This is a genomic window from Pseudomonas antarctica (genome assembly GCF_900624995.1).
GTDB lineage: Bacteria > Pseudomonadota > Gammaproteobacteria > Pseudomonadales > Pseudomonadaceae > Aquipseudomonas > Aquipseudomonas antarctica.
On record NZ_UYXQ01000001.1, the window covers coordinates 1 to 228,413 of the forward strand.

At 60.3% G+C, this 228,413-nt stretch carries 205 protein-coding genes, 1 other RNA gene and 10 pseudogenes (1 of these 216 running past the window's edge); 100 read left to right on the forward strand and 116 right to left on the reverse strand.

Features of this window, described 5'->3' with window-relative positions:
• The 6 genes and pseudogenes from E0F99_RS00005 to E0F99_RS00030 form a co-directional block, all read right to left on the reverse strand.
• Positions 1–292 (reverse strand): annotated as a pseudogene (locus E0F99_RS00005) (putrescine ABC transporter permease PotH); the annotation flags it as partial.
• On the reverse strand, positions 289–1,431 hold the full coding sequence (locus E0F99_RS00010; RefSeq protein WP_083356227.1) for an ABC transporter ATP-binding protein: 1,143 nt from the start codon (positions 1,429–1,431) through the stop codon (positions 289–291). The pseudogene E0F99_RS00005 and the gene E0F99_RS00010, both read right to left, overlap by 4 nt.
• A 72-nt stretch (positions 1,432–1,503) precedes the next feature.
• The gene (locus tag E0F99_RS00015; protein WP_083356226.1) at positions 1,504–2,598 is read right to left on the reverse strand and encodes a polyamine ABC transporter substrate-binding protein; all 1,095 of its coding nucleotides are present in this window, start codon (positions 2,596–2,598) and stop codon (positions 1,504–1,506) included.
• Positions 2,599–2,746: 148 nt separating this feature from the next.
• Entirely contained in the window at positions 2,747–3,841 is a 1,095-nt protein-coding gene (locus E0F99_RS00020; RefSeq protein WP_083360345.1) for a polyamine ABC transporter substrate-binding protein, read from the reverse strand.
• Between the two features lie 208 nt (positions 3,842–4,049).
• Positions 4,050–5,414: an aspartate aminotransferase family protein gene (locus E0F99_RS00025; protein WP_083356225.1), complete on the reverse strand. Its 1,365-nt coding sequence runs from the start codon at positions 5,412–5,414 to the stop codon at positions 4,050–4,052.
• 109 nt (positions 5,415–5,523) lie between these two features.
• Complete coding sequence (locus E0F99_RS00030; RefSeq protein ID WP_083356224.1) at positions 5,524–6,882, reverse strand: glutamine synthetase family protein; 1,359 nt, start codon at positions 6,880–6,882, stop codon at positions 5,524–5,526.
• Between the two features lie 608 nt (positions 6,883–7,490).
• On the opposite strand from E0F99_RS00030, the gene E0F99_RS00040 reads away from it, so the two are divergent.
• Both E0F99_RS00040 and E0F99_RS00045 read left to right on the forward strand, forming a co-directional pair.
• Positions 7,491–8,867 carry a glutamine synthetase family protein gene (locus tag E0F99_RS00040; RefSeq protein ID WP_003213894.1) on the forward strand — a complete coding sequence of 459 codons (1,377 nt, stop codon included), beginning with the start codon at positions 7,491–7,493 and terminating at the stop codon, positions 8,865–8,867.
• 222 nt (positions 8,868–9,089) lie between these two features.
• Positions 9,090–9,731 (forward strand): TetR/AcrR family transcriptional regulator, encoded by a 642-nt coding sequence (locus tag E0F99_RS00045; RefSeq protein ID WP_083356223.1) that lies wholly within the window; start codon positions 9,090–9,092, stop codon positions 9,729–9,731.
• Between the two features lie 117 nt (positions 9,732–9,848).
• Here E0F99_RS00045 and E0F99_RS00050 read toward each other — a convergent pair whose 3' ends face one another.
• The 8 genes from E0F99_RS00050 to E0F99_RS00085 all read right to left on the reverse strand — a co-directional run bounded on the left by E0F99_RS00050 (position 9,849) and on the right by E0F99_RS00085 (position 17,085).
• On the reverse strand, positions 9,849–10,064 hold the full coding sequence (locus E0F99_RS00050) for a TOBE domain-containing protein (RefSeq protein ID WP_003213899.1): 216 nt from the start codon (positions 10,062–10,064) through the stop codon (positions 9,849–9,851).
• Between the two features lie 28 nt (positions 10,065–10,092).
• Positions 10,093–10,899 (reverse strand): aliphatic sulfonates ABC transporter ATP-binding protein, encoded by an 807-nt coding sequence (gene ssuB / locus E0F99_RS00055; protein WP_083356222.1) that lies wholly within the window; start codon positions 10,897–10,899, stop codon positions 10,093–10,095.
• Positions 10,896–11,684 carry an aliphatic sulfonate ABC transporter permease SsuC gene (gene ssuC / locus E0F99_RS00060; protein ID WP_083356221.1) on the reverse strand — a complete coding sequence of 263 codons (789 nt, stop codon included), beginning with the start codon at positions 11,682–11,684 and terminating at the stop codon, positions 10,896–10,898. Before ssuC ends, ssuB begins: the two co-directional genes overlap by 4 nt.
• A gap of 9 nt (positions 11,685–11,693) precedes the next feature.
• The gene (ssuD, locus tag E0F99_RS00065; protein WP_083356220.1) at positions 11,694–12,842 is read right to left on the reverse strand and encodes an FMNH2-dependent alkanesulfonate monooxygenase; all 1,149 of its coding nucleotides are present in this window, start codon (positions 12,840–12,842) and stop codon (positions 11,694–11,696) included.
• Between the two features lie 25 nt (positions 12,843–12,867).
• Positions 12,868–13,836, reverse strand: a complete 969-nt coding sequence (locus E0F99_RS00070) for a sulfonate ABC transporter substrate-binding protein (protein ID WP_083356219.1) — start codon at positions 13,834–13,836, stop codon at positions 12,868–12,870.
• Positions 13,837–13,929: 93 nt separating this feature from the next.
• Entirely contained in the window at positions 13,930–14,523 is a 594-nt protein-coding gene (gene ssuE / locus E0F99_RS00075) for an NADPH-dependent FMN reductase (protein WP_083356218.1), read from the reverse strand.
• Positions 14,524–14,839: 316 nt separating this feature from the next.
• Positions 14,840–15,478, reverse strand: coding sequence for a peroxiredoxin (locus E0F99_RS00080; protein WP_083356217.1), 639 nt, complete (start codon positions 15,476–15,478; stop codon positions 14,840–14,842).
• Positions 15,479–15,759: 281 nt separating this feature from the next.
• Positions 15,760–17,085 carry an OprD family outer membrane porin gene (locus E0F99_RS00085; RefSeq protein WP_083356216.1) on the reverse strand — a complete coding sequence of 442 codons (1,326 nt, stop codon included), beginning with the start codon at positions 17,083–17,085 and terminating at the stop codon, positions 15,760–15,762.
• Positions 17,086–17,455: 370 nt separating this feature from the next.
• Here E0F99_RS00085 and tauA point away from each other — a divergent pair.
• Positions 17,456–18,442, forward strand: a pseudogene (tauA, locus tag E0F99_RS00090) (taurine ABC transporter substrate-binding protein).
• A 66-nt stretch (positions 18,443–18,508) separates the two neighbouring features.
• Here the strand turns inward: tauA and argA are convergent.
• Both argA and argE read right to left on the reverse strand, forming a co-directional pair.
• Positions 18,509–19,807 (reverse strand): amino-acid N-acetyltransferase, encoded by a 1,299-nt coding sequence (gene argA, locus E0F99_RS00095; RefSeq protein WP_083356215.1) that lies wholly within the window; start codon positions 19,805–19,807, stop codon positions 18,509–18,511.
• Between the two features lie 133 nt (positions 19,808–19,940).
• Positions 19,941–21,089 carry an acetylornithine deacetylase gene (gene argE / locus E0F99_RS00100; RefSeq protein WP_083356214.1) on the reverse strand — a complete coding sequence of 383 codons (1,149 nt, stop codon included), beginning with the start codon at positions 21,087–21,089 and terminating at the stop codon, positions 19,941–19,943.
• Between the two features lie 158 nt (positions 21,090–21,247).
• On the opposite strand from argE, the gene E0F99_RS00105 reads away from it, so the two are divergent.
• Positions 21,248–22,615, forward strand: a complete 1,368-nt coding sequence (locus tag E0F99_RS00105) for a CYTH domain-containing protein (protein WP_083356213.1) — start codon at positions 21,248–21,250, stop codon at positions 22,613–22,615.
• A gap of 72 nt (positions 22,616–22,687) precedes the next feature.
• Here the strand turns inward: E0F99_RS00105 and E0F99_RS00110 are convergent.
• Positions 22,688–23,151, reverse strand: a pseudogene (locus E0F99_RS00110) (Lrp/AsnC family transcriptional regulator).
• A 127-nt stretch (positions 23,152–23,278) separates the two neighbouring features.
• Here E0F99_RS00110 and E0F99_RS00115 point away from each other — a divergent pair.
• The 7 genes from E0F99_RS00115 (at position 23,279) to E0F99_RS00145 (ending at position 29,364) form a co-directional block, all read left to right on the forward strand.
• A complete protein-coding gene (locus E0F99_RS00115) occupies positions 23,279–23,617 on the forward strand; it encodes a hypothetical protein (RefSeq protein WP_083356212.1) in 339 nt (112 codons plus the stop codon).
• A gap of 82 nt (positions 23,618–23,699) precedes the next feature.
• Positions 23,700–25,391, forward strand: a complete 1,692-nt coding sequence (locus tag E0F99_RS00120) for a GspE/PulE family protein (RefSeq protein WP_083356211.1) — start codon at positions 23,700–23,702, stop codon at positions 25,389–25,391.
• Between the two features lie 77 nt (positions 25,392–25,468).
• Complete coding sequence (locus E0F99_RS00125) at positions 25,469–26,389, forward strand: SPFH domain-containing protein (protein ID WP_083356210.1); 921 nt, start codon at positions 25,469–25,471, stop codon at positions 26,387–26,389.
• A gap of 10 nt (positions 26,390–26,399) precedes the next feature.
• Positions 26,400–26,846: an NfeD family protein gene (locus E0F99_RS00130; protein ID WP_083356209.1), complete on the forward strand. Its 447-nt coding sequence runs from the start codon at positions 26,400–26,402 to the stop codon at positions 26,844–26,846.
• A gap of 68 nt (positions 26,847–26,914) precedes the next feature.
• Positions 26,915–27,229, forward strand: coding sequence for a DUF2388 domain-containing protein (locus tag E0F99_RS00135; RefSeq protein ID WP_043046966.1), 315 nt, complete (start codon positions 26,915–26,917; stop codon positions 27,227–27,229).
• 168 nt (positions 27,230–27,397) lie between these two features.
• Complete coding sequence (locus E0F99_RS00140; protein ID WP_083356208.1) at positions 27,398–28,063, forward strand: outer membrane protein; 666 nt, start codon at positions 27,398–27,400, stop codon at positions 28,061–28,063.
• A 158-nt stretch (positions 28,064–28,221) separates the two neighbouring features.
• Positions 28,222–29,364, forward strand: coding sequence for a DegT/DnrJ/EryC1/StrS family aminotransferase (locus E0F99_RS00145; RefSeq protein WP_083356207.1), 1,143 nt, complete (start codon positions 28,222–28,224; stop codon positions 29,362–29,364).
• A gap of 122 nt (positions 29,365–29,486) precedes the next feature.
• Here E0F99_RS00145 and gcvH read toward each other — a convergent pair whose 3' ends face one another.
• The 9 genes from gcvH to E0F99_RS00190 form a co-directional block, all read right to left on the reverse strand.
• Positions 29,487–29,870, reverse strand: coding sequence for a glycine cleavage system protein GcvH (gcvH, locus tag E0F99_RS00150; RefSeq protein ID WP_083356206.1), 384 nt, complete (start codon positions 29,868–29,870; stop codon positions 29,487–29,489).
• Between the two features lie 52 nt (positions 29,871–29,922).
• On the reverse strand, positions 29,923–31,005 hold the full coding sequence (gene gcvT, locus E0F99_RS00155) for a glycine cleavage system aminomethyltransferase GcvT (RefSeq protein ID WP_083356205.1): 1,083 nt from the start codon (positions 31,003–31,005) through the stop codon (positions 29,923–29,925).
• A gap of 155 nt (positions 31,006–31,160) precedes the next feature.
• Positions 31,161–32,777, reverse strand: coding sequence for an ABC transporter permease (locus tag E0F99_RS00160; RefSeq protein WP_083356204.1), 1,617 nt, complete (start codon positions 32,775–32,777; stop codon positions 31,161–31,163).
• 160 nt (positions 32,778–32,937) lie between these two features.
• Positions 32,938–33,942 carry an extracellular solute-binding protein gene (locus E0F99_RS00165; protein WP_083356203.1) on the reverse strand — a complete coding sequence of 335 codons (1,005 nt, stop codon included), beginning with the start codon at positions 33,940–33,942 and terminating at the stop codon, positions 32,938–32,940.
• A 95-nt stretch (positions 33,943–34,037) separates the two neighbouring features.
• Positions 34,038–35,255, reverse strand: a complete 1,218-nt coding sequence (locus E0F99_RS00170; RefSeq protein ID WP_173667137.1) for a 2-octaprenyl-3-methyl-6-methoxy-1,4-benzoquinol hydroxylase — start codon at positions 35,253–35,255, stop codon at positions 34,038–34,040.
• A gap of 9 nt (positions 35,256–35,264) precedes the next feature.
• Complete coding sequence (locus tag E0F99_RS00175; RefSeq protein ID WP_083356201.1) at positions 35,265–35,750, reverse strand: DUF4442 domain-containing protein; 486 nt, start codon at positions 35,748–35,750, stop codon at positions 35,265–35,267.
• Positions 35,743–36,930: a 2-octaprenyl-6-methoxyphenyl hydroxylase gene (gene ubiH / locus E0F99_RS00180; protein ID WP_083356200.1), complete on the reverse strand. Its 1,188-nt coding sequence runs from the start codon at positions 36,928–36,930 to the stop codon at positions 35,743–35,745. Before ubiH ends, E0F99_RS00175 begins: the two co-directional genes overlap by 8 nt.
• Positions 36,927–38,249, reverse strand: coding sequence for a Xaa-Pro aminopeptidase (gene pepP, locus E0F99_RS00185; protein ID WP_083356199.1), 1,323 nt, complete (start codon positions 38,247–38,249; stop codon positions 36,927–36,929). Before pepP ends, ubiH begins: the two co-directional genes overlap by 4 nt.
• A gap of 20 nt (positions 38,250–38,269) precedes the next feature.
• Positions 38,270–38,827, reverse strand: a complete 558-nt coding sequence (locus E0F99_RS00190; RefSeq protein ID WP_083356198.1) for a YecA/YgfB family protein — start codon at positions 38,825–38,827, stop codon at positions 38,270–38,272.
• Between the two features lie 138 nt (positions 38,828–38,965).
• Between E0F99_RS00190 and E0F99_RS00195 the strand changes: the two genes are divergently transcribed.
• From E0F99_RS00195 to E0F99_RS00210, 4 genes are all read left to right on the forward strand, one after another.
• Complete coding sequence (locus E0F99_RS00195) at positions 38,966–39,175, forward strand: TIGR02449 family protein (RefSeq protein WP_003177365.1); 210 nt, start codon at positions 38,966–38,968, stop codon at positions 39,173–39,175.
• Complete coding sequence (locus tag E0F99_RS00200) at positions 39,172–39,489, forward strand: cell division protein ZapA (protein WP_003213956.1); 318 nt, start codon at positions 39,172–39,174, stop codon at positions 39,487–39,489. The genes E0F99_RS00195 and E0F99_RS00200 overlap by 4 nt, the downstream gene beginning before the upstream one ends.
• A 30-nt stretch (positions 39,490–39,519) precedes the next feature.
• A non-coding RNA gene (ssrS, locus tag E0F99_RS00205) (6S RNA) lies at positions 39,520–39,698 on the forward strand.
• Between the two features lie 58 nt (positions 39,699–39,756).
• On the forward strand, positions 39,757–40,386 hold the full coding sequence (locus E0F99_RS00210; protein ID WP_083356197.1) for a 5-formyltetrahydrofolate cyclo-ligase: 630 nt from the start codon (positions 39,757–39,759) through the stop codon (positions 40,384–40,386).
• A gap of 7 nt (positions 40,387–40,393) precedes the next feature.
• Here the strand turns inward: E0F99_RS00210 and E0F99_RS29940 are convergent, their stop codons facing one another.
• The gene (locus E0F99_RS29940; protein ID WP_165447596.1) at positions 40,394–40,543 is read right to left on the reverse strand and encodes a hypothetical protein; all 150 of its coding nucleotides are present in this window, start codon (positions 40,541–40,543) and stop codon (positions 40,394–40,396) included.
• Positions 40,544–40,737: 194 nt separating this feature from the next.
• Between E0F99_RS29940 and E0F99_RS00215 the strand changes: the two genes are divergently transcribed.
• The 4 genes from E0F99_RS00215 to E0F99_RS00230 all read left to right on the forward strand — a co-directional run bounded on the left by E0F99_RS00215 (position 40,738) and on the right by E0F99_RS00230 (position 46,054).
• Positions 40,738–41,187 carry an EVE domain-containing protein gene (locus tag E0F99_RS00215; protein ID WP_083356196.1) on the forward strand — a complete coding sequence of 150 codons (450 nt, stop codon included), beginning with the start codon at positions 40,738–40,740 and terminating at the stop codon, positions 41,185–41,187.
• Between the two features lie 69 nt (positions 41,188–41,256).
• Positions 41,257–42,222, forward strand: a complete 966-nt coding sequence (locus tag E0F99_RS00220; RefSeq protein ID WP_083360344.1) for an HlyD family secretion protein — start codon at positions 41,257–41,259, stop codon at positions 42,220–42,222.
• Positions 42,219–44,936: a ribosome-associated ATPase/putative transporter RbbA gene (gene rbbA / locus E0F99_RS00225; protein ID WP_083356195.1), complete on the forward strand. Its 2,718-nt coding sequence runs from the start codon at positions 42,219–42,221 to the stop codon at positions 44,934–44,936. Before E0F99_RS00220 ends, rbbA begins: the two co-directional genes overlap by 4 nt.
• Positions 44,936–46,054: an ABC transporter permease gene (locus E0F99_RS00230; protein ID WP_083356194.1), complete on the forward strand. Its 1,119-nt coding sequence runs from the start codon at positions 44,936–44,938 to the stop codon at positions 46,052–46,054. Before rbbA ends, E0F99_RS00230 begins: the two co-directional genes overlap by 1 nt.
• A gap of 49 nt (positions 46,055–46,103) precedes the next feature.
• Here the strand turns inward: E0F99_RS00230 and E0F99_RS00235 are convergent, their stop codons facing one another.
• Positions 46,104–46,511 carry a flagellar basal body-associated protein FliL gene (locus E0F99_RS00235; protein WP_078739688.1) on the reverse strand — a complete coding sequence of 136 codons (408 nt, stop codon included), beginning with the start codon at positions 46,509–46,511 and terminating at the stop codon, positions 46,104–46,106.
• A gap of 150 nt (positions 46,512–46,661) precedes the next feature.
• Here E0F99_RS00235 and E0F99_RS00240 point away from each other — a divergent pair, with 150 nt between their 5' ends.
• Both E0F99_RS00240 and glpT read left to right on the forward strand, forming a co-directional pair.
• A complete protein-coding gene (locus E0F99_RS00240; protein WP_083356193.1) occupies positions 46,662–47,639 on the forward strand; it encodes an NADPH:quinone oxidoreductase family protein in 978 nt (325 codons plus the stop codon).
• 231 nt (positions 47,640–47,870) lie between these two features.
• Positions 47,871–49,208 carry a glycerol-3-phosphate transporter gene (glpT, locus tag E0F99_RS00245; protein WP_083356192.1) on the forward strand — a complete coding sequence of 446 codons (1,338 nt, stop codon included), beginning with the start codon at positions 47,871–47,873 and terminating at the stop codon, positions 49,206–49,208.
• Here the strand turns inward: glpT and E0F99_RS00250 are convergent.
• Both E0F99_RS00250 and E0F99_RS00255 read right to left on the reverse strand, forming a co-directional pair.
• Positions 49,205–49,858 carry a gamma-glutamylcyclotransferase gene (locus E0F99_RS00250; protein WP_083356191.1) on the reverse strand — a complete coding sequence of 218 codons (654 nt, stop codon included), beginning with the start codon at positions 49,856–49,858 and terminating at the stop codon, positions 49,205–49,207. The two genes, glpT and E0F99_RS00250, sit on opposite strands and share 4 nt — an antisense overlap.
• 27 nt (positions 49,859–49,885) lie before the next feature.
• Positions 49,886–50,092: pseudogene (locus E0F99_RS00255) on the reverse strand (hypothetical protein); the annotation flags it as partial.
• 334 nt (positions 50,093–50,426) lie between these two features.
• Between E0F99_RS00255 and E0F99_RS00260 the strand changes: the two are divergent.
• Positions 50,427–50,903 carry a sn-glycerol-3-phosphate transporter gene (locus E0F99_RS00260; RefSeq protein ID WP_083356190.1) on the forward strand — a complete coding sequence of 159 codons (477 nt, stop codon included), beginning with the start codon at positions 50,427–50,429 and terminating at the stop codon, positions 50,901–50,903.
• Positions 50,904–50,947: 44 nt separating this feature from the next.
• On the opposite strand, the gene E0F99_RS00265 is transcribed toward E0F99_RS00260, so the two are convergent.
• The 6 genes from E0F99_RS00265 to E0F99_RS00290 form a co-directional block, all read right to left on the reverse strand.
• Entirely contained in the window at positions 50,948–51,916 is a 969-nt protein-coding gene (locus E0F99_RS00265) for a CDP-6-deoxy-delta-3,4-glucoseen reductase (protein WP_083356189.1), read from the reverse strand.
• Positions 51,916–53,382: a 4-hydroxy-3-polyprenylbenzoate decarboxylase gene (ubiD, locus tag E0F99_RS00270; protein WP_056860766.1), complete on the reverse strand. Its 1,467-nt coding sequence runs from the start codon at positions 53,380–53,382 to the stop codon at positions 51,916–51,918. The genes E0F99_RS00265 and ubiD overlap by 1 nt, the downstream gene beginning before the upstream one ends.
• Before the next feature lie 59 nt (positions 53,383–53,441).
• The gene (locus E0F99_RS00275) at positions 53,442–55,445 is read right to left on the reverse strand and encodes an acyltransferase family protein (protein ID WP_083356188.1); all 2,004 of its coding nucleotides are present in this window, start codon (positions 55,443–55,445) and stop codon (positions 53,442–53,444) included.
• Between the two features lie 137 nt (positions 55,446–55,582).
• A complete protein-coding gene (gene rho, locus E0F99_RS00280; RefSeq protein ID WP_083356187.1) occupies positions 55,583–56,842 on the reverse strand; it encodes a transcription termination factor Rho in 1,260 nt (419 codons plus the stop codon).
• Between the two features lie 236 nt (positions 56,843–57,078).
• Positions 57,079–57,408: a thioredoxin TrxA gene (gene trxA, locus E0F99_RS00285; protein WP_015886460.1), complete on the reverse strand. Its 330-nt coding sequence runs from the start codon at positions 57,406–57,408 to the stop codon at positions 57,079–57,081.
• A 121-nt stretch (positions 57,409–57,529) separates the two neighbouring features.
• Positions 57,530–58,225: a FadR/GntR family transcriptional regulator gene (locus E0F99_RS00290; protein ID WP_083356186.1), complete on the reverse strand. Its 696-nt coding sequence runs from the start codon at positions 58,223–58,225 to the stop codon at positions 57,530–57,532.
• A 255-nt stretch (positions 58,226–58,480) separates the two neighbouring features.
• Between E0F99_RS00290 and E0F99_RS00295 the strand changes: the two genes are divergently transcribed.
• Genes E0F99_RS00295 through E0F99_RS00310 form a run of 4 tightly spaced genes read left to right on the forward strand, consistent with a single transcriptional unit; the run spans position 58,481 to position 61,323 of the window.
• Positions 58,481–59,266, forward strand: coding sequence for a transporter substrate-binding domain-containing protein (locus tag E0F99_RS00295; RefSeq protein WP_083356185.1), 786 nt, complete (start codon positions 58,481–58,483; stop codon positions 59,264–59,266).
• Positions 59,267–59,283: 17 nt separating this feature from the next.
• Complete coding sequence (locus tag E0F99_RS00300) at positions 59,284–59,952, forward strand: amino acid ABC transporter permease (protein ID WP_083356184.1); 669 nt, start codon at positions 59,284–59,286, stop codon at positions 59,950–59,952.
• Positions 59,949–60,599, forward strand: coding sequence for an amino acid ABC transporter permease (locus tag E0F99_RS00305; protein WP_083356183.1), 651 nt, complete (start codon positions 59,949–59,951; stop codon positions 60,597–60,599). Before E0F99_RS00300 ends, E0F99_RS00305 begins: the two co-directional genes overlap by 4 nt.
• Positions 60,586–61,323, forward strand: coding sequence for an amino acid ABC transporter ATP-binding protein (locus tag E0F99_RS00310; RefSeq protein WP_083356182.1), 738 nt, complete (start codon positions 60,586–60,588; stop codon positions 61,321–61,323). The genes E0F99_RS00305 and E0F99_RS00310 overlap by 14 nt, the downstream gene beginning before the upstream one ends.
• Here E0F99_RS00310 and E0F99_RS00315 read toward each other — a convergent pair.
• The 4 genes from E0F99_RS00315 to E0F99_RS00330 form a co-directional block, all read right to left on the reverse strand.
• Positions 61,295–61,846 carry a DUF1120 domain-containing protein gene (locus tag E0F99_RS00315; protein ID WP_083356181.1) on the reverse strand — a complete coding sequence of 184 codons (552 nt, stop codon included), beginning with the start codon at positions 61,844–61,846 and terminating at the stop codon, positions 61,295–61,297. The two genes, E0F99_RS00310 and E0F99_RS00315, sit on opposite strands and share 29 nt — an antisense overlap.
• Positions 61,836–64,313: a fimbria/pilus outer membrane usher protein gene (locus E0F99_RS00320; RefSeq protein ID WP_130908675.1), complete on the reverse strand. Its 2,478-nt coding sequence runs from the start codon at positions 64,311–64,313 to the stop codon at positions 61,836–61,838. The genes E0F99_RS00315 and E0F99_RS00320 overlap by 11 nt, the downstream gene beginning before the upstream one ends.
• A 31-nt stretch (positions 64,314–64,344) precedes the next feature.
• On the reverse strand, positions 64,345–65,043 hold the full coding sequence (locus E0F99_RS00325; RefSeq protein WP_083356179.1) for a fimbria/pilus chaperone family protein: 699 nt from the start codon (positions 65,041–65,043) through the stop codon (positions 64,345–64,347).
• A 122-nt stretch (positions 65,044–65,165) separates the two neighbouring features.
• The gene (locus E0F99_RS00330) at positions 65,166–65,813 is read right to left on the reverse strand and encodes a DUF1120 domain-containing protein (RefSeq protein ID WP_083356178.1); all 648 of its coding nucleotides are present in this window, start codon (positions 65,811–65,813) and stop codon (positions 65,166–65,168) included.
• A gap of 484 nt (positions 65,814–66,297) precedes the next feature.
• On the opposite strand from E0F99_RS00330, the gene ppx reads away from it, so the two are divergent.
• Positions 66,298–67,800, forward strand: coding sequence for an exopolyphosphatase (gene ppx, locus E0F99_RS00335; protein ID WP_083356177.1), 1,503 nt, complete (start codon positions 66,298–66,300; stop codon positions 67,798–67,800).
• A 128-nt stretch (positions 67,801–67,928) separates the two neighbouring features.
• Here the strand turns inward: ppx and ppk1 are convergent, their stop codons facing one another.
• Both ppk1 and hemB read right to left on the reverse strand, forming a co-directional pair.
• Positions 67,929–70,151, reverse strand: a complete 2,223-nt coding sequence (gene ppk1 / locus E0F99_RS00340) for a polyphosphate kinase 1 (protein WP_083356176.1) — start codon at positions 70,149–70,151, stop codon at positions 67,929–67,931.
• An 18-nt stretch (positions 70,152–70,169) separates the two neighbouring features.
• Complete coding sequence (gene hemB, locus E0F99_RS00345; RefSeq protein ID WP_083356175.1) at positions 70,170–71,183, reverse strand: porphobilinogen synthase; 1,014 nt, start codon at positions 71,181–71,183, stop codon at positions 70,170–70,172.
• 208 nt (positions 71,184–71,391) lie between these two features.
• On the opposite strand from hemB, the gene E0F99_RS00350 reads away from it, so the two are divergent.
• Positions 71,392–72,027 (forward strand): DedA family protein, encoded by a 636-nt coding sequence (locus tag E0F99_RS00350; RefSeq protein WP_083360343.1) that lies wholly within the window; start codon positions 71,392–71,394, stop codon positions 72,025–72,027.
• Here the strand turns inward: E0F99_RS00350 and E0F99_RS00355 are convergent.
• A complete protein-coding gene (locus E0F99_RS00355) occupies positions 72,008–73,243 on the reverse strand; it encodes a sterol desaturase family protein (RefSeq protein ID WP_083356174.1) in 1,236 nt (411 codons plus the stop codon). The genes E0F99_RS00350 and E0F99_RS00355 overlap by 20 nt on opposite strands.
• Before the next feature lie 116 nt (positions 73,244–73,359).
• Here E0F99_RS00355 and elbB point away from each other — a divergent pair, with 116 nt between their 5' ends.
• Entirely contained in the window at positions 73,360–74,025 is a 666-nt protein-coding gene (gene elbB, locus E0F99_RS00360; RefSeq protein WP_083356173.1) for an isoprenoid biosynthesis glyoxalase ElbB, read from the forward strand.
• Positions 74,026–74,130: 105 nt separating this feature from the next.
• Here elbB and E0F99_RS00365 read toward each other — a convergent pair whose 3' ends face one another.
• Together E0F99_RS00365 and E0F99_RS00370 are read right to left on the reverse strand one after the other, a co-directional pair.
• A complete protein-coding gene (locus E0F99_RS00365) occupies positions 74,131–74,586 on the reverse strand; it encodes a YaiI/YqxD family protein (RefSeq protein ID WP_083356172.1) in 456 nt (151 codons plus the stop codon).
• Positions 74,587–74,588: 2 nt separating this feature from the next.
• Complete coding sequence (locus E0F99_RS00370; RefSeq protein ID WP_083356171.1) at positions 74,589–76,484, reverse strand: FTR1 family protein; 1,896 nt, start codon at positions 76,482–76,484, stop codon at positions 74,589–74,591.
• Between the two features lie 256 nt (positions 76,485–76,740).
• Here E0F99_RS00370 and E0F99_RS00375 point away from each other — a divergent pair, with 256 nt between their 5' ends.
• The 4 genes from E0F99_RS00375 to E0F99_RS00390 are packed head-to-tail and all read left to right on the forward strand — an operon-like array spanning position 76,741 to position 79,884.
• Positions 76,741–78,135: a COG3014 family protein gene (locus E0F99_RS00375; protein WP_083356170.1), complete on the forward strand. Its 1,395-nt coding sequence runs from the start codon at positions 76,741–76,743 to the stop codon at positions 78,133–78,135.
• 10 nt (positions 78,136–78,145) lie between these two features.
• Entirely contained in the window at positions 78,146–78,517 is a 372-nt protein-coding gene (locus E0F99_RS00380) for a YcfL family putative periplasmic lipoprotein (RefSeq protein ID WP_083356169.1), read from the forward strand.
• A 35-nt stretch (positions 78,518–78,552) separates the two neighbouring features.
• A complete protein-coding gene (gene lpoB / locus E0F99_RS00385) occupies positions 78,553–79,140 on the forward strand; it encodes a penicillin-binding protein activator LpoB (protein ID WP_083356168.1) in 588 nt (195 codons plus the stop codon).
• A 3-nt stretch (positions 79,141–79,143) separates the two neighbouring features.
• Positions 79,144–79,884, forward strand: a complete 741-nt coding sequence (locus E0F99_RS00390; protein ID WP_083356167.1) for a penicillin-binding protein activator LpoB — start codon at positions 79,144–79,146, stop codon at positions 79,882–79,884.
• A 137-nt stretch (positions 79,885–80,021) separates the two neighbouring features.
• Here the strand turns inward: E0F99_RS00390 and E0F99_RS00395 are convergent, their stop codons facing one another.
• The 3 genes from E0F99_RS00395 to E0F99_RS00405 form a co-directional block, all read right to left on the reverse strand.
• Positions 80,022–80,654, reverse strand: coding sequence for a LysE family transporter (locus E0F99_RS00395; protein WP_083356166.1), 633 nt, complete (start codon positions 80,652–80,654; stop codon positions 80,022–80,024).
• An 89-nt stretch (positions 80,655–80,743) separates the two neighbouring features.
• Positions 80,744–81,316, reverse strand: a complete 573-nt coding sequence (locus E0F99_RS00400; protein WP_083356165.1) for a mechanosensitive ion channel family protein — start codon at positions 81,314–81,316, stop codon at positions 80,744–80,746.
• Positions 81,316–83,226 carry an ATP-binding cassette domain-containing protein gene (locus E0F99_RS00405; protein WP_083356164.1) on the reverse strand — a complete coding sequence of 637 codons (1,911 nt, stop codon included), beginning with the start codon at positions 83,224–83,226 and terminating at the stop codon, positions 81,316–81,318. Before E0F99_RS00405 ends, E0F99_RS00400 begins: the two co-directional genes overlap by 1 nt.
• A gap of 50 nt (positions 83,227–83,276) precedes the next feature.
• Between E0F99_RS00405 and E0F99_RS00410 the strand changes: the two genes are divergently transcribed.
• Positions 83,277–83,741, forward strand: a complete 465-nt coding sequence (locus tag E0F99_RS00410; protein ID WP_083356163.1) for a TIGR02444 family protein — start codon at positions 83,277–83,279, stop codon at positions 83,739–83,741.
• On the opposite strand, the gene E0F99_RS00415 is transcribed toward E0F99_RS00410, so the two are convergent.
• A complete protein-coding gene (locus tag E0F99_RS00415) occupies positions 83,738–84,922 on the reverse strand; it encodes an AlgP family protein (RefSeq protein ID WP_083356162.1) in 1,185 nt (394 codons plus the stop codon). The genes E0F99_RS00410 and E0F99_RS00415 overlap by 4 nt on opposite strands.
• 192 nt (positions 84,923–85,114) lie before the next feature.
• Here E0F99_RS00415 and E0F99_RS00420 point away from each other — a divergent pair, with 192 nt between their 5' ends.
• Positions 85,115–85,792, forward strand: a complete 678-nt coding sequence (locus tag E0F99_RS00420; RefSeq protein WP_083356161.1) for an FKBP-type peptidyl-prolyl cis-trans isomerase — start codon at positions 85,115–85,117, stop codon at positions 85,790–85,792.
• Positions 85,793–85,846: 54 nt separating this feature from the next.
• Here the strand turns inward: E0F99_RS00420 and rsd are convergent, their stop codons facing one another.
• The 8 genes and pseudogenes from rsd to E0F99_RS30990 all read right to left on the reverse strand — a co-directional run.
• Complete coding sequence (gene rsd, locus E0F99_RS00425; protein ID WP_083356160.1) at positions 85,847–86,305, reverse strand: sigma D regulator; 459 nt, start codon at positions 86,303–86,305, stop codon at positions 85,847–85,849.
• A gap of 211 nt (positions 86,306–86,516) precedes the next feature.
• Entirely contained in the window at positions 86,517–87,041 is a 525-nt protein-coding gene (locus E0F99_RS00430) for a disulfide bond formation protein B (RefSeq protein ID WP_083356159.1), read from the reverse strand.
• Positions 87,042–87,277: 236 nt separating this feature from the next.
• Positions 87,278–88,519, reverse strand: coding sequence for a heme biosynthesis protein HemY (locus E0F99_RS00435; RefSeq protein ID WP_083356158.1), 1,242 nt, complete (start codon positions 88,517–88,519; stop codon positions 87,278–87,280).
• Positions 88,520–88,524: 5 nt separating this feature from the next.
• Positions 88,525–89,640, reverse strand: coding sequence for a uroporphyrinogen-III C-methyltransferase (locus E0F99_RS30345; protein WP_083356157.1), 1,116 nt, complete (start codon positions 89,638–89,640; stop codon positions 88,525–88,527).
• Between the two features lie 39 nt (positions 89,641–89,679).
• On the reverse strand, positions 89,680–90,429 hold the full coding sequence (locus E0F99_RS30350; RefSeq protein ID WP_083356156.1) for a uroporphyrinogen-III synthase: 750 nt from the start codon (positions 90,427–90,429) through the stop codon (positions 89,680–89,682).
• Positions 90,426–91,367, reverse strand: coding sequence for a hydroxymethylbilane synthase (gene hemC / locus E0F99_RS00445; RefSeq protein ID WP_083356155.1), 942 nt, complete (start codon positions 91,365–91,367; stop codon positions 90,426–90,428). Before hemC ends, E0F99_RS30350 begins: the two co-directional genes overlap by 4 nt.
• 138 nt (positions 91,368–91,505) lie before the next feature.
• Positions 91,506–92,252, reverse strand: coding sequence for a LytR/AlgR family response regulator transcription factor (locus E0F99_RS00450; protein ID WP_083356154.1), 747 nt, complete (start codon positions 92,250–92,252; stop codon positions 91,506–91,508).
• Positions 92,249–92,365: pseudogene (locus E0F99_RS30990) on the reverse strand (sensor histidine kinase); the annotation flags it as partial. The gene E0F99_RS00450 and the pseudogene E0F99_RS30990, both read right to left, overlap by 4 nt.
• Positions 92,366–92,753: 388 nt before the next feature.
• Between E0F99_RS30990 and argH the strand changes: the two are divergent.
• Complete coding sequence (argH, locus tag E0F99_RS00455; RefSeq protein ID WP_130908676.1) at positions 92,754–94,148, forward strand: argininosuccinate lyase; 1,395 nt, start codon at positions 92,754–92,756, stop codon at positions 94,146–94,148.
• A 137-nt stretch (positions 94,149–94,285) separates the two neighbouring features.
• Here the strand turns inward: argH and E0F99_RS00465 are convergent, their stop codons facing one another.
• Positions 94,286–94,945 (reverse strand): glutathione S-transferase family protein, encoded by a 660-nt coding sequence (locus E0F99_RS00465; RefSeq protein WP_083356152.1) that lies wholly within the window; start codon positions 94,943–94,945, stop codon positions 94,286–94,288.
• A 126-nt stretch (positions 94,946–95,071) separates the two neighbouring features.
• Here E0F99_RS00465 and E0F99_RS00470 point away from each other — a divergent pair, with 126 nt between their 5' ends.
• The 3 genes from E0F99_RS00470 (at position 95,072) to E0F99_RS00480 (ending at position 98,768) form a co-directional block, all read left to right on the forward strand.
• Complete coding sequence (locus E0F99_RS00470; protein ID WP_083356151.1) at positions 95,072–95,356, forward strand: hypothetical protein; 285 nt, start codon at positions 95,072–95,074, stop codon at positions 95,354–95,356.
• Positions 95,357–95,507: 151 nt separating this feature from the next.
• Complete coding sequence (locus tag E0F99_RS00475; protein ID WP_083356150.1) at positions 95,508–95,762, forward strand: TIGR02647 family protein; 255 nt, start codon at positions 95,508–95,510, stop codon at positions 95,760–95,762.
• Positions 95,763–95,930: 168 nt separating this feature from the next.
• The gene (locus E0F99_RS00480) at positions 95,931–98,768 is read left to right on the forward strand and encodes a class I adenylate cyclase (protein ID WP_083356149.1); all 2,838 of its coding nucleotides are present in this window, start codon (positions 95,931–95,933) and stop codon (positions 98,766–98,768) included.
• Between the two features lie 11 nt (positions 98,769–98,779).
• Here E0F99_RS00480 and rnk read toward each other — a convergent pair whose 3' ends face one another.
• The 3 genes from rnk to cyaY form a co-directional block, all read right to left on the reverse strand.
• Positions 98,780–99,190, reverse strand: coding sequence for a nucleoside diphosphate kinase regulator (rnk, locus tag E0F99_RS00485; RefSeq protein ID WP_083356148.1), 411 nt, complete (start codon positions 99,188–99,190; stop codon positions 98,780–98,782).
• A 131-nt stretch (positions 99,191–99,321) separates the two neighbouring features.
• Positions 99,322–99,540 (reverse strand): DUF1289 domain-containing protein, encoded by a 219-nt coding sequence (locus E0F99_RS00490; protein WP_083360342.1) that lies wholly within the window; start codon positions 99,538–99,540, stop codon positions 99,322–99,324.
• 2 nt (positions 99,541–99,542) lie between these two features.
• Positions 99,543–99,875, reverse strand: coding sequence for an iron donor protein CyaY (gene cyaY / locus E0F99_RS00495; RefSeq protein WP_083356147.1), 333 nt, complete (start codon positions 99,873–99,875; stop codon positions 99,543–99,545).
• Positions 99,876–100,113: 238 nt separating this feature from the next.
• Between cyaY and lptM the strand changes: the two genes are divergently transcribed.
• Genes lptM through E0F99_RS00525 form a run of 6 tightly spaced genes read left to right on the forward strand, consistent with a single transcriptional unit; the run spans position 100,114 to position 104,696 of the window.
• A complete protein-coding gene (gene lptM, locus E0F99_RS00500) occupies positions 100,114–100,281 on the forward strand; it encodes an LPS translocon maturation chaperone LptM (protein ID WP_017845169.1) in 168 nt (55 codons plus the stop codon).
• 9 nt (positions 100,282–100,290) lie between these two features.
• Positions 100,291–101,538, forward strand: a complete 1,248-nt coding sequence (gene lysA / locus E0F99_RS00505; protein ID WP_083356146.1) for a diaminopimelate decarboxylase — start codon at positions 100,291–100,293, stop codon at positions 101,536–101,538.
• A gap of 3 nt (positions 101,539–101,541) precedes the next feature.
• A complete protein-coding gene (gene dapF / locus E0F99_RS00510; protein ID WP_083356145.1) occupies positions 101,542–102,372 on the forward strand; it encodes a diaminopimelate epimerase in 831 nt (276 codons plus the stop codon).
• 13 nt (positions 102,373–102,385) lie between these two features.
• On the forward strand, positions 102,386–103,102 hold the full coding sequence (locus E0F99_RS00515; protein ID WP_083356144.1) for a DUF484 family protein: 717 nt from the start codon (positions 102,386–102,388) through the stop codon (positions 103,100–103,102).
• A 2-nt stretch (positions 103,103–103,104) separates the two neighbouring features.
• Positions 103,105–104,004 carry a tyrosine recombinase XerC gene (gene xerC, locus E0F99_RS00520; RefSeq protein WP_083356143.1) on the forward strand — a complete coding sequence of 300 codons (900 nt, stop codon included), beginning with the start codon at positions 103,105–103,107 and terminating at the stop codon, positions 104,002–104,004.
• Entirely contained in the window at positions 104,001–104,696 is a 696-nt protein-coding gene (locus E0F99_RS00525; protein WP_083356142.1) for an HAD family hydrolase, read from the forward strand. Before xerC ends, E0F99_RS00525 begins: the two co-directional genes overlap by 4 nt.
• Positions 104,697–104,841: 145 nt before the next feature.
• On the opposite strand, the gene sutA is transcribed toward E0F99_RS00525, so the two are convergent.
• The 4 genes from sutA to glnK all read right to left on the reverse strand — a co-directional run bounded on the left by sutA (position 104,842) and on the right by glnK (position 107,626).
• Positions 104,842–105,174 carry a transcriptional regulator SutA gene (gene sutA, locus E0F99_RS00530; RefSeq protein WP_083356141.1) on the reverse strand — a complete coding sequence of 111 codons (333 nt, stop codon included), beginning with the start codon at positions 105,172–105,174 and terminating at the stop codon, positions 104,842–104,844.
• A gap of 101 nt (positions 105,175–105,275) precedes the next feature.
• Positions 105,276–105,701, reverse strand: a complete 426-nt coding sequence (locus E0F99_RS00535; protein WP_083356140.1) for a secondary thiamine-phosphate synthase enzyme YjbQ — start codon at positions 105,699–105,701, stop codon at positions 105,276–105,278.
• 210 nt (positions 105,702–105,911) lie between these two features.
• Positions 105,912–107,252, reverse strand: coding sequence for an ammonium transporter (locus E0F99_RS00540; protein ID WP_130908677.1), 1,341 nt, complete (start codon positions 107,250–107,252; stop codon positions 105,912–105,914).
• Positions 107,253–107,287: 35 nt separating this feature from the next.
• A complete protein-coding gene (glnK, locus tag E0F99_RS00545) occupies positions 107,288–107,626 on the reverse strand; it encodes a P-II family nitrogen regulator (protein ID WP_002555808.1) in 339 nt (112 codons plus the stop codon).
• Positions 107,627–108,048: 422 nt separating this feature from the next.
• On the opposite strand from glnK, the gene E0F99_RS00550 reads away from it, so the two are divergent.
• Both E0F99_RS00550 and E0F99_RS00555 read left to right on the forward strand, forming a co-directional pair.
• Positions 108,049–108,309, forward strand: a complete 261-nt coding sequence (locus E0F99_RS00550) for an accessory factor UbiK family protein (protein ID WP_053258636.1) — start codon at positions 108,049–108,051, stop codon at positions 108,307–108,309.
• A 163-nt stretch (positions 108,310–108,472) separates the two neighbouring features.
• A complete protein-coding gene (locus E0F99_RS00555) occupies positions 108,473–109,969 on the forward strand; it encodes a YifB family Mg chelatase-like AAA ATPase (protein WP_083356138.1) in 1,497 nt (498 codons plus the stop codon).
• A 101-nt stretch (positions 109,970–110,070) separates the two neighbouring features.
• Here E0F99_RS00555 and E0F99_RS00560 read toward each other — a convergent pair whose 3' ends face one another.
• Entirely contained in the window at positions 110,071–110,649 is a 579-nt protein-coding gene (locus E0F99_RS00560) for a TetR/AcrR family transcriptional regulator (protein ID WP_083360341.1), read from the reverse strand.
• Positions 110,650–110,762: 113 nt separating this feature from the next.
• Between E0F99_RS00560 and E0F99_RS00565 the strand changes: the two genes are divergently transcribed.
• A complete protein-coding gene (locus E0F99_RS00565) occupies positions 110,763–111,677 on the forward strand; it encodes an ABC transporter six-transmembrane domain-containing protein (protein ID WP_083356137.1) in 915 nt (304 codons plus the stop codon).
• Between the two features lie 78 nt (positions 111,678–111,755).
• Here the strand turns inward: E0F99_RS00565 and E0F99_RS00570 are convergent, their stop codons facing one another.
• Positions 111,756–113,003, reverse strand: a complete 1,248-nt coding sequence (locus E0F99_RS00570) for a benzoate/H(+) symporter BenE family transporter (protein ID WP_083356136.1) — start codon at positions 113,001–113,003, stop codon at positions 111,756–111,758.
• Positions 113,004–113,145: 142 nt separating this feature from the next.
• On the opposite strand from E0F99_RS00570, the gene pdxR reads away from it, so the two are divergent.
• Positions 113,146–114,645, forward strand: coding sequence for a MocR-like pyridoxine biosynthesis transcription factor PdxR (gene pdxR, locus E0F99_RS00575; protein WP_083356135.1), 1,500 nt, complete (start codon positions 113,146–113,148; stop codon positions 114,643–114,645).
• Between the two features lie 48 nt (positions 114,646–114,693).
• Here the strand turns inward: pdxR and E0F99_RS00580 are convergent, their stop codons facing one another.
• Positions 114,694–116,670, reverse strand: a complete 1,977-nt coding sequence (locus tag E0F99_RS00580; protein ID WP_083356134.1) for a methyl-accepting chemotaxis protein — start codon at positions 116,668–116,670, stop codon at positions 114,694–114,696.
• Positions 116,671–116,845: 175 nt separating this feature from the next.
• On the reverse strand, positions 116,846–117,766 hold the full coding sequence (locus E0F99_RS00585) for a LysR substrate-binding domain-containing protein (RefSeq protein WP_083356133.1): 921 nt from the start codon (positions 117,764–117,766) through the stop codon (positions 116,846–116,848).
• Between the two features lie 137 nt (positions 117,767–117,903).
• Between E0F99_RS00585 and E0F99_RS00590 the strand changes: the two genes are divergently transcribed.
• Positions 117,904–119,307, forward strand: a complete 1,404-nt coding sequence (locus tag E0F99_RS00590) for a NorM family multidrug efflux MATE transporter (protein WP_083356132.1) — start codon at positions 117,904–117,906, stop codon at positions 119,305–119,307.
• Positions 119,308–119,436: 129 nt separating this feature from the next.
• Here the strand turns inward: E0F99_RS00590 and E0F99_RS00595 are convergent, their stop codons facing one another.
• Complete coding sequence (locus tag E0F99_RS00595) at positions 119,437–121,101, reverse strand: putative bifunctional diguanylate cyclase/phosphodiesterase (RefSeq protein ID WP_130908678.1); 1,665 nt, start codon at positions 121,099–121,101, stop codon at positions 119,437–119,439.
• 256 nt (positions 121,102–121,357) lie between these two features.
• Between E0F99_RS00595 and rep the strand changes: the two genes are divergently transcribed.
• Both rep and E0F99_RS00605 read left to right on the forward strand, forming a co-directional pair.
• Positions 121,358–123,367 (forward strand): DNA helicase Rep, encoded by a 2,010-nt coding sequence (rep, locus tag E0F99_RS00600; RefSeq protein WP_017737724.1) that lies wholly within the window; start codon positions 121,358–121,360, stop codon positions 123,365–123,367.
• Between the two features lie 58 nt (positions 123,368–123,425).
• Positions 123,426–123,998, forward strand: coding sequence for a xanthine phosphoribosyltransferase (locus E0F99_RS00605; protein WP_053258645.1), 573 nt, complete (start codon positions 123,426–123,428; stop codon positions 123,996–123,998).
• Positions 123,999–124,085: 87 nt separating this feature from the next.
• On the opposite strand, the gene E0F99_RS00610 is transcribed toward E0F99_RS00605, so the two are convergent.
• The 6 genes from E0F99_RS00610 to dadA form a co-directional block, all read right to left on the reverse strand.
• A complete protein-coding gene (locus tag E0F99_RS00610; protein ID WP_083356130.1) occupies positions 124,086–126,008 on the reverse strand; it encodes an acetyl-CoA hydrolase/transferase C-terminal domain-containing protein in 1,923 nt (640 codons plus the stop codon).
• A 136-nt stretch (positions 126,009–126,144) separates the two neighbouring features.
• Complete coding sequence (locus E0F99_RS00615; RefSeq protein ID WP_165447597.1) at positions 126,145–126,597, reverse strand: c-type cytochrome; 453 nt, start codon at positions 126,595–126,597, stop codon at positions 126,145–126,147.
• Between the two features lie 181 nt (positions 126,598–126,778).
• Positions 126,779–127,327, reverse strand: a complete 549-nt coding sequence (locus E0F99_RS00620) for a cupin domain-containing protein (RefSeq protein ID WP_017135864.1) — start codon at positions 127,325–127,327, stop codon at positions 126,779–126,781.
• Positions 127,328–127,443: 116 nt separating this feature from the next.
• Positions 127,444–128,517 (reverse strand): alanine racemase, encoded by a 1,074-nt coding sequence (gene alr, locus E0F99_RS00625; protein WP_083356129.1) that lies wholly within the window; start codon positions 128,515–128,517, stop codon positions 127,444–127,446.
• A 78-nt stretch (positions 128,518–128,595) separates the two neighbouring features.
• Positions 128,596–128,949 (reverse strand): RidA family protein, encoded by a 354-nt coding sequence (locus E0F99_RS00630; protein WP_083356128.1) that lies wholly within the window; start codon positions 128,947–128,949, stop codon positions 128,596–128,598.
• The gene (dadA, locus tag E0F99_RS00635; protein ID WP_083356127.1) at positions 128,921–130,222 is read right to left on the reverse strand and encodes a D-amino acid dehydrogenase; all 1,302 of its coding nucleotides are present in this window, start codon (positions 130,220–130,222) and stop codon (positions 128,921–128,923) included. The genes E0F99_RS00630 and dadA overlap by 29 nt, the downstream gene beginning before the upstream one ends.
• 156 nt (positions 130,223–130,378) lie before the next feature.
• Here dadA and E0F99_RS00640 point away from each other — a divergent pair, with 156 nt between their 5' ends.
• Positions 130,379–130,867 (forward strand): Lrp/AsnC ligand binding domain-containing protein, encoded by a 489-nt coding sequence (locus E0F99_RS00640; RefSeq protein WP_003176896.1) that lies wholly within the window; start codon positions 130,379–130,381, stop codon positions 130,865–130,867.
• 60 nt (positions 130,868–130,927) lie between these two features.
• On the opposite strand, the gene E0F99_RS00645 is transcribed toward E0F99_RS00640, so the two are convergent.
• Complete coding sequence (locus E0F99_RS00645; RefSeq protein WP_003176897.1) at positions 130,928–131,281, reverse strand: YkgJ family cysteine cluster protein; 354 nt, start codon at positions 131,279–131,281, stop codon at positions 130,928–130,930.
• 115 nt (positions 131,282–131,396) lie between these two features.
• Between E0F99_RS00645 and E0F99_RS00650 the strand changes: the two genes are divergently transcribed.
• Complete coding sequence (locus tag E0F99_RS00650; protein ID WP_083356126.1) at positions 131,397–132,689, forward strand: NAD(P)/FAD-dependent oxidoreductase; 1,293 nt, start codon at positions 131,397–131,399, stop codon at positions 132,687–132,689.
• Here the strand turns inward: E0F99_RS00650 and E0F99_RS00655 are convergent, their stop codons facing one another.
• Positions 132,690–132,914, reverse strand: coding sequence for a DUF1127 domain-containing protein (locus E0F99_RS00655; RefSeq protein WP_083356125.1), 225 nt, complete (start codon positions 132,912–132,914; stop codon positions 132,690–132,692).
• 166 nt (positions 132,915–133,080) lie between these two features.
• On the opposite strand from E0F99_RS00655, the gene E0F99_RS00660 reads away from it, so the two are divergent.
• Both E0F99_RS00660 and E0F99_RS00665 read left to right on the forward strand, forming a co-directional pair.
• A complete protein-coding gene (locus tag E0F99_RS00660; RefSeq protein WP_083356124.1) occupies positions 133,081–134,505 on the forward strand; it encodes an aminotransferase-like domain-containing protein in 1,425 nt (474 codons plus the stop codon).
• Between the two features lie 62 nt (positions 134,506–134,567).
• A pseudogene (locus tag E0F99_RS00665) lies at positions 134,568–136,125 on the forward strand (phospholipase D family protein).
• A 122-nt stretch (positions 136,126–136,247) separates the two neighbouring features.
• On the opposite strand, the gene E0F99_RS00670 reads toward E0F99_RS00665, so the two are convergent.
• Together E0F99_RS00670 and E0F99_RS00675 are read right to left on the reverse strand one after the other, a co-directional pair.
• Complete coding sequence (locus tag E0F99_RS00670; protein WP_083356123.1) at positions 136,248–137,390, reverse strand: MFS transporter; 1,143 nt, start codon at positions 137,388–137,390, stop codon at positions 136,248–136,250.
• A gap of 146 nt (positions 137,391–137,536) precedes the next feature.
• The gene (locus E0F99_RS00675; RefSeq protein WP_083356122.1) at positions 137,537–139,030 is read right to left on the reverse strand and encodes an aldehyde dehydrogenase; all 1,494 of its coding nucleotides are present in this window, start codon (positions 139,028–139,030) and stop codon (positions 137,537–137,539) included.
• A 230-nt stretch (positions 139,031–139,260) separates the two neighbouring features.
• Here E0F99_RS00675 and E0F99_RS00680 point away from each other — a divergent pair, with 230 nt between their 5' ends.
• Complete coding sequence (locus tag E0F99_RS00680; protein ID WP_083356121.1) at positions 139,261–139,623, forward strand: cupin domain-containing protein; 363 nt, start codon at positions 139,261–139,263, stop codon at positions 139,621–139,623.
• A gap of 71 nt (positions 139,624–139,694) precedes the next feature.
• Here the strand turns inward: E0F99_RS00680 and rpmG are convergent, their stop codons facing one another.
• Together rpmG and rpmB are read right to left on the reverse strand one after the other, a co-directional pair.
• Entirely contained in the window at positions 139,695–139,850 is a 156-nt protein-coding gene (rpmG, locus tag E0F99_RS00685) for a 50S ribosomal protein L33 (RefSeq protein WP_003176906.1), read from the reverse strand.
• Between the two features lie 11 nt (positions 139,851–139,861).
• On the reverse strand, positions 139,862–140,095 hold the full coding sequence (rpmB, locus tag E0F99_RS00690; protein ID WP_003176907.1) for a 50S ribosomal protein L28: 234 nt from the start codon (positions 140,093–140,095) through the stop codon (positions 139,862–139,864).
• A 458-nt stretch (positions 140,096–140,553) separates the two neighbouring features.
• On the opposite strand from rpmB, the pseudogene E0F99_RS00695 reads away from it, so the two are divergent.
• Positions 140,554–142,146, forward strand: a pseudogene (locus E0F99_RS00695) (ABC transporter substrate-binding protein).
• 27 nt (positions 142,147–142,173) lie between these two features.
• On the opposite strand, the gene radC reads toward E0F99_RS00695, so the two are convergent.
• Positions 142,174–142,848: a RadC family protein gene (gene radC, locus E0F99_RS00700; RefSeq protein ID WP_083356120.1), complete on the reverse strand. Its 675-nt coding sequence runs from the start codon at positions 142,846–142,848 to the stop codon at positions 142,174–142,176.
• 143 nt (positions 142,849–142,991) lie between these two features.
• On the opposite strand from radC, the gene coaBC reads away from it, so the two are divergent.
• The 4 genes and pseudogenes from coaBC (at position 142,992) to argB (ending at position 147,248) form a co-directional block, all read left to right on the forward strand.
• The gene (gene coaBC / locus E0F99_RS00705) at positions 142,992–144,200 is read left to right on the forward strand and encodes a bifunctional phosphopantothenoylcysteine decarboxylase/phosphopantothenate--cysteine ligase CoaBC (RefSeq protein WP_083356119.1); all 1,209 of its coding nucleotides are present in this window, start codon (positions 142,992–142,994) and stop codon (positions 144,198–144,200) included.
• Positions 144,201–144,205: 5 nt separating this feature from the next.
• Positions 144,206–144,661 carry a dUTP diphosphatase gene (gene dut, locus E0F99_RS00710; RefSeq protein ID WP_083356118.1) on the forward strand — a complete coding sequence of 152 codons (456 nt, stop codon included), beginning with the start codon at positions 144,206–144,208 and terminating at the stop codon, positions 144,659–144,661.
• 258 nt (positions 144,662–144,919) lie between these two features.
• Positions 144,920–146,323, forward strand: a pseudogene (locus E0F99_RS00720) (phosphomannomutase/phosphoglucomutase); the annotation flags it as partial.
• Between the two features lie 19 nt (positions 146,324–146,342).
• Complete coding sequence (gene argB, locus E0F99_RS00725; RefSeq protein ID WP_083356115.1) at positions 146,343–147,248, forward strand: acetylglutamate kinase; 906 nt, start codon at positions 146,343–146,345, stop codon at positions 147,246–147,248.
• Positions 147,249–147,329: 81 nt separating this feature from the next.
• On the opposite strand, the gene pyrE is transcribed toward argB, so the two are convergent.
• Positions 147,330–147,974 (reverse strand): orotate phosphoribosyltransferase, encoded by a 645-nt coding sequence (gene pyrE / locus E0F99_RS00730; RefSeq protein ID WP_130908679.1) that lies wholly within the window; start codon positions 147,972–147,974, stop codon positions 147,330–147,332.
• An 82-nt stretch (positions 147,975–148,056) separates the two neighbouring features.
• On the opposite strand from pyrE, the gene E0F99_RS00735 reads away from it, so the two are divergent.
• Entirely contained in the window at positions 148,057–148,836 is a 780-nt protein-coding gene (locus tag E0F99_RS00735; protein WP_003195493.1) for an exodeoxyribonuclease III, read from the forward strand.
• Between the two features lie 58 nt (positions 148,837–148,894).
• On the opposite strand, the gene E0F99_RS00740 is transcribed toward E0F99_RS00735, so the two are convergent.
• Both E0F99_RS00740 and rph read right to left on the reverse strand, forming a co-directional pair.
• Positions 148,895–149,263 carry a DUF4870 domain-containing protein gene (locus E0F99_RS00740; protein ID WP_083356113.1) on the reverse strand — a complete coding sequence of 123 codons (369 nt, stop codon included), beginning with the start codon at positions 149,261–149,263 and terminating at the stop codon, positions 148,895–148,897.
• Positions 149,264–149,285: 22 nt separating this feature from the next.
• On the reverse strand, positions 149,286–150,008 hold the full coding sequence (gene rph / locus E0F99_RS00745) for a ribonuclease PH (RefSeq protein WP_010207511.1): 723 nt from the start codon (positions 150,006–150,008) through the stop codon (positions 149,286–149,288).
• A 217-nt stretch (positions 150,009–150,225) separates the two neighbouring features.
• Here rph and E0F99_RS00750 point away from each other — a divergent pair, with 217 nt between their 5' ends.
• The 6 genes from E0F99_RS00750 (at position 150,226) to E0F99_RS00775 (ending at position 155,536) form a co-directional block, all read left to right on the forward strand.
• Complete coding sequence (locus tag E0F99_RS00750) at positions 150,226–151,089, forward strand: YicC/YloC family endoribonuclease (RefSeq protein ID WP_083356112.1); 864 nt, start codon at positions 150,226–150,228, stop codon at positions 151,087–151,089.
• Between the two features lie 10 nt (positions 151,090–151,099).
• A complete protein-coding gene (gene gmk, locus E0F99_RS00755) occupies positions 151,100–151,720 on the forward strand; it encodes a guanylate kinase (RefSeq protein WP_010168203.1) in 621 nt (206 codons plus the stop codon).
• A 167-nt stretch (positions 151,721–151,887) separates the two neighbouring features.
• Positions 151,888–152,151: a DNA-directed RNA polymerase subunit omega gene (gene rpoZ / locus E0F99_RS00760; RefSeq protein ID WP_003176920.1), complete on the forward strand. Its 264-nt coding sequence runs from the start codon at positions 151,888–151,890 to the stop codon at positions 152,149–152,151.
• 60 nt (positions 152,152–152,211) lie between these two features.
• Positions 152,212–154,317, forward strand: a complete 2,106-nt coding sequence (spoT, locus tag E0F99_RS00765) for a bifunctional GTP diphosphokinase/guanosine-3',5'-bis pyrophosphate 3'-pyrophosphohydrolase (RefSeq protein ID WP_083356111.1) — start codon at positions 152,212–152,214, stop codon at positions 154,315–154,317.
• Positions 154,318–154,355: 38 nt separating this feature from the next.
• Positions 154,356–154,736 (forward strand): RidA family protein, encoded by a 381-nt coding sequence (locus tag E0F99_RS00770; protein WP_003176922.1) that lies wholly within the window; start codon positions 154,356–154,358, stop codon positions 154,734–154,736.
• A 56-nt stretch (positions 154,737–154,792) separates the two neighbouring features.
• The gene (locus E0F99_RS00775) at positions 154,793–155,536 is read left to right on the forward strand and encodes a hypothetical protein (protein WP_083356110.1); all 744 of its coding nucleotides are present in this window, start codon (positions 154,793–154,795) and stop codon (positions 155,534–155,536) included.
• Positions 155,537–155,658: 122 nt separating this feature from the next.
• Here the strand turns inward: E0F99_RS00775 and E0F99_RS00780 are convergent, their stop codons facing one another.
• Positions 155,659–156,510 (reverse strand): SDR family oxidoreductase, encoded by an 852-nt coding sequence (locus E0F99_RS00780; protein WP_083356109.1) that lies wholly within the window; start codon positions 156,508–156,510, stop codon positions 155,659–155,661.
• Positions 156,511–156,699: 189 nt separating this feature from the next.
• Between E0F99_RS00780 and exbB the strand changes: the two genes are divergently transcribed.
• The 6 genes from exbB to E0F99_RS00810 all read left to right on the forward strand — a co-directional run bounded on the left by exbB (position 156,700) and on the right by E0F99_RS00810 (position 163,516).
• Positions 156,700–157,716, forward strand: coding sequence for a tonB-system energizer ExbB (gene exbB, locus E0F99_RS00785; protein ID WP_083356108.1), 1,017 nt, complete (start codon positions 156,700–156,702; stop codon positions 157,714–157,716).
• 6 nt (positions 157,717–157,722) lie between these two features.
• Positions 157,723–158,148: a TonB system transport protein ExbD gene (gene exbD, locus E0F99_RS00790; protein WP_083356107.1), complete on the forward strand. Its 426-nt coding sequence runs from the start codon at positions 157,723–157,725 to the stop codon at positions 158,146–158,148.
• A complete protein-coding gene (locus tag E0F99_RS00795) occupies positions 158,145–158,894 on the forward strand; it encodes an energy transducer TonB family protein (RefSeq protein WP_083356106.1) in 750 nt (249 codons plus the stop codon). The genes exbD and E0F99_RS00795 overlap by 4 nt, the downstream gene beginning before the upstream one ends.
• A gap of 139 nt (positions 158,895–159,033) precedes the next feature.
• On the forward strand, positions 159,034–159,954 hold the full coding sequence (locus E0F99_RS00800; protein WP_130908680.1) for a hydrogen peroxide-inducible genes activator: 921 nt from the start codon (positions 159,034–159,036) through the stop codon (positions 159,952–159,954).
• An 8-nt stretch (positions 159,955–159,962) separates the two neighbouring features.
• Positions 159,963–162,038 (forward strand): ATP-dependent DNA helicase RecG, encoded by a 2,076-nt coding sequence (gene recG / locus E0F99_RS00805; protein ID WP_083356105.1) that lies wholly within the window; start codon positions 159,963–159,965, stop codon positions 162,036–162,038.
• Positions 162,039–162,115: 77 nt separating this feature from the next.
• Entirely contained in the window at positions 162,116–163,516 is a 1,401-nt protein-coding gene (locus tag E0F99_RS00810; RefSeq protein WP_083356104.1) for an aminoacyl-tRNA deacylase and HDOD domain-containing protein, read from the forward strand.
• A 49-nt stretch (positions 163,517–163,565) separates the two neighbouring features.
• Here the strand turns inward: E0F99_RS00810 and E0F99_RS00815 are convergent, their stop codons facing one another.
• The 13 genes and pseudogenes from E0F99_RS00815 to tagH all read right to left on the reverse strand — a co-directional run bounded on the left by E0F99_RS00815 (position 163,566) and on the right by tagH (position 181,084).
• Positions 163,566–163,946 (reverse strand): helicase, encoded by a 381-nt coding sequence (locus tag E0F99_RS00815; protein WP_083356103.1) that lies wholly within the window; start codon positions 163,944–163,946, stop codon positions 163,566–163,568.
• A 124-nt stretch (positions 163,947–164,070) separates the two neighbouring features.
• Positions 164,071–164,994 (reverse strand): type VI secretion system-associated lipoprotein TagQ, encoded by a 924-nt coding sequence (tagQ, locus tag E0F99_RS00820; RefSeq protein ID WP_083356102.1) that lies wholly within the window; start codon positions 164,992–164,994, stop codon positions 164,071–164,073.
• Positions 164,995–165,078: 84 nt separating this feature from the next.
• Positions 165,079–166,791 (reverse strand): formylglycine-generating enzyme family protein, encoded by a 1,713-nt coding sequence (locus E0F99_RS00825; RefSeq protein WP_083356101.1) that lies wholly within the window; start codon positions 166,789–166,791, stop codon positions 165,079–165,081.
• Positions 166,784–167,968: an ABC transporter permease family protein gene (locus E0F99_RS00830; RefSeq protein WP_083356100.1), complete on the reverse strand. Its 1,185-nt coding sequence runs from the start codon at positions 167,966–167,968 to the stop codon at positions 166,784–166,786. The genes E0F99_RS00825 and E0F99_RS00830 overlap by 8 nt, the downstream gene beginning before the upstream one ends.
• Entirely contained in the window at positions 167,968–168,672 is a 705-nt protein-coding gene (locus E0F99_RS00835) for an ABC transporter ATP-binding protein (protein ID WP_083356099.1), read from the reverse strand. The genes E0F99_RS00830 and E0F99_RS00835 overlap by 1 nt, the downstream gene beginning before the upstream one ends.
• A pseudogene (locus E0F99_RS00840) lies at positions 168,672–171,659 on the reverse strand (serine/threonine-protein kinase). Before E0F99_RS00840 ends, E0F99_RS00835 begins: the two are co-directional and overlap by 1 nt.
• On the reverse strand, positions 171,656–172,375 hold the full coding sequence (locus E0F99_RS00845) for a PP2C family protein-serine/threonine phosphatase (RefSeq protein ID WP_083356098.1): 720 nt from the start codon (positions 172,373–172,375) through the stop codon (positions 171,656–171,658). The pseudogene E0F99_RS00840 and the gene E0F99_RS00845 overlap by 4 nt, the downstream one beginning before the upstream one ends.
• The gene (tagF, locus tag E0F99_RS00850) at positions 172,376–173,029 is read right to left on the reverse strand and encodes a type VI secretion system-associated protein TagF (RefSeq protein ID WP_083356097.1); all 654 of its coding nucleotides are present in this window, start codon (positions 173,027–173,029) and stop codon (positions 172,376–172,378) included.
• On the reverse strand, positions 173,026–176,526 hold the full coding sequence (tssM, locus tag E0F99_RS00855; RefSeq protein WP_083356096.1) for a type VI secretion system membrane subunit TssM: 3,501 nt from the start codon (positions 176,524–176,526) through the stop codon (positions 173,026–173,028). Before tssM ends, tagF begins: the two co-directional genes overlap by 4 nt.
• Positions 176,523–177,812, reverse strand: a complete 1,290-nt coding sequence (locus E0F99_RS00860) for a DotU family type VI secretion system protein (RefSeq protein WP_083356095.1) — start codon at positions 177,810–177,812, stop codon at positions 176,523–176,525. Before E0F99_RS00860 ends, tssM begins: the two co-directional genes overlap by 4 nt.
• Before the next feature lie 6 nt (positions 177,813–177,818).
• Positions 177,819–179,117: a type VI secretion system baseplate subunit TssK gene (tssK, locus tag E0F99_RS00865; protein ID WP_232000120.1), complete on the reverse strand. Its 1,299-nt coding sequence runs from the start codon at positions 179,115–179,117 to the stop codon at positions 177,819–177,821.
• Between the two features lie 54 nt (positions 179,118–179,171).
• Positions 179,172–179,681 carry a type VI secretion system lipoprotein TssJ gene (gene tssJ / locus E0F99_RS00870; protein WP_083356094.1) on the reverse strand — a complete coding sequence of 170 codons (510 nt, stop codon included), beginning with the start codon at positions 179,679–179,681 and terminating at the stop codon, positions 179,172–179,174.
• Positions 179,682–179,737: 56 nt separating this feature from the next.
• Positions 179,738–181,084, reverse strand: coding sequence for a type VI secretion system-associated FHA domain protein TagH (gene tagH, locus E0F99_RS00875; RefSeq protein WP_083356093.1), 1,347 nt, complete (start codon positions 181,082–181,084; stop codon positions 179,738–179,740).
• A gap of 403 nt (positions 181,085–181,487) precedes the next feature.
• Here tagH and tssA point away from each other — a divergent pair, with 403 nt between their 5' ends.
• The 15 genes and pseudogenes from tssA (at position 181,488) to E0F99_RS00950 (ending at position 201,350) form a co-directional block, all read left to right on the forward strand.
• Positions 181,488–182,507, forward strand: a complete 1,020-nt coding sequence (gene tssA / locus E0F99_RS00880) for a type VI secretion system protein TssA (protein WP_083356092.1) — start codon at positions 181,488–181,490, stop codon at positions 182,505–182,507.
• Between the two features lie 54 nt (positions 182,508–182,561).
• Positions 182,562–183,068, forward strand: coding sequence for a type VI secretion system contractile sheath small subunit (gene tssB / locus E0F99_RS00885; RefSeq protein ID WP_017135823.1), 507 nt, complete (start codon positions 182,562–182,564; stop codon positions 183,066–183,068).
• Positions 183,069–183,070: 2 nt separating this feature from the next.
• Positions 183,071–184,567 (forward strand): type VI secretion system contractile sheath large subunit, encoded by a 1,497-nt coding sequence (tssC, locus tag E0F99_RS00890; RefSeq protein WP_083356091.1) that lies wholly within the window; start codon positions 183,071–183,073, stop codon positions 184,565–184,567.
• 151 nt (positions 184,568–184,718) lie between these two features.
• Positions 184,719–185,207, forward strand: coding sequence for an Hcp family type VI secretion system effector (locus E0F99_RS00895; protein ID WP_130908681.1), 489 nt, complete (start codon positions 184,719–184,721; stop codon positions 185,205–185,207).
• A 93-nt stretch (positions 185,208–185,300) separates the two neighbouring features.
• A complete protein-coding gene (gene tssE / locus E0F99_RS00900) occupies positions 185,301–185,816 on the forward strand; it encodes a type VI secretion system baseplate subunit TssE (protein ID WP_083360339.1) in 516 nt (171 codons plus the stop codon).
• On the forward strand, positions 185,813–187,672 hold the full coding sequence (gene tssF / locus E0F99_RS00905) for a type VI secretion system baseplate subunit TssF (protein WP_083356090.1): 1,860 nt from the start codon (positions 185,813–185,815) through the stop codon (positions 187,670–187,672). Before tssE ends, tssF begins: the two co-directional genes overlap by 4 nt.
• Positions 187,636–188,679: a type VI secretion system baseplate subunit TssG gene (gene tssG, locus E0F99_RS00910; protein WP_083356089.1), complete on the forward strand. Its 1,044-nt coding sequence runs from the start codon at positions 187,636–187,638 to the stop codon at positions 188,677–188,679. The genes tssF and tssG overlap by 37 nt, the downstream gene beginning before the upstream one ends.
• On the forward strand, positions 188,672–191,335 hold the full coding sequence (gene tssH, locus E0F99_RS00915) for a type VI secretion system ATPase TssH (RefSeq protein ID WP_083356088.1): 2,664 nt from the start codon (positions 188,672–188,674) through the stop codon (positions 191,333–191,335). Before tssG ends, tssH begins: the two co-directional genes overlap by 8 nt.
• A 95-nt stretch (positions 191,336–191,430) precedes the next feature.
• Positions 191,431–193,371: a type VI secretion system Vgr family protein gene (locus E0F99_RS00920; RefSeq protein ID WP_083356087.1), complete on the forward strand. Its 1,941-nt coding sequence runs from the start codon at positions 191,431–191,433 to the stop codon at positions 193,369–193,371.
• Between the two features lie 15 nt (positions 193,372–193,386).
• Positions 193,387–193,821: a DcrB-related protein gene (locus E0F99_RS00925; RefSeq protein WP_083356086.1), complete on the forward strand. Its 435-nt coding sequence runs from the start codon at positions 193,387–193,389 to the stop codon at positions 193,819–193,821.
• 12 nt (positions 193,822–193,833) lie between these two features.
• Positions 193,834–198,234, forward strand: a complete 4,401-nt coding sequence (locus E0F99_RS00930; protein WP_232000119.1) for an RHS repeat-associated core domain-containing protein — start codon at positions 193,834–193,836, stop codon at positions 198,232–198,234.
• Positions 198,235–198,247: 13 nt separating this feature from the next.
• Positions 198,248–198,910, forward strand: a complete 663-nt coding sequence (locus E0F99_RS00935) for a hypothetical protein (RefSeq protein ID WP_083356085.1) — start codon at positions 198,248–198,250, stop codon at positions 198,908–198,910.
• Positions 198,911–198,933: 23 nt separating this feature from the next.
• A pseudogene (locus E0F99_RS00940) lies at positions 198,934–200,118 on the forward strand (RHS repeat-associated core domain-containing protein); the annotation flags it as partial.
• Positions 200,119–200,127: 9 nt separating this feature from the next.
• Positions 200,128–200,751, forward strand: coding sequence for a hypothetical protein (locus E0F99_RS00945; protein ID WP_083356083.1), 624 nt, complete (start codon positions 200,128–200,130; stop codon positions 200,749–200,751).
• A gap of 29 nt (positions 200,752–200,780) precedes the next feature.
• Positions 200,781–201,350 (forward strand): hypothetical protein, encoded by a 570-nt coding sequence (locus E0F99_RS00950; protein ID WP_083356082.1) that lies wholly within the window; start codon positions 200,781–200,783, stop codon positions 201,348–201,350.
• Between the two features lie 107 nt (positions 201,351–201,457).
• On the opposite strand, the gene E0F99_RS00955 is transcribed toward E0F99_RS00950, so the two are convergent.
• The 3 genes from E0F99_RS00955 to E0F99_RS00965 form a co-directional block, all read right to left on the reverse strand.
• On the reverse strand, positions 201,458–201,733 hold the full coding sequence (locus tag E0F99_RS00955; RefSeq protein ID WP_003213368.1) for an HU family DNA-binding protein: 276 nt from the start codon (positions 201,731–201,733) through the stop codon (positions 201,458–201,460).
• 191 nt (positions 201,734–201,924) lie between these two features.
• The gene (locus tag E0F99_RS00960) at positions 201,925–203,073 is read right to left on the reverse strand and encodes an NAD(P)/FAD-dependent oxidoreductase (protein WP_083356081.1); all 1,149 of its coding nucleotides are present in this window, start codon (positions 203,071–203,073) and stop codon (positions 201,925–201,927) included.
• A 36-nt stretch (positions 203,074–203,109) separates the two neighbouring features.
• On the reverse strand, positions 203,110–203,277 hold the full coding sequence (locus E0F99_RS00965) for a rubredoxin (protein WP_003213373.1): 168 nt from the start codon (positions 203,275–203,277) through the stop codon (positions 203,110–203,112).
• 194 nt (positions 203,278–203,471) lie between these two features.
• Between E0F99_RS00965 and E0F99_RS00970 the strand changes: the two genes are divergently transcribed.
• A complete protein-coding gene (locus E0F99_RS00970) occupies positions 203,472–204,035 on the forward strand; it encodes a chorismate--pyruvate lyase family protein (RefSeq protein WP_083356080.1) in 564 nt (187 codons plus the stop codon).
• The gene (gene ubiA / locus E0F99_RS00975) at positions 204,035–204,925 is read left to right on the forward strand and encodes a 4-hydroxybenzoate octaprenyltransferase (protein ID WP_083356079.1); all 891 of its coding nucleotides are present in this window, start codon (positions 204,035–204,037) and stop codon (positions 204,923–204,925) included. The genes E0F99_RS00970 and ubiA overlap by 1 nt, the downstream gene beginning before the upstream one ends.
• A gap of 119 nt (positions 204,926–205,044) precedes the next feature.
• On the opposite strand, the gene E0F99_RS00985 is transcribed toward ubiA, so the two are convergent.
• Positions 205,045–205,425: a COG4315 family predicted lipoprotein gene (locus E0F99_RS00985; RefSeq protein WP_083356078.1), complete on the reverse strand. Its 381-nt coding sequence runs from the start codon at positions 205,423–205,425 to the stop codon at positions 205,045–205,047.
• A gap of 154 nt (positions 205,426–205,579) precedes the next feature.
• Here E0F99_RS00985 and phoB point away from each other — a divergent pair, with 154 nt between their 5' ends.
• The 3 genes from phoB to E0F99_RS01000 all read left to right on the forward strand — a co-directional run bounded on the left by phoB (position 205,580) and on the right by E0F99_RS01000 (position 209,246).
• Positions 205,580–206,269: a phosphate regulon transcriptional regulator PhoB gene (phoB, locus tag E0F99_RS00990; RefSeq protein ID WP_003176964.1), complete on the forward strand. Its 690-nt coding sequence runs from the start codon at positions 205,580–205,582 to the stop codon at positions 206,267–206,269.
• Between the two features lie 81 nt (positions 206,270–206,350).
• Positions 206,351–207,637 carry a phosphate regulon sensor histidine kinase PhoR gene (gene phoR, locus E0F99_RS00995; RefSeq protein WP_232000151.1) on the forward strand — a complete coding sequence of 429 codons (1,287 nt, stop codon included), beginning with the start codon at positions 206,351–206,353 and terminating at the stop codon, positions 207,635–207,637.
• A 268-nt stretch (positions 207,638–207,905) separates the two neighbouring features.
• Positions 207,906–209,246, forward strand: a complete 1,341-nt coding sequence (locus E0F99_RS01000) for a hemolysin family protein (RefSeq protein ID WP_083356076.1) — start codon at positions 207,906–207,908, stop codon at positions 209,244–209,246.
• A gap of 87 nt (positions 209,247–209,333) precedes the next feature.
• On the opposite strand, the gene E0F99_RS01005 is transcribed toward E0F99_RS01000, so the two are convergent.
• The 7 genes from E0F99_RS01005 to E0F99_RS01035 all read right to left on the reverse strand — a co-directional run bounded on the left by E0F99_RS01005 (position 209,334) and on the right by E0F99_RS01035 (position 219,026).
• Positions 209,334–210,254: a response regulator gene (locus tag E0F99_RS01005; protein ID WP_083356075.1), complete on the reverse strand. Its 921-nt coding sequence runs from the start codon at positions 210,252–210,254 to the stop codon at positions 209,334–209,336.
• 168 nt (positions 210,255–210,422) lie between these two features.
• The gene (gene phoU, locus E0F99_RS01010) at positions 210,423–211,184 is read right to left on the reverse strand and encodes a phosphate signaling complex protein PhoU (protein WP_083356074.1); all 762 of its coding nucleotides are present in this window, start codon (positions 211,182–211,184) and stop codon (positions 210,423–210,425) included.
• Positions 211,185–211,255: 71 nt separating this feature from the next.
• Positions 211,256–212,089, reverse strand: coding sequence for a phosphate ABC transporter ATP-binding protein PstB (pstB, locus tag E0F99_RS01015; protein ID WP_056860879.1), 834 nt, complete (start codon positions 212,087–212,089; stop codon positions 211,256–211,258).
• Positions 212,090–212,295: 206 nt separating this feature from the next.
• Positions 212,296–213,966: a phosphate ABC transporter permease PstA gene (gene pstA / locus E0F99_RS01020; protein WP_083356073.1), complete on the reverse strand. Its 1,671-nt coding sequence runs from the start codon at positions 213,964–213,966 to the stop codon at positions 212,296–212,298.
• A gap of 15 nt (positions 213,967–213,981) precedes the next feature.
• Entirely contained in the window at positions 213,982–216,267 is a 2,286-nt protein-coding gene (locus E0F99_RS01025) for an ABC transporter permease subunit (protein ID WP_083356072.1), read from the reverse strand.
• 232 nt (positions 216,268–216,499) lie between these two features.
• Entirely contained in the window at positions 216,500–217,486 is a 987-nt protein-coding gene (locus E0F99_RS01030) for a phosphate ABC transporter substrate-binding protein PstS (protein WP_083356071.1), read from the reverse strand.
• 250 nt (positions 217,487–217,736) lie between these two features.
• A complete protein-coding gene (locus tag E0F99_RS01035; protein WP_083356070.1) occupies positions 217,737–219,026 on the reverse strand; it encodes an MFS transporter in 1,290 nt (429 codons plus the stop codon).
• A gap of 457 nt (positions 219,027–219,483) precedes the next feature.
• Between E0F99_RS01035 and E0F99_RS01040 the strand changes: the two genes are divergently transcribed.
• Positions 219,484–219,888, forward strand: a complete 405-nt coding sequence (locus tag E0F99_RS01040) for an acyl-CoA thioesterase (protein WP_010566936.1) — start codon at positions 219,484–219,486, stop codon at positions 219,886–219,888.
• Positions 219,889–219,946: 58 nt separating this feature from the next.
• The gene (locus E0F99_RS01045; RefSeq protein WP_083356069.1) at positions 219,947–220,846 is read left to right on the forward strand and encodes a D-hexose-6-phosphate mutarotase; all 900 of its coding nucleotides are present in this window, start codon (positions 219,947–219,949) and stop codon (positions 220,844–220,846) included.
• Between the two features lie 120 nt (positions 220,847–220,966).
• Here E0F99_RS01045 and E0F99_RS01050 read toward each other — a convergent pair whose 3' ends face one another.
• From E0F99_RS01050 to E0F99_RS01070, 5 genes are all read right to left on the reverse strand, one after another.
• Positions 220,967–221,503, reverse strand: a complete 537-nt coding sequence (locus tag E0F99_RS01050) for a DUF3299 domain-containing protein (RefSeq protein WP_083356068.1) — start codon at positions 221,501–221,503, stop codon at positions 220,967–220,969.
• A 77-nt stretch (positions 221,504–221,580) separates the two neighbouring features.
• Positions 221,581–221,826 (reverse strand): GlsB/YeaQ/YmgE family stress response membrane protein, encoded by a 246-nt coding sequence (locus tag E0F99_RS01055; protein WP_010168336.1) that lies wholly within the window; start codon positions 221,824–221,826, stop codon positions 221,581–221,583.
• Between the two features lie 106 nt (positions 221,827–221,932).
• Positions 221,933–223,018 (reverse strand): 5-(carboxyamino)imidazole ribonucleotide synthase, encoded by a 1,086-nt coding sequence (locus tag E0F99_RS01060; RefSeq protein ID WP_083356067.1) that lies wholly within the window; start codon positions 223,016–223,018, stop codon positions 221,933–221,935.
• Positions 223,019–223,030: 12 nt separating this feature from the next.
• Positions 223,031–223,522 carry a 5-(carboxyamino)imidazole ribonucleotide mutase gene (gene purE / locus E0F99_RS01065; RefSeq protein ID WP_003195648.1) on the reverse strand — a complete coding sequence of 164 codons (492 nt, stop codon included), beginning with the start codon at positions 223,520–223,522 and terminating at the stop codon, positions 223,031–223,033.
• 332 nt (positions 223,523–223,854) lie between these two features.
• Positions 223,855–224,763 carry a LysR substrate-binding domain-containing protein gene (locus E0F99_RS01070; RefSeq protein ID WP_083356066.1) on the reverse strand — a complete coding sequence of 303 codons (909 nt, stop codon included), beginning with the start codon at positions 224,761–224,763 and terminating at the stop codon, positions 223,855–223,857.
• Between the two features lie 182 nt (positions 224,764–224,945).
• Here E0F99_RS01070 and aspA point away from each other — a divergent pair, with 182 nt between their 5' ends.
• From aspA to E0F99_RS01085, 3 genes are all read left to right on the forward strand, one after another.
• Positions 224,946–226,370, forward strand: coding sequence for an aspartate ammonia-lyase (gene aspA, locus E0F99_RS01075; protein ID WP_083356065.1), 1,425 nt, complete (start codon positions 224,946–224,948; stop codon positions 226,368–226,370).
• A gap of 391 nt (positions 226,371–226,761) precedes the next feature.
• A complete protein-coding gene (locus E0F99_RS01080; RefSeq protein ID WP_083356064.1) occupies positions 226,762–228,213 on the forward strand; it encodes an alanine/glycine:cation symporter family protein in 1,452 nt (483 codons plus the stop codon).
• Positions 228,214–228,290: 77 nt separating this feature from the next.
• Positions 228,291–228,413 carry the start of an asparaginase gene (locus E0F99_RS01085; protein ID WP_083356063.1) on the forward strand. Its footprint extends 855 nt past the window's final position, so 123 of the gene's 978 nt are visible here — the first part of the coding sequence; the start codon lies at positions 228,291–228,293; its stop codon lies beyond the right edge, outside the window.

Consider the following 228,413-nt stretch of genomic DNA (forward strand, 5'->3'; position numbering starts at 1 on the left):
TGAAAAACGCCATCTTCAGCGAGCCCAGGTACGCGGCGATATACAGCTCATCGCCCGCCAGCAAACTGTAGTTCGCCAGGTTCAGCACCAGTTGCAGCTTCTGCTCAACGTAGGTGTAGATCTCGGTGTACGGCGGTATCGCCACATCGGCTTCGGCAAAGCTGATTTTCAATACGATGAAAAACGGCAGTGCGAAAAACAGGAACAGCCACAGGAAAGGAATCCCAATGACCACCTGCTTGCCACTGGGGATTATGCGATCCAAGCGCCGCTTGAACTTCTTCATATTCATGAGCGAAGTACCACGCCGCTGTCGTCTTCCCACCACACGTACACCTGATCACCCCAGGTTGGGCGCTGGCCACGGCGTTCGGCGTTGGCGACAAAGGACTGCACCAGCTTGCCGCTCGGCAATTCCACGTAGAACACCGAGTGGCCGCCCAGGTAGGCGATGTCATGCACCTTGCCGCTGGACCAGTTGTGTTCGCAGGTCGGCATTTCAGTGGTGACCAGCAGCTTTTCCGGGCGGATGGCGTAAGTCACCGACTTGTCTTCCACCGAGGTAGCGATGCCGTAGCCCACGTAGATGTCGCGGTCCAGGTCCGTGCACTTGAGCACCGCGTGGCCTTCGGCGTCGTCCACCACTTGGGTGTCGAAGATGTTCACGTTGCCGATGAACTCACACACCAGGCGGCTGGTAGGCGTTTCGTAGATGTCGATCGGGCTGCCGATCTGGGCGATCCAGCCCAGGTGCATGATCGCGATGCGCTCGGCCATGGTCATGGCCTCTTCCTGGTCGTGAGTCACCATCACGCAGGTCACGCCCACGCGCTCGATGATTTCTACCAGTTCCAGCTGCATCTGCGAACGCAATTTTTTGTCGAGCGCACCCATTGGCTCATCGAGCAACAGCAGTTTCGGACGCTTGGCCAGGGAGCGCGCCAAGGCCACACGCTGACGCTGGCCACCGGACAGTTGGTGCGGCTTGCGCTTGGCGTACTGGCTCATCTGCACCAGCTTGAGCATCTCGGCCACGCGGGCGTCGACCTCAGCCTTGGGGATCTTGTCCTGCTGCAGGCCGAACGCAATATTCTGCGCCACGGTCATGTGCGGGAACAAGGCGTAGGACTGGAACATCATGTTGATCGGCCGCTCGTAGGGCGGCATGTCGGTGATGTCCACACCGTCGAGGTAAATGCGGCCTTCCGTTGGGCGCTCGAAGCCTGCGAGCATGCGCAGCAAGGTGGATTTGCCCGAACCCGAACCGCCGAGCAAGGCGAAGATCTCGCCTTTCTTGATTTCCAGGGACACATCGTCCACAGCAATCGTCTCGTCGAATTTTTTCGTGACCCGGTCGATTTTGACCAACACCTTTTTCGGTGTCTGGTCGCCCTCGAGGGCTTTCTTATAGGCGCCGGAGGCAACTGCCATTTACGAAACTCCCAACAAAATTTGAGGTTCGCCCAATACGGGCGACACCTTGGATAGTTTGAGCTTTAAGCCTTACTTGCCCGTCTTGACCTTGGTCCAGCTACGGGTCATTAAACGCTGCACGTTCGGGGGTAACTCGAAGTTGACAAACGTCCGGTCGAGAACCGCCTGCGGTGGGTAAACCGCTGCGTCGGTGCGTATCGATTGCTCCATCAGTTTGTCCGCCCCTGGGTTAGGGTTGGCGTAACCGACGTAATCACTGACCTGAGCGATCACCTCAGGTTGCAGTAAATAGTTGATGTAGGCGTGAGCCTCTTTAACGTTGGTTGCGTCCGCCGGGATCGCCAGCACGTCAAACCACAAATTGCCGCCTTCTTTCGGAATCGTGTAGGCGATCTTCACACCCTTGCCTGCCTCGGCCGCACGGGCCTTGGCCTGGAATACATCACCGGAGAAGCCGGCCGCCACGCAGATGTTGCCGTTGGCCAGGTCCGAGATGTACTTGGACGAGTGGAAGTAAGTCACGTAAGGACGCACTTTCAGCAGTTTCTCTTCGGCCTTTTTGTAGTCAGCCGGGTTTGTGCTGTTGGGGTTCAGGCCCATGTAGTTGAGCACCGCCGGCAGCATTTCATCCGCCGAGTCCATGAACGAGACGCCACAAGTCGCCAGCTTCTTCATGTTCTGCGGCTCGAACAGCACGGCCCAGGAATCGATATGGTCAACGCCCAGCACTTCTTTGACTTTGTCGACGTTGTAACCAATGCCGTTGGTGCCCCACAGATACGGCACGGCGTACTGATTACCCGGGTCGTTCTTCTCCAGGCGCTTGAGCAGCACCGGGTCAAGGTTGGAGTAATGAGTCAGCAATGACTTGTCGAGCTTCTGGAACGCCCCGGCCTTGATCTGTTTACCGAGGAAGTGATTCGACGGCACGACCACGTCGTAACCCGTACGCCCGGCGAGCAACTTGCCTTCCAGGGTTTCGTTGGAATCAAACACGTCGTACACAGGCTTGATGCCGCTGGCCTTTTCGAAGTTGGCTAAGGTGTCCGGGCCGATGTAGTCCGACCAGTTATAAATATGCACAGTCGGTGCGGCCTGCACGCTGACAGCCAGCGTGATCCCTGCACCCACCAGCACGGCTTTACGAAATAAAGAAATTGGCAAGTGGAGGTCCTCTTAAATAGTTGGGCCAAAAGTTGTTGCCCGGCAACAAAACCGGCGCGCAACTTACCCTCGATAAACCGATCCGGCAAAGCTTTCTGTCATTTAATGTGTGGGAGCGGCGGTTCGCCGCCCCCACAGGTATCAAGGCTTATTTGCCCGATTTGATTTTGGTCCAGCTGCGTGTCATTTCACGCTGAGTTCCAGCCGGCAAGTCAGCAATGGCGTAGAGCTTGGCTTGCACATCCGCTGGCGGGTAAATGCCCGGGTCGCTGGTGATGTCTTTATCGACCAGTGCGGTGGCTTTCTCGTTACCGTTCGGGAACCGTACGCTGTTGGTGATCGCCGCCATTACTTTTGGCTGCAGCAGGTAGTTCATGAACGTGTAGGCAGCATCGACGTTTTCGGCATCCTTAGGGATGGCGACCATATCGTAGAAGCTACCGGCGCCCTCTTTCGGAATGTCGTAGGCAATCTTGACCTTGCCACCGGCTTCAGCCGCGCGGGACTTGGCCTGCTGGATGTCACCCGAATAACCCACGGCGACGCAGATGTTGCCGTTGGCCAAGTCCGAGATGTACTTGGACGAGTGGAAGTAGCCGATCGATGGGCGCAGCTTGAGGAACAGGTCTTCGGCTTGTTTCAGGTCAGCCTTCTTCTGGGTGTCGGTCGGCAAGCCCAGGTAATGCAGGGCCACCGGCAGCATTTCGGTTGGCGAGTCGAGGAAGCTCACGCCACAGCTTTTCAGCTTGGCGATGTTTTCCGGTTTCATCAGTACGTCCCAGGAATCAATTTTGTCCACGCCCAGCGCAGCCTTGACCTTCTCCGGGTTGTAGCCGATGCCGATCGAGCCCCACATGTACGGGAAGGCGTGCTTGTTGTCCGGGTCGCTGACCGACACGGCTTTAAGCAGGGATTTGTTCAGGTTGTCGTAGTTGGGCAGCTTGGACTTGTCCAACTCCTGATAGACACCGGCCTTGATCTGCTTGGCGAGGAAGTTGTTCGACGGCACGACGATGTCGTAACCGGACTTGCCTGCCAGCAACTTGGCTTCGAGGGTCTCGTTGCTGTCGAAAACGTCGTACACCACTTTAATGCCCGACTCTTTTTCAAAGTTGGCGATGGTGTCCGGTGCAATGTAGTCGGACCAGTTGTAGATGTGCAGCACTTTATTGTCTGCCTGGGCCGCGCCCGCCATTGCGCCCATCAGGGACAAGGCGAGGAGGGTCTTGCCAGCGTTCTTCAAACCTAATGCCTTCATTTGGTGATGCTCCAATTTTTTCTTTTTTGGGCCACGTTCTTTAGTCGTCTCACGACCCTTCCAAAGGGCAACAAAACACGGCGACAGTCTGGCAAGTTCAGGGGCCGGCTTTCAACCAAAGCCCCCTTTTTTACTGCGTTTTTGTAACTGCCCAGACGCAGCGCCCGAAGCCGCAGCGCACTGAGCCTAGCACTTAGCCTTGCAATGCCGCCAAAGTCAGGTCCAGGCACTGGCGAGCCTTGGTCACCAGTTCGTCGATTTCCGCCTTGCTGATCACCAGCGGAGGCGAAATGATCATGGTGTCGCCCACGGCGCGCATGATCAGGCCATTCTCGAAGCAGAACGTGCGGCAGATCATGCCCACACCACGGCCTTCGTAACGTTTGCGCGTGGCCTTGTCCTGCACCAGCTCAATCGCCCCGAGCATGCCGACACCGCGAACTTCACCCACCAACGGGTGATCAGCCAGTTCCCTCAGACGTTTCTGCAAATACGGTGCCGTTTCTTCGTGCACACGGTTAACGATTTTTTCATCGCGCAGAATCCGGATGTTTTCCAGGGCTACCGCTGCCGCCACCGGGTGACCGGAATAGGTGAAGCCGTGGTTGAAATCACCGCCTTCATTAAGCACGGCAACCACGTCGTCGTGCACGATCAGGCCGCCCATGGGGATGTAACCCGAGGTCAGGCCCTTGGCGATGGTCATCATGTGTGGCTTGAGGCCGTAGAAGTCGCTACCGAACCACTCACCGGTACGGCCGAAACCGCAGATCACTTCATCGGCGACGAACAGGATGTCGTACTTGGCGAGGATTTCCTTAATGCGCGGCCAGTAGGTTTCTGGCGGCACGATCACGCCGCCGGCACCCTGGATCGGCTCGGCAATAAAAGCTCCGACGTTGTCCACGCCCAGTTCCAGAATCTTCTCTTCCAGCTGGTTGGCCGCCCAGATCCCGAATTCCTCAGGGCTCATGTCGCCACCTTCGCCATACCAATACGGCTGGGCGATGTGGGTGATCCCCGGAATCGGCAAGTCGCCCTGCTCATGCATATACGTCATGCCGCCCAAGCTGGCGCCGGCCACGGTGGAGCCGTGGTAGCCATTCTTGCGGCTGATGATGGTTTTTTTGTTCGGCTGACCTTTGATCGCCCAGTAATGGCGGACCATGCGCAACATCGTGTCGTTGCCTTCCGAACCGGAACCCGTGAAGAACACATGGTTCATGCCAGCCGGCGCGATCTCGGAGATGACCTTGGCCAGCTCCAGCACCGGCGGGTGCGCGGTCTGGAAGAACAGGTTGTAGTACGGCAATTCTTTCATTTGCTTGGCGGCGGCATCAGCCAGTTCATCGCGACCGTAACCGATCGCCACGCACCACAGCCCGGCCATGCCGTCGAGGATCTTGTTGCCTTCGCTGTCCCACAGGTAAACGCCGTGGGCTTTGGTGATGATCCGTGGGCCTTTCACTTTCAATTGCTTGAAGTCGCTGAACGGCGCCAGGTGGTGATCATTGCTCAAGGCTTGCCATTCACGGGTTTGCGGGTTGTTGCTGGACATACCAATCTCCTAGACTTTTTCGGGTGAGGGCGCGCCTGGAGGGCGTGATCCCCGTAAATGACGGCCGTCATTTACGGGGATCACGCCCTCCTACGACGCGCCCGACGCATCAGACGGCGAAGAGCAGGAATTCCCGCTCCCACGAACTGATCACGCGCTTGAAGTTTTCATGCTCGGCCCGCTTGACCGCGACGTAGCCTGTGATGAATTTTTGACCCAGATATTTTTCGATGGTCTTGCTGTTTTCCATACGCTCCAGGGCGTCTTCGATGGTCAGCGGCAGGCGCAGGTTGCGGCGCTCGTAACCTCGGCCCACCACGGGCGCGCTCGGGTTATGGCCTTCGACCATACCGATGTAGCCACACAGCAGGCTGGCGGCAATCGCCAGGTACGGATTGGCGTCGGCGCCCGGCAGGCGGTTTTCCACGCGGCGGTTCTGCGGGCCGGCATCCGGTACGCGCAGGCCGACGGTGCGATTTTCTTCGCCCCACTCCACGTTCACCGGCGCCGAGGTGTCGGGCAGGAAGCGGCGGAACGAGTTCACGTTAGGGGCAAACAGCGGCAGCAATTCGGGGATGAACTTCTGCAGGCCACCAATGTGGTTAAGGAACAGCTGGCTCATGGTCCCGTCTTCATTAGAGAAGACGTTCTTGCCAGTGGCGATGTCGATGATGCTCTGGTGCAAGTGCATCGCGCTGCCAGGCTCGCCGGTCATCGGCTTGGCCATGAAGGTGGCGGCCACGTTGTGCTTGAGCGCGGCTTCACGCATGGTGCGCTTGAACACCAGGATCTGGTCGGCCAGCGACAGCGCGTCGCCGTGACGGAAGTTGATTTCCATCTGCGCCGTGCCGTCCTCGTGGATCAGCGTGTCAAGGTCCAACTCCTGCAGTTCGCACCAGTCGTAGACGTCTTCGAACAAGGGGTCGAATTCGTTGGCGGCTTCTATAGAGAAGGACTGGCGACCGGTCTCCGGGCGACCGGAACGGCCAATCGGTGGCTGCAGCGGGAAGTCCGGGTCTTCGCAGCGCTTGGTCAGGTAAAACTCCATCTCCGGCGCCACGATGGGCTGCCAGCCCTTATCGGAATAGAGTTTCAGCACCTTCTTGAGCACGTTGCGCGGCGACAGCTCAATCGGGTTGCCTTGCTTGTCGTAGGTGTCGTGGATCACCTGAGCGGTGGGCTCGATGGCCCAAGGCACCAGGAACACAGCGTTCTGGTCGGGACGGCAGATCATGTCGATGTCGGCCGGGTCGAGCAATTCGTAATAGATGTCGTCTTCGACGTAGTCGCCGGTCACGGTCTGCAACAAAACACTCTCGGGCAGGCGCATGCCTTTTTCGGCGATGAACTTGTTGGTCGGCGAGATCTTGCCCCGGGTAATGCCGGTGAGGTCGCCAATCATGCATTCGACTTCTGTGATCTTGTGGTCTTTCAACCAATCGGTGAGCTGGTCGAGGTTGTTACTCATAAATGCCTCTGGGCTGGGTTTCCTGACATCCATTAAAGGTCAGGCGTTGGTTGACGCAGCATCCGCGTCGTCTTGTCGTTCAGGGTAGGAGCTTACCTGCCATTTGCTGCAGCGTTGCATTCCTCAGGCCAAAGTCGTGCAGAATCATGAGCGCCACCCTGGACGGGAGCCGCTCAGAGGCAGGCACGAGATAAACGAGGAGGCAAAAAAGAGGTCGCCCAAGGCGTCAAGAATATTGGCCGGAGCGCGGTCATTGACGAGGGAAAATTGGACGGGTGACAAGACTTGTCTGAAGCAGGTGGAAACGCCGAGTAGCGGCAGGCGAGACATGAAGCACCCCGGTATTATTGCTGTTATGGGTTTGAATCGAGCTTAGCCTTGTTCATTTTTTTACACAACACCCCCGTAAAAAATACAACACGGCCCGCTCAAGCCTGCTAGTCCCAAGCCCTTCAACTCCAAAAAAACGCCCCAGAAAGCCCCAAAAAAGGCCTAAAGGCGCTTTTTTAGGGCAAAAAAGCCCTCGCTTGACTTCGGCATGCCGTTCGGGTTGACTGAAACCAGAAAAGATCAATGATTGATATTTTTAACAACAAAGGTGTTGCATCATGTCGGTACCCCCGCGTGCCGTTCAGCTTAACGAAGCGAACGCGTTCCTTAAGGATCATCCTGAGGTTCTGTACGTAGACCTTCTAATTGCGGATATGAATGGTGTGGTGCGCGGCAAGCGCATCGAACGCACCAGCCTCCACAAGGTTTACGAGAAGGGCATTAACCTGCCTGCCTCTTTATTTGCCCTGGATATCAACGGCTCGACGGTGGAAAGCACCGGCCTGGGTCTGGACATCGGTGATGCTGACCGAATCTGTTATCCGATCCCTGACACTCTGTGCAATGAACCCTGGCAAAAGCGCCCAACCGCGCAATTGCTGATGACCATGCACGAACTTGAAGGTGAACCTTTCTTCGCCGATCCTCGCGAAGTGCTCCGCCAAGTTGTCAGCAAATTTGACGACCTCGGTCTCACCATTTGCGCCGCCTTCGAGCTTGAGTTCTACCTGATCGACCAGGAGAACGTGAACGGCCGCCCACAACCGCCCCGCTCGCCGATCTCCGGCAAACGCCCGCACTCGACACAGGTCTACCTGATCGACGACCTCGACGAATACGTCGACTGCCTCCAGGACATTCTGGAAGGGGCCAAAGAGCAAGGCATCCCGGCCGACGCCATCGTCAAGGAAAGCGCCCCGGCGCAGTTCGAAGTGAACCTGCACCACGTGGCCGACCCGATCAAGGCCTGCGACTACGCCGTACTGCTCAAGCGCCTGATCAAGAACATCGCCTACGACCATGAGATGGACACCACCTTCATGGCCAAGCCTTACCCAGGCCAGGCAGGCAACGGTTTGCACGTGCACATTTCGATCTTGGACAAGGACGGCAAGAACATCTTTGCCAGCGAGGATCCCGAGCAGAACGCCGCATTGCGTCACGCGATCGGCGGTGTGCTCGAGACCCTACCCGCCCAAATGGCGTTCCTGTGCCCTAACGTCAACTCCTACCGCCGTTTCGGCGCACAGTTCTACGTGCCGAACTCGCCGTGCTGGGGCCTGGATAACCGCACTGTGGCGATCCGCGTACCGACCGGCTCGTCCGACGCCGTGCGTATCGAACACCGCGTGGCCGGCGCCGACGCCAACCCTTACCTGCTGATGGCTTCGGTCCTGGCAGGCGTGCACCACGGTCTGACCAACAAGATCGAACCTGGCGCACCGGTGGAAGGCAACAGCTACGAGCAGAACGAACAAAGCCTGCCAAACAACCTGCGCGATGCATTGCGCGAGTTGGACGACAGCGAGGTGATGGCCAAGTACATCGATCCTAAGTACATCGATATCTTCGTCGCCTGTAAGGAAAGTGAGCTGGAAGAGTTCGAACACTCCATCTCCGACCTTGAGTACAACTGGTACCTGCATACCGTGTAAGCGGTCGCTGCAATAAAAGAATGCCGCAGGCTTTAGGGCCTGCGGCTTTTTTTATGGGGTTCGTCAGGCAGACCGCGGTGGCTTTATCGCAGGCAAGCCAGCTCTTACACTTGAGTGTATTCACAAATCAAAAAGGTGGGAGCGGGCTTGCCCGCGATGGCGGCCCGGCAGACAACACCCCTTCCTGCTCATACAATGCCCGCTGCCTTGTAGGAGACTTCCATGACAACCCGCCCCGCCGCCCCTCGCAAACCCCGCGCCCGCAGCCAGGCCCGGATCGAGGCGATCCTCGACGCCGCCCGCACCTTGCTGGCGACCGAAGGCGTGGCCAGTTTGTCGATCTACAGCGTGGCCGAGCGCGCGCAGATTCCACCGTCATCGGTGTACCACTTCTTTGCCAGTGTGCCAGCGTTGCTGGAAGCGTTGACCGCCGATGTGCACGCCGCGTTCCGCGCCGCGATTCAGGCGCCCATCGAGCATGATTCACTCAAGCACTGGCGCGACCTGTCCTACATCGTCGAGCAGCGCATGCTCATCATCTACAGCAACGACGCCGCCGCACGGCAGTTGATCCTGGCGCAGCACGGGCTGACCGAAGTGACCCAGGCGGACCGTCAGCATGATCTGGAATTGGGCGATTTGATGCTCGAAGTCTTCAACCGCCACTTCGAGGTGCCGACCTTGCCTGAAGAGGTGGGCGTGTTTGCCCTAGCGCTGGAGTTGAGCGACCGCGTGTATGCGCGCTCGGTGCATCAGCATGGGCAGATTACCCCGCGCATGGCGGAGGAAGGGATGCGGGTGTTTGATGCGTATGTGGGGCTTTATTTGCCGGCGTATTTGCCTAAGCGGGTGGTGGCTGCCTGAGTCGCGTATTGCCTGGGCGGGCGTCATCGCGGGCAAGCTCGCCCCCACATTTTGAGCGGTGAATACCTTCAAGTGTGGGAGCACGCTTGCCTGCGATAGCGATTTCAAGGTGGGCAATCACAACTTGGCGATCGACACCTCGGTGGACTTAACGAAGGCAATCACTTCGCTGCCAATCACCAGTTCCAGCTCTTTGACCGAGCGAGTGGTGATCACAGACGTCACGATGCCGGACGCCGTCTGCACGTCGATTTCCGACAACACGTCGCCTTCGACGATTTCCTTGATGGTGCCCTTGAACTGGTTACGCACATTGATCGCTTTAATCGTCATGGTGTTCTTCCTTTGTAGGACAAGTGAGTTATTGAGCCCAACGCAATTGCGTAGGCAGCGGTGAAACAGGTTCAGGTTCAGGCGGCGAGCCTGGCAACGACAGCACACGGTTGAGCACTTCGGCTTCCAGCGCGGCCAGGCGATGTGAGCCCCGAGCACGTGGGCGCGGCAGGTCGACGATCAGGTCGAGGCCGATTTCGCCGTCTTCGATCAGGATCACGCGGTCGGCAATGGCTACCGCTTCGCTGACGTCGTGAGTGACCAGCAACACCGTGAAACCGTGTTTCTGCCAAAGGTTTTCGATCAGTTGCTGCATCTCGATGCGGGTCAGGGCATCCAACGCGCCCAGCGGCTCATCCAGCAACAACAAGCGCGGTTGGTGGATCAGCGCACGCGCCAGGGCCACGCGCTGCTTCTGGCCACCGGACAACGCCGCAGGCCACTCATTCGCGCGTTCGGCCAGGCCGACCGCTTCCAGGGCTTCCAAAGCCTTGGGCCGCCAGTTGCCTTTGAGCCCCAGGCCCACGTTGTCGATGATCTTTTTCCACGGCAGCAAGCGCGCTTCCTGGAACATCAACCGCGTGTCTTCAATCGCCTCGGCGAGCGGCGCGGAACCGGCCAACAGCTCGCCGCCACTGGCTTTGTCCAAACCGGCCAGCAGGCGCAGCAAGGTACTTTTACCGCAGCCACTGCGACCGACGACAGCCACGAATTGACCGGCCGGAATATGCAGGTCGATGTCCTTGAGGACTTCCCGCGCTCCAAAGGCTTTGCGCAATTTACGCACTGCCAGCGGGATGCCCTTGAGCAGGCGCGGAGGTTGTTGAGCAGTCATGCCGCACCTCCTTTATTCACTTGGTAAGCCGGGTGCCAGCGCAGCCACACACGCTCCAGGCCGCGAGCGGCGAGGTCGGCCAGCTTGCCAAGGATGGCGTACATGACGATGGCCAGTACCACCACGTCGGTTTGCAGGAATTCGCGGGCATTCATCGCCAGGTAACCAATACCGGAGCTGGCCGAGATGGTTTCCGCTACGATCAGCGTCAGCCACATAAAGCCCAGGGCAAAGCGCACGCCCACCAGGATCGACGGCAGCGCGCCCGGCAGGATCACCTGACGGAACAGGCTGAAACCGGACAAGCCGTAGCTGCGCGACATTTCCACCAGCGCCGGGTCGACGTTGCGGATACCGTGATAGGTGTTCAGGTAAATCGGGAACAGTGTGCCGAGGGCGACCAGGAAAATCTTCGCGGTTTCGTCAATGCCGAACCACAGGATCACCAGTGGGATCAGCGCCAGGTGCGGCACGTTGCGGATCATCTGCACCGAGCTGTCCAGCAGGCGCTCGCCCCATTTCGACAGGCCGGTGATACAGCCCAAGGCCAAACCGATGCTGCCACCGATCACAAAACCCAGGCCCGCACGCCAGCCGCTGATGGCCAGGTGTTTCCAGATTTCCCCCGTACGAACCAAGTTGACTCCGGCTTCGATCACCGCGCTCGGCGCCGGCAGGATACGGGTCGACAACCAGCCCGCCGACACCGACAACTGCCACACCGCCAACAACAGGATCGGCAGCGCCCACGGCGCGATGCGATGGCTTAATTTTTCAAAGTTCATGACGACGCCTCAGCTCTGCGACGCCGCTTTGGGAAGGATGTCGTTGGCGACCATTTCGCCGAACGGGCTGACGTAACCGGCGCTTTTCGGCAGCTCGGGACGTTCGATATCCAAGTGCGGGAACAACAGCTCAGCGACCCGATACGACTCTTCCAAGTGCGGATAACCGGAGAAAATGAAGGTGTCGATGCCCAACGCAGCGTATTCATTGACGCGTGCAGCAACAGTTGCGCCATCGCCCACCAGCGCGGTGCCGGCACCGCCACGCACCAGACCGACGCCGGCCCACAGGTTGGGGCTGACTTCGAGGTTGTCGCGGTTGCCGCCGTGCAAGGCGGCCATGCGCTGTTGGCCGACGGAATCGAAGCGCGCCAGAGATGCCTGGGCGCGGGCGATGGTCTCGTCGTCCAGGTGGGAGATCAGTTTGTCGGCGGCTTTCCACGCTTCATCGTTGGTTTCGCGCACGATCACATGCAGGCGAATGCCGAAGCGTACAGTGCGCCCGAGCTTTGCGGCCTTGGCGCGCACTTGTTCAATTTTTTCCGCGACAGCGGCGGGTGGCTCGCCCCAGGTCAGGACCATTTCCACTTGTTCGGCTGCCAGGTCCTGGGCCGCTTCGGAGGAGCCGCCGAAGTACAACGGCGGACGCGGTTGCTGGATCGGCGGGTAGAGCAATTTGGCGCCTTTGACGCTGATGTGCTCACCGTCGTAATCCACGGTTTCGCCTTCGAGCACACGCCGCCAGATGCGCGTGAACTCTACTGAGGCCTGATAGCGCTCTTCGTGGCTGAGGAACAAACCGTCGCCGGCCAGCTCTTCCGGGTCACCACCGGTGACCAAGTTGAACAACGCACGGCCGCCGGACAAGCGGTCCAAGGTCGCCGCCTGGCGCGCAGCCACCGTCGGGGAAATGATCCCGGGGCGCAGTGCGACAAGGAATTTCAAACGCTGGGTCACCGGGATCAGCGAGGCAGCCACCAGCCACGAGTCTTCGCAGGAGCGGCCGGTCGGAATCAGCACCCCGCCGAAGCCAAGCCGATCAGCGGCCTGGGCTACTTGCTGCAGATAGCCGTGATCAACGGCGCGGGCGCCTTCGGCGGTGCCAAGGTAATGGCCGTCGCCGTGGGTAGGCAGGAACCAAAAAATATTGAGGCTCATGGCGTTGTCTCCTGAATAAATCGGCTTACGGCGCGGTGGCGACGGCGGCGGTTGGCGTCCAGATCACGTCCTTGATGCTCAAGGGTTTGGGGATCAATTTGAGCAGGTAGAAGCTGTCGGCGATTTTCTGCTGGGCGGCGACCACTTCCGGGGTCAGGAACAGCGCCCCATAGCCTTGGCGTTTCACCGAGGTCAGGGTGATGTCAGCCGGCAAGCCAAGCAGCGGGGCGACTTGTTCGGTGACTTCTTGCGGGTTGGCCTTGGACCACTCGCCCACCGCGCGCACCTCTTCCACCAGCGCCTTGATCACTTCCGGGTGCTGCGTGGCGTACGGCTTGGTGGCCAGGTAGAACTGGTGGTTGTCGGCAATGCCGGTGCCATCACGCAGGGTGCGCGCTTGCAGCTGTTTCTCGGCGGCGGCCTGGTACGGGTCCCAGATCACCCAGGCGTCTACGCTGCCACGCTCGAATGCAGCGCGGGCATCGGCGGGCGGCAGGAACACGGTGTGTACGTCGGTGTATTTCAGGCCAGCATCTTCCAGCGCACGTACCAGCAGGTAGTGCACGTTGGAGCCTTTGTTGAGCACGACTTTCTTGCCCTTGAGCTCGGCCACGGATTTGATCGGCGAATCTTTCGGCACCAGAATCGCCTCACTGGTTGGCGCTGGCGGTTCGTAGGCGACGTAGAGCAGATCGGCACCGGCCGCCTGGGCGAACACCGGCGGGGTTTCGCCGGTGACGCCGAAGTCGATGGAGCCGACGTTAAGGCCTTCGAGCAGTTGCGGGCCGCCGGGGAATTCAGTCCATTGCACCTGCACGCCCTGGGCGGCCAGGCGTTTTTCCAGCGTGCCCTTGGCCTTGAGCAGCACCAGCGTGCCGTACTTCTGATAACCGATCCGCAGGGTTTCGGCGGCCTGGGCTTGAATAATGGCGCCGAAGGACACAGCCGCAGCAAACAGTGCGACCAGACCACGACGCAAGATGACAGTGCGCATGGCGCTCTCTCCAAAAATGCGATTAGGGGGTTGGCTGCACCTGCTTGGCCGTTGGCGGCTGAGTAAGGTGAGTACTACAAAATCCGGTAAGGCTTAAATGCTCCAGCGAGCACTCAACAAACGTTCATTCAACGCATTGGGGTCCAGCGGTTTGGGGCGACGTGCCATGGCGCCGTAGAGCGTTTCCAGCGCCTCGTGCAAACGCTGTTCAAGCACCGGCACCAACTGCGCCTGGGCACTGCCTTCGGCGTAGGCGATCTGGCTGTCTTCGGCAAAGATGCCGTGCAGCAATTCCTGGGCCTTCAGTGCCGACAACACCGGCTTCAAGGCGTAATCCACCGCCAGCATGTGCGCGATGCTGCCACCGGTGGCCATCGGCAACACGATCTTGTGGGCCAGGGCGCGCTCGGGCAGCAGATCCAGTACGGTTTTAAGCGCACCGGAGAACGAGGCCTTGTACACCGGCGTGGCCATCACCAGGCCGTCGGCGTTGGCCACTTGTTGCAGCAGGTCGATGACTTTTGGGCTGTCGAAGCGCGCGTGCAGCAAGTCTTCGGCCGGGAAGTCGCGTATCTGATAACTCACCACTTCCACGCCTTTGTCTTGCAGCCACTGACGGGTTTTTTCCAGCAAGACCCCAGAGCGGGAACGCTGGCTGGGACTGCCTCCAAGTGTTACGACCAGCATGTAGGAAACTCCTTGAGCAAGTGTCGGCGGTTCGCTGTGTGGCGATGGCGCCAAGATGGGACAAACCTTAGCAGCAGATTTATATATCTATAAATCTTATTTTTTCATTTATTTATTCCATAAAAATATATGAAATTTATAAAGCTCAGGACGAAAAAAAGGCCGTCGAAACGGCCTGAAACCCCCTGCTAGATGAGACGGTTTACACCTTGATCCAGCATCAGCCTGGAGTCCGCCATCGCGGGCAAGCCCGGCTCCTACAGGGGAATACGGTAAACGGTGGGAGCCGGGCTTGCCCGCGATGGCGGTCTCAGCCTTAGCGGTTAGGTTGTGGGGTCAGCCGCAGGTACGGCTTTACCGCACGGTAGCCCTTCGGAAAGCGTTTTTTGATCTCTTCCTCGTCCTTGAGCGACGGCACGATCACCACTTCATCACCGTCCTGCCAGTTGGCGGGGGTGGCGACCTTGTGGGTGTCGGTCAGCTGCAGCGAGTCGATAACCCGCAGGATTTCGTGGAAGTTGCGGCCGGTGCTGGCCGGGTAGGTGATCGTCAGGCGAATCTTCTTGTTCGGGTCGATCACGAACAACGAACGCACGGTGAGGGTGTCGCTGGCGTTTGGGTGGATCAGGTCGTAGAGGTCCGAAACCTTGCGATCGGCATCCGCCAGAATCGGAAAGTTGACGACGGTGTTCTGGGTTTCGTTGATGTCTTCGATCCACTTGTGGTGAGAGTCCACCGGGTCTACCGACAAGGCAATCGCCTTGACGCCGCGCTTGGCGAATTCGTCCTTGAGCTTGGCGGTAAAGCCCAGCTCTGTGGTGCACACCGGGGTGAAGTCCGCCGGATGGGAAAACAGCACGCCCCAGCTATCGCCCAGCCATTCGTGGAAGCGGATCTTGCCGGCGCTGGAATCCTGCTCGAAGTCGGGGGCGATGTCGCCCAGTCTTAGGCTCATGGTGTGGCTCCTGGTGAGTGCTTATGGAGCCCACTGTGCATGGGTTGATGATTATTTAAAAAGAATAAATATCAATTTATTTAGACGATAACCGAATATTAAAAATCTGTTCATTGGACTTCTCTACTCGCGAGTATCAACATCCACTCCAAGGTTCGAGAAGGCCTTGAAACGCTGTACAAAGAGGAACTCAGGAAGGGCTTGCGGGGGTTGAGCCCGACTTGAGAAAGCGAAAAAAAACCTCGCGCAAGCGCGAGGTTTTTCAACAACTTACCTTGGTGTTACAGGAAGCTATAGGTGTAGTTGAAGATCAGACGAGTCTGATCCTGGTCCTGGATACCAGTACCGCTGCCACGATAAGCACCGTGACGCAGTGTGGTACCGAAGCCCTTCAGCGCACCTTGCTGAATGGTGTAGTCGATACGCATATCGCGTTCCCACTCGGACTGATCACTGCCGCCGTTTTTGGCTTTGATGTTGTCACCATGCAGGTAGGCAATCGAGGTTTTCAGACCCGGAACACCAAGCGCAGCAAAGTCATACGAGTATTGGCCGAAGGTGGTATTTTCACCGGCGCGGACAAAGGAGTTGATCATGCTGTCGGTGAACAGATAGAAGCTCGAGCCGCCGGCACCTTCGTTACGTCCATTACCGTCTACAACGCTACCCTGGTTCAGCCAAACAAAACCACCGTCATCGTTGACGCGCTGATGGCCGAGCAGGAAGGCATTGCCACCCAAGGTGTAGGTGAACATGGCGCTCCAGGTCTTGTTATCAACCTCGCCATTGTTCTTCGCATAGCCACCGTTGTTGTTGAACGCGTACCCAGTCTTGCCGTTCTTGCCATCAGAACTGCTGTCGAAGTAGCGCAAGTCAGTCTTGAACGACTGCCCCTCGGTGATCGGGTAAACGTGCACCAGACCGAGGAATTGTTGCTTGTAGTAATCTTCCAGGTTCGCGTAGTAGTACTGCAGGGTCAGGTCTTTAGTGACCTTCCAGTCAGCGCCACCAAAACGGAACTGGTTACTGTCTCTCGTACCACCATTGACAGCCAAGCCAGTGCTGTTGCTCGAAGCACGGCCAGTAGCATGCTCAAGTTGACCGGCATTAAAGGTCACATTGTCGATTTCTTTGGAGGTGATAGTGCCGCCTTCAAAGGTTTGTGGCAGCAGACGACCGTCGCTTGCAATGACGACCGGCAAGTTCGGCATCAGAGCACCACCCAGGTGAGCCTCTGTCTTGGAGAAGCGGGCCTTGACGTTGGCACTCGCGCTGCTCCAGCTGCTGACGGCAGACCCATCGGTATCACTTGGAACGAAGGAGTTGCTGTTTGGGTGATGGCCACGACCACCATCCAGGTGAAAACCGACCAGTGCCTGAGCGTCAATACCAAAGCCAACGACGCCTTGAGTAAAACCAGACAGGTAGTTGAACTTCAAGCCTGTGGCTGTTTCGCGCTGATCTGCGCCGCCATCACGCTGGTCGTTATCAAAATACAACGTTCGGGAACTGACGCTTGCCTTGCTGTCTTCGATGAAACCGGCAGCGCCTGCGTGCTGGGCGATTGCGCCCAAAGCAACAGCCAAAGCCAAGGTGGACTTCTTCATGTACCGCTCCTCTCATTTCTAATTTTTGTATTTCTTTGGTCCTGAGTCTGACGCCCTGGATCCACAGATGCGCGATTAGCGCCAGATAGTGACTACCAAGTCAATCGTAACTTTGTACATCTACTACCTTCGTCTAACCGCAGTTGATTTGGTCCCTGCAGGGTAATGAGTTTTTCATACACCCAAAAAGAATTGTTTCATTCTTTTTCATACGATCCAGGAATAAGCTTTTCCATGAAGCGAACCGATCAGCATAGACCCACCGCTCCACAAGCTAATTCCTAAAGGGTATTTACTAGCCTTTTTTTAGATCGATTAGTGTGACTGTACGGTTACATACGTCACCCACGATCAAAAAGGCGACGCCATCATGGCCAAAGGCACATCCTCCCGTCAATTTGTTACAGTTTTTGTGTCACTAATTCTTTCTTTCGGTGTCAAAGCCGCCGATTTGACCATCGGCTACCAAACCGGCATCGACCCCAGCAAAGTCCCTCAGGCCGACGGCCTCTATGAAAAAGCCATCGGCGAGAAGATTGCCTGGCGCCGCTTCAACAGTGGGCCAGAAGTTGTAACCGCGATCGCATCCGGCGATGTTCAAATCGGCAACGTGGGCTCCAGCCCGCTTGCGGCGGCGGCTTCACGCAATCTACCTATATTGGCCTTTATCGTATCGGCACAAATCAATGCTTCTGAAGCGTTGGTGGTGCGCCACGGCAGTGGCATCGACAAACCAGAAGATCTGGTCGGCAAAACCATCGCTACGCCCTTCGTCTCAACATCTCATTACAGCCTGCTCGGCGCGCTGAAGCATTGGGGCCTGGACACCAAGAAAGTCAAAGTGGTGAACCTGCAACCCGCCGAAATTGCCGCCGCCTGGAAACGCGGCGATATCGACGGCGCGTTCGTGTGGTCGCCGGCCCTGGGCGAAATCCGCAAGACCGGAAAAACCCTGACAGACTCGGCCCAGGTGGGTCAGTGGGGTGCACCCACATTCGAAGTGTGGGTGGCGCGTAAGGATTTCGCAGAAGAACATCCTGACGCAGTGGCTAAGTTTGCCAAGGTCACGCTGGACTCTTTCGCCGACTATACTGCCCATAAAGACAGTTGGACGGCGGACTCCGAGCCGGTGCAGAAAATCGCCAAAATGACAGGTTAAAACGCTGCCGATATCCCCCAGCTATTGGCCGGCAGCACATTCCCGGATGTGCAGGCGCAACAAACCGATGCCCTGCTTAAAGGGGCCACGGCGAAAGCGATTGGGGAGACGGCGACGTTTTCGAAGGAGCAGGGGAAGGTTGAGACGGTGTTGCCGGACTACTCGGACTTTGTGACCGACACATTCGTCAGCGAGTAAAGAAGGTCAGATATGGGAGCGGGCTTGCTCCCACATCTGACCTGCTGCGTTTTCGAAGCCGAAGGTTTACAGAGCCTTCTCGAAAATCTTCGAATTACGCTGGTAGTTGTACAACGACGCCCGCGCCGATGGCAGACGATCCACGCTGCTCGGCACAAACCCGCGTTCACGGAACCAGTGGGCGGTTCGGGTGGTGAGGACAAACAAGGTCTTCAAACCTTGGGCCCGGGCGCGGGTCTCGATGCGCGCCAGCAAGACATCACCGCGTGCACCGTGGCGGTACTCCGGGTTGACCGCCAGGCACGCCAGTTCACCCGCATCCGAATCCGCAATTTGATACAGCGCAGCACAGGCGATGATCATGCCTTCGCGTTCAACCACGCTGAACTGCTCGATCTCACGCTCCAGCACTTCTCGCGAGCGCCGCACCAGGATGCCCTGCTCTTCCAGCGGGCTGATCAAGTCAAGCAAGCCGCCGACGTCTTCAATCGCCGCTTCGCGTACCAGTTCGAATTGCTCCTGGGCCACCAGCGTACCGCCGCCGTCGCGAGTGAACAGTTCGGTGAGCAGGGCACCGTCTTCGGCATAGCTGACGATATGGCTGCGCCCTACTCCACCACGGCACGCTTCAGCAGCCGCGTCCAACAGCTCAGCTTGATAGTTATTGCCAAGGCGTTCCAGGTGCGCCGGCACTTGCTGCGGGCGCAACTCGCGGACCAGCCGACCATGCTCGTCGATCAGGCCCAAATCGGCGCCAAACAGCAGCAACTTGTCGGCACCCAGGTCGATGGCGGCGCGAGTGGCGACGTCTTCGCAGGCCAGGTTGAAGATTTCACCGGTAGGTGAATAACCCAACGGCGACAGCAACACAATGGAGCGCTCGTCCAGCAGACGGTTGATGCCCTTGCGGTCGACCCGGCGCACTTCGCCGGTATGGTAGTAATCCACGCCTTCGAGCACACCGATTGGCCGCGCAGTGACCAGGTTGCCACTGGCGACACGCAGACGCGAGCCCTGCATCGGCGAGGAGGCCATGTCCATCGACAGGCGCGCTTCAATAGCAATTCGCAGATGGCCAACCGCGTCGATCACACACTCCAGCGTCGCGGCATCGGTGATGCGCAAGCCTTCGTGGTAAGCCGGGGTGAGGCCGCGCGCTTCAAGACGCGCTTCGATTTGTGGGCGCGAACCGTGGACCAGCACCAGCCGCACACCCAGGCTGTGGAGCAGCACCAGGTCGTGGACGATATTGCCAAAGTTGGGGTGTTCCACACCATCGCCGGGCAGCATGACCACAAAGGTGCAGTCGCGGTGGGCGTTGATGTAAGGCGAAGCGTGACGAAGCCAATTGACGTATTCGGGCATAAAACCTGGGCCTGTAATAAAAAGCAGCCTAAAAAGGATGAATCGTGAAAGCGCACAGCGGGCTGATGGTTATCGTCGGAACAGGCTTGGCGACACGCTCGCTCTCCTTATGTACGAATGGGCTGGGGTTAATTTATGCAGGTTTCAGGCAGTAATGTTCGATCAGTTCCCGCAATAGACGCACTGTAGGCGTCAAGCGTGACATTTCGAGGTACTCGCCCGGCTGGTGAGCGCAGGCGATATCACCAGGGCCGAGCACCAAGGTTTCACAACCAAGGCGCTGAAGATAAGGCGCTTCGGTGCCGAACGCTACTGCTTCGGCACGATGACCGGTCAATCGTTCCGCGACCCGCACCAGCTCTGCGTCTTCGGCCTGCTCGAACGGTGGCACTTCGGGGAACAGCGGCGCGTAGTCGATCTTGACTTTATGGCGCTCAGCCAAGGGTTCGAGCTTCTGCCGGATGGCGTCGCGCAGCACCTGCGGGTCCATCCCCGGCAATGGCCGCAGGTCGAATTCCAGAGAGCATTGGCCGCAAATGCGATTGGGGTTGTCGCCGCCATGGATGCAGCCGAAGTTCAGGGTCGGTTGCGGCACGCTGAATTGCGGGTTGCGGTACTCGCGCTGCCAGGCCAGGCGCAGGCCGCGCAGTTCACCGATGGCGTCGTGCATGGCTTCAAGGGCGCTGTGGCCCAGGCTTGGGTCCGACGAATGGCCGCTTTGGCCAAGGATGTCGATGCGTTCCATCATCACGCCTTTGTGCAGGCGGATCGGCTTGAGGCCCGTCGGCTCACCGATCACTGCCGCGCGACCCAACGGGCGCCCGGCCTCGGCCAGCGCACGGGCACCAGACATGGAGCTTTCTTCGTCACAGGTGGCGAGAATCAGCAGCGGTTGCTTAAACGGCTGATCCAGCAGTGGCAATACCGCTTCAATCGCCAGTGCGAAAAAACCCTTCATGTCGCAGCTGCCCAAGCCTACCCAGCGACCGTCGACTTCCGTCAGCTTGAGCGGGTCGGTCTTCCACAGCGCAGCGTCATAAGGAACGGTATCGCTATGCCCAGCCAACACCAGCCCGCCGGGGCCGCTGCCGAAGCTGGCCAGCAGGTTGAACTTGCCGGGGCTGACTTGCTGGATGTCAATGGCGAAACCCAGGTCGCCCAGCCAACCGGCGAGCAGATCGATCACCGGGCGGTTGGTCTGATCGAGAGACGCTTGGGTGCAACTGACCGACGGTGCGCCAATCAACGCGGCGAACTGCTCTTTCATAGACGGTAATGGCATGCGCGGCCTCTCAACTTCCCGGATGAGCCCCACTATAGAACCATCTGCACGACACAATAAACCGTTGCGGCGCGTTGCCGGGCTCAGTCCTGTACACTGCACGACCTTGGCAGCCACTCTTTTTCCCGGCTGCGCTCCCGATCCTGGATTTTCCGGCCATGCAGAAAGAAACCGAAATCAAGCTCCGCGTCAGCCGCGAAACACTCGCCGCGCTGCGTGAGCACCCGTTACTGAAAAAACGCAACAAAAGTGGCTGGGAACGCCGTGAGTTGATGAACCAGTATTTCGACACCCCCGAACGCGACCTGGCCCAGGCCAAAGTTGCCCTGCGTTTGCGCAAAGACGGTGACGAAATCATCCAGACCCTCAAGACCCGCGGCCAAAGCGTCGCCGGCTTGTCAGAGCGTAACGAGTACAACTGGGACCTGCCCAAAGCCAAGCTCGACGTGAAGAAACTCGACGGCGAATGCTGGCCCGAGCAACTGGCCGAGCTGGATAAAAAGACCCTCAAGCCGATCTTCACCACCGACTTCGTACGTGAACGCGCCGAAATCGCCTGGGGCCGTGGCAAGGCCAAGGTGGTGATCGAAGCCGCTCTGGACCTGGGCCAGGTTGTGGTCGGCAAGCAGAAAGAAGAAATCTGCGAGCTGGAACTGGAACTGCGCGAAGGTGAACCGGCCGCCCTGCTCGAGCTGGCAGCCGAACTCGCCGCGACCCTGGCCCTGATGCCGTGCGACATCAGCAAGGCCGAGCGCGGCTACCGTCTGTACGACGCCAGCAGCTACTCGCTGAGCCTGCCGGCCCCACAGATCCAGGCCGAAATGCCGTTGGATGATGCGTTCGCCGCGATCATGTGGCACCTGCTCGGCAGCAGCCAGCGCCTGGCTGAGCAGTATCGCTTCAATGGCCACTGGCGCCTGCTGCAGGACTGGGTCGAAAACCTCGGCGAACTGCGCGCGCTGATCGGCAGCCTCGGCCAGGCCGCGCCGCGCCAATCCACCAGCGAACTGCGCAGCGCACTGGATGCGTTGCTGGAAGACTGGCGCCCACTGGTGCACGCCGGTGATGACGACGAAGACATCCGCAAAGCCGCACCGGAACAGTTTGTTGAAGAACTGCAAGACGTGCGCTGGGGCTTGTTCTCGTTGAACACCTCGCGCTGGTTGCTGGCCCGCACCTGGACTGCCGACCGCAACGTGCGTGGCAACCGCCAGGGCGCCGCGCAGATCACCAACTGGCTGCCACGCCTGTTGGCTGACGACGCCGTTGCCCTGCAACTGTCGCGTTACCAGCAGCAACCGGAAGACTTGGCCGAGCAACTGCCGCGCATCGAACGCATCCAGGCTTGGCTGCACCATGCACGTCAGGTGGTGGATATTCCTGAACTGGACCGTTTGTACGGCGAGCTGAACAAGCTGGCGCAACTGGCTAACCAGCCGATTACCGATGAATCGCTGGATGCGCGTATGCATCAGGCGATTGCGGTGTACCAGAACCGTGCCTGGAAGACCCTGCTGCGCCTGTAATACCGCGCAACTCGATCAAACGTGGGAGCGGCGGTGCGACGATTCGACTTGCTCGCTCCCACAGGTTCAACGCTAAACCGGCAGGCTGGTGGTGGACTTGATCTCAGATAAGGCCACGATCGAATTGACCTCCTGAATCCCCGGCACCATCGACAGCTTCTCGAAGAAAAACCGCTCGTACGCCTCAATGTCCGAGGTGACGATGCGCAGCAGAAAATCCACCGCCCCCATCAGCACGTAACACTCCAACACTTCCAAAACCCACGAATCGCTTCGGTGAACTCTGTGAAGTTGGATCGACCGTGGGCGTTGAGTTTGATCTCGGCAAAAATCTGCGTGTTGAGGCCGATCTTTTTGCGGTCCAGTAGAGTCACCTGCCCGCGAATCACGCCTTCTTCCTTGAGCCGTTGAATACGCCGCCAGCACGGCGACTGCGACAGGCCCACCTGCTCGGCGATCTGCGCACTGGACAGTGAAGCGTCCTCTTGCAACAGGGCCAGGATGCGGCGGTCGTAGGCGTCCAACTCATTGTGCATAGAAATACCTGTTATGACGCTTATGTCGAATTGTTTTATTCAATAAATCGCAAATATGCTCCATCTTAGATAAGAAATCTCCGGTAGCGAATGTAAAAATTTCTTCAGTCAAATCTGGAGAGTCAGCATGCACGCCGTCGAAACCACACCGCCCTCTGCCCGCGTCGATGCGTGGGCTGTCAACAGCGCCCATTGCCAGGCGCATTATCAGATCGTCGCCGAGGCCGAACCGGATGTGCTGTGCCGGGTGCTCAACTACTTCGCATTGCAATTCCTGACGCCGTACCAGGTCAATGTGAACCGGGAAGACGACCTGCTGAGCATTGACATCGTGATGGACGGTTTGAGCTGGCATCGCGCCCAGGTGATCGGTGAAAAGATTAGAAACCTGATCAGCGTGTGCTCACTGCAAGTGTGGCGGGCCGACTCCTTGTGGCCTCAGGCGGTGACGGCAACCAGTCTGTAAAAGCCTGCAATACACACTGGGAGGTGGATGTTCAGAGACTGGCTAGCCTGGAATTACGCCCGACACTGCCCAGGAAATGTCCATGCCCGCTGCCTTGCACGATCACCGATTGGAACTGCATCAATTGCTGCCCGCGTTGGTCGAGCAAAAGCTGATTACGGCGGATGTGGCGCATAGGTTATCGACCACGCCTTCCTCACTGCACCCTCTTGAATGCATCGCAAGTGAAGGGCTTTGCCTGGAAACACTGTCCCAATGGCTGGCGCGGCATGTCGGGCAGCCTTATTTGCGCATAGACCCCCTCAAGATCGACGTGGCGACGGTAGTGCCCTTGATGTCCCACGCTTTCGCGCAGCGCCACGCGATCCTTGCGGTGGCCGTGGATGCGCAAACCGTCACCGTCGCCAGCGCCCAGCCCCATGTCAGCGGATGGGAAGCTGGGCTGGCGCAGGTGCTAAAACGCTCGATCAAGCGTGTGGTCGCCAACCCTAAGGACATTCAGCGCTGCATTGGGGAATTCTACCGGTTGGCCCAGTCCGTCAGCGGTGCTGATCAAAAGGTGGCGTTGGCCGGCAATTTCGAACTGCTCAACCTCGGTGCAAGCGAGCAGGAGCCAGATGCCAATGACGCGCATATCGTCAATATCGTCGACTGGCTGTTGCAGTACGCCTTCGGCCAACGCGCCAGCGATATCCATATCGAACCTTGTCGCGACCAGGGCCGGGTGCGTTTTCGCATCGACGGGCTGTTGCACGACGTGTATCAATTTCCGCCTCAGGTCACGATGGCGGTGGTCAGCCGCCTGAAAAGCCTGGGCCGGATGAATGTCGCGCAGAAGCGCAAACCCCAGGACGGCCGGGTCAAGACCAAAAGCCCGGAGGGCGTCGAGGTGGAACTGCGCCTTTCAACCCTGCCGACCGCGTTTGGCGAAAAACTGGTGATGCGTATTTTCGACCCACAGGTGCTGATCAAGGCTTTTGACCAACTGGGTTTATCCGTCGAAGACCAACAACGTTGGCACGCCATGACCCGTCAGGCCAACGGCATCATCCTGGTTACCGGGCCTACTGGCTCTGGCAAGACCAGTACCCTCTACACCACGCTCAAGCAACTGGCGACCCGCGAGGTCAACCTGTGCACGGTGGAAGACCCGATCGAAATGATTGAGCCCACCTTCAACCAGATGCAAGTGCAACACAACATCGACCTGACCTTCGCCAGTGGTATCCGCGCGCTGCTGCGCCAAGACCCGGACATCATCATGATCGGTGAGATTCGCGACCAGGAAACTGCAGAGATGGCGATCCAGGCCGCACTGACCGGGCATCTGGTGCTATCGACCCTCCACACCAACGATGCTCCCAGCGCCGTCAGTCGTTTGCAGGAACTGGGTATTGCTCATTATTTGATCAAGGCTACGCTAATAGGCGTGATGGCACAGCGTTTGGTAAGGCTTTTGTGCCCCCACTGTAAACGCGCGGTGAATACGCAGGAACCTGTCCACGAAGCTACCGGCTGCGGGGAGTGTCGTGACAGCGGTTATAAAGGCCGAGCCGGGCTCTACGAAATCATGGTGATGGACGAGACGCTCAAGGCGCTGATCACCCCCGGCGTCGATGTGCAGGCTCTACGCCGGGCATCACTCGGGCAAGGCATGCGTAGCCTGCGAATGGCCGGTATCGACAAAATGAACGCCGGCCTGACAACCCTGGCAGAAGTTTTGCGGGTAACGCCTGGGGATTCAGAAACAAATGATTGGGTTGTTGCGCCTTGAAACCGTCCTTATCCGTGATCAGACCGTTACACTCGGTCGCACATCGTTTCACTGACATCATCAGATAGGGAATCGCAATGCAGATCGGAACCGTACTGCTTTTATTCGTGGGTTTGGCCGTGGCCATCCTGTTCATGGGTTTTAAAGTGGTGCCTCAGGGCTACCAATGGACAGTCGAGCGTTTCGGCCGCTACACCAACACCCTCAAACCCGGCCTCAATATCATCATCCCGGTCATGGACCGCATCGGTCGCAAGATCAACGTGATGGAAAGCGTGCTGGATATCCCGCCCCAGGAAGTCATCACTTCCGACAACGCCACCGTGCAGATCGACGCCGTGTGTTTCTTCCAGGTGGTCAACACCGCCCAGGCCGCCTATGAGGTCAACAACCTCGAGCATGCCATCCGCAACCTGCTGCAAACCAATATTCGTACCGTGCTCGGCTCGATGGAGCTGGATGCGATGCTGAGCCAGCGTGACGGTATCAACGAAAAACTGCTGCGCACTGTGGACGAAGCCACAGCACCGTGGGGCATCAAGATTACCCGGATCGAGATCAAGGACATCAGCCCGCCTGCCGACCTGATGGCCGCCATGTCCGGCCAGATGAAAGCCGAACGGATTAAGCGTGCGCAGATTCTGGAAGCCGAAGGCCTGCGGGCATCAGCGATCCTGACCGCCGAAGGCAAGAAGCAGGCGCAGATCCTCGAAGCCGAAGGTGGGCGTCAAGCTGCGTTCCTGGAGTCTGAAGCCCGTGAGCGCCAGGCGGAAGCAGAGGCGCGAGCGACACAGGTCGTTTCCGAAGCAATCGCAACCGGTAACGTGCAGGCCATCAACTACTTCGTCGCGCAAAAATACATCGACGCCTTGGGCAAACTGGCTTCGGCCAACAACAGCAAAGTCATCTTGATGCCGCTGGAAGCCAGCCAAGTGATTGGCGCCGTCGGTGGTATCGGCGAAATCGTCAAGGCAACCTTCGACAATAAGAAAGGCTGAGGCCATTGTGATGTGGGATTTCCTGCAGCATCTGTCGTTCTGGGATTGGTTGGCACTGGGGACGGTGCTGCTGATTCTTGAAGTATTCGGCGCCGGTGGCTACCTGCTGTGGATGGGGATCGCCGCCGCCGCTGTGGGCGTGATCAAGTTCCTGATCCCGCCGCTCGGGCTGGAATGGCAACTGCTGCTATTCGCTGTGTTATCGATCCTCACAGCAGTGTACTGGTGGAAACGCCAGCGTAGCAGCGCCAAGGTCAGCGACCAGCCGGGGCTGAACATGCGTGGCTCGGAATTGATAGGACGCACTTTTATGGTGCACCAGGCGATCGTCGATGGTCGGGGCAAGATAAAGGTCGGCGATAGCGTGTGGATGGCGACCGGGCCGGACAGTGCAGTAGGTGCTCATGTACGTGTCATCGGTCAGGATGGCGTGATTTTACAGGTCGAAACTGTTTAGTCAGTGATGGAACTCGGTTGGGTTATCTACAATCAAACTGTTCAGATAACCTACCCGGAGTCACCCCCATGCGTCTCAAATATGCTGTCGCGACCCTCGCTGTGCTTTCCCTACCTGTCGGCTCAGCCATGGCCGACAGCTTCTGGCGCAATGTCATCTCGTCCGGCGCCACCACCGGCTCGACGTACTTGACCTTCAAGGACCACAAACTGGTAGTCGCCGCCCAAGATGACGCTGGTAGCTTTGTTGCCAGCGACGGCGGCATCCGTGGCCCATACCTGGAAGCTGCCATGCAGAAAGTCCGCGCCGACAACCCCGGCCTCAAAGCCACCGATATGGAATTGGCCAACGCTATCCTCGCGAAAAATGCTGTGACCGAGTAACGGCGACCTGTAAAAAAATGCCGCTCTTTTGGAGCGGCATTTTTTTGCGCTGATTTTTCCTACCTCGACGGCACAAGCATGGGTGCCTGAACAGGATAAGTCCTGTCGACCACTTCACGAGGGCAGCAACAAGCTATCGATTCCTTTCCCACCCGCGAATCGACCACCATGCAAAAACTGTCTTCCCTTCTACTCCTCGCCGCGATCAGCACACCGTATGCCCAGGCAGAAGGGTGGTATGGCTCGTCAAAGCTCAACAGCACCCGTCAGAATCTCTCCAGCGCCTTGCTGACCAGCCCACGCGTCACGCATCAGATAGATGCACCCGACAGCAACAAAGCATTCACCGGCTCATTCGCAGCAGGGTATGCCTTTGCCGAGGGCTGGCGCCTGGAGGGCGAATACACTACACGCAACAGCTCGACGTTCGACGCCTATTGGGCGCCCTTCAATGCCAACGTCAACCGTCTTGAAGTCGATAGCCAGCGCTTGATGCTCAACGGCTATAAAAACATCCCGCTTAACGACTGGCTGTCGTTTTACGGCATGGCGGGCGTGGGTGTGGCGCAAATTGATACCGAGGGTTATCAGGGCAACCCTAACCGTCAGTTCGCCAGCAACCGCCAATACAATTTCGCCTATAGCGTAGGCTTGGGCCTGGACGCCAAGGTCAGCGAAAAACTGACCCTGGGCACCGGCTGGCGTTACGTGGACATGGGGCCGGTTGAAACTGGCTACAACACCTTCGTCAACCGGGCAAATGCCAAGGATGAGCAGCTCAAGGGCAAGCTCAAAGAACAGAATGTGTTTTTTGAAGCCCGCCTATCCTTCTGACATGCCATTAAAAATGCCGCTGACGACGCGGCATTTTTTATGCGCGACATGACGATTCATTCACGCGCGACAGGCTATATTCAGTCGAGCCGTGCAACCATGCCGGTACTGATACGCCCCTTACTCATCGCCTATCTGAAACGGATGCCTTCGTCGTTATGAGCCAACAGCCCTTTCTGCCATTTTCCAAACCTACCATTGATGAAGCCACCATCTCGGCGGTCGGCGATGTACTGCGCTCGGGATGGATCACCAGCGGGCCTAAAGTGCAGGCATTCGAAGCGCAACTGTCGGAATACTTTGGCGGCCGGCCGGTGCGCACATTCAACTCCGGCACCTGCACGATGGAGATTGCCTTACGCATCGCCGGTATTGGCCCTGGGGATGAAGTCATCACCACGCCGATTTCCTGGGTCGCCACGGCCAACGTGATTCTGGAAGTGGGCGCGACGCCGGTATTTGCCGATATCGACCCGGTGACTCGCAATATCGACCTGGCCCAGGTAGAAGCGGCAATCACGCCGCGCACCAAGGCGATCATCCCGGTGTACCTCGCGGGCCTGCCGCTGGACATGCCAATGCTTTATGCGTTGGCCAACAAGTACAACCTGCGCATTGTCGAAGACGCCGCACAGGCCCTGGGCTCCAGCTGGGACGGCGAGCGTATCGGCGCCACCGGCGACTTCGTGTCGTTCAGCTTCCAGGCGAACAAGAACATCACGTCTTCCGAGGGTGGTTGCCTGGTGTTGAACAACGCCGAAGAGGCCCGCCTGGCCGAAAAGTATCGTCTGCAGGGCGTTACCCGTAGCGGTTTCGACGGCCTGGACGTGGACGTGTTGGGCGGCAAGTTCAACATGACTGACATTGCTGCAGCTATCGGCCTGGGGCAGTTCGCGCATATCGAGAAGATCACGGCGCATCGCCAGAACCTGGCGCGCCATTACTTCAAGTGCTTCGGCAGTGACTTTGAAAAGCAATACGGCGCGCAATTACCGCCTGCGGATTTCGAAAACAGCAACTGGCACCTGTTCCAGTTGGTATTGCCGGAGCGTAAGGATGGTCTGCCCGCCCGCGCAACCTTCATGGAGCAAATGCAAGCGCATGGCGTCGGCATTGGCTATCACTACCCGCCAATCCACTTGCTGAGCCTGTATCGGGCACAGGGTTTCAAGGAAGGCATGTTCCCGGTAGCAGAGCGTGTTGGGCGTTTGATCGTGTCGTTGCCGATGTTCACGGCGATGACAGAGGCGGATGTGGAGAGGTCAGTGGCTGCGGTTAAAGCGGTATTGAAAGCCGGTTAACGCCATGTGGGAGCTGGCTTGCCTGCGATGCAGATACCTCGGTGAGCCTGTCACACCGAGGTGACGCTATCGCAGACCGACCAGCCCCCAATATTGATTTGTGCTGTTACAGCTGCTTGTGTTTACTCGCCGATGGCAGCCTTGTAGGCCGCGGCATCCAACAGTTTTTCCAGGTCAGCCGGGCTGCTTGGCTTGAGCTTGAAGATCCAAGCGCCGTACGGGTCGGAGTTCAGCAGCTCAGGGCTACCACTCAGTTCCTCGTTGACCGCAATCACTTCGCCAGCAACCGGGGCGTAGATATCCGAAGCCGCTTTCACCGACTCAACCACACCAGCCTGGCCTTCAGCCTCAAACTTGGCGCCAACTTCAGCCAGCTCAACAAACACCACATCACCCAAAGCTTCCTGAGCATGGTCGGAGATACCGACGGTCACGGTGCCGTCAGCTTCCAGACGGGCCCATTCGTGACTTTCGGCAAAACGCAGGTCGGCAGGGATATTGCTCATAGTCTGTGTCCTCAAGAAGAAATGTCAGCGGCCTCAGGCCTGCCGGAAATAGTTAGATCAAGGTTTTGCCATGGCGCACGAAGGTCGGTTTGACCACTCGAACCGGGTACCACTTGCCGCGGATTTCCACTTCGGCCCGATCGGCGGTAGCCGTCGGTACACGCGCCAGGGCAATGGATTTGCTCAGCGTAGGAGAGAAACTACCACTGGTGATCTCCCCTTCGCCAACATTGGCGATACGAACCACTTGGTGAGCGCGTAAAACGCCACGCTCTTCCAGCACCAGCCCGACCAGTTTGAACTGCACACCGGCTGCCTTCTCTGCCTCAAGGGCACTGCGGCCGATGAACTGGCGCTCAGCCGGTTCCCAGGCGATGCTCCAGGCCATATTGGCCGCCAAGGGCGAAACGTCCTGGTGAATATCCTGGCCATACAGGTTCATGCCGGCTTCCAGGCGCAGGGTATCGCGGGCGCCAAGGCCGATGGGTGAAATACCGGCCCCTACCAGATCGTTGAAAAAGCCCGGAGCCTGATCGGCGGGTAGGACAATTTCCAGGCCATCTTCACCGGTGTAACCCGTGCGGGCGATAAACCAGTCGCCCTCGGCCTGGCCTTCAAAGGGCTTGAGCTGGTGGATAAGCGTGCCGCGAGACTGCGTGACCAGCTCGGCGATTTTCTGCCGGGCGTGCGGGCCTTGAATGGCGAGCATGGCCAATTCTGGCCGCTCATGCAGTTGAACCGAGTAGTCGCCCAGCTGCGCTTGCATCCAGGCCATATCCTGATCACGCGTAGCGGCGTTGACCACCAGCCGGTAACCGGTCTCGGTGCGGTACACGATCATGTCGTCCACCACGCCGCCCTGCTCATTGAGCATGGCGCTGTAAAGCGCACGGCCGCAGCCATGCAAACGATCAACATCATTGGCCAGCAAGTGCTGGAGCCATTCCTTGGCCTGAAGGCCTGTGACATCGATCACGGTCATATGAGATACGTCAAACACCCCGCAGTCGCGTCGCACCTGATGGTGTTCTTCAACTTGCGAGCCGTAGTGCAAAGGCATATCCCAACCGCCAAAATCGACCATTTTCGCGCCGAGGGCGAGATGCAGGTCATACAGAGGCGTACGCTGTCCCATGGGTTTCTCCTTCCGGGCTTGGCGAAGATGCGCAGAGCTGCCGTTTGCGCTGAAAACCCGATTTATAAGGCCTGCAGCGACATACAGCGACTCGCTCCGAAAGACGGAGCGCACCGAATGCCGCGCATTGTAGCCGTAAGCCGTAGGACTGACACCTAACCGATTTGCCGGGCGGAGCGCCGGATCAGGCCGATCACCGGCAACAGGCCCACCAACACCAGTGTCAGCGCCGGCAGCGACGCCCGCGCCCATTCCCCTTCACTGGTCATTTCAAAGATCCGCACCGCCAGGGTGTCCCAGCCAAACGGGCGCATCAGCAGGGTCGCGGGCATTTCCTTGAGCACATCGACGAACACCAGCAGCGCCGCGCTCAACGTGCCCGGCAGCAACAGCGGCAGATACACTTTGCAAAACAGTCGCGGCCCACTCACCCCAAGGCTGCGTGCAGCTTCGGGTAGCGCTGGACGGATTCGCGCGAGGCAGTTTTCCAACGGCCCGTAGGCCACTGCAAGGAAGCGCACCAGATAGGCCAGCACCAGCGCCGACAGGCTGCCGAGCAACAACGGCTTGCCCGCACCGCCGAGCCAACCCGACAACGGCACCACCAACTCACCGTCCAGGTAACTGAACGCCAGCATGATCGACACCGCCAACACCGAGCCCGGCAAAGCATAGCCGACATTAGCCAGGCTGATGCCAGAGCGAATCGCCCGGGTCGGCGCCAGACGGTTGGCAAACGCCAATATCAACGCCACGCTGACCGTGATCAGGGCCGCGATGCCGCCCAGGTAGAGGGTGTGGATGATCAACCCGGTATAACGCTCATCCAGATCGAACCGCCCGCGCTGCCAGAACCAGGCGACCAGTTGCAGCATCGGGATGACAAAGGCGCACGCGAACACCAAGCCACACCAGGCACTGGCCGCTGCGGCCTTGAACCCGCGCAGGTGGTACAACGCCTTGCCCCGTGGCCGTTCATTACTCGGGCGGCTGGCACCGCGCGCACGCCGTTCGCCGTAAAGCACCAGCATCACCACCAGCAGCAACAGGCTGGCCAGTTGGGCGGCGCTGGACAGGCTGAAAAAACCATACCAGGTCTTGTAGATGGCCGTGGTGAAGGTGTCGAAATTGAATACCGAGACGGCACCGAAATCCGCCAGGGTTTCCATCAGCGCCAAGGCTACGCCAGCACCAATCGCCGGCCGTGCCATGGGCAGCGCCACACGCCAGAACGACTGCCATGGCGATTGGCCAAGCACGCGTGCCGCCTCCATCAAGCCTTTGCCCTGAGCCAGGAACGCAGTGCGCGCCAGCAGATAGACGTAGGGATAGAACACCAGCACCAACACGATGATTACGCCGCTGGTGGAACGCACGCGCGGCAGGCGCAAGCCATTGCCGAACCCTTCACGCAGCAGGGTTTGCACCGGACCCGCAAAATCCAACAGCCCGACAAACACAAAGGCCAGCACGTAGGCCGGAATCGCGAAAGGCAGCATCAACGCCCAGTCGAGCCAGCGCCGTCCAGGGAACTCGCAGAGACTGGTCAACCAGGCCAGGCTCACGCCCAACAGCGTTACACCGACACCGACGCCCAACACCAGGGTCAGGGTGTTGCCCAGCAGGCGCGTCATCTGGGTCTCCCACAGATGGGACCAGATCTGTTGATCGATGCTTTGCCAGGACAGCAACAGCACGCTCAGCGGCAGCAGCACCAGGGCGGCGACGGTGAAAACCGGCAGGTACCAGCGGCGTTGGGCGGGGTGGGCCAAGGAATAACTCTCAGGGTGTCAGTTGTCTTGAAAGCACCACCAACCAATGTGGGAGCGGGCTTGCTCGCGAAAGCGGTGTGTCAGTCACACCTGTATCAACTGACACGACGCGTTCGCGAGCAAGCCCGCTCCTACATTTGATCGGCGGCGTTCTAAAAATTTAGTTCCAGCCAGCGCGGTCCATCAACCGAATGGCCTCAGCCTGGCGCTTGCCCGCCACTTCCACCGGCAAGGTATCCGCCACGAACTTGCCCCAGGTTGCGACTTCCGCCGATGGCGGCACGGCCGGGTTGGCCGGGAATTCCTGGTTCACATCGGCAAAGATCTTCTGCGCCTCAGGCGTGGTCATCCACTCCACCAAGGCCTTGGCTGCTTCCGGGTGCGGCGCATGCTTGGTCAGGCCGATGCCCGACAGGTTCACATGCACGCCACGGTCGCCCTGATTCGGCCAGAACAGCTTCACCGCCAGGTCCGGCTTCTGCTTGTGCAGGCGCCCGTAGTAGTAAGTGTTGATGATACCCACGTCGCACTGCCCGGCGTTGATCGCTTCGAGCACGGCGATGTCATCAGAGAACACGTCGGTGGACAGGTTATTGACCCAGCCTTTGACGATTTCTTCGGTCTTGGCCGCGCCGTGGGTTTCGATCAGCGTGGCGGTCAGCGACTGGTTGTAGACCTTCTTCGCCGTGCGCAGGCACAGGCGGCCTTCCCATTGCTTGTCGGCCAGGGCTTCGTACGTGGTCAGGTCACCCGGTTTTACCCGGTCGGTCGAATAGGCGATGGTTCGCGCACGCAGGCTCAAGCCGGTCCAGGCGTGGCTGGAAGCGCGATATTGCAGAGGAATGTTCTTGTCGATCACCTGCGAGGTGAACGGCTGCAGGATGCCCATTTGCTCGGCCTGCCAGAGGTTACCGGCGTCGACGGTGAGCAGCAGGTCGGCGGTGGCGTTTTCGCCTTCGGCCTTGATCCGCTGCATCAGCGGGGCTTCCTTGTCAGTGATGAACTTCACCTGTACGCCGGTTTTCTGGGTGTAGGCGTCGAACACCGGCTTGATCAGTTCGTCGATGCGCGAGGAGTAGACCACGACTTCGTCGGCTGCCTGCACGGTGGTGCTGCCGATAAGGGTGAGTGCCAGGGCAGTCAGGAGGCGCTTGGGTGCCAACATGGGTGCGGTCTCTCATTTGCAAAAAGAGGGCAAATGATAAGGACTCACATTTGGTAGCGCTTGGCGGAGGAGTTACCAGATGTTGCGCGTTCGCCTCAAGGCTTGGCCAGCTCCGGCAGGTCCCCCGTCAAACCCAGCGCCTGGCGCACAAAAACCGCCTTGGCTTCTGGCATGTGGTCGACCATTTTCAACCCGGCGTTACGCAGCCAGCGCAAGGGCAATTGATCAGCCTGGAACAAGCGCTCAAAACCTTCCATCGCCGCCATTAGCGCGAGGTTATGCGGCATACGCCGACGCTCGTAGCGGCTCAGCACCTTCACATCGGCCATGCGCTCGCCGCGCTCGGTCGCTGACAACAAGACTTCGGCCAGCACCGCCGCATCGAGGAAACCCAGGTTCACACCCTGCCCCGCCAACGGGTGGATCACGTGCGCCGCATCGCCGATCAGCGCCAAACCTTCGGCCACGTAGCGTTTGGCGTGGCGTTGGCGCAATGGCACACAGACACGCGGGTCAGCGCTGATCACCGTACCAAGCCGGCCTTCAAAGGCGCGCTCCAATTCACGGCAAAAGCGTTCATCATCCAGCACCATCAGGCGCTCGGATTCCGCCGGAGTGGTCGACCAGACAATAGAGCACCAATCCTCTTGCCCATCGCGTACCAGCGGCAAAAATGCCAGCGGGCCAGTGTCGGTAAAGCGTTGCCAGGCCGTACGCTGGTGCGGCTGGCTGCTGCGCACGCTGGTGACAATGGCGTTATGCAAGTAATCCCATTCGCGGGTCGCGGTGCCGGTCAGGCGACGTACGGCGGAGTTGGCGCCATCGGCGGCGACCACCAGCGGCGCCCGTAACTTGCGGCCATCGGCCAGGGTCAGCAGCCAGTCATCGCCGGAGCGGCGCATCTGCTCCAGCCGTGCGTTGGCCAAAAGGCCCAGGTCGCAGTCGTGCAGGCGGTCAAGCAAGGCATCCTGAACCACGCGGTTCTCGACGATATGCCCGAGTACTTCGGCATGCACGCTGGCCGCCGAAAAGTGGACCTGCCCAGTGCCGCTGCCGTCCCACACTTGCATTTCGCCATAAGGGCTGGCGCGCCGCGAGACGATGCCGTCCCACACGCCTAGGCGCTCGAGAATGCGCTGGCTGGCGGCCGACAAGGCGCTTACGCGGGGTTCGAAGGCCGCATCCTGGTCGAACGGTTTGACGCTCAGCGGGCTGCCATCCAGCAGCAACACCTGCAGACCACTGCCTTGCAACGCCAGGGCCAGGGCACTTCCAACCATTCCAGCCCCGACAATCAGCACATCTGCGCGCATATCCATGCTTTAAGCCTGCTTTGCTGGCGGCTTGCGCCGCACGTAAAGGGTTTTGTCGACCCGCGCCACCAAAGTGCCGGAGCCGTCATGAATCTGTACCTTGAGGTGGGGCAAGTACTTCTCGCCACCTTCGGTCTGCCTGCGAATCTCGTCCAGCAAGGCCTCGTCGATGGAAAATTCGACGTATACCGGGCCTTTGCCCGGTGACACGAAGTCGATGCTCGCGGCTTTGTCCCACACGATGTAGTCGCGGCCCAGGTTCTCCATCAACAGCAACATGTAGAACGGGTCGACCATCGAATACAGGCTGCCGCCAAATTGCGTGCCGACGTAATTGCGGTTGTACCAGCCAAGCCCCATGCGCACTTTGACATGACGAAAGTCAGCGCTCATGTGCTGCACGCTTATCCCCGCCCCCAGATAAGGCGGATAAAGGGTCATGACCCAACGCAGCAGCCGCGCTTTACCCAAACGCTGGATCAACCACTTACGCATCGGGGCGCGTCCCCAAGCCCATGGCCTGACGGGCGAACCAGCGCTTGGCCGGCGGTAGCAGGTCCAGGCCCAGCAGGCCCATATTGCGGCCCATAGCCACCAATGGTTGAGCGCTGCCAAACAGGCGCGTGACCTGATCGGAGAAGCCCACGGTCAGTTGCTGGTCCAGGCGCTGGCGCTCGCGATAGCGTTGCAACGTCGCCAAATCGCCCGGCACCGCCGGCCCGGTCAGTAAGGCCTCGGCCAAGGCGCTGGCATCGCGCAGGGACAAGTTGAAACCCTGCCCGGCAATCGGGTGCAGGCTGTGAGCGGCATTGCCGAGCACGGCCAAGTGCGAGCGTACTTGCTCTTCAGCTTCCACCAGCGTCAGCGGGTACAGGTGCCGCGCGCCGACTTGCTTCAGGGTGCCGAGGCGGTAGCCGAACACGCCCTGTAACTCGCTGAGGAAACTGCGCTCATCGAGGTTGGCCAGACGCTGAGCGTCCATGCCGATGCGCGTCCACACCAGCGCGCAGCGGTTGTCCGGCAGCGGCAGCAAGGCCATCGGCCCTTCATCGGTAAAGCGCTCGAAGGCTTCGCCGTTATGGGCTTCACTCGGGGTGATGTTAGCGATCAGCGCGCTCTGGTTATACGGGCGGGTTTTCACACCGATGCCCAATTGCTCGCGCAAACCGGAGCGACCGCCATCGGCCAATACCGCGAGGTCGCATTCCAGCGCGGTTTCATCGTTGAGCGTCAGGCGATAGCCATCGGGCAGCGGCTCCATGCGCGTGACTTCCGCCGGGCAACGCCAACTGACGACGTCCTTGTCCAAGCCTTTCCACAGGCACTGGCCGAGCCAGGCGTTTTCCACCACATAACCGAGGGCGGGCACGCCCTCCTCCATGGCGGACAGGCGCGCGGTGGAGAAGCGGCCACGGTCCGACACGTGAATCTGTTTGATCGGCTCGGCGCGACGGGAAATGTCCTGCCACAAACCCAAGCGCTGATAAATCTGCCGAGCGCCGTAGGACAACGCCGAAGAACGTGCGTCGTAGCTCGGCTGGTAACTGTCACCCGGCGCGAACGGTTCGATCAGCATGATCTTCCAGCCCCGCGCCTTGGCCCCGGCCTGCAACGCCAGCGCCAGGCTGGCGCCCACCAGGCCACCACCGATAATCGCCAGATTGACCCGGCTCATCGGGCGGCCGCCATCAGCGCTTCGATCTCGACGACGGTCTTGGGAACGCCGCCGGTCAGAATTTCACAGCCTTGCTTGGTTACTACCACGTCGTCCTCGATGCGTACGCCAATGCCACGCCACTTCTTCGCCACGCTCTGGTTATCGGGCGAAATATAGATGCCAGGTTCCACGGTCAATGCCATGCCAACTTCCAGCACCCGCCATTCGCCGCCCACCTTGTACTCACCCACATCGTGCACATCCATGCCCAGCCAATGGCCGGCGCGGTGCATATAAAAGGCGCGGTAGGCTTCGCTGGCGATCAGCTCGTCGACGTCGCCTTGCAGCAGTCCCAGCTTCACCAGCCCGGCGGTGATGACTTTCACCGTCGCCTCGTGGGCCTGGTTCCAATGTTTGTTCGGCGCGATCTCGGCAAACGCGGCTTCCTGGGAGGCCAGCACAATCTCGTAGATCGCCTTCTGCTCGGGCGAAAACCTGCCGCTGACCGGCCAGGTGCGCGTGATGTCGCTGGCGTAGCAGTCGATCTCGCAACCGGCGTCGATCAGCACCAGGTCGCCGTCCTTGAGCACCGCGTCATTCTGCTGGTAATGCAGGATGCAGCTGTTGCGCCCGGCAGCGACGATGGAGCCATACGCCGGCATTTTCGCGCCGCCCTTACGGAATTCGTAATCCAGTTCGGCTTCCAGGCTGAACTCATGCAACCCCGCGCGGCTGGCCTGCATCGCCTTGACGTGGGCGGCGCAGGAAATTCGTGCGGCCTCGCGCATCACCTTCACTTCTGCCGCCGATTTATACAGGCGCATGTCGTGGAGCAGATGATCCAGGGCAACAAATTCGTTCGGCGGCTGGGCGCCCAGGTGTGCTTTAGAGCGGATCACGTTGATCCACTCCATCACATGCCGGTCGAATTCGGCGTTGCTGCCCATGGCCGAGTACACCCGGTCGCGGCCTTCGATCAGGCCAGGCAGGATGTCGTCGATGTCGGTGATAGGGAACGCATCGTCGGCGCCAAAATCGCGGATCGCGCCTTCGGTGCCGGCGCGCAGGCCGTCCCACAACTCGCGTTCGGCATTGCGCTCGCGGCAGAACAGCACGTACTCGCCATGTTGGCGACCGGGCATCAGCACGATCACCGCTTGCGGTTCAGGGAAGCCGCTCAGGTACTGGAAGTCGCTGTCTTGGCGGTAGACGTGCTCGACATCACGGTTGCGGATCGCCACGGCGGCAGCCGGCAGGATCGCGATGCTGTTGGGTTCCATCTGCGCCATGAGCGCCTTGCGGCGACGGGTGTATTCCGCTTTGGGGATATGGATCATGGGCAGATGGGCTTCCTTTCTTAGTGCAGCGACGGCTTGGGTGTAGCAGGCTCAGCCGATTTTTTGGTCTCGGTGAACAGCAACAGCGGCGCGACACGCAGGTATTCCATCACCTCCATGTAGTCACCTTCGCCGTCTTCGGATTCTTCCAAGGCGTCTTGCACCTGGGAGATCGCCGCCAGGTCCTGCAGCACTTCCTTGGCGTCGGTGCTCAGCTCCAGGCCGCCGGCGTTGACGCCGAAACCATGGAGGAAGCCCTGGCACCATTGGCCCAGCGCGGCAGCGCGTTCGGCGAGCGGCGCGTCATCGGTCGGCAGCAGCAAGACCACGGTGACGTCGTCACCGGTCAGCTCGCCTTTGACCATCTCTTGCAGGCCGATCAGCGCGTTACGCACGTTCTCGGTCGGCTCGGTTTCGAGCAGCTCGGCCACATCAGCCAGCCAGTTGTCAGCGTCAAAGCCAACACCGGTGCAACTGCGGCCCAACAGCACGCCGTGCAGTTCGGCAGGCGAGCAAGGATGACCGCTGGTGCTCAGCAGTTTGGAAAAAGCATCGTACGGGGAGTTCTGAATAGGCATGGTGAGCTAGGCGCCAGACGGCGCAATGTCTAGAATGAAGCGCTGTATCCTAGCACCGGCAGACGTACCAAGACTATCGAGGGCGTCAGATCGTTTATCCTGCAGTTGCCATTCATCAGACAAATCCAGTGGAACCCAATGGAAGACACCGACCTGCAAGCGCTGATGGCCAGACTCGAGTTGCTAATTGATCGGGTCGAGCAACTAAAGAGTCAAAACGGACTCCTATTAGCTCAGGAAAAGACCTGGCGCGAGGAACGCGCTCACCTCATTGAAAAAAACGAAATCGCCCGGCGTAAGGTCGAATCGATGATTTCGCGCCTGAAGGCCCTGGAGCAAGACTCATGAGTTCAAGCAATAGCGTTACCGTGCAGATCCTCGACAAAGAATATTCGATCATCTGCCCCCAGGAGGAACGCAGCAACCTGGTGAGTGCTGCCCGCTACCTGGATGGCAAGATGCGTGAAATCCGCAGCAGCGGCAAAGTCATCGGTGCCGACCGTATCGCCGTGATGGCCGCGCTGAACATTACCCACGATTTGCTGCATAAGCAGGAACGGCCTGACGTGCAGGCCAGCGGCTCGACGCGCGAGCAAGTGCGTGACCTGCTGGAGCGGGTTGATCTGGTACTTTCTACCGATCCAGAGCCACCCAAGGGCTGATTGCCGAGACTGTTTAAGGTATACTCGCCCCACTCCCTGGCGTGTTTGCCAGTCGGCGATGTCCCTGAGCCGATTCGCACTACCCTGGAAGTTGCACGTTGGGCTGGTGTGCATGTCCGCTAGACGGAAAGCCTTAAAGCCTACTGCATCTTCCACCTTGAACTTTCGGGTTCAAGGGCTAAGTCGACAGCGGCTCTGTCGGGGAGCCTGAATTCCCAAACTCAATGCCAGTCCCAGGACTGGCATTGTTTTATGAGCCGAAAAACCATGAACGAACCTGCGCCGCTTTCCCGCCCGCAACTTCGACGCATGTTGCGCAAGGCTCGCCGCGAGCTGACGCCGAGCGAACAACGTAAGGCAGCCCAAGGCTTGTATCGGCAACTGGCACAGCACCCGCTGTTTCACCGCGCCAAACATATCTCTTTGTATCTACCGACGGACGGTGAAATCGATCCGCGCCTGCTGCTGCGCGCCGCTCAGCGCCGGGGCAAGGCCACTTATCTGCCAGTGCTCAGTGCCTGGCCGCGGACCAAGATGGTGTTCCAACGTGTGCGGCCTGGGGATAAGTTGTTGCCCAACCGCTTTCGCATTCTTGAGCCGCGCGCGAATGCCAATCGCCAGCGCCCGGTATGGGCACTTGATCTCGTGCTGTTGCCGCTGGTGGGGTTCGATGATGTGGGTGGGCGCCTGGGCATGGGCGGCGGGTTTTATGACCGCAGCCTGGCCTACCTCGCCAGGCGCCAAAGCTGGCGCAAGCCGACGCTGCTGGGGCTGGCCCATGAATGTCAGAAAGTCGAGCGCTTGGCGCAGGCAAGCTGGGACGTGCCACTGGCGGGCACCGTCACCGATAAGCAGTGGTATGTCGCAGAAACGTCGCTGGAGTCAGCGACGCCTTGAAAAGGTGTTAACGCTTGAACAGTTGTGGCTGCTGCTGAGCCAGTTCAACGGGCGCATCGGTCTTGTTCGACCACAAGCTCTGCGCATACCCGGTGGTCACGACGCCCAGACCAAACAAAATAACCAAAATCCATAGTAAATCCGGTTTACGTTGCATCGATTGCCCCCCTTCAGGCACCTCGTACACGATGACAACAACGTTCCAAAGTAGTCCGTTGCAGCTGCGTCAAGCTTAAAAGCGGGCATTCTGCGGTAACGCGAACCAACACGCAAACCTTGACGCCAACCGACTGTCGGTTTGTCATGGAATTGCCTGACAACTTATCCAATGCCTTTTTCAGGAGCCCAAAAATGGCCTACTGGCTGATGAAATCCGAGCCCGACGAACTCTCCATCAACGGCCTGGAAAAGCTCGGCGAAGCCCGCTGGGACGGGGTTCGCAACTACCAGGCGCGCAACTTCCTGCGGGCCATGGCCGTCGGTGATGAGTTTTTCTTCTACCACTCCAGCTGCCCCGAGCCCGGCATTGCTGGTATCGGCAAAATCATCGCGGCGGCCTACCCCGATCCCACCGCGCTGGAGCCACAAAGCCACTATTTCGACGCCAAGGCCAGCCCCGAGAAAAATCCTTGGAGTGCGATCAACGTGGCGCATGTTAAAACCTTCCCCAAAGTGCTGGGCCTGGGCTACCTGAAACAGCAAGCCGCCCTCGCCGAATTGCCGCTGGTGCAAAAGGGCAGCCGGCTTTCGGTGATGGCGGTCACGCCTGAGCAGTGGGCCGCAGTCATCCATTTGCTTTAACTGATCGATATCAAGACCCCCAGGGGGAAAACCGGTCACACTGGAACGCTAATGCCGCAGGATGCAGCCATGTCTACGAACCATCATTTGTCCCGCTTTTTCGCCATCGCACTGATTGTCCTGTTGCTGGGTGCCGGTGGCTTCGGTTACTGGCGATCCACCCAGGACCGCTTGCCCGAAGGCCTGAGCATGGGCAATGGCCGCCTGGAATCCACCGAAGTGCAAATCGCCGCCAAGCTCCCAGGCCGTGTGGACGAAGTACGCGTGGACGAAGGCGACAAAGTGCTCAAAGGCCAATTGCTCGCGCGCATGGACACCCGCACTCTCGAAGCCCAGCGCGCCCAGGCCGAAGCCGAAGTGCTGCGCGCCAAGGAAAACTTCGCCGCCGCCGAAGCCAACGTGCAACTGCGCCAGAGTGAGCAATTGCTGGCCAGCCAGGAACTCAGGCGCACCCAAGAACTGTACAAGCGAGGCTTCGCCAGCAGCCAGTTGATCGACCAGCAGCAAGCGCGCCAGAACACCAGCAACGCCGCCGTGGTTGCCGCGCAAGCCCAGGTCAATGCGGTGAAAGCCGCCATTGGCGCGGCCCAGGCTCAGGTGGCACAGCTCAACAGCGAAATCGACGACAGCAGCCTGCGTGCCCCCATCGACGGCATTATCCAGTTACGCCTGGCCGAGCCGGGCGAAGTGCTCGGCGCGGGTGGCCGGGTTTTGTTGTTGATTGATCCCAATGATCAGTACATGAACCTCTACCTGCCCGCCGCCATCACCGGTCGCCTGACCGTCGGCAGTGATGCGCGCATCCTGCTCGACGCCCTGCCCCAGCAACCGCTGCACGCGAAAATCAGCTTTGTCGCCGACAAATCGCAGTTTACGCCCAAGGAGGTGGAGACCCGCGACGAGCGTCAGAAGCTGGTGTTCCGCGTCAAGCTGCGCCTGACTCAACCCAGCGCCGTACCGCAAGCCAAGCCAGGCATGCCCGGCGCCGGCTACGTGCGCACGGCTGATATCGACTGGCCGGCCAACCTGCAATGACCGACCTGGCGCTGCACGCCACGGGGATAAATCACCGCTACGGCAAGCAACAGGCACTCGTCGATATCGCCTTCAGTCTGCCCGCTGGTACGCGCTGCGGGCTGATCGGCCCGGATGGCGCGGGCAAGTCGAGCCTGCTGGGGTTGATCGCCGGGGTTAAAAAGCTCCAAGACGGCCAGCTTGATGTGCTCGGCGGTTCTATCGAAGACCGTCGTCACCGCAACAGCCTGTACCCACGCATCGCCTTCATGCCCCAAGGCCTGGGCGGCAACCTGTACCCCGAACTGTCCATCAGCGAGAACATCCGTTTCTTTGCCACACTGTTCGGCTTGTCGAAAGCCGATTGCGAGCAGCGCATGCACAACCTGCTGCTGGCCACCGACCTCGCGCGCTTCGCCGAGCGCCCGGCCGGCAAGCTGTCCGGTGGCATGAAGCAGAAACTCGGCCTGTGCTGTGCGTTGATCCACGACCCGGACCTGCTGATCCTCGACGAGCCCACCACCGGCGTCGACCCGTTGTCGCGCCGACGCTTCTGGGAGCTGGTCGAAACCGTACGCCACGAACGTCCGCAACTGACACTGCTGGTGGCCACGGCCTACATGGAAGAAGCTGAACAGTTCGAGCATTGCCTGATGCTCGACCGCGGCAAACTGATCGCTGACGGCCTGAGCAGCGAATTGGCGGCCGCCACACCCAGCGGCAAACTGGATGAGGCCTTTACCCACTTCCAGGGCGACAGTGCCCACAACAATCAGCCGCTGGTGATTCCGACGCGTAAAAGCAGCAATACCGATATCGCCATCGAAGCCCACGACCTGACCCTACGCTTTGGTGATTTCACGGCGGTGGATAAAGTCAGCTTCGCCATCGGCCGGGGTGAGATTTTCGGCTTCCTCGGCTCCAACGGCTGCGGCAAGACCACCACCATGAAAGTCCTCACTGGGCTGATGCCGGCCACGGAAGGCAGCGCCAGGCTGCTCGGCAACCCGGTGAATGCCAAGGACCTCGCCACCCGTAAGCGCGTGGGTTTCATGTCGCAAAGTTTCTCGCTGTACGGCGAACTCAGCGTGCGCCAGAACCTGGTGCTGCACGCGCAACTGTTCGACTTGCCCAAGGCCGATGCCGGCCCGCGGATCGACGAGTTGATCAAGCGCGTCGACCTCAGTGATGTAGCCGAGCAACCATCCGGCGAGCTGCCGCTGGGCCTGCGCCAGCGCCTGTCATTGGCCGTGGCGGTGCTGCATCGCCCGGAAGTGCTGATCCTCGATGAGCCCACCTCGGGCGTCGACCCGGCAGCGCGGGATGATTTCTGGCGATTGCTGATCGAGCTGTCCCGCGAACAAGGCGTGACGATCTTCCTGTCCACCCACTTTATGAACGAAGCTCAGCGCTGCGACCGCATCTCCCTGATGCACGCCGGCAAGGTGCTCGCCTGCGACACGCCCGACGCACTGCAAAAGCAATTCCATGGCGACACCCTCGAGGCTGCGTTCGTCACCTGCCTGGAACAGGCTCAAGGCGAGCCCGAACCTGCCGCGCCAAGCGAAACCGTCAGCGAAACCGGCGCACCGCCCGTTAGCAAGCAGGGGTTCAGCCTGGCTCGGCTATTGGCCGTGGCGGGGCGCGAAGGCAAGGAGCTGCTGCGCGATAAAGTGCGCATGGCCTTCGCCCTGCTTGGGGCAATGTTCATGATGGTGATCTTCGGCTACGGGATTTCCCTGGACGTGGAAAACCTTGCCTTTGCTGTCTACGACCAAGACCAGACCCCGCAGAGCCGCGCCTACCTTGAAGCCTTCCGCAGTTCACGCTACTTCGCCGAACAAGCGCCCATCAGCGACGCGAACGAACTGCACCGTCGCCTGCAACGTTCGGAAATCAAACTGGCGCTGCAAATCCCGCCCGGATTTGGCCGCGACCTCTACGCCGGTCACCAACCCACGGTGGCCGCGTGGCTCGACGGCGGCATGCCGTTTCGCGCGGAAACTAGCCGCAACTACGTCGAAGCAGTACACCTGGGCAACCTTCAGCACATGGCCGAACTGAGCAGCCTGCCCCGTGCCCCTCAAGCCGCCGCCAAGCTTGAAACACGCTTTCGCTACAACCAGGACGTGGTCAGCGTGAATGCCATCGGCCCGGGCGTGATGGCGCTGATATTGGCATTTATCCCTGCAATGCTCACCGCGCTGGGCATCGTGCGCGAAAAAGAGCTCGGCTCGATCACCAACTTTTACGCCACGCCCCTGACTCGCCTGGAATTCCTGCTGGGCAAACAAGCGCCCTACCTCGCCGTGAGCCTGGTCAACCTCGCGCTGCTGGTGGCGATGAACCGCTGGCTATTCGGCGTGCCGTTCAAGGGCAGTGCCTTGACCCTGGCCTTCGGCGGCTTTCTGTATGTGCTGGCCACCACCAGTATGGGCCTGTTGATTTCCGCATTCACCCGCACCCAGATTGCGGCGATCCTCGGCACTATGATCATCACGAGCCTGCCGACCATCCAGTTCTCCGGGCTGATCGTGCCGCGCTCGTCTCTGGAAGGCGCGGCGGCGCTGATGGGCATGCTGTTTCCCGCCGGACACTTTTTGGATATTGCGGTGGGTACCTTTACCAAGGCCCTCGACCTGCGCCAGTTGTGGCCGCAGTGCCTGGCGCTGTTCGGGTTTTTTGTCGGGTTCACCGGGTTGAGTTTGATCATGCTCAAGAAGCAGGAGGCCTGATGCACAAGCTCGCTCACATCCTGCGTCTGGGTATCAAGGAACTCACCAGCCTGCGCCATGACAGCGTGTTGCTGCTGTTTCTGGCCTACGCCTTTACGGTCGCGATCTACATGCCCGCCGCCGGCTCGGTAATTGGCGTGCACAACGCCAGCGTGGCCTTTGTCGATGAAGACCACAGCGCGCTGTCCCGGAAGATGGCCCAAGCATTGCAACCGCCGGAGTTTCAACCACCCGCGCCACTGGCGTATGACCAACTGGATAAGGTCATGGACAGCGGCGAATACACCTTCGTAATCAACGTGCCAGCAAACTTCCAGGCCGACTTGTTGGCCGGGCGTCAGCCGGGCGTACAGGTGAACGTCGATGCCACTGCGATGAGCCAGGCGTTCATGGGCGCGGGCTATATCGGCAGGATCTTCCAGCGTGAGCTGCTGAGCTACAGCGGCCAGGCCGGCGCGGCCGACAAGACGCCCGCGCGGCTGACCACGCGGGCACTGTTCAATACCAACCTGGAAGGCGGTTGGTTTTTGGCGGTGATCCAGATCGTCAACAACATCACCATCCTGGCCATCGTGCTGACCGGCACCGCGCTGCTTCGCGAGCGCGAGCACGGTACGCTCGACCATTTGCTGGTGCTGCCGCTGACCGCGATGGAAATCATGCTGGCGAAAATCTGGAGCAACATGCTGGTGGTGGTGCTGTGTACGTGGCTGTCGCTGGAGCTGGTGGTCAAAGGCTTGCTTGGTGTGCCGCTGGCCGGCTCCATGAGCCTGTTCCTGTTTGTGACCGCGCTGTATCTGTTTGCCAGTACTGCGCTGGGAATCTTCCTCGCCACCCTTGCACGCTCCACACCGCAGTTCGGCTTGCTGGCGATCCCGGTGATTATCCCGATGCTGTTGTTGTCGGGTGGCAGCACGCCGCTGGACAGCATGCCCGAGTGGTTGCAGTGGGTGATGCAGGGCTCGCCGTCGACGCACTTTGTGAGTTTGAGCGCGGCGATTCTATTTAGGGATGCGGGTGTGAGCGTGGTGTGGCCGGATTTGCTGGCGCTAGCGGGGATTGGCTTGGTGTTTTTTGCGGTGGCGCTGGCGAGGTTCCGCAAAAGCCTGGCGTCTTAATTGTGGCGAGCAGGCTTGCCACAACAAGCCCACTCACCACATGGAACTGTTACTGGATGATCAAGTTGTTGAACAACAGATCTTCCACCACCGGCTTGCCGGTCTCGTCATTCATCACTTGCTGGGTTTGTTTCAGGGCTTCCTGACGCAGCTTTTCCTTGCCTTCAACCGTACTCATGGCCTCACTGGTTTGCTGAGTAAATAACGCCACCAACTGGTTACGAATCAGCGGATCGTTGGCTTTGACAGCAGCGGCAGCTTCAGGCCCGGTCACGCGCAAGGCGATGTCGGCCTTGAACACCTTGAGTTTGGCGGTGCCATCCAGGCCGTAGTTGCCCACGAACGGCGGTGTCAGGCTGATATAGCTCACCTTCGGTGCCTCGCCTTCTTTCGCTTCTTCGGCCTGGGCTGCCATCGGCAAGGTCAGGGCGAGCATCAACAGGATCCAAGCTTTCACGGTTCATTCCTCAAATTCGGTTGCCAGGTAGCATAACGCTAGCAAGGCTGAGCACAAGCTTATGGCCACTTATCAGGGCTGGGCATGCTCGTTGACCCACGGGCGTACCCTCCTACACTTATCGGCCACGACGCCAAAAGGAATAGTCCGATGAAAGCTGTGCTGTGCAAAGCCTTCGGCCCCGCCGAAACCCTGGTGCTGGAAGAGATCGCAAGCCCCGCGATCAAGAAGAACGAAATCCTGTTGGACGTGCACGCTGCCGGGGTCAATTTCCCGGACACCCTGATCATCGAGGGCAAATACCAATTCAAGCCGCCCTTTCCGTTCTCGCCGGGTGGCGAAGCGGCGGGCGTGGTCAGTGAAGTCGGTGAAAAAGTCAGCCACTTGAAAGTCGGCGACCGGGTCATGGCCCTGACCGGCTGGGGCAGCTTTGCCGAGCAGGTCGCCGTGCCGGGCTACAACGTGCTGCCGATCCCACCGAGCATGGATTTTAATACCGCCGCCGCCTTCAGCATGACCTACGGCACCTCGATGCATGCCTTAAAACAAAGGGCCAACCTGCAACCCGGCGAAACCCTGTTGGTACTTGGTGCCTCCGGTGGTGTGGGCCTGGCTGCCGTGGAAATCGGTAAAGCCATGGGCGCCCGGGTAATCGCCGCCGCCAGCAGTGCGGACAAACTGGCCGTAGCCAAGGCGGCTGGCGCCGATGAATTGATCAACTACAGCGAAGCCAACCTCAAAGACGAAATCAAGCGTCTGACTGACGGCAACGGGGTTGATGTGATCTACGACCCGGTGGGCGGTGATCTGTTTGACCAAGCTGTTCGTGGTATCGCCTGGAACGGCCGGCTGTTGGTGGTGGGTTTTGCCAGCGGGCGCATTCCGGAGCTGCCGGTAAACCTGGCGTTGCTCAAGGGGGCATCGGTGGTCGGGGTGTTCTGGGGCGCGTTCGCACAGCGTCAGCCGCAGGACAATGCGGCGAACTTCCAGCAGTTGTTCAGTTGGTATGCCGAAGGCAACCTAAAGCCGCTCGTGTCGCAGGTGTATCCCCTAGAGCTGGCTGCCCAAGCGATCAATGACCTGGGGCAGCGCAAAGCGGTGGGCAAAGTCGTCGTCCAAACCCGCTGACCGACTTGACATGCAATCCAATGTGGGAGGGGGCTTGCCTGCTCCCACAGTTGAACTGCATCGTCATAAAAATCTGATACCGACCCATACTTATCTATTAGCGACATGTTCATAAGAGAACATGCAATTGCTCCAATTTCCTGTGTTTGCAGATAAGAGGCGATGCTATTTTCGGTAACGAAACTGTAACATTCGCATCCGCAGTCAAAACAAGAAATTTGGAGCTCTTGAATGTTTGCTTTCTTTCGTCCTGCCGCACACCAGGCGCCTCTGCCTGAAGAAAAAATAGACAGCACGTACCGACGACTGCGCTGGCAGATTTTCGCCGGTATTTTCTTCGGCTACGCCGGCTATTACCTGCTGCGCAAAAACTTCTCCCTGGCCATGCCCTACTTGATCGACGAGGGTTATACCCGTGGTCAGTTGGGCCTGGCGATGTCGGCGATTGCAATCGCCTACGGCTTGTCCAAGTTCCTGATGGGCCTGGTGTCCGACCGCTCCAACCCTCGCTACTTCCTGCCCTTCGGCCTGCTGATATCGGCCGGAGTGATGTTCATTTTCGGTTTCGCACCTTGGGCAACGTCCAGTGTGACCATGATGTTCATTTTGCTGTTCATTAACGGCTGGGCCCAAGGCATGGGCTGGCCGCCAAGTGGACGCACCATGGTGCACTGGTGGTCGCAGAAAGAACGCGGCGGTGTGGTGTCGGTATGGAACGTGGCGCATAACGTCGGCGGCGGCCTGATCGGCCCGCTGTTCTTGCTGGGTATGGCGTGGTTCAACGACTGGCACGCGGCGTTCTATGTGCCTGCGACCGTGGCCTTGCTGGTGGCAGCATTTGCCTTCATCACCATGCGCGATACCCCGCAATCGGTAGGCTTGCCACCGATCGAGGAATACAAGAACGACTACCCTGAAGGGTACGATTCCAGCCACGAAGACGAATTCAGCGCCAAGGAAATCTTCGTCAAGTACGTACTGCGCAACAAAATGCTGTGGTACATCGCCTTCGCCAACGTCTTCGTCTACCTGCTGCGCTACGGCGTACTTGACTGGGCGCCGACGTACCTCAAGGAAGCCAAGCACTTCGACGTGGATAAAACCTCGTGGGCGTACTTCTTCTACGAGTGGGCAGGAATTCCCGGTACGCTGCTGTGCGGCTGGATGTCGGACAAGATCTTCCGTGGCAACCGTGGCCTGACCGGCATCGTGTTCATGGCCTTGGTCACAGTGGCGACCCTGGTTTACTGGCTCAACCCGCCAGGCAACCCGACGATCGACATGATCGCGCTGTTCTCCATTGGCTTCCTGATCTACGGCCCGGTGATGTTGATCGGCTTGCAGGCGCTGGAGTTGGCACCAAAAAAAGCTGCCGGCACTGCGGCGGGCTTCACCGGTTTGTTCGGTTACCTGGGGGGTTCGGTGGCAGCCAGTGCGGCCATGGGCTACACCGTTGACCATTTCGGCTGGGATGGCGGTTTTGTGTTGCTGGTGGGCGCGTGTCTGTTGGCGATCGCCTTCCTGATCCCGACGCTGTGGCACACCAACAGCATCAGCACGGCACGTTAATCGCCGCCCGCCCCCTTCGTACAACGCTTGAGCCGCGCCTCCAGATTTTTATCTGGCATGGCGTGGCTACGCAGGGCGTTGACGGTCTGCTCGACATAATCGCGAGTGGTGCCGTAACGCCCGCAAGCGCTTTGCAGCACGTGATTGAGCACGATGTCAGGCAAGTTGCCAGCATAACTGGGCAAATGCCGCTCCAACACAAACCCCAACGCCTGCACCTGAGTGCCATCTGCCAGGCGGCAGTTGAGCCAGTGCGGCCGGTAAGAGGGGTAAGGCATCTCGCGCTGCCATAAGGCGTAAAGCGAGGCCTCGAGCTGATCTTCTGGCAAGCGGTAGGCAAACCCGCTGCAGGAACCCCCGCGATCCAGACCGAACACCAAACCCGGCGACTCCGGCGTGCCCCGATGCTCGTGGGACCACAGGTACAAGCCCCGGTGATAACCGTGAACCCGCGCCCGTACTCGCTGGGTCGACGAACATTCAGGCCGCCAGATCAACGATCCGTATGCAAATAGCCAGACCGGCCCACCCTTATGCCGGGCCATGGTGGCCTGCATTGAGCTCATTAACTGTTCGTGAGTGAGTTGCGGCCCCAGATCGAGCCGCGGAGGGTAAGCCAATTGCAAAAGATCGGTTTCAATGGCGGTCATGGCGAAAAGCGGTGCGCCTCCTGTGTGTTACCAGTTGTAAGCAACTTTACCGTAATAAAACGCGCCGCTGTAACCGTACGGCGAAAAAGTGCTTTAGGCCAAATTTCCACCACTGCTGGCGTAGGCATTGACGTTCTCCGGGTATTTGTCGGTGGCGTTGTCGCCGCCAAAGGTGAAGGTCCTGTTCTTCAGCGTGTAGTCCGCTGACAGGTCGAGCACCCAGGCTGTCCAGAATCGCCGGGCTGCCGAAAAAATCGCGGCGTACAACGCGTGTTTCTTGTAGCACCCCATAGTGCCCCTCTAAGAATCAATCAAAACGCCAATGCGCTGAATTCATACGATCGATCTGGCGGACGGGGGCGATCAGTTATGGGTTGTTGAGAGGTCGTTAGTCCGTTTTCTTATAGCCTAATGAGATTCTTCCTACAGAAGTAATACCTTAATTGCATAAGCATAGACGAACAAACTTTCAGCGTAGGTTCAGGCCTCGCAGGAGGTTAGCCGCCAAACTGTAGAAGTTTCGCGACCCACATTAGCCGCCCGTTCAAACGACTATCGAGGTCGAACCATGAAGTACTTTTACTCTGGCTTGCTGCTCATGGCACACGCCGCTACTGCTCTGGCCTCTGAAGCTGCCGCTGAGGACGATAAAGGCTTCTGGTACGCCCAGACGAGCGTTTACACACGGCACTTTTCACCGGACCCCAAGCACAACAACAATCAGGATTTGATCAACCTGGAGCGCAACGAAGCGTCCGGGCTGGTGTATGGCGGGGCTACATTTCGCAACTCGTTCAGCCAGCGCTCATATTACGTTTACGCCGGTAAACGCTACGACCTTGGCGACTCGCCGTTCTACGTGAAGGTGACCGCAGGTGCGCTTCAGGGTTATCGCGGCAAGTACCGTGACAAAATCCCACTCAACCGCTTTGGCGTGGCACCGGCGATCATCCCCTCCGTGGGCGTGAATGTCGGCCCGGTGGCCAGCGAGTTGGTGTTGCTGGGCTTTAATGCGGCGATGCTGACGGCGGGGGTGCGTTTCTGACAGCCTTGCCTATCTGTACAGGAGCTCGCGTGCCTGCTCCTACATTAAGGACGCGGCGCGTAGGCGAACACATCGGCGCGCATCTGGTGCGCGTCCATGCCGGCGTCGACCAGCGCATCCAAGGTGCCGTAGATCATTGCCGGTGAACCACTGGCGTAGACGTGAACAGCCTTGAGGTCGCTGATGTCTTCGCACACCGCTTCATGTAGCAGCCCACAGCGCCCTTCCCAACCGCACAGGTCGCTGACGACTTTGTGCAGGAACAGGTTGGGCAGTTGCTTCCATTGGTCCCAGTGCTCGATTTCGTAGAAGTCTTCCGGGCGACGCACGCCCCAGTACAGGTGCACCGGGTGTTTGAAGCCAGAGGCGCGACAATGCTCAATCAGGCTGTGCATTTGCGCCATGCCGGTGCCGGCGGCGATCAGCACCAGCGGCCCGTCCGGCAGCTCTGCCAGGTGGGTGTCGCCAAACGGCAGCTCGATGCGGGCCATCTGATTACGCTGCAGTTGCTCAATCAGGCTGCGGGCGCTGTCCTCGCGCACCAGCACATGCAGCTCCAGCTCACGCCCGGCGTGGGGCGCCGACGCCAGGGAAAACGCCGACTTCTCGCCGTTCTCCCGCTCGATCATCAGGTACTGCCCGGCGTGATAACGCACCGCTCTGCCGGCGGGAGCCCGCAGGCGCACGCGCCATACATCGCCACCGACTTCCACACATTCACTCAATTGGCACGACAATTTGTGCAACGGCAACTCTCCCGGCGCCAGCACGCCATCCCACAACACAATGCAATCTTCCAGCGGTTCGGCGATGCAGGTGTAGAACTCACCGTGGTCACGCACCTCACCGGCTTGCTGCACCCGGCCCTCGACCAGCAGCGCCGCACACACATGGCACACGCCGTTGCGGCACGCTTGCGGACACTCGTAGCCCAGGCGGCGCGCGCCTTCGAGAATTCGCTCGCCAGGGACCAGTTCCAGTACCGCGCCAGAAGGTTGCAGGGTTACACGCATCAATCTATTCCCAATTCTTTCCAGATCGCATCGACACGTGCGGTCACGGCTTCATCCTTGACGATCACCCGGCCCCACTCGCGGGTGGTTTCACCCGGCCATTTGTGGGTGGCATCCAGGCCCATCTTCGAGCCCAGCCCCGACACCGGCGAGGCAAAGTCGAGGTAGTCGATCGGCGTATTGTCGATCATCACCGTGTCGCGCTTGGGGTCCATGCGCGTGGTGATGGCCCAGATTACGTCGTTCCAGTCCCGAGCATTGATGTCGTCGTCGGTGACGATAACGAACTTGGTGTACATGAACTGTCGCAAAAACGACCACACACCGAGCATTACCCGCTTGGCATGACCTGGGTACGACTTCTTCATGGTCACGATAGCCATGCGGTACGAGCAGCCTTCGGGCGGCAGATAGAAGTCGGTGATTTCCGGAAACTGCTTTTGCAGGATCGGCACAAACACTTCGTTGAGCGCCACACCAAGAATAGCCGGCTCATCCGGCGGACGGCCGGTGTAAGTGCTGTGGTAGATCGGCTTAATCCGGTGGGTGATGCGCTCGACGGTGAACACCGGGAAGCTGTCGACTTCGTTGTAGTAACCGGTGTGGTCGCCGTAGGGGCCTTCATCGGCCATTTCGCCGGGATGAATCACGCCTTCCAGGATGATTTCCGCCGTGGCCGGCACTTGCAGGTCGTTGCCACGGCACTTCACCAGCTCGGTGCGGTTGCCGCGCAGTAGACCGGCAAAGGCATATTCGGACAGGCTATCAGGCACCGGAGTGACAGCGCCCAGAATGGTCGCCGGGTCAGCGCCCAGCGCAACGGAGACCGGGAACGGCTTGCCGGGGTGCTTTTCGCACCACTCGCGAAAGTCCAGCGCGCCACCGCGATGGCTCAACCAACGCATGATGACCTTGTTACGGCCGATCACTTGCTGACGGTAGATGCCGAGGTTCTGGCGGTCTTTGTTCGGGCCTTTGGTGACGGTCAGGCCCCAGGTGATCAGTGGGCCGACGTCGCCAGGCCAGCAGGTCTGCACCGGCAGCATGCCGAGGTCGACATCATCGCCTTCGATGACCACTTCCTGGCACACCGCGTCTTTGACCACCTTGGGCGCCATGGCAATGATCTTGCGAAAGATCGGCAGCTTCGACCATGCATCCTTGAGACCCTTGGGTGGCTCGGGCTCCTTGAGGAAGGCCAGCAGCTTGCCGATCTCGCGCAGCTCGCTGACCGACTCGGCGCCCATGCCAAAGGCCACGCGATCCGGGGTGCCGAACAGGTTGCCGAGCACCGGAATATCAAAGCCGGTGGGGTTCTCGAACAGCAGCGCCGGGCCCTTGTTGCGCAGAGTACGGTCGCAAATCTCAGTCATTTCCAGTACCGGGGAAATCGGCACCTGGATACGTTTCAACTCTCCGCGCTGCTCAAGTTGCTGCACGAAATCCCGAAGATCCTTGAATTTCATTAACCATGCCACCCGTAAAATAGGCGTACATCCTACCTGCTCTTACGAGCGCTGACAGCTTATTGCACGTCATTGCGACTCACATCCGGCCCAGCGGATGTGTTGCGCAGAGCGCGGAAGAAGGGCTCAAGGAACCCCTCCACAAGCTTGGAGCCCGCGATTGAAAGGTGATTGTCATCCGTGTAGAGCGCGTGGCCATCAATCTCGACGCGGCACCAGCTGTTTACAGCACACAGTTTCGGCGCAGGGTCCAGGACCCGAACCCCTGGGTCGGACGCCGCAATTCGCTCAAACGTGGCGCTGATATAGGCCTGACGCGCCAAGTGCTCGGCCAGTGGCAAGCCTTCTTTGTCGGTCCGGCGACCCAGCATCGCCAAGCGGGCGAGCCGGAAAGGCACGTCGAACTCCTGCAGTGGCACCTCCTTCACCAACCATACCCGGTGGCCACTGGCACGGAGGTGCTGCACCTGTGCAGTCAAACCCTCGGTGAACAGCCGCTGCGCGATAGCACGGTCATATTTCCCCGTCTCCGGGTCATGAATTGACGCACCGGTATCGCCGGAGCGCTCTCCATAGACGTAAAGACTCCAACGCGCGACGAGTACCACATCGCTGAAATGGTCCCGGTTCAACAACGCTGAGGTGCGCTCATTGAATGCCCTGCAACCGAGGGTGTTTTCTTTGCGGTAAAAAGGCAGGCAACCGGCATAACCGGCCTGCGTGATGCTGAAGTCGTACTTATTCGAACCGTCATTGAACGCTGGAATCAGCGCCGAGGCGTGACTATCGCCCCACACCAGCGCTCGCGCTGTGCTTGTTGGCGGACCAAAATGGCAAGGCTCGCTTCGATTGTTTTTCTTGTCGTCCCCCAAGCACTTCATGAGCGTGGGGCTCCAGGTATGGGTCTGGGCAAATTGCAGTGCCTGAGGTGACAATCGCTCGGCGAACCCATCCGACCACACCAACCCTTTGCCAACCAGGCCCAGGCTTGCGAGTGCAACGACGCTCGCGACCAGGATCGACCGACGCCCCGCCAACAGGCGCCGCTCACGAAAGGGCCCCTCGACAAACCGCCAGGACCCATAACCCAGAATCAGGCTCAGGCAGAACAGCGCCGCCACCTCCCAGCGCGTCAGGCCAAAGATACTGGCGTACTTGCCAAACACCAGCACCGGCCAATGCCACAAATACCAGGAATAGGAAATCAGCCCTATGCCCACCAGTACACGACTGCCCAGCAACCGCCCAACCAGGGTTGTTTGCTGGCCGTTGGCCCAAATCAGGCCCACCACACCCAATACCGGCAGCAGAGCCGCAGCGCCCGGGAAGGCGGTGTCAGCGTCATATCCAAACACCGCAACCAGAATCAGGCCCAGGCTGATCAAGCTGACGCTCTGTGCCAACCTCGGGCTTGCCCGCTGAGCGCGCACCGGCAAAACCGCCAGCATGGCGCCCGCCAACAGTTCCCAGGCACGCATAGGCAACAGGAAAAAAGCTTTTTCGGGCGCATGAGCAACCGCCCAGACGCTTGCAGCAAATGACACCAGCGACAGCACAAACAAGGCGCTGCGCCATTGCTTCAGCCGGCTCGACAAGAACACCAGTAACAGCGGAAACGCGATGTAGTACTGCTCTTCAACCGACAGCGACCACGTGTGCAGCATCGGCTTCATATCGGAGGCCGTTTCGAAGTAGCCGTCCTGACGCATGAAGAACAGGTTGGAGATGAAAATCACCTGATTGTGAATCGAGCGCCCCAGTTCTTCGTAGTCCTTGGGCGCCAGCAGATACCAGCCGACCACCAATGATGCGAGCATCATGACAATCAGTGCCGGCAGGATGCGCCGGGCCCGACGCGCCCAAAAATCCAGAAAACTGAAACGCCCGGCCTCACGCTCGCGCCAGATGATCGAAGTGATCAGGAAACCTGAAATCACAAAGAACACGTCAACGCCGACAAAGCCGCCAGTAACACCCGGAACGCCAAAGTGGAACAGCACCACGGCAAGGACAGCGATGGCACGCAGGCCGTCAATGTCTCTTCGATAAGCAAGAGAGGTCATAAATGTAGTCAGTTTGGTACGGTTGGAGGTTTTTGTGGTTTCTTTACTGACACTCCTACCGCGCAAACCTCCCTTTTTCGTCGCAAAAAAAATGGCGCCCTAAAAAGGGCGCCATTTTTCAGAGCTGAAACGTCGTGTTACTTACGCTTCATCGACAAGAAGAACTCGTCGTTGGTCTTGGTGGCTTTCAGCTTGTCGACCAGGAACTCGATGGCGGCTACTTCGTCCATCGGGTGCAGCAGCTTGCGCAGGATCCACATCCGCTGCAGTTCGTCGTCGGCGGTCAGCAACTCTTCGCGGCGAGTGCCGGAGCGGTTGATGTTGATCGCAGGGAACACACGCTTTTCCGCGATACGGCGGTCCAGAGGCAGTTCCATGTTGCCGGTACCTTTGAACTCTTCGTAGATCACTTCGTCCATCTTCGAGCCGGTTTCAACCAGTGCGGTGGCGATAATGGTCAGCGAGCCGCCTTCTTCGATGTTCCGCGCAGCGCCGAAGAAACGCTTTGGTTTCTCCAGGGCGTGGGCATCGACACCACCGGTGAGGACCTTGCCGGAGCTCGGGATCACAGTGTTGTAGGCACGGGCCAGACGGGTGATGGAGTCGAGCAGGATCACCACGTCCTTCTTGTGTTCGACCAGGCGCTTGGCCTTCTCGATCACCATTTCGGCAACCTGCACGTGACGGGTTGGCGGCTCATCGAACGTCGAGGCAACCACTTCGCCGCGCACGGTGCGCTGCATTTCGGTTACTTCTTCCGGACGCTCATCGATCAGCAGCACGATCAGGTGAACTTCAGGATTGTTACGTGCGATGTTCGCTGCAATGTTCTGCAGCATGATGGTCTTACCGGCTTTCGGCGGTGCGACGATCAGGCCGCGCTGGCCTTTACCGATCGGGGCGCACAGGTCGATGACACGACCGGTCAAGTCCTCGGTGGAGCCATTACCGGCTTCCATCTTCATGCGCACAGTCGGGAACAGTGGCGTCAGGTTCTCAAAGAGAATCTTGTTTTTCGCGTTCTCGGGACGATCGTAGTTGATCGTGTCGACCTTGAGCAGGGCGAAATAACGCTCGCCTTCCTTCGGAGGACGGATCTTGCCAACGATGGTGTCACCGGTGCGCAAGTTGAAGCGACGGATCTGGCTCGGCGAGACGTAGATGTCGTCTGGGCCGGCGAGATAGGAAGCGTCAGCAGAGCGGAGGAAGCCGAAGCCGTCCTGGAGAATCTCCAGCACGCCATCACCGGAGATTTCCTCGCCGCTTTTCGCGTGCTTTTTGAGCAGGGAGAAAATCACGTCCTGCTTGCGCGAACGGGCCATATTTTCTATGCCCATTTCTTCGGCCAATTGGAGCAGGTCGGTAATCGGCTTTTGCTTGAGTTCAGTCAGATTCATATAGGAATGACGTAATCATTTATGGAGGGGGGAAAATTAAGCTTTTGGCTTAATGAGGCCGCGCCGCAGAGAAGGCGACAGGATCGCGTACTAATCGAAAAGGAATGCGTCGGCGACGGCTTGCAGGGGGCAGTGGAGAAACCAGTGCGGGGCCGAATGTACCACCTGAGTTTCAGAGCGTCTAGCCCTGTTTCACGAAAAAGCCCCGCTATTTTGCGGGGCCTTTTTGACGACGCTTAGATGTTGGCGTCGAGGAAAGCTTGCAGCTGAGACTTCGACAGCGCGCCCACTTTAGTGGCTTCGACGTTGCCGTTCTTGAACAGCATCAGCGTCGGGATACCACGCACGCCGTGCTTGGCCGGGGTTTCCTGATTGTCGTCGATGTTCAGCTTAGCAATGGTCAGCTTGCCTTCGTAGGTGGTTGCAATGTCGTCCAGAACCGGAGCGATCATTTTGCAAGGGCCGCACCATTCAGCCCAGTAGTCAACCAGCACCGGGCCAGCAGCCTTGAGTACTTCGGCCTCAAAGGTCGCGTCGGTGACGTGCTTGATAAGATCGTTGCTCATGGATGTCTCCGGATTGTAAGCAAAAAAAACGTTGCCCATCATAGCCGCCCTTCCCCCGTTCAGGAAGCCGCCTCTAATTGAGTCTTGCTATGACCGTGCATGAGTTTGGGTATAGCCCACTTCAAGGCGACATCGGGGTGACGAACGCGATGCCCGTGCGCAACGCCGCATTGCGTACGTGTTCCTGCATGGTTTTCTGCGCCGCCGCACTGGCGCGACGGGCCAGGGCACGGAGGATCTTGCGGTGCTCCTGCCAGGTTTCCATCGCCCGTTCCGGCCGGATGAACGGTAGCTTCTGGCTCTCCAAAAACACCTCGGCGCTGGCACTCAGGATGCTCACCATCGCCTGGTTACCACTGGCCAACAAGATCCACTGGTGAAATTCGAAGTCCAGCCGGGCGGCTGCCTCGAAGTCACCGGCTTTGAGCACCTTGCGCATGGCCTCGACATTGTCTTCCAGCCTGTCCAGCTCATCGATGGTCAACGTCATCGCCGCCAACCCCGCTGCAAAGCCCTCCAAGGCATAACGCAACTGGAAGATATCCAGCGGCGTAGCCTGGGCCGCAAATGGCCAGGCAAACCCCGGAGACTCATCGGCCGCCTGCACAAACACGCCTTTACCGGGCTGAACACTGACCACGCCCAAGGCACTCAAGGACGACAACGCTTCACGTAGCGACGCCCGGCTCACGCCCAATTGCACCGCTAGATCGCGCTGGGACGGCAGTGCATCGCCCGCTGTGAAGCCCTGTTCCTTGATCAATTTACGGATGGCCTGCAGGGCCGCTTCCGGTACGGCTTGGGCGATGGAATTCATAAAAAACTCATAGTTCCAAACAACTGAGCGGCTAGTTGTAAAGCTATTCGCAGCCGGCGGCAAGCCACGCCCCAAAGGGGCTCGCAGGGTTTCATAGACGCTCGAAAAAGGTGCGAAAAGCGCAAGCACTGTTCAGACCAGTAAGACCACAGCACCTCAACAAATCCCGGCCTTGCAGACGATCCGAGTGGTGATGGCATGGGCTGTGCACTGAGCCAAATCAGAAAATTCCTTTGCCTTTTTCGGAGAGTTGCCATGACCAAGCGCTACAGCGTCCTGCTCACTGCCCTGTTTGCCAGCCTGATGCTGAGCCAGGCGCCCGCCCAGGCCAATGGTCTGGAAGACATCGTTGCGCGTGGCACACTCAAGGTTGCCGTACCTCAGGACTTCCCACCATTCGGCTCGGTCGGCCCCGACATGAAGCCTCGCGGCCTGGACATCGACACCGCCAAGCTGCTGGCCGACCAACTCAAGGTCAAGCTGGAGCTGACACCGGTCAACAGCACTAACCGCATTCCATATCTCACCACCGGCAAGGTCGACCTGGTGATTTCCAGCCTGGGCAAGAATGCCGAGCGAGAAAAGGTCATCGACTTCTCCAAGGCCTACGCACCGTTCTACCTGGCCGTGTTCGGCCCGCCTGACGCGGCCATCAGCACCACCGACGACCTCAAGGGCAAGACCATCAGCGTGACCCGCGGGGCCATCGAAGACATCGAGCTGACTGCCGTCGCGCCCAAGGAAGCCACGATCAAGCGCTTCGAAGACAACAACTCGACCATCGCCGCCTACCTGGCCGGCCAAGTCGACCTGATCGCCAGCGGCAACGTGGTGATGGTGGCGATCAGCGAGCGCAACCCGAAACGCGTACCGGCGCTGAAAGTGAAGCTCAAGGACTCGCCGGTGTACGTGGGCGTGAACAAAAACGAGCCGGCGCTGCTGGAGAAGGTTAACCAGATTCTGGTGGCGGCCAAGGCCGACGGCAGCCTGGAAAAGAATGCGATGCAGTGGCTTAAAGAGCCGCTGCCTGCAGACCTTTAAAGCAACGGAGCTGATTCATGGCGTATCAATTTGACTTTATGCCGGTGCTGGCCAATACCGACCTGCTGCTGCGCGGCGCCCTGTTCACGCTTGAGTTGACGGCCATTGGCGCGGTCCTGGGTGTCGCCCTTGGCACTGTCGGCGCCGTGGTACGGGCGTGGAAGATCCAGCCGTTCGCCTGGTTCTTCGGTGTGTATGTCGAGTTGATCCGCAACACGCCGTTTCTGGTGCAGTTGTTTTTCATCTTCTTCGGCCTGCCGTCCCTGGGGCTGAAAATCACCGAGTGGCAAGCCGCCGTGCTGGCGATGGTGATCAACCTGGGGGCCTACTCCACGGAGATCATCCGCGCCGGCATCCAGGCCATCCCGCGCGGCCAGCTGGAAGCCGCTGCCGCCTTGGCGATGACGCGTTTCGAGGCGTTCCGCCACGTGGTGCTGCTGCCGGCGCTGGGCAAAGTGTGGCCGGCGCTGAGCAGCCAGATCATCATCGTGATGCTCGGCTCGGCGGTGTGTTCGCAGATCGCCACCGAAGAGCTGAGTTTTGCCGCCAATTTTATTCAGTCGCGCAACTTCCGCGCCTTTGAAACCTATGCGCTGACCACGCTGGTGTACCTGTGCATGGCACTGATGATTCGTCAGTTGCTCAACTGGATTGGCCGCCGCTTCGTGGTGAGGAACAGCCGATGAGTGATTTTTCCTTCTGGGACATCGTGCGTAACCTGGCGACCGGCCTGCAATGGACCCTGTTGTTGTCGCTGGTGGCATTTGTCGGCGGCGGCCTGATCGGCTTGCTGATGATGGCGATGCGCATCAGCCGCAAAGCCTTCACGCGCAATGTCGCACGTACCTATATTGAACTGTTCCAGGGCACGCCGCTGTTGATGCAGCTGTTTCTGGTGTTTTTCGGCATCGCCTTGCTGGGGGTAGATATCTCGCCCTGGCTGGCGGCGGCAATGGCCTTGACCCTATTTACCAGCGCCTACCTGGCCGAGATCTGGCGCGGCTGCGTCGAGTCTATCGCCCACGGGCAGTGGGAAGCCTCGGCCAGCCTGGCGCTCAATCCGCTTGAACAACTGCGCTATGTGATCCTGCCACAGGCACTGCGGATTGCCGTGGCGCCCACCGTAGGGTTTTCGGTGCAGGTGGTCAAAGGCACCGCCGTGACGTCGATCATCGGCTTTACCGAACTGACCAAGACCGGCGGCATGCTCGCCAACGCCACCTTCGAGCCCTTTATGGTCTATGGCCTGGTGGCCCTCGGTTACTTCCTGCTCTGCTACCCCTTGTCCCTCAGTGCCCGCTACCTGGAAAGGAGACTGCATGCCTCTGCTTAGAATTTCCGCCCTGCATAAGTATTACGGCGATCACCACGTACTCAAGGGCATCGACCTGACCGTTGAAGAAGGCCAGGTGGTGGCGATCATCGGCCGCAGCGGCTCGGGCAAGTCCACCTTGCTGCGTACCCTCAATGGCCTGGAGTCCATCAACGACGGCGTGATCGAAGTCGATGGCGAATACCTCGACGCCGCCCGCGCCGACCTGCGCAGCCTGCGGCAGAAAGTCGGCATGGTGTTCCAGCAGTTCAACCTGTTCCCGCACCTGACGGTGGGCGAAAACGTCATGCTCGCACCACAAGTGGTGCAAAAAGTGCCCAAGGCCAAAGCCGCACAGCTTGCCAAGCAGATGCTGGAGCGCGTCGGGCTGGGGGAAAAGTTCGACGCCTTCCCTGATCGCCTGTCCGGCGGGCAGCAACAACGCGTAGCCATTGCACGCGCATTGGCCATGTCGCCCAAAGTGCTGCTGTGCGACGAAATCACCTCGGCCCTGGACCCGGAACTGGTCAATGAAGTGCTCAGCGTGGTGCGTCAACTGGCCAAGGACGGCATGACCTTGATCATGGTGACCCACGAAATGCGTTTCGCCCGGGAAGTCGGCGACAAACTGGTGTTCATGCACCAAGGCAAGGTGCATGAAGTGGGCGACCCCAAGACGCTGTTCGCCAACCCCAGAACGCCGGAACTCGCCAACTTCATTGGTTCGGTGGAGCAGCCGAGCTGACCAGTTCGAAACTGCCTTGCCCCTCCAGACGCGTCTCGCTGCGAACCTCCAGGGCGTCAGCCGGCAGCTCGGTGTCGATATCGACTCGGGCTGTCAATCTCAGGCCTACCACCGGCAAACCCGCCGCTCGCGCCACCAAGGTCTGCCCGGGCAGCAACTGCCCGCTGACCGGCTCGCCCGGCAGATGCGTAGCTGCCCAGTCGATGGCACGCCCATCCACCTGAGTGTGTTTCAGGCTCAGACGAAAACGCCCTTGGCGCCCAAACATAAACCCCTGGCCATCGGCTGCAACCCCGATAAAACGCAACGCCATCGGCGCAGGCTCAGTGCACAGAACGTTCACGTGCAACGAGCGAGTGCCGAGCACCATGGAGGCTCTTTCAACAAACGCATCCCTGCGAATGGCCCCATAGTCGATGCGCGACTGGCTCACCGATAACTGACAGTTTTCGGCCCAAGCGCCAGGCGCCGCCAGCACCGTGCAGAACAACGCCAAGGGCAGGCCTATAAGCTTAGCGGCCATGGCACACCGCCGAGGTGGTTTCATAGAACATGTCATTGTCTGGCGGGGACTCGGGGTCGATGCGTAACAGGCAGGTGGACGTATCCGGCAATGAAACACGCAGGTCCTGCAATTCATTGACGTCGTTGAGGAAAATCATGCCCTCACCCACCACGCTGGTCAGGAAGCGATCACCCTTGCCAAACACCGCAGCGCCCTGAGGCAGTGGCTGGCCCTGCTGATCATTCGCGCTGAGCAACATTCGACGTACTTTCACCACATCGAAATTCACGGCATTGAAAGACCCTCGGCCGGCGGTGAGCACCTGGGTGCCGTTTTTCAGGTCGACACGCCTGGGCAAGGATTGGGTCTGCACCTCGACTCGGCTATGGGTGTAGACGGGTAAGCCGGCGATCACCGCTTGCCCACTGAAGTCGGTCCACACCGGACCTTGCGGTGTGTCGACTTTGGCTGCGCCGATATCGCCCACCGAGACGATGCCGAACGTATCCTGCACGGCATAAGGCGAGAAGGTCAGCCCACCTCCGTGAGCCACCACGCCGCCATGCAACTGCCCCGTGTAACTGCTGCCCTGGGGGTCGCGACTGCCCCCCAGGCCAACCCGGGTATAACGTGGCAACAGGTCCACATTGCCGCGCACCGATTGCTCCCGGGTATTGAGGTCGCGCTCGACCCCCACTTCGTAATTCACGTACTCGTTAACCCGATCGCTGAGCGCTGTACCCGCCGTGATCCGTTCACCGCGGCGACTGGTGTAGCTGTTTATACGACGATCCCCACCCAAGGGCACGCTGACCTGCAACCGCAATGACAGGTCATTATCCAGCGCGCTGTCGCGACGCCTGCCGCCCTGCAGGGCATCGCGGCCGGATCGAGTGCCACCGACCTGCGAATCGGCGATCAACGTGACATCGGCGCGGCGGAAAGACTTGTTCCACGAGGCCGACACATGTGCATTCGTTCGCCCATCAAATTGGGCACTGCGGGTGTAGCCCACGGAGAATGTGCCGAGCGCGGGATCGGCCCAGCTCATGCCTGCCGTGTACTGGTTCTTGAAGCGCGCACTCAACTCATCGACCCTGGTTGGCCAGCCTGCTTCGGTTACTTCGCGATAACCTCGGGTTTGGGTGGTTGCGCTGAGGTTGACGTCGACAGTGGCCGCTACCGGGCTGCTCACCGATACGCTGCTGCGCGACCCGGACAGTGCATTTTTGCTGTCTCGGGACAGATTTTGGCGGGTGCTCACAGAAACCCGCTGAAAAAAAACACTGCTGAGGGTGCCACCTGCCGACCCGAATTCATCGGTACTCAACAGCCCCAAACCCACAGACGAGTCACGCCCAAACCCCCAGGTGCTGCTGCCCATCGCGACCACCGGTGTCGGGCCTTCTTCGCCAGCATTCCTGCGCAGTTTGCCAACCGAGAAATAGTAACCGGACGCCGCCTGAGCAGCGCCTGCAAACGAAGCCGCCGGCACCACGAAACTGCGCCTGGCGCCGCGCACATTGATCACACTGACGTCCAGGTCACTGGAGCCATTGAGCAAAGGCAACCCGGTCAGCCGGAAGGGGCCTTCGGGCACCAGCGTGTTGTGGATCAACACCCCGGACTGACGAACCTCAATGCGTGACGGGCTCTGCGCAAGCCCTTCGACCACCGCATTGTTGCTGCCCGCAGCGGTGCGAGATTGGCCATCAGGGGAAAACTGCAGGCCAGACAACTGGACGCCGCCAAACAGTGGGTTATTGCTGGAGAGCTGGCCCACCTGAAAAGTCGATTGCAAGGCGGCAATATCCCGCTGCGCCAAGGCATACAGATGCTCGGTACGGGCCTTGCCATTGTCGGACACGTAAAACTGGCGACTGCGAACAATCCAGTCATCAAGGTTGAACCCTGCCTCGGTGTAAGCCGAAACGAACCGGCTGGGCCCATTGCGCGAACGGCTATCGAAACCCAATACCTCATAGTTGAAGAGCGCCGCCGTGCCGCCTTTGGAAAAATGCACGCCGTCCCACTGGCGCTCACGCAATGACTTTGTGGGTACCACCAGCGCTACCTCGTCCATGCCGGGACGCAGCGTCACTATCGTTGTTGGGAATGCACCGAGGAAGTCATGGCAAACCTGGCCCGGCGCGGCCCCCTCGCGCATGATCGCGCCGGGGGTTACCAGCCCTGCTTTCTCCAGCAAACCAGGGGTGAAACACAATCGGCCTGCTTGATCAAACCGCGCATCCACCAGCCCAAGGGGGTTGCCGTTGACCCGCAACCCCACCACCTGAACACCTTCGCGAAAGCGCGCTGCGTTGCGAAAGTAGTCGGAAACCTTAGGGTCAATACGATGGGTTGTCAGTGCTGCAACGTCGAAGCCCTCGCCCAGCTCCAACGCAGACACGAGACCAGGCAAACTCCACAGTGTCGCAAACCGCATGAGCAACGAGGGTCTGTAAAGCCGAAAGGATGCGGTCATGCTATTGCTCGATGAGCTGATCATGAGTCGATCAACCCTCTTCGGTATGGATCGGGGCGCGGTAGTTCTCTACCGAAAACCCATAAACCGTCGCTGGCTGAATCTCGACCTCAACCACGCCGCTCAAAGGGCCTTCGACCTTTGCGATCAATGCCTCACCCGGCAAAATGTAGGTGCGCTGCAACGTCGCCGGAAGGCCTTGTGGAAGCAGCCGTACGTCTGGGGCCAGGCGCACGACATAGGCACTGTCGTTGTGGACCGTGAGACGCTCCCCCGCCCGCTGCCACTTCAGTAACTCCCAGGGCGTGTGATGCCGAGGCAGGCCCTTTGGGTGCAGGATCAGCGGCAGATTCTGTCGAAGGGTGATGCCGATAGTCGCCGCCCCCGCAGCACGCGCTTGGGGGATGCCCTCAAAAGACACTCGTTTGAGCCGTTGAGTAACAAGCGGCTGTTTCAAGGTGCTGATAAAACGCACCCGTTGCGTGTCGCCCGCCTCCACACGTGTGATAGGCGGTGTGACAATCAATAAAGGTTCCAGGTCCTCAGGCACGTTCTCCACGACTGAATGAAGTAACGCAGGCCCCGCATCGGTATTCTTGATGTTTATCGTGGCTTCGCCCTCGTCTTCATAAAGCACCACCACGGTTGTTTCCGGCTGCATACCGTCCGCCACAGCAACAGTGGTAAAAAAAAAGCAAATACCTGCACGCCACAACAGCGCACGACTCATTATTAAAAAACCACGCACTCAATATTCCCCGCAACTGATGACGCCGACTATCGACAATCAAGCGCCCACAGAAAAACAGCCAACAAAAAGTAGTTAGTTCTTAGCTGGCTGTTTTCTATTAGTTAGATATAACTCAAGACAAGCGTAGCGCGCCCATCAATAGAGATATCGCGGCTCAGGTCCAGGTCCTGGGCCCTGTTGATGACTGCCTTCACCGCCAGAGTGCCCGTCAACTGGTTAATGGCAGCCGGTGCAAAGGTAGTGTTATTTCGCCACGAATACTGGGTAGGCGATTGAGTAACTTTGCCATCACTGCCCTGCCAGGCGCCCGCACTGGTACGCATGATGGGCTGCAGTGCAAAACCAGAAGACCGCAGGTCTCTGAGGGTGACCGAATACCCCCCGGTTCGCCGGGTTCCTACACTACCCAAACCAAAATTTTGCGCCTCGGTATAGCCTGCCCCCAGAATACCCGTCACCTTGCTGCCAGCCTGCAAGTCGGTAAAGGTAATCCCGAACCTGGCAGGCGTGGTGCCGCAATTGACGACCAGCGACGTGGTCCGCTCGTCACGCGGGTTGAACGCTACCTGGGACAACTCGCCTGAGCGAATCGTGCCGTAGTCGATAATGCCGCTGCCAGCCAGGCTGAGGTTACAGGCAGCCGGTGTAATTGTGCCCCTGACAACCAATTGGGCGCTGGTGTTTGCCTGGGCAATAAAAGCTGCAGCCAGGCACGCGATACCGAGAGTCAATCCAACCATTTTTTTCATGCTGTTCCTGCCAATAACATAGTTATCAGGTGCTCTTTATTTATGCCTTGGCGACTCCATCGCCTCTTTATTTGTCTTCCCGGACATACACAACGATAAATAAATACCACCCAGGCACAATTGCCGGATGACAGTCTGTCGCTTTGGCACTTCATTTAAGAATCAGACAACGCATCAGTAACTGTGGGAACGGTAAAAATAAACAGTAGCTTCAACCTAGTTACACAGTAGTCCTGCACAAAAAAAGAAAGAGAACACCGACTCACACGCTGTAGGTAAATTCAGAGTCCGCAATACAACAACATACGGTTAAAACGCACTACACCATCCAAGGCCTTATTCACTGCACGTTTACAAAACCAACCTACATTTCCCACAAGAATTGCCCACAGCCTGCATCAGGCAAATTACTGAAGCACAACGCGTTGGCGTCAGCGGTCGATCGTGGCACGATGGTCAGGTTATCGACCGAGACCCCCAAACCATGCCGCAATCCCAAGCCAAGAATCTGTCCCTGATCGCCGCCATCGACCTGGGCTCCAACAGCTTTCACATGGTCGTGGCCAAGGCCCAGAACGGCGAAATCCGCATCCTCGAGCGGCTCGGCGAAAAAGTGCAACTGGCTGCCGGAATCGACGACGAGCGTCAGCTCAATGAAGAGTCCATGCAGCGCGGGCTCGATTGCCTCAAGCGCTTTGCCCAACTGATCAATGGCATGCCCTTGGGCGCAGTGCGAATCGTGGGCACTAACGCCTTGCGTGAAGCGCGTAACCGCGGCGAGTTCATCCGGCGCGCCGAGGAGATTCTCGGGCACCCGGTAGAAGTCATCTCCGGCCGTGAAGAAGCGCGCCTGATCTACCTCGGCGTGTCCCACACCCTGGCCGACACGCCCGGTAAACGCCTGGTAGCGGACATCGGCGGCGGCAGTACCGAATTTATCATCGGCCAGCGTTTTGAACCGCTGCTGCGCGAAAGCCTGCAGATGGGTTGCGTCAGTTACACCCAGCGGTATTTCAAGGACGGCAAGATCACCCCGGCACGCTACGCCCAGGCCTACACAGCGGCGCGCCTGGAAATCATGAGCATCGAACACGCCCTGCACCGTTTGACTTGGGATGAAGCCATTGGCTCCTCTGGCACCATACGTGCCATCGGCCTGGCCCTGAAAGCCGGCGGCCATGGCACCGGCGAGGTCAACGCCGAAGGCTTGGCGTGGCTCAAGCGCAAGCTGTTCAAGCTGGGCGATGCGGAGAAAATCGATTTCGACGGCATCAAGCCCGACCGCCGCACCATTTTCCCGGCCGGCCTGGCGATTCTCGAAGCAATCTTCGACGCCCTCGAACTGCAACGTATGGACCACTGTGACGGCGCCCTGCGCGAAGGCGTGCTCTACGACCTGCTGGGCCGTCATCACCACGAAGACGTGCGTGAGCGCACCCTCAGCTCGTTGATGGAGCGTTATCACGTCGACTTGGAACAAGCCGCCCGCGTGGAACGTAAAGCCCTGCATGCCTTCGACCAGGTAGCCGAAGACTGGGACCTGGAGGACGGCGTATGGCGCGAGCTGCTCGGCTGGGCCGCTAAGGTGCACGAGGTGGGCCTGGACATCGCCCACTATCATTACCACAAGCATGGCGCCTACCTGATCGAGCACTCGGACCTTGCCGGCTTCTCCCGCGAAGACCAACAGATGCTCGCCCTGCTGGTGCGCGGCCATCGCCGCAACATCCCCAAGGACAAGTTTGCCGACTTCGGCGGCGAAGGCATCAAGCTGATTCGCCTGTGCGTACTGCTGCGCTTTGCGATCCTGTTCCACCACATCCGTGGGACCCAGGAAATGCCCCAGGTGACCCTGCGCGCCCATGGCGACAGCCTGGACGTGGTGTTCCCGAAAGGCTGGCTGGATGAAAACCAGCTGACCCAGGCGGACTTCGCCCAGGAAGCGGAGTGGCTGACGCGGGTTGGGTTCAGTCTGAACCTGCGCTAAAGCACACTACAAAACAAATGTGGGAGGGGGCTTGCTCCCGATAGCGGAGTGTCAGTTGACCTATTCATCAACGGACCCACTGCAATCGGGAGCAAGCCCCCTCCCACATTTTTTGACCGTGTCGGGCTTTAGTTCACCGCCAGAATCGGGCTACCCAGCTTCTCCAGCAAGGTGGCCTGCGCACTGCGCGGGTTCTGGTTGCCGGTCGGTGTGTTACGCACGTAACGGCCGTCCGACTGCAGGCTCCAGCTGTGGGTGTTGTCGGTCAAGTAGCTTTCCAGCTCTTTCTTGACGCGCATGATCAGCTTCTTGCCTTCCACCGGGAAGCATGTTTCCACACGTTTATCGAGGTTACGCTCCATCCAGTCGGCACTGGAGAGGAACATCTGTTCCTCGCCGCCGTTGAGGAAGTAGAACACCCGCGTGTGTTCCAGGAAGCGGCCGATGATCGAGCGAACATGGATGTTATGCGAGACCCCGACAATGCCTGGGCGCAGGCAGCACATGCCGCGCACCACCAGGTCGATGCGCACACCGGACTGGCTGGCCTTGTACAGCGCGCGGATGATCTTCGGATCGGTCAGCGAGTTGAACTTGGCGATGATGTGCGCCGGTTTGCCGTCAAGAGCGAACTGGGTTTCGCGGGCAATCATGTCGAGCATGCCCTTCTTGAGCGTGAACGGCGCGTGCAGCAACTTCTTCATGCGCAAGGTCTTGCCCATGCCGATCAACTGGCTGAACAACTTGCCGACGTCTTCACACAAGGCGTCGTCGGAGGTCAGCAGGCTGTAGTCGGTGTAGAGCTTGGCGTTACCGGCGTGGTAGTTACCAGTGCCCAAGTGCGCGTAACGCACGATCTCACCGGCTTCGCGGCGCAGGATCAGCATCATCTTGGCGTGGGTCTTGAAACCAACCACACCATAGATCACCACCGCACCGGCTGCTTGCAGACGGCTGGCTAATTGCAGGTTGGACTCTTCGTCGAACCGCGCACGCAACTCGATCACTGCGGTGACTTCCTTGCCGTTACGCGCGGCATCTACCAATGCGTCGACGATTTCGGAGTTGGCGCCGGAGCGGTACAGCGTCTGGCGCACGGCCAATACATGCGGGTCCTTGGCAGCCTGGCGCAGCAGGTCGACCACCGGCGTGAAAGACTCGAAGGGGTGCAGCAGCAGAATGTCCTGCTTGCTCACCACGCTGAAAATGTTCTCGCTGTTTTGCAGCAACTTCGGGATCTGCGGCGTGAACGGCGTGTATTGCAGTTCCGGATGACTGTCCAGGCCGGTGATGCTGAACAGGCGCGTCAGGTTGACCGGCCCATTGACCTGGTACAACTCGGACTCGGCCAGGTTGAACTGCTTGAGCAGGTAGTCCGACAGGTGTTTAGGGCAGGTATCGGCCACTTCCAGGCGCACCGCGTCACCGTAGCGCCGCGAAAACAGCTCACCGCGCAGCGCGCGGGCCAAGTCTTCGACGTCTTCAGAGTCCAGCGCCAAGTCGGCGTTACGGGTCAGGCGGAACTGGTAGCAGCCTTTTACCTTCATGCCTTGGAACAGGTCATCGGCATGCGCATGGATCATCGACGACAGGAATACATAGTTGTCGCCAGCGCCACCCACCTCTTCCGGTACCTTGATGATCCGTGGCAACAGACGCGGCGCCGGGATGATCGCCAGGCCCGAATCGCGACCAAAGGCGTCGATGCCTTCCAGCTCGACGATGAAGTTCAGACTCTTATTCACCAGCAACGGGAACGGGTGCGTCGGGTCGAGACCGATCGGGGTGATGATCGGTGAAATCTCGTCACGGAAGTAACGGCGCACCCAGGTCTTGATCTTGGTGGTCCAGTGGCGACGACGGATGAAGCGGACCTGATGTTTTTCCAGTTCCGGCAGCAGGATGTCGTTGAGAATTGCGTATTGGCGGTCCACATGGCCGTGCACCAGTTCGCTGATGCGCGCCAGGGCCTGATGCGGCTGTAGGCCGTCGGCGCCGGCTTGTTCGCGGGCGAAGGTAATTTGCTTCTTGAGGCCGGCGACGCGAATCTCGAAGAACTCGTCCAGGTTGCTGGAGAAAATCAGCAGGAATTTCAGCCGTTCCAACAGCGGGTAGGACTCATCCAGCGCCTGCTCCAGCACACGGATGTTGAATTGCAGTTGTGACAGCTCGCGGTGGATGTACAGGCTGCTGTCATCCAGGTTGGTCACCGCGACCACCGGGGCCGGTGCGGGCGCCTCGGCCACTACAACAGGCGGTGCGGGCTCCAGCTCCGGCGGGGTCTCGGTGACTTTTTCCACCACCGGGTGAGCGTCTTTTACGGCAACTTCTAAGAGTCCTTCGGTATTCATCGAGTGTTCCTGTGAGGGCTATTGTTGCTCTCTAAGCAATTGGGCGGCGCGGGCGGCGAAGTAGGTCAGAATGCCATCAGCGCCAGCACGTTTAAAGGCAGTCAGGGATTCGAGGATCACCCCTTCACTCAACCAACCATTCTGGATCGCGGCCATGTGCATGGCGTATTCACCGCTGACCTGATAGACAAAGGTCGGCACCTTGAATTCCTCTTTGACCCGGTAAAGGATGTCCAGGTACGGCATCCCGGGCTTGACCATCACCATGTCGGCGCCTTCGGCCAGGTCGGCCGCCACTTCGTGCAGAGCTTCATGGCTGTTGGCCGGGTCCATCTGGTACGAAGCCTTGTTGGCCTTGCCCAAGTTCAGTGCCGAGCCCACCGCATCGCGAAATGGGCCGTAATAGGCGCTGGCATACTTGGCCGAATAGGCCATGATCCGTACGTTAACGTAGCCGGCCAGCTCCAGGGCTTCACGAATCGCCTGGATGCGACCGTCCATCATGTCCGACGGCGCGACGACCTGAGCGCCTGCCGCTGCATGGGACAACGCCTGTTTGACCAACGCATCCACGGTAATGTCGTTTTGAACATAGCCGTCTGCGTCAAGAATGCCATCCTGGCCGTGGGTGGTGAACGGGTCCAGTGCCACGTCGGTAATCACACCCAGCTGCGGGAAACGTTCGCGCAAGGCGCGGGTGGCGCGCTGTGCAATGCCTTGCGGGTTCCAGGCTTCGGCAGCATCAAGGGACTTGAGTTCAGACGGCGTCACCGGAAACAGTGCCAGCGCCGGAATCCCCAGTTCGACCCAGTTCGCCGCTTCTTCAAGCAGCAAATCAATGCTCAAACGCTCCACACCCGGCATCGACGCTACCGCTTCCCGACGATTTTCACCGTCCAATACAAACACCGGCAAGATCAGATCACTCGTCGTCAGCACGTTTTCACGCACCAGACGGCGAGAAAAATCATCACGGCGATTGCGACGCAGGCGGGTGGCGGGGAACAGGCGATTGGCAGGGGTAAAGCTCACGACAGACTCCTGAGCCCGTGTTTACGGGCGAGCGTTGCAGTTATAAGCGGCCATTATGACGAAGGAATGACAGTTGTGCTTATCGATGCGACCTGTAGTCGCATTCGTCATTTCCGTAGGAATTGTTCATCTCGTGACACATCTCGATACTTTCATGAATCTCCATGAAGGCGTAGGCTGCGCGTTCATTTCGCCAGCACCCCAGACCATGCTTCAACAATTTCTGCATGACTTCGGCTACTTTGCTCTCTTCCTCGGCACGTTCTTCGAAGGCGAGACCATCCTCGTGCTCGCAGGCTTCCTGGCGTTCCGTGGCTACATGGATATCAACCTGGTGGTGGTCGTTGCCTTTTTTGGCAGCTACGCCGGCGATCAGCTTTGGTACTACATGGGGCGCAAGCACGGGCGCAAGCTGCTTGCGCGCAAGCCGCGCTGGCAATTGATGGGCGACAAAGCGCTGGAACATATCCGTAAACATCCGGATATCTGGGTGCTGAGCTTTCGGTTCGTCTATGGTCTGCGAACCGTGATGCCGGTGGCGATTGGCTTGTCCGGTTACCCGCCTTTGCGCTATTTGCTGCTTAATGGCATTGGCGCTGCGGTATGGGCAGCAGCGCTGGGCGCTGCGGCTTACCATTTTGGCGCGGTATTGGAAGGCATGCTGGGCAGCATCAAGAAATATGAGCTGTGGGTGTTGGGCGCGCTGCTGTTGCTGGGCCTAGGCCTGTGGCTACGTCGCCGCTTCAAGAACGCGCGCATTGCGCGCCAGGCCTGCGAAGATGCAAAGGCCCGGCTCGCCGCCGAGCCAGCCCCGATCGACGCGCCTAAGACGCCAATCGAGTAAGCCGGTCTCTGCAACAGTAGAGGCCGATCACGCTGAGCAAGCTGTAACTCACCAGGCCCAGCCAGCCCAAGTTGCTGGCCGGCCACAGCCCAACCAGCGGCGCCAGCCACACCAGTGGCACATTCAGCCCCAGGCGCACCATCTCAGCCTTCAATGCCCAGGGGCGATTCTCCAGGGCCACGCCCAGCGTAAACAACCCCAAGGCCATCGCACTCCAGCCTAAGACCAGCGCCGCCGTGGGCAACCCCTCGCCAAAATTCATCAAATAGCTGCCAAACCCCACATACGCCGCGAATTGCAGGGCAATGTAGACCTGCTGGCGCGCGTCCAGCGGCACTTCGAATTTGCGGAACTGGCTCAAGTCGGGCTTGGCCAGCGGGTATTTGGCCTTAACATCCGCCGGCCGCCAACCGGTGCGCATGAACCAGATGCGCAGCTTGTCCCACCTGCTCTGCGTACGTCGCGCGTCACTCCACAGTTGCGCATAAAACTGCAGGTTGGCCCACAGTGGGTTCCAACTGGCCAACGGCGTGGTGACGCCAAAGATAACCGGTTCGTTGTCGTCTTCTTCCTGGAAGCTGCCGAACAGCCGGTCCCAAATAATGAACACGCCGCCATAGTTGCGATCCATGTAAAGAGCATTCTGTGCATGGTGGGCCCGATGATTGGACGGTGTGACAAAGAACCACTCGAACCAGCCGAGCTTGGGCACGTGGCGCGTGTGCACCCAAAATTGATACAGAAGATTGAGCGACGCCACGCTGATAAACACCACCAGCGGCACGCCCACCACAGCCAGCGGCAAATAGAAAATCCAGCTCAGCAGAAAGCCGGTGCTGGTCTGGCGCAAGGCGGTGGTGAGGTTGTAGTCCTCGCTCTGGTGATGCACCGAGTGCGCGGCCCACAGGATATTGCGCTCATGGCCACAGCGGTGCAGCCAGTAGTAGCAAAAGTCGTAGAAGACGAAGGCGAACACCCAGGTCCAGACGTTCTGGCCCGAGAGTTCAATCAATGCCAGGTGCTTGAGGGCGAACGCGTAGGTCAGCAGGCCCACACCTTTGGTCAACAGCCCGGTGGTAGTCGACAGCACACCGGTGCTGAGGCTGTTGATAGCATCCGCCACCCGATAGTTGCGCTGGCCGCGCCAGTGGTCGGCCAGCAGCTCAACCACGATCAAGGCAATGAAAAACGGTACCGCGTAAGGCACGAAGTCCATGGGCTAGTCCGGTCTATTTTTGTTACATCAAGATTAGGTGTAGCGGCGCGAGATCCCATTGGCAACAGGTGACAAATTAGTAGACATTTAACGCCATGAAATAGGGAGAAATACTCATGAGCAAAAAGATTGCAGTGATCCTATCCGGCTGTGGCGTGTATGACGGCGCAGAGATCCACGAAAGTGTGATCACCTTGCTGCGCCTGGACCAGCGTGGCGCTGAGGTCCAATGTTTTGCGCCGGATATCGCGCAACATCACGTGATCAACCACCTCACGGGCGAAGAGATGCCCGAGTCGCGCAATGTGTGGGTGGAGTCGGCGCGGATCGCGCGGGGTGAAGTGAAGGACATTCGTGAAGCCAGCGCCGAAGACTTCGACGCACTGATCGTGCCCGGCGGTTTTGGCGCGGCGAAGAACCTGTCGAACTTTGCCGTGGAAGGCGCGGGTTGCAGCGTCAACCCGCAGGTGCTGGCGCTGGCCGAAGCGTTTGCCGAAGCGGGCAAGCCGATGGGGCTGATCTGCATCTCGCCGGCGCTGGCCGCGAAGATCTACGGCCCCGGCGTAACCTGCACCATCGGCAATTGCGCCGAGACCGCCGCTGCCCTGGACAAAATGGGCGCCACCCATCAGGAATGCGGGGTTGAGGACATTGTCGAGGACAAGGCCCGCAAACTGGTGAGCACCCCAGCCTACATGCTCGGCAAGAGCATCAGTGAAGTGGCTTCAGGCATCAACAAGCTGGTGGATCGGGTGTTGGAATTGACCCACGAGAATGATTGAGCGCGCTTAATGGTGGCTAGCCCACCTGTCGTGGCGAGCGGGCTTGCCCCGAAAAGCCCGCTCGCCACAGCAACGCGTCAGCCACAAAAAGCCCTGTTCACAAGGTCAGGCCTCGCGCATCAACTTGGTCAGTAGCCTGTCCAGCGAATTGGCGAATGCCTGCTTGTCCTTTTCCCCATGAGGCGGTGGGCCGCCGCCCAGCTGGCCCTGTTCACGCAGATCGGTGAACAGGTTACGCACCGCCAACCGCTCACTCATGTTCGCCGGGCTGAACTCCTTACCTCGAGGATCGAGGGCCGTCACGCCCTTTTTTACCAGCCGGTCGGCCAGCGGCACATCGCTGCAGATCACCAACTCTCCGGGCACCGCGTGCTCAACCAGATAGTCATCCGCCGCGTCCGGGCCGCTGGGCACCACGATCAGCTTCACGCAGGCAAAACTCGGCTTGATCTGGCTCTGCCCGGCCACCAGCACCACTTCGAACTGACGCTTGAGGGCGAACTTCACCACTTGGTCCTTGGCCGCACGAGGGCAAGCATCTGCATCGATCCATACGCGCATGGTTATGCTGCCACACGGCGTTTTTCCGCCACGCGGCTGCGGCCGTACAGCAGCACAATCGCCAGGATCGCCACGGCCTGCGCGCTCAGCGAGTAGGCATCGGCGTGAATGCCCAGCCAGTCGAAGTCAAAGAACGCCACCGGCCGCGTGCCGAAGATGCCTGCTTCCTGCAGCGCCTTCACGCCATGCCCGGCGAACACCACCGACAGCGCGCACAACAGCGCCGCGTTGATACCAAAGAACAACGCCAATGGCAGCTTCGCCGAACCGCGCAGGATCACCCAGGCCAAGCCCACCAGCAGCACTAGCGCCGTGGCGCCACCCGCCAACACCGCGTTATGCCCGGCCGGACCGGCTTGCAGCCACAGGGTTTCGTAAAACAGGATCACTTCGAACAGCTCGCGGTATACCGAAAAGAACGCCAGCATCGCAAAACCGAAACGCCCGCCACCGCTTACCAGGCTGCTCTTGATGTAGTCCTGCCAGGCTGCCGCGTGGCGCCGGTCGTGCATCCACACGCCCAGCCACAGCACCATCACACTGGCAAACAGCGCCGTGCAACCTTCCAGCAATTCACGCTGAGCACCGCTGACGTCAATCACATACGCCGCCAATGCCCAGGTCGCCAGACCGGCCACCAGTGCCAGCCCCCAGCCGATGTTGACGCTGCGCACCGCCGATTGCTGGCCGGTATTGCGCAGGAACGCGAGGACCGCCGCCAGCACCAGAATCGCTTCCAGACCTTCACGCAACAGGATCAGCAAGCCGGAGATGTAGCTCAACGACCAGCTCAGGCCATCGCTGCCCAGCAAGCCGGCAGATTCGGTGAGCTTGCCCTTGGCCACATCCAGACGTTGCTGCACCTGCTCGATCGGTAAGCCGTCCTGCAACGACTGCCGGTAAGCCATCAGGGCTTTCTCAGTGTCTTTGCGCACGTTGGCGTTGACGTTGTCCAGGGAGCTTTCCACCAGCTCGAAGCCTTCCAGGTAAGCCGCTACCGACAAGTCATAAGCCTGTTCGTGATCACCGTTGCGGAACGCGGCGAGGCTCTTGTCCAGGGTCGTCGCGGTGTAATCAAGCAACTGTGCCGGACCACGCTTGACCTGCGGCGGTTGCGCACGCTGGGCGCGGAACGTCGCCGCTGCAGCCGGGCCTTTTGCAGCCAGCACTTCGTTGGGGGTCTGGCGGGCCAGGTCAGCGAGGTTGAAGGGGTGTTCGCTTTTTGCCGCAGCCGGGTCGGCGGTGAAGCCGGCGATGTAGGTTGCCAAGTCCCAGCGCTGGCGGTCATCCAATTGGTCGGCAAAGGACGGCATGTCGGTGCCTTCGACGCCCAGACCCAGGGTGTTGTAGATCGCATAGAGGCTCAGGCGGTCAAGCCGCGCAGCGTCCCGCAAGTTCGCGGGCGGCGGCGTCATGCCCGTGCTGGCCGGGCCATCACCCGCGCCCGCAGTGCCGTGGCATACCGAGCAATGCTGGGCGTAGAGCGGTGCGCCGCGCGTGGGGTCTGGTGTGATCGCAGGGGCCTGGCTGACTTCGTACGCCACTGCCAACTTGGCACCTAATTGACGGGCCTGGTGGGCAACGGTCGTGCCCTCCTCACGCGCGGTCACCGCCGCCAGTAATTCATTAACGCCTTTTATCAAGTCGGCGCGCTCGGGCTTCGCGGGTAAATTCGCGACCAAGCCCTGCAATACCCCAAGAAACTCCACCTGCTCGCGGTATTCGGATTCATCCACGACCTTGCCCGCGTCCACCGTCGGCGGGTAGTCAGCACCGATGTAATCCAGCAGGTGCAGGGCTTGAGGTGCGCCCTCGGCAGTCGCCGCCAACAGATTAAAGCTGCACGACATCAGCGCCGGCAGCATCAGCCAGGCGAGAAAACGGTAGAGGGCAGTCATGAATGAATCTCAAAGGGAAATGCGAAGTAACACATTGTTTATCTTTAAGGGGTTTGACTCAAGGCGTCAGTAATAAAACGGTGGAAATATCGCCGTCGAAATAATGGCACTCGCGCAAAAAACGAAGCAAAAAGCCATTGTTTTGCCAGTAATGGCGCCTATAATGCCGCGCCCTGTTATTGCGAAAGGGAATTTATTTCCTCGTTTTTATGAGGAATTAGCAGATCGGCTGATCACTTTCAGGGAAGAAGCTTGCATGGCATTTCGCGCCTTAACTCCGCTCGCGCTCGTAGCGATGACCTTGCTGTCCGGGTGCTCAATGTTTCGCAGCTACGACACTGAGTTGCAAGCCACCAACCAACAACTGGCCACTGGCAATGTCGACGGCGCATTGAACCTGTTGGAAAAGAACAACACCAGCGAAGACAAAGACCTGCTCTATTTCTTTGAAAAGGGTGAGTTGTTGCGCGCCAAGGGCGACCTCACCGGCAGCCAGACCGCCTGGCGTAGCGCTGATCTGCAGGTGTACAAGTGGGAAGAATCGGTCAAGTTCGACAGCGAGAAGTACCTCGCTCAGTTCGCCAGCTTCATGGTCAACGATAAAGTGCGCCGCTATGAAGGCTATGACTACGAAAAAGTCATGCTGACCACCCAGATGGCCTTGAACCTGCTGGCCCTGAATGACTTCGACGGCGCCCGCACCGAGATCAAGAAGACCCACGAACGCGAAGCCGTGATCGCCGACCTGCGCGACAAGGAATACCTCAAGCGCGAAAACGAAGCCGAGCGCCAAGGCATCACCACCCAGATCAAAGACCTGCGCGGCTACCCGGTGGAAGCACTGAATGCGCCGGACGTGGTCAACCTGAAAAACAGCTATCAGAGTGCGTTCAGCCATTACCTGGCAGGCTTCGTCTACGAAGCGCTTGGCGAAAGAGACCTGGCTGCGCCCGGCTATCGCAAGGCCGCCGAGCTACGGCCCAACACGCCATTGCTGGAGCAAGCATTGCTGGACCTGGATAAATCCAAGGTCGGCGCCGATGAGACAGACGTACTGATCGTGGTCCAGAGCGGCCTGGCACCGGCGCGTGATTCGATCCGCCTGCCGCTGCCGATTCCGATCAATGGCAACCTGGTGATCACCCCGCTGTCGTTCCCGGTAATCAAAGCCGATACCTCCACCGCGGCCTTCGCCCAGATCGGCGTGGACGGCAAGCAACAGAACCTCACCGCACTCAACAGCATCACCGCCATGTCACGCCGCGCGCTGCGTGACGACATGCCTGCGATCATCGTGCGCACCACCGTGCGCGCGGTCAGCCGTGGTATTGCGCAGAACAACCTGAACAAGACCAATCCCATGGCAGGCCTGGTGCTGGGCATCGCTTCAGCCGTCACCGAAGGCGCCGACACGCGCACCTGGCGCACCTTGCCGGACATGACCCAAGTGACGCGCCTGCGCCTCAAGCACGGTGAGCACCAGGTCAGCCTGCCCAACGCCCTTGGCGGCACGCGGGTAACGGTCAAGGCTGACCAGCGCTATCAGGTGATCACCCTGCGCGTGGTCGGCAACCAAGTATTTGCCGGTGGCCTGGCCGCTCATGTGGTGCCGAGCACGTCCACCCAGGCCATCGCCCTCAAACAACCTTAAGGAGCACGCTATGCGTCATTTCATTCTCGGCGCCCTGGCGCTGGTCCTGCTCGCCGGCTGCGCCACCCCACCGCCGCCGGAACCCGGCAGCGCCGCCAGCAAAATCGTAGTGATGGGCAAGTTCAAAGGCATCGCCGTCGGCGCCATTCGTGTGGCCCGCGAAAACGGCTTCCTCACGACCAAGGTGCAGTTGAGCAACATCACCAGCAGCAACCAGATGATGTATTACCGCTTTGCCTGGCTGGGTGCCGACGGCTTCCCGGTGGGCGATGAGGAAACCTGGAAGGTACTGAACCTGTACGCCAACCAGGCCACCTTCCTGCCGGCCATCGCCAACTTGCCCCAAGCGGCTGACTTCCGTCTTGAAGTGAAAACGCCTTGAAGCCCTCACCGATCAGTTTCCAGAGAGATTTCCCCATGTTTGCACGCTTCTCGATTCTCGCCGTCGTCGCTCTTCTGGCCAGCGGTTGCTCCAACACCTCGCCGGTACTCGGTGGCAAGAACATCAGCTACGGCGACACTAAGGCCGTGGAACTGGTGACCAACGAGTTCGGTTCAACCGACTTGCAGATGATCGCCGAAAGCATGACCCGCTCCTTGGCCCAGTCCGGCATCTTGCAAGGCCGCCCGGTGGTGCAGGTGTATGACGTGAAGAACAAGACCAGCGAGTACATCGACACCCGCGAGATCACGACATCGATCAAGACCCAACTGATGAAGACCGGCACCGCCCGCTTCGCCAGCGACAACACCGACATGCAAAGCCAGGTCGACCAGCTGAAGCTGCAGAACCAGAGCGGTTTGTACAAGAAGTCCACCGTCAGCAAGACCGGCAACATGGTCGCCGCCAAGTACCGCCTGGAAGGCTCGATCAGCTCCATCGTCAAGCGCAGCTCGGACTACAAGGACGTGTTCTACAAGTTCAGCCTGCAACTGATCGACGTCGAAAGCGGCCTGGCCGAATGGATGGACGAGAAAGAAATCCGCAAGACCACGGAGCGCTAAGCAATGCGTGTATGGATCAGTTTGATCAGCTTGCTGTGCGCCTTTGGCGCCTCGGCGGCCCCGAAGATCGCGGTGACCGACCTGGCCTACGAGGCGCGGGTCGAGGAGTACATCCACGCGGTCTCGGCCAGCAACAACTTCCAGGCCAGCGCGTATCACGCCAGCGGTGCGTCGAACTACAGCGAGTACGAGAGCCGCACCCGCTACATCGAACAGGCCGAGCTGCGTAAATTCAGCGGTGATATCAAGGGCGAGATTCTCAAGTCGCACCAGTTCCAGCTGGTGCAAGGCACGCCTTATACCACTGACGCCAAGGGTGACGTCTATGACGTGATCAAGCGCATCAAGGCCGGCAACTTTAAGGGCGCGGACTACGTGTTGTTCGGCACCCTGTCAGACATCGACTTCACCCAGGACATCAACGCCCTGGACCACACCAACAGCTATTCGGCCGTGCTCGGCCTGACACTGGTGGCGGACTTCAGCCTGATCAACACGCGCACTTTCGAGATCACCTCGGCGTTTACCGCAATGGGCGAAGGTCAGGACACCAAGCTGGTGAACAGCCGCGATGTTCGCGTAAGCCTGAACCGGCCACGCGTGGTGAAGGAAGTGTCGAAAGCCTTGGGTGAGGACGTGGCGCGCCAGTTGGCGGAGCAATTGGGCGGCGGGTATCAAGACCCGGGCAAGCCTGCGTTGCGCAATAACCTGCCAAGGGATGAGGCGCCGAAGATTCTGCGCTGAACCCAGGCGGTCCGGCTTGCACTTATCAATGTGGGAGCTGGCTTGCCTGCGATGGCATCAACTGGTTGTGCCTGATACTCCGAGGTGCCTGCATCGCAGGCAAGCCAGCTCGCACATTTTTAATCCGGTCTCGTCCGTTACGCCGTTGCGCGATGCAAGCTGGCGAGAAACCCCGCAGCCCCGACAAACAAACCGGCAAACGTGCGGTTCATACGCTTTTGCTGCTTAGGCGTACGCAACAGGCGCAAGACCTTCGACGCCAGCCCCGTATACCCCGCCATCACGATCATATCGACGCTGATCATGGTCGCGCCCAGGATCAGGTACTGGATCAGCAAAGGCGCCTGCGGGTTCACGAACTGCGGCAGCACCGCCAGCATGAACACCAGGGCTTTGGGGTTGCTGGCGTTGACGAGGAACCCACGGAACATCATTGCCATCGGCTTACCGATCGGGCGTATCGCCGCGTCCTCGCTCATGTCCATGGGCAGGGCACGCCATTGCTTGATGGCCAGGTACACCAGGTACGCCACACCAAACCATTTGATCGCATAGAACGCAGTGGAAGACGCCGCCAAAATGGCACCCAAGCCGCCCGCGACCACGGCGATTTGCATCGCCAGGCCCAGTTGCAAGCCAATGGCATTCCAGTAGCCACGCAAGAAACCGTATTGCAGGCCGCTGGACATCGAAGCGATGGCACCTGCGCCGGGGGAAAGAGAAATGATCCAACTGGCCAGGAAAAAGGCCAGCCATGTGTCGAGTGCCATTACACACCTCAGGGGGAGAGTTAGCGGTTGTACCTAAAGCTAACTCCGCCGACCAAAGGCTGGCTATCTATTTTTAATGGGTCGGGATATTAGCGGTCGCCCGGGAACACATGGGTGCCGGGCCAACGCCGCACCGAGCGCTGGAAGAACAAGCTGTTAGGCACTTGCACCATCGCGCTATCGGAGCCCGCCTCTTCGACTTCGATCAGCGTGGTGTACAGCAGATTGATCGCGACGACCCGGCCTTTAACGCCCGGTTTGTCGACGGTATCCACCAGCTCGACGATGTCACCGAGGCGAAACGGCCCGACAGTGAAGATCAAGATCGCGCACAACAGGTTGGACAGCACCGACCACATGGCGAAGAACGCCACGGCAGCCACCGCGACAAACCCCGACAACGCCGTCCACAACACCGTGGCAGACACACCTAGACGACCCAACACGAAGATCAACGCACCGCCCATGATCAGCCAGCGCAGGCCTCCGCGCAGCGGCATCAGCAATTGCGGTGGAAACGGGTAGCGCTCACCCAGACGGGTGAGGCCTTTGGCAACGAAACGCTGGGCAAGATAACCGGCCAACAGGATCAGCAGGATTTGCACGCCGATCCACGCAGGCTCGATCCACTGTGTCGGCAACGGCAATTGCAGCGTTTCCATCAGGACAGCGCCTCCAGCTCCGCTTGCAGGCTTTCGAGCAGTTCGAGGGCTTCCATCCAGCTTTCCTCCAACTGGCCTTCACGCACCTTGAGCTTGGCTTGTTCAGCCAGCAGGTCGCGCAACTCGTCCTTGCGCGCAGCCTCGTACACGGCGCTGTCGCCCAGGCTGGCTTCGATCTTGGCCAGACGCTCGTGCACCTTACCCAGTTCGGCTTCCAGCTTGTCAGCTTCACGCTTGTGCGGCGCCAGTTGCTGACGCAGGGCGGCGGCGGCCTGGCGCTGGGCTTTCTTGTCGGTCTTGTCCGGGTTGACCGGCGTGTTGCTGGCCGGCGCGTTGCGCAGGCGGTACTCCGTCAACCAGCGGGCGTAGTCGTCCAGGTCGCCGTCGAACTCTTCAACTTTGCCGTCAGCCACCAGCAGGAAGTTGTCGGTGGTGCTCTTGAGCAAGTGGCGATCGTGAGACACCACCAATACCGCACCACTGAATTCCTGCAGGGCCATGGTCAGCGCCAGACGCATTTCCAGGTCCAGGTGGTTGGTCGGTTCGTCGAGCAGCAACAGGTTCGGGCGGTCCCAGGCGATCAACGCCAGGGCCAGTCGAGCCTTTTCGCCACCAGAGAAGTTCAGCACCGGCTCATCAATGCGCGCGCCACGGAAGTCGAAGCCGCCGAGGAAGTCACGCAAGGTCTGCTCGCGCTCGGTCGGCGCCAGGCGTTGCAGGTGCAGCAGCGGGCTGGCCTTGGCGTCGAGCGAATCCAGCTGATGCTGGGCGAAGTAGCCCACCACCAGGTTCTCGCCACGGGTCAGGCGGCCGGCCAGAGGCTGCAATTCACCCGACAGGTTCTTGATCAGCGTCGACTTGCCCGCACCGTTAGGGCCGAGCAAACCGATGCGCGCACCCGGCGTGAGCTGCAGCTTGACCTTCTCCAGGATGGTTTTGTCACCATACCCCAGGCGTGCATCCGAAAGGTCCAGCAAAGGGCTTGAGATCTTCACCGACTCGCGAAACACGAAGTCGAACGGCGAATCGACGTGAGCCGCCGACAGCTCTTCCATGCGCTCCAACGCCTTGATCCGGCTCTGGGCCTGACGGGCCTTGGTGGCCTGGGCCTTGAACCGGGCGATGTAGCTTTCCATGTGCGCACGTTGCGCCTGTTGCTTCTCGAAGGCCTGTTGCTGCTGGGCCAGACGCTCGGCGCGCGCACGTTCGAACGCAGTGTAGCCGCCACGGTACAGGGTGATTTTCTTCTGTTCGACGTGGGCGATGTTGTCGACCACGGCGTCGAGGAAATCCCGGTCGTGGGAAATCAGCAGCAAAGTGCCCGGGTAGCTCTTGAGGAAATCCTCCAGCCACAGGATCGCATCGAGGTCCAAGTGGTTGGTCGGCTCATCGAGCAGCAACAGGTCCGAGGGGCACATCAGCGCCTGGGCCAGGTTCAGGCGCATGCGCCAGCCACCGGAGAAGTCAGCGACCGGGCGATCCATCTGCTCATTGGTAAAACCAAGGCCGGCAAGCATCTTGCGCGCGCGCGCGTCGGCGGTGTAGCCGTCGGCACTGTCGAGTTCCGAGTGCAGGCGGGCCTGGGCGGCGCCGTCCTGGGCTTTTTCAGCCTCGGCGAGGTCGTGTTGCACCTCACGCAGACGCAGGTCGCCATCGAGCACGTAGTCGATCGCAATGCGGTCCAGGGTGTCGATCTCCTGGCGCATATGGGCGATGCGCCAGTCGGCGGGCAGCAGGCAGTCCCCGGAGTCCGGGGTCAGCTCACCGAGCAACAGGGCGAACAACGTGGATTTGCCGGCGCCGTTGGCACCGATCAGGCCGGCTTTGTGACCGGCGTGCAGAGTCAGCTCGGCGTCTTCAAGAAGACGTTGCGGGCCACGCTGTAATGTTAGGCTTTGAAGTCGGATCATAATGGCGGCGGAGTCTACCAGCTTCGTTGGCCGCTGGCTTGGGTGTGAATATGTGCGCTGACCTGTGGAGCTTTGCCCTCTCGACTTACGCCCGCTCAGGGTGCGAAGCCGCTTGCCTGCGCTTGCAGGCGCAAGGCGCGAATGTGTGCCTGTTGCTCTGTGGCGCGTGGCTGGAACAGCGCGGCGTGACGCCGACGCCCGAACGCATGCAGGCGCTGCAGGACATTGCGCGGCCGTGGCAGAAAGAAGTGGTCGAACCATTACGACAGGTGCGCGTGCAGTGGCGAGCCATGGCGCAGCAGGATGAGCCATTGGCGGCGTTACGCGAACGGGTCAAAGCCCTGGAGCAGGAGGCGGAACGGCAGTTGCTGACGCGGCTGGAGACGCTAACGCAAGCATGGCCGATCGGAGAAAGCGAGGATCAACAAGGATGGCTTGAAGGCTTGGCGACCGAAGCCGCCAACCTTGACCACGACGCGCTGCAATCGCTGCGCGCCATGGCCACCGGCACTTAGGAAGCGCTGGTTGGGGTGGTGCTTGGCGCTACCGGTGCAGGGGTGCTGCTGGCCGATGCGGTTGGCGCGGTGGACGCGGCCGGGGTAGCAGCCGGAGCTGCTGGCTTGGCAGCAGCTGGTTTTGCCGCTGGTTTTACAGCAGCAGGTTTGGCAGCTGGCTTAGCGGCTGGTTTCGCAGCAGCAGGTTTGGCAGCTGGCTTGGCGGCTGGTTTTGCAGCAGCAGGTTTGGCAGCTGGCTTGGCGGCCGGTTTTGCAGCAGCAGGTTTGGCAGCTGGCTTGGCGGCCGGTTTTGCAGCAGCCGTTTTAGCCGCTGGCTTGGCGGCCGGTTTTGCAGCAGCCGTTTTAGCCGCTGGCTTGGCGGCTGGTTTCGCAGCAGCCGTTTTAGCCGCTGGCTTGGCGGCTGGTTTCGCAGCAGCAGTTTTAGCCGCTGGCTTGGCGGCCGGTTTTGCAGCAGCCGTTTTGGCAGCTGGCTTAGCGGCTGGTTTTGCAGCAGCAGGTTTGGCAGCTGGCTTGGCGGCTGGTTTTGCAGCAGCCGTTTTGGCAACTGGCTTGGCGGCTGGTTTTGCAGCAGCCGTTTTGGCAGTTGGCTTGGCGGCTGGTTTTGCAGCAGCCGTTTTGGCAGCTGGCTTGGCGGCTGGTTTTGCAGCAGCCGTTTTGGCAGTTGGCTTGGCGGCTGGTTTTGCAGCAGCCGTTTTGGCAGCTGGCTTGGCGACTGGTTTTGCCGCAGCCGTTTTGGCAGTTGGCTTGGCCGAAGCTTTCGACGCAACAGCTTTTGCTGGCGTGCGAGCGCCCAGTACTTTAGCCACAGCTTCTTTCACACGACCAACGCCCTGGGCCAGTTTCAGGCTTTCCTGAGCATCGCGTTTGAGTTGAGAAATGTAGGTGCGGGTTTCAGCTTGGCGATCCTTGAGGGCGTCCAACAGGTCCTCAAGTTCTTTGACAGCGTCTTTGGCTTTGGCTTGTGCCTTAGCCTTGCCGGCAGTCGCGGCGTCTTGCAGTTTGGTGCGGGATTTGTGCAGCTTTTCTTGCGCTTTACCGCGTTGTTTTTCCAGTTTGGCGAGCAGTTTTTCTGCATCAGCCAAGGCTTGGGAACACGCGCTTTCCAGATGTTCGAGCAAGCTGCCCGAAAGTTGTTGGAGTAAATGCAACGGGGTATTTACAGGCTTCTGTTTGGCCGACATGGTTTACCTCCTGGCTGACGTGGGTGCGGCTCATACTAGCCCTCTGCTCTTACCGCCGCTAGGGCATGTTGACAGTATCGTTTGCCTTGCGTTGCACCGCGCGAAAATTCTTATCGAGATAACGAAAACCCACGACACTTTTTACGCACTCACACTGGCATAATCCGTCGCACTTTCGGCGGGAGAATACTCATGTCGCGTCACCTTTTTTTAGTGCTTGGCTTGGTGGTTTTTGCAGCCAATGCGGGTGAGCAATCGCCGCCCAAAACAACTGCCAACGACTCACACGACCTCGCCTACAGTCTTGGGGCCAGCCTCGGCGAACGTTTGCGCCAGGAAGTCCCCGACCTGCAGATCCAAGCCTTGCTCGACGGCCTCAAGCAAGCCTACCAAGGCAAGCCACTGGCGCTGGACAACGCGCGCATCGAGCAGATTCTCGCCCAGCACGAAGCACAAACCGCCGCAGACGCTCAGGCGCCACAAAGCGAAAAAGCACTCGCCGCAGAGCAACAATTTTTAACCAAGGAAAAAGCCGCAAGCGGCGTGCGTGAACTAGCGGATGGCATCCTGCTTACGGAACTCACGCCAGGCAGCGGCAGCAAGCCGTTAGCCAGTGATGAGGTGCACGTGAACTACGTGGGGCGATTACCCGATGGAACCGTCTTCGACAAAAGTACGCAGCCGCAATGGTTTCGCCTGGACAGCGTGATCAGCGGCTGGACCAGTGCCCTGCAGCAGATGCCGGTGGGCGCTAAATGGCGGCTGGTCATTCCATCTGCCCAAGCCTACGGCGCCGACGGTGCGGGTGAGTTGATACCACCGTATACGCCACTGGTGTTCGAGATCGAATTGCTAGGTACCCGCCACTGACCCAATAAAAAACGGTGCGCCATGCGCACCGTTTTTTTATCTTGCCGCCGAGGTTCAGGCCTGGGTGGCCGCCTCTTCCTTATGGGCGTTATGCAGCACTTCGATCAGGCAGTCTTCCAGTTCGAAACGCTCATGCAGCAACCCACCAAGCTCTTTGAATTTTTCCGCAACACATTTGCCTGCATCACACAGGTCGGTAAACGCCAGCAGCTTTTCGGTGATGACATCGATTCGCGGGTAAAGCGTCTCGGCCAAGTCCAGACCACGCTGATCATCAAAAGCTTCCGCCTCTTTGGTCAGTTGTTCGTAGACGCCGAAATGGCCGGCAGACACGTAGTCCACCAACACACCACAGAATTCCTGCAACGGTTCGCGATTTTCAGCCAGTGCCTCAGGCTTGGCGCCGAGAGCATCAAAGGCCCGAACCAGTTCGTGACGTGCCTTCAACCAGCTGTCGATCAGCTTGTGCACCCCACCCCAGCGTTCCTGAGCATTCTGACAACTTTCCAGCATGATGATCTCTCTTCCCTATAGGGGGGCGCTGCCGCTCTGTGCCCGCGCAACACTTCAAGGATAAAGCGGCAGCCGGACAAGGCCGCATCTGACAAACGGTTTCGATAATGCGTGCGGGCCAGATTATGCCCGCATGACTATGGCTTCAAGGTACGCAGGAGAGAAAGTTCATACAAGTGTTTAATCCCGTCCTACGCACTGTGACGTGTTTTTACGGGCTCGCAAGGCCTAAACGGCGGCTCAGCAACAATGAAGAAAACTGCGTAATACCCAGGATCAACATCGCCACAAAGAACAGCAAGCTCCACTCGGGAAGGCTCAGGTCAAACAGTGTCCAGTTGATCTCTGCGCAGTCGACGGTGCCTTTGACCGTTAACTGCAGTGCTTGCCACATCGACAGGTTTTCAATCATGTACTGCAGACTCGGCCAGCAATCCGCGGCCTGCTCCGCTGCGGCATTTTGTAGCAGCACCTGGCGCACGGCAGTGATAGCTCCGAGTAATGTACACCCCATGCTGGCCAGCCAGTAGAAATAGGCCGCAGAGGAGCGCTTGGGATTATGAATCGCAGCAACCAGATTGATCAGCGTGAAGGTTGCCAGAAAGATGCGTTGCACCTGGCAAAGGAAACACGGACGGAGCAGCGCGCCATACTCGAGATAAAAAGACGCACCCAACGTCAGCGCACCAGCCATGAACGCCAGGAGAAACAAGGAGCGTGAAGGGGCCAAAGACATTGTTATCCGTACCGCAAGAGATAGGCCGTTACGGTAGAGGAAAGGCCCGACCCCTTTCAATACACGCTAGAGCAGACAATTCCGCGAGAGCATAGGGATATGCCGTCAGAAACTGGATGACTTCAAGCTGCTAGCAGTAGGAATTTACTGCGCAGCGTTTTAGACCCCGTGTTTAGAAGGCAATGGACGGTTGGCCCATAGAAGCATCTGAGCCAACCTTCGTCCTCTTTCCTACTTCAAACTCGCGCAGGCGCTGGCAACGGTGATGCCAGCAAACGGCTGTCCAACAGGCCCAGGCCTTCCTGGAATAATTGATTGCTGCGCTCGGTGTCGCCCAATTGAGCCAGCAGACGCGCCAGCTCAGCACAGGCTTCAGGATTGCGCTGCACCTGCAGGCTGCTTTCCAAATAATCCCGCGCCTTGCCCCATAAACTGTTTTGCAGGCAAAGACGGCCCAGGGTCAACAGCAAGCTGGCATCGCCCGAATGATCCTTCAGCCAACCCTCGGCAAATTTCAATTGCCGGGCCGGGTCTGCACCACGCAGCAAGCCGTAAAGTCGAATCAAATGACTGTCATAACCGCGCTTGATTGCGCCGCGCAGCACTTCTTCAGCCTTGGCATCGGCACCCAATCGTCGCAGCTGCTCAGCGTACGCCAGCACCAGTTGCGGCTCCTGGCGCTGCGCGGATGTCAGTTGCTCCCATGCCCGGTCCAGAGACTGCAAACCGGCTTCGCCCTGCTCTTCACGCAGAGCAGCCAGGCCGAGGTTTTCGCCCCAGGCACGGCGCTCCAGCTCAGCCAATTCGCTGGCGGGAAGGACTTTGTCCTTACGCAACTCCGGCAGCAGACGAATCACCGCCGACCAATCGCCCCGCTGTTGATGCAAGCGCTGCAACTGACGCAACACCTGCGGGTTATGCGGATGACGCTCATGCATCGCTTGCAGCGTGACCAGCGCACCTTCAGTGTCTGCGCGGTCCATCTGCAATTGTGCATGGCTCAAAGCGATGGCCAGCTCAGCCTGGGGCTGACGCTCCAGGGCGCGCTCCAGAAAACCGTCAGACTCTTCATAACGGCCCTGCTCATTAGCTGCACGCGCTGCGCCAAGGTAGTAAAGCAACGGCTGACGCTCTGCTTCGGCGGCACGGTACAGGTGGCGTTCGGCACTGGCCCAGCGACCTTCGGCGAGGTCCATCTGGCCCTGCTCAATCGCTATCTGTACCCGGCGGCTGCGGTTGCGCCGCGACCAAGGGTTAACCACCCCGCCAGAGGTGGTAACCAGGCTAATCAGCACACGGACCAGGTAGATCACCAGGACCACCGCAAACACCGCCACCAGTGTGGCCCACAGGCTCGACTCGTAATGCAGCAGATGCGGGTAGGTAATCAGCACGTAACCGGTGTGTTTCGAAATACCCACGGCCAGTGCCAGGGCGATTGCAATCGCCAGCACCAAAATCACATAGAAACGCTTCATCCGCTCTACTCCTTGGCCGCCGGCGTGCCCGCCGAAGCCTTGGCTTCATCGGCAGAAAGATGACGACGCTCAAGATAGGCCTGCACGGCCGCCAAACTCGAAGCCAGGTCCGGCGTGACCACGGAAACGGCCTTGGGCTCAAGCTCGGCAATCCGCGCAAGGATCGCCTTGCTCTGCGGGTTGTCCTGATTGAAGTTGTCCTGCAGCACGCTGCGCGCTTCACCCAAGGAACGGCTGTACACCGCCGTCTCACCATTGAGCGCGGCCCATTGCGCTTGCTCCAAGGCGAGGCTCAAGGCCAGGCGTACCTGGCTCAAGCCTTGGCCGGCGAGCAGCGGGCGAATGTTATCGTCAGGGTTGAAGTCGATGCGGAAGTAGCGGGAAATCTGCTCCCACCATTGGCTCCAGCGGCTGTCCGTATCAGTGGTCGGGCGACCTTGGGAAGCCGGCTCGGTGAGCTGGTATTGCGGTGCGATCGCGGCCAACTGCACGACCTGATCACGCAAGGCCGCCAGTTGCAGGTACAGCCCGGTACGATCCGGCTGCTCGGTGCTGCGCAGTGCGGCGAGGCTCTTGGCCAACTGCTCACGCGCGGCATACGCGCCGGGGTCGCTCTGCTCACGCAGAATTTCATCGGCGCCCTGAACCAGCGACTGGGCACTGTTGATGTCCTGCAGGGCAGACAGACGCAAGCTGGCCAGGCGGATCAAGTGTTCCGCTTCGGCCAGGCGCCAGTCCTGGCGGCTGGCACCCAGCACGGTTTCCAGGCGCTGGCTGAGACGCTGCTGATCACCCTGCAGTTGCGCTACCAGGCGGCGACGCTCCTCCAACTCATTCGCTGCGGGCAATTGCGCCAGCCGAGCGGCCAGTTGTTGCTGGCTCTGCTTGAGCGACTGGGATTGATCATCAAGGGTCTGCACCTGGCCCAGCTGCTGCTGGCTGCTGGCTTGCAGGGCGCGGACCTGCCAGATGCCCCAACCGCCGGCGGCAACACCTGCGGCACCCAGTAATAGGGCTACGATTACCAGGCCATTGCCACGGCGTGGCGCGGTGACCGGTGACTCAACCGGCGCATCAAGTGCGGGCTGGGTTTCATCTTTAGGCAAGGCTGTTTCGCTCACGTATCCGTCCTTTGCGTATCAGAGAGTGGGGCGGCAGCCTCATAAGGCACAGCTGCGCATCGCCACTAACAACGCCGCGGCACTCGCGCCGCGACAATCCACAACGTTTACTGCGCCAGCGGCCCGCGCCATTTCATAAACCCGCGGGCTGGGCACGAACAACGGCAGCTGCGCCACCTGTGACCAATCTTCGCCGGCCAAGGCTTGCAGGTGCAAAAAACCCTGCCCACTGCTGACCACCACGCCGTTCAAGCGTTCCAACTGGATACGTTGTATCAGCGCCCCCGGGCCATATGCCGGAAGCAAACGACGATACAACTCCAGATAGTCGACACTAGCACCTTGCTCGCGTAAACGCTCAGCCAGCAACTCGCGTCCACCCTCGCCTCGCAGGATCAGCACCCGGGCGCGGGGGCCTGCGATAGCCTCGCGCAAGGCGGGTAAGGCAAGCAAGGCTTCGCTATCGTCGCCGGTTTGCGGGTAGTAAACCTTGAGGCCATGACCGGCCAGTACCTGCGCAGTGGCCGCGCCGACGCTGAACCAGGGTAGATGCGGCCAGGGCCGATCCAACTGGTGCAAGGCAAGTCGCGCGGCCGGCTTACTGACCACGATCACCGCGCTATAGCGGCCCAGGTCGCGAAAAACCGCCTGCTGCTCGCCCGTCACCGGCACGGCTTCTATGTCCAGCAACGGCAGGATGCTGCTGAAAATGCCAGCTTCGGACAGCGTCGCGGCCAGGGCCATTGATTCCTCGGCAGGCCGCGTCAGCAGCACACGCCAGTCGGTCACTGCGGGCCGGCCTCGCCGTAGACGTTCTGCAGAATGGCGCCAGCGCCTTTCTCCAGCAGCTCTTCTGCCACCTGGATACCCAATGCGGTGGCATCGCGTTGCGGCCCGCGCACCTCGGCGGTGAGCAGCGTGCCTCCTGCCGGGTCACCTACCAAGCCACGCAGCCAAAGGTTTTCACCTTCGAGCACGGCGTAGCAGGCGATCGGCACTTGGCAACCACCATTGAGGTGTTTGTTCAGGGCACGTTCGGCCGTCACACGGATCTCGGTGTCTTGATGATCAAGGGGTTTGAGCAGGGCGTGAATCTCACTGTCGGCGGTGCGGCATTCAATGCCCACTGCGCCCTGGCCGCCCGCAGGCAAGCTATCTTCAACGCTGATGGCCGAGGTGATTCGGTCTTCGAAACCCAGACGAATCAAACCGGCGGCAGCGAGGATAATCGCGTCATATTCGCCGGCGTCCAGCTTGGCCAGGCGAGTGTTGACGTTACCGCGCAAAAAGCGGATTTGCAGGTCCGGTCGCCGGGTCAGCAACTGCGCCTGCCGACGCAGGCTCGAGGTGCCGACGATACTGCCCAGGGGCAGCTCGTCCAGCGACGCGTAAGTATTGGAAACGAAAGCATCACGCGGATCTTCGCGTTCGCAGATGCAATACAAGCCAAGCCCTTCGGGGAAGTCCATCGGCACATCTTTCATCGAATGCACGGCGATGTCGGCTTCGTTTTCCAGCAGAGCGGTTTCCAGTTCCTTGACGAACAGGCCCTTGCCGCCAATCTTCGACAATGGCGAGTCCAGCAGCTTGTCGCCACGACTGACCATGGGCACCAGGGACACGTTAAGCCCAGGATGGGCCTGCTCAAGGCGTGCTTTGACGTATTCGGCCTGCCACAAGGCCAGGGCGCTTTTACGGGTGGCGATGCGGATTTCGCGAGAGGACATGGATCAATCCGTACTGAATAGATACGGCAGATAATAACAGCTCAGGCAAATACGCTTTGATTTGAATCAGCAAGTGCGGGGCCTCCCTGGCCGCGTCGCACCGGGATAAAGCATGCAGACCGCGCCAAAGCCCTCGGGCTAAAGCTGCTGCATCATCTTGCGCACACCGGCGACGTGGCGTCGGCTGACAATCAAAGCGTCGCCGTTGAGCCCTTTCAGGAATAACTGAAAGTGCCCAAGGGGTGTGCGTTGCAGGCGTTCTATTCGCTCGCGGGCCACCAGCGCGTTGCGGTGGATGCGCACAAAGCGGTCGCCGAACTCATCTTCAAGGGCCTTGAGCGGCTCATCGAGCAAGACTTCACCGGCCTCGTGACGCAGGGTCACGTACTTGTGGTCGGCGATAAAGTAGACCACCTGGTTCAGGGGAATCAGCTCGATACCTTTACGCGTCCGCGCACTGATATGGCTGCGCGGCCCATTGCCACTCTGGGCTGCCGGCTGGGTCAGCGCGGCGAGTTGCACGCGGTTAGGGCGCTCGGCTTTTTTCAGCGCCTTGAGCAGCGCTTCGGCGGTCACCGGCTTGGCGACAAAGCTGACACCACTGTCTTGGAGCGTCTGTGCAGAAAACTCTTCTTGAGCTGCACACAACACCACGGCAGGCGGCGATTCTCGCTCGCTCAGGCGGGCGGCCACTTGCAGGCCATCAAGGCCTGGCAGGCGAATATCGAGCAACACCACATCCGGCTTGAGGCTGTCGATCAGCGTCAACGCCTCCTCGCCGCTGGTGGCGCTAGGTTCAAGGACTGTATAACCCTCGAGTTCACTGATCATACGGCTCAGTCGCTCGCGGGCTTGGGGTTCGTCATCAACGATCAGGACATTCATATTGCGCTGGATTCCTGCGTGAGTCTCGCACAAGGATAGCGTAGAGAGGTGCGGTGACTTGCGTCACAGCGATCCACGCTAAGACTAGCGCGAGCGGCAAAAAGTGCCCCGGCAGCGGCACCCATATTTACCCGGACCTGTTCAATTGCGCCCAAGACCTGCTGCCTTCGGGCATCGTCGTAGGGTTTGCTGATACACAATCCGAATACCCCCCTTTTTAAATGGATAGTCAGGCTATGACCGCATCACCTGACTTTGGTGCATTCACGCTCTATCAGTGCAACTGTAGACGCTCGCTGAGACGATATTGCCCAATCGTCAAATATCGTTTCAATTAACGCCTCCCTCCAGTCTCTTCCCGGATGCGGTCGACGGCAAGGCACTTAGCCATCCTTCGCACAAATAAAATGCCGGCCACCCGCAGCACCGCCTCCACGGGCAACCCTGTTATTATCGGCGGCACACCTCCACGCCTCTTTTAAGCAGATCACGAGCGAACCCATGAGCACCGACAAGACCAATCAGTCCTGGGGCGGCCGCTTCAGTGAACCCGTCGACGCCTTCGTCGCGCGCTTCACCGCCTCCGTCACCTTCGACCAGCGCCTGTACCGCCACGACATCATGGGCTCGATCGCCCACGCCACGATGCTCGCCAAGGTTGGCGTGCTGACCGGCGCCGAGCGCGACAGCATCATCGATGGCCTCACCACCATTCGCGGTGAGATCGAGGCCGGCACGTTCGACTGGCGCATCGACCTGGAAGACGTGCACATGAACATCGAGGCCCGCCTCACCGATCGCATCGGTGTGACCGGCAAGAAACTGCACACCGGTCGCAGCCGTAACGACCAGGTAGCGACCGATATCCGCCTGTGGCTGCGCGATGAAATCGATCTGATCCTGGCCGAAATCACCCGCCTGCAAAAAGGTCTGCTGGAACAGGCTGAGCGTGAGTCCGGCACTATCATGCCCGGCTTCACCCACCTGCAAACTGCGCAACCTGTGACCTTCGGCCACCACCTGCTGGCCTGGTTCGAAATGCTCAGCCGTGACTACGAACGCCTGGTGGATTGCCGCAAGCGTGCCAACCGCATGCCGCTGGGCAGTGCCGCACTGGCCGGCACCACTTACCCGATCGACCGCGAGTACACCGCGCAACTGCTGGGCTTTGATGCCGTCGGCGGCAACTCTCTGGATGGCGTATCCGACCGTGACTTCGCCATCGAATTCTGCGCCGCCGCCAGCATTGCGATGATGCACCTGTCGCGCTTCTCGGAAGAACTGGTGCTGTGGACCAGTGCGCAATTCCAGTTCATCGACCTGCCGGACCGCTTCTGCACCGGCAGTTCGATCATGCCGCAAAAGAAAAACCCCGACGTGCCCGAGCTGGTGCGTGGCAAGAGCGGCCGCGTATTCGGCGCGCTGATGGGTTTGCTGACCTTGATGAAGGGCCAACCGCTGGCCTACAACAAGGACAACCAGGAAGACAAAGAGCCGCTGTTCGACGCCGCCGACACCCTGCGCGACTCGCTGCGTGCGTTTGCCGACATGATCCCGGCGATCAAGCCCAAGCACGCGATCATGCGTGAAGCGGCCCTGCGCGGGTTCTCCACCGCGACCGACCTGGCGGACTACCTGGTACGCCGTGGCCTGCCGTTCCGTGACTGCCACGAGATCGTCGGTCACGCAGTGAAATACGGAGTAGATACCGGCAAAGACCTGGCGGAAATGAGCCTGGAAGAACTGCGTCAGTTCAGCGACCAGATCGAACAGGATGTGTTTGCCGGGTTGACCCTGGAAGGCTCAGTGAATGCCCGCGACCATGTGGGCGGCACAGCGCCGGCGCAGGTCAAGGCAGCCGTAGTACGCGGCCAGGAACTGCTGGCCAGCCGCTAAAAAGCCTCAGACCAACGCGGTCAAAAATGTGCGAGCGGGCTTGCTCGCGAATACGGTAGACCAGTCGCCCTATGCATTGACTGACACACCGCTTTCGCGAGCAAGCCCGCTCCCACCTTTGATCCGCGCGCGGCTGATTACTTCTTGGCAGCCATCATCGCCATAAACGCCGGCATCGCCGCTTCTCTATCCGCCGCTACCTTCTGGGCATTGGGCATGGCATGCAGTCGTTCAAGCAACGCTTTAGCCTTCGGCAACTCAGCCAGCAGGTCCAGGCCAAACAGCTTCTCGCCCACCGCGCAGGCGAGGTTCACGCTGTACATGAAATACAGATCGGCAATCGTGAAGCGCTCCCCCGCCGCGTACGGCGCAAATTTTCCATGCCGACCTAAAGACTCGATCCCCAACAGCAATTCGGTCTTGGACTTCTCCTTGATCGCGTCCGGCACCGGCATCCCGAAGAACGCTTCGGCAAAAGACGCACGGGCGGGCAACTCAATGTACAGCTCGATTTCCCTGCATAGCGCCAGCACCTGGGCACGCTGGAAAGGCTCGGCGGGGAGCAGCGAAGGGCCTTCCTGGGTGTGTTCGATGTACTCGAGAATCACGCTCGTTTCGTTGATGAAGCCCTGCTTGACGCCCAGCACAGGTACTTTTCCTCTCGGGCTGATAGCCAGGGCTTCCTGCGTCTGGCCCGGGTAAAATGGCACTTCTTCAAACGGCAGACCTTTCTCCAGCAGCGCCAGTTTGACCATGTTGTAATAGTTGCTGACCGAAAATCCGTAAAGCTTGAGCATCGCGAATGCCTCCAGGCCGGGTGTGGGGTTGGCTGCAGAAGGTATAGAGCGTCAAGCCCAACTTGACCAGCAGCATCACCTGCCTGAATGGGGGTAGACTGGCGCCCTTTCCTTGAGGAGCCTGCCATGAGCGAGCCGACCGATATCGACAACGACGAAGAAGAGTTCACCGAAAGCACGCTGATCCAAGCCATCGAAAACCAGATCGAAAGCGACAACCCGCCTGCCGCGAAAGCCACCTTGAACAAACTGACGCTGGTGGGTTACGAGCGCGAAGAGATTCTGAATCTGATGGCTCATGTGCTCGCCGTGGAAATCGACAAGATGTTGGAAGAAGACCGTGCCTTCAATACCGAATGGTACGAAACGGCGCTGCGGGCGCTGCCTGAATTGCCGCCCGAAAACGACTGAATCCAGTACCTTTGTGGCCTGGGAGCCTGCTTCCTCGCCACAAACCTGCGCCCTATCAAGACCCACGACTTTCTCACTGGACAGCCGGGTAAAGTGCGTTCACCTTATGCCCTGCTAGCCTCTAATAAATTTTAGAAAGTCTGGAGTCCTTATGTCGTATACCCCTGAGTTGGTTGCCGAACTGGAAATCCTTGTACTCTTCCCCTTGGACAGCACCAAGGAAGGTCTGAAAGTCCACCAGACCGCCGCGCCCACTGCCATTGCCGCTGCCAAGCGCCTCCATGCGAAAGGACTTATCGACCAGCCAGACGGTGGCTACCTGACCAGCCTTGGCCGGGACGCTGCAGAACAGGCCCAAACCCTGCTGACCATTCTGACCACCACCAACACCAAAGAAGCTGCCTGACACCTGGTACCGCCCATGGAGTCCGCCCTCTGCGGATTCCGCGGGTATTGCTGTAGAAGGCACAAAATTCTGACGCCAAAAACCATTTCCCTCTAAACCTCCTACGCTTCTGTCTGTAAACTCCTACACGGCCGCCCACGTCGGGCCCTGCGAGCCAACGAGTTCGACATGACCCGCACCCATGAAATCCGCCCCGACCTGGACGAAGGCATCGACCGCAAGGTGCTGACTCAGTTGCGCGCGCGGTTCATGGGCCTCAACGAAGGCCGCCTGGCCCGGGCGGTCGAAGGGCTGACGCCACGCCAACAAAGCGTGCTCACCCTGTTACCACTGTTTTTCCACGTCAATCACCCGCTGCTGCCAGGTTATGTCTCGAGCAATACGCCAGCCGGGCTGTCGAACTTTGAACCGGATGCTCAGGCGCTCGCCGAAGCCCAGCGCCTGACCCGTTCGTTTTCCTATAAGCCACGCCATGGCAACCCGCCTCGGCCAATTTATGGCCTGTTCCTGATGGGCAGCCTCGGCACTTTGGCTCAAGCGGATCAAAGCGACATGGACGTGTGGGTGTGCCACGCGCCTGATCTTGGCGAAACCGAACTGGCCGAACTGCGTAAAAAGTGCCAACTGCTGGAAGCCTGGGCTCTGACCATGGGCGCCGAGGCGCACTTTTTCCTGATTGAGCCGACGCGTTTTATGTTGGGTGAGCGCGACACGCAACTGAGCTCGGACGACTGCGGCACCACCCAGCATTATCTGCTACTGGATGAGTTCTACCGCACCGCCATCTGGCTGGCCGGGCGCACGCCGATTTGGTGGCTGGTGCCGGTGTACGAAGAAACCCGCTACGCCGAATTCACCCACGCGCTGATCTCCAAGCGCTTTATCCGTGCCGATGAAACCCTCGACCTTGGCCACCTGGCTCACATCCCACCGGGCGAATTCATTGGCGCTGGGCTGTGGCAACTGTTCAAGGGCATCGAATCGCCCTACAAGTCGGTGCTCAAACTGCTACTGACCGAGGTCTACGCCAGCGAACATCCGAACGTGCACTGCCTGAGCCTGCGCTTCAAGCGTGCGGTATTTGCCAACCAGATGGACCTGGATGAGCTGGACCCGTACATCGTGGTCTACCGCCGCATCGAGGAATACCTCAAAGCGCGCAACGAGCCGGAACGCTTGGAACTGGTACGGCGCGCGCTGTACTTGAAGGTCAACCGCAAGCTCAGCGCCGGCCAACGCAGTACCAGTTGGCAGCGACTTCTGCTGGAGCGCCTGGCCCACGAATGGGGTTGGGACCCGCGTCAACTGACGCTGCTGGACAGTCGCAGCCAATGGAAAGTGCGCCAGGTCGCGGCCGAACGTCGTGCGCTGGTCAACGAGCTCAATCACAGCTACCGCTTTCTTACCCAGTTCGCCCGCACCGAACAGACCGTCAGCCTGATCAACAAGCGTGATCTCAATGTGCTTGGCCGGCGTCTATATGCCGCGTTCGAACGCAAGGCCGGCAAGGTCGAATTCATCAACCCCGGCATCGCACCGGACTTGGCCGAAGACACCCTGACGCTGGTGCAATCGCCCAACCGCAAAGAGCCCGGCCAGCACCATTGGGGCCTGTACAACGGCAACCTCACGGCGCTGGAATGGGAGCACTTCGCGCCGATCAAACGCAGTCGCGACCTGCTGGAAATGCTCACCTGGTGCCACCGCAACGGCGTCATCGACAGCAGCACCCGCCTGGCGCTGCACCCAGGCGTCAGCGACATGACCGAATTCGAGCTGTTCAACCTGTTGGGCAGCCTGCAACAGACCATCGCCCTGCCCTTGGCCAGCGTCGATGAGGAGCGCCTGTTGCGCTCAGCGGTCCCGGAAGAAGTATTGCTACTGATCAACGTCGGCGTCGACCCGCTCAAGCATCACCGCGACCTGAATATCCTGATGACCACCGAACGCACCGACTCGCTGAGCTATGCCGGTGTGCGCGACAACCTGGTGCTGACCCTGGATCAGGTCACGCTCAACAGTTGGAACGAGGTGATGGTCAGCCGCTACGACGGCCCCCACGCACTGCTCGACTGCCTGCGTGACTACCTCAACCAACTGCCGTCAGACCATTTACCGCGCCTGCGAGTGCGCTGCTTCTGTCACAACCGTGCGCAGTTCATTGCCCAGCGCGTGGAGGAAATCTTTGATACAGCGCAGAACCTGCTGCTTGGCCAGTCCAACCACCGCTACCTGCTCCAAGTACAGCAGCACTATCACGTGATGGAACTGGTGCCAGGCCAGGCGAGCCATGTGTCACTGCCGACCCAGGATGCGCTGATCGCCTACCTCAGCGAAGAACTCGCCAGCTACAGCCCGCTGCACCTGGACGCCATGGCCCTGGAAGACCACGACCTGGCGTTGCTGCTGCCAATGGGTGTGGCCGATTGCGTGCAGGTGTTCTACCGAGTCAATGAAGGCTTCGCCGAATTGTATGTGCTGGATGAATTCAACGCACTCTGGCAGCAACGCTTGCCGTTTCATGACGAGCAGAGCTTGCTGGCACCACTGCAGCGCTTTCTGCAGTCGATCATCTATCGCCGGGAGGCGCTCTCGCCGCTGGACACTCAGCCGTTAGGTGAAGTGCAAACCTTGTATTACAAACTGTTGCCGTCGGGCAGTAATCGCGCACGCGGCGTGGAACCTCGCCCGGCACCGCAGAACCCGGCCAATAAACCGTTTTATGACGTGCAGGCGATTATCGGCAAGGGCGCGCCTGGGCAGGTGGGCATCACTCTGTACTGCAATCAGCGGGAGTTTTCCGAACTGGAGTTTGGCGACCAGCTGTTTGCAGTGGTCGCCCAGGAAATCGTCGGGCAGCGCCGGGAACCCGAACGCTACCGCTGCTACATCACCGACCTGGACTTGTCCGGCCTGCTCGGTGATGTGCACAGCCCGAGCAACTTATACCTACGCTACAAGGCCGAGCTGGAACTGTCGCTCAACAAAGCACTGAAACAGGTCTAAAGCGGCTCTTGTTACAGGGAGAATGCGCCACCGTCTTTGGGCTGGCCTTCAACGCTGAGCAGCTCAAGTTTGAGGGTTTTGCCGCCGGGTGCCGGCCAGTCGATATGCTGGCCTACTTGCAGGCCGAGCAACGCACTGCCTACCGGCGCGAGGATCGAGATCTTGCCTTCGTCTGCGTTGGCATCCTTGGGGTAAACAAGGGTCAGGTGATAGTCCTTACCGCTGCCTTGCTCACGGCAATGCACGCTGGAGTTCATCGTCACGACACTTGCAGGCACTTCCTCGTGGCCAACCACTTCTTCGGCGCGGTCGAGTTCGTGTTGCAGGGCTTCGACGCCCGGCGAGTCCTCGCCTACACGGTCGATCAATTGCTCAAGACGCTGCACGTCGAGACGGGTAAGTATGATGGAAGGTGCGGTCATGATTCAGGCAGACTCCTTTTTTCTGCACAAAAAAGCAAAACCCCGCCAGAAAAAGGCGGGGTTCTCACGGACCTCGATGAGTTGAGGTGTACCGGGACACTACCACAGCGACACAAATAAACAAGACGACCTCAGGCACGCTCCCTGCGTTGCTCGGCCTCGGCGCAAATCACCCGGCGCCGGCTATCGTCGGCGGAGCGCCATTCACGAATGTCTTCCACATGGCGGAAGCAGCCGAGACAGACTTTTTGCTCGTCCAGGCGACACAAACTGATACAAGGTGACGGCACCGCCGGGCTGACATTGCTGAACAGCGGCTTGGGCGGACGTACAGGCGCGGGCTGGGTCACGATCAAATCTCGTCGAAGTCCAGGTCAGCACCGGCTTGTTCCTGAACCAGACGCGCGAGCATTTCGCTCAACAGCTCATCGCTGGTATCGCACTGCCAATTGTTGTCTTCTTCGTTGTAGTCGAAGTGAAAACCACCCGAACGTGCCGCCAGCCACAGCTGACGCAGCGGCTCCTGACGGCTGAAAATCAGTTGGGTGCCGTTTTCAAACTTGACGGTCAGCACGCCGGCCGAATTTTCCAGGTCCACGTCCAGGCCGCTGTCGTCGAAAATATCTTCCAGCGCCTGCTGGGTCGAATCCACCAGGTCGTGAAAACGGGCTTCGGTCAAACTCATTGTGGCAACCTCAAAAGTGTCTGGTTTTGCTCAAGCGCCGCACAATACGGGCGAGCCCCGCTGATTGCAAAGGATACCGAGTTCATTACCGATGACAGTATGAAATATCCGTAACCAGCGTAGCCTGCTTCCGAAGTATCTCGGCAAACCCCCGCCGGACGGGTATTGCGGCGCATAGGCAAGCTGGCGGGTGGTCGGTATACTCGGGCGCAATTAATGCATATTCAAGGATTTCGCCATGAAGCGCCTGATCTCTTCCCTTGCTGCGCTCGTCGCGGTCGCTTGCCTCGTTAGTGCCTGTGGTCAAAAAGGCCCGCTGTACCTGCCCGATGACAGCAAAGACCCGAATGAACAGGCGCAATCGTCGCAAAAGCCGGCAAAAGCGCACAAGCACGACACCTATTAAGGGAAACTCATGGACGCTTTTAATTACCGGGACGGCGAGCTGTTCGCGGAAGGCGTGGCGCTGTCCGCGATTGCCGAGCAATTTGGCACCCCAACCTATGTGTACTCCCGTGCGCACATCGAAGCCCAATACCGCTCTTTCACAGACCCACTGAACGGCGTTCCACACAGGGTGTGTTACGCGGTCAAGGCCAACTCGAATCTGGGTGTATTGAATGTCCTGGCGCGCTTGGGCGCTGGTTTCGACATCGTCTCCCGTGGCGAGCTGGAACGTGTACTGGCTGCCGGTGGCAAGCCCGAAAAAATCGTGTTCTCCGGCGTCGGCAAGAGCCGCGAAGATATGCGCCGTGCCCTCGAAGTGGGTGTGCACTGCTTCAACGTTGAGTCGACCGACGAGCTGGAGCGCCTGCAGATCATCGCTGCCGAGATGGGCGTTCGCGCGCCGATCTCCCTGCGCGTCAACCCGGACGTCGACGCTGGTACCCACCCATACATTTCCACCGGTCTCAAAGAGAACAAGTTCGGCATCGCCATTGCCGACGCCGAGGACGTGTACATCCGTGCCGCGCAGTTGCCGAACCTGGAAGTGCTGGGCGTCGACTGCCATATCGGCTCGCAACTGACCACCCTGCCACCGTTCCTGGATGCCCTCGACCGCCTGCTGGCGCTGACCGAGCGTCTTGGCGAGTGCGGCATCTACCTGCAACACATCGACCTCGGTGGTGGTGTGGGCGTACGTTATCGCGATGAAGAACCACCGCTGATCGCCGACTATATCCAAGCCGTGCGCGAGCGCACTGAAGGCCGCGGCCTGACCCTGATGTTTGAGCCGGGCCGTTATATCGTCGCCAACGCCAGCGTGCTGCTGACCCAGGTCGAGTACCTCAAGCACACCGAGTACAAGGATTTCGCCATCGTCGATGCGGCAATGAACGACCTGATTCGCCCGGCGCTGTACCAGGCCTGGATGGATGTGACTGCCGTCAAGCCACGTACTGGCGAAGGCCGTAACTACGACATCGTCGGCCCAATCTGCGAGACCGGCGACTTCCTGGCCAAGGAGCGTCAGCTGGCCCTGGAAGAAGGCGACCTGCTGGCCGTGCATTCAGCCGGTGCCTACGGGTTTGTCATGAGTTCCAACTACAACACCCGCGGCCGTGCCGCCGAGGTGTTGGTGGACGGTGATCAAGCGTTTGAAGTGCGTCGCCGCGAGACGGTAGCCGAGTTGTATGCTGGCGAAAGCCTGCTGCCGGAGTAAGCCATGCTGCTGCGTTTTACCAAGATGCACGGGCTGGGCAACGATTTCATGGTCCTCGACCTGGTCAGCCAGCACGCGCACATTCTGCCCAAACACGCTAAACAGTGGGGCGACCGTCACACCGGCATTGGCTTCGACCAATTGCTGATCGTCGAGGCGCCAAGCAACCCGGAAGTGGATTTCCGTTACCGGATCTTCAACTCCGATGGCTCCGAAGTGGAACAGTGCGGCAACGGCGCGCGCTGTTTCGCGCGCTTTGTACTGGACAAGCGCCTGACCGCCAAGCGCCAGATTCGGGTCGAAACCAAGAGCGGCGTCATCGAGCTGGACATTCGCAGCGACGGCCAGATCAGCGTCAACATGGGCGCGCCACGTTGGGTGCCGGCGGACATTCCGTTTCAGGCCACCGAGCAGGCCACCCGTTACGCGCTGGACGTTGATGGCAAGACGGTGGATATCGCCGCCGTCTCGATGGGCAACCCCCATGCCGTGCTGCGTGTCGACGACATCAATAATGCCCCGGTGCATGAGCTGGGGCCGAAAATCGAACATCACCCGCGCTTTCCGGCACGGGTCAATGTGGGCTTCCTGCAGGTGATCGACCGTTCCCGCGCGCAATTGCGTGTGTGGGAACGCGGTGCCGGCGAAACCCAGGCCTGCGGCACCGGCGCTTGCGCCGCAGCCGTTGCCGCGATCAGCCAGGGGTGGATGGATTCGCCGCTGTTGATCGACCTGCCTGGTGGGCGTTTGTCCATCGAGTGGGCAGGCCCTGGCCACCCGGTGATGATGACCGGGCCGGCCTCGCGCGTATACGAAGGACAGGTCCGTCTATGAGTGAGCAAATCTAATGACCGATAAGCCTCAAGTACCCGCCGAAGCGTCCCCGAGCGAAAGTCTGGAGGCCGCTGCTGTCGCGGCGTACCTTGAGGCTAATCTGGACTTCTTCAGCCTGCACGAAGAACTGTTGCCCGCCCTGCGAATCCCCCACCAACGCGGCGATACCGTGTCGCTGGTGGAGCGGCAGATGCAGATCCTGCGCGAGCGCAATATCGAAATGCGCCACAAACTCTCGCACCTGATGGACGTGGCCCGCGACAATGACCGTCTTTTCGAAAAGACCCGTCGCCTGATTCTTACCCTGATGGACGCCACTAGTCTGGAAGAAACGGTGATCGCCGTGGAAGACAGCCTGCGCCAGGATTTCCAGGTGCCGTTTGTGAGCCTGATCCTGTTCAGCGACAACCCGATGCCGGTAGGTCGCTGGGTCAGCGCAGGCGACGCGCAAACCGCGATTGGCGGCTTACTCTCGGAAGGCAAGACCATCAGCGGCACACTGCGCGAGCATGAGCTGGACTTCCTGTTTGGCGCCGAACAGCGCAAGCAGATTGGCTCCACCGCCGTGGCCGCCCTGAGCCATCAAGGCCTGCACGGCGTCTTGGCCATCGCCAGCCGCGACCCGCAGCACTACAAAAACTCGGTGGGCACGCTGTTCCTGACCTATATCGCCGAAGTGCTGGGCCGGGTTCTTCCGCGCTTCACCACCGCCTTGCGCGCGGTGCGCTAGCCATGGAACGGCAACTGGACGCTTATTGCGCTCACTTGCGCAACGAGCGCCAGGTGTCGCCCCATACGCTGGAAGCCTATCGACGGGACTTGAACAAGGTCCTGGCATACTGCGAAAAACATCAGATTGCCAGCTGGAAAGCCCTGGATATCCAGAGCCTGCGCAGCCTGATCGCGCGGCTGCACCAGCAAGGCCAGTCCTCGCGCAGCCTGTCGCGGCTGCTGTCGGCGGTGCGCGGCCTGTATCACTACCTAAACCGCGAAGGCCTTTGCGACCACGACCCGGCCAACGGCCTGGCCCCGCCGAAGGGCGAACGGCGCCTGCCTAAGACCCTGGACACCGACCGCGCCCTGCAATTGCTCGACGGCGCCGTCGAGGATGACTTCCTCGCCCAACGCGACCAGGCAATCCTTGAGCTGTTCTATTCCTCGGGCCTGCGTCTGTCGGAACTGACCGGCCTGAACCTCGACCAACTGGACCTGGCGGACGGCCTGGTGCAAGTACTTGGCAAGGGCAGCAAGACCCGCGTGCTGCCAGTTGGCCGCAAGGCTCGGGAAGCCTTGCGACTGTGGTTGCCGCTGCGGGCATTGGCCAACCCGGTGGACGATGCCGTGTTTATCAGCCAGCAAGGCCGACGCCTGGGGCCACGGGCCATTCAAGTGCGGGTCAAGGCTGCGGGCGAACGCGAGCTAGGGCAGAACCTGCACCCGCACATGCTGCGTCACTCTTTTGCCAGCCACATGCTCGAGTCGTCACAGGACCTGCGCGCGGTTCAGGAACTGCTCGGCCACTCCGACATCAAGACCACGCAGATCTACACCCACCTCGACTTCCAGCACCTGGCAACGGTGTACGACAGCGCCCATCCACGGGCCAAACGCATCAAGGGCGGCGACTCATGAGTATCAAGCTGATCACCTTCGACCTGGACGACACACTCTGGGACAACGTACCCGTCATCATCGGCGCCGAAGCGTCGATGCGCGAGTGGCTGGCGGTGCACGCCACCAAGGTCGGCGACTTGCCTCTGGAACATTTCGCCAGCCTTCGCCAGCAAGTGCTGGAACGCCATCCTGAGCTCAAATACCGCATCAGCCTCCTGCGCCACCGGGTGCTGATGCACGCCTTTGAAGACGCCGGTTATCCACAGCCCGAAGCCAGGGAAATGGCGGACGTGTGCTACGAAGCGTTCATTCATGCTCGGCACCAGCTCACGCCATTCCCTGAAGCCGAGCCGATGTTGCAGGCGCTGCACCAGCACTTCCTGCTTGGGGTAATCACCAACGGTAACGCTGACGTGCAGCGTGTGGGCCTGGCGGACTATTTTCACTTCGCCCTGCGCGCCGAAGATATCGGCATTGCCAAGCCGGATGCGCGGTTGTTTCAGGAAGCGTTGCAGCGTGGTGGCGTAGATGCCGGTCAGGCGGTGCATATCGGCGATCACCCCGGCGATGACATCGCCGGGGCGCAGCAGGCAGGGCTTCGCGCGGTGTGGTTTAACCCGACGGGCAAAGCTTGGGAAGCGGATAAGCGCCCGGATGCGCAAATTCGTAGCTTGAACGAGTTGCCCCCGTTGCTTCGCAGTTGGCAGTAACGCTATAGCCGCAACACTAAAGATCAAAATGTGGGAGCGGGCTTGCTCGCGCCCACATGGGTATGTGTCGCCTTGTAGAAGTTTGTTACAGCCATGAAAAAGCCCGCAGCGACGGCGGGCTTTTTCTTACAAGCGGGAGCTGACCTCAGATAGGTCGGCTGCCGTACTTGTTATCCGGCTTCTTCGGTGGGTCTGCCACCACGTTGGCTTCGACTTCCTGCACTTTGCCGCCTTTAGCGAGGAATTCTTCCATCGCACGGGCCAGCGCATCGCGCTCTTTGTTCTTGGCTTCAACGCTCGGCAGCTCATCTACCGAAACAGCGGCCTTGGCTTTGCCTTTGGCTACTTTAACAGGCGCGTCATCGCCACCGTCATCGCCTTCGTCAGGACCGTCTTCAACCGCTGCCGCGTCAAGACTATCGTCGGCCTCGTCGTCGCCTACTTCAAGTTCGTCGTTTTCCAGATCATCGTCGCTCATGTTCTACCTCATAACTTGCGAAAAGCAGATTAGTTATAGCCCAGCTTCACCCTCTGTCGAGGTCGCCGGAAAAAAATCACATCCACTGGATAACCAGTGGCTTACGCCCCATCACCGTGCAAGGTGGCGAGGACTTTACGAGCACCGCCCTGATCACGGTGCTCGCCCAGATAAACACCTTGCCAAGTCCCTATCGCCAAGCGGCCGGCCTTGACCGGCAAACTCAGCTGGCAGCCCAGGAGACTGGCCTTAAAGTGCGCCGGCAGATCATCCGGACCTTCGTCGTTGTGTTCGAACCCTGCACGCCCTTGCGGCACCAGCGAGTTGAAAAAACGCTCGAAGTCACGGCGAACCGCCGGATCGGCATTCTCGTTGACCGTCAACGAGGCCGAGGTGTGCTGCAGCCACAAATGCAACAGGCCCACACGACACGCCTTCAATTCAGGCAAGCCGGCGAGCAACTCATCCGTTACCAAGTGAAAGCCCCGGGGCTTGGCCCGCAGGGTTATCAGGGTCTGTTGCCACATACAGTTCTCCGCCCATCGGCGCGCATTCTAGCGCGCTCAGGGAAAAAACAAAGTGCCGAATACGCCTACATGCATGTAAGACTTTTGCACGATGAAAAGTACCGTGTGCGCCCCATCACAAACGCGCAGCAAAAACCGGTACAGCTTCCTATCACTGACAAACGCCAGGCAAAAAAATGCCCGGCAAGCCGGGCATGTTTTTTCGCGTACTTACAAGTTGTAGCCGCGCTCGTTGTGTTTCGCCAGGTCGAGGCCGACAGCCTCTTCTTCTTCGGTAACCCGCAGGCCCATGACCGCATCCAGCACCTTGAGGATGATGAAGGTCACGATAGCCGTGTAGATCACGGTGAAGCCGACGCCTTTGCACTGGATCCACACTTGCGCCGCGATGTCAGTGGTCGCCGCGTTGAAGCCGCCCAGCGAAGGGGCAGCGAACACGCCGGTCAGGATCGCGCCAAGGATACCGCCGATACCGTGCACGCCGAAGGCGTCCAGGGAGTCGTCGTAGCCCAGTTTGCGTTTCAGGGTAGTGGCGCAGAAGAAGCACACCACGCCCGCCGCCAGGCCGATCACCAGGGCGCCCATTGGGCCCACGGTGCCGGCCGCCGGGGTGATTGCAACCAGGCCGGCAACTACGCCCGAGGCGATGCCCAGTGCGCTTGGTTTGCCGTGAGTGACCCACTCGGCGAACATCCAGCCCAGCGCCGCCGCAGCGGTAGCGATTTGAGTGACCAACATCGCCATACCGGCAGTGCCGTTGGCCGCAGCAGCGGAACCAGCGTTGAAGCCGAACCAACCGACCCACAGCATGGCCGCACCGACCAGGGTGTAACCCAGGTTGTGAGGCGCCATCGGGGTGGTCGGGAAGCCTTTACGCTTGCCGAGCACCAGGCACGCCACCAGGCCAGCCACACCGGCGTTGATGTGCACCACGGTGCCGCCCGCGAAATCCAGTACGCCCCAGTCACCCAGCAACGAACCCGGACCGCCCCACACCATGTGGGCAATCGGTGCGTAGACCAGGGTGAACCAGACGCCCATGAAGATCAGCATCGCGGAGAACTTCATACGCTCGGCGAAAGCACCGACGATCAGCGCAGGCGTGATGATGGCGAACGTCATCTGGAAGGTGACGAACACCGCCTCAGGAAACAGCGCCGCAGGGCCGGTAATGCTCGCCGGGGTCACACCCGACAGGAACAGTTTGGACAGGCCGCCCACGAACGAGTTGAGGTTGACGACGCCTGCTTCCATACCGGTGGTGTCGAACGCCATGCTGTAGCCGTAAACGAACCACAAGATAGTGATCAAACCGGTGATGGCGAAGCACTGCATCATCACGGAAAGAATGTTTTTGGAGCGAACCATGCCGCCGTAGAACAGCGCCAGGCCTGGAATGGTCATGAACAGCACCAGCGCGGTAGACGTGAGCATCCACGCCGTGTCGCCGGAATTGAGGACTGGAGCGGGGGCTGGGTCCGCCGCCAATGCCAAGGCCGGCATTACGAGGGACAACAGGGCTCCTAGCCCTGCGAATTTACGCAGAGTCATATTGTTTTCTCCTGGGGCGTTGGGGGTTTGGCGGCTTAGATTGCGTCGGTATCGGTTTCGCCGGTACGGATGCGAATAGCCTGTTCCAGATTGACCACGAAGATCTTGCCGTCACCGATCTTGCCGGTGTTGGCCGCCTTGGTTATCGCCTCGATAACCCGGTCAAGATCCTTGTCGTCAATGGCGACATCAATCTTCACCTTCGGCAGGAAATCGACCACGTATTCCGCGCCGCGATACAGCTCGGTGTGACCCTTCTGCCGACCGAAGCCTTTGACCTCAGTAACGGTAATGCCCTGCACGCCGATCTCGGACAACGACTCGCGTACATCGTCCAACTTGAACGGCTTGATGATGGCAGTGACTAGCTTCATGAAAACTCTCTCCCGAATTGGTGGACTTGCCCCAGGAAAACAAACCCGTCTCAAGTCTAAGCGCAGTGCCTGGCTTTGTAACGCTTCGTCGCCTTGGCATTTGCCATTGCGTCGCTCGCTAACCACTGGTGACGAAACCTGTACCCCTGATCCGTCGGCGCACTGCATTCGTCACAGCGACTGCATCAGTGCATGGGTCATGAACGTCTAAGCAGAAAGCTTGCCAGCTCCGTAAAAATCACTGAAATCAGTCCTTTGCCCACTTATGCCCACCTGCGGGGCTTACCGGCGACCGCAATGCGCACAAAAACAGTGCGCGGCCACACAGAGCTCTGCGCGAAAAGCGTGCGCCGCGCAGCCGTGGAAGGACTATAGACGCTGCGTGATACACTGCCGGCCAACAGTTTTCCGGAATACTTCCCATGCTCGCGCCTAAAGACCTCCTCGATGCCCTGAGCGGCCACGCCTCTCGCCTGTTCAGCGGCGACACCCCGCTGCCCCGCAACGAAATCGAAAGCCAGTTCAAGGCATTGTTGCAGAGCGGTTTCAGCAAGCTCGACCTGGTGAGCCGCGAAGAGTTTGATAGCCAGATGGTCGTGCTCGCCCGCACGCGTGCACGGTTGGAGAGCCTGGAGGCGAAGGTGGCGGAGTTGGAAGCGCGGTTGGCCCCCACTGCTGAGTAACTGCCACAACTCAGTCAACTGTGGGAGCGGGCTTGCCCGCTCCCACAGTTGTTTTGCACTGCACCTTGGATACGTTCTGTAAAACCTCCCCCGCCTCGCTCTTCCCCACCTCGCCTACCCTTGAAAAACCCGCAGGAAGCGGCCTCTTTTTCAAGGAACGAGCATGTCCCTCGCCATCGTCCACAGCCGCGCCCAGATCGGCGTCGAAGCCCCCGCCGTCACTGTTGAAGTGCATATGGCCAATGGTCTGCCGTCCCTGACACTGGTGGGCTTGCCCGAAACTGCGGTCAAGGAAAGCAAGGACCGCGTGCGCAGCGCCATCCTCAACTCGGCGCTGCAATATCCAGCCCGGCGCATCACCCTCAACCTCGCGCCCGCCGACCTGCCCAAGGACGGCGGGCGGTTTGATTTGGCGATTGCCCTCGGAATTCTGGCAGCCAGTGTGCAGGTGCCGGCATTGATGCTCGATGACGTGGAATGCTTAGGCGAGTTGGCACTGTCCGGCGAGGTGCGAGCAGTGAAAGGCGTGTTGCCTGCCGCGCTGGCGGCGCGCAAAGCCGGACGCACCGTGATAGTGCCTCGAGCGAATGCCGAGGAAGCGTGCCTGGCCTCGGGGTTGAAGGTGATTGCGGTGGATCACTTGCTCCAGGTGGTGGCGCACTTGAATGGGCATGTGCCGATTGAGCCTTACAAGTCAGACGGCCTGCGGTACTTGAACAAACCCTACCCCGACTTGAGTGAGGTGCAGGGCCAGTTGGCGGCTAAACGCGCCTTGCTCATCGCGGCGGCAGGCGCGCATAACCTGCTGTTCAGCGGGCCGCCTGGCACCGGCAAAACCTTGCTCGCCAGCCGCTTGCCCGGTTTGCTGCCGCCACTGAGTGAACAGGAAGCCTTGGAAGTGGCGGCGATTCAGTCGGTGGTCAGCCTGGCGCCGCTGAGCCATTGGCCGCACCGCCCGTTTCGCCAGCCGCACCATTCGGCGTCGGGGCCGGCACTGGTGGGCGGCGGGTCAAAACCGCAACCGGGGGAAATCACCCTCGCCCATCATGGTGTGTTGTTTCTGGATGAGTTGCCGGAGTTCGATCGCAAGGTGCTGGAAGTGCTGCGCGAACCGCTTGAGTCGGGGCACATCGTAATTTCCCGCGCGCGCGACCGGGTGAGTTTCCCGGCACGCTTTCAACTGGTGGCCGCCATGAACCCCTGCCCTTGCGGCTATTTGGGCGAACCGAGTGGCCGCTGTCGGTGTACGCCGGAGCAGATTCAGCGCTATCGCAATAAACTCTCGGGGCCGTTGCTGGACCGGATCGACTTGCACCTGACCGTCGCCCGGGAAACCACGGCACTTAACCCGACCCAACAGCCTGGCGATAACACGGCGAAGGCCTCGGCCGAGGTTGCCGAAGCCCGCGAACGCCAACTAAAGCGCCAGGGTTGCGCCAATGCCTTCCTTGATCTGCCCGGTTTACGCAAACACTGCCAACTGGCAAAAGCCGATGAAGGCTGGCTGGAAAGCGCCTGCGAGCGGCTGACGCTGTCGTTGCGAGCGGCTCACCGTTTGCTCAAGGTGGCGCGCACGCTGGCCGACCTTGAGCGGGTCGAGCACATCGCTCGGCATCATTTGGCTGAGGCATTGCAGTACAGGCCTGCGGCGGTGGGCTAGCCTGAAAACCCAAACCTTTGGCACGCCGGCTTTCGTGGCGAGCAGGCTTGTTGTGGCGAGCCCGCTCGACATAGAGAAATGTGACGGCAGCCGACAGTTACCTAAGCGCGCAAATCCAGCAACAGCCTCGCCACTTCCATCACCTCATCCAGCACCGCTTCTGCCGACTCGGTGGAGGGATTCAGCATCAAGTCATCGGCATAACCCATCGCCATCGCGAAGATCTGCCGGGCAGCGCGCCGGGGCGAATCACAACGAAACACGCCTGCGATGACACCCTGTTCGATCACCTCGGCGAGCATGCCTTGCCATTGGGCGTTGATCACCAGATACGCCTGGGCCATTTGCGGGTCGTGCATCGCCTCGTCCCAGGCATCCAGCCACAACGCCCAACCGGCGTCGGCGGTGCACGGCAGGCAGTCGCGCAGAAAACCCACCAATGCTTCAAGCGGCGGCACGCCCACCAGTGGCGCGCGCACTTCGTCCAACTGTTCGTTGGCGAAACGCACGAAGGCTTCGCGGCGCAGTTCATTCCAGTCGCTGAAGTAGTGGTAGACGTGGCTACGCGACAGGCCGGCATGTTCGGCCAGGTCGCGGGTGGACACATCGGCAAACCCCTTGCTGCGAAACAGCTCCAAGGCAGCGGCGATGATCTGGTCTTTACGGTCGATACGCGACATGAGCAGTTCCTTCGGGCGCCGGTAGATAAACGGCGCTTGCATTTTGAGCGATCGCTCAAGGATACTTGAGCAGTCGCTCAATAATAGCGTCTATCACTCCTTTGGTGCACCCCATGTCATCCGTCACCCCACACATTCTGATCGAAGAAAGCAAGAAAATCGGCCAACAGTCCGCCAGCCAAACGTTGAAAGCCATCGCTCGGGCTTATCCCGGCAAGCTGTTCTGCACCTTGTCGCTGGTTGCGCTGGAGAATGCGCTGCTGCTGGCGTACCCGCTGTTTGCCGGGTTCGCGGTGGATTCAATTATCCGTGGCGATGCCGGCAGTGCGTTGTTCTACGCCGCCGTCGTCTTGGCGTTCTGGGTCGTCGGCGCGGCGCGTCGTGCGTTGGACACGCGCACCTTCACGCGGATCTACGCCGACCTCGCGGTGCCGGTGATCCTCAACCAGCGCCTGCAAAACCACAGCACCTCACGGGCTGCGGCGCGGGTGGTGTTGGCGCGGGACTTTGTCGACTTCTTCGAAAAACACGTGCCGATCATCGCCACGGCGTTGGTGTCGATCGTCGGCGCGGCGGTAATGTTGTTGGTGATCGAACCGTGGATCGGCCTGGCATGCCTGAGCGCCTTGCTGTTGTGCACCACGTTGCTGCCACGCTTTGCACGGCGCAATCAGGCGTTGCATGAACGCTTGAATGACCGCCTGGAGAAGGAGATCGGCCTGGTAGAAAAGGTCGGTGCACAGACCTTGCAGCGTCACTATCAGGTGCTGTCGCGCTTGCGCATCTGGCTGTCAGATCGCGAGGCCGCCGCGTTCCTGTTTATCGGTACGCTGGCAGCCTTACTGTTTGTGGTCGCGATCAGCCAGTTGGCGTTGTCGCCGGCGGTCAAGGCCGGGCACGTGTACGCGGTGATGACCTACCTGTGGACCTTCGTCAGCAGCCTGGACGAAGCGCCAGGCATGGTCGATCAACTGGCGCGGCTCAAGGACATTGGCAAGCGCGTGGATCCTGGCCTGGGCGAGCGCTAGGTATCGGTCGCAACCACGTTATCCAACGCCCTGGCCACTCGCAGGCCTTGGCGACCTCTTCTGGAGGGGCACGCATTGTCACGTTCCTTGCTTGACCGTCGCCACCGCTTCGGAAACCGGCGTAACCTGCACGCTGCGACGTGGCAAGCGGCCATTGAGCAGTGCGTACGCGGCCAATCCGATCAGCAATCCCCAAAACGCCCCACCGATCCCCAGTAGGGTGATATTTGCGGCGCACGCCAGAAAGGTGATCAGCGAGGCCTCTCGGGATGCGACGTCAGCCATAGCGTTGGCGAGGCTGGCGCCAATGGTGCCAAGCAGGGCCAACCCGGCCAGTGTGGTAATGAACGCCGCCGGGAGCGCCATGAATACGGCGGCCAGCGTCACCCCGAAAACCCCGACGAGTATGTAGAACACGCCTGCGGCAACCCCCGCGACCCAACGCTTGTGCGGATCCTGCGAAGCTTCCTTGCCCGTGCAAATGGCGGCGGTGATCGCTGCGACGTTGAACGCGTGAGAGCCGAACGGTGCCATTAACAACGAGCCCAGCCCGGTAACCGTCAAGATAGGGTTGGCGCTGGTCTTAAAACCATCGTTACGCAATACCAGCATACCCGGCATGTACTGGCCCGTGAGGGTGATCAGAAACAGCGGGAGCGCCACACTAAGCAGCGCATTGAGCGAGAACTGCGGCGCGGTGAATACCGGCGCGGCCAACTGCAAGGACAGGCTCGACAGATCCACGCGCCCCTGCAGCAGCAGAAATGCCAGCCCCAGCGCCAAAATGCCAACGACGGCGTAGCGGGCAGTAAACCGCTTGAGTACCCCATAAGCGGCAATCAACAACCCGACCAAGACAGGGTCCAGGCTCATGCCACCAAACGCGCCGATGCCGAACTGCAGCAGAATGCCCGCCAGCATGGCCGCAGCAATGCCCGGCGGAACCAGCCGGATGACTTTTTCAAAGAAACCGGACAGCCCCAGCAGTACAAACGCAGCGGCTGAAATCATGTAAGCGCCGACCGCCTCGGCGTAGGGCGTGGCAGAGAGCGCGACCACCAGAAACGCTGCGGCGGGGGTCGACCACGCGGTGATAATCGGTTCACGGCTCAGCCAACTGAGAAACAGCCCGGTCACGCCAACGCCGATTGAAATCGACCAAACCCACGAGGCTGTCAGTTCCGGACTGAGCCCGGCCACCTTGGCAGCCTGAAACACCAGAATAAACGTGCCGCCATAATTGACGATGACTGAAATCAGCCCCGCAATCACGGGAGGAAAAAGGTCGCGCAGGCGTAGCGACGACGGCGATACCAGAGAAGGCATGGGTGTGTTGCTCCTTGCAATAAGAGGGATTGAGCCTCGCGTGATGGGTCAGTTACCGGGGAAAAGCCTGAGACACAGGTCCAAGCCTACGGCTAGACTGGCCTGCCGCTATAGACCAATTCATCCAAATAGGGCAGACCGCATGGCAAAAACCTTCGAGCTGGAAACGCTGCAGATGCGGCTTAACGAGGATGAGTTTCAGCTTCTGGATCTGCACCAACGCATTCAGCGCGCACTGCGTGCGCTTATCCTCGAGGGAGTGCTTGCGCCCGGCCTGAAGCTCCCCGCGACGCGGGTACTGGCCAAGTCATTGGGAATGGCCCGCGATACGGTGGAGAACGCCTACGTGCAGTTACACCGCGATGGTTTTATCGTACGGCGCGAGGGCTCCGGCAGTTATGTGTGCGATGCCATCGGCGCCCAATTGCGCGGCGCCTCCCGCCGACGCATCAAGGCGCAGGAAGTCAAAAGCAGCCAGGCGATAAGCGGCGCCGGCTTGAGCCAGCGGGGGCGGATGATCCTCGACAGCGGTGGCGTGTGCGACCAACAGGTCATCAAAGCATTCGCCACTGGCCTGCCCGAAACCCGCTCCTTCCCGACCGGTGTCTGGGAGCGCCTGCAACGCCAAGTGATGAAAGACTATCGCAGCAGCGTGCTGTTGCACGGCGACCCGCAAGGGGCCGAGCCGTTACGCAACGCCATCGCCACCTACTTGAACCTCGAACGTGGGGCCAAGTGCTCTCCCAATCAGGTGGTGGTGCTGAGCAGTACTCGCCAAGCCCTGTTTCTGTGCGCGCAGTTGCTGGTGGACGTCGGCAAACCGATCCTGCTGGAGAACCCAGGTTACTTTGGCGCCAGGAAAGCCTTTGAAACCGCCGATACCAAGGTGGTGCCCATCGATGTCGATGGTCAGGGCATACGTACCGACTTGCTGCACGCCGACCGCAGTGGCGCCAATTGCGTGTATGTCACGCCCTCTCATCAATACCCGACCGGCGCCACCTTAACGCTGGAGCGACGTTTTGAATTGATCAACTGGGCCGCGGAAAAAGGCAAATGGATCATCGAGGATGACTACGACAGCGAGTTTCACTACGACGGCAAACCCACTGCCTGCGTGCAGGGCCTGGACAAGTATCAGCGCACGCTTTACATCGGCACGTTCAGCAAGACCCTCTACCCCGGCCTGCGCATGGGCTACATGGTGCTGCCCCATGAACTGGCCAAAGCCTTCACCTACGCCCGCAGCATGATGGACGGCCACACGCCGCAAATCCTGCAACTGACACTGGCGCGCTTTATGGAGGACGGTCACTACAACGCCCATGTTCGCGCGATGCGCAAACTCTATGCCGGGCGCCAAGCCATCATGCTCGACGCCATCGGCAAGCACTTGGGCGATGTCGTCACGGCCTCTCGGCCCCAGGGAGGGCTGCAAATTCCCTGCCTGTTGCACGAGGGTTGGTCGGAAGAAAACACCATCCGCCAGGCCGCCAGCGCAGGCGTGCAACTGCCCGGTCTCAGCCGGTTGTATGCCGGCGACGAAAAGAAACAGGGCTGGCTATTGGGCTACTCGTCCTTGAACGCACATGAAATCGAAACCGCCATGCTGCGCCTGGCGAACGCGCTCAAAACCCGCTAGTCCACGGGCCATAGGGGCTGCTCGCTGGCAGGCGCTTTTGTGGCACCTTCAGCGAAACCGGTCTACCTCATGGCGCAAACCGGCCGCCAGGGTTTCCAGTTCCTTGGCGGTAACGGCCAGGTTGGACACCACCTCACGCTGCTCGCTGTTGGCCAGCGCAATGCTCTGCAAGTTACTGCTGAGCAACGTCGCGGTGCTGCTTTGCTCTTGAGTGGCGGTGGTGATCGCCGCGAACTGCTGACCGGCCGAGCGGCTTTGTTCGTCGATACGCGCCAGGGCCGAGGCCACATCAGCGTTGCGCGACAAGCCTTCCTGCATCAACACATTGCCTTGTTCCATGGTGCTGATGGCGTTGCCGGTTTCCTGCTGAATGCTTTGGATCATCCCGGAGATTTCATCGGTCGCCTGGCGCGTACGCGAGGCCAGGTTGCGCACTTCGTCGGCGACCACGGCAAAACCACGGCCTTGTTCGCCGGCCCGGGCGGCTTCGATGGCCGCGTTAAGCGCCAACAGGTTGGTCTGTTCGGCAATCGAGGTGATCACGCCGACGATCCCGCCGATCTCCTGGGAGCGTTCCCCCAACGTGTTGATCACGGTGGCCGTGCTGTTCAGCGCGGCGGCGATATGTTCCAAGGACGACGACGCTTCTTGCATCGAGGTGCGGCCGATACGGGTTTGCTGCGCGTTTTCCTGGGCCAACCGCTCGGTGTTGCCCATGTTGTCGGCGATGTTCAGCGAGGTGGCGCTGAACTCTTCCACTGCGCCGGCCATGCTAGTGATCTCGCCGGACTGTTGCTCCATGCCCTCATAGGCACCGCCAGACAAGCCGGACAATGCCTGAGCACGGCTGTTAACGTCTTCAGCCGCTTTTCGAATGTGCGAAACCATCGTCGACAGCGCCTCGCCCATCTGGTTGAAGCTGCGCGCCAATTGGCCGATTTCGTCATGGCTGGACACATTGAGGCGCGCGCTCAAATCGCCCGCGCCTAGGGCTTCGGCTTGGCGCACCAAATCACTCAGTGGCTGCAATTTGCTGCGCAGCAGCCACACCGCCGCACTCACCGCGAGCAACATCGCCAGTACGCTGCCGATTACCAGGCGAATACCCACCGCCCAGGTCACTGCGCGGATTTCAGACTTCGGCATGCTCGCCACCACCGCCCACGGGCCGCCGTCGAACGGTACCGAGACACTGTAGAAATCTTCGTTCTTGTCGCTCCAGAAGCTGCCTTTGCCTGGGTTCTTGGCCAGGTCGAGCATCACCGGGATCGCCTGGTCCAGCGCCTGCACACCGGCCGGTGGCACCAGCCAGTGTTTCTGTTCGTCCAACAGGGCCAGAGAGCCGGTCTGGCCGATACGGAAGCGCTTGAGGTTATCGAACTGGGCCTTCTGCGCGTCGGTGTAATCGAAACCGACAAACAGCACCGCAATCACCTTGCCAGCAGCATCGCGAACAGGGGTGTACTGGGTCATGTAGGAGCGGTCAAACAACACAGCTCGGCCGACATAACTCTGCCCGGCGAGCAGCCGTTGATAAGCCGGATGCTGGTGGTCCAGGGCCGTACCAATGGCGCGGCTGCCGTCTTGCTTGGCCAGGGATGTACTGACGCGAATGAAGTCTTCGCCGCTGCGCACGAATACGGTGGCCACACCGCCGGAGGTGTCCTTGAATTCGTCGACCTCATCGAAATCGTTGTTCAACAGGACGCTGCCCAGGAACAGGCTCGGCGTCTGTACGCCTGCCACCGTGACCTGCTGCTCACCACGCAGGCTCAAACCGGCGCCGAAGCGCTTTTCAAACAGCCCGCTCAAACGCTGGGTACTCTCGCGCAAGGTGCTGTGGAAGGTATTGAGTTGGTCGGCGAGCAAGCGCGCCTCGCTGGCCAGGTGTTCCTCGCGGGTGTCGAGGTTGGCTGAGTCGAGGGAACGCAAGGCGAAAACCGTACTGCCGCTGATGACGACAGCCAGAATCACGGCGAGTGCGAGGCCTAACTGGGAGGCAATCCGAGCACGAGGTTGAGACATGACAGCTCCTGGCCGAGGCCAGGATCATCCTGATCTCATAGCGCAGCTCGGCAAATTATCGAGTGGGAAACGTTGGCACGGTTGCTCCAACACACCTTATTCGGCGGGCGCGGGAAATACTTGAGCGATTCACAGGGGTATCGCGCAAACGATTGCCTGAACGGACTGCAAAGCGTCAATCCAGGCGCTCGACCTGGGGCAATTCCATGGCCTTGACCTCACCCTGGAGAAACTCCGCCAACCGCCGTAAGCGCTCGCCGCCGGGACGGGTTTTAGGCCACACCAAATAGTAATTTTCCCCACTCGCCACCGCCGTCGGCCACGGCAGGCTCAAGCGCCCCTGAGCCACGTCTTCGGCGACCATCAGCAGGTCGCCCATGGATACGCCGTAACCCCGCGCGGCGGCGATCATGCCCAGCTCCAAGGTGTCGAACACCTGCCCGCCCTTGAGTGACACCTGGGACGACAACCCCATGCGCTCGAGCCAGTTGCGCCAGTCGCGGCGGTCGGGCGTTGGGTGCAGCAGCTCAGCGGACGCCAGGCGTGTGACATCCCAGGGCCCATCCTCCAGCAGGTTCGGGGCGCCCACCGGGATCAGCAACTCAGGGAACAAGTAGCTGGCCTCCCAGTCCGCCGGAAAATGCCCGTAGCTCAGCAATACCGCACAATCGAACGGCTCCTGATTGAAGTCCACTTCATCCACGCTCATCCACGCGCTGGTCAGTTGCACCTCATTGCCCGGCTGCAACGCCCGGAAGCGGCTCAGCCGCGCCAGCAACCAACGCATGGTCAAGGTGGACGGCGCTTTCATGCGCAGGATGTCGTCTTCGGCATTCAGGGTGTGGCAGGCGCGTTCCAATGCCGCGAAGCCCTCGCGCACACCAGGCAGCAGCAGGCGCGCCGCCTCGGTGAGCTGCAGGTTGCGGCCACTGCGCTGGAACAGGCGGCAGGCGAAATGCTCTTCGAGCGTGCGGATATGCCGGCTGACAGCACTTTGCGTGATCGAAAGTTCCTCCGCCGCTCGGGTGAAAGAGTTGTGCCGTGACGCCGCCTCAAATGCGCGCAAGGCATACAACGGAGGGAGACGACGTGGCATAGATGAACCTGCGACAGAGTAATACCGAACCCTATCATGAGTTTTAATCATGCGAACGATCGCTTTTATCCTTTTGTGTAATGCGTGGAGAGCGCCGAGAATCGACCCTTCCCCACCCCTCTGACTTGTTGAGCGTGATGATCATGCAGCATCCAGTGCGTACTGAACTCTGGGCCATTCTGCGGCTGTCAGGGCCGTTGATTGCCTCACAGTTGGCGCACATGTTGATGGTGCTGACCGACACCCTGATGATGGCCCGCCTGAGCCCCGAAGCCTTGGCCGGTGGCGGCCTGGGCGCAGCAAGCTATTCGTTCGTGGCGATTTTCTGCATCGGCGTGATTGCCGCTGTGGGCACCCTTGTGGCCATCCGCCACGGCGCGGGCGACATCGAAGGCGCCACCCGCCTGACCCAGGCCGGGCTTTGGCTCGCCTGGCTGATGGCCTTGGTGGCCGGCTTGCTGCTATGGAACCTCAAGCCCGTGCTGCTGATGTTTGGGCAAACCGAAACCAACGTGCACGCGGCAGGGCAATTCCTGACCATTCTGCCGTTCGCCCTGCCCGGCTACCTGAGCTTCATGGCCTTGCGTGGTTTCACCAGCGCCATCGGCAAGGCCACCCCGGTGATGGTGATCAGCCTGTGCGGTACGGTGCTCAACTACGTCCTCAACCACGCATTGATTGAAGGCATGTTTGGCCTGCCCAAATTGGGCTTGATGGGCATCGGCCTGGTCACTGCAATCGTCGCCAACAGCATGGCCTTGGCACTGATGTGGTACATCCGCAGTAACCGGGCTTACGCCGCCTACCCGCTGAGTTCGGGCCTACTGCGCCTCAACACCCAGTATTTGCGCGAGTTGTGGCGCCTGGGCCTGCCGATTGGCGGCACCTATGCGGTGGAAGTCGGCTTGTTCGCCTTCGCGGCGCTGTGCATGGGCACCATGGGCAGTACGCAGTTGGCAGCCCACCAGATTGCCCTGCAGATTGTCTCGGTGGCGTTCATGGTGCCGGCGGGAATGTCGTACGCGATCACCATGCGCATCGGCCAGCATTACGGCGCCGGGCAGTTGCTGCAGGCACGCATGGCGGGACGCGTCGGCATCGGCTTTGGCGCGGTGGTGATGTTGGGATTTGCGGCGGTGTTGTGGCTGTTTTCCGACCCTCTTATCGGGCTCTTCCTCGACCACAACGACCCGGCCTTCCACGACGTTATCGTCCTGGCCGTCAGCTTGCTGGCCGTAGCCGCATGGTTTGAGCTGTTCGACGGTGTGCAAACCATCGCCATGGGCTGCATCCGTGGGCTGAAGGATGCCAAGACCACCTTTCTGGTGGGCTTGGGCTGCTATTGGCTGATCGGCGCGCCGGCGGCGTGGTTGATGGCCTTCACCCTCGGCTGGGGGCCAACCGGTGTGTGGTGGGGTTTGGCGCTGGGCCTGGCGTGTGCGGCCGTCAGCCTGACGTGGGCGTTTGAGGCGAAGATGAAGCGGATGATTCGCCGGGAGCCGGAAATACAGCCTGTATTTCGTGCCGCACAGACAGAGTAAAAGCCTTACTCGAGCAAAATGTGGGAGCGGGCTTGCTCGCGAATGCGGCGGATCAGTCGATAGGTTCGGTGACTGACACTCCGTATTCGCGAGCAAGCCCGCTCCCACATTTTTGATTGGGCTCGCAATTCAACCCAGCAGCGCCTGCTGGCTCTTACCGAAGGTCAAATACTCCACCAACTCCGGCAACGGCAACGGCTTGCTGATCAGGTAGCCCTGGGCTTGGTCGCAGCCGAACAAGCGCAACAGCGCCAGCTGCTCAGGGGTTTCCACGCCTTCGGCCACCACTTCCAGGTTGAGGTTGTGGGCCAGGTTGATCATGGCGTGCACCAGCTTGCGGTTTTCTTCGCGCTCCTCCATACCGCCGACAAAGCTCTTGTCGATCTTCAGCAAGGCAATGGGCAGGCTGTTGAGGTGCACAAAGGACGAAAACCCGGTGCCGAAGTCATCCAAGGAAAACCGCACACCCAAGCGGCCGAGGGCGTCCATGGTCTGTTTGACCAAGTCACTGCGACGCATCACGGCGGTTTCGGTCAGTTCGAATTCCAGCCACTGTGCCTCCACACCCCGCTCGGCAATCAGCCGGCTGAGGGTCGAGAGCAATTGGCTGTCCTGGAACTGTCGAAACGACAGGTTGACCGCCATGTGCAGCGGCGGCAGGCCGCGTTCGCGCAGGTCTTGCATGTCGCGCAGGGCCCGCGAGATCACCCAGTAGCCCAGCGGCACGATCAGGCCGCTTTGTTCGGCCAGCGGCACGAATTCGCTGGGCGCCAGCAGGCCGCGTTCGCCGTGGCGCCAGCGCACCAAGGCTTCCAGGCCGACGATATGCCCGTCGTCCAGGTCCAGGCGCGGTTGGTAGTGCAGTTCCAGTTCGTCACGGCGCAACGCACGGCGCAGTTCACTTTCCAGGTCGGCCAAGCTGCGTGCGTTGCGGTTGATACGTTCGTTGAAGATATGAAAAGTGCAGCCTTGAGTGCTTTTGGCTTGCTGCATAGCGATGTGTGCGTGCCACATCAACGGGTCGGCACCGGCGCGCGCGCGGGCATGCGCCACGCCTAGGCTGCAGCCAATCAGCAGGCTTTCGCCATCCACCCAATAGGGTTCGGCCATGGCTTCGGTGATGCGTTCAGCCATCCACTCAGCACGCTGGGGCGCGCGGCGGGTGTCAATCAGCAGGGCGAATTCGTCGCTGCCAAGGCGCGCCAGTTGATCGCCGGCTTCGAGCTGGCCCTTAAGGCGCGAGACCACTTGCAAGATCAGCCGGTCACCGGCCTGGTGGCCTAATGCGTCGTTGGCATGCCGGAAATTGTCGAGATCGAGGTGGCCGAGGGCCAGGCCGCGGCCTTCGTTTTCAGCCAATCGCGCCGCCAGCAAGGTCTGGAACCCCTGGCGATTGGCGATACCCGTGAGCGGGTCCTGTTCGGCCAGGCGCTGTAAAGTCGTCTCCAGCACGCCGCGCTCGCGGACATGGCGCAAGCAGCGGCGCAACGTGTCGGCATCCAATACATCGCGGATCAACCAATCGCTCACACCCAGCGGCGAAACCAGCGGTTCCTGTTCCAACAGCAATACACACGGCAGATTGCAGCGGCCGGGGCCGGGTTGCAGGCTGGGCGTGGTCAATAGCACGGCACTGTGATCGTCATCGAACAGACGACTCACCGAGTCCCAGTTGGGCGCACTGATCAGCACAGCCCCATCGCCCATCGGCGCCAGGCACTCGCGCAACAACGCTGCCCACGCTGGCTCATCGGCCAGTAGCAGCAAACGCAAGGGTTCGACAGGCGTAGACAAGCTAGCTCCCTAGACTCTGCAAAATTTCGTTGGCGGCCGGCATTATGACGCGCGGCCTGATAATCACCAATGATAAGGGTTATCAAATACGCTAGCTGTAAGGATTAGCCTCAGAAAGCCCCTACATCCTGCGGCAAAGTATCAAAACCGGCAAATATAGATCGAGTGGTACGTCACACTGTCGTTCTGTAAGAGCAGAATCCTGCGAGCCTGTTAAAATGCCCGCCCTTTTGAACAACGACGCCTAAAATTCTGTATGTCCCGACTCAATCCCCGGCAGCAAGAAGCCGTGAACTACGTCGGCGGCCCTCTATTGGTGCTCGCCGGTGCTGGCTCCGGCAAGACCAGCGTGATCACCCGCAAGATCGCGCACCTGATCCAGAACTGCGGCATCCGCGCCCAGTACATCGTCGCCATGACCTTTACTAACAAGGCGGCGCGCGAAATGAAAGAGCGTGTCGGCACGCTGCTCAAGGGCGGCGAAGGCCGTGGCCTCACCGTGTGTACCTTCCACAACCTGGGCCTGAACATCATCCGCAAGGAGCATGCACGGCTGGGCTATAAGCCGGGCTTCTCGATCTTCGATGAGACCGATGTGAAGTCGCTGATGACTGACATCATGCAAAAGGAGTACGCAGGCGACGACGGCGTGGATGAGATCAAGAACATGATCGGCGCCTGGAAAAACGACCTGATCCTGCCGCCCCAGGCCCTGGAAAACGCACGCAACCCCAAGGAACAGACCGCCGCCATTGTCTACACCCACTATCAGCGCACGCTCAAGGCGTTCAACGCAGTGGACTTCGACGACCTGATCCTGCTGCCGGTGAAACTGTTCGAGGAACACGCCGACATCCTCGAAAAATGGCAGAACAAAGTCCGCTACCTGCTGGTGGACGAATACCAGGACACCAACGCCAGCCAATACCTGCTGGTGAAAATGCTGATCGGCAAGCGCAACCAGTTCACCGTGGTAGGCGACGACGACCAGTCGATCTACGCCTGGCGTGGCGCGCGCCCGGAAAACCTGATGCTGCTCAAGGACGACTACCCGTCCCTGAAAGTGGTGATGCTGGAGCAGAACTACCGCTCCACCAGCCGCATCCTGCGCTGCGCCAACGTGCTCATCTCCAACAACCCCCACGAGTTTGAAAAACAACTGTGGAGCGAGATGGGCCATGGCGACGAGATTCGCGTGATCCGTTGCCGCAACGAAGACGCTGAAGCCGAGCGCGTAGCCGTCGAATTGCTGACGCTGCACCTGCGTACCGATCGGCCCTACAGCGACTTTGCGATCCTGTATCGCGGCAACTACCAGGCCAAGCTGATCGAGCTGAAGCTGCAGCACCACCAGATTCCCTATCGGCTTTCGGGTGGCAACAGCTTTTTCGGACGCCAGGAAGTAAAAGACCTGATGGCCTACTTCCGCCTGATCGTGAACCCGGACGACGACAACGCCTTCCTGCGCGTGATCAACGTGCCGCGTCGGGAGATCGGCTCCACCACCCTGGAAAAGCTCGGTAACTACGCCACCGAACGCAAGATCTCGATGTACGCCGCCACCGACGAAATCGGCCTGGGCGAACACCTGGACACGCGCTTCACCGACCGCCTGTCGCGCTTCAAACGCTTCATGGACAAGGTGCGCGAGCAGTGCGCCGGCGAAGATCCGATCAGCGCGCTGCGCAGCATGGTCATGGACATCGACTATGAAAACTGGCTGCGCACCAACAGTTCCAGCGACAAAGCCGCCGATTACCGCATGGGCAACGTCTGGTTCCTGATCGAAGCGTTGAAAAACACGCTGGAGAAGGACGAAGACGGCGAGATGACTGTCGAAGACGCCATCGGCAAGCTGGTGCTGCGCGACATGCTCGAGCGCCAGCAAGAAGAGGAAGACGGTGCCGAAGGCGTGCAGATGATGACCTTGCATGCCTCCAAGGGCTTGGAATTCCCCTACGTGTTCATCATGGGCATGGAAGAGGAAATCCTCCCGCACCGTTCCAGTATCGAAGCCGACACCATCGAAGAAGAACGGCGCCTGGCCTACGTGGGCATTACCCGCGCGCGTCAAACCCTGGCCTTCACCTTTGCCGCGAAACGTAAGCAATACGGCGAAATCATCGATTGTGCCCCCAGCCGGTTCCTCGACGAGCTACCGCCGGACGACCTGGCCTGGGAAGGCAATGACGACACCCCGACCGAGGTGAAGGCCGTTCGCGGCAACACCGCCTTGGCGGATATACGCGCGATGTTAAAGCGCTAGAATCGACTACTTTTTAATCTACTTTCGGCGCACACCGCGCCATTAGAGGAAGCTTTCCGTGGAAGCACTGCACAAGAAAATTCGCGAAGAAGGCATCGTGCTTTCCGATCAGGTACTCAAGGTCGACGCCTTTTTGAACCACCAGATCGACCCGGCGCTGATGAAACTGATCGGCGACGAATTCGCCGCGCGGTTCAAGGATTCGGGCATCACCAAGATCGTCACCATCGAAGCCTCGGGCATCGCACCGGCGATCATGACCGGCCTGAACCTTGGCGTACCGGTGATTTTTGCCCGCAAGCAGCAATCCCTGACGCTGACGGAAAACCTGTTGTCGGCGACCGTGTATTCCTTCACCAAGAAGGTCGAAAGCACCGTGGCAATTTCCCCGCGCCACCTGACCAGCAGCGACCGCGTGCTGGTGATCGATGACTTCCTGGCCAATGGCAAGGCGTCCCAGGCGCTGATCTCGATCATCAAACAAGCCGGCGCAACCGTGGCGGGCTTGGGGATTGTGATCGAGAAGTCATTCCAGGGCGGCCGTGCGGAGCTGGATGCGCAGGGTTATCGGGTTGAGTCGTTGGCGCGGGTTAAGTCGCTGGCGGGTGGGGTTGTGACCTTTATCGAGTAATCGATAACACCCCAAATAATTGGGGTGGGCACAATTCAAAATGTGGGAGCTGGCTTGCCTGCTCCCACATTTGATTTGTGGTGCCTGTCAGTGCGCGGTGGCCTGCAGGCCGGCGAGCAGCAAACGCTGGTAAAGATCCTCTTTCAGCCCGTCCGGCTTGTCCAGCCGCATCCGCTCCAGATGCTTGGGAAACACCTGCGACTCCGGTGCGTCCAGCGCCGCCTTGCCCAGCTCCAGAATCTCCGTCAGCTTGAATTTGCTCTTGAGCCAGTTCAATGCTCGCAACAGATCCTTTTCCTCCTCCGTGAAGTCGGAGCCCAACGGATACTCCGGAAACAAACGGCGATGTCGCGCCTGAATATCCTGGAGCCGCTGCGGCGTATTGTCGGCAAAGCGCGGGGCCAGCTGGAAATCCTTGGGCAACTTGCCAGCCTTTTGCGCCTGTTCGATCAAGTCACCCTGAAAGCGCGAGTCGGTAATATTCAGCAGCGCCTCAATCACTTTGGCATCTGTCTGCCCACGCAAATCGGCAATCCCGTACTCGGTGATCACGATATCGCGCAGGTGGCGAGGAATGGTGCAGTGGCCGTACTCCCAGACGATATTGGAACTGACCTCACCCGCCGACTCGCGCCAGCTGCGCAGGATCAGGATCGAACGCGCGCCTTCCAATGCATGGCCCTGAGCAACGAAGTTGTATTGCCCGCCGACGCCGCTGAGCACGCGGCCGTCTTCCAACTGATCAGCGACACCTGCGCCGAGCAGCGTCACTATGATCGCGCTGTTGATAAACCGCGCGTCCAGGCGCTGCAGGCGCTTGAGTTCTTCCTGACCGTAGAGCTCGTTGATGTAGCTGATGCGGGTCATGTTGAATTCCAGGCGCTTGGCGTGAGTCATTTCCTGCAAGCGCTGGTAAAAACTGCGCGGCCCGAGGAAGAAGCCGCCATGAATCGAAATGCCGTCAGGTTGAGCTGCGTCATCCAGAGTGCCTGCGTTGGCTTGCTGCTGTGTCGCCACATCTGGGTAGACCTTGCGACGGATAATCCCGGCATCGGCCAGTACCAGCAGGCCGTTGACGAACATTTCGCTGCAACCGTACAAGCCATGGGCGAACGGCGCGACGCCGCCCTCATGGCTGATCAGCGGCGCCCATTGGTACACATCGAGGTCGGTCAACAGCAATCGATAGGCTTCGTTGTCGGCTTGACGCGCCAGCAAGGCGGCGGTCAGCGCATCGCCCATGGAGCCGATGCCGATCTGCAAGGTGCCGCCATCGCGCACCAAGGTACTGGCATGCAGACCGATAAAGTGGTCCTGAAAACCCACGGGCATGTTCGGTGTGGAGAACAGCGTGGTGCTGTCCTTTTTGTCGATCAAATAGTCGAATTCTCCCATGCCCCATTCGGCGTCGCCGGGCATGTAGGGCAAGTCGCTGTGCACCTGGCCAACGATCAGAATGGTTTCCCCTGCCTCGCGGCGCTTCTCGATCATGGGCAGCAGGTCGAGCGTGATATCGGGGTTGCAGCTCAAACTCAGGCGATCCGGATGCTCGGTGCTGCTGGCCACCAACTGCGCCACCAGATTCAGGCCGGCAGCGTTGATATCTCGTGCCGCGTGGCTGTAATTGCTGCTGACGTAATCCTGCTGCGCCGACGCACTGTGAAGCAGGCTGCCGGGTTGCATGAAGAACTGCTGCACGCGGATATTGGCCGGCAGGCTGTCCTTGTGCAGGTCAGCGAGAAAATCCAGCTCAGGGTAATCACCGAACACCCGCTCGATAAAGGGTTCGAGAAAGCGCCTTTGCAAACCATCGCCCATGGTTGGGCGGCCCAAGGCCAGCGCGGTGTAAATCGTCAGCGCCCGCTCCGGCAACGTGGCGATGCGCCGGTACAGCGCGTTGACGAACAGGTTGGGCTTGCCCAAGCCAAGGGGCATGCCCATGTGGATATGCGCGGGCAAACGCGCCAGTACGTCGTCAACTGCTTGCTCGATTGAACACAACTGCACCATCCGACCCTCCTGAACATTCCATGATTAGGGGTTGGACCGAGCTTGCCGGGTCTTTGCTGCAATGAACAGCCTCTAAGTACAAATCCCAAGCACAAAAAAGCCGCTGGTCAGCGGCTTTTTGGCGAAGATCGGCAATTTACAGCCCTGACATCTTCTTGATCGCACCCTCAAGGTCCTCAAGGCTGCAATCAGCACAAGTCCCCATCGGAGGCATAGCGTTCAAGCCATGCTTGGCGACCTGGGCCAACCCCTTGGTCCCTTTCTGCGGATCCTCAATTTTGAGCTCCGCCAATACAGTATCCAAATGACCTAACCGCTCCTTCCAGGCAGCGGTATCACCGATCTTCGGAGCATTCAGCAGGCCGGTGCCATGGCACGCGTTGCAATGCTTGGCGATCACGTCGTCCGGCGTTTTCGCACCGCCGCCGCCGCCCACTGCCACCGCCACTTCCATGCCTTTGCATTCCTGGCCCTCGACACAGACTTGGCCGACAGGCTCCAGGCGCTTGGCAATTTCATCATTGGTCGCAGCTTGAGCGCTGACAGCCCACAGGGCCAGTACGGTTGCTGGTGCAGCCAGCATTTTCATAATTAGGTTCACGCGTTCACCCTCAATGGTGGCTATTCACGCCTGCGGCCACGGTTTCGCAGGCGGCGAAAGTATAACGGTTAGCCCGTCCGGCTGAAACAACCCTATTAAATAAAGGGAGATTCAGCTTCGCGGAATACTGCTTGGGTGCCTCTGCAATGCTGGCAGGACGCCTCTTGTGTCAAAAGTTCGCGGGTGTGGCTGCGCTGATTAGTCGCGCCGGCACATCGAACGGGTTGCGAAAACGATGCGGCTTAGTGCTTTCAAAGTAGTAGCTATCGCCAGCTTCGAGCACAAAAGTTTCAAGACCGACCACCAATTCCAGGCGGCCCTCCACCAGAATCCCGGTTTCCTCACCTTCGTGGGTGAGCATTTCTTCGCCGGTGTCGGCGCCCGGCGGGTAGATTTCGTTAAGAAACGCAATCGCCCGGCTCGGGTGCGCGCGGCCAACCAGTTTCATGGTGACGGCGCCGTCCGAGATGTCGATCAGCTCATTGGCTTTATAGACGATCTGGGTCGGTTTTTCCTGGAGGATCTCCTCGGAAAAGAACTCGACCATGGACATGGGAATGCCGCCCAGCACCTTGCGCAAGGAGCTGATCGAGGGGCTGACACTGTTTTTTTCGATCATCGAAATGGTGCTGTTGGTGACACCCGCGCGCTTGGCGAGCTCGCGCTGGGAAAGACCCTTCAGTTTACGGATGGATTGCAGTCGTTCGCCGACGTCCAATGCAGGAGCCTCCTAGGATTCAGGCTTTGTTGTAATTGAGCGTTATCATGGCGACAGCGTTCAGTATTTACAACACTTGGGCCTAAATCCCGGCCAGCTCCACTCGTCAGCCGTGTTCAAGCCCCGGAGTAGAGCCTTGGCACGCGGCGCAGGTTGCAGAAGATCTGGTAGGGAATGGTCTCGGCGGCAGCCGCGACGTCACTGGCGAGGATATTTTTGCCCCACAACTCCACGGTGGAGCCAAGCCCGGCCTGGGGCAGGTCAGTGAGGTCGACACACAGCATGTCCATGGACACGCGGCCCAGCAATTGGCTGCGCTGCCCCGCCACCAGTACCGGTGTGCCGGTCGGCGCATGACGCGGGTAGCCGTCGGCGTACCCCAGGGCAACCACGCCGATGCGCATCGGTTTTGGGGTGATGAACCTGGCGCCGTAACCCACCGGCTCGCCGGCTGGCAGTTCGCGTACGCAGATGACTTTGGATTCCAGCGTCATCACCGGCTGCAAACGCGCGGCGATGGCTTGGTCCTCACCAAATGGCGTTGCGCCGTAGAGCATGATGCCCGGGCGTACCCAATCGCTGGACATGTTCGGCCAGCCCATCACCGACGGCGAGTTGCGCAGACTGACTTGCGCCGACAGACCTTGGCGCGCCGCTTCAAACACCGCCACTTGTTCGTCACTGCGTACACAGTCGAGCTCGTCGGCGCGGGCGAAGTGGCTCATCAGGACGATTTTCGCCACGTTCCCACTGGCCAGCAGGCGTTGGTAAGCCTCGTGGTAATCCTTGGGGTGCAAGCCAACACGGTGCATGCCCGAATCCAGCTTGAGCCAGATCGTCAGCGGCTTGCTCAAACGGGCTTGCTCGATAGCGTCCAACTGCCACAGCGAATGCACCACGCACCAAAAATCGTGCTCGATGATCAGCGGCAGCTCGTCGGCCTCGAAAAAACCTTCCAGCAGCAATACCGGCGCACGAATGCCGGCAGCACGCAGCTCCAGCGCTTCCTCGATACACGCCACGGCAAACCCGTCGGCCTCGGCTTCCAGCGCCTGGGCGACGCGCACGGCACCGTGGCCATAGGCATCGGCCTTGACCACGGCGAGGGCTTTGGCCCCCGTGACTTCACGGGCCAGTTGATAGTTATGGCGCAGGGCTTGAAGGTCGATCAGGGCACGGGCAGGACGCATGGCGGCAGGCTTCTAGGCGGCAGAGTGAAGAAAAACCGGCACCGACCAACAACGTCGGCGCCGGGCGAGGATCTGGGTTTAAGGCAGTGCGGCCACGACGGACAGCTCAACCAGGATTTGCGGCTCGCACAGCTTGGCTTCAACGGTGGCACGGGCCGGGGCAATGCCTTTAGGCAGCCACTTGTCCCACACCGCGTTCATGCCAGCGAAATCGGCGTCGATGTCTTTGAGGTAGATCGTCACCGACAGCAGCTTGGTTTTGTCAGTGCCGGCCAAGTCCAGCAAACGCTCGATATTGACCAGAGTTTCACGGGTCTGCTGTTCAATCCCGGCACTCATGTCGTCGCCGACTTGCCCTGCCAGATACACAGTACCGCTGTGAACAACGATCTGGCTCATGCGCTCATTGGTGAGCTGGCGCTGGATGGACATGTTTTGCGGACTCCTGGTGGTTGCCGTAACGGGAAATATCGAGGCCTTCGGCGCTGATCTGCGGGGTTTTCTTCGCCATCAGATCGGCCAGCAAACGACCAGAGCCACAGGCCATGGTCCAGCCGAGCGTGCCGTGGCCGGTATTCAGGAACAGGTTCTTGAACGGGGTGGCACCGACAATCGGCGTGCCGTCGGGTGTAGTCGGGCGCAGGCCGGTCCAGAACGTGGCTTCGGTCAAATCGCCGCCCTGAGGATAAAGGTCGTTGACGATCATCTCCAGGGTTTCACGTCGCCGTGGGTTCAGCGACAGGTCAAAACCGGCTATTTCAGCCATGCCGCCGACGCGGATGCGGTTGTCGAAACGGGTAATCGCGACCTTGTAGGTCTCGTCGAGAATGGTCGAGGTCGGCGCCATCGCCGGGTTGGTGATCGGCACCGTCAGCGAGTAACCCTTGAGCGGGTACACCGGCGCCTTGATCCCCAGCGGCTTGAGCAACTTCGGCGAGTAGCTGCCCAGAGCCAGCACGTAGCGGTCGGCAGTTTCCAGCTTGCCGTCGACCCACACGCCGTTGATACGGTCGCCCGCGTAGTCGAGGCGCTGGATGTCTTGTTCGAAGCGGAATTCCACGCGCAACTGTTTGCACATGTCGACCAGGCGCGTGGTGAACATCTGGCAGTCGCCGGTCTGGTCATTCGGCAGGCGCAGGGCGCCGGCAAGGATGTCGGTGACGCTGGCCAGGGCAGGCTCAACGCGGGCAATACCGGCGCGGTCGAGCAACTCGAACGGCACGCCGGACTCTTTCAACACGGCGATGTCTTTGGCGGCGCCATCCAGCTGAGCCTGAGTGCGGAACAGTTGAGTCGTACCGAGGCTGCGACCTTCATAGGCAATGCCAGTTTCAGCGCGCAGCTCGTCGAGGCAGTCGCGGCTGTACTCGGAAAGACGCACCATGCGCTCTTTGTTCACCGCATAGCGGCTGGCCGTGCAGTTGCGCAACATCTGCGCCATCCACAGGTATTGATCAATATCAGCCGTGGCCTTGATCGCCAGCGGCGCATGGCGTTGCAGCAACCACTTGATCGCCTTGAGCGGCACGCCCGGCGCGGCCCAGGGCGAGGCATAACCAGGCGACACCTGCCCGGCATTGGCGAAACTGGTTTCCATGGCAGCGGCGGGCTGACGGTCGACCACAACGACTTCAAAGCCGGCCCGCGCCAAATAGTAGGCACTGGTCACCCCAATGACGCCGCTACCCAAGACCAGAACGCGCATTTTTATATCCTCATCACGGGCTTAGCCGCTGACGTGTGTTATTCGAGCAATGATGAGCGCAGTGTAAAAAACAATGAGCAGTGCATTTCACTATATAAATGCCTATATTTGGCGACAATTCTCGGCAAAAACCCTTTTCACAGAGGCGTATCCCCTATGCGTACCAACACCCAGACCAAGCGGGAGCTGGACAAGATTGACCGTAATATCCTGCGCATCCTGCAAACCGACGGGCGTATTTCGTTCACGGAGCTGGGTGAAAAAGTCGGGCTGTCGACCACGCCGTGCACCGAGCGTGTGCGCCGCCTGGAGCGCGAAGGGATCATCATGGGCTACAACGCGCGGCTCAACCCGCAGCACTTGAAGGGGAGTTTGCTGGTATTTGTCGAGATCAGCCTCGATTACAAGTCCGGCGATACTTTTGAAGAGTTCCGCCGTGCGGTGTTGAAACTGCCGCACGTGCTGGAGTGCCACCTGGTGTCAGGCGACTTCGACTACCTGGTGAAAGCACGAATTTCCGAGATGGCCTCGTACCGCAAATTGCTGGGCGATATCTTGCTCAAGTTGCCCCATGTGCGGGAATCCAAGAGTTATATCGTGATGGAAGAGGTGAAAGAGAGCCTGAACCTGCCGATCCCGGACTGACTGGTACGACCCGATCAAAGGTGGGCTTGCCTGCTCCCACCTTTTGCCCGAGTACATCCTCTAGACAAGCACCTGCCGAGTGCTCGCCATGTATTCATGGATCTGCTTTTCGACTCGCGGATGAATCAGCTCCACCGGCCCCCGACCATTGGGGCACGGCAAGGTCTTGGTGGTACCAAACAACCGACAGATCAACGGGCGTTCGTCATACACCGTGCAGCCATTTGGCCCGAGGTGCACGCAGTTCAGCTCGTCCATGGCCGCGTCCTGCTCAGCAGCGGTCTTACGTGGCAGGCGCGACATCTCTTCAGGCGATGTGGTCACCGGCCCACAGCAGTCGTGGCAGCCGGGGACGCACTCGAACGAAGGAATCTGTCGGCGCAGCGCGCTGATTTTCTGGCTGTTGCAACTCATCGAAACACGTACCGAACGGCGAATAGGCGTTGATTCTGACGCAAAACGCCCTGCGCAGACAGCTTCGTCCGACCGCTGTATCCTGCGTCAAATTTTCCAAACAGGGATGCTCCCCATGACCGCCAGCGCCCGGCACACCGCTTCCTATTACGCCGCCAGCAGCGTCCCACAACCCGACTGCCCGGCGTTGGCGGGCGAAGTCAGCGCCGATGTGTGCGTGATTGGCGGTGGTTATTCCGGCCTTAACACGGCCCTGGAGCTAGCCGAACGCGGTTACAGCGTGGTGTTGCTGGAGGCGCGCAAGGTCGGCTGGGGCGCCAGTGGCCGTAATGGCGGCCAGCTGATTCGTGGCGTCGGCCATGGCCTGGAGCAGTTCGCCAATGTGATCGGCAGCGACGGCGTACGCCAGATGAAGCTGATGGGCCTGGAAGCCGTGGAGATCGTGCGCGAACGCGTCGAGCGCTATCAGATCCCCTGCGACCTAACCTGGGGTTACTGCGACCTGGCCAACAAGCCTCAGCATCTGCAAGACCTGGCCGAGGACGCCGAAGAGTTGCGCAGCCTCGACTATCGCCATGAAGTGCGCCTGCTGCAAGCCTGCGAGATGAGCAGCGTGGTCGGCTTGGACCGCTACGTAGGCGGCATGATCGACATGGGCTCCGGCCACCTGCACCCGCTGAACCTGGCCCTCGGTGAAGCCGCCGCCGCGCAGCAGTTGGGCGTGACGCTGTTCGAGCAGTCCGAAGTGACGCACATCGACTACGGCCCCGAGGTCAACGTGCACACCGCCCTTGGCAATGTGCGCGCCAAGACCCTGGTGCTGGCCTGTAACGCTTACCTCAATGGCCTGAACCCACACCTGAGCGGCAAAGTGCTGCCCGCCGGCAGCTACATCATCGCCACCGAGCCGTTGAGCGAAGCACAAGCCGCCAACCTGTTGCCGCAGAACATGGCTGTGTGTGATCAGCGGGTGACGGTGGATTACTTCCGGTTATCCGCCGACCGCCGTCTGTTGTTTGGCGGCGCCTGCCACTATTCCGGACGCGACCCTCAGGACATCGGCGCCTATATGCGCCCGAAGATGCTCATGGTGTTTCCACAACTGGCCGACGTGAAGATCGACTACCAGTGGGGCGGCATGATCGGCATCGGCGCCAACCGCTTGCCACAGATTGGCCGATTGGCCGATCAACCCAACGTGTATTACGCCCAGGCCTACGCCGGCCACGGCCTCAACGCCACGCACCTGGCCGGCAAGCTGCTGGCCGAGGCGATCAGCGGCCAGCAGCAGGGCCGTTTCGATTTGTTCGCCCAGGTGCCGCACATCACCTTCCCTGGCGGTAAACATTTGCGTTCGCCGCTGCTGGCGCTGGGGATGCTCTGGCACCGGTTCAAAGAGCTGGTCTGATCAATCGCGCCAGAACGGTTTCAGGCCTTCCTGGCGCGCTTGTTCGGCGGTCAGCCCAACGTCGCGCAGTTGCTCACGCGTCAAGTGCAGCAAGGCTTGGCGCGTGTGACGGCGGTGCCAGAACAGATGCCAGCCGCTGATATTGCGCGGCGTTGCCGCCCGCTCTTGCCCTGCCTGCAACTCCTGACTGTGTAACATCAAACGCACATCGCTTATGCCGCTCATTTTGCTGCCCCTCATTTGCTTGTTGCCATGAGTGACTAGAGTGAGCGCGCACGCCAAACCATTACAGATTCAACCCATCTTTATTAAATCCATACAGATACTGCCAAAGTGTGCCTGAATCCTGTATTTTCCCGGTATCTGTACTGGTCCCTCGGGAGTGACCGCCATGACCCTTTACGTCAACCTCGCCGAATTGCTCGGCACTCGCATCGAGCAGGGCTTCTACCGCCCTGGCGATCGTTTGCCCTCTGTACGAGCCTTGAGCGTTGAACACGGGGTCAGCCTGAGCACCGTGCAACAGGCCTATCGCTTGCTGGAAGACAACGGCCTGGCAATGCCAAAGCCCAAGTCCGGCTACTTTGTACCCGTTGGGCGCGAGCTGCCGGCGCTGCCCGAGGTAGGCCGCCCAGCCCAGCGCCCGGTGGAAATTTCCCAGTGGGATCAGGTGCTGGAACTGATTCGCGCGGTGCCCCGCAAAGACGTCATACAGATGGGCCGGGGCATGCCGGATGTATTGTCGCCGACCCTGAAACCCTTGCTGCGCAGCCTTGCACGGGTGAGTCGCCGCCAGGATCTGCCAGGGCTGTATTACGACAACATCCTCGGCTGTATGGAGTTACGCGAACAGATTGCGCGACTGTCATTGGATTCCGGCTGCCAGCTGATGGCCGAAGACATTGTGATCACCACAGGTTGCCACGAGGCGCTGTCCGCCAGCATCCACGCCATTTGCGAGCCGGGCGATATCGTTGCCGTCGACTCGCCGAGCTTTCACGGCGCCATGCAGACTCTCAAGGGCCTGGGCATGAAAGCCTTGGAAATCCCGACGGACCCGGTCACAGGCATCAGCCTCGAAGCACTGGAGCTGGCCCTGGAACAATGGCCGATCAAGGTCATCCAGCTGACGCCCAACTGCAATAACCCCTTGGGATACATCATGCCGGAAGCGCGCAAACGCGCGTTACTGACCCTGGCCCAGCGCTTTGACGTGGCGATCATCGAAGACGATGTGTATGGCGAATTGGCCTACAGCTACCCTCGCCCGCGCACGATCAAATCCTTCGATGAAGACGGCCGCGTGCTGCTATGCAGCTCGTTCTCGAAAACCCTGGCGCCTGGCTTACGTATTGGCTGGGTTGCGCCCGGGCGCTATCTGGAGCGGGTGCTGCACATGAAATACATCAGCACCGGCTCCACCGCGACCCAGCCGCAGATCGCCATCGCCGAGTTTTTGAAAAATGGCCACTTCGAACCCCATTTGCGGCGGATGCGCACCCAATACCAGCGCAATCGCGACGTGATAATCGACTGGGTCAGCCGCTACTTCCCGGTGGGCACGCGCGCCAGCCGACCCCAGGGCAGCTTCATGCTGTGGGTCGAGCTGCCGGAAGGCTTCGACACGCTCAAGCTCAACCGGGTGCTGGTTGAACAAGGGGTACAGGTGGCTGTGGGAAGCATCTTTTCTGCTTCCGGCAAGTACCGGAACTGCCTGCGCATGAACTACGCTGCCAAGCCAACCGCGCAGATTGAAGAAGCGGTACGCACGGTCGGCGCCGCCGCAATTAAAATGCTCGCCGAGGCTGCAGACTGACCTTTCGCACAAGTCAGCCGTCATATGCCCATAACCGCCCTGACCTGGAAGCAGCGCCTTTGATGATTCGACGGCTTTTACCGTTTTTCCTGCTGGGCGTCCTGGCGCTGGGCGGCTGCGCTACTGTCCATGCACCGCGCATCCCCAGCGACGCCCTGCCCGCCGCGCAATCATCGTTCGGTCGCTCTATCCAGGCGCAAGCGGCGCCGTATAAGGGGCGCTCAGGCTTTCGCTTGCTGCCCAACAGCAGCGAAGCCTTCATGGCCCGCGCCGAGCTGATTCGCAACGCCCAAAGCAGCCTTGACCTGCAGTACTGACGGCATCAGCACGCGCATGCTCGTGGATGAACTGCTCAAGGCGGCCGACCGTGGCGTGCGTGTGCGCATCCTGTTGGACGACACCACCAGCGACGGCTTAGACCAGGTCATCGCCACCCTCGCCGCCCACCCGCAGATCGAAATCCGCCTCTTCAACCCACTGCACCTGGGCCGCAGCACCGGCGTGACGCGGGCCATGGGCCGGCTGTTCAACCTGTCGCTGCAACACCGGCGTATGCACAACAAACTGTGGCTGGCGGACAACAGCGTGGCCATTGTCGGCGGGCGCAACCTGGGCGACGAGTATTTCGACGCCGAGCCCAGCCTCAACTTCACCGATATCGACATGCTTAGCGTGGGCCCGGTGGCTGAGCAGCTCGGCCACAGTTTTGACCAGTACTGGAACAGCGCACTGAGCAAGCCGATTGATGAGTTCGTCTCCAGCGTCCCGTCCAAGGGCGACTTGGCCACCGCACGCGCGCGCCTTCAAGACTCGCTGGCAGAATCTCGCCAGCAGAACCACACCCTGTACAACCGCTTGCGCACCTACCAGACCCAGCCGCGCATGGACATTTGGCGCCGCGAGCTGATCTGGGCTTGGAACCAGGCGCTGTGGGATGCCCCGAGCAAGGTGCTGGCCAAGGCCGACCCTGACCCGCGGTTGCTGCTCACCACCCAACTGGCACCGGAGCTGGAAGGCGTCAACCATGAGCTGATCATGATTTCGGCGTACTTCGTGCCCGGGCAGCCTGGGCTGGTGTACTTGACCGGCCGCGCCGATGCCGGGGTATCGGTGAGCCTGCTAACCAATTCCCTCGAAGCCACCGACGTCCCGGCCGTGCACGGCGGCTATGCGCCGTATCGCAAGGCGCTGCTGGAGCACGGCGTAAAACTCTACGAACTGCGCCGTCAACCCGGTGACCCCAGCGCAGGCAGCGGCCCGCACCTGTTTCGTCGGGGCGCCTTCCACGGCTCGAACTCCAGCCTGCACAGCAAGGCGATGATCTTTGATCGGAAGAAGTCGTTTATCGGCTCGTTCAACTTCGACCCACGCTCGGTGCTGTGGAACACCGAGGTCGGCGTGCTGGTGGACAGCCCCGAGCTGGCGGAGCACGTGCGCAACCTGGCGCTGCAGGGTATGGCACCGACATTGAGCTACCAGGCGAAATTGCAGGATGGGCAAGTGGTGTGGGTGACCGAAGATAACGGCCAGTTGCACACACTGACCGATGAACCCGGCAGTTGGTGGCGCCGGTTCAATGCCTGGTTCGCCACTTCAGTCGGCCTGGAACGGATGCTTTAAGGACAGAGTAGATCCCTGCCATCGCGGGCTTGCCCGCGATGGCAGAGTGTCAGGTACTGTATTGGCAGCTGACACACCGCTATCGCAGGCAAGCCAGCTCCCACAGTTGATTGCATTTCAGGTCAGGCCGGTTGCGCGACGCCAAACGCCCCCTGGCGCAACAACAGCACCACCAGCCCCAGCGCCCCGGCCGCCATCAGCAACGGCAATGCATGCCCGCTGATCCACTGGCTGCCCGCACCGGCCACCAGGGGCCCGATCAGGCAGCCTATGCCCCATAACTGCGCCACGTGGGCATTGGCGCGCACCAGCGCATCATCGCGGTAACGTTCGCCGATCAGGATCAGCGACAACGTGAATAACCCACCGGCACTGGCGCCGAAGACCACCCACATCGGCCAGATCAGCGGCGTGTGCAGCAGCAGCGGAATCGCCAGGCTTGAGGCCAGCAACAGCACCGCACAGCTCAAGAACAGCGTGCGTCTCGGCAAATAGTCCGCCAATGCGCCGATGGGCAATTGCAGCAGTGCATCGCCGACCACCACCGTGCTGACCATGGCCAAAGCAATCTCGGCCGTGAAACCTTGCTGCAGGCAATACACTGGCAGCAGCGTCAGAATCATCGCCTCGAACGCCGCGAACAACGCCACCGCCCAGGCAATCGCTGGCAGGCTCCGGCAAAAACGCCACAGATCGCCGAAGGTGACGCTGAAGGATTCGGCCGTCGGCGCACCGGAGCGGCCCAGCAACAGCAACGGCGCGACCAACAACAGGCCCGCGCCCACCCAGAAGCCGTAATCATGGTCGGTGCCCAGAGCGCCCAGCAGCAATGGCCCCGACAATTGGCTCAAGGCATACGTGCACCCATACAACGCCACCAAGCGGCCACGCCATTGCTCGACCACTAACTGGTTGATCCAGCTTTCACCGAGGATAAACACGATGGTCAGGATCACCCCGATCATCAGCCGCAGCACCAGCCAGACCGGGTAGCTGGGCAGGATTGCCAGCAGACCGATGGACACCGCACCAGCCCACAGGCACAAGCGCATCAGGTGGGCGGTGCCCAGCCATGAGGCCATGCGGCTTGCGACCTTCGCGCCCAGCAGTACGCCGAAGGCCGGCATGGCTGCCATCACCCCAATGGCGAAACTGCCGTAGCCCCAGCCTTCCAGGCGCAGGGACACCAGCGGCATGCTGACGCCCAAGGCCAGGCCGACACTCAGTACCGAGGCCAGGACGGCGAAATAAGTCGCCCAACGCATGTCCACGCTCCTGTGGATAATTTTTAAAACACACAAACCAGTGCGGGAGCGGGCTTGCCCACGATACAAGCACCTTGGTGTGTCCGTCACACTGAGGTGATGCTATCGCAGGCAAGCCAACTCCCACAGTTGGCCTGCGGTGTTACTTAGAGCTTGATCCAGGTCGCCTTCAGCTCGGTGTACTTGTCGAACGCATGCAGCGACTTGTCGCGGCCGTTACCCGATTGCTTGAAGCCACCAAACGGAGCGGTCATGTCGCCGCCGTCGTATTGGTTAACCCACACGCTGCCAGCGCGCAGGGCCTTGGCGGTCAGGTGCGCCTTGGAGATATCCGCCGTCCACACCGCTGCGGCCAGGCCGTATTGGGTGTCGTTGGCGATGGCGATGGCTTCTTCAGCACTGTCAAAGGTGATCACCGACAGTACTGGACCAAAGATCTCTTCCTGGGCGATTTTCATGGCATTGGTCACACCGTCGAAAATCGTCGGCTCAACGTAAGTGCCGCCGGTTTCTTCCAGGGTGCGCTTGCCGCCCGCAACCAACTTGGCGCCGTCGGCGTGGCCAGCTTCGATATACGACAGCACGGTGTTCATCTGCTGAGTGTCCACCAGCGCGCCGACGGTTGTTGCCGGGTCCAGCGGGTTGCCTGGCTTCCAGCCCTTGAGGGCCTCGATCACCAGCGGCAGGAATTTATCCTTGATCGAACGCTCCACCAGCAGGCGCGAACCGGCGGTGCAGACTTCGCCTTGGTTGAAGGCAATGGCGCCCGCGGCGGATTCAGCAGCCGCTTGCAGGTCTGGCGCATCGGCAAACACGATGTTCGGGCTCTTGCCGCCGGCTTCCAGCCACACGCGCTTCATGTTCGACTCGCCGGAGCGGATCAACAGCTGCTTGGCGATCTTGGTGGAGCCAGTGAACACCAGCGTGTCGACGTCCATGTGCAGCGCCAGTGCGTTACCCACGGTGTGGCCGTAGCCCGGCAGCACGTTGAATACGCCTTTTGGAATACCGGCCTCAACAGCCAGGGCCGCGATGCGGATGGCGGTCAGCGGAGATTTTTCGGACGGCTTGAGGATCACCGAGTTACCGGTCGACAGCGCTGGGCCGAGTTTCCAGCAGGCCATCATCAACGGGAAGTTCCACGGCACGATGGCGCCAACCACGCCGACTGGCTCGCGGGTTACCAGGCCGAGTTGATCGTGCGGGGTGGCGGCAACTTCGTCGTAGATCTTGTCGATCGCCTCGCCGCTCCAGCTCAGGGCATTGGCTGCGCCTGGGACGTCGATACCAAGCGAATCGCTGATCGGCTTGCCCATGTCCAGGGTTTCAAGCAGCGCCAGCTCTTCGGCATTGGCCTTGAGCAAGGCAGCGAAACGGATCATGGCGGATTTGCGTTTAGCCGGCGCCAGGCGCGACCAGATACCGGAATTGAAGGTGGCGCGGGCATTTTCTACAGCGCGCTCGGCGTCGGCGGCGTCGCAACTGGCAACGGTGGCCAGCAGGCGGCCATCGACCGGGCTGATGCATTCGAACGTGTCACCGGAAACGGCGGCGGTGTATTCGCCATTGATATAGGCGCGGCCTTCAATCTTGAGATCCTTGGCGCGTTGTTCCCAGTCGGCACGGGTCAGGGTGGTCATGCGAGTGTCCTCCTCTTATTGAATACGAGGGCCAGGTGATGTCCCCCGGCAGCCTCAAAGAATTCTTGCCCGGCCAGCCTGCTGTTCGGCTCAAGGCAGCTGCCACCCTAAACCAGCGGCTGGGGATGTTTCAATATATTTGACATAACGGCGGTAAACGCCCTTGCGATGTTCATTTTAATAAACATAGACTTTGGGCTCACCAACCCCAGGCCAGACGGGACACGCACATGAGCATCCAGGACATCGTCGACTTCAGCCAAGCCAACACCGCCCCCGAACGCTACCGGCCTGCCGCCGAAAAAGTCCTCAAGGGCGATCCCGAGCAAACACTCTACAACCACTACAACAGCCCGTGCGGCCAAATGAGCGCCGGAGTCTGGGAAGGTGAAGTCGGGCAATGGAAGGTCAACTACAGCGAGCATGAATACTGCGAGATCGTGCAGGGCGTTTCGGTGCTGCGCGATGCTGACGGCAACGCCAAGACCTTGCGTGCCGGCGACCGCTTCGTGATCCCCGCAGGTTTCAGCGGCACCTGGGAAGTACTTGAGCTGTGCCGCAAGATCTACGTGGTGTTCGAACAAAAGGCCTGATCAGCAAATCGCAGGCAAAAAAAAGCCCGACTCGTGAGAGACGGGCTTTTTTTCACAAGGAGGAAAATCAATTACTTGATTTTGCCTTCTTTGTAGATCACGTGCTTGCGAACGCGCGGGTCGAACATTTTCTTTTCGAGCTTGTCCGGGGTAGTACGCTTGTTCTTGTCGGTAGTGTAGAAGTGACCAGTACCGGCGCTAGAGATCATTCGAATCAATTCACGCATGATAAAGCTCCTTAGATCTTGCCAGCGGCGCGGATTTCGGCCAGCACGACAGTGATGCCGCGCTTGTCGATGATACGCATGCCTTTGGCAGATACACGCAGGCGAACAAAACGTTTCTCTTCTTCAACCCAGAAGCGGTGATGCTGCAGGTTCGGCAGGAAACGACGACGGGTTTTGTTATTTGCGTGGGAAATGTTATTCCCAGTCACCGGACCCTTACCGGTAACTTGACAGACTCTCGACATGCCTCAGCCCTCTAAAACCACATGCCCAACCCGGCATGGGTTGGCCGCTTAATCTCTCAGTCATTTGGCGCCAGGCGCCGCGTTTCTTTAAGGGTCTTACCGGCTACACCTACAGTGAAGGAACCGGGCCCCTAGAAAAGAGCGCTGCTTTATACCAGAAAGACCCAAGTGCAACAACAGCCCGTGTATTTTTACCGGCGTAAATCTTGGCGATAGCCGCCCGAACCGTTGCCAGGAGGGGCCGCTGCAACAGCCGACCACTCGTCGCACAGAATGATTTACCGCGCCCGCCCGCACACAAACGTGCGAGGAGAAACGCGCTGAGGCGCCATCAAAACAGCATTTTGCCCAAATGCACAGGCAAAAATGGGCTAGTCATTTATCAATCAGACCTCTACGGTAGGCTTTTTCCAGACTGCACTCGCAGATGGGCCTTCGATCTGCAAAGGAAACCGCATATGCGCCTCGCCGCCCTATCGCTATTGCTAGCCCCTCTATTTATCGCGCCGGCGGCCCTGGCTGCTACCCGTTTGAGCGTTTGCACCGAAGCCAGCCCCGAAGGGTTCGATGTCGTGCAATACAACTCACTGACCACCACCAATGCCTCAGCCGACGTGCTGATGAACCGCCTGGTGGACTACGACGCGAACAGCGGCAAATTGGTGCCGAGCCTCGCGGACAGCTGGGACGTTTCGCCGGATGGCCTGACGTATACCTTCAGGTTGCACCCGGGGGTGAAGTTTCACCGTACCGAATACTTCACCCCAAGCCGTACGCTGACCGCCGAAGACGTGCGCTTCAGCTTCGAACGCATGCTCGACCCGGCCAACCCATGGCACAAGATCGCCCAAAGCGGCTTCCCCCATGCGCAATCCCTGCAATTACCGACACTGGTCAAGAAAATCGACGCCCTCGACCCGCTGACCGTGCGCTTCACCCTCGATCACGCCGATTCGACCTTCCTTGCCGCCCTGAGCATGGGTTTTGCCTCGATCTACCCGGCCGAATACGCCGACAAACTGCTCAAGGCCGGCACGCCTCAAAAGCTCAACAGCCAGCCCATCGGTACTGGGCCGTTTGTGTTTGTACGCTTCCAGAAAGATGCCGTGATTCGCTACAAAGCCAACCCGGATTACTTTGCGGGCAAACCGGCTGTGGATAACTTGATCTTCGCCATTACCCCGGATGCCAACGTGCGCCTGCAGAAACTGCACCGCGACGAATGCCAGATCGCCCTGTCACCCAAGCCGCTGGACGTAGGCGAAGCCGAAAAGGACCCGGCATTGAAGGTGGAGAAAACCGCCGCCTTCATGACTGCATTCGTAGCCATTAACAGCCAGCACCCGCCGCTGGACAAGCCGCAAGTGCGCCAGGCAATCAACCTGGCGTTCGACAAGAACAGCTACCTCAAGGCCGTGTTTGAAGGCACCGCCGAGGCGGCAAATGGCATTTACCCACCCAACACCTAGAGCTATGCCAACGACTTGCCTGGTTATCCACAGGACATTGCCAAGGCCAAGACGCTGCTCGGCCGCGCGGGACTCAAGGACGGCTTCAAAACCACTATTTGGACTCGCCCGACGGGCAGCCTGTTGAATCCCAACCCCAACCTCGGCGCCCAACTGTTGCAGGCGGACCTGGCCAAAATCGGCATTCAGGCAGAGATCCGAGTGATCGAATGGGGCGAACTGATTCGCCGCGCCAAGGCCGGCGAACATGACCTGCTGTTCATGGGCTGGGCCGGCGATAACGGCGACCCAGATAACTTCCTGACCCCGCAGTTCTCTTGCGCAGCGGTGAAATCCGGCACCAACTTCGCCCGCTACTGCGACCCCGCGCTGGACAAACTGATCAGCGCCGGCAAGACCACCAGCGAGCAAGGCGTACGCAGCAAGCTGTACCAACAGGCCCAGGCGCAGATTCAGCAGCAGGCCTTGTGGCTGCCATTGGCACACCCGACGGCGTTTGCCCTGGCCCGCAAAAATGTCGAGGGTTATCAAGTGAGCCCGTTTGGTCGTCAGGACTTTTCCAAGGTCAGCGTCAAACCCTGAGCCACCACCCCGCCCCTATGGGCGGGGTTACAGCCACCCGTATTCCGCCATCGACAGCGGGTCACCATCGCCCACGATGATGTGATCCAGAACGCGAACATCCACGACGTCCAAGGCTTTTTGCAGCATCTTGGTCAATTTACGATCAGCCGCACTCGGCTCGACGCTCCCGGAAGGATGGTTGTGACACAGGATCAATGCTGCCGCGTTGTACTCAAGTGCGCGCTTGACCACTTGCCGAGGATAAACCACGGCAGCATCGATGGTGCCCTGAAACAACGCCTCGAAGCCCAGCACCCGGTGCTTTGAGTCGAGAAACAGGCAGCCGAAGATCTCGTGGGGCTCATGGCGCAACAACGCTTTGAGGTAATCGCGCACGGCCAAGGGGCTTTCCAGCACCGACTCCTTGCGCAGGCTTTCAGCCATATGCCGCCGGGACATTTCCAGCACGGCCTGCAACTGGGCAAATTTCGCCGGGCCCAGCCCCAAATGCCTACTGAACAGCGTCTGGCTGGCCTCCAACAATGGGCGAAGGCCACCGAATTGCGCCAATAAATGGCGCGCCAGGTCGACCGCGCTTTTGCCGGAAACCCCGGTACGCAGGAAGATCGCCAACAGCTCGGCATCCGACAGGCTTGCCGCGCCCCACTCCAAAAGTTTCTCCCGTGGACGTTCCGCCACAGGCCAATCGCGAATACTCATCCCACCTCCATGTGCATGTGCGCCGCTGTTGCCAGACAGACGCTGTGTTATCTTAAGCCCTCTTTTTTGCGTGCGATTTCCCCTGGGGAGGGGGTATCGCAGGCGTCACTGAACTGGCATCACTGAACTGGAAAGGCAAACCAATGCAGCGTCTGTATCGGAAACGCATCGTTCTCGGCGTCGGCGGCGGCATTGCCGCCTACAAGAGCGCAGAGCTGGTTCGCAGGCTCCTGGACCAAGGCGCCGAAGTGCGCGTGGTCATGACCCGCGGTGGCAGTGAGTTCATCACCCCGCTGACCATGCAAGCCCTGTCCGGCCACCCGGTTCACCTTGACCTGCTGGACCCGGCGGCAGAAGCCGCGATGGGCCATATCGAGCTGGCCAAATGGGCCGACTTGGTACTCATCGCCCCGGCGACCGCCGACCTGATCGCCCGCATGGCCCAAGGCATCGCTGATGACCTGCTGACCACCCTGGTACTGGCCACCGACGCCACCGTCGCCATTGCCCCGGCCATGAACCAGGCCATGTGGCGCGACCCGGCCACCCAGGCGAACACCCAACTCCTGCAAAGCCGAGGCCTCAAAGTGTTCGGCCCCGCGTCCGGCAGCCAGGCCTGCGGCGACGTCGGCATGGGCCGCATGCTCGAAGCCACCGACCTGGCGCTGTGCGCCGCCGAGTGCTTCCAGCACCTGGCCCTGACCGGCAAGCACGTGCTGATCACTGCCGGCCCGACCCAGGAAAACATCGACCCGGTGCGCTACATCACCAACCATAGCTCAGGAAAAATGGGCTTTGCCTTGGCGGAAGCCGCGGTCGAGGCAGGCGCGCGCGTCACCTTGATCACCGGCCCGGTGCATTTGCCGACGCCTGATCGGGTGACGCGAATCGACGTAGTCAGCGCCCGAGACATGCTGGCAGCCTGTGAGGCAGCGATTCCCTGCGATCTGTTTATCGCTTCGGCAGCGGTCGCGGACTACCGCCCGGAAGTCGTCGCCCCGCAAAAGCTTAAGAAAGACCCTACAAGCGGCGACGGCCTGCTCCTGCAAATGGTGCGCAACCCGGACATTCTGGCAACTATCGCCACGCGTTCAGACCGCCCGTTCAGCGTCGGCTTTGCCGCCGAAACCGAGCACCTGCTGGACTACGCCGCACGCAAGTTGAAAGACAAAAACCTCGACCTGATCGTTGCCAATGATGTCGCCAACCCGAGCATCGGCTTCAACAGTGAGGAAAATGCCATCAGCGTGATCGACCGCGAGTTGCACGCCACCGTTTTCGCCCAGACCAGCAAGGGCAAGATTGCCCGCCAACTGATCTCATTTATCGCCCAACGGCTGAACCAGGTTTAATTTACATGCACGCTTTGCAAGCCAAGATTCTCGACCCCCGCATCGGCAACGAATTCCCACTGCCGGCCTACGCCACCCCAGGCTCCGCCGGGCTGGACCTGCGCGCCATGCTCAAGGAAGACACCGTCCTCGAACCGGGCCAGACCCTCCTGATTCCTACCGGCCTGTCGATCTATGTCGGCGACCCGGGCCTGGCGGCACTGATCCTGCCGCGCTCCGGCCTGGGCCACAAACACGGCATCGTACTGGGCAACCTCGTAGGCCTGATTGACTCCGATTACCAGGGCGAGCTGATGGTGTCGTGCTGGAACCGTGGCCAGACCGCCTTCAACATTGCTGTCGGCGAACGCATCGCCCAATTGGTGCTGGTGCCGGTGGTGCAGGCGCGCTTCGAGCTGGTACAGGAATTCGACGAGACCCAACGCGGCGCGGGCGGCTTTGGGCATTCCGGCAGCCACTGACTAAGCTGAACCAGGCTGGGCGCCTGTGCCCGGCCTGACGCTAACGCATGGCTTTTCAGGATGAACAATGCGCGCACCTTACAAGCGAGATTTCATAAGTGAAATCAATGCATTACGAGGGAAAAAGCACAAAGCGCGAGCGCCGGTGGCATTTGCGCACCACGAACTCTCTGCCGAAAAAGCCGTCATACCCTTCAGTTTGAGCCCGCCGGTCAGCCACATTCAGGCCAGCTTTGCCCCCTTCAGATGGAGTTTCCCCTCGCGATGAGTACCGCAGCCCGAGTAGCCCCGACATTCCCCGACAGCATCTTTCGCGCCTACGACATTCGTGGCGTGGTGCCCAAGACCCTGACCGCCGAAACCGCTTACTGGATCGGCCGTGCCATCGGCGCCCAGAGCCTGGCCCAAGGCGAGCCTAACGTCTCGGTTGGCCGTGATGGCCGCTTGTCCGGCCCGGAGCTGGTAGAACAGCTGATCCAGGGCCTGGCCGACAGTGGCTGCCACGTAAGCGACGTCGGTCTGGTGCCGACGCCTGCGCTGTACTACGCAGCCAACGTACTGGCCGGCAAATCCGGGGTGATGCTCACCGGCAGCCATAACCCATCGGACTACAATGGCTTCAAGATCGTCATCGCCGGTGACACCCTCGCCAACGAACAGATCCAGGCCCTGCATGACCGCCTGAAGAACAATGACTTGACCAGCGGCACCGGCAGTATCACCAAGGTCGACATTCTTCAGCGCTACTCCGACGAAATCACCGGCGACGTCAAACTCGCGCGCCGCCTGAAAGTGGTAGTGGACTGCGGCAACAGCGCGGCCGGCGTGATCGCCCCGCAACTGCTCGAAGCCCTGAACTGCGAAGTGATCCCGTTGTTCTGCGACGTCGACGGCAACTTCCCTAACCACCACCCGGACCCGGGCAAGCCTGAAAACCTGGTGGACCTGATTGCCAAGGTCAAGGAGACCGGCGCCGACGTGGGCCTGGCTTTCGACGGTGACGGCGACCGTGTTGGCGTGGTGACAGACACTGGCGAGAACGTGTTCGCCGACCGCCTGCTGATGCTGTTTGCACGCGACGTGGTGGCACGCAACCCCAACGCCGAAATCATCTTCGACGTGAAATGCACTCGCCGCCTCACCCCGCTGATCAAGGAATACGGCGGTCGCCCACTCATGTGGAAGACCGGTCACTCGTTGATCAAAAAGAAAATGAAGGAAACCGGCGCGCTGTTGGCCGGCGAAATGAGCGGCCACGTGTTCTTCAAAGAGCGCTGGTTCGGGTTTGACGACGGCATTTACAGCGCCGCCCGTCTACTGGAGATCCTCAGCAAGGAAAAATCCACGGCGCAGGAGCTGTTTCAGACCTTCCCGAATGATATTTCTACGCCAGAGATCAATATCCATGTGACCGAGGAGAGCAAATTCAGCATCATTGACGCACTGCACGATGCGCAATGGGGCGAAGGCGCCAACCTGACCACCATTGATGGTGTGCGAGTCGATTACGCCAAAGGCTGGGGCCTGGTTCGCGCGTCCAACACCACACCGGTGCTGGTCCTGCGTTTCGAGGCGGATACCGAGGCTGAGTTGCAGCGCATCAAGGACGTGTTCCACGCCCAGTTGAAACGTGTTGCCCCTGATCTCCAATTACCGTTCTGATTTTTTACCGGAGCCCTGAATGACCCTCGAACGCGAAGCCGCTGCCAATACTGCCAAGGTCCTGTCCGAAGCGTTGCCTTACCTTCGACGCTACGTCGGCAAGACGTTGGTGATCAAGTACGGCGGCAATGCCATGGAAAGCGACGAGCTGAAAACCGGCTTTGCCCGCGACATCGTGTTGATGAAAGCCGTCGGGATCAACCCGGTGGTGGTGCACGGTGGCGGCCCGCAAATCGGCGACCTGCTCAAGCGCTTGTCGATCGAGAGTCACTTCATCGATGGCATGCGCGTCACTGACGCGCAGACCATGGACGTGGTGGAGATGGTCCTCGGCGGCCAGGTCAACAAAGACATCGTCAACCTGATCAACCGTCATGGCGGCAGCGCCATCGGCCTGACCGGCAAGGACGCGGAGCTAATCCGCGCGAAAAAACTGACCGTTACCCGTCAGACGCCGGAGATGACCCAGCCGGAAATCATCGACATCGGCCAGGTAGGCGAAGTGATCGGCATCAACACCGACCTGCTGAACTTGCTGGTTAAAGGCGACTTCATCCCGGTGATCGCGCCTATCGGCGTGGGTGCCAACGGTGAGTCCTACAACATCAACGCCGACCTGGTAGCCGGTAAGGTGGCCGAGGCGCTGAAGGCTGAAAAGCTGATGCTGCTGACCAATATCGCCGGCCTGATGGACAAGGAAGGCAAGGTATTGACCGGCCTGACTACCCAGCAAGTGGACGAGTTGATCGCTGACGGCACCATCTACGGCGGCATGCTGCCAAAGATCCGTTGCGCACTGGAAGCGGTGCAAGGCGGCGTCGGTAGCTCGCTGATCCTGGACGGCCGCGTGCCGAATGCGATCCTGCTGGAAATCTTCACCGATACCGGTGTGGGTACGCTGATCAGCAATCGCAAGCGCCCTTAATCGGCAGAAAATAAAAAGGCCCCGCTCAATCAAATTGAGCGGGGCCTTTTTTGTGGGAGCTGGCTTGCATGGGCCGCCGTCTCAGACGCCGAACTGCTCGCGGTACGCCTTGACCGCCGGCAAATGCTGCTTGAGCTGCGGGTCATCTTCCAGGAACTGCAACACCTGGTTCAACGACACGATGCTCACCACCGGAATGGCGAAATCACGCTCCACTTCCTGGATTGCCGACAACTCACCGTTGCCGCGCTCCTGGCGGTTCAGGGCGATCAGCACGCCGGCTGCCTTGGCGCCGTCCTGGGACGCGATGATCTGCATCACTTCACGAATCGCAGTGCCGGCGGTGATTACGGCGTCGATGATCAGCACGTCGCCTTTAAGCGCAGCACCGACCAGGCTACCGCCTTCGCCATGCGCCTTAGCCTCTTTGCGGTTGAAGCACCACGGCAAATCCAGCCCATGATGTTCGGCCAACGCCACGGCAGTCGCGGCCGCCAGCGGGATGCCCTTGTAGGCTGGGCCGAACAGTACGTCGAAGGAAATACCGCTTTCAACAATGGCTGCCGCGTAGAAACGACCCAACTGAGCCAGGGCCGAACCCGAGTTGAACAAGCCTGCATTGAAGAAGTACGGGCTGGTACGCCCAGACTTCAGAGTGAACTCACCGAAGCGTAAAACGCCGCGATCGATGGCAAAACGAATGAAATCGCGTTGATACGCCTGCATGAAAAAAGCCTCAGATACCACGGATTTAGCTAATTAGGTAGACGGCGTGTATCATACACGCACGCGATTTTTGGGGCCATTTATGCGGATCATCAGTGTGAACGTCAATGGTATTCAGGCTGCAGTCGAGCGTGGTTTGCTCAGTTGGCTGCAAGCACAGAATGCCGACGTCATCTGCCTGCAGGACACCCGCGCCTCCGCCTTTGAACTGGACGACCCAGCCTTCCAACTGGATGGCTACTTCCTTTATGCCTGCGATGCCGAAGTGCCCACCCAAGGTGGCGTGGCTTTGTACTCGCGGTTGCAACCCAAGGCGGTCATCAGCGGCCTCGGCTTCGAGACAGCCGACCGCTACGGGCGCTACCTGCAAGCCGATTTCGACAAGGTCAGCATCGCGACCTTGCTGCTCCCTTCGGGGCAGAACGGCGATGAAGACTTGAACCAGAAGTTCAAGCTAATGGACGATTTCGCCCGTTATCTGGATAAACAGCGGCGTAAACGTCGCGAGTACATTTACTGTGGCTCGCTGTACGTGGCGCAACAAAAGCTGGATATCAAGAACTGGCGCGACAGCCAGCAATCCCCGGGCTTCCTGGCGCCGGAACGGGCCTGGATGGACGAGATTGTCGGCAACATGGGTTATGTCGATGCCCTGCGCGAAGTCAGCCGCGAAGGCGACCAGTACAGCTGGTGGCCGGACAACGAACAGGCTGAGATGCTCAACCTGGGCTGGCGTTTCGACTACCAGCTGCTGACCCCCGGCCTGCGCCGGTTTGTTCGCAGCGCACGCCTGCCGCGTCAGCCACGCTTCTCGCAGCACGCGCCGCTGATCGTGGACTACGACTGGACACTGACCATCTAAGGTCTTTTTCCAGGCACAAAAAAACCGACATCGCTGTCGGTTTTTTTGTGGGTGCTCATTATTTGATCAGCCGCCAGGTAAAGGGATAGCGATAGGCGATCCCTTTGTTGGCCTTGATCGAACCAATGATCGTCAGCACTACGGTCGCAATTGCCAAGGCAGCCATCAGGAAGAAACCAATCACCGCAAAGGCGAGCACGATGCAAACCAGCCAGGCAATGGCCACGGTGATCTGGAAGTTCAAGGCTTCCTTGCCCTGATCATCAATGAACGGGTCCACTTCCTTCTTCATCTGCCACAGAATCAGCGGCCCGACGACACTGCCGAAGGGGAACACAAACCCCAGAAATGCCGCGAGGTGACACAACATTGCGCCCTGGCGCACTTCGTAGGAAGGCGTGGGCACGGGAAGTTGACTGTCATTCATGGCGTTTCTCCTTGAGGCCGATTCAGTCAGCCAGAGCGGCGTTCTGCAGTTCGAAGATTTCGGTCATGCCTTTCTGGGCCAGGGCCAGCATGGCATTCAGGTCGGCCGGCTGGAATGGCGCGCCTTCGGCGGTGCCCTGCACTTCGATGAAACCACCGGTGCTGGTCATTACCACGTTCAGGTCGGTCTCGGCAGCCGAGTCTTCCAGGTAGTCCAGGTCCAGCACAGGCTCGCCCTGGTACATGCCGACCGACACCGCAGCAATCATCTGCTTGAGCGGGTCGCCAGCCTTGAGGCCGCCACGCTTCTTGATCACTTTCAGCGCATCAACAAGGGCCACCATGGCACCGGTGATGGAGGCAGTGCGGGTGCCGCCGTCGGCCTGGATCACGTCGCAATCGACGTACAGGGTCACGTCGCCCAGCTTGGACATGTCCAGGGCTGCGCGCAGCGAACGACCGATCAGGCGCTGGATTTCCAGGGTACGCCCGCCTTGCTTGCCACGGCTGGCTTCACGCTGGTTACGCTCGCCAGTGGCGCGCGGCAGCATGCCGTACTCGGCGGTCAACCAACCCTGGCCCTGGCCCTTGAGGAAACGCGGCACACCGTTTTCGACGCTAACGGTGCAGATCACCTTGGTATCGCCAAACTCGACCAGTACAGATCCCTCGGCGTGTTTGGTGTAGTTGCGGGTGATGCGGATCGAGCGGAGCTGATCGGCAGCGCGACCACTTGGACGTTTCATAGGGGATACCTGTACGGAGGACGAAAAACTGCCGAGCATTATAGAGCCGCGAATCGTTTCGGGGCACTTCTAAAAAATTCGGTTACGAATGGCTAGCCTAGCGCCCATTGTTTGGGCGCGCTCGCCCCACTGCGCTACAATCCTGCGCCTTCGTAGCCTGTCGGCTTCAATTTACTCATCAGCCCGTCTTTGCGGGACTGCATCGCGAGGTACCTCCATGGTGCACAGCATGACCGCCTTCGCCCGCGTCGAAAAAGCCGGCGCCCAAGGCACCCTGAGCTGGGAACTGCGCTCGGTCAACAGCCGTTACCTGGAGCCGCACCTGCGCCTGCCGGAATCTTTCCGTGACCTCGAAGGCGCCGTCCGTGAAGCGCTGCGCCAGGGTATCTCCCGCGGCAAGCTGGAATGCACCCTGCGCTTTACCGAAGAAACCACCGGCAAACCGCTGCAGGTCGACCGCGACCGCGCTGCGCAATTGGTCGCCGCCGCAGAAACCATCGCTGGCCTGATCAAGCAGCCCGCCGCGCTGAACCCGTTGGAAGTGCTGGCCTGGCCCGGTGTACTGGTAGCCGACGCCACCGACCCGCAAGCCCTCAACGCCGAAGCCCTCGCCCTGTTCACCCAGGGTTTGAAGGAGCTCAAGGCCGGCCGCGAGCGTGAAGGCGCCGAACTGGCACGCCTGATCAGCGATCGCCTGACCTCGATCGAAGCCGACGTAGTCACCCTGCGCGAGCTGGTGCCGCAGATGCTCGCCACCCAGCGCCAGAAGGTTCTGGACCGTTTCACCGACATGAAGGCCGACCTCGACCCGACGCGCCTTGAGCAGGAAATGGTCCTGCTGGCGCAGAAGAGTGACGTGGCCGAAGAGCTCGACCGCCTTTGCACCCACATCCTCGAAGTGCGCCGCGTGCTCAAGTCCGCAGGCGCCGCCGGTCGGCGCCTGGACTTCCTGATGCAGGAACTCAACCGCGAAGCCAATACACTCGGCTCCAAGGCGTTTGACCCGCGCAGCACTACCGCTGCGGTCAACCTCAAAGTGTTGATCGAGCAGATGCGCGAACAAGTACAGAATATTGAGTAAGGCAACTTCCATGACCCACAGCACCGGCACCCTTTACATCATTTCCGCCCCTTCGGGCGCGGGCAAGAGCAGCCTGGTCAAGGCCCTGACCGACGCTGACGAGCAGATCCGCATCTCGGTCTCGCACACCACCCGCGCCATGCGCCCGGGCGAGGTGAACGGCGTGCACTATCACTTCGTCGAGCGTACCGAGTTCGTGAAGATGATCGAACACGGCGACTTCCTCGAGCGCGCCGAAGTGTTCGGTAACCTCTACGGCACGTCGCAAAGCCATCTGCAGCAGACCCTGGACGAAGGCCACGACCTGATTCTGGAAATCGACTGGCAAGGCGCCGAGCAAGTGCGTCAGTTGATGCCCAAGGCGCGCTCGATCTTCATCCTGCCGCCGTCGCTCGAGGCCTTGCATCAGCGTCTGACCAACCGTGGCCAGGACAGCGACGAGATCATCGAAGGCCGCATGCGTGAAGCCGTCAGCGAAATGAGCCACTACGTCGACTACGACTACCTGATCATCAATGACGATTTTGCCCATGCCCTGGATGATTTGAAGGCGATTTTCCGCACCAATCAGCTCCAGCAAAAGCGTCAGCAGCAACGTTTCGGCAAATTATTGGCTGAACTGCTCGGCTGATTGGCTCTTCCCAAAACGGCTACAAGGGCTTTACATTGGCACTTGTAGCGGTTTTGCGAGGGCGCGGGAAAAATCAGCGCTTCCCTAAACGCTGGTGATTTTTTAAACTGTTTAGTCCGCTCGCCCAACCGGGCAGCGCGCATCTTGCATTCGCTCCGAGGAATACCATGGCCCGCGTAACCGTTGAAGACTGCCTAGAACACGTGGATAACCGCTTTGAGCTGGTCATGCTCTCTACCAAGCGTGCCCGTCAACTGGCCACTGGCGGCAAAGAGCCCCTGGTCCAGTGGGAAAACGACAAGCCTACCGTAGTCGCCCTGCGCGAAATCGCTGAAGGCCTGATGAGCTACGAGTTCATCGCCAACGCCGAAATCGTTGAAGACGAACCGCTGTTTGCAGCGTTCGAGGACGAGTCCAACGAGGCCGTCTAAGCCTATGCCTGGTCGACGTAGCACGGCGCAGGGTCACAGCCTTCGGCAGGAGTTAACACTTTGCCGAGCATAGACGCCCTCGCCGATCGCTTATCGACCTACCTCGGCCCAGACCAGGTCAACCTGGTCCGCCGAGCGTATTTCTACGCCGAACAAGCCCACGACGGTCAACGCCGCCGCAGTGGCGAGGCGTATGTCACGCATCCTCTTGCAGTGGCAAATATTCTCGCCGACATGCACATGGACCATCAGAGCCTGATGGCTGCGATGCTGCATGACGTGATCGAAGACACCGGCATCGCCAAGGAAGCGCTCAGTGCGCAATTTGGCGAAACCGTGGCCGAACTGGTCGACGGGGTCAGCAAGCTGACCCAGATGAACTTCGAGACCAAGGCCGAAGCCCAGGCGGAAAACTTCCAGAAGATGGCCATGGCCATGGCCCGAGACATTCGGGTGATCCTAGTCAAGCTGGCCGACCGGCTGCACAACATGCGCACGCTGGAAGTGCTGTCCGGCGAAAAACGCCGGCGTATTGCCAAGGAAACGCTGGAAATCTACGCGCCCATCGCCAACCGGCTGGGCATGCATGCCATTCGTATCGAGTTCGAAGACCTCGGTTTCAAGGCCATGCACCCAATGCGCTCGGCGCGCATCTACCAGGCGGTCAAACGCGCCCGGGGCAACCGCAAGGAAATCGTCAACAAAATCGAAGAGTCGCTGAGCCATTGCCTGGCGATCGACGAAATCGAGGGCGAGGTCAGCGGCCGGCAGAAACACATCTACGGCATCTACAAGAAGATGCGCGGCAAGCGCCGGGCGTTCAACGAGATCATGGACGTGTACGCGTTCCGGATCATCGTCGACAAGGTCGACACCTGCTACCGCGTGCTGGGCGCTGTACATAATTTGTACAAACCCCTGCCGGGGCGCTTCAAGGACTACATCGCTATTCCCAAGGCCAACGGCTATCAGTCGCTGCATACCACGTTGTTCGGTATGCACGGGGTGCCGATCGAGATCCAGATCCGCACGCGGGAAATGGAAGAAATGGCCAACAACGGCATCGCCGCCCATTGGCTGTACAAATCCAGCGGCGACGAGCAGCCAAAAGGCACCCATGCCCGCGCCCGCCAGTGGGTCAAGGGCGTGCTGGAAATGCAGCAACGTGCCGGCAACTCCCTGGAATTTATCGAAAGCGTGAAGATCGACCTGTTTCCGGACGAGGTCTACGTATTCACGCCCAAAGGCCGAATCATGGAGCTGCCCAAAGGCTCCACAGCGGTCGACTTTGCTTACGCAGTGCATACCGACGTTGGCAACAGCTGCATCGCCTGCCGGATCAACCGTCGTCTCGCGCCGCTGTCCGAACCGTTGCAAAGCGGCTCCACGGTCGAGATCGTCAGCGCCCCCGGCGCGCGGCCAAACCCGGCCTGGCTCAATTTCGTGGTCACCGGCAAGGCACGCACACACATCCGCCATGCCCTCAAACTGCAACGCCGCTCTGAGTCCATCAGCCTCGGCGAACGCCTGTTGAACAAGGTACTCAATGGTTTCGACAGCGCCCTGGAGAAGATCCCGGCCGAGCGCGTACAAGCGATGCTCCACGAGTATCGCCAGGAAACCATCGAAGACCTGCTCGAAGATATCGGCCTGGGCAACCGCATGGCCTATGTGGTGGCCCGCCGCCTGCTCGGCGAAGGCGAACAGCTGCCAAGCCCCGAAGGCCCGCTGGCGATTCGCGGCACCGAGGGCCTGGTGCTCAGCTACGCCAAGTGCTGCACGCCGATCCCGGGCGACCCGATTGTCGGCCACCTGTCCGCAGGCAAAGGCATGGTCGTGCACCTAGACAACTGCCGCAATATCACTGAAATCCGTCACAACCCCGAGAAATGTATCCAGCTCTCATGGGCCAAGGACGTGACCGGCGAATTCAACGTCGAGCTGCGCGTTGAGCTGGAACACCAGCGCGGCCTGATCGCCCTGCTGGCCAGCAGCGTCAACGCGGCCGACGGCAATATCGAGAAAATCAGCATGGATGAGCGCGATGGCCGCATCAGCGTGGTCCAGTTGGTCGTCAGCGTGCACGACCGCGTGCACCTGGCCCGCGTGATCAAGAAGCTGCGCGCCCTGACCGGGGTGATTCGTATCACCCGCATGCGCGCGTAGCGCTTCAAATAGTCATCATCTCTTACAAGGAGTCACACATGACCAAGACTGTTATCACCAGCGACAAGGCCCCCGCCGCCATCGGTACTTACTCCCAGGCGATCAAGGCGGGCAATACCGTCTACATGTCCGGCCAGATCCCACTGGACCCAAAGACCATGGAACTGGTTGAAGGCTTTGAAGCACAAACCGTCCAGGTCTTCGAAAACCTCAAGTCGGTTGCCGAAGCCGCAGGCGGCTCGTTCAAGGACATCGTCAAGCTGAACATTTTCCTCACCGACCTGAGCCACTTCGCCAAGGTCAACGAGATCATGGGCAAGTACTTCGAACAGCCGTACCCAGCCCGTGCCGCTATCGGCGTTGCCGCCCTGCCAAAGGGCGCACAGGTTGAGATGGACGCGATTCTGGTCATCGAGTAAAACACCCGGCGCAGCCTCCACAGGCTGCGCCGACTTCGTTTCAGAAGGATTTCGTAATGCGCAAAGCGCTTGTAGGCTTATCAACGCTCGCCCTGTTGCTCGGCGGCTGCGCCAGCAACCCCGCCGACCTGGATGTGAGCGGCACTTGGATCAACCAGGCCGCCATCAACGCGGCAGCCAAGGGCGGCCCTTTGCGTGAAGCGCTGCAAACCTATGGCCCGAACCTTGAGTGGGAGGTCAACACCAAGGCTTCGCAGGCGCGCTACTACAACGGTTTTGAAGTCGCCGAAGGCAAGTTGCTCAGCGGAAAACCCGGCGCCTGGAGCGTCGACTTCTACGGCAGCTCCGCCACCGAACTCAAGCGTCAAGGCAAACAACTGCTGCAAGTTGCCAACGACAATGAGCCTGAGCAACTGTTTGCCCGCGCCAAAGACCCAGCTCCAGAAGGTGCGCCACTGGGCGCCAACTTCGAGCGCACGCTTTATGCAGCCTACATGGGCGGCGACTGGAAGATCACCGACGGCACCGGTGACGGCGCCACAGTACAGTTCCAGGCTGACGGCAAAGTCGCCGGTTTGCCAGGCGTCGACCGGTACTCGCTGTGCTTGGCGGGTGACTGTGCCTCGATGAGCGGTGGCTACGACAGTATCTGGCTGCAGCTGAATGGCCAAGGCAACCCGTGGATCTTCGCCCGCAAAGGCAAGCAACTGGAAATCTTCCAGGCAGTGAACACCGCGCAAACGGACGAAGTACCTTCGTTTACGCCGGGGCCACGCCAGTGGCTGCTGGAAAAGAAATAACCGCATGACGCAGACCTAAAGGTGGGAGCTGGCTTGCCTGCGATGACGGTGTCACATCCAACACGGATGTGACGGATACACCGCTATCGCAGGCAAGCCAGCTCCCACATTTTTTACCGCGTCTATCCCTTTAGGATCGCCGCATACCCTTCGCGATAGGTCGGATACGTCGGCACCCAACCCAATGCTTTCGCTCGGGCATTGCTGCATTGCTTGCTGCCCGCCCGGCGCACACTGGCGTCGTCGGCCCATTCGGTCACGCCCAAGTATTCGCGCAACCAACCCACCACTTCCGCCAATGGCGCAGGCGCATCGTCTACGCCGATGTAGAGCTTATCCAGCGAGCCGCCCTGCTCAACACGCCGTAGCAAAAAGGCGAGCAAGCCTGCAGCGTCATCCGCATGAATCCGGTTGCCATATAAAGGTGGATCAACCGCCACACGATAGCCTTGGCGCACCTGGGTCAACAGCCATTCGCGGCCGGGGCCATAGATTCCGGTCAACCGCACGATGCTCGCCGGAATGCCGCTGTTGAGGGCCACTTGCTCGGCTTCCAGCATGACCTGGCCGGAATAGCCCTTTGCCTGGGTATCGGACGTTTCATCGACCCACTCACCATGCTGCTGGCCGTACACACTGCTGCTGGATACGAACAGCAAGTGCTTGGGTTCCTGGCCGTAATCGTTCAACCACTCCAACACATGCTGCAACCCTTGCACGTAAGCCGCGCGATAGCCGGCCTCATCGTGGTCGGTGGCAGCGGCGCAATACACCAGGTAATCCACCCCGCCAATCGGCCAGGTGTCAGGGCACTCCTTTTTGAACAGGTCGCCGGCGATGCCGATCACACCGTCGGGCAGGCGTGAAATGTCCCGCCGCAACCCGTGAACCTCCCATTCCGAGGCCAGTAATTGGCTAGCCAGCCGGCTACCCACATCGCCGCAACCGGCAATTACAACAGAAGGCGCAGACATCATAAAACTCCGTTCTCAAAGGTCTAGATTAGCCTTCGCAGAGGACGAGCGGCCAGGAAAAGGACAAATAAAGTAACTGTATTACTTCTGTTAACAAGAATTACTTGCAATAATAACCTACCATTTGTCCTCGACCCATCAGGGTCTGGCAGGACGATCACTCATTTTTTTCTCTTAGGTCCGGCCAGCATGACACGTAATACAAAACCCGCTTCGCCAACCAAGCTTCACAGCCCATCCCGCGCCTGGCGTGCGATTGCTGCGCTGCTGTTCAGCGTAATGCTGGCACCGACCGCCGCACTCGCTGACAACACCGCACCGTCTGCCGCTCCAGCCAACACGGCGCAAGCGCCAGCGGCCCCCGTCGAGCAGATGCCTGTACCAAAAAATGCGGATGGCACTGTCGACATGTCCAAGCTGCCACCGGAAGTCCGGGACGCGGTCGACGGCATCAACGCGCTGGGCGAAGAAGCGCAAGCCGAGCAGGACAACAGCCTGGGTATGGCACACGACCTGTCGCCATGGGGCATGTATCAAAATGCTGACGTGGTGGTGAAAGCCGTGATGATCGGCCTGGCTATCGCCTCGATCATCACCTGGACCATATGGATCGCCAAAGGCTTCGAGCTGCTGGGCGCCAAACGTCGTCTGCGCACTGAAATCGTCCACCTGAAAAAAGCCACCACCCTCAAGGAAGCCAGCGACACCGCGACCAAGAAGGGCACCCTGGCCAACCTGCTGGTACACGACGCGCTGGAAGAAATGCGCCTGTCGGTCAACACCCGCGAAAAAGAAGGCATCAAGGAACGCGTCAGCTTCCGCCTCGAGCGCCTGGTTGCGGCCTGTGGCCGCAACATGAGCAGCGGCACCGGCGTGCTGGCCACCATCGGCTCGACTGCGCCGTTCGTCGGCCTGTTCGGCACCGTGTGGGGCATCATGAACAGCTTCATCGGCATCGCCAAAACCCAGACCACCAACCTCGCCGTCGTTGCCCCTGGCATCGCCGAAGCCCTGCTGGCAACCGCCTTGGGCCTGGTTGCTGCGATTCCTGCGGTGGTGATCTACAACGTCTTCGCCCGTTCGATTGCCGGCTACAAGGCCCAGGTGTCGGACGCGTCGGCAGAAGTCCTGCTGCTGGTCAGCCGCGACCTCGATCACCTGCCTACCGAGCGCAGCTCGCAACCGCACATGGTGAAAGTGGGGTAATCGGCCATGGGCCTGCATTTGAATCAAGGTGACGACGACCTCGTCGAGAACCACGAAATAAACGTCACGCCATTTATCGACGTGATGTTGGTGCTGCTGATCATCTTCATGGTGGCGGCACCGCTGGCAACCGTGGACATCAAGGTCGACCTGCCCGCGTCCAGCGCCAAGCCGGCGCCACGGCCAGAGAAACCGATCTTCCTCAGCGTCAAGGCGGACCAACGCCTGTTTCTGGGCGAAGAAGAAGTCAAAGCTGAAACCCTGGGGCCGGTGCTCGATGCCAAGACCCAAGGCAAGAAGGACACGACGATCTTCTTCCAGGCCGACAAAGGCGTGGACTACGGTGACCTGATGAGCGTGATGGATGCCCTGCGGGCAGCCGGCTACCTCAAGGTCGGCCTGGTCGGACTTGAGACGGCAGCCAAGAAATGATCACGACGCGCCACAAACTGACGCGTTATGGCACCAGCCTCGCCGTCGTGCTGGGCGTGCATGCCGTCGCGATCATCATCGCGCTTAAATGGTCCGCGCCACATCAGGTGACGTTGCCTCCAGCGGCCATGGTCATCGACCTGGCGCCGATGCCGGCACCGCCGCCGCCCGCGCCGCCAAAGGTGGTTACGCCACCGCAGCCGCCTACTCCGGTCGAAGAGCTGCCCCTGCCGAAACTGGCCGAGGCGCCCAAACCGACGATCCAGGTACCCAAGCCGGTCAAGCCCAAGCCCAAACCTCAGCCGCCCAAGCCTGTGGAGAAGAAACCCGAGCCGCCCAAGGAAAAACCTTCCGAGGACCCACCGAGCGAAACTCCAAAGACTAACGCCCCGGCTGAAAAATCCGCCCAGCCCGTGCCCGGCCCATCGCCAGCACAGGTCGCGGCCAAGGCTTCCTGGGAAGGTGCACTGCTGGCGCACTTGCAGAAGTACAAGAAGTACCCACCAGGCGCACAGCAGCGCGGCAAGGAAGGGCTGAACCGTCTGCGCTTTGTGGTCGATGCCGAAGGCAATGTGCTGTCCTATGAGCTGGTGGGCCGCTCCGGCAACGCCGACCTGGACCGCGCAACCCTGGACATGATTCGTCGTGCCCAGCCATTGCCCAAGCCACCGGCCGACATGTTGAAAAGCGGCAGCGTCGAGATCGTCGCGCCGTTCGTTTACAACATCGAAAAGCGTCGTCGCTAAAAATGCAGGGGTGAGGGTAATCCTCACCCCTTCTGCAAAATCTCCCGCACTCCCCGCTCAATCCCCACCAAAGTTCTGATAACGTGCGTCTATCGATTGCAGCCGGTATGCTTGGCTCGCAACCTCATGGACGCCCGCTATGACTCTTACAGAATTACGCTACATCGTGACCCTCGCCCAAGAGCAGCACTTCGGCCACGCGGCCGAGCGTTGCCATGTCAGCCAGCCGACGCTGTCGGTGGGTGTGAAAAAGCTTGAAGACGAACTCGGTGTGCTGATTTTCGAGCGCAGCAAGAGTGCCGTGCGCCTCACTCCGGTGGGCGAAGGCATTGTCGCCCAGGCCCAGAAGGTGCTGGAACAAGCCCAAAGCATTCGCGAGCTGGCCCAGGCCGGCAAGAACCAGCTGGCCGCACCGCTGAAAGTCGGCGCCATCTACACCGTCGGCCCGTACTTGTTCCCGCATCTGATCCCGCAACTGCACCGCGTCGCGCCGCAGATGCCGCTGTATATCGAAGAAAACTTCACCCACGTACTGCGCGACAAACTGCGCAACGGTGAGTTGGACGCGATCATCATTGCCCTGCCGTTCAACGAGGCGGACGTACTGACCCTGCCGCTCTACGACGAGCCGTTCTACGTGTTGATGCCGGCCTCCCACCCGTGGACGCAAAAAGACACCATCGACGCCGGCCTGCTCAACGACAAAAGCCTGCTGCTGCTCGGCGAAGGCCACTGCTTCCGTGACCAGGTATTGGAAGCCTGCCCGACCCTGACCAAGGGCAACGACGGCGCCAAGCACACCACCGTGGAATCCAGCTCCCTGGAAACCATTCGCCACATGGTCGCTTCCGGCCTGGGCATTTCGATCCTGCCGCTGTCGGCGGTGGACAGCCATCACTACGCCCCCGGCGTGATCGAAGTGCGCCCACTCACGCCGCCAGTACCGTTCCGTACCGTGGCGATCGCCTGGCGTGCCAGCTTCCCACGCCCGAAAGCGATTGAAATCCTCGCCGACTCGATCCGTTTGTGCTCGGTGGCCAAGCCGCCTGCTGCGAGCTAAGTAACTGTATGACTGAGCTGTCGCAGGTGTCAGTGACGGCACTCAAGGGTGTCGGTGAAGCCATGGCCGAGAAGCTGGCCAAGGTCGGCCTGGAGAACCTTCAGGACGTACTTTTTCACCTGCCCCTGCGTTATCAGGACCGCACACGTGTCGTGCCCATCGGCCATTTGCGCCCTGGGCAGGACGCTGTGGTCGAAGGCACCGTCAGCGGTGCCGACGTGGTGATGGGCAAGCGCCGCAGTTTGGTCGTGCGCCTGCAGGATGGCACCGGCGGCCTGAGCCTGCGCTTCTACCATTTCAGCAACGCGCAAAAGGACGGCCTCAAGCGTGGCACCCGCGTACGTTGCTACGGTGAGGCACGGCCTGGCGCCTCTGGCCTGGAAATCTACCACCCGGAATACCGCGCCATTACCGGCGACGAGCCGCCGCCGGTGGATACCACCCTCACACCGATCTACCCGCTGACCGAAGGCCTGACCCAGCAGCGCCTGCGCCAGCTGTGCATGCAGACCCTGGCCATGCTCGGCCCGAAAAGCCTGCCCGACTGGCTGCCGGTGGAACTGGCCCGCGATTACCAATTGGCACCGCTGGACGATGCAATCCGCTATCTGCATCACCCGCCCGCCGACGCCGATGTCGACGAGCTCGCCTTGGGTCATCACTGGGCGCAGCATCGCCTGGCCTTCGAAGAACTGCTGACGCACCAATTGTCTCAGCAGCGCCTGCGCGAAAGCATGCGTTCCCTGCGCGCGCCAGCAATGCCAAAGGCCACGCGTCTGCCTGCGCAATACCTGGCCAACCTGGGCTTCGCGCCGACCGGTGCCCAGCAACGGGTCGGTCATGAAATTGCCTACGACCTCAGCCAGCAAGAACCGATGCTGCGCCTGATTCAAGGTGACGTGGGCGCCGGCAAGACCGTGGTCGCCGCCCTCGCCGCCTTGCAAGCGCTGGAAGCCGGTTACCAAGTGGCACTGATGGCGCCCACCGAGATTCTCGCCGAACAGCACTTCATCACGTTCAAGCGCTGGCTCGAACCCTTGGGCCTGGAAGTCGCTTGGCTGGCCGGCAAGCTCAAGGGCAAGGTTCGTGCGGCGGCGCTGGAACAGATCGCCAATGGCGCGCCGATGGTGGTGGGCACCCACGCGCTGTTCCAGGACGAAGTGCAGTTCAAGAACCTCGCCCTGGTGATCATCGACGAACAACACCGCTTCGGCGTGCAACAGCGCCTGGCCTTGCGCCAGAAAGGCGTGGGTGGGCGCATGAACCCGCACCAATTGATCATGACCGCCACGCCAATCCCACGCACCCTGGCGATGAGCGCCTACGCCGACCTCGACACCTCGATCCTCGATGAACTGCCGCCCGGCCGTACCCCGGTCAACACCGTGCTGGTCACCGACACCCGGCGCGTGGAAGTGATCGAACGCGTGCGCGGTGCCTGCGCCGAAGGTCGTCAGGCGTACTGGGTGTGCACGCTGATTGAAGAGTCAGAAGAGCTGACCTGCCAAGCCGCCGAGACCAGCTTTGAAGACCTCACCAGTGCCTTGGGCGAGCTCAAGGTCGGGCTGATCCATGGCCGCATGAAGCCGGCGGAAAAAGCCGCCGTCATGGCCGAATTCAAAGCCGGCAACCTGCAACTGCTGGTGGCCACCACGGTGATTGAAGTGGGCGTAGACGTGCCCAACGCCAGCCTGATGATCATCGAAAACCCCGAGCGCCTGGGCCTCGCCCAATTGCACCAATTGCGTGGCCGCGTCGGCCGGGGCAGCGCCGCCAGCCATTGCGTGCTGCTCTACCATCCGCCGCTGTCACAGATCGGTCGCCAGCGCCTGGGCATCATGCGCGAAACCAACGATGGTTTCGTCATCGCCGAAAAAGACCTCGAGCTGCGCGGCCCCGGTGAAATGCTCGGCACCCGCCAGACCGGCCTGCTGCAATTCAAGGTCGCCGACCTGATGCGTGACGCCGACCTGCTGCCCGCCGTGCGTGATGCAGCGCAGGCGCTGCTTGAGCGCTGGCCGGATCACGTCAGCCCGTTGCTCGATCGCTGGCTACGGCATGGGCAGCAATACGGCCAAGTGTGACGCCTGACTCACTTATCCAACCAACACGTGTAACAAGCTGGTTATACTTCGGTGACTGTACGAAATTGGATCAGGCCATGTCAGAAGTAGCCCTCGCCACAGCCCCACTGACCGCCCCGCCGGTCATTCGGGCTCTGCTCGCAAAGCTTGCAATCCCTTACACGGAGGTTGTCGAACAACCTGGCCTGAATCCTGCACGAAAGATCCAGGCAGTGTTGCTGGAAGATGCCGTCGGCGCGCTCATGGTGTTGTTCCCGCAAAGCCAGTTGCTCGACCTCAACCGTCTCGCCGAACTGACCGGCCGCCGCCTCATCGCCGTGTCGCCGGACCGCATCGAGCGCATGTTGGCCAAGCATGACCTGAGCCTGCTCCCCGGCCTGCCAGCACTGACCAGCTCGCCTTGCCTGTACGAAGGCAGCCTGCTCAGCGAGCCGAGCCTGCTGGTGCATTCAGGCGAAGCCGGGCTGCTGCTGGAAATCGCCAGCGCCGACTTCAAGACCATGCTCACCAAGGCCAGCGCCGGGCAGTTCGGCGAGCCGTTGAGCAACATCCGCCCCAACCTCGACCGCCCCAATGATGACCGCGAGGAAATCACCCAGGCGATGCAGGCATTCACTGCCCGCCGCATCCAGCAGCGCCTGGAAGCCACCATCGAAATTCCACCGCTGGCCGACACCGCGCAGAAGATCATCAAGCTGCGCGTCGACCCCAACGCGACGATCGATGACATCACTGGCGTGGTAGAAACCGACCCAGCGCTGGCGGCCCAGGTTGTCAGCTGGGCCGCATCGCCCTACTACGCCTCGCCAGGCAAAATTCGTTCAGTGGAAGACGCCATCGTGCGTGTGCTTGGGTTTGATCTGGTGATCAACCTGGCGCTGGGCCTGGCTTTGGGCAAGACCCTGAGCCTGCCCAAAGACCATCCGCACCAGGCCACGCCGTACTGGCACCAGTCGATCTACACCGCCGCCGTGATCGAAGGCCTGACCCGCGCCATGCCGCGCGCTCAGCGCCCGGAAGCCGGCCTGACCTACCTGGCCGGCTTGCTGCACAACTTCGGTTATCTGCTGCTCGCCCATGTGTTCCCACCGCACTTCTCGCTGATCTGCCGTCACCTGGAAGTCAACCCGCACCTGTGCCACAGCTATATCGAGCAACACTTGCTGGGCATCAGCCGCGAGCAAATCGGTGCCTGGCTGATGCGCTACTGGGACATGCCGGACGAACTGTCCACTGCCCTGCGCTTCCAGCACGACCCGACTTACGATGGGCAATATGCCGAGTACCCGAACCTGGTGTGCCTGGCGGTACGCTTGTTGCGCAGCCGTGGCATCGGCTCCGGGCCGGATGAAGCGATTCCGGACGCGCTGCTTGAGCGTCTGGGCTTGAGCCGTGAGAAGGCTGAAGAAGTGGTCGGCAAGGTGTTGGATGCTGAGGTGCTGCTGCGTGAGCTAGCGTCGCAGTTCAGTCAGGGATAACAGTCTGCTGTGGTGAGCGAGCTTGCCCCGCTCGCCACAGAGACAGGTGTCAGCCCTTCTTCTTTTTCTTCGGCTTCAAATACTTGGTCAGCCCCTGGAACCAGATCACCAGCGCCGGGTTGCCTTTGATCTGGATCGACTTGTCCTGAATCCCCGTCATGAACGCCAATTGCTTGTTCTTCGCCTGCATCGTGGCGAAGCCGTAGGCGGCATCTTTGAAGGCGATAGCAAACGCAGGTTCCGGGTGAACACCTGAGCGACTGGTGATGCGCTGGTCTTTGACGATGAAGTGACGGGCAACGTTGCCGTCGAGGGTCTGCAACTGGAACGCCAGGTCTTTGTCACCCAGCTGTTGCTGGAAAGCAGGGTTGGTGCGGCTGGCTTTGCCCATCATCAGGCCAAGCACCCACAGCAGAAGACGAAATTTCATGCACACGGCCTCGGTATCATTATTAAGTGGCCGAAGCAGTGTAACGATTTGCCTAAAGAACGCTACCGATCTCGCGCTTTAACGGGAGATCGGCTGGCGTTTAACGCTTATAGCAGCATCTTGCTTAAACGTTAGGGCAAGGCACCGGCGCCCAGTCGGCCAGGTTTGGATCGCGGCAGGTGCCTTCGATCTGCGCTTTACCAGCGCTGGCGACCTGCTTGCTTTCAGCTTGCTTGGCCTGAACGGTCCGGATGCTCTTCTCGGTGGTCACCGCTTCTTTCGGCACGGTTGGCAGCGAAGCCTTCTTCGCTGGTTTTACGGGCTTTTTGCCTTTGGCCGGCACCACCGGCGGCGTGGTGTCGGCGGTTGCTACCGTCACCACGTCGTTGCGCTGCACGCCCACTTGTTGCAGGTCTTTCTCGTAAGCCTGGGTGTAGTTGTTCAGGTCTTCGCTGGCTTTGCCGTTGACCGCAACGATCAGGTCATTGGATTCCTTCAAGCCGGCTACGATTTCCGCCAGGCGCTTGCGGCCTTCGGTGTCATTGACGGTCTTGGCTTTGCGGTCGGCGACCAGCTTGGTGAACGCGCCCTGGTAGCACTGCTGGGACGCTTTGGCGTACGCGGTGCTACGGTCGATGTCGGACGCGCTTTTGTTAAAGTCCGCGGAGTACGACGCGATGCGCTGGTTGTCATCGCTGATCTGCTTTTGACGCTCGGTGTAATAACCCGCCGCGCCACCCGCCAGGGCCCCGCCCGCGGCACCGATGGCGGCGTTACGGCCGCGCTTGTCGGAATCGCCGGTCAGCGCGCCCAACAGTGCACCGCCGGCAGCGCCGAGGGCAGCGCCGGTGACGACCGACTTGGTCATGTCCGAATCCGTCGCGCGCAGGTGCTGCACCGGCTCGTAGCAGTTCGGGTAGTACTCGACCTTGGTACTCGACGCGACCTTGGAGGACGGCGACGTGGCGCAACCGGTCAATACGGTGCTGAAACCGGCCGCGATCAGCAGCAGGTGACGCTTGGAAACCGCCTTACGGGAAAAAAGCATAGGTGTGTTCTCTTTTAAGTTTGACTTGCCCAGCACGGCCCATCGCCGCCTGAGTCCCTTCCAAGCTCGCCATACAACCAGCGGTCAAGACCGCTGACCGCTCGCTGCGAGCAATTCCTTCAAGATCGTTGCCGGGTCGGCCCGCTGTTGTTTGCGGTAGTTGCCGACATGGCGAACGAACAGTGTTGCGCGCGTCACCAGGCTCTTGCCGAGCACAGGCTTGCGATCCAACTCTTCCTTGATTCGTTGAAACTGCGCCTGGATCACCGCATCGGTGTAGCGCGTGCCGGTGGCCAAGTTGTCGATATAAATCGCCACCGCGCCATCAAGCGCGCTACGGCCATTGGTGATGGCCATGTCAAACAGCTGCGCGCTGGCCGCGTCCTTGTTGTCCAGGGCCTGCTGGCGACTCTTCTGCAGGTTGGCCAGGCGAATGTTGTAGTTGGCGATGGTCTCAGCCACCAACGCGGCCGACTGAATCAGGTTGCCCGCCGCTTCTTCGCGTTGCTGGGCGATCAGCGAAACGTTGCGCTTGAGTTCTTCGTTGACCAGGCCCAACTCGGCTTGCAGCTTGGGATCGGCGCTGGCGGCGATGATGCTGTCCAGGCGTTTGGTCGGGTCCTGGGCGTCGTCGATAGCGTCGGTCAGCGAGGCCAGGCGGCCTTCTTTCTGCCACTGGGCAAACAGTTCCTTGTAGCGCGAGCGCGGCGCCGACAACGCGCCAATCGCCACGCGAAAACCGGTGGTCTCGTTGCTTTGCTCGGTCCCATCGGCAGCGAACAGCGGGTACTCGCGACGCATGCCGGTAAACAGCGTGCCCTCGCCTTCCAGGTAGTTGCCGCCCTTGACCACAAAGCCGCCGTAGGTGCCTTGGCGGCGACCGGCGTGCACCAGTTGGAACGACTCCTGGACCATTTCTGCGGCGTTGCCGATCACGTCGAACATACCGATGGGGTTGGGCAGCTTGGTGCCAATTGGCCTCAGTCGCGCGGCCTGTCCGGTACCGCCGGCGACCTGGTTGAACACCGCGTAATCACCCAGCGGGCCGTCGCTTTCGCTGCCTTCGACACGGCGTGGAAACAGGCGCCCTTCCAAATCCTGACGGCTCACCGCCTGGCCACCGCGCGCGGCAAATTCCCATTCCACTTCGGTGGGCAGGCGCACAAAGCCCAGGCCACCGTCTTGCGCCGAAGAACCGCGACCACTGACGGGCAGCAAATCGCGGTGGTACTTCATCAACCAAGCGCTGTACACCGCCGAGAACCGCTCGGCCTCAAAGCGCGACAGTTTCACCTTGGGCAAACGTGCCGCCATGCCGGTGGGCGCATCACACGCAGGCGCGGGTTCGCCGTTGGCCAGCGACTGCGCCTGGGACATCACCTGCGCGTATTGGCGGGCAGTCACTTCGTACTTGCCGATGAAGTACAGCATCGGCTTGAGCGGGGTTTTCGCGTCGGTTTTCGGCATCAACGGCGCGATGACTTTGTTCCAGTCTTTGGGCAGGTCCTTGAGGGTGAACTGGCCATTGATAAAGTCACGGCGGTAGCCGGAAATAAACGACTGCTGATAGCCCGCTTCGCCTTCACTGAACGGGTAGCCCAGGCTGATCTCGCGATCGTCCAATGTGCCCTGGGCCAGCACGTAGGCGTAGCGAAACACCATGTTGCCTTCGCACGGCAGCGGCAGACTCACGTCGTCGGGCAGCGGTTTGGGGTTGTCGAGCTTATCGCTCGCCTCATCAGCCCAGGCCATTGAGGCCATGCTCAGCGCCAGGGCGGCACCCAATAACTTAAACATCTCTGATTCCTTCAGAAGCCTGGATACGCACCACTCGCCAACCGCCACACGCCGCCGCCACGGCGCTGACGCCGAGGACTGCAACCAGGGCCAGGCCGTAGTGACGCGCCAACAGGTGACTGGCGTGTTCGCCCGGCACCTGCACAAATAGTTTATTCAATGCCGCCTCGGCCAAGCCATACAGCCCGGCACTGAGCACGGCGGCAAAACCCGCGCTGTAAAGCGCCTGCACCAGCACAAACAGCAACAGCCCAGCGGTGGAAAACCCCAACAGGCGCAACACCGACAATTCGCGCCGCTTGCGCGCCACAGCCGCCAACGCCCCGGCAAAGATCGCCGCAAACGCACCCGCCAAGGCCAACCCGGCGATGATCCAGAATACGATCGACAGGTTGCGACTCAACGACTGCACCTGAGCGATGGTTTGCGCTTGGGTCGACACCAACAGGTTCTGCCCGGCGAAAAACACCCGCAGCGGCTCCACATCGGTGAGGCCGCGGGCATACAGGCGAAACGCCGGATAAACCCTCTGCTCGCTCACGCCGACTGCGTCACCTTCCCAACCCAACGTCGGCACCGCCCGGCCATCGCGATAATCTTCCGCCGCTTCCAGCAACCCCAAATCAGCAAACAAACCGTCACGCGCAAACGCTTCCAGCGGTAACACCGCCAGCACTTGCAAGCGCGTGCGCTGGGCTTCGACGCGCCCCGCCACTTGCCGTGCGAAGCGGGTCTCCAGCCAATCGCCCGAGCGCGCCGCGAGTTTTTCCGCGGCGGTATGGCTCAACACGATCTGCCCAAGGCCCCGAGGCATCGGCAAGCCCACGAGCAACGGATCACCCGGCGCGGTTGGGAGCATTTCCAAGGTCAGCGTGCCCACTTGCGCGGTTGCTGCAATTTGCCGTGTACGCGGCACGGCAAAGGCCACGTCGCTGCGCTGGCCAAGCGCCTCGATAAACGCTGCGTTGAATCGACCGCCGCCCAACGGAATAATTTCACGGGTCGCGGGGTCGGTCTCCAAGCGTTCGGTCAAACTGCTAACCAGTCCAAATTTCAGCCCGAATAACACCAGCAACGGCGCGATGACGGCCACCAGTGCCAACACCGAACAGGCCGACAGCCAGGCGTCGTTGCGGTAATCCTGCCAGGCCAGAGACGCCACCAAGCCGATGCGCATCAGCACACCTGCCCGAGGGTGGCGGTGACGCCGCCATCGGCGTCGCGACGGCAACTGATGCGCCGCACCTGCAGGCCACTGGCGCGAGCCAAGGGTTCGTCGTGCGTTGCGATTACACAGGCCGCGCGGTGTTCGCGAGCCTGGGCCAGCAGCGCCTGCATCACACGTTCAGCGTTAAGCGGGTCGAGCGACGCGGTCGGTTCATCCGCCAGCACCAATTGTGGCGCATGGGCCAAGGCACGAGCGCAACTGACGCGCTGGCGTTGGCCCACCGACAATGCGGCGGGCTTCTTGGTCAACTGGTCGCTGATTTCCAACTGCTCGGCCAGACGCGCCACGCTGCCGTCGTCCTTCAGGCCCAGCAGTTGCCGGGACAAAGCGATGTTCCCGCGCACATCGAGAAAGCCCAGTAGGCCGCCGGTTTGCAGCACATAGCCCAGGTGCTTGCTGCGCAACTCGGCCAAGGCGGATTGCTGGTCAGCACGCCACAGAGCGCCGATATCGGTCTGATCAAATTCAAACTGGCCGACCTGATCCGGCGCCAACACCAGCGCCAGCACATCGAGCAAGGTGCTTTTGCCACAGCCGCTCGGCCCGACAATCGCCAACTGTTCACCCGCACGCAGCACCAGCGCCGGAACCACCAAGCTGTAGCGCTGGCTGCCAGCGCCGCGGCTTTTGTGCACTGCGCTCAGGTTCAGCATCACGGCAGCGTCGACAATGGCACGCGGTACAACGCATCGCCCGGTTCGGCATCGCCGAAACGGACCCAATTGGCCACGTCATTGTGGAAGGTTTCGTAGAGGCGGATTTTCGAATCCAGCTCGTCGATAAAGTCTTCCTGCTCCGCCACGCTCAACGACAGCCACAAATCCTGGGTCATGCTCAGCGATTTGCTGCGGTATGGCAGGCCTTCCAGGTATTCGCCAAGAATGCCGCCGTCGGCCAGGTTGCCCCCCTTGCGCAGGGCCTGCGGATCGCGGCTCATATAGGCCGAGGCACTGGCGATTTCCTGGAAGAAATCCTTGGGCGAGGTCTGGGTTTTGCGCGCCGCATCGACGATCAATTTCAGCGACTGCTGCAGATCGTTGAGCTGCAATTTGGTCAGCATCACGCACACCTGGAACGCCGGCAGCGCCGGGTTGGTCAGGTCACGGTCGGCGGTCCAGGCGCTGACCAGTTGCGGCGCCTGGCTGGCGGTTTTGCGCCCAAGGAAGTCCATGTGCATCGCGTAGCCGACGGCGGCGGACTTATCGGCCAGGGTCGGCGCGGCGCTCAGCAGCGGCACCGGTTGCGGGGTGTTGTTGCGCACTTGGTGCACGAGGTTGGCGAACACGCTGCCGATCTCATCGACACGCTCACCCAGCTTGCGCACATCGCCACCCGGCACTGGCGTGTAGAGGTCGCCGATCTGTGGGTTGGCGTCGGCGGTGAGGACGCGGTACTGGGTTTCGGCACCGCTGTGGGTTCTCTTGCCGGCCTCGGTGCGCAGGTGCAGGGCGTAGATTTTGATCTGCTTGCCCAGCGCCGCCTGCCGCACCTCGGCTTCGTTCATCTGAGTGGCGGCAAACGGGTCGTTCTTGCGCAGCGCACCGGCGTCGGTGACCAGCAGGATAATGCGCCCGCCGTAGCCGGACCAATCCATGCCATCCACGGCCTGCATCACGCCGGCAAATGCATCTTCGTTGAACGAGTGGCTGGACACCGTAGAGGCTTTGACCTGGCGCGCCATGTCGAGAAAGCGCTGCGGATCGCGGCCCTGATCAAGGGTGATCAGGGTTTTAGCCACATATTCAAGCCCTGGGGTTTTCTTGATGCTGTTGCGGAAACCCACCAGGCCAAAACTGACACTGTCCAACTCGCCGCGCTCAGCAATACGGGCTTGCAGCTCGTGCACCACGTCGCGAACCTGGTCGATGTAAGGCTGCATCGACACGGTGGTGTCCACCACCAGCACCACGGCGGTGCGGAAGGCATCAGCGTTGACGTTCAGCGCTCGGGCGGCCGGTTTGGCGGCAGCGCTGCTGCCGGGGTCGATAGACGCGATATTGAGCAACTGCACCGGCTGGCCGTTTTCGTCGAAGCTCTCTTTGGAGTCAAAGATCGGCAGCAGGTAAAACTGGTTCTGCGGCACCGCGCTGGCAGTCGGTTCCAGCGCCAGGACTTGCTGATTGTCTTCGCTGTTCTTCTGCGCCTTGGCCAGCACGCCTTTGGCGGCAGCAGGATCGGCCAGCAGCTTTTCCACTTCGCTGGATTGGCGCAGGAACATCACCGGCGCCCGGCCCGAGCGCTCGGTGAACTTGAGCACCAGGCTTTGCTTCCAGTCGCTGACCTGGGCGGCCGGCAACCAACCATCGCTACGCCCATCGGTGGCGGCGCCCACGCGTACCCACGGGCTGCCATCGACGTCTTTGCGCTGGTACACGTAGAGCACCGAAAACGCCGGCAGCGCTTCGCCGGGGGCACCGCCGGCGTCATGGGACAGCTTGGCGCCGGGCTTGCTGAGCACTCGCTGGAACAGGGTCTTTTTACCCGCCATCAGCAAGGGCCGCTGACCGCCGTCCACATCGACCACAGCCGTTTTAACGTCAGGAGGCGATGGCGTTTTGGGCACCACCGCAGTGGGCGACGCCGCTGGCGTATCGCCGCTGCTCAATCACCAGTAGCTTGCACCACCGATGGCCAGCGCGACAGCCACCTCGACTGCCGCCAGGGCCAGTACCGGCCCACGGCGCTGCTCGGACACGGCATTGTGTTGCGTCGGCGTCACCACCGGTTGGCGCACCGGCTGCGGCTGGGGTTTGTCGGTCGGAATGTCGATGGACACCGGCGTCATGCCGGCCAAGTCGAAACTCAGCGGAATCGGCAACGGCCGCACCAGCGTGGCTTGCGACGAGTCCGCTGGCAGCTGGTCCAGCGCGCGCAGCAACGCCGCCGCATCCGGGAAACGCTCGGCCGGGTCCTTGGCCAACAGTTTGCGCAGTACGTCTTGATAACGGCCGTGGTGCACCGGCAATTCAGGCAGCGGTTCGGTCAGGTGCGCCAGCGCCGTGGAAAGCGCATCGGTGCCGGTGTAAGGCAGCTTGCCGACGAGGATTTCATAGAGCACCACCCCGAGCGCGTAGAGGTCGGCGCGACCATCAATCTCCTGGCCCCGCGCCTGCTCTGGGCTCATGTAGCTTGGCGTGCCCACGGCAAACCCGGCCTGGGTGAACTGGGTGCGGTCGTCCAACGACTTGGCGATGCCGAAGTCCGACAACACGGCGGTGCCGTCAGCGCGGAACAGAATGTTCGCCGGTTTAACGTCACGGTGCACCAAGCCTTGGGCATGCGCATACCCCAGCGCCGAGGCGATCTGGCGGATCAGCGTCACGCCCTGCTCCGGCGTCAGACCGGCAGCGATACGCTCTTTCAGCGTGCCGTTGGGCAGGTATTCCATGGCCATGTAATACAGCTCACCGACGCTGCCGATGTCATGGATGGTCACCGTGTGCGGGTGCGACAAGCGCGCCAGGGTCTTGCCCTCGCGCAGGAAACGCTCGCAGAAGCTCGGGTCGGCCGCCAGCGCCGCCGCCATCACCTTCAACGCCACCTTGCGCTCCAGCGAACGCTGGGTCGCCAGGTACACGCTGGCCATGGCGCCTTCGCCGATCCCGCCTTCGATGTCATAACCCGGGATCACGATGTTCATGGCGAAACCTTCACGACAATGGCGGTGATGTTGTCCGGCGCGCCCCGGTTAAGCCCCAGGTGCACCAGGCTGCGCACAATTTCGTCCGGCGCGTCATGGCCCAGCACTTCGCGAATTTCATGATCTTCGATGGTCTTGTTCAGGCCGTCGCTGCACAGCAGGTAGCTGTCGCCGGGGGCGATCAGCAGGTCGACCACGGCCAGTTCCAACTGCGCCTCCACACCAATCGCGCGGGTGACGATATTGGCGCGCGGGTGCACGCGGGCATCGGCTTCGCTGAGCAGGCCGCTGTCTTGCAGGTCTTGCACGTAGCTGTGATCGCGGGAAATACCTTCGAGCACGCCGTCGCGCAGGCGGTACAGGCGACTGTCACCGGCCCACAAACACACACCGCGCAAGCCACGTGCGGCCAGTACCACCACGGTGCTGCCCATCATGGTCACGCCGCGGTTGGCGGTTTCTTCGCGCACAGCGGCGTTGATGCGCAGCAGGTCATTACGCAGGGCCGCCGAGTACTCGTCGAGGGAACGCCCCACCGGCACATTGCGCAGGCTGTCGACGATCAGGCTACTGACGTAGTCCCCCGCCGCATGCCCGCCCATGCCGTCGGCCACCACCCACAGGCGGTTTTCCGGCAGGTCCAGGCATGCGTCTTCGTTGACCTGGCGGACCATGCCCACATGGCTTTTGCTCGCGGATTTGAACGTCGACCCCATCTACACCACACCTTCTTGTCCGAGCAAAAACTGCGCAAAATCGCCGGCGGCAGGCAAGCCCTGACACCGCAATAAACCTGGGGAAATCACCTGCGAGCCACGGCCCCACCACAGGCTTGTGCCCTCGCAGGCCTGTTCGGCAAGCGCGGTCATGCGGCTGTGGGGCACAGTGGCGGCGACGCGTTGCAGACCGGCAAAGCGGCTGTCCACGGCACGCAGCTCACTCGCCGGGATGCCCAGTTTGTCGAGCCCGTCGTTGAAGCCTTCAAAGGTCGCTCCGGCATCCAGCGTGCTAAGCAACAGCTCCTCGGCCTGCTCGAACCACGTGTCCGGCCCGCCCACCAGCGACGCCGGGTTGGTGTCGTGATCAAGCAACGCCACCACCGCCAACGGAAAATACCGCCCGACCCGGTCAATGCTCGGCATCACCACGCCTGCCGCCGCATCCGGCCCGCATACACCCGGCGCCATTACAAAGCGCCACAACGGGCTGACCAGGTACACGTTGAGCCAGTCGCCGCCCAAGCTGTTCTGGCTGGCGAGCAAACCCGCCGCCAGCCAGCTGTCCCACGGGCCGATAAAACTCTGCGGCAAGGCGCGGCTGACGAAGTCACCGCGGCTGGCCAACTTGCCGTAGAAACCCAGCGTGGTCATAACCGCTCCGGCAGGCTGAAGCCGCTGAGCACGCGGCTTTTGAACGGGTTGAAGGCGCTGTTGGCGCGCAGCTCGTAGGCGATGCTCGCGCCGTCCACCCGCAAGCGCAGGTTGAAACGGTCCGGCGAGTTGCCGGCGGTGAGGTCCGATTGCTCCAGCAAGCGGAACCAGGCCCACGGGCCGTCCAGGGTCACACCCGAACGGCCGCTGGCCGATGGCGGCATGATCGAAATACGCACCACACCGATGCTGCCGGGGTTCGGCCATTGCATCGCCACCGGGCGACTTGGGCCGTGGTCGTAGCTGATTTGCTGGCCGTCGAGGTCGAGCAGGAACTGAGTGATGGTCGGGTCCATCGACACCGGTTTGAGCTCGAAACGCACAATCGGCTGGGTGCCCCCCGATCTAAAGAACGCGTCACGAATAGTTGCTGCACGCTGGAAGGTTTGCAGCACGCCCGGCGCAATCCCGAGCTTCTGCGCTGCACCCGGCTGCCAGCGCCAGGTCTGCGCGGAGGTGTCCACGTAAGGCTGCAGGTATTTGCGAAAGTAGTTGTCCATCACCCCGCCCACGCCGAAAAACTGGCCGAAGTCGTCCAGCGTGGCGTCGCGAGCACTGCCCGGCGACATCGGGTAACGCCCGGCCAGCGACTGGCGATACACGTTGACCACTTCGCTGACCCACGCCGCGTTCAGTTGGTTACGCACGCCGCCCATCATGCTGTTGGTAGTGGAGTTGACCACCGACTTGACCATGCCCTGTACCAGCGGCGGCTGGCGTTCGGCATTCAGGCTGACCCGCGTGGCCGCAGCCGCCGCCTGGTTCTTCGCCTCGCCGAGCAAGGCATCGCCACTGGCGCCGACCATGGCGCTGACCTGCACATACAGCGCGTTCATGTCAGCTAGCAAGCCGTCGATAGCGGCCGGCTCGCCTTCATTCTTGCTGACAATGCTGTTGAGTTCGGCGAAGTGCGCGGTCACCGGATCAGCCGCCGCCTGCGGCGCATTGGCGGTCGGTTGCTCTTGGCCGAGCAGGCTGCCGAGGCGCTCCTTGAGCTTGTCGACGCCGCCTTCCACCGGCACGCCTTTGGCGGCCAATTGGCGCTCTTCGGCTTGCAGATCGGTTTCCTTGGCCACCGCCACCAGCAGCTTTTTCAGCGGCGAGGTCGGCCCAGAAATCACCCTCAGCACATCGGCGGCCTGAGCCACGCTGGTGATCGGCACGAAGTCGATGTCCGCGAGCAAGGCGTCCCATTGGCGCTGATAATCCTGGAAGTACAGGCGGCGCACGTCGGCGGCGAGGCTGACCACGTTCTGCTGGTCAGCCTGCTCACGCCCGAGCACCCATTGCTCTTCGGCGAGGGTGCCGGTCTTGTTCAGGCTGCTCAGCAGGAATGCCTGGCGATAGCCCTTGGCGGTGAAGAACCCACTCAGCGGCTCACCCAACGGCTTGCCACTTTTGCGGCTGAACACCAGCGCAGCATCGCGGCCAGCGGCTTCGTTGAGCCGCAAGTCCGGGATGCCTTCGGGCAGCTTCTGACGTTTAACTCGGTCATACACGCGCTGGGCCACCGGCAGTTGTTGCAGTTGCCGACGCAGGTCGTCGATCAGACGTGGGTCGAGGCGCGCATTCGGCGGGTGGCGCTCGAACAACGCTTGCAAGTGCCCGCTCAACGCCTGGCGCTGATCGGCTGGCAGGTCGCGCGGCAGGTTGCGATCCCAGTCCAGGCCGATCCAAGCCTTGATGAAGTCCGGGTCGTAATGCTCAGCGTCGGCGAGCATCAGGTAAGCCTTGAGGCCTTCGTAAAGGAAGTCGGAATTGCCGCCACCGTGCAGTTGCTCTTCGATACGCGTCACCAGGCGTGGCGCGAAGACGGCGATCAAAAGCTTGCGGTAGACGCTGGCGGACTCGGCTTCGAGCATGTCGCCTTGATACAGGCCCAACCCTTCGGACCAGCTTGGCGAATCACCCGCGAGGTTCTTCACCGCATTGAGCAACGGCAGCACAGCGAGAACCTCGCGCTGCGCCGGGCTGAGGTTCTGCACCGTCTGGCCCAGTGGCGCGACCTTCTGGTCGACTTGGGCGATATAGGCTTGGTTGGCGCGATAACTCACCCACCACAGGCCACTGACAACCACCACCAAGGTGATGGTGGCCGCCAACACACCGCGTGCGATCCATTTGCGCCGACGCTCGACCTTCGGGTTTACCCCCACCAGCCCACGTTCGGCAAACGCTACGGCAGTGAACAGCTTTTCGATGAAGTAACTGCGCCCGGTGCCGCTCTGGCGCGCCAGGTGCTGGCGGTCCAGGTTCATGCTCTGGGCCATGGCGCCGATCAAGCGATCAATCGGGCTGCCTTCCTGGGTGCCGCTGGTGAAGTACACGCCGCGCAGCAGCACGCGCTCTTCAAAGGCATTGGGTTTGAATACGCCTTCGAGGAAGCTTTGCAGGCAATCTTTCAACGCGCCGAACTGCTGCGCGAAGCCGTAGATCAGGTCGCGACGCGCCGGGTCGCGCTCTTGTTGCAGGCGCTCCACCAAGCGCTCGTTGAGGCGCTGTTCCAGCCCGGCAAATTCGTGTTGCAGCGTCGCCAACGGGCTGTCGCTGTTTTTGCCGTCATCCAGGGCAAAGGTCATGCCCCACACCTGAGCGCGGTCTTCCTTGCTCAGGTTGTCGAAGAACTCCATGAAGCCCGGCACCAGGTCGAGCTTGGTGAGCATCAGGTAGATCGGGAACCGTACGCCCAGTTGGGTGTACAGCTCCTGGATACGCAAGCGAATCGCCGCCGCATGGGCGGCACGTTCGGCTTCACTGCCGAGCAACAAATCCGACAGGCTAATGGCGATAAACGCGCCATCGATAGGCCGGCGCGAGCGCTGCTTTTTGAGCAGGTCGAGGAAGCCCAGCCACGCGGCTTTATCCACCGTCGAGTTGCTGTCCTGGGTGGTGTAGCGGCCAGCGGTGTCGAGCAACACGGCTTGATCGGTAAACCACCAGTCGCAGTTGCGCGTACCGCCGACGCCGCGCACCGCACCGGCGCCCAACTGCGCGGCCAGCGGAAAATGCAGGCCGGAATTGATCAGCGCGGTGGTCTTGCCCGAGCCCGGTGGGCCGATAATCACGTACCACGGCAACTCGTAGAGGTTGCGGCGTTCATCACCGCCGAGCTTGGCCTTTTTCAGCAGCGCTAAGGCTTCATCCATGCGCTGGCGCAGGGTCGATAACTCTTCGGCAGTCGCGGCGTTGTTAGGGTCGACCGGCGTTTGCGCGGCCAGGCTGCGCATCACTTCGGCGGCCTGTCGCCGGGCCTGGATGATGCGGAACACGCGGTAAGCGATCCACACCGCAAACACCAGAATAATCAGCGCCCAGCGCCGCCCTTCCGGCACCAGCACGTCGAGCAACGGCCCCACAAACCAGATGATCAGGCTCAGGGCGATCAGGCCCAGTACGGGGATCACCCAGCGAATCATGAAACTGAAAAACGCCTTCACTCGACGCCCTCCGCCAATACGGTGATTTCAACCCGACGATTGCGGGCACGGCCTTCTGCGGTGGCGTTGGTGGCCACAGGCTCGGTGTCGCTTCGGCCTTCGGCGCTGAAGCGGTCCGCCTGGCCGGTCTTGGCCGCCAGAATCTCCAGCACCGACTTGGCGCGCGCTTCGGACAGCGCCCAGTTGGACGGGAAACGCAGCGTGGCAATCGGGCGGTTATCGCTGTGCCCAGTGACGCGCACCTGGCCCTTGACCTTGCGGATGGCATCGGCGATGCGCAGCATCAGCGGCTGGTAGTCATTGACGATGCTGGAGCTGGCGGACGCAAATAGCTCGTCGCCCCTGATCGTCACGACGGAACGGTCGACTTTATCTTCCACCGCCACGCGGCCAGCCTTGATGTCCTCCACCAGAAAACCGGCCAGGCGCGGCCGTTCGATGACCTTCGGTTGCGCCACCGGACGATCGATGGCCTGCACCGGGATCTCGCCCAGGGCATGGATGTTCTTGAACACCGGTTCGGCATCCGACGCCAGTTTCATGCGCAAGCCGAACAGCAGCGCCAACAACAGCGCCAAGCCGATGGCCACGGCGATCCACGGCGGCATGAATTGCGCCAAGCGGTCGCGCGCCACGGTCACGCCACGCCAGTGCGGCGACAGCTCGCGCTCGTGTTCGCCACGCGCACTGCGAATGGCGGCGGCGGTGCGTTCACGCAAGGCTTCCAACTGGCTGCGACCGTCGTTCATCACGCGGTAGCGGCCTTCGAAACCCAGGCACATGCACAGGTACAACAGCTCCAGCAGGTACAGGCGCTCGCGCGGGCTTTGCAGGCAGTGGTCGAGCAACTGGAAGACTTTCTCGCCGCCCCAGGCTTCGTTGTGCACGGTGATCAACAGGCTCTGCTTGCCCCAGTCGCTGGTGCTGCCCCATGGCGTGCTGAGCACTGCTTCATCCAGCGCGGTGCACAGTGCGTAACGCGCCAGCAACACTTCGTTGCGCGCCACTCCGGCGGCTTCGGCGCGCTCTTCGAACTGGCGCAGGTAGGCCAGCAACTGCGCCCGCAGGCTGGCCGGCGCCGGGTGGGCGATGGTGTTACGCAGGCGTGTGAGCAACGCCAGCAACGGGCCAGCGGCGCTTTCCAGCGGGTTGAGGCCTTGGCTTTTGCCGGTCAGGATCGGCGCGGCCGGCATCGACAGCGGCGCGGGTTCTGCACGCGCAGGTTCCGGCGCACGGCCACCCGGACGCGGCATGAACTGGGTGCGGTCATCATCATTGGGATGCATCGCAGATTATCCTCGGATCGCCCAGAAGGCCAGGCTCAAGCCCGGGAACTGCCCGGCGATGTGGAAGGCAAAACCGCCGGAGTTGCTCAGCTGTTGCCAGTGCTCGCTGCCACGGTCCAGCTCGTAATAGGTGGAGCCGGCGTGATAAGGAATCTGGCGTGGCGCCACCGGCAACGGCAGCAGGCCGATGCCCGGCAGTTGCAGGTTGACCATGTCGCGGATGTGCTCCACCGAACCGACCTTGCTCTGCTGGCCGAAGCGCGCACGCAGGGTTTCGCCGGGCACGTCTGCACGCACCACCAGGATGAAACTGGCGCTGTCGAGCAGGGTTTTGTCCGCGAGCATCGCCACGTGGACGCCGTAGGCTTTCTCCACAATCGGGATCGGCGTGGCCTTGCTGTCGATCAGCATCGACAGCGCCTCACGCAAGGCTGCCATCACCGGGGTGAAGCTCAGGGCCAGGTCGTCGTGTTGGTATTGCGGGTATTCCTGGGGCCGACGACCTGACGTTGAGAAGGTGGAAAACTCACCGGCCAGGCTCACCAGCTCGCTGAAAAACCGCTCCGGGTGCAGCGGGCTCAACTGGCTGAAATGCTGGAGCAGCGGCTGCGCGCGGTTGACCAGTTGCAGCAGCATGAAGTCGGCAATCTCCGATGCACCACCGGCGCCCGAGGCGACCACGCGGCCGGCCAGGGCTTCGCCACGCTGGTGCAGCAGGCCCAGCAGTTCGCTGCGAAACGCGGTCAGCGGCTTGCTGGCGGCCACGTCGAGTACCGGCGGGATGTAGGTGTCATCCAGCACCAGCGCGCGGTCGGCGCGTTTTTCCTTGATGCGCACCAAGCCGATGGCGGCGTAATCGCTGATGCCGTCTTGCGCAGTCAGCAGGCGTAACGCGCGGGAACCCACGGCCACCGGTGCACGGTTTTCGAACGGGGCGTTGTCGTCGCGCACTTCGCGTACCTGGCTGACATAGCGGGCGGCGCCGAGGTCTTCGCCGTCATCCACCGTGTCACGCGCGCCAGCACGCTTGAGCGGCAAGGCCAGGTAGACCAGCCCATCGCGCAGGTTGTCGTCGATATTCAGCGGGCTCGGCGCCAGGTCGTCCTGGGGGATATTGAACGGCGTGCCATCTGGCAACAGGCCGCGCGCCGACACAATCGCCAGCTTGCCCTGGGCCAGCAGGCCCTGGTCGATCAGCAGCTCGGAAAAGCCCCAGGCACCGGCGGACAACGGGCGGCTGCGGGCGTCGATCAGGTTTTCCAGGTAACGGTCATGCTGCTGGAAGTGCTGCGTTCCGATGAACATGCCTTCCGATCAGACCACGCGATTGTTCCAGGACATGGGGGCTCCGATTGCTTCTTATTGGGCAGGGCTGGATGGGGGAACTACGACGTCGGCGCGTACGGCGCGTACATCGAGGCTGATCTGGTATTCGGTGTATTGGCGCGCCGGCACGGTGAGCACCGTGCGCCATTGCGCGCGGTCCAACTCGCGATAGCCCACCAGCAAGCCGATCTGGCGGGTGGACGGGTCGAGGTCGCGCTGGATACTCAGTTGCTGGCCGGGCTGCACCATCACTTCGTCCTGGTCCAGCAGGTCCAGGCCGAGGGTCGATTGCGCGCGATCAGCCAGCGCAAAGTAGTCGGAACGACTGAAGGTGGCGGCGTTTTTCAGTTCGAAGATGCGCACGCGGACCGGCGAGGCCTGGCCGTTGGCGCCGGGGTTGAGCCCGGCAATGGCGTGAAAATGCAGCTCGATGGCGGCGGTGCCGGCCTCAGCTTCGGCAGCTGCCTGGGGCTTGGCGGCATCCTTGGCGCACGCCGTCAGCAGCAGCGCCGTGGCGGCTGCGAGTAAAAACCTGGGAATCATCCTGCGTCCTCAATGACGTACTTAGCTATCCGTTTTATCCATTACTGCGTCGCGCTTTAACGACGCTGTCGTGCGCTGTGTTCTTCGTAGGCTCGGCTGAATTCGCGGCCGAACAGGTCCTGGAAATCTTCCTGGGCCTCGCGGGAGATATTGCTGTAGAGCTCGGTGAACTGCTGCCAGTACTGGGCCTGGCGTGAGCCGTTGAAAAGGCTCGACAGCCCGGCGGGCTTGCCCATGCGCTCTTCCAGCTGCGCCGGTTCAAAACGCGCGAGCAGGTGTTTGATCGCCGCTTCCACGCCGGCCATCACGGCCAACTGGTGGGCGCGCAGGTCGTCGAAACTGTCGCGCACGGCGATGTCCGGCGCCATAAACGCTTGGTTTCCATGGCGAAGCAGCAGCAGTAAAGCTTCGTCGGCATTCGGTGCGAATTTCAACGGATTGTTTTCGGCAGGCTGGATCATCGTCTGTTGCATGCGGAACTCGCCCTTGAGGCTGGCGCGGGCACGCAACACGTCGATCAGGCCTTCGACCATCAGCCGGTAGCTGCGACCAATGCTTTGCATCTGGGCTTCTGCTTGAGCTTTGTCGAGGCGCAACTGGTCGAGGCCAGCGCCGCGCAGGAAGGCTTGCAGGAGGTCGGGCTGTTGACTGTCGGCCACGGGGAGCGCGGACTCGACCACAGGTGGCGGTGTGATAACCGCAACCTGCGGCGGGATGACAGCGGCGGGCGGCGGCGGCGGTGCGTTGACGACCGGTGCTGGCGTGTCGCCAAACAGGTCCCAGTCTTCGGGAATCACCGGACCTGATGCCATCGGTTTCTCGACCACCGGCGCGGCAATCGGCGTCGGCGGGCGGAAGTCGTGTTGCTCGGAGGGCACGTGGTCCGCCACGGTCGGTGGTGGCACGGCGGTGGGGCTGAGGAAGTCGAACAGGTCCGGCAGCGTGTCCATCGACGAGGCGCCCTGAAACTGCGGCGCGATCACCGGCGTCGGCGCAGGCGTGTTTACCACCGCCCCCATCAGTGCTTCAAAACTGTTCGGCGAATCACCGGCAAACGCCTGGCTGTCGACGGCTTGCACGTTGAAGTCGATGCGCGCCTGGATTTCGTAATCGCCGATGCGGATCAGCTCACCATCTTGCAGCGGCTCGCTGTTGCCCCTGCGCAGACGGACACCGGCGTTAACCAGCTCAACGCCGTTGGTGCTGTTATCGGTTAAATAATAACGGCCATCTTTGTATTGAATAACGCAGTGTTGCGACGACACCAAGCGCTCAGGATCAGGCAATACCCAGTCATTATCCGAGCTGCGGCCGATAGCCATCGAGCCCTGGTTCATGGACTTTTCGGGGCACTGCCCAGGGGTAATCTTGTGATAACTAGTAATAGTCAAACACAGCGACATCTTGCCTCCTTGCTGATACTTCGCGCGCAGTCGATTCCCGGGGCGACGGCTCCCCAGAGATCCCACCAGGTCGTGAAATCGACCCTCACAGCCTGCTAATGCCAGCATAATCGCTGATCTTAACTGGGCTCCATGACAAAAATCCTATCCCGGTGCACCACGCGACTCACCAGTCGCGCAGGTTGTTAAACACCGCACATCTGTCACAGAGGGCGAATAGCTTACCTTGACAAGGCCTAACTACTACACCAAAAATGCACAACTTCTTGAATACCAGTGATGGCACTTTGAAATCAACTTGAGTTCAAAGTTCCAGCATGACCAAGAAAACATGCCTAGTTCATCGTGCAACTAGTGCATGCATTGCCCGCCATTTAACGGGCTGATAGGGAGATCAATTTCAGTGGATGTGCCGTTGCTGCTCACCGCCGTTTCCGCGACTTCGCCGTGTGGCGAAGACATGGAATATGACGCGGACTTTCTCCACCTGGAGCGTGCCGCCAAGGGCCAACCCGAGCGCAGCATGGGCGACTCAATCCTGCCCGCTGAACCGCCGGATTGGCGCAGCATCCAGCAACAAAGCCTCGACTTGTTGCAGCGCAGCAAAGACCTGCGCATCACCCATTTCCTATTGCAAAGCTCGCTCGCCCTCCAAGGTGTCGCCGGGCTGGCCGACGTCCTCACGCTGATCAACGCGCTGCTGCGCGAATACTGGGCCGACCTGCACCCGCGCCTGGATGCCGACGACGATAACGACCCCACCGTGCGCATCAATGCCCTGTCCGGCTTGACCAGCGATGCGACCATTCGCCTGCTGCGCGAAAGCATCCTTACGCGCTCGCGCACCTTCGGCCCCGTGAGCCTGCGCGCCGCGCTGAACGTCAGCGGCTTGATGAGTTTCCCCGACGAACACCTCGGCGCCCAGCAACTCAACGCCGCGTTCCTCGACAGCGACCCCGAACAACTGCAAGCCACCCGCAACGCCTTGAGCGCCGCACGTGCCGCCTGCGAAGCCATCGAACAACAGGTCAGCGACCAGGTCGGTTCGGCCCAGGGCGTGGACCTCAGCCTGTTGAAGCAACCGCTCAAGCAGGCCCTGCAAGTCCTCAACCAATGCGTACCGAACAGCGATACCAGCAGCGAGCCCGAGGCCGTCAGTGACGACAATGCCCCCTCGGTTGAATACGCCGCTGCCCCCGCCGCACCGCGCCCGACAGGCGACATCGCCAGCCGCGATGACGTGCTGCGCAGCCTCGACAAGATCCTTGCGTACTACACCCGGCACGAGCCTTCGAGCCCGCTGCCGGTGCTGTTGAACCGGGCGAAGAATCTGGTGCATGCCGACTTTGCGGCCATCGTGCGCAATCTGATCCCCGACGGCATGTCCCAATTTGAAAACCTGCGTGGCCCGGACGGCGAGTAAGCCGCCCGACTGTGCAGTAACAACACCGTCGCTCAAGCGACCAGGAGCAGCAACGTGGCGAAGCAAAGTTCTCAGAAATTCATCGCGCGCAACCGTGCGCCTCGAGTGCAGATCGAGTACGACGTCGAGCTTTACGGCGCCGAGAAAAAGGTCCAGTTGCCCTTCGTGATGGGTGTGATGGCCGACCTCGCCGGCAAGCCTGCCGAACCGCTCGCGCCCGTGGCCGACCGCAAATTCCTTGAAGTGGACGTCGACAATTTCGACTCGCGCCTCAAGGCCATGCAGCCACGCGTGGCGTTCCACGTACCGAACGAGTTGACCGGCGAAGGCAACCTGAGCCTGGACATCACCTTCGAAAGCATGGACGACTTCAGCCCGGCCGCCGTGGCCCGCAAGGTCGACTCGCTTAAGCAGTTGCTCGAAGCCCGCACCCAATTGGCCAACCTGCTGACCTACATGGACGGCAAGACCGGCGCTGAAGAAATCATCATGAAGGCGATCAAGGACCCGGCACTGCTTCAGGCACTTGCCAGCGCGCCTAAGCCAGCAGGGGACCAGTAATCATGACTGACAATACCGCCCGCGAAGGCGCTCAGAACCTGGGCGCAACCGAGCAAACCAGTGAGTTCGCATCCTTGCTGATGCAAGAATTCAAACCCAAGACCGAGCGTGCCCGCGAAGCCGTGGAAACAGCCGTACGCACCCTGGCCGAACAGGCTCTGGCGCAGACGGATCTGGTATCGAATGACGCGATCAAGTCGATTGAATCGATCATCGCCGCCATCGACGCCAAGCTCACCGCCCAGGTCAACCAGATCATCCATCACCAGGATTTCCAGCAACTGGAAAGCGCCTGGCGTGGCCTGCACTACCTGGTCAACAACACCGAGAGCGATGAGCAGCTGAAGATTCGCGTGCTCAACATCGCAAAGCCGGACCTGCACAAGACCCTGAAGAAATTCAAGGGCACTGCGTGGGACCAGAGCCCGATCTTCAAGAAGATGTACGAAGAAGAATACGGCCAGTTCGGCGGCGAACCGTACGGTTGCCTCGTAGGCGATTACTACTTCGACCAGTCGCCACCCGACGTGGAACTGCTCGGCGAGCTGTCGAAAGTCTGCGCCGCCATGCACGCCCCGTTCATCGCGGCGGCGTCGCCGACCGTGATGGGCATGGGCTCGTGGCAAGAACTGTCGAACCCGCGCGACCTGACCAAGATCTTCACCACCCCGGAATACGCCGGCTGGCGCTCGCTGCGTGAATCGGAAGACTCGCGCTACATCGGCCTGACCATGCCGCGCTTCCTGGCACGCTTGCCGTATGGCGCCAAGACCGACCCGGTGGAAGCCTTCGCCTTCGAAGAAAACACCGACGGCGCCGACAGCTCCAAATACACCTGGGCCAACGCCGCGTACGCGATGGCGGTGAACATCAACCGTTCGTTCAAACACTACGGCTGGTGCTCGCGCATCCGTGGCGTGGAGTCCGGCGGTGAAGTGGAAAACCTGCCCGCCCATACGTTCCCGACCGATGACGGTGGCGTGGACATGAAGTGCCCGACCGAGATCGCCATCAGTGACCGCCGCGAAGCGGAACTGGCGAAGAACGGTTTCATGCCGCTGCTGCACAAGAAAAACACCGACTTCGCTGCTTTCATCGGCGCGCAGTCGTTGCAGAAACCGGCCGAATACGACGACCCGGACGCCACCGCCAACGCCAACCTGGCCGCGCGCCTGCCGTACCTGTTCGCCACCTGCCGTTTCGCCCACTACTTGAAGTGCATCGTGCGCGACAAGATCGGCTCCTTCAAAGAGAAGGACGAGATGCAGCGCTGGTTGCAGGACTGGATCCTCAACTACGTCGACGGCGACCCGGCGCACTCCACCGAAACCACCAAGGCCCAGCACCCGTTGGCTGCCGCTGAAGTGATCGTGGAAGACGTCGAAGGCAACCCGGGTTACTACAACTCCAAGTTCTACCTGCGCCCGCACTATCAGCTCGAAGGGCTGACCGTGTCGCTGCGCCTGGTATCGAAGCTGCCTTCGGCCAAGAGCGCGTAAGTAAAAGCGAACTCGCTCTACTGTGGGAGCGGGCGTGCTCGCGAAGGCCGTGCGTCAGTCAGCACATGTATTGACTGATCCACCGTCTTCGCGAACAAGCCCGCTCCCACACAAACCAAATCGAGTGGCAAGAGCCACACAGGGAGAAAACATGGCTGTTGATATTTTCATCAAGATCGGCGACATCAAGGGCGAGTCCATGGACAAAGCCCACAAGGACGAAATCGACGTGCTGAACTGGAGCTGGGGCATGGCCCAGTCCGGCAACATGCATGTTGGCGGCGGCGGCGGCGCGGGCAAGGTGAATATCCAGGACCTGTCGCTGACCAAGTACGTCGACAAGGCCTCGCCGAACCTGATGATGCACTGCGCCAGCGGTAAGCACATCGACAAGGTCAAGTTGACCGTGCGCAAGGCCGGCGGCGAAAGCCAGGTCGAGTACATGGTGATCAACCTGGAAGAAGTGCTGGTGACTTCCCTGAGCACCGGCGGCTCGGGCACCGATGATCGCCTGACCGAAAACGTCACCCTGACCTTCGCTCAGGTGATGGTCGACTACCAGCCGCAGAAAGCCGACGGCACCAAAGACGGCGGCGCGATCAAATTTGGCTGGAATATCCGTTCCAACACCAAGCGCTGATAGCCCTGGCGGCCGTAGCCCTGCGCTACGGCCCCCGGCACCGGCCCCGCTGCAAAACCGTCCCTCTCACATCCCGTCCGTGGAGCTGCTTTGGTGGTAACTGAAATCGCTTCCCGCGACCGTCTGCAACCGTCCCTGTTGGACCGGTTGACCGACGAGGACCCAACCAATCCCAAGGAAAGCGCCGACAAACGCGTGCTGTCCCTGACCCAATTGAAAGCCTCGGTTCTGCGTGACCTGGCGTGGCTGCTCAACACCACGTCGTTGCTGGATGCCGATGCCACGCTGCACACCCCTGCCGGTACTTCGGTGGTCAATTACGGCCTGCCGGCACTCGCGGGCAACAGCGTTTCCAGTGTCGACATCAAGGCCCTGGAAGCCCTGATCTATCAGGCCATCGCCACGTTTGAACCACGTATTTTGCGCCACACCCTGCGCGTCAAAGCCCGCGTCGGCCATGGCGAGATGAACCACAATGCGCTGAGTTTCGAGATCGAAGGCGACCTGTGGGCGCAGCCGGTGCCGTTGCGCCTGTTGCTGCAAACCGACCTCGACCTGGAATCCGGCCATGTGCGCGTAGTGAATGCCGATCAGCGGAGGCGCCCATGAACCCGCGCCTGCTGGAACTGTACAACCAGGAACTGCACCACGTGCGCGAAAGCGCCGCCGAGTTCGCTAAGGAATACCCGAAGATCGCCAGTCGGCTGACCCTGTCCGGTATGGACTGCGCCGACCCGTACGTCGAACGTTTGCTCGAAGGCTTTGCCTACCTCACCGCCCGCGTGCAACTCAAGCTCGACGCCGAGTACCCGACCTTCACCCACAACCTGCTGGAAATCGCTTACCCGCACTACCTGGCGCCGACGCCGTCGATGACCGTGGTGCAATTGCAGACCGACCCCGACGAAGGCTCGCTGGCCAGCGGCTTCCCGCTGCCGCGCGACACCGTCTTGCGTGCCGCGCTGGGCCGCGAAACCCAGACCTGCTGCGAGTACCGCACCGCACACCCGGTGACGCTGTGGCCGTTGCAGGTCAGCGGCGCCGAGTACTTCGGCAACCCCGCCGCCGTGCTCGGGCGCCTGGCTGCCAGCGAGCCGAAAGCCAAGGCCGGTTTGCGCCTGACCTTGCGCACCGGCGCCGAACTGCCATTCAACAGCCTCGACCTCGATAGCCTGTCGCTGTACCTCAGCGGCGCCGACGAGCAGCCGTTCCGCCTCTACGAACAACTGCTGGGCAACGCCTGCGCAGTGTTTGCACGCAAGCCTGGTGGCGATTGGGTTGAACGCCTGCCGCAAGACGCCCTGCGCGCCAAAGGCTTTGACGATGCGGACGCGGCCATGCCGGTGGTGGCCCGTGCGTTCCAGGGCTATCGGCTGCTGCAGGAATACTTCGCCCTGCCCCACCGCTTCCTGTTCGTCGAATTCGCCGAGCTGAGCCGTGCGGTCAAACGCTGCGACGGCCAGGCGCTGGAGCTGATCGTGCTGTTCGACCGCCACGAGCCGAGCCTGGAAGGCAGCGTTGGCGCCGCGCAGTTTCTGCCATTCTGCACGCCAGCGATCAACCTGTTCCCCAAACGCGTGGACCGTATCCATTTGTCCGACCGCGTCAACGAACACCATGTGATCGCCGACCGTACGCGGCCGATGGATTTCGAGATTCACTCGCTGAGCGGCATCACCGGCCATGGCACCGGGCCGGAGCAGCCGTTCCTGCCGTTCTATGCAGTGCGCGACCCGTCACGCTATGGGCGCGATCAGGCTTACTACACGCTGCGTCGAGAGCCCCGCGTGTTGTCCAGCGACCAACGCCGCAATGGCCCGCGCTCTACCTACGTGGGCAGCGAAACCTTTGTCAGCCTGGTCGACAGCCAGCAAGCGCCTTACCGCCATGACTTGCGCCAACTCGGTGTGACCGCGCTGTGCACCAATCGCGATTTACCGCTGTTCATGAGCGTGGGCAACGGCAAGACCGACTTCACCTTGGCCGACAGCGCGCCGGTGTTGTCGGTACGCTGCGTCTGCGGGCCGAGCCGCCCGCGCGCCAGCCACGCCCACGATGCCAAGGCCTGGCGCCTGATCAGCCAGTTGTCGCTCAACTATTTGTCGCTGAGCGAGCAAGGCCAGGGCGCCGCTGCCTTGCGCGAACTGTTGCGCCTGTATGGCGACAGCAACGACGCGGCGCTGCAATTGCAGATCGAAGGCCTGCGCGAAGTCAGCAGCAAAGCCGTGACCAGACGCCTGCCGATGCCTGGCCCGATTGTGTTTGGCCGCGGTTTGGAAATTACATTGGAATTCGATGAAAACGCGTTTCGCGGCACCGGCGTATTTCTGCTCGGTGCGGTGCTGGAGCGCTTCCTGGCACGCTACGTGTCGATCAACAGTTTTACCGAAACGGTGATCCGTACCACCGAACGCGGCGAGATCATGCGATGGAAAGCCAAGCCCGGGCGTCGTCCAACCCTGTGAACACACTGGATGCGATGCATCAGCAGCCCTGGGAATACGATTTCTTCCAGGCGCTGCGGCGTATCGAGTGCGAATCGCCGCAGCTGCCGCGCCTGGGCCATTCCCTGCGCCTGGCGGACGACCCGCTACGCCTGGGGCAACAGGCGGATTGCACCTTCGCCCCGGCCACCCTGGCTTCGGTCGACCCCGGCGGCGATGGCAAACCGGCGCGCCTGGAACAGTTTTTCTTTGGCCTCGGCGGCCCCAACGGCCCGTTGCCGCTGCACATCACCGAGTACGTGCGCGAGCGTCAGCGCAACAACGCCGACAGCACCAGCAAGCAGTTTTTGGATGTGTTCCACCACCGCCTGCTTAGCCTGTTTTACCGAGCCTGGGCCGAGGCGCGGCCGACGGTCAGCCACGACCGTCCGGATGACGATTACTGGTCGGCGCGCCTGGCAGCCCTGAGCGGCCGGGGCATGCCGAGCCTGCTCAACCAAGGGCTGATTCCTGACACGGCGAAGCTGCATTACAGCGGCCACCTGTCAGCGCAAACTCGCTACCCGGATGGCTTGAAGGCGATTATCGGCGAGTACTTCGGCCTGCCGGTGGAAATCGAAGAATACGTCGGCCAATGGTTGGAGCTACCCGAGCGCAGCCGCGTGAGTGTCAGCGCCAACCAACTGGGCGTGGACTTTTGCCTGGGTAGCCACGTGTGGGATCGCCAGCACAAATTCCGTATCCGGCTCGGCCCGCTCAAACTGGATGACTACATGGGCATGCTGCCCGGCAGCCAGCCGTTCAACGAGCTGGTGGCGTGGGTGGCCGAGTACCTGGGCCATGAATTGGACTGGGACTTGAACCTGGTTTTGCAACAACCTGAAGTCCCGAAGCTGCAGCTTAACGGCCAGTTCCGCTTGGGCTTCAACACGTGGCTCGGCTGCCCCGCGCACGACGCCAACGACCTAATCCTGGCCCGGCATTACGCCGATCACGCCACCACCTCAAGGAATCCAGAGCATGGGTGAAATCAGTCGCGCCGCACTGTTCGGCAAACTCAACAGTGTGGCCTACAAGGCCATCGAAGCCGCCACCGTGTTCTGCAAACTGCGGGGCAACCCGTATGTGGAACTGGCTCACTGGTTTCACCAGTTGCTGCAGTTACAGGACTCGGACCTGCACCGCATCATCCGCCAGTTCAACGTGGAGCCGGCGCGCCTGGCCCGTGACCTGACCGAAGCCCTGGACCGCCTGCCACGTGGTTCGACGTCGATTACCGACCTGTCGTCCCATGTGGAAGAAGCCGTGGAACGCGGCTGGGTCTACGGCAGCCTGATGTTCGGCGAAAGCCAGGTGCGCACAGGCTACCTGGTGTTGGGCATTCTGAAGACCCCGAGCCTGCGCCATGCGTTGCTGGGTTTGTCTGCCGAATTCGACAAGATCAAGGCCGAAGCCTTGAGCGAGCGCTTTGATGAATACATCGGCGACTCGCCCGAGAATGCGTTGAGTGCCAGTGACGGTTTCAATGCCGGTGCTGTACCGGGCGAAGCCAGTGGCGCGATGGCGCCGAGCGCGATGGGCAAGCAGGAAGCGCTCAAGCGCTTTACCGTGGACCTGACCGAACAGGCGCGCAGCGGCAAACTCGACCCCATCGTCGGCCGTGATGAAGAAATTCGCCAACTGGTGGATATCCTCATGCGTCGTCGTCAGAACAACCCGATCCTCACCGGTGAAGCCGGTGTGGGCAAAACCGCTGTGGTCGAAGGTTTCGCCCTGCGCATCGTTGCCGGTGACGTACCGCCTGCGCTCAAGGACGTGGAGCTGCGCAGCCTCGACGTGGGCCTGCTGCAGGCCGGCGCCAGCATGAAAGGCGAGTTTGAGCAGCGCTTGCGCCAAGTCATCGAAGACGTGCAGGCCTCGCCCAAACCGATCATCCTGTTTATCGACGAAGCCCACACCCTGGTGGGTGCCGGTGGCGCCGCCGGTACCGGTGATGCGGCCAACCTGCTCAAGCCAGCTTTGGCACGCGGTACGTTGCGCACCGTGGCTGCCACGACGTGGGCGGAGTACAAAAAACACATCGAAAAAGACCCGGCCCTGACCCGCCGCTTCCAAGTCGTGCAGGTGGCGGAGCCGTCGGAAGACAAGGCGCTGTTGATGATGCGCGGCGTGGCGTCGACCATGGAAAAGCACCATCAGGTGCAGATCCTCGATGAAGCCCTGGAAGCCTCGGTGAAGTTGTCGCACCGCTACATTCCTGCGCGTCAGCTGCCGGATAAATCCGTGAGCCTGCTGGACACCGCTTGCGCCCGTGTCGCCATCAGCCTGCACGCGGTGCCCGCCGAAGTGGACGACAGCCGCCGTCGCATCGAAGCGCTGGAAACCGAGCTGCAAATCATCGCCCGCGAGCATGCCATCGGCATCGCCATCGGCGCGCGCCAGACCAATAGCGAAGCCTTGCTGAGTGCCGAGCGTGAACGCCTGGCAACCCTGGAAAGCCGTTGGGCCGAAGAAAAAGCACTGGTAGACGAGCTGCTCGCCACCCGCGCGACCCTGCGCGAGAAAGCCGGTGTTGTGGACAATGGCAACGATGAGTTGCGCGCACAACTTGTGGACCTGCAACAGCGCCTCACCGCTCTGCAAGGCGAGACCCCGCTGATCCTGCCGACCGTGGATTACCAGGCCGTGGCCTCGGTGGTCGCCGACTGGACCGGCATCCCAGTGGGGCGCATGGCGCGTAATGAACTGGAGACGGTGCTCAACCTCGACCAGCACCTGAAAAAACGCATCATCGGCCAAGACCATGCCCTGCAGATGATCGCCAAGCGTATCCAGACCTCCCGCGCCGGCCTCGACAACCCGAGCAAGCCGATTGGGGTGTTCATGCTCGCCGGCACCTCCGGTGTGGGCAAGACCGAAACCGCCCTGGCGCTGGCCGAGGCCATGTACGGCGGTGAGCAGAACGTGATCACCATCAACATGAGCGAGTTCCAGGAAGCCCACACCGTGTCGACCCTCAAGGGCGCACCACCGGGCTATATCGGCTACGGCGAAGGCGGCGTGCTGACCGAAGCGGTAAGGCGCAAACCCTACAGCGTGGTGCTGCTGGACGAGGTGGAAAAAGCCCACCCGGACGTGCATGAAATCTTCTTCCAGGTGTTCGACAAGGGCGTGATGGAGGACGGCGAAGGCCGGGTGATCGACTTCAAGAACACGCTGATCCTGCTGACCACCAACGCCGGTACTGAGCTGATTTCCCAGGTCTGTAAAGACCCGGCAAACGTGCCCGACCCGGAGGACATCGCCAAGGCGCTGCGCCAGCCACTGCTGGAAATCTTCCCGCCGGCCCTGCTCGGGCGCCTGGTGACGATTCCGTATTACCCGCTCAGCGACGTGATGCTCAAGGCGATCACCCGCCTGCAACTGGACCGCATCAAGAAGCGTGTAGAGAACACCCACAAAGTCGCGTTCGACTACGACGACGCGGTGATCGACCTGATCGTCTCGCGCTGCACCGAAACCGAAAGCGGCGGGCGGATGATCGACACCATCCTCACCAACAGTCTGCTGCCGGACATGAGCCGCGAGTTCCTCACGCGCATGCTCGAAGGCAAGGCGCTGGCGGGCGTGCGTATCAGCAGCCGGGATAATGAATTGCACTACGACTTCAGCGACGCCGAATAACGACTGTTGGAATACGGTCAATGTGGGAGCTGGCTTGCCTGCTCCCACATTTGGATTCGGTTTCTTCAGTTATTAAGTCATTTACGAGACGCCCGATGCTATTCAACCAAGCCTCACGCCTGGCCAAGATCACCAGCCCTCTGGGGCCGGATGTGCTGTTGCTCAATGAAATGGGCGGCGGTGAAGAGCTGGGCAGGTTGTTCAACTATGAGCTGCAACTGACCTCGCTGGACGCCAACATCGACCTCAACCAGTTGCTCGGCAAGCCGATGAGCGTCGGCGTGCAGTTGGCAGACGGGGGCGAGCGGCACTTCCACGGCATCGTCGCGCGGTGCAGCCAGAACATCGACCAGGGCCAGTTCGCCAGTTACCAGGTGACCCTGCGGCCGTGGTTCTGGTTGCTCAGCCGCACCTCGGACTGCCGGATTTTCCAGAACCTGAGCATCCCGCAGATCATCAAGCAGGTGTTTCGCGACCTGGGGTTTTCCGATTTCGAAGACGCCCTGAGCCGGCCGTACCGCGAGTGGGAATACTGCGTGCAGTACCGCGAAACCAGCTTCGATTTCGTCAGCCGCTTGATGGAACAGGAAGGCATCTACTACTTCTTCCGCCATGAACAGGACCGCCATGTGCTGGTGCTGGCCGACGCCTACGGCGCCCACACCACGGTGCCGGGCTACGCGTCGATCCCGTATTACCCCAAAGATGAGCAGCAGCGCGAACGCGACCATATGCACAACTGGCACCTGGCGCATGAAGTGCAGCCGGGTTCGCTGGAGCTTAACGACTACGACTTCCAGCGCCCCAGCGCCAGCATCGACGTGCGCTCGGCCATGCCGCGCCCGCACACCGCCGGCGACTATCCGCTGTACGACTACCCCGGCACCTACGTGCGAAGTGAAGACGGCGAACACTACGCACGCACGCGCATCGAAGCCCTGCAAACCCTGCACGAGCAGATCGAGTTCAGCGGTAATGCCCGTGGCCTCGGTTCGGGCCACTTGTTCAGCCTTAGCGGCTTCAGCCGCCAGGATCAGAACCGCGAGTACCTGATCGTCGGCTGTCGCTACTACATCGTCCAGGAAAGCCTGGAAAGTGGCGGCGGCTCGGGCTCGGCGCAGTTCGAAAGCAGCCTGACCTGTATTGACGCACAACAGAGCTTCCGCCCTTTAGCCAGCACACACCGGCCCATCGTCAAAGGCCCGCAGACTGCACTCGTGGTCGGCCCCAAAGGTGAAGAAATCTGGACCGACCAGTACGGCCGCGTGAAGGTGCACTTCTACTGGGACCGCCACGACCAATCCAACGAAAACAGCTCGTGCTGGATTCGTGTGTCGCAATCCTGGGCCGGGAAAAACTGGGGCTCGATGCAGATTCCGCGTATCGGCCAGGAAGTGATTGTGAGCTTCCTTGAGGGCGATCCCGACCGGCCGATCATCACCGGCCGGGTGTACAACGCCGAGCAGACCGTGCCCTACGACCTGCCGGAAAACGCCACCCAGAGCGGGATGAAAAGCCGTTCGAGCAAGGGCGGCACGCCGGCCAACTTCAATGAAATCCGCATGGAGGACAAGAAGGGGCTGGAGCAGTTGTACATCCATGCCGAGCGCAATCAGGACATCGTGGTGGAGGTGGATGAAAGCCACTCGGTGGGGCATGACCGCAACAAGAGCATTGGGCATAACGAGACGGTGACCATTGGCAATAACCGCCTGCGCATCGTCAAGCAGGAAGACGTGCTCTCCGTTGGCCAGAAGAAGACCGACAGCATCAGCCAGAGCTATGTCATCGAGGTCGGCGAAAACCTGCGCCTGGTGTGCGGGGAAAGCATCCTCGAATTGAACGCCAGCGGGCAGATCAACCTCACTGGCGTGCAAATCAGCTTCTACGCCAGCGGCGACGCCGAATTCAACACCGGCGGCGTGCTGCACCTCAACAACGGCGGCGGGCCTGGCGCCACACCGGATGGCCAAGGCATAAAAACCAGCATCGACGCCAATATCAAAGCCGCGTTCCCCGCGCCTAAAAGCTCCTGACGAGACCTGTTTGCCATGACGTACCGCATCAACGAATTCCAGTTTCAACTGCCCGCCGGCGAGCTGCAGGACGCGACGATCAATATCCTCAAGTTCCCGGAACTGGGGACTTCGCTGATCGTCAGCCGCAGCTTGCTGGCGGAAGGCGAAACCTTGCACAGCAACTTCGACGACCAGCTCAAGCGCCTGGAAAAACAGGTGCAGGACCTGCGCTGCCTGCCCAGCGTGCCGGTACGCCTGGGCGCCGCCCAGGAGGTCGAAGGGATCGAGCTGCGCAGCCAGTTCAACAAGGGCAACGACAAGGTGTTCCAGTACCAGTTGGCCCTGGTGTTGCCGGGGACGCGCAAGATGCTTGCCTTGAGTTATGTGAAGGCCGACAAGCTTGGTGATGCTGAGGCGGCGCATTGGGCGATCATCAAGAACTCATTATCGTTCGACGTGCCTGCGTGATGGGCATCCTGCATGTCTGACGCGTTATGGGCCGCCCGAATGGGCGATGCCATGGACCACACGTCGATGATGGCCGATATTCTCGGCGGCGTGCTGGAGGTGGCGGCGAACATCGCAATTACGGCGCTGGCCACCGCTGCAGTAGTCGCCGCCACCGGGATCACGGTTGTCACGGGCGGGCTGGGGTGCTTCCTCCTCGGCGCGGTCGTGGGCGTGGTTGTGGGGCTTGCGATGAGCAAGAGCGGGGCCGACAAGGGCCTGAGCAATTTATGCGAGGGCATCGGCAACGCGCTGTTCCCGCCGACGGTGCAGGCCAATATCCTCACCGGTTCCTTCGACACGTTTACCAATAACATCCCCTCGGCCCGTGCCGCCGGGGCGGTTGTTTCCCATGTGGCACCGGCCGGCACCGAGCTGGAAATGCAGGCGCCGGAAGAAGCGCCTGAAGCCGAAGCCAGTTACCTGGACATGGCAGGCGAGTTCTTCTCACAGATGTGGCGCCCCACCGTGGCTTCACCTGCGCCAGGCACAGAGACCAAGCCCGAAGACCTGGTGCTTTGCATGAAGCACCCACCGATGCCGCCACAGTTCATGGCCGAAGGTTCGGCCAAGGTGACCATCAACGGCCAGCCCGCGGTACGCAGCGGTGACCGCAGCACCTGCGATGCGAAAGTGGTGTCCTCCGGGTTGATCTCCTCCGACGTCACCATCGGCGGCGGTTCGGTGGTGGTGCGCGAGATTCGCAGCGGCAAGACCCCGGGAGTCGGGCTGGCCGTGACGGTGCTGCTGATGCTCAAGGGGGGCAAGGGCAAGTTCTTCAGCAAATTGCCGTGCATGCTGGTTGGCGGGGCGGTGTCGATGGCCGTCAGCAGTGCCATGGGTGCTGCGGCCAACGCGGCCATGGGCTCGTCGAACCCGGTACATGCGGCCACCGGGGCCAAGGTGCTCGGCGGCGATGACGATCTGGATTTCGTCCTGCCCGGCCTGTTGCCGATTGACTGGCAACGCGTCTACAACAGCCGCGACGAACGACAAGGCAGCTTGTTTGGCGCCGGTTGGAGCGTGCCCTACGAAGTGTGCGTCGACGTACTGCCCCACCCCGAAGGCGGCGATAGGCTTGTCTACACCGATGAACAGGGCCGGCCTATCGACATGGGCTCGATTGCCTTGGGCGCCGCGGTGTTCAGCGCCGGTGAAGGGCTTGCGGTGCGGCGACACCTCAATGGGCAGTTGCTGATCGAAAGCGATGACGGCGTTTACCGCCTGTTTGAGCCTGCACCAGCAAACCCGTCGCGATTGCGCCTGAGCCAGCTCGGTGATCGCAATGACAACCGCATCCATCTCGACTACGACGATGCCGGATGCCTGGCTCGTCTGCGCGATACGTTTGATCTGGTGCAGGTTGAGCTGATCCGTGATCAAGGCCATCTGACCCACATCGAACGCTTGTACCCGGATCAACGCCGTGAAGTGCTGGTCAGCTATGGCTATGATGCTGCGGGCAACCTGGCGCAGGTACGCGACGCAACCGGCCAAGTACAACGGCGTTTTGCCTATGATTCCGGGCGCCGTATGGTCGAGCACCATCTGCCGACAGGATTGCGCTGCTTCTATGACTGGGCGTTGATTGAAAGCCTGGAATGGCGCGTGGTGCGGCACTGGACCGATGAAGGCGACACCTACCAATTCGACTATGACCTGCAAGCCGGCACCACACGCATCACCGATGGCTTGCAGCGCGTCAGCATCCGCCACTGGAACACTCAGTACCAGATCACTCAGTACAGCGACAACCTCGGCCAAACCTGGCTGTTCGAATGGAACGATGAGCGCCAATTACTCAGCGCCACCGATCCGCAAGGTGGGCGCTACGAATACAGCTACGATGAAAGTGGCAACCTGATCGGCGAGACCGACCCGCTGGGCCGTAGCGATTCCACCTTGTGGCTGGAACACTGGGCATTGCCGCTGGTGGAAACCGACGCTGCCGACAACAGCTGGCAGTATCGCTATGACCCGCGCGGCAACTGCATCGCCGAGACCGATCCGCTGGGCTATATCACCCGTTACCGCTATGACGCGCACGGCCAGCCAGTAGAAATCATCGACGCCACTGGCAAAAGCAAAAAACTGCGCTGGAACCCGTTTGGGCAGTTGGTCGAGCATATCGACTGCTCGGGCTACCCGACGCGTTTCAGCTACGACGAGCGGGGCTATTTGCAGGTCATCACCGATGCCCTGGGTGAACGCACGCAGTTCAGCTATGACGCCCAGGGGCGTTTGCTCAGCAGCCAATTACCGGATGGGCGCACCGAGCAATACCAGCGCGACGCCAGTGGGCAGTTGGTCGGCTACACCGATCCCGCCGGGCACACCACACTCTATCAACACAACCGGCGAGGCCAGGTACGCCAGCGCACCGACGCCCATGGTCGGCAGGTGCAGTTCGGCTACGACAGCTACGGGCGACTGCAAGCGCTGGTCAATGAGAACGGTGAAAGCTATCGGTTTGCGTGGGACGCCGGGGATCGGCTGACTGAACAGCAAGACCTCGATGGCAGCGCCAAGCGCTACGACTACGACTTGCTCGACAACATCACGGCGGTGACGGCCGTTCCAGCGCCTTACGACAATGGCCTGGCGGTGATGCCCGAGACGCCATCGGCGCCTATCGTCCACCGACTGGAACGCGATGCGGTCGGCCGACTGGTCGCCAAAACCACCGACGATGGCCGCACCGACTACAGCTATGATTCAGTCGATCAGCTCAAAGCCGTCACCTTCACCGACTTGCAGGGCAACGCCCAAGCCTTGGCTTTCGCCTACGACGCTGTCGGCCAGTTGCTTGCCGAACAGAGTGCTGGCGGCAACCTGCAACACCACTACGACGAACTCGGCAACCTGATCCAGACCCAACTGCCGGACGGCCGCTGGCTCAACCGCCTGTACTACGGCAGCGGCCACCTGCACCAGATCAACCTCGACGGCCAGGTCATCAGCGACTTCGAACGCGACCGCCTGCACCGCGAAGTGCTGCGCACCCAAGGCCAGCTCAGCACCCGCAGCGAATACGACCGAAGCGGCCGCCTGCGCTCTCGCCAACGCCGCCTTAACAGCCAGCCCTCGTTGATGCCTGCGGCGACGCAAAAGCAGTTCGAATACGACCCGGCCGACAACCTGATCGGCAAACTCGACCAGCAACCCGCTGCGCAACATCGTCAACTGCTGCACTACGACGCCACCGGCCGCATCATCGCAAGCCAAGACAGCCTGCACGGCCAGCGCGAAACCTTCGCCTACGACGCCGCCGCCAACCTGCTCGACGGCCCGCAGGCAGGCGCCGGGTTGGTGGTGCATAACAAGCTGCTGACGTATCAGGACAAGCGTTATCGCTACGATGCGTTTGGACGGATGATCGAGAAGCGAAGCGCCAAGCGCGGTGTGCAGCGGTTTGCGTATGACGCGGAAAGCCGGTTGGTTGAAGTGCGTAGCCAGAAAGATGGACGGGAGACAGTCGTGAAAATGACTTATGACCCGCTCGGCCGCCGCACCGCCAAAACTGAACATGACAGCCAAGGTTACCCCTTAGGCGAAAGCCGTTTTGACTGGGAAGGTATGCGTCTGCTGCAGGAACATCGGCATAGCCAGACCAGCCTCTACATCTATGAAGAAGATAGCTATGCGCCGCTGGCGCGTGTGGATGGGGCGAACAAGCATCAAAGTGTGCGCTATTACCATAACGATCTGAATGGGTTGCCGGAGCAATTGACCGAAACTGACGGGGTAACCGTGTGGCAGGCGCGGTATCAGGTTTGGGGGAATACAGCTCAAGAGGTGCGTGAAGCGTACTTTATCGAAGAGCAGAATTTACGGTTTCAGGGGCAGTACCTGGATCGGGAGATTGGGCTGCACTACAACACGTTTCGGTTTTATGATCCGGATGTGGGACGGTTTACGACGCCAGACCCAATTGGGTTGGCGGGTGGCGATAACCTCTACCAATACGCCGCTAATACGTCCGGATGGATTGACCCGCTGGGCCTGCTCAAAGAAGGCGAGGTTGCTGGTTATGGCGCCAAGGCCCATAAGAATGACGGGCTGGAAGCACACGAAATTGTCCGCAATAAATTCCTAGAAGAAAAAGGTATAGCCAAGGGGCGGCGCTACAAGGGCAACCCATCCATCGCGCTGTCGCCCGAGCATCATGACATGGTGCATGCCGAGGAAAATCGTTTGCGGCGCGCACGAGGGATGGGGCCCAATCAGATGCTCAAACGTGGGAAGCTGGAGATTCGTATCATGTCCCAAGCCATACACAACTCGCTGGTCAAAACCGGCATCATCACACAACAGCAGGCCAGAACGGCGAGGCGGTCTGCCACGTCATTTGCCAAACGAAAAGGTTGTTTCTAAAGGATCAAGGGCTATGGGCATCAATCAAATCATTCTCTCAGAGCAAGACCATAACCTTGGGCAAATTGGCGGAGGAGCTTGGCTGACAGACCTTGCTCTGTGGCCTAAGGACCCGAAAACCGGTCAATTGATGCTACCGGTGATGATGATGACCCCAGCGTTCCTGGGCGTCTCATTTATTCCCGCCGGAATGGCGCTGACAGTGTTCGTTTGCGTTGAGCGAAATGACGAAACCTACACACGGTCTTCGGTACGTCAGCTGACCGTCCATCAACAAAGCGAGATGGAGAAGCTTAAACTTGGCCATAGCTGCGTTCTGCTTCACACGCTGGCAACCTTTGAACTCACACCCACCACGTTGGTTGACCCGATTCCGCGGACGTACATTGCCCAGCAGCCGCTGACTCCCGAACAAATGGAAGAAGAATTGGAGGACTTGGAGTGTGGCGCGGGTATTAGCAAGGTTTTAGGGCGCCCGGCGTGGTTGCAAGACCCTTTGTATGAAAGCCCTCGTTACTATTTTTTAGCTCAGCTAATCGACGCTGACATCGCAAAAATAAGCCCTAGCCACGAAGGAATATTCGGTGGAGGTATCGGCTATATTTTTGCCGATAATCGAGCGAAAAAGATGAAGGAAGGAGATATGGGTGGTTACTTCCTCGTTCAATTCACTTGAGGATGAGTGAGACAGATTGATTTCTGCTGCACTACGACGCCACCGGCCGCATCATCGCAAGCCAAGACAGCCTGCACGGCCAGCGCGAAACCTTCGCCTACGACGCCGCCGCCAACCTGCTCGACGGCCCGCAGGCAGGCGCCGGGTTGGTGGTGCATAACAAGCTGCTGACGTATCAAGACAAACGTTATCGCTACGACGCGTTTGGGCGGATGATCGAGAAACGCAGCGCCAAGCGCGGCGTGCAGCGGTTTGCGTATGACGCGGAAAGCCGGTTGGTTGAAGTGCGCAATGACGATGGCAGCGTGGTTAGGATGGCTTACGACCCGCAGGGGCGGCGGGTTGAGAAAGTCGAGCACGGCAGTGATGAGTATCCGCTGGGGGAAACGCGGTTTACCTGGGACGGTTTGCGGTTGTTGCAGGAGCATAAATACAGTCAGACAAGCCTGTACGTTTATGAAGATGAAGGCTACCAGCCTCTGGCCCGCGTGGATGGGGCCGGGCCGTTGCAGAAGATTCGTTACTACCACAACGATCTGAATGGGTTGCCGGAGCAGTTGACCGAGGCTGATGGGCACATGCTCTGGCAGGCGACTTATCGGGTGTGGGGCAACACGCTGGAAGAGGTGCGTGAGCCTTATTACATTGAGGAGCAGAACCTACGGTTTCAGGGGCAGTACCTAGACCGCGAGACGGGGCTGCATTTTAATACGTTCAGGTTTTATGATCCGGATGTGGGGCGGTTTACGACGCCGGATCCGATTGGGTTGCTCGGTGGTTTCAACCTCTATCAGTACACACCTAACCCACTCACATGGATGGACCCGCTCGGGTTAAGTTGCTCGATTGATGCGAAAAAACTTGCAGGACGCCTGGGCAAGGCTCCAAACAAAGACTACCGCGCCCACCACATTGTGATGTCCAACTCAAAAGACGTACGTATGCGCTGGTTGAGAAGACGTATGGACAGACTTGGAATAGATATAAACCAAAAAGAAAATGGAATATGGCTGCCTGCCAATTCCAAATCTCGTCTGCCAAATACAAAAGCAACCGCTCATGCTGGAGAGGGCGTCCCTGGCAACGCCTACAAAAAACACGTATGGGAGACTCTAAAAGGTGCAAAAACAAAATCCGAATTCGAGCAAGGTCTAAAGACACTCAACCTCGAACTTAGCGGCGGCAAAACTTTTCCGCTGGCCAAATAGGACGCCCTCATGAAAAATCTTTTGCTCTCCCTACTTGATGAATACACAGATAAATATCCCGAGCTCATCTCTTTCGTAGCGCATGCTCATAAAGCAAAGCAGTGGGGCATGGGCATCATGCCCTCATACAATCCTGCCCCCTATACCTGCGAGCTACAGGGGTGCAAACCTGGCCGTTTGCTTAAAAAGGACTGCGAGCCAGCCAAAGACAGGCAATGCTATTTTTTTGATGAACATAAAAAAATAATAGGTGAGGTTCAATACGCAAAACATGTGAAGCTTAAAAACCAATGGATTGTTTATAGAAGATTCTTTCTGAACAAGCCAGACAGCATCATAGCGTTGACATTCGGCAGCGACTTTGAGGGGAGCATGGAGGCTAATCTTGACTCAGTCGCCATCACAACATTCGAACTTGAGCGTGCGACAGCCCACTACAGTTTGCTCAATACCGGCGAGCACGTCGAAACGCTGTATCAATACACCGCTGAAAAAGTCACCTCCATCACTGAGAACATATGGCGAGAAACTTTCACCACAAGAGCATATGAACTACTGCACACAGAAAGTAATTTAAGTATATTTGAAGTCTTGCCAAACAATAACAAAATTATAATTTACCCAGAAAGCTGATTAAAGAGGATTAAATTGAGGCGAAAAAATTGCTTGGTTCATACGACGCCGAGAGCGGCTCCTATGAAACGGCAGGAACGAATTTTGATTATTTGTCGCTGCTGTCAGGCGAGCCTTATCCTGCCGAAATGGACAGACCCAAAATATTCTTCCCATGCCCAAAGAAAAAATTATTGGCTTACGACTGCTTATGGTTGTTAGGTGACATACCGTTAGTGAGCCAGCGGCTAGCGAATTTCCTCGTGCTAAAAGCCGGCCATCATATTCAACTATTGAAACCCACAAGTATTGCTGCCAATGGGGAGGCCGTGGGTGATGACAATTACATCGTCAATGCTGCCCAAGCCATAAGCGCTATTGATCACAGCAAGTCGGTAGCCGAGCGCTCTGATAAAGGCTCAATACTCTACTTCAATGAAATTTGGCTTCACGATACCGCCGCAGGAATGGGCGAGATTGCGCGCGAACGTGATTCGGGAGACCTGTTGATTTCACAAGAACTGGCGGACGCTATGATTGAGCAAAAATTCAAAGGCGACAAAGGGTTAGGCTTCTATATCGCTGAGCGCTCATTCACTCCCTATAAAAACCAAGCGTGAAAGGCACTGGTTAAAAGCGCCAATCAGCCCCCACAAAAAATGGGCACCCGACCCAGTCGGCGTGCCCATTTTTTCCCCATCCCGCCTCCCTTCAGACGGTACCGCTCTTACGGGTTGACGCTGTCTTTAAGCGACTTGCCCGGCTTAAACGCAACGGTGTTGCTCGCCTTGATCTTCACCGGCTCACCGGTCTGCGGGTTTTTGCCGGTGCGGGCGCCGCGGTGGCGTTGCAGGAAGGTGCCGAAGCCCACCAGGGTGACGCTGTCCTTGCGGTGCAGGGCGCCGGTGATTTCTTCGAGAACGGCGTTGAGGACGCGGTTGGCCTGTTCTTTGGTGAGATCCGCTTTTTCAGCGATGGCGGCTGCGAGTTCTGGTTTACGCATAAGTGAAGCCTCTTTGACGGTTTTTTGTTGTTATGTCCGTGCTGCTCTCTTATGGAGCAGCGCCCAAGGCGCCGCAGGCTCTACTCTGCGGCAGACGGGAGTGAGGATGGCATGCCCTCGCACGCTCCGCCAGTCTCGAGGCGACCTTTCTACGGGTAAGAACGTGCTGATTCCGACAGAACGACCGGTATTTACGCCAGTAACGGCGGAAGTTCTTTGTTCAAAGCCAGTTTTTCCATCACGGCGCTGCCCGTCAGCGCGTAACCCAGCAGGCGGCCGCTGGCGTCGCGGCACAAGGCCTTGATGTCGGCGCCCTGCCCTTCGACGCTCCACACGCCTTCGGTGCCGCGTGGCGGCGGGGAAACCACCAGTGGGCAGATCGGGGTTTTCACGGTGATCGGCATCGGTCCGTAGCTCACCGCCGTGGCGTTGCCTGCCAGGGTTTGGGCCAGGGCGCGGGCGCAGCTCATCAGCGGCATCACGTACAGCAGGTTCAGGCCATCGACCTCGGCGCAGTCGCCGAGGGCGTAGATGTTGGCGTGGGACGTCTTGAGGTGACGGTCCACCATGATCCCCCGGTTGATTTGCAGGCCGGCGGCAGCCGCGAGGTCTACGCGCGGGCGCAGGCCGATGGCCGAGACCACCAGGTCGCAGTGGATCACTTCACCGTCCGACAGGTGCGCTTCCAGACCGTCAGTGGTGCGCTGCAGGCGGTTGAGCACCGGGCCCAGGTGGAAACGCGCACCGAGGCCTTCCAGCCCGGCTTGCACGGCTGCGGCCGCTGCCGGGTGCAGCAAGGTCGGCATGACTTGCTCGCACGGGGCCACCAGGTCGATTTCATAGCCGCCGAGGATCAGATCGTTGGCAAATTCGCAGCCGATCAGGCCGGCGCCGAGCAGCAGCACACGGCGTTTGCCGGCGGCGGCGGCACGAAAGCGCGCGTAGTCTTCGAGGTCGTTGATCGGGAAAATCAGCTCCGCCGCGTCGCCTTCGACCGGGACACGCACGGTTTCAGCGCCCCAGGCCAGGATCAGGTCGCGATAGGCCACCGCTTCTTCGCCAATCCACAGGCGCTTGTGGCCGGGGTCGATGCCGCTGATGCGCGTGTGGGTGCGCACCTCGGCCTTGAGTTGCTCGGCCATGGCGCCCGGTTCCGCCATGCTCAGGCCATCGGCTTCCTTGTTCTTGCCAAAGCCGGTGGAGAGCATGGGTTTGGAGTAGGAGCGCCCGTCATCCGCAGTGATCAGCAGCAATGGGGTCTCGCTGTCGAGCTTGCGAAACTCCCGGGCCACGTTGTAACCGGCCAACCCTGTGCCGATGATCACGACAGGTGCGTTCATTCCTTTCTCCTTGTAGTACGTTTCTTAAATCGATGATTAACCGATTTCGATCATTTCGAAATCCATTTTGCCCACGCCGCAGTCCGGGCACAGCCAGTCTTCCGGGACGTCCTGCCACAGGGTGCCCGGAGCGATACCGTCATCCGGCCAGCCGTCTTTTTCGTCGTAGATCAGGCCGCACACTACACATTGCCACTTCTTCATTACTTACTTCCTCAGGGTCCAGGCATCTTGGCCGACGGTCGATGACCAACATTGCCGCGCGGCTCAGGGCGTTTTGTACTGATCGGGGCCGCCAGATGCAAGCACGTTCGACGCAAACGGCCGGGTCAGCACGGCAAAAGCTCAGGACGCCATGGTAAGCTCGCCGCCTCTTTTGCTGCCAATACTGACTCACCGTGCCGCACTCAATCGCCCCAACCGATGCTTGCCAATGGCTGACCCAGAGCCTCCTGAGCCCATTGCCCGCGCCCTTGACACTCAATTGGCTGTTCGACGAAGGCTCGCTGACACGCCGGCTGACGTGGCTGTCCAACGACGGTTTCAGTGTGACGCCGCTGTTCGAAGGCTGGCAGCCGTTGCGCGAGGATGAATGCGCGGCGCTGGGCCTGGCCCCTGCTAGCATCGGCTGGGTGCGCGAGGTGTATTTGCGCGGGCACGGCCAGCCGTGGGTGTTTGCCCGCAGCGTGGCGGCGCGCAGTGCCTTGCAGGGCGACGGCTTGCACATGGATGAGCTGGGCAGCCGTTCGCTGGGCGAGTTGCTGTTCTGCGACCACGCCTTCACCCGCCAGGCCATCGAGGTGTGCCACTACCCGAGGCAATGGCTGCCGACCGCGGACCAGGCCGACGGCCTGTGGGGGCGCCGCTCGCGCTTTGATCGCGGGCCGCTGAGCGTGCTGGTGGCGGAAATCTTCCTGCCGAGCTTTTGGCATGCACTGCATGACCATCCGGAGAACTGCTGATGTATCAACGTCTGCTCAAGTCCCTGAACCACCTGAACCCCAGGGCCTGGGATTTCATTCAGCTGACCCGCATGGACAAGCCCATCGGCATCTACCTGCTGTTGTGGCCAACGCTGTGGGCGTTGTGGATCGCCGGTAAAGGCTCACCCTCTTTTATCAACATCGTGATTTTCGTGCTCGGCGTGGTGCTGACCCGCGCCGGCGGCTGTGTGATCAATGACTGGGCCGACCGCAAGGTCGACGGCCATGTGAAGCGCACCGAGCAACGCCCACTGGTCAGCGGCAAGATCAGTTCCAAAGAAGCGCTGGTGTTTTTTGCGGTGCTGATGGGCCTCAGCTTTCTGCTGGTGCTGCTGACCAACGCCACCACCATCCTGCTGTCGCTGGGCGGCCTGGCGCTGGCGGCGAGCTACCCGTTTATGAAGCGCTACACCTATTACCCACAAGTGGTGCTGGGTGCGGCGTTTTCGTGGGGCATGCCGATGGCGTTCACCGCCGAGACCGGCCACCTGCCTGCCACGGCGTGGCTGCTGTACATCGCCAATTTGTTGTGGACGGTGGGTTATGACACTTATTACGCGATGACGGACCGCGAAGATGACTTGAAGATCGGCGTGAAGTCCACCGCCATTCTGTTCGGTGATGCGGACCGCGTGATCATCCTCACGCTGCAAGGTTTGTCGCTGGTCTGCCTGTTGCTCGCAGGTATGCGGTTCGAGCTGGGCGGCTGGTTCCACCTTGGATTGCTGGCGGCGGCAGGCTGTTTTGCCTGGGAGTTCTGGTATACGCAGGACAAGGACCGGATGAAATGCTTCAAGGCGTTTTTGCACAACCACTGGGCCGGGTTGGCAATTTTTGTAGGGATTGTGGCGGATTACGGGTTTCGTTGATCCTGTGGCGAGCGGGCTTGCTCGCGAACACGTCGGCCCAGCAAACATTGATGTTGACTGACCCAGCGCTTTCGCGAGCAAGCCCGCTCCCACAGGGGTCTGCGCTTAACTGAACGGCATTAGGGCTTGGCGACCTTCCAGGCTCCGTCCATTTTGCCTTCACCGGTCATGTCACCGGCTTTCTTGTCCATAACGAAGGTGTAGAGCGGCTTGCCGCTGTAGGCCCACTGGCTCTTTTCATCGTCACGGGTAATCACGGTCCACTTGCCCATGGGAGTGTCGGTGGATTCAGCCATCAGCGGCGGCCAGTTGGTGGCGCACTTGTCGTTGCACATGGATTTGCCATCGGCATCCTTGGCAAAGGTGTAGAGCGTCATGCCCTTATGGTCCACCAGCATGCCGTCTTTGGTCATCGCCGGCTCAGCCGCAAATGCCAGTGTCGGCAGCGTCAACGCGGCCGTTACCAGCAGGGCTTTCCAGGAAAAAGTACTTTGAGTCATCGGAACCTTCCTTTTGTGGTTGTCAGGATTCGGACCCAGAGGGTAGACCAGAGTGCCGAAAATTGCCCAAGCGACTAAATTACTGTCACACGACTGCAATAATTCCGTTATCTAATGCGGCGCAAGACAGTTAAATGACAAGAGGATTTTGAGCATGGTTGGCAGGAGCATTCTGATCGTCGACGACGAAGCGCCCATCCGCGAGATGATCGCCGTTGCGTTGGAAATGGCCGGCTATGACTGCCTGGAGGCGGAGAACTCCCAGCAGGCCCATGCCATTATCGTCGACCGCAAGCCGGACCTGATCCTGCTGGACTGGATGCTGCCCGGCACCTCCGGCATTGAGTTGGCCCGTCGTCTCAAGCGTGATGAGCTGACCGGGGACATCCCGATCATCATGCTCACCGCCAAGGGCGAAGAGGACAACAAGATTCAGGGCCTGGAAGTCGGCGCCGACGACTACATCACCAAGCCATTTTCCCCACGCGAGCTGGTCGCGCGTCTGAAAGCCGTTCTGCGCCGTGCCGGCCCGACCGATGGCGAAGCGCCAATCGAAGTCGGCGGCCTGCTGCTGGACCCGATCAGCCACCGCGTGACCATCGACGGCAAGCCGGCCGAGATGGGCCCGACTGAATACCGCCTGCTGCAATTCTTCATGACCCACCAGGAGCGCGCCTACACCCGCGGCCAGTTGCTCGACCAAGTGTGGGGCGGCAACGTGTATGTGGAAGAACGCACCGTGGATGTGCACATCCGTCGCCTGCGCAAAGCCTTGGGCGATGCCTACGAAAATCTGGTACAAACCGTGCGCGGCACCGGCTACCGCTTTTCCACCAAAGGCTGAGCCAGCCCTCCCTTTCCTTAACAGCTGACAAGGACGCATGTTTAAGTGAACCAGAACTGGCATGGCACCCTGATCCGCCACATGCTGCTGTTGATCACCGGCTGCCTGGTGGTAGGCCTGGTCAGTGGTTATTACGGCTGGAGCCTGGCCGTCGGTATTGGCCTGTACCTGGGCTGGACCCTCAAACAGCTGCTGCGCCTGCATGAATGGCTGCGCCAGCACAAACCCGACGAAGCACCTCCAGACGGCTACGGCCTGTGGGGCGAGGTGTTCGACAGCATCTACCACCTGCAACGCCGCGACCAACGCGTACGCGGGCGTCTGCAAGCAGTGATCGACCGGGTGCAGGAATCCACCGCCGCGCTCAAAGACGCAGTGATCATGCTCGACAGCGACGGCAACCTGGAATGGTGGAACCGCGCGGCCGAGACTCTGCTGGGCCTCAAGACACCCCAGGACAGCGGCCAGCCGGTGACCAACCTGGTGCGCCACCCGCGCTTCAAGGAGTACTTCGAACAGGAGAACTACGAAGAAGCCCTGGAAATCCCCTCGCCCACCAACGACCGCGTTCGCATCCAGCTGTACCTGACCCGCTACGGCAACAACGAACACCTGATGCTGGTGCGCGACGTGACGCGCATCCACCAGTTGGAACAGATGCGCAAAGACTTCGTCGCCAACGTCTCCCACGAGCTACGCACGCCGTTGACGGTGATCTGCGGCTATCTGGAGACGCTGCTGGACAACGTCGACGAGATCAACCCGCGCTGGAGCCGTGCTCTGCAGCAGATGCAGCAGCAAGGCTCGCGCATGCAGACCCTGCTCAACGACCTGCTGCTGCTGGCCAAGCTTGAAGCCACCGATTACCCGTCGGACAACCATCCGGTGGCGGTGCAAAGCCTGTTGCAGACCATTAAGAATGACGCCCAGGCGCTTTCCGGCGAACGCGGGCAACAGATCACCCTGGAAGCCGACCCGCTGGTGCTACTCAAGGGCAGCGAGGGCGAGTTGCGCAGCGCGTTTTCCAACTTGGTGTTCAACGCCGTGAAGTACACCCAGGACAAGGGCAATATTCGCATCCGCTGGTGGGCCGATGAACACGGTGCGCACCTGAGCGTGCAGGACTCCGGCATCGGCATCGACGCCAAGCACCTGCCGCGCCTGACTGAGCGCTTCTACCGCGTCGACTCCAGCCGCAACTCCAACACCGGCGGCACCGGGCTGGGCCTGGCCATCGTCAAGCATGTGCTGCTGCGCCACCGTGCGCGATTGGAGATCAGCAGCGTGCTGGGCCATGGCAGCACCTTCACCTGCCATTTCCCACCGGCACAGGTGAGCCGTTCGCAGGTGATCGGCACAGATGAATAACCCGAAAACAACACCGGATTAAGTGTGGGAGCGGGCTTGCTCGCGAAGGCGGTAGGTCAGCTATGAATGTGTTGACTGACCCAGCGCATTCGCGAGCAAGCCCGCTCCCACATTGGACATGCAGCGTGTTGACGAGCGTATTCCAGGTCCCGCCCGGCAGCGGGCACTAGGCAAGCGCCCCATCAGCCGCTACATTGGCCGACTTGCGCCTGCCTTTCAGGCCTGTCTGTCACCCTTATTGAACACACGGAACCTGCAAAACCCCATCATGGACCCTTCCCCTGGTATCACCCTCGCTACACTCTTCGCCGACTTCGGCATGATTCTTTTTGCACTGATCCTGGTACTGCTCAACGGTTTCTTCGTTGCGGCGGAATTCGCCATGGTCAAACTGCGCGCCACCCGGGTCGAGGCCATCGCCCACAAAAACGGCTGGCGCGGGCAGATTCTGCGCACTGTTCACAGCCAGCTCGACGCTTACCTGTCAGCCTGCCAGCTGGGTATCACCCTCGCCTCCCTGGGCCTGGGTTGGGTCGGTGAGCCGGCTTTTGCGCACATCCTCGAGCCAATGCTGGGCGCCGTAGGCGTCGAGTCGCCGGAGGTGATCAAAGGCGTGTCGTTCTTTGCCGCCTTCTTCGTGATTTCCTACCTGCACATCGTGGTCGGTGAGTTGGCGCCTAAATCCTGGGCCATCCGCAAACCCGAGCTGCTGTCGCTGTGGACCGCGGTGCCGCTGTACCTGTTCTACTGGGCGATGTACCCGGCGATCTACCTGCTCAACGCCAGTGCCAACGCCATCTTGCGTATCGCCGGCCAAGGCGAACCTGGCCCGCACCATGAGCACCATTACAGCCGCGAAGAACTCAAGCTGATCCTGCACTCCAGCCGTGGCCAGGACCCGAGCGACCAAGGCATGCGTGTACTCGCCTCCGCCGTGGAAATGGGCGAGCTGGAAGTGGTGGACTGGGCCAACTCCCGCGAAGACCTGGTCACCCTGGACTTCAACGCCCCGCTCAAGGAAATCCTCGCGCTGTTCCGCCGCCACAAATTCAGCCGTTACCCGGTGTATGACGCTGTGCGTAACGAGTTTGTCGGCCTGCTGCACATCAAGGATTTACTGCTGGAACTGGCGGCGCTGGACCACATCCCCGAGTCGTTCAACCTGGCCGAGCTGACCCGCCCGCTGGAGCGCGTGTCGCGGCATATGCCGTTGTCGCAGTTGCTGGAGCAGTTCCGCAAAGGCGGCGCGCACTTCGCCCTGGTGGAGGAAGCCGACGGCAAGATCATCGGCTACCTGACCATGGAAGACGTGCTGGAAGTGCTGGTCGGCGATATCCAGGACGAACACCGCAAGGCCGAACGCGGCATCCTCGCCTACCAGCCAGGCAAACTGCTGGTGCGTGGCGACACGCCGCTGTTCAAGGTCGAGCGCCTGCTGGGCGTGGACCTGGACCACATCGAAGCCGAAACCCTGGCCGGGTTGATCTACGACACCCTCAAACGCGTGCCGGAAGAGGAAGAAGTGCTGGAGGTTGAAGGCTTGCGCATCATCATCAAGAAGATGAAAGGCCCGAAGATCGTGTTGGCCAAGGTGTTGCTGCTGGATTGAGCAACAACACCTTCGGCTAAACAGTGAAGCTCAACATGTGGGAGCGGGCTTGCTCGCGCCCACATTGGTTATGGGACGCTGTGTCGATCACGCACCCGGCACAAAGTGCTTCTGCGCCGTACCGCGCGCGATCAGGCGGGAAATGTAGTCGAGCTTCTGCGCATCCTGGTCGATGAATCGGAAGGTCAGTTGCAGCCAATCACTGTCGGGCTTGGGCTCGTAAGCGACGATAGCGTGCAGGTAGCCGTTGAGGCGCGCCACCTCGGCGTTTTCGCCTTGCTCAAGGTCGAGTACCGCGCTTTCCAGTACTTGGGGCAGGACTTCACCACGGCGCACCACCAGCAGCGCTTCCTTGATGCTCAGCGCCTTGATCACGCATTGCTGGGTGCCGCTGGACAGCCGCAGCTGGCCCTGGCCGCGACCACCGGCCGCCGATGCGGACGGTGCGGACGGTGCGGACGGTGCTGCCTGCACGGAAGGGTTATTGAGCAGGCCTTTGCTGGGTGCGGCTGCCACCGGCGCGGTCTTGACCGCTTCAGGCTTGCCGCCGGTCAGGGCGCTCAGGGAATCATTGCCGAAAGCCGAGTTCATCTTGGTTGGCGCACTGGCAATCAGGGCATCGAGGCGGCCGACCTTGTGCAAGGCCTGCTTGACCTTGCTCAGCAGTTGCTCATTGGTGAACGGCTTGCTGACGTAGCCGGAAACCCCGGCCTGGATCGCCTGGACCACGTTTTCCTTGTCGCCACGGCTGGTGACCATCACGAACGGCATGGTTTTGAGATGAGCTTGCTCACGGCACCAGGTCAGCAGCTCAAGGCCGGACATTTCGGGCATTTCCCAGTCGCACAGCACCAGGTCGAAGGTCTCGCGCATCAGGATGGTTTGCGCCTTTTTGCCGTTCACCGCATCTTCAATCTTGATCCCCGGGAAGTAGTTGCGCAGGCACTTCTTCACCAGATCGCGGATAAACGAGGCGTCATCCACCACCAACACACTGACTTTACTCATCGACCCTTCATCCTATAAAAACTTCGGCACGCAAAACGCCTGACTGATGGCAGTTTGCCAAAACTCGCGGATCACAGAGGGACTTTATTGCACCCTCTGCGCAAAAAAATTCAGATGCCACAAACAAAAACGCCCGACCAAAGGCCGGGCGTTAATTTCTCGGGCAACTTACTTATCGTCAGGTACGCCCGGAACATTAGGGATTTGATCAACTGTGCCTTCAACTTCGGCCTTCATGCGCTTGAGGCCCATGTGCCGTACGTCGGTGCCGCGCACCAGGTAAATCACCAGTTCCGAGATATTGCGCGCGTGGTCGCCAATACGCTCCAGCGAACGCAACACCCAAATAATGTTCAAGACCCGCGAGATAGAGCGCGGGTCTTCCATCATGTAGGTGGCCAACTCGCGCAGTGCGGTCTTGTATTCGCGGTCGATGGTCTTGTCGTACTGAGCCACCGACAACGCCAACTCGGCGTCGAAGCGGGCAAACGCGTCGAGGGCATCGCGCACCATGTTGCGCACCTGGTCGCCGATGTGGCGCACTTCCACGTAACCGCGCGGTGCTTCGCCTTCTTCGCACAGCTGGATGGCACGGCGCGCGATTTTGGTGGCTTCGTCACCGATGCGCTCCAGGTCGATCACCGACTTGGAAATACTGATGATCAAACGCAGGTCGGATGCCGCCGGCTGCCGACGCGCCAGAATGCGCAGGCATTCTTCGTCGATGTTGCGTTCCATCTGGTTGATCTGGTCGTCGATCTCACGCACTTGCTGGGCCAGGCCCGAGTCGGCCTCGATCAGCGCGGTGACGGCGTCGTTGACTTGCTTCTCAACCAGCCCGCCCATCGCCAGGAGGTGGCTGCGCACTTCCTCGAGCTCGGCGTTGAACTGCGCGGAGATGTGGTGGGTAAGGCCTTCTTTGCTAATCATGTTGGCGTCCTTGGAGCGTCCGGTAAGGTGCGGAGAACCGCAGCATTCAGTGCAATCGGAACCACCGCGTTCTAGCCGTAACGACCAGTGATGTAGTCTTCGGTCTGCTTCTTCGCCGGGTTGGTGAACAGGGTATCGGTATCGCCGAATTCCACCAGCTTGCCCATGTACATGAACGCGGTGTAATCGGAAACCCGCGCCGCCTGTTGCATGTTGTGGGTCACGATGACGATGGTGAACTTGGACTTGAGCTCGTAGATCAGCTCTTCGACTTTCAACGTCGAGATCGGGTCAAGTGCCGAGCACGGTTCATCGAGCAGCAAGACTTCCGGCTCCACGGCGATGGTACGGGCGATCACCAGACGCTGCTGCTGGCCACCGGACAGACCGAGTGCCGATTCATGCAGGCGGTCTTTGACCTCGTCCCACAGTGCCGCGCCTTTGAGTGCCCACTCAACCGCTTCGTCAAGGATGCGTTTTTTGTTGATGCCCTGGATGCGCAGGCCGTACACCACGTTTTCGTAGATGGTCTTGGGAAACGGGTTGGGCTTCTGGAACACCATGCCCACGCGACGACGCAGCTCGGCCACGTCTTCGCCTTTGCGATAGATGTTGGTGCCGTAGAGGTTGATCGCGCCTTCTACGCGGCAACCGTCGACCAGGTCGTTCATGCGGTTGAAGGTGCGCAGCAACGTCGACTTGCCGCAGCCGGACGGGCCAATGAAGGCGGTCACGCGCTGTTTCGGAATGTTCATGCTGACGTCGAACAGCGCCTGCTTTTCACCGTAGTACAGGCTCAGGCCCGGCACTTCGATAGCCACGGTTTCCTGGGCCAGGCTCAGGCTCTGCTTGTCGCGACCCAGGGCCGACATGTTGATGCCGTGGGTGTGGGTTTCGTGTTGCATGGGATGCTCCCTGTGCTACCAATTCGTTTCGTTGAACCACTGGCCTCATGATTGGGCCTGGCGGTTTACCTCAAATCTGTGTCTGGCGCGGTTCAGTGTGGGAGCGGGCTTGCTCGCGAAAGCAGTGTGTCAGCTGACAGATGTGTTTCTGATACACCGCATTCGCGAGCAAGCCCGCTCCCACATTTAGTCCGCGCTCATTTCAATTAACTATCCAGCGCTTTATATTTTTCGCGCAGGTGGTTACGAATCCACACCGCCGACAAGTTCAGCGTGGCGATCACCAGCACCAGCAGCAAGGCGGTGGCGTACACCAGCGGTCGTGCGGCTTCGACGTTGGGGCTCTGGAAGCCGACGTCATAAATATGAAAGCCCAAGTGCATGATCTTCTGGTCCAAGTGCAGGTACGGGTAGTTGCCATCCAGCGGCAACGACGGCGCCAGTTTCACCACACCGACCAGCATCAGCGGCGCCACTTCACCGGCGGCACGGGCCACGGCGAGGATCATACCGGTCATCATCGCGGGGCTGGCCATCGGTAGCACGATTTTCCACAGCGTTTCCGCCTTGGTCGCGCCAAGGGCCAGCGAGCCTTCACGCACGGTGCGAGGAATCCGCGCCAAGCCTTCTTCGGTGGCCACGATCACCACCGGCACCGCCAGCAGCGCCAGGGTCAGCGAGGCCCACAGCAGGCCCGGCGTACCGAACGTCGGTGCCGGCAGGGCTTCGGCGAAGAACAGGCGGTCAACCGAACCACCCAGTACATACACGAAGAAGCCCAGGCCGAACACGCCGTAGACAATCGCCGGTACGCCGGCCAAGTTGTTCACGGCGATACGGATAATGCGCGTCAGGGTGTTCTGCTTGGCGTATTCACGCAGGTACACCGCTGCCAGCACACCGAACGGGGTCACGATCATCGCCATGATCAGAGTCATCATCACGGTGCCGAAAATCGCCGGGAAGATCCCGCCTTCGGTGTTGGCTTCCCGTGGGTCGTCGCTGAGGAATTCCCAGACCTTGCTGAAGTAGAAGCCGATCTTGCTCATCGTGCCCATGGCGTTCGGCTGGTAGGCGTGCACCACTTTGCCGATGCCAATTTCGATTTCTTTGCCGTTGGCGTCGCGAGCGGTCAGAGCGTCACGGTTGAACTGGGCGTGCAAGTCGGCCAGGCGCGCTTCGATGTCCTGGTAACGGGCATTCAGTTCGGCGCGGCCCGAGTCCATATCGGCTTGAGCCGTGGCGTCGAGCTTGCCTTCCAGCTCCAGCTTGCGGCCGTGCAGGCGGATGCGCTCCAGCCCGGCGTTGATCGCGCCGATATCGGATTTTTCCAGGCTCTTGAGCTGGGCAGCCAACGCGTTCACGCGGTTGACGCGGGCTTGCAGCTCAGGCCACGCGGCCTCGCCCTCGGCGATGACCTTGCCGTCCTGCTTGACGTTAACCAGTGTGCCGTAGAAGTTGCCCCATTCCCGACGCTCGATGGCCATCAGGTTCGCAGGCTTGGTCTGGTCCTTGAGCCATTCGCCAACAATCCAGATGAAGTCATTGCCGTTCAGGTCGCGGTTACCGACCTTGATCAGCTCGCGGGTCATGAATTCCGGGCCTTGGTCGGGCACTGGCAAGCCAGCGCTTTTCAGGCGCTCGCGCGGTACTTCTTCTTTCTGCACCACTTCGCCGATGACGATATGGTTTTCCTGGCCCGGCACGCTGTAGTTGGCCTGGATCAGGTCAGCCGGCCAGAAGTGGCCCAAACCACGCACCGCAATCACGGCCAGCAAACCAATGGTCATGATGACCGCGATGGACACCGCGCCACCGCTGATCCAGACGCCGGGGGCGCCGCTCTTGAACCATCCATTCAGGGAGTTCTGTTTCACAGACTTCTACCTTTCTTAAAGCGACGAGTATTTCTTGCGCAGACGCTGACGAATCAGCTCGGCGAGGGTGTTCATGATGAAGGTGAACAGCAGCAGCACCAGCGCCGAGAGGAACAGCACGCGGTAGTGACTGCCGCCCACTTCAGACTCGGGCATCTCTACCGCGACGTTCGCTGCCAGCGTGCGCAGGCCTTCGAACAGGTTCATCTCCATCACCGGGGTGTTACCAGTGGCCATCAACACGATCATGGTCTCGCCGACGGCGCGGCCCATGCCGATCATCAGTGCCGAGAAAATGCCCGGGCTGGCGGTCAGGATCACCACGCGCGTCATGGTTTGCCATGGCGTGGCGCCCAAGGCCAGCGAGCCCAGGGTCAGGCCGCGCGGCACGCTGAACACGGCGTCTTCGGCGATGGAGTAGATATTCGGAATCACCGCGAAACCCATGGCCAGACCGACCACCAGCGCGTTGCGCTGATCGTAGGTAATCCCCAGGTCGTGGGAAATCCACATGCGCATGTCACCGCCGAAGAACCAGGTTTCCAGGTACGGGCTCATGTACAGCGAGAGCCAGCCTACAAAGAGGATCACCGGGATCAGGATTGCACTTTCCCAACCATCGGGAACGCGCAGGCGGATCGACTCAGGCAAGCGACTGAAGACAAAACCGGCCACCAAAATGCCAATCGGCAGCAGCATCAGCAGGCTGAAAATCCCCGGCAAATGCCCTTCGACATATGGCGCAAGGAACAGGCCGGCGAAGAAGCCGAGAATGACCGTCGGCATCGCCTCCATCAACTCGATCACCGGCTTGACCTTGCGGCGCAGGCTCGGGGCCATGAAGTAGGCGGTGTAAATCGCAGCGGCAACCGCCAGTGGCGCAGCCAGCAGCATGGCGTAGAACGCGGCCTTCAATGTACCGAAGGTCAACGGCGCCAGGCTCATCTTGGGTTCGAAGTCGGTGTTGGCGGCGGTCGATTGCCAGACGTATTTAGGCTCGTCGTAGTTTTCGTACCAGACCTTGCTCCACAACGCGCTCCAGGACACTTCCGGGTGCGGGTTATCCAGCAGCAACGGTTGCAGCTTGCCGCCGGCTTCGACGATCACGCGGTTAGCGCGTGGCGACATGCCGAACACGCCTTGGCCGTCGACCACCGGGTCGACCAGCAAAGTGCGGTGCGCGGTGCTGTGGAACACGCCGAGTTTGCCGGACGCGTCGAGGGCGGTGAAGCCTTTGCGACGTTGTTCAGCCGTGATTTCCACGATTGGCGTGGTGCCCATCTGGAAAGTACGGATCTGTTTCAGGCGCTGTTCGCCGTCCGGGTCACGGGCCATGAACCATTGCGCCAGGCCGCCCTTGGAGTTACCGACGATCAGCGAGATACCGCCCACCAGCTGCGTGCTGGCGGTGATTTCGGCATTGCCGTCTTCAAGGAGTTTGTAGCGACCGTTCAGGCTTTTGTCGCGCAGGCTGAACACATCGGCCTGGGCACGGCCGTTGATCACGTACAACCATTGCTGGCGCGGATCCACGAAGATAGCTTTCACCGGCTCGGTCATTTGCGGCAGCTCGATACGCTTCTGCTCGGTGGTGACTTCCTCGGTCATCATGTTTTCTTCACGGCTGATAGACAGCACGTTCAGATGCGCACCACTGGAACCGGCCAACACCAACGACGAGTCGCTGGCGTTCAGCGCAACGTGTTCCAGCGGGCGACCGGCTTCATCCAGCACGATCGGCGTTTCGCCGTAAGGGTATTCAACCGCAGGCGTAATGGTTTTCTTGCCGTCCGGGTAGGACACCTTATACGTGTGGCGGAACACCAGGGACTGGCCATTCGACAACCCAAGAACCACCAATGGGCTGCCCGGCTGGTCTTCACCAATGGACGCAACACTCGCGCCTGCTGGCAGCGGCAAGTCAACACGCTTGAGCTCGGCGCCGGTGTCCACATTAAAGAACAGCGCCTGGCCTTTGTCGGAAACCCGCATAGCGACCTGGTTCTGCTCTTCGAGGGAGATCATCAACGGCTTGCCGGCGTCCTGGAGCCAGGCGGGCGTGAGCGCATCTTCTTTAGTCAGCGAGGCACCTTGGAACAGTGGCGCGACAACGTAGGCAAGGAAGAAGAAAATCAGCGTGATCGCGCCGAGGACGGCGAGGCCGCCGATCAACACGTACCAACGGGTCAGGCGATCTTTGAGCGCGCGAATGCGGCGCTTGCGTTGCAGCTCAGGCGTATTGAAATCAATGCGCTTGGGGGGAGAAGTCGTCGTCATGGTGGAATTGGCCAGATCATTCATGCGCACACCCTAGCGATCCTGTATGACAGAAAGATGACAATGCAGTGACGCAAGAAATCCGCCGCGGAGCAGAGCTGACAGCGGACTAAAAAATTAGGGGTGTAGACGGTGAGTGGGGGAGCGGTTTTGCCCGCGATGGCGTCATACGGTTTCAACTCTAAACCGCGTCGCCAGCATCGCGGGCAAGCCCGCTCCCACAGAAAAACATGCGTCTACACCAGGTCTTGCAGGCTTAGTTGCCTTCTTTCAAACCCAGGTCAGCCAGGGCCTTGGCGGCCACTTTGGCTGGCAGTGGGATGTAGCCGTCTTTGACTACAACTTCCTGGCCCTGTTTGGACAGAACCAGTTTCACGAACTCAGCTTCCAGCGGGGCCAGCGGCTTGTTCGGGGCTTTGTTGACGTATACGTAGAGGAAACGCGACAGCGGGTATTTGCCGTTCAGGGCGTTTTCTTCGCTGTCTTCAATGAAGTCAGTGCTGCCTTTCTTGGCCAGGGCCACGGTCTTCACGCTTGCAGTCTTGTAGCCGATGCCCGAGTAACCGATGCCGTTCAGCGAGGAGCTGATCGACTGCACGACCGAAGCCGAGCCTGGTTGTTCGTTCACGTTTGGCTTGTAGTCGCCTTTGCACAGGGCTTCTTCTTTGAAGTAGCCGTAGGTGCCAGATACCGAGTTACGACCGAACAGCTGAACCGGCTTGTTGGCCAGGTCGCCAGTCACGCCCAGATCGCCCCAGGTTTTCACGTCGGCTTTAGCACCACACAGGCGAGTCGAGGAGAAGATCGCGTCGACCTGTTCCATGGTCAGGTGCTGGATCGGGTTGTCCTTGTGTACGAATACAGCCAGGGCATCCACGGCTACCGGGATAGCGGTTGGCTTGTAGCCGTACTTCTGCTCGAAGGCAGCCAGTTCGGTGTCCTTCATCTTGCGGCTCATCGGGCCCAGGTTGGAGGTGCCTTCAGTCAGCGCAGGTGGAGCCGTGGCGGAGCCGGCGGCCTGAATCTGGATGTTGACGTTCGGGTATTCCTTTTTATAGGACTCAGCCCACAGGGTCATCAGGTTAGCCAGAGTGTCGGAACCAACGCTGGACAGGTTGCCCGAGACACCGGTGGTCTTGGTGTACGGCGCAATTGCCGGGTCAACACCAGCGGCTACCGCGTTAGCGGTCGCAACGCCAGCAGCGACAAAAGTCATTGCCGCCATCAAACGTTTCAGTTTCATGCCTTGCTCCTAGCAGATAGGGATAGTTGGATCGGGGCCAAGTATCGGTAGGCCGTGTGAACACTCTATGTCTGGAATGTGACAATTAGATGAAAGGCCAGTATTTATGAAAAACCTGACAGGAAGGATAAAGATCAATAGATCCGGGGCTTGCGAGGAGGTTAGAGCGCTTGAAGCGGTGTTTCAGAAATACGCTGTAATCCATGACCATTCCCACACTGCTGTGTAGGAATGGTCTTCAAGCTGCGGGTTAGCGTCCGCGCTTCCACAGATACCCACCCACCAACGTCCCCATCACGCACAACACGGCGACATAGTAAGCAGGGCCCATCGGGCTTTCCTTCATCAGCAGCGACACCGCCAGCGGCGTCAACCCCCCAAACACGGCGTAGGCGACGTTGTAAGAGAACGACAACCCGCTGAAACGCACCACCGGTGGGAACGCTTTCACCATCACATAAGGCACCACGCCGATCACACCAACAAACAGGCCGGTCAGGGTGTACAGCGGGAAGAGCCAGTTCGGGTGGTCAAGAAGGCTGTGGTACAGCGTCCACGAGGTCGCCAGCAGCAGCAAGCAACCGCTGACCAGCACACGGCCGGCGCCAAAGCGGTCGGCCAGGGCGCCGGAGGCGATGCAACCGAGGCTCAGGGCGACAATGGCCATGCTGTTGGCTTGCAGCGCGACGGTCGGGCTGAAGTGATAGACAGTTTGCAGCACAGTCGGGGTCATCAGAATAACGACCACGACACCGGCCGACAGCAGCCAGGTCAGCAACATCGACAGCACGATGGCGCCACGGTGGTCACGCAGTACAGCGCGCAATGGCAGTTCGGCGGCCAACGTCTTGCGTTGCTGCATCTCGGCAAAGATCGGCGTTTCATGCAGCCAGCGACGCAGGTACACCGACAGCAGGCCAAACACGCCGCCGAGCAAGAACGGAATACGCCAGGCGTAATCCGAAACCTGCTCCGGGCTATAGAGCGTGTTGATGGCAGTGGCCACCAGCGAACCCAGCAGGATGCCCGCAGTCAGGCCGCTGGTCAGGGTGCCGCAGGCGTAGCCGATGTGGCGCGGTGGCACGTGTTCGGAGACGAACACCCAGGCGCCCGGTACTTCGCCGCCAATCGCCGCGCCCTGAATGACGCGCATCAGCAGCAGCAGGATCGGCGCCCATAGGCCGATCTGCGCGTAGGTCGGCAGCAGACCCATGATCAGGGTCGGCACGGCCATCATAAAGATGCTCAGGGTGAACATCTTCTTGCGGCCCAGCAGGTCGCCGAAGTGCGCCATGATGATGCCGCCCAGCGGGCGTGCCAGGTAACCGGCGGCGAAGATGCCGAAGGTCTGCATCATGCGCAGCCATTCAGGCATGTCGGCAGGGAAGAACAGTTTCCCGACCACGGTGGCGAAAAACACGAAGATAATAAAGTCGTAAAACTCCAGCGCCCCGCCCAAAGCAGACAGCGACAGGGTTTTGTAGTCGTTGCGGGTCAGCGGGCGCGACGGTTGCGCACTGCTTGCGGGCACGGAGGACATGGCAAGGCTTCTCTTATAGTAGTCAGAACGGCAAGCCCGGGACTTGCGGCAGGTTTGGCAAGATAGCAAATCGCTTGAAAAAGCACAGCGCCTACCGAGTCATCGTTCAGAAGGGCGAAATATTCCCCATTTCTGCGCCTTCACCGCAATCAGAAACACAGTTGCGCGAAAAAGCCGCATAACAGCCGCGATTTGCCGACCAAATGAGTATCGGGAGGTCGTCGCGGCGCCGGCGTCTCGATATACTCGGCCCCTGCAAGCGCAAGAACCCCAGTCTTGAGAGGCTGCTGCGCCAAAACGTCGTTGGTGCCATCCAGCCGATTTGGCAGAGTTTCCCTTTAGTACGCCTTACGAGAAACGCATCGAGCGGTGTATGTTGGTGCTGAAACGTTTTTCCAGAAGACGGCTATCCACTTGAACTACCCATGAAGCGTCACGGGTCAGAGGCACCCTCGGCATGATCGAACTCGAACAAGAAGATCCTATTCCGCAAGGCGATCTCGCCCTGCAAATCACCGCGTTGCCGCGTGAAACCAACGGTTTTGGCGATATTTTCGGTGGCTGGCTGGTCTCACAGATGGACTTGGCCGGCACGGCCATGGCCAGCAAGGTTGCCGGTGGGCGTGTCGCTACCGTGGCGATTGATCGCATGGCGTTCCTGGTGCCGGTGGCTGTCGGCGCGCAACTGTCTTTCTATACCCAGGCTCTGGAAATCGGCCGCAGCTCCATCCAGATGATGGTCGAAGTGTGGAGCGACGACCCGCTGTCCAGCGAATGGCGCAAGGTAACCGAAGCGGTATTTGTGTTCGTCGCTATCGACGGCAGTGGCCGCACGCGCTCGGTGCCATCGCGCGCGCGTTAAACATCGCGGGGTTTTGACGGTCAATTGCCCCATTGCCTGCCATTAAAGAGTGCTTTGTATGCCTACGCCCCACGTTGAAAGCGTGAAAATCGACGAGCTGGACTGCTGGCGCATCCGCCACAACGACGCCGAACTGATGGTGGCCCAACAGGGCGCGCATATCATCAGTTACCAGCGAGAGGGCGAGCAGCCAGTCATCTGGCCGAACCCTGAGGCGGTGTTCAAGCAGGGCAAAGGCATTCGTACCGGCGTGCCGGTGTGCTGGCCGTGGTTTGGCGTATTCGACCGCAACCCGCCAAGCGTGAAGGCGATGCGCCAAAGTGTCCAACCCGCTGGTGCCCATGGTTTTGTGCGCACCGCACTGTGGGAATTGTCTGCGACCGAACTCGAAGGCGATGCATTGCGCGTAGACCTGGTACTGCCGGTACCTGAGGGCGGCTTCCCTGCGTGGCCGCATCAGGTCGGCCTGAAGTTGAGCTTGCTGCTGGACGATCAACTGCATATTCGCCTGACCAGCCACAACCGTGGCAGCGACACCGTTACGCTCAGCCAGGCGCTGCACACCTATTTCGCCGTGAGCGACGTGCGCAATGTGCAGGTTGAAGGCCTGGACGGGCGGGCGTATATCGACACCGCCGACGGCTGGAGCACCCAACAGCAATCCGGCCTGCTGCACTTCAGCGCCGAGACCGACCGTATTTACCTGGACACGCCAGCACAGTTGAACATTGTCGATAACGATTGGCAGCGCCGCCTCCAACTGACCAGCCAAGGCTCGAAGTCGACCGTGATCTGGAACCCATGGACCGAACGCGCCAAGGCTTTCGACGACATGGCCGCCGATGGCTGGCAGGGCATGCTGTGCATCGAGACGGCGAATGTGCTGGATGATGTGGTGAGCTTGGCGCCGGGCGAAAGCCATACCTTGGGCGTGAGCATCACAGCCGTCGCTCTGTAAACCCAATCAAAAATGTGGGAGGGGGCTTGCTCCCGATAGCAGGGAATCAGTCGATCTATCGTTGACTGAACCACCGCCATCGGGAGCAAGCCCCCTCCTACATTGGGTTATGTGTAGTGCTTACAGATCCGATTCCTTCACCACCCGCACCTTCCCCGCATCCAGCGCATAAGCGGCGTCCGCCAGATCGTTATTCACGTTCTCGACCCTCAACGTGCCCGTGACCCACAGCGGCGTGTAGATATCATCCAGCTTCAGGCCCTTGGGATAGCGCACCAGCACCAACTGGTTAGGCGGCGGTGGCGGCACGTGGATGCAGGCGCCTGGGTACGGCACGAGGAAGAACAGCGTACTGCGGCCCTTGGCATCGGTTTCCAGCGGCACCGGGTAGCCGCCGATGCGGATGTTCTTACCGTTCATGGCGGCCACGGTCTTGGTCGAATACATCACCGCCGGCAAGCCTTTGCTTTGCTTCAAGCCACCTTTGTCGGTGAATGTGCCTTGAGCTTCGGGGGAGTTGTGGTCGATCTCGGGCATAGCCTCGAGCGCTTTCTGGTCCGACAGCGGCATCAGGTCGAGCCAGTCGGTTTCCGGCAGTTCGCCAGCGTGCGCCAGGCCAGAGCCCAGCAAGAGAAGAGTCAACAGAAGACGGCGCATGGAGAGGCTCGACAAGTACAAGTGGCGAGCATTCTAGCCCTCTGCGCCTGCGCAGCGCAGAGGGCTTTGTCGTTAAATTATTTTTTCCGCAACAGGCCGTAGATCACCAGCAACACGATGGCGCCGATCAGCGCGCCGATAAAGCCTGCGCCCTGGCCCGCTTGGTAAATGCCCAGGGCCTGACCACCGTAGGTGGCGACCAAGGAGCCTGCAATACCCAGCAGGATGGTCATGATCCAGCCCATGCTGTCGTCGCCAGGCTTGAGGAAGCGCGCGAGCAGACCGACGATCAGGCCGATAAAGATGGTTCCGATGATACCCATGGCATTCCCCTCTGATTAAATGTGAGCCATGCCAAAGCCTAGTCAGGCTTTGGCATCCTGCAATCAGAGAGACGACGGTGACCAATGGTTCCCGACGATCCTTGGCTTATTGCTCGGCGATCAGCGCTTCGACCTTGAGGATCTGCGCTTGCAGCGTCGCTCGGTCTTTGCAGCGCAGGTTGGCGTGACCGACCTTGCGCCCTGCCTTGAAGGCTTTACCGTAGTGATGCAGGTGGCAGTCATCGATCGCAATCACACGCTCAACCGGCGGCACAACGCCGATGAAGTTGAGCATGGCGCTCTCGCCGACCTTGGCCGTGGAGCCCAACGGCAAGCCCGCCACCGCACGCAGGTGGTTTTCGAACTGGCTGCACTCGGCGCCTTCGGTGGTCCAGTGCCCGGAGTTGTGCACCCGCGGGGCGATTTCGTTGGCCTTGAGGCCACCGTCGACTTCAAAGAACTCGAACGCCATCACGCCGACGTAATCCAGCTGCTTGAGCACACGGCTGGAATAGTCTTCGGCCAGGGCCTGCAGCGGGTGGTCGGTGCTGGCCACGGACAGCTTGAGAATGCCGCTGTCGTGGGTGTTGTGCACCAACGGGTAGAAGCGGGTTTCGCCATCACGGGCGCGCACGGCGATCAGCGAGACTTCACCGGTGAACGGCACGAAGCCTTCCAGCAGGCAGGCGACGCTGCCCAATTCGGCAAAGGTACCGACCACATCGGCGGCGGTGCGCAGGACTTTCTGGCCCTTGCCGTCGTAACCCAGAGTGCGGGTCTTCAGCACGGCCGGCAGGCCGATGCTGGCAACGGCAGCGTCCAGGTCAGCCTGGGATTGGATGTCGGCGAAGGCCGGGGTTGGAATGCCCAGGTCTTTGAACATGCTCTTTTCGAACCAGCGGTCGCGAGCGATGCGCAACGCTTCAGCGCTCGGGTACACCGGTACGAACTGCGACAGGAAGGCTACGGTTTCGGCCGGGACGCTTTCGAATTCGAAAGTCACCAAGTCGACTTCATCGGCCAGTTGGCGCAGATGGTCCGGGTCACTGTAGTCAGCGCGCAGGTGTTCACCGAGGGCTGCCGCGCAAGCGTCCGGCGCCGGGTCCAGGAAAGCGAAGTTCATCCCCAGCGGGGTGCCCGCCAAAGCCAGCATGCGACCCAGTTGGCCGCCACCGATTACACCGATTTTCATCAATCAATAACCTCAGGCGATGCGTGGGTCTGGATTGTCCAGGACGCTGTCTGTCTGCTCAGCACGAAATTTTTTCAGCACCGCGTGGAATTGCGGGTGCTTGGCGCCCAGGATACTGGCGGACAGCAAAGCCGCGTTGATCGCGCCGGCCTTGCCGATCGCCAGGGTCGCCACCGGAATGCCTGCTGGCATCTGCACGATGGACAACAGCGAATCCACGCCCGAGAGCATCGACGACTGCACCGGCACGCCAAGCACTGGCAGGTGGGTCTTGGCCGCACACATGCCTGGCAGGTGCGCCGCACCGCCGGCACCGGCGATGATCACCTCGATGCCACGGGATTCTGCTTCATCGGCATACTGGAACAGCAAATCCGGGGTGCGGTGGGCAGAGACCACTTTCACTTCATACGGAATGCCGAGTTTTTCCAGCATATCGGCGGTGTGGCTAAGGGTGGACCAATCGGACTTGGAGCCCATGATCACGCCAACCAATGCACTCATCGTCGTGCCTCTTCTCTCTGGGCGCCCGCAGGCGCGTCAAAAAACAACAAGCCACGCGGGAAATCCGGCGTGGCTTGGTGTACGAATTAAGGCCGGTTGGACCGGCCGAAGGCCGCGCAGTATACCGTAATAATCCAGATAAACAGCCCCTGGAATGACCATCTGTCTAGCCGTGCAAACCGGCGGTTTTATTGACTTTCAGGTCAGCGAAAACACCGCAAAACTAATGTGGGAGCGGGCTTGCTCGCGAAGGCGGTGTATCAGCCACAGATGGGTTGCCTTACACGACGCTTTCGCGAGCAAGCCCGCTCCCACATTTGATCTGTGTTAGCTCAGGTATTCTGCGCCGCGCCGCCTTCCAGCTTGCGCCACAACAACCGCACATTCGCCTTGCGCACCAGGGCACAGCGGTACAGACGAATCTCCAGCGGCACATGCCATTGCGGGCCACCGCACACCACCAGTTCGCCCCGGGCCAGCTCGGCGCGCACGCTCAGCTGCGGCACCCAGGCAATGCCCAGGCCTTCGAGGGCCATGCTTTTCAGGCTGTCGGCCATGGCGGTTTCGTAAATCGTGGTGAAGCGCAGCGCGCGCTGACGCAGCAGCAGGTTCACCGAGCGTCCAAGAAACGCACCGGCGCTGTAGGCCAGCAGCGGCACACTGCCCTCGCCTTCCAGGTCGAACAATGGCTTGCCCTCAGCATCGGCGGCGCACACCGGGAGCATTTCGGTATTGCCCAGGTGCAGCGACGGGAAGATCTCCGGGTCCATCTGCAAGGCCGCGTCGGGGTCGTAGAACGCCAGCATCAAATCGCAGCCGCCTTCGCGCAGGGCGTGCACGGCGTCGCCGACGTTGGTGGCGACCAGCCGTGTGGCGATGTTCAGGCCTTCGTTGCGCAGTTGCGCGATCCAGCGCGGGAAGAAGCCCAATGCCAAAGAGTGAGCGGCCGCCACTTGCATGACTTCACCCTGCCCGCCTTCCAAGTGATGCAAATGGCGCAAGACTTCACCGAGCTGCTCGACCACCGTGCGCGCGGTGACCAGGAACAGTTGCCCCGCCGCCGTCAGTTCGACTGGCGTGCGCGAGCGGTTGACCAAGGTCAGGCCCAGTGCGGCTTCCAGGCTGCGAATACGACGGCTGAACGCCGGCTGAGTGACGAAACGCCGCTCCGCCGCCTGGGAAAAGCTGCGGGTTGCCGCCAAGGCGCTGAAGTCTTCCAGCCATTTGCTCTCAAGGTTCATCACTTCCTCCCACGGGTACGCACCATTTTGGCACACACGCCCGTCATGATAGCTGGGTCACACCTACATTATGCCGTTTGTGCATAGGCCAGTGTTTAACAGCATTGGCCCAAAAACGCCTACAAGCCTAGCATTCGCAGCGTTCCGGCCAGTTCCGGGTCCCTATCGAGATGATTTCCGTCATGTCCTCCGCTGCATCATTCCGCACAGAAAAAGACCTGCTTGGCGTACTTGAAGTACCTGCTCAAGCGTATTACGGCATCCAGACCCTGCGAGCGGTGAATAACTTCCGCCTCTCGGGCGTTCCGATTTCGCATTACCCGAAATTGGTGGTCGGCCTGGCAATGGTCAAGCAAGCAGCCGCTGACGCCAACCGCGAGTTGGGCCAGCTCAGCGAAGCCAAGCACGCAGCCATCAGCGAAGCCTGTGCCCGCCTGATCCGCGGCGATTTCCACGAAGAGTTCGTGGTGGACATGATTCAAGGCGGCGCCGGCACTTCAACCAACATGAATGCCAACGAAGTCATCGCCAACATCGCGTTGGAGGCCATGGGCCACAACAAGGGCGAGTACCAGTACCTGCACCCTAACAACGACGTGAACATGGCGCAGTCGACCAACGACGCCTACCCGACCGCGATCCGTTTGGGTCTGCTGCTGGGCCATGACGCGCTGCTCGCCAGCCTCGACAGCCTGATCCAGGCGTTCGCCGCCAAAGGCGTCGAGTTCGGCCACGTGCTGAAAATGGGCCGCACCCAATTGCAAGACGCCGTGCCGATGACCCTCGGCCAGGAATTCCGTGCCTTCGCCACCACCCTCGGTGAAGACTTGGCCCGCCTGAAAACCCTGGCACCGGAGTTGTTGACCGAAGTGAACCTGGGCGGCACCGCCATCGGCACCGGCATCAACGCCGACCCGCGTTACCAGGCCCTGGCTGTACAACGCCTGGCCCTGATCAGCGGCCAGCCGCTGGTACCGGCTGCCGACTTGATCGAAGCCACCTCCGACATGGGCGCCTTCGTGCTGTTCTCCGGCATGCTCAAGCGTACCGCGGTGAAGCTGTCGAAAATCTGCAACGACCTGCGCCTGCTGTCCAGCGGCCCACGCACCGGCATCAACGAGATCAACCTGCCGGCACGCCAGCCAGGCAGCTCGATCATGCCCGGCAAGGTCAACCCGGTGATTCCGGAAGCAGTAAACCAGGTGGCGTTCCAAGTTATCGGTAACGACCTGGCCCTGACCATGGCAGCCGAAGGTGGCCAACTGCAGTTGAACGTGATGGAGCCGCTGATCGCCTTCAAGATCTTCGACTCGATCCGCCTGCTGCAACGCGCCATGGACATGCTGCGCGAACACTGCATCGTCGGCATCACCGCCAACGAAGCCCGCTGCCGTGAACTGGTGGAGCATTCCATCGGCCTGGTGACCGCGCTGAACCCGTACATCGGCTATGAAAACGCCACCCGCATTGCGCGTATCGCCCTTGAAAGCGGCCGCGGCGTGCTGGAGTTGGTGCGCGAAGAAGGCTTGCTCGACGACGCCATGCTCAACGACATCCTGCGCCCCGAAAACATGATTGCCCCACGTTTGGTCCCGCTGAAGGCCTAACGTTTGTTGCACTGCTCACCAGGATGAGGGACTAGACACCTCTCACCTTTTGAGGGCCTGAAGGCTCGTTCTTCAGGCCCTTTTTTTTGCCTCAAGGTTGTGAAATGACGCCCATAAAAACTCCAATATCGCCCTGCAAAGCCACCTTGCCTGCCACCGTTTGGCTGAAACCTTTAATCGCCCCGTGCAGACGGATCACGCTCGCCTAGGTATAGTGCCGCCCCTCTCGCGTCTGCGGCCGTCGGTAACGAGGCCCGGGTACAGCGCGAAACCGCATGAATAACAACACCCGCAAAAGGATTAGGGTCCAAGCGTCGTGCACTGCCTGGTGCTGAGCGATGCGTCGGACCGTCCTGCGTTTGCCATTAGAAAAATCAGCGAGGAACACTCCATGCTCGAAGTCATCAACGACTTCCTCTCAGGGAAAGTACTGATCGTGCTCATTGTCGGGCTCGGCGGTTATTTCACGATCCGCTCGCGTTTCGTTCAATTGCGTCACTTTTTCCACATGTTCTCGGTGTTTAAAGACAGCCTCAAGAGCAGCGCCGGCCAACTCAGCTCCTTCCAGGCGCTGATGCTCAGCCTGGCGGGCCGCGTGGGTGCCGGTAACATCGCCGGTGTCGGCATTGCCGTAACCTTGGGTGGCCCGGGTGCCGTGTTCTGGATGTGGGTCACCGCGCTGGTGGGCATGTCTTCGAGCTTTATCGAGTGCTCCCTCGGCCAGCTGTACAAGCGCACTGACGCTGAAGGCACCTACCGTGGTGGCCCGGCCTACTACATCCAGCATGGCCTGCAGAAGCGCTGGCTGGGTATGGTCATGGCGTTCCTGTTGCTGGTGACCTTCGGTTTTGCCTTCAACGGCCTGCAAGCTCACGCCGTCACGCACTCGCTGAACAACGCTTTCGGCCTCGACACCACTTACACCGGCCTGGCGCTGGCAGTGTTGCTGGGCCTGGTGTTCATCGGTGGGATCAAGCGCATCGCCTCGATCGCCGACCTGCTGGTGCCGGTCAAGACCCTGGTCTACATCGCCGTGACCCTGTACGTGATCGTGCTGCAATTTGACCACGTGCCAGCCATGCTCGCGACCATCGTCAAGAGCGCGTTCGGCCTCGACCAAGCTTTCGGTGGCTTGGTGGGCAGCGCGATCATCATGGGTGTGAAGCGCGGCGTGTTCGCCAACGAAGCCGGTTTGGGCAGTGCGCCTAACGTGGCCGCAGTGGCTTCGGTAAAACACCCAATCGCCCAAGGTGTGGTGCAAGCGTTCAGCGTGTTCCTCGACACCTTCGTGATCTGCACCTGCACCGCCTTGCTGATCCTGCTCTCCGGTTTCTACACGCCAGGCTTTGAAGGCGACGGCATTGCCCTGACCCAGAACTCGCTGGCGGCCGTAGTCGGCGACTGGGGCCGGATGTTCATCTCGGTGGCCCTGGCGTTGTTCGTGTTCACCTCGATCATGTACAACTACTACTTGGGCGAGAGCAACCTGCGCTTCCTGGTCGGCAACAACCGCACAGTGTTGATGGGCTACCGCGCGCTGGTGCTGGTGCTGATTTTCTGGGGTTCGATCGAGAACCTCAGCACCGTGTTCGCCTTCGCCGACATCACCATGACCCTGCTCGCGTTCGTCAACCTGTTCGCCCTGGCGTTCCTGTTCAAGATCGCCATGCGCATCCTGAACGACTACGACAACCAGCGCGCAGCGGGCATCAAAACCCCGGTGTTCGACTCCAGCCAGTTCCCTGATCTGGACCTGGACCGCAAGGCCTGGCCTGCGAACCCGGTGAAGCCCGAGCCAGCCGCTCAAGCATCGGCTGAACTGAGCGCTCAAACGCAACACTAAGCCTAGATAGATGACACGCCGCCCGGCCTTGGGCATGCTCTGGGCCCGGCGGCGTTTTTCGTTCAGGAGATTGTTTGATGCAACCAGCTAACACCCTTATGGTGCTCTACACCGGCGGCACCATCGGCATGCAGGCCAGCGCCAACGGCCTGGCGCCTGCGTCGGGTTTCGAAGCGCGCATGCGCGAACAGCTTGCCAAC

What these genes read in the sequence shown, in the direction of transcription:
- E0F99_RS00010 (WP_083356227.1), bottom strand. Translation starts at nt 1,431, where the DNA reads ATGGCAGTTGCCTCCGGCGCCTATAAGAAAGCCCTCGAGGGCGACCAG.
- E0F99_RS00025 (WP_083356225.1), bottom strand. Translation starts at nt 5,414, where the DNA reads ATGTCCAGCAACAACCCGCAAACCCGTGAATGGCAAGCCTTGAGCAAT.
- E0F99_RS00030 (WP_083356224.1), bottom strand. Translation starts at nt 6,882, where the DNA reads ATGAGTAACAACCTCGACCAGCTCACCGATTGGTTGAAAGACCACAAG.
- E0F99_RS00040 (WP_003213894.1), top strand. Translation starts at nt 7,491, where the DNA reads ATGTCGGTACCCCCGCGTGCCGTTCAGCTTAACGAAGCGAACGCGTTC.
- E0F99_RS00045 (WP_083356223.1), top strand. Translation starts at nt 9,090, where the DNA reads ATGACAACCCGCCCCGCCGCCCCTCGCAAACCCCGCGCCCGCAGCCAG.
- E0F99_RS00050 (WP_003213899.1), bottom strand. Translation starts at nt 10,064, where the DNA reads ATGACGATTAAAGCGATCAATGTGCGTAACCAGTTCAAGGGCACCATC.
- ssuB (WP_083356222.1), bottom strand. Translation starts at nt 10,899, where the DNA reads ATGACTGCTCAACAACCTCCGCGCCTGCTCAAGGGCATCCCGCTGGCA.
- ssuC (WP_083356221.1), bottom strand. Translation starts at nt 11,684, where the DNA reads ATGAACTTTGAAAAATTAAGCCATCGCATCGCGCCGTGGGCGCTGCCG.
- ssuD (WP_083356220.1), bottom strand. Translation starts at nt 12,842, where the DNA reads ATGAGCCTCAATATTTTTTGGTTCCTGCCTACCCACGGCGACGGCCAT.
- E0F99_RS00070 (WP_083356219.1), bottom strand. Translation starts at nt 13,836, where the DNA reads ATGCGCACTGTCATCTTGCGTCGTGGTCTGGTCGCACTGTTTGCTGCG.
- ssuE (WP_083356218.1), bottom strand. Translation starts at nt 14,523, where the DNA reads ATGCTGGTCGTAACACTTGGAGGCAGTCCCAGCCAGCGTTCCCGCTCT.
- E0F99_RS00080 (WP_083356217.1), bottom strand. Translation starts at nt 15,478, where the DNA reads ATGAGCCTAAGACTGGGCGACATCGCCCCCGACTTCGAGCAGGATTCC.
- E0F99_RS00085 (WP_083356216.1), bottom strand. Translation starts at nt 17,085, where the DNA reads ATGAAGAAGTCCACCTTGGCTTTGGCTGTTGCTTTGGGCGCAATCGCC.
- argA (WP_083356215.1), bottom strand. Translation starts at nt 19,807, where the DNA reads ATGCCCGAATACGTCAATTGGCTTCGTCACGCTTCGCCTTACATCAAC.
- argE (WP_083356214.1), bottom strand. Translation starts at nt 21,089, where the DNA reads ATGCCATTACCGTCTATGAAAGAGCAGTTCGCCGCGTTGATTGGCGCA.
- E0F99_RS00105 (WP_083356213.1), top strand. Translation starts at nt 21,248, where the DNA reads ATGCAGAAAGAAACCGAAATCAAGCTCCGCGTCAGCCGCGAAACACTC.
- E0F99_RS00115 (WP_083356212.1), top strand. Translation starts at nt 23,279, where the DNA reads ATGCACGCCGTCGAAACCACACCGCCCTCTGCCCGCGTCGATGCGTGG.
- E0F99_RS00120 (WP_083356211.1), top strand. Translation starts at nt 23,700, where the DNA reads ATGCCCGCTGCCTTGCACGATCACCGATTGGAACTGCATCAATTGCTG.
- E0F99_RS00125 (WP_083356210.1), top strand. Translation starts at nt 25,469, where the DNA reads ATGCAGATCGGAACCGTACTGCTTTTATTCGTGGGTTTGGCCGTGGCC.
- E0F99_RS00130 (WP_083356209.1), top strand. Translation starts at nt 26,400, where the DNA reads ATGTGGGATTTCCTGCAGCATCTGTCGTTCTGGGATTGGTTGGCACTG.
- E0F99_RS00135 (WP_043046966.1), top strand. Translation starts at nt 26,915, where the DNA reads ATGCGTCTCAAATATGCTGTCGCGACCCTCGCTGTGCTTTCCCTACCT.
- E0F99_RS00140 (WP_083356208.1), top strand. Translation starts at nt 27,398, where the DNA reads ATGCAAAAACTGTCTTCCCTTCTACTCCTCGCCGCGATCAGCACACCG.
- E0F99_RS00145 (WP_083356207.1), top strand. Translation starts at nt 28,222, where the DNA reads ATGAGCCAACAGCCCTTTCTGCCATTTTCCAAACCTACCATTGATGAA.
- gcvH (WP_083356206.1), bottom strand. Translation starts at nt 29,870, where the DNA reads ATGAGCAATATCCCTGCCGACCTGCGTTTTGCCGAAAGTCACGAATGG.
- gcvT (WP_083356205.1), bottom strand. Translation starts at nt 31,005, where the DNA reads ATGGGACAGCGTACGCCTCTGTATGACCTGCATCTCGCCCTCGGCGCG.
- E0F99_RS00165 (WP_083356203.1), bottom strand. Translation starts at nt 33,942, where the DNA reads ATGTTGGCACCCAAGCGCCTCCTGACTGCCCTGGCACTCACCCTTATC.
- E0F99_RS00170 (WP_173667137.1), bottom strand. Translation starts at nt 35,255, where the DNA reads ATGCGCGCAGATGTGCTGATTGTCGGGGCTGGAATGGTTGGAAGTGCC.
- E0F99_RS00175 (WP_083356201.1), bottom strand. Translation starts at nt 35,750, where the DNA reads ATGCGTAAGTGGTTGATCCAGCGTTTGGGTAAAGCGCGGCTGCTGCGT.
- ubiH (WP_083356200.1), bottom strand. Translation starts at nt 36,930, where the DNA reads ATGAGCCGGGTCAATCTGGCGATTATCGGTGGTGGCCTGGTGGGCGCC.
- pepP (WP_083356199.1), bottom strand. Translation starts at nt 38,249, where the DNA reads ATGATCCATATCCCCAAAGCGGAATACACCCGTCGCCGCAAGGCGCTC.
- E0F99_RS00190 (WP_083356198.1), bottom strand. Translation starts at nt 38,827, where the DNA reads ATGCCTATTCAGAACTCCCCGTACGATGCTTTTTCCAAACTGCTGAGC.
- E0F99_RS00195 (WP_003177365.1), top strand. Translation starts at nt 38,966, where the DNA reads ATGGAAGACACCGACCTGCAAGCGCTGATGGCCAGACTCGAGTTGCTA.
- E0F99_RS00200 (WP_003213956.1), top strand. Translation starts at nt 39,172, where the DNA reads ATGAGTTCAAGCAATAGCGTTACCGTGCAGATCCTCGACAAAGAATAT.
- E0F99_RS00210 (WP_083356197.1), top strand. Translation starts at nt 39,757, where the DNA reads ATGAACGAACCTGCGCCGCTTTCCCGCCCGCAACTTCGACGCATGTTG.
- E0F99_RS29940 (WP_165447596.1), bottom strand. Translation starts at nt 40,543, where the DNA reads ATGCAACGTAAACCGGATTTACTATGGATTTTGGTTATTTTGTTTGGT.
- E0F99_RS00215 (WP_083356196.1), top strand. Translation starts at nt 40,738, where the DNA reads ATGGCCTACTGGCTGATGAAATCCGAGCCCGACGAACTCTCCATCAAC.
- E0F99_RS00220 (WP_083360344.1), top strand. Translation starts at nt 41,257, where the DNA reads ATGTCTACGAACCATCATTTGTCCCGCTTTTTCGCCATCGCACTGATT.
- rbbA (WP_083356195.1), top strand. Translation starts at nt 42,219, where the DNA reads ATGACCGACCTGGCGCTGCACGCCACGGGGATAAATCACCGCTACGGC.
- E0F99_RS00230 (WP_083356194.1), top strand. Translation starts at nt 44,936, where the DNA reads ATGCACAAGCTCGCTCACATCCTGCGTCTGGGTATCAAGGAACTCACC.
- E0F99_RS00240 (WP_083356193.1), top strand. Translation starts at nt 46,662, where the DNA reads ATGAAAGCTGTGCTGTGCAAAGCCTTCGGCCCCGCCGAAACCCTGGTG.
- glpT (WP_083356192.1), top strand. Translation starts at nt 47,871, where the DNA reads ATGTTTGCTTTCTTTCGTCCTGCCGCACACCAGGCGCCTCTGCCTGAA.
- E0F99_RS00250 (WP_083356191.1), bottom strand. Translation starts at nt 49,858, where the DNA reads ATGACCGCCATTGAAACCGATCTTTTGCAATTGGCTTACCCTCCGCGG.
- E0F99_RS00260 (WP_083356190.1), top strand. Translation starts at nt 50,427, where the DNA reads ATGAAGTACTTTTACTCTGGCTTGCTGCTCATGGCACACGCCGCTACT.
- E0F99_RS00265 (WP_083356189.1), bottom strand. Translation starts at nt 51,916, where the DNA reads ATGCGTGTAACCCTGCAACCTTCTGGCGCGGTACTGGAACTGGTCCCT.
- ubiD (WP_056860766.1), bottom strand. Translation starts at nt 53,382, where the DNA reads ATGAAATTCAAGGATCTTCGGGATTTCGTGCAGCAACTTGAGCAGCGC.
- E0F99_RS00275 (WP_083356188.1), bottom strand. Translation starts at nt 55,445, where the DNA reads ATGACCTCTCTTGCTTATCGAAGAGACATTGACGGCCTGCGTGCCATC.
- rho (WP_083356187.1), bottom strand. Translation starts at nt 56,842, where the DNA reads ATGAATCTGACTGAACTCAAGCAAAAGCCGATTACCGACCTGCTCCAA.
- trxA (WP_015886460.1), bottom strand. Translation starts at nt 57,408, where the DNA reads ATGAGCAACGATCTTATCAAGCACGTCACCGACGCGACCTTTGAGGCC.
- E0F99_RS00290 (WP_083356186.1), bottom strand. Translation starts at nt 58,225, where the DNA reads ATGAATTCCATCGCCCAAGCCGTACCGGAAGCGGCCCTGCAGGCCATC.
- E0F99_RS00295 (WP_083356185.1), top strand. Translation starts at nt 58,481, where the DNA reads ATGACCAAGCGCTACAGCGTCCTGCTCACTGCCCTGTTTGCCAGCCTG.
- E0F99_RS00300 (WP_083356184.1), top strand. Translation starts at nt 59,284, where the DNA reads ATGGCGTATCAATTTGACTTTATGCCGGTGCTGGCCAATACCGACCTG.
- E0F99_RS00305 (WP_083356183.1), top strand. Translation starts at nt 59,949, where the DNA reads ATGAGTGATTTTTCCTTCTGGGACATCGTGCGTAACCTGGCGACCGGC.
- E0F99_RS00310 (WP_083356182.1), top strand. Translation starts at nt 60,586, where the DNA reads ATGCCTCTGCTTAGAATTTCCGCCCTGCATAAGTATTACGGCGATCAC.
- E0F99_RS00315 (WP_083356181.1), bottom strand. Translation starts at nt 61,846, where the DNA reads ATGGCCGCTAAGCTTATAGGCCTGCCCTTGGCGTTGTTCTGCACGGTG.
- E0F99_RS00320 (WP_130908675.1), bottom strand. Translation starts at nt 64,313, where the DNA reads ATGACCGCATCCTTTCGGCTTTACAGACCCTCGTTGCTCATGCGGTTT.
- E0F99_RS00325 (WP_083356179.1), bottom strand. Translation starts at nt 65,043, where the DNA reads ATGAGTCGTGCGCTGTTGTGGCGTGCAGGTATTTGCTTTTTTTTTACC.
- E0F99_RS00330 (WP_083356178.1), bottom strand. Translation starts at nt 65,813, where the DNA reads ATGAAAAAAATGGTTGGATTGACTCTCGGTATCGCGTGCCTGGCTGCA.
- ppx (WP_083356177.1), top strand. Translation starts at nt 66,298, where the DNA reads ATGCCGCAATCCCAAGCCAAGAATCTGTCCCTGATCGCCGCCATCGAC.
- ppk1 (WP_083356176.1), bottom strand. Translation starts at nt 70,151, where the DNA reads ATGAATACCGAAGGACTCTTAGAAGTTGCCGTAAAAGACGCTCACCCG.
- E0F99_RS00350 (WP_083360343.1), top strand. Translation starts at nt 71,392, where the DNA reads ATGCTTCAACAATTTCTGCATGACTTCGGCTACTTTGCTCTCTTCCTC.
- E0F99_RS00355 (WP_083356174.1), bottom strand. Translation starts at nt 73,243, where the DNA reads ATGGACTTCGTGCCTTACGCGGTACCGTTTTTCATTGCCTTGATCGTG.
- elbB (WP_083356173.1), top strand. Translation starts at nt 73,360, where the DNA reads ATGAGCAAAAAGATTGCAGTGATCCTATCCGGCTGTGGCGTGTATGAC.
- E0F99_RS00365 (WP_083356172.1), bottom strand. Translation starts at nt 74,586, where the DNA reads ATGCGCGTATGGATCGATGCAGATGCTTGCCCTCGTGCGGCCAAGGAC.
- E0F99_RS00370 (WP_083356171.1), bottom strand. Translation starts at nt 76,484, where the DNA reads ATGACTGCCCTCTACCGTTTTCTCGCCTGGCTGATGCTGCCGGCGCTG.
- E0F99_RS00375 (WP_083356170.1), top strand. Translation starts at nt 76,741, where the DNA reads ATGGCATTTCGCGCCTTAACTCCGCTCGCGCTCGTAGCGATGACCTTG.
- E0F99_RS00380 (WP_083356169.1), top strand. Translation starts at nt 78,146, where the DNA reads ATGCGTCATTTCATTCTCGGCGCCCTGGCGCTGGTCCTGCTCGCCGGC.
- lpoB (WP_083356168.1), top strand. Translation starts at nt 78,553, where the DNA reads ATGTTTGCACGCTTCTCGATTCTCGCCGTCGTCGCTCTTCTGGCCAGC.
- E0F99_RS00390 (WP_083356167.1), top strand. Translation starts at nt 79,144, where the DNA reads ATGCGTGTATGGATCAGTTTGATCAGCTTGCTGTGCGCCTTTGGCGCC.
- E0F99_RS00395 (WP_083356166.1), bottom strand. Translation starts at nt 80,654, where the DNA reads ATGGCACTCGACACATGGCTGGCCTTTTTCCTGGCCAGTTGGATCATT.
- E0F99_RS00400 (WP_083356165.1), bottom strand. Translation starts at nt 81,316, where the DNA reads ATGGAAACGCTGCAATTGCCGTTGCCGACACAGTGGATCGAGCCTGCG.
- E0F99_RS00405 (WP_083356164.1), bottom strand. Translation starts at nt 83,226, where the DNA reads ATGATCCGACTTCAAAGCCTAACATTACAGCGTGGCCCGCAACGTCTT.
- E0F99_RS00410 (WP_083356163.1), top strand. Translation starts at nt 83,277, where the DNA reads ATGTGCGCTGACCTGTGGAGCTTTGCCCTCTCGACTTACGCCCGCTCA.
- E0F99_RS00415 (WP_083356162.1), bottom strand. Translation starts at nt 84,922, where the DNA reads ATGTCGGCCAAACAGAAGCCTGTAAATACCCCGTTGCATTTACTCCAA.
- E0F99_RS00420 (WP_083356161.1), top strand. Translation starts at nt 85,115, where the DNA reads ATGTCGCGTCACCTTTTTTTAGTGCTTGGCTTGGTGGTTTTTGCAGCC.
- rsd (WP_083356160.1), bottom strand. Translation starts at nt 86,305, where the DNA reads ATGCTGGAAAGTTGTCAGAATGCTCAGGAACGCTGGGGTGGGGTGCAC.
- E0F99_RS00430 (WP_083356159.1), bottom strand. Translation starts at nt 87,041, where the DNA reads ATGTCTTTGGCCCCTTCACGCTCCTTGTTTCTCCTGGCGTTCATGGCT.
- E0F99_RS00435 (WP_083356158.1), bottom strand. Translation starts at nt 88,519, where the DNA reads ATGAAGCGTTTCTATGTGATTTTGGTGCTGGCGATTGCAATCGCCCTG.
- hemC (WP_083356155.1), bottom strand. Translation starts at nt 91,367, where the DNA reads ATGTCCTCTCGCGAAATCCGCATCGCCACCCGTAAAAGCGCCCTGGCC.
- E0F99_RS00450 (WP_083356154.1), bottom strand. Translation starts at nt 92,252, where the DNA reads ATGAATGTCCTGATCGTTGATGACGAACCCCAAGCCCGCGAGCGACTG.
- argH (WP_130908676.1), top strand. Translation starts at nt 92,754, where the DNA reads ATGAGCACCGACAAGACCAATCAGTCCTGGGGCGGCCGCTTCAGTGAA.
- E0F99_RS00465 (WP_083356152.1), bottom strand. Translation starts at nt 94,945, where the DNA reads ATGCTCAAGCTTTACGGATTTTCGGTCAGCAACTATTACAACATGGTC.
- E0F99_RS00470 (WP_083356151.1), top strand. Translation starts at nt 95,072, where the DNA reads ATGAGCGAGCCGACCGATATCGACAACGACGAAGAAGAGTTCACCGAA.
- E0F99_RS00475 (WP_083356150.1), top strand. Translation starts at nt 95,508, where the DNA reads ATGTCGTATACCCCTGAGTTGGTTGCCGAACTGGAAATCCTTGTACTC.
- E0F99_RS00480 (WP_083356149.1), top strand. Translation starts at nt 95,931, where the DNA reads ATGACCCGCACCCATGAAATCCGCCCCGACCTGGACGAAGGCATCGAC.
- rnk (WP_083356148.1), bottom strand. Translation starts at nt 99,190, where the DNA reads ATGACCGCACCTTCCATCATACTTACCCGTCTCGACGTGCAGCGTCTT.
- cyaY (WP_083356147.1), bottom strand. Translation starts at nt 99,875, where the DNA reads ATGAGTTTGACCGAAGCCCGTTTTCACGACCTGGTGGATTCGACCCAG.
- lptM (WP_017845169.1), top strand. Translation starts at nt 100,114, where the DNA reads ATGAAGCGCCTGATCTCTTCCCTTGCTGCGCTCGTCGCGGTCGCTTGC.
- lysA (WP_083356146.1), top strand. Translation starts at nt 100,291, where the DNA reads ATGGACGCTTTTAATTACCGGGACGGCGAGCTGTTCGCGGAAGGCGTG.
- dapF (WP_083356145.1), top strand. Translation starts at nt 101,542, where the DNA reads ATGCTGCTGCGTTTTACCAAGATGCACGGGCTGGGCAACGATTTCATG.
- E0F99_RS00515 (WP_083356144.1), top strand. Translation starts at nt 102,386, where the DNA reads ATGACCGATAAGCCTCAAGTACCCGCCGAAGCGTCCCCGAGCGAAAGT.
- xerC (WP_083356143.1), top strand. Translation starts at nt 103,105, where the DNA reads ATGGAACGGCAACTGGACGCTTATTGCGCTCACTTGCGCAACGAGCGC.
- E0F99_RS00525 (WP_083356142.1), top strand. Translation starts at nt 104,001, where the DNA reads ATGAGTATCAAGCTGATCACCTTCGACCTGGACGACACACTCTGGGAC.
- sutA (WP_083356141.1), bottom strand. Translation starts at nt 105,174, where the DNA reads ATGAGCGACGATGATCTGGAAAACGACGAACTTGAAGTAGGCGACGAC.
- E0F99_RS00535 (WP_083356140.1), bottom strand. Translation starts at nt 105,701, where the DNA reads ATGTGGCAACAGACCCTGATAACCCTGCGGGCCAAGCCCCGGGGCTTT.
- E0F99_RS00540 (WP_130908677.1), bottom strand. Translation starts at nt 107,252, where the DNA reads ATGACTCTGCGTAAATTCGCAGGGCTAGGAGCCCTGTTGTCCCTCGTA.
- glnK (WP_002555808.1), bottom strand. Translation starts at nt 107,626, where the DNA reads ATGAAGCTAGTCACTGCCATCATCAAGCCGTTCAAGTTGGACGATGTA.
- E0F99_RS00550 (WP_053258636.1), top strand. Translation starts at nt 108,049, where the DNA reads ATGCTCGCGCCTAAAGACCTCCTCGATGCCCTGAGCGGCCACGCCTCT.
- E0F99_RS00555 (WP_083356138.1), top strand. Translation starts at nt 108,473, where the DNA reads ATGTCCCTCGCCATCGTCCACAGCCGCGCCCAGATCGGCGTCGAAGCC.
- E0F99_RS00560 (WP_083360341.1), bottom strand. Translation starts at nt 110,649, where the DNA reads ATGTCGCGTATCGACCGTAAAGACCAGATCATCGCCGCTGCCTTGGAG.
- E0F99_RS00565 (WP_083356137.1), top strand. Translation starts at nt 110,763, where the DNA reads ATGTCATCCGTCACCCCACACATTCTGATCGAAGAAAGCAAGAAAATC.
- E0F99_RS00570 (WP_083356136.1), bottom strand. Translation starts at nt 113,003, where the DNA reads ATGCCTTCTCTGGTATCGCCGTCGTCGCTACGCCTGCGCGACCTTTTT.
- pdxR (WP_083356135.1), top strand. Translation starts at nt 113,146, where the DNA reads ATGGCAAAAACCTTCGAGCTGGAAACGCTGCAGATGCGGCTTAACGAG.
- E0F99_RS00580 (WP_083356134.1), bottom strand. Translation starts at nt 116,670, where the DNA reads ATGTCTCAACCTCGTGCTCGGATTGCCTCCCAGTTAGGCCTCGCACTC.
- E0F99_RS00585 (WP_083356133.1), bottom strand. Translation starts at nt 117,766, where the DNA reads ATGCCACGTCGTCTCCCTCCGTTGTATGCCTTGCGCGCATTTGAGGCG.
- E0F99_RS00590 (WP_083356132.1), top strand. Translation starts at nt 117,904, where the DNA reads ATGATCATGCAGCATCCAGTGCGTACTGAACTCTGGGCCATTCTGCGG.
- rep (WP_017737724.1), top strand. Translation starts at nt 121,358, where the DNA reads ATGTCCCGACTCAATCCCCGGCAGCAAGAAGCCGTGAACTACGTCGGC.
- E0F99_RS00610 (WP_083356130.1), bottom strand. Translation starts at nt 126,008, where the DNA reads ATGGTGCAGTTGTGTTCAATCGAGCAAGCAGTTGACGACGTACTGGCG.
- E0F99_RS00615 (WP_165447597.1), bottom strand. Translation starts at nt 126,597, where the DNA reads ATGAAAATGCTGGCTGCACCAGCAACCGTACTGGCCCTGTGGGCTGTC.
- alr (WP_083356129.1), bottom strand. Translation starts at nt 128,517, where the DNA reads ATGCGTCCTGCCCGTGCCCTGATCGACCTTCAAGCCCTGCGCCATAAC.
- E0F99_RS00630 (WP_083356128.1), bottom strand. Translation starts at nt 128,949, where the DNA reads ATGTCCATCCAGCGCCAGCTCACCAATGAGCGCATGAGCCAGATCGTT.
- dadA (WP_083356127.1), bottom strand. Translation starts at nt 130,222, where the DNA reads ATGCGCGTTCTGGTCTTGGGTAGCGGCGTCATTGGGGTGACCAGTGCC.
- E0F99_RS00640 (WP_003176896.1), top strand. Translation starts at nt 130,379, where the DNA reads ATGCGTACCAACACCCAGACCAAGCGGGAGCTGGACAAGATTGACCGT.
- E0F99_RS00645 (WP_003176897.1), bottom strand. Translation starts at nt 131,281, where the DNA reads ATGAGTTGCAACAGCCAGAAAATCAGCGCGCTGCGCCGACAGATTCCT.
- E0F99_RS00650 (WP_083356126.1), top strand. Translation starts at nt 131,397, where the DNA reads ATGACCGCCAGCGCCCGGCACACCGCTTCCTATTACGCCGCCAGCAGC.
- E0F99_RS00655 (WP_083356125.1), bottom strand. Translation starts at nt 132,914, where the DNA reads ATGAGCGGCATAAGCGATGTGCGTTTGATGTTACACAGTCAGGAGTTG.
- E0F99_RS00660 (WP_083356124.1), top strand. Translation starts at nt 133,081, where the DNA reads ATGACCCTTTACGTCAACCTCGCCGAATTGCTCGGCACTCGCATCGAG.
- E0F99_RS00670 (WP_083356123.1), bottom strand. Translation starts at nt 137,390, where the DNA reads ATGCGTTGGGCGACTTATTTCGCCGTCCTGGCCTCGGTACTGAGTGTC.
- E0F99_RS00675 (WP_083356122.1), bottom strand. Translation starts at nt 139,030, where the DNA reads ATGACCACCCTGACCCGTGCCGACTGGGAACAACGCGCCAAGGATCTC.
- E0F99_RS00680 (WP_083356121.1), top strand. Translation starts at nt 139,261, where the DNA reads ATGAGCATCCAGGACATCGTCGACTTCAGCCAAGCCAACACCGCCCCC.
- rpmG (WP_003176906.1), bottom strand. Translation starts at nt 139,850, where the DNA reads ATGCGTGAATTGATTCGAATGATCTCTAGCGCCGGTACTGGTCACTTC.
- rpmB (WP_003176907.1), bottom strand. Translation starts at nt 140,095, where the DNA reads ATGTCGAGAGTCTGTCAAGTTACCGGTAAGGGTCCGGTGACTGGGAAT.
- radC (WP_083356120.1), bottom strand. Translation starts at nt 142,848, where the DNA reads ATGAGTATTCGCGATTGGCCTGTGGCGGAACGTCCACGGGAGAAACTT.
- coaBC (WP_083356119.1), top strand. Translation starts at nt 142,992, where the DNA reads ATGCAGCGTCTGTATCGGAAACGCATCGTTCTCGGCGTCGGCGGCGGC.
- dut (WP_083356118.1), top strand. Translation starts at nt 144,206, where the DNA reads ATGCACGCTTTGCAAGCCAAGATTCTCGACCCCCGCATCGGCAACGAA.
- argB (WP_083356115.1), top strand. Translation starts at nt 146,343, where the DNA reads ATGACCCTCGAACGCGAAGCCGCTGCCAATACTGCCAAGGTCCTGTCC.
- pyrE (WP_130908679.1), bottom strand. Translation starts at nt 147,974, where the DNA reads ATGCAGGCGTATCAACGCGATTTCATTCGTTTTGCCATCGATCGCGGC.
- E0F99_RS00735 (WP_003195493.1), top strand. Translation starts at nt 148,057, where the DNA reads ATGCGGATCATCAGTGTGAACGTCAATGGTATTCAGGCTGCAGTCGAG.
- E0F99_RS00740 (WP_083356113.1), bottom strand. Translation starts at nt 149,263, where the DNA reads ATGAATGACAGTCAACTTCCCGTGCCCACGCCTTCCTACGAAGTGCGC.
- rph (WP_010207511.1), bottom strand. Translation starts at nt 150,008, where the DNA reads ATGAAACGTCCAAGTGGTCGCGCTGCCGATCAGCTCCGCTCGATCCGC.
- E0F99_RS00750 (WP_083356112.1), top strand. Translation starts at nt 150,226, where the DNA reads ATGGTGCACAGCATGACCGCCTTCGCCCGCGTCGAAAAAGCCGGCGCC.
- gmk (WP_010168203.1), top strand. Translation starts at nt 151,100, where the DNA reads ATGACCCACAGCACCGGCACCCTTTACATCATTTCCGCCCCTTCGGGC.
- rpoZ (WP_003176920.1), top strand. Translation starts at nt 151,888, where the DNA reads ATGGCCCGCGTAACCGTTGAAGACTGCCTAGAACACGTGGATAACCGC.
- E0F99_RS00770 (WP_003176922.1), top strand. Translation starts at nt 154,356, where the DNA reads ATGACCAAGACTGTTATCACCAGCGACAAGGCCCCCGCCGCCATCGGT.
- E0F99_RS00775 (WP_083356110.1), top strand. Translation starts at nt 154,793, where the DNA reads ATGCGCAAAGCGCTTGTAGGCTTATCAACGCTCGCCCTGTTGCTCGGC.
- E0F99_RS00780 (WP_083356109.1), bottom strand. Translation starts at nt 156,510, where the DNA reads ATGTCTGCGCCTTCTGTTGTAATTGCCGGTTGCGGCGATGTGGGTAGC.
- exbB (WP_083356108.1), top strand. Translation starts at nt 156,700, where the DNA reads ATGACACGTAATACAAAACCCGCTTCGCCAACCAAGCTTCACAGCCCA.
- exbD (WP_083356107.1), top strand. Translation starts at nt 157,723, where the DNA reads ATGGGCCTGCATTTGAATCAAGGTGACGACGACCTCGTCGAGAACCAC.
- E0F99_RS00795 (WP_083356106.1), top strand. Translation starts at nt 158,145, where the DNA reads ATGATCACGACGCGCCACAAACTGACGCGTTATGGCACCAGCCTCGCC.
- E0F99_RS00800 (WP_130908680.1), top strand. Translation starts at nt 159,034, where the DNA reads ATGACTCTTACAGAATTACGCTACATCGTGACCCTCGCCCAAGAGCAG.
- recG (WP_083356105.1), top strand. Translation starts at nt 159,963, where the DNA reads ATGACTGAGCTGTCGCAGGTGTCAGTGACGGCACTCAAGGGTGTCGGT.
- E0F99_RS00810 (WP_083356104.1), top strand. Translation starts at nt 162,116, where the DNA reads ATGTCAGAAGTAGCCCTCGCCACAGCCCCACTGACCGCCCCGCCGGTC.
- E0F99_RS00815 (WP_083356103.1), bottom strand. Translation starts at nt 163,946, where the DNA reads ATGAAATTTCGTCTTCTGCTGTGGGTGCTTGGCCTGATGATGGGCAAA.
- tagQ (WP_083356102.1), bottom strand. Translation starts at nt 164,994, where the DNA reads ATGCTTTTTTCCCGTAAGGCGGTTTCCAAGCGTCACCTGCTGCTGATC.
- E0F99_RS00825 (WP_083356101.1), bottom strand. Translation starts at nt 166,791, where the DNA reads ATGTTTAAGTTATTGGGTGCCGCCCTGGCGCTGAGCATGGCCTCAATG.
- E0F99_RS00830 (WP_083356100.1), bottom strand. Translation starts at nt 167,968, where the DNA reads ATGCGCATCGGCTTGGTGGCGTCTCTGGCCTGGCAGGATTACCGCAAC.
- E0F99_RS00835 (WP_083356099.1), bottom strand. Translation starts at nt 168,672, where the DNA reads ATGCTGAACCTGAGCGCAGTGCACAAAAGCCGCGGCGCTGGCAGCCAG.
- E0F99_RS00845 (WP_083356098.1), bottom strand. Translation starts at nt 172,375, where the DNA reads ATGGGGTCGACGTTCAAATCCGCGAGCAAAAGCCATGTGGGCATGGTC.
- tagF (WP_083356097.1), bottom strand. Translation starts at nt 173,029, where the DNA reads ATGACCACGCTGGGTTTCTACGGCAAGTTGGCCAGCCGCGGTGACTTC.
- E0F99_RS00860 (WP_083356095.1), bottom strand. Translation starts at nt 177,812, where the DNA reads ATGCATCCCAATGATGATGACCGCACCCAGTTCATGCCGCGTCCGGGT.
- tssK (WP_232000120.1), bottom strand. Translation starts at nt 179,117, where the DNA reads ATGTTCATCGGAACGCAGCACTTCCAGCAGCATGACCGTTACCTGGAA.
- tssJ (WP_083356094.1), bottom strand. Translation starts at nt 179,681, where the DNA reads ATGATTCCCAGGTTTTTACTCGCAGCCGCCACGGCGCTGCTGCTGACG.
- tagH (WP_083356093.1), bottom strand. Translation starts at nt 181,084, where the DNA reads ATGTCGCTGTGTTTGACTATTACTAGTTATCACAAGATTACCCCTGGG.
- tssC (WP_083356091.1), top strand. Translation starts at nt 183,071, where the DNA reads ATGACTGACAATACCGCCCGCGAAGGCGCTCAGAACCTGGGCGCAACC.
- E0F99_RS00895 (WP_130908681.1), top strand. Translation starts at nt 184,719, where the DNA reads ATGGCTGTTGATATTTTCATCAAGATCGGCGACATCAAGGGCGAGTCC.
- tssF (WP_083356090.1), top strand. Translation starts at nt 185,813, where the DNA reads ATGAACCCGCGCCTGCTGGAACTGTACAACCAGGAACTGCACCACGTG.
- tssG (WP_083356089.1), top strand. Translation starts at nt 187,636, where the DNA reads ATGGAAAGCCAAGCCCGGGCGTCGTCCAACCCTGTGAACACACTGGAT.
- tssH (WP_083356088.1), top strand. Translation starts at nt 188,672, where the DNA reads ATGGGTGAAATCAGTCGCGCCGCACTGTTCGGCAAACTCAACAGTGTG.
- E0F99_RS00920 (WP_083356087.1), top strand. Translation starts at nt 191,431, where the DNA reads ATGCTATTCAACCAAGCCTCACGCCTGGCCAAGATCACCAGCCCTCTG.
- E0F99_RS00925 (WP_083356086.1), top strand. Translation starts at nt 193,387, where the DNA reads ATGACGTACCGCATCAACGAATTCCAGTTTCAACTGCCCGCCGGCGAG.
- E0F99_RS00930 (WP_232000119.1), top strand. Translation starts at nt 193,834, where the DNA reads ATGTCTGACGCGTTATGGGCCGCCCGAATGGGCGATGCCATGGACCAC.
- E0F99_RS00935 (WP_083356085.1), top strand. Translation starts at nt 198,248, where the DNA reads ATGGGCATCAATCAAATCATTCTCTCAGAGCAAGACCATAACCTTGGG.
- E0F99_RS00945 (WP_083356083.1), top strand. Translation starts at nt 200,128, where the DNA reads ATGAAAAATCTTTTGCTCTCCCTACTTGATGAATACACAGATAAATAT.
- E0F99_RS00955 (WP_003213368.1), bottom strand. Translation starts at nt 201,733, where the DNA reads ATGCGTAAACCAGAACTCGCAGCCGCCATCGCTGAAAAAGCGGATCTC.
- E0F99_RS00960 (WP_083356081.1), bottom strand. Translation starts at nt 203,073, where the DNA reads ATGAACGCACCTGTCGTGATCATCGGCACAGGGTTGGCCGGTTACAAC.
- E0F99_RS00965 (WP_003213373.1), bottom strand. Translation starts at nt 203,277, where the DNA reads ATGAAGAAGTGGCAATGTGTAGTGTGCGGCCTGATCTACGACGAAAAA.
- ubiA (WP_083356079.1), top strand. Translation starts at nt 204,035, where the DNA reads ATGTATCAACGTCTGCTCAAGTCCCTGAACCACCTGAACCCCAGGGCC.
- E0F99_RS00985 (WP_083356078.1), bottom strand. Translation starts at nt 205,425, where the DNA reads ATGACTCAAAGTACTTTTTCCTGGAAAGCCCTGCTGGTAACGGCCGCG.
- phoB (WP_003176964.1), top strand. Translation starts at nt 205,580, where the DNA reads ATGGTTGGCAGGAGCATTCTGATCGTCGACGACGAAGCGCCCATCCGC.
- phoR (WP_232000151.1), top strand. Translation starts at nt 206,351, where the DNA reads ATGCTGCTGTTGATCACCGGCTGCCTGGTGGTAGGCCTGGTCAGTGGT.
- E0F99_RS01000 (WP_083356076.1), top strand. Translation starts at nt 207,906, where the DNA reads ATGGACCCTTCCCCTGGTATCACCCTCGCTACACTCTTCGCCGACTTC.
- E0F99_RS01005 (WP_083356075.1), bottom strand. Translation starts at nt 210,254, where the DNA reads ATGAGTAAAGTCAGTGTGTTGGTGGTGGATGACGCCTCGTTTATCCGC.
- phoU (WP_083356074.1), bottom strand. Translation starts at nt 211,184, where the DNA reads ATGATTAGCAAAGAAGGCCTTACCCACCACATCTCCGCGCAGTTCAAC.
- pstB (WP_056860879.1), bottom strand. Translation starts at nt 212,089, where the DNA reads ATGCAACACGAAACCCACACCCACGGCATCAACATGTCGGCCCTGGGT.
- E0F99_RS01025 (WP_083356072.1), bottom strand. Translation starts at nt 216,267, where the DNA reads ATGAATGATCTGGCCAATTCCACCATGACGACGACTTCTCCCCCCAAG.
- E0F99_RS01030 (WP_083356071.1), bottom strand. Translation starts at nt 217,486, where the DNA reads ATGAAACTGAAACGTTTGATGGCGGCAATGACTTTTGTCGCTGCTGGC.
- E0F99_RS01035 (WP_083356070.1), bottom strand. Translation starts at nt 219,026, where the DNA reads ATGTCCTCCGTGCCCGCAAGCAGTGCGCAACCGTCGCGCCCGCTGACC.
- E0F99_RS01040 (WP_010566936.1), top strand. Translation starts at nt 219,484, where the DNA reads ATGATCGAACTCGAACAAGAAGATCCTATTCCGCAAGGCGATCTCGCC.
- E0F99_RS01045 (WP_083356069.1), top strand. Translation starts at nt 219,947, where the DNA reads ATGCCTACGCCCCACGTTGAAAGCGTGAAAATCGACGAGCTGGACTGC.
- E0F99_RS01050 (WP_083356068.1), bottom strand. Translation starts at nt 221,503, where the DNA reads ATGCGCCGTCTTCTGTTGACTCTTCTCTTGCTGGGCTCTGGCCTGGCG.
- E0F99_RS01055 (WP_010168336.1), bottom strand. Translation starts at nt 221,826, where the DNA reads ATGGGTATCATCGGAACCATCTTTATCGGCCTGATCGTCGGTCTGCTC.
- E0F99_RS01060 (WP_083356067.1), bottom strand. Translation starts at nt 223,018, where the DNA reads ATGAAAATCGGTGTAATCGGTGGCGGCCAACTGGGTCGCATGCTGGCT.
- purE (WP_003195648.1), bottom strand. Translation starts at nt 223,522, where the DNA reads ATGAGTGCATTGGTTGGCGTGATCATGGGCTCCAAGTCCGATTGGTCC.
- E0F99_RS01070 (WP_083356066.1), bottom strand. Translation starts at nt 224,763, where the DNA reads ATGAACCTTGAGAGCAAATGGCTGGAAGACTTCAGCGCCTTGGCGGCA.
- aspA (WP_083356065.1), top strand. Translation starts at nt 224,946, where the DNA reads ATGTCCTCCGCTGCATCATTCCGCACAGAAAAAGACCTGCTTGGCGTA.
- E0F99_RS01080 (WP_083356064.1), top strand. Translation starts at nt 226,762, where the DNA reads ATGCTCGAAGTCATCAACGACTTCCTCTCAGGGAAAGTACTGATCGTG.